General features: G+C 65.3%; 185 protein-coding genes and 5 pseudogenes (1 of these 190 cut by a window edge). 88 read left to right on the top strand and 102 right to left on the bottom strand.

All coding sequences use genetic code 11. The features are described from left to right. The 8 genes from Q7514_RS22305 to Q7514_RS22270 all read left to right on the top strand — a co-directional run. Positions 1 to 466 carry the end of an NADPH-dependent 2,4-dienoyl-CoA reductase gene (locus Q7514_RS22305; RefSeq protein WP_330135432.1) on the top strand. It extends 1,616 nt beyond the left edge of the window, so the window shows 466 of its 2,082 coding nt (coding positions 1,617-2,082); its start codon lies beyond the left edge, outside the window; it ends in the stop codon at positions 464 to 466. 56 nt (positions 467 to 522) lie between these two features. Beyond that, entirely contained in the window at positions 523 to 1,971 is a 1,449-nt protein-coding gene (locus Q7514_RS22300; RefSeq protein WP_330135431.1) for an alanine/glycine:cation symporter family protein, read from the top strand. 44 nt (positions 1,972 to 2,015) lie between these two features. After that, on the top strand, positions 2,016 to 3,089 hold the full coding sequence (locus tag Q7514_RS22295) for an ABC transporter ATP-binding protein (RefSeq protein WP_330135430.1): 1,074 nt from the start codon (positions 2,016 to 2,018) through the stop codon (positions 3,087 to 3,089). Between the two features lie 168 nt (positions 3,090 to 3,257). Further along, complete coding sequence (locus Q7514_RS22290) at positions 3,258 to 4,538, top strand: ABC transporter substrate-binding protein (RefSeq protein WP_330135429.1); 1,281 nt, start codon at positions 3,258 to 3,260, stop codon at positions 4,536 to 4,538. A 17-nt stretch (positions 4,539 to 4,555) separates the two neighbouring features. Continuing rightward, positions 4,556 to 5,635, top strand: coding sequence for a carbohydrate ABC transporter permease (locus tag Q7514_RS22285; protein ID WP_330135428.1), 1,080 nt, complete (start codon positions 4,556 to 4,558; stop codon positions 5,633 to 5,635). Between the two features lie 77 nt (positions 5,636 to 5,712). Then, a complete protein-coding gene (locus Q7514_RS22280) occupies positions 5,713 to 6,534 on the top strand; it encodes a carbohydrate ABC transporter permease (protein ID WP_330135462.1) in 822 nt (273 codons plus the stop codon). Beyond that, positions 6,531 to 6,731, top strand: coding sequence for a hypothetical protein (locus Q7514_RS22275; protein WP_330135427.1), 201 nt, complete (start codon positions 6,531 to 6,533; stop codon positions 6,729 to 6,731). Before Q7514_RS22280 ends, Q7514_RS22275 begins: the two co-directional genes overlap by 4 nt. Positions 6,732 to 6,848: 117 nt before the next feature. Continuing rightward, complete coding sequence (locus tag Q7514_RS22270) at positions 6,849 to 8,993, top strand: transglycosylase domain-containing protein (protein ID WP_330135426.1); 2,145 nt, start codon at positions 6,849 to 6,851, stop codon at positions 8,991 to 8,993. Here Q7514_RS22270 and Q7514_RS22265 read toward each other — a convergent pair. After that, positions 8,968 to 9,621 carry a TetR/AcrR family transcriptional regulator gene (locus Q7514_RS22265; RefSeq protein ID WP_330135425.1) on the bottom strand — a complete coding sequence of 218 codons (654 nt, stop codon included), beginning with the start codon at positions 9,619 to 9,621 and terminating at the stop codon, positions 8,968 to 8,970. The two genes, Q7514_RS22270 and Q7514_RS22265, sit on opposite strands and share 26 nt — an antisense overlap. A 45-nt stretch (positions 9,622 to 9,666) precedes the next feature. Between Q7514_RS22265 and Q7514_RS22260 the strand changes: the two genes are divergently transcribed. The 4 genes from Q7514_RS22260 to Q7514_RS22245 are packed head-to-tail and all read left to right on the top strand — an operon-like array spanning position 9,667 to position 14,044. Further along, positions 9,667 to 10,893 (top strand): acyl-CoA dehydrogenase family protein, encoded by a 1,227-nt coding sequence (locus tag Q7514_RS22260; protein ID WP_330135424.1) that lies wholly within the window; start codon positions 9,667 to 9,669, stop codon positions 10,891 to 10,893. 15 nt (positions 10,894 to 10,908) lie between these two features. Then, positions 10,909 to 11,982, top strand: coding sequence for a phosphotransferase family protein (locus tag Q7514_RS22255; protein ID WP_330135423.1), 1,074 nt, complete (start codon positions 10,909 to 10,911; stop codon positions 11,980 to 11,982). Continuing rightward, positions 11,979 to 12,737 (top strand): SDR family oxidoreductase, encoded by a 759-nt coding sequence (locus tag Q7514_RS22250; RefSeq protein WP_330135422.1) that lies wholly within the window; start codon positions 11,979 to 11,981, stop codon positions 12,735 to 12,737. Before Q7514_RS22255 ends, Q7514_RS22250 begins: the two co-directional genes overlap by 4 nt. A gap of 2 nt (positions 12,738 to 12,739) precedes the next feature. After that, positions 12,740 to 14,044: an NtaA/DmoA family FMN-dependent monooxygenase gene (locus tag Q7514_RS22245; protein ID WP_330135421.1), complete on the top strand. Its 1,305-nt coding sequence runs from the start codon at positions 12,740 to 12,742 to the stop codon at positions 14,042 to 14,044. Positions 14,045 to 14,108: 64 nt separating this feature from the next. Here Q7514_RS22245 and Q7514_RS22240 read toward each other — a convergent pair whose 3' ends face one another. The 3 genes from Q7514_RS22240 to Q7514_RS22230 form a co-directional block, all read right to left on the bottom strand. Further along, positions 14,109 to 15,206: an inositol-3-phosphate synthase gene (locus Q7514_RS22240; protein ID WP_330135420.1), complete on the bottom strand. Its 1,098-nt coding sequence runs from the start codon at positions 15,204 to 15,206 to the stop codon at positions 14,109 to 14,111. Further along, entirely contained in the window at positions 15,199 to 15,759 is a 561-nt protein-coding gene (locus Q7514_RS22235; RefSeq protein ID WP_054810023.1) for a PadR family transcriptional regulator, read from the bottom strand. The genes Q7514_RS22240 and Q7514_RS22235 overlap by 8 nt, the downstream gene beginning before the upstream one ends. 198 nt (positions 15,760 to 15,957) lie before the next feature. Further along, entirely contained in the window at positions 15,958 to 16,770 is an 813-nt protein-coding gene (locus tag Q7514_RS22230) for a DUF1707 SHOCT-like domain-containing protein (RefSeq protein ID WP_330135419.1), read from the bottom strand. A gap of 96 nt (positions 16,771 to 16,866) precedes the next feature. Here Q7514_RS22230 and Q7514_RS22225 point away from each other — a divergent pair, with 96 nt between their 5' ends. From Q7514_RS22225 to Q7514_RS22210, 4 genes are all read left to right on the top strand, one after another. Beyond that, the gene (locus Q7514_RS22225; protein WP_330135418.1) at positions 16,867 to 17,289 is read left to right on the top strand and encodes a DUF5318 domain-containing protein; all 423 of its coding nucleotides are present in this window, start codon (positions 16,867 to 16,869) and stop codon (positions 17,287 to 17,289) included. Between the two features lie 834 nt (positions 17,290 to 18,123). Further along, on the top strand, positions 18,124 to 20,361 hold the full coding sequence (locus Q7514_RS22220) for a transglycosylase domain-containing protein (protein WP_330135461.1): 2,238 nt from the start codon (positions 18,124 to 18,126) through the stop codon (positions 20,359 to 20,361). 9 nt (positions 20,362 to 20,370) lie between these two features. Next, complete coding sequence (locus tag Q7514_RS22215; RefSeq protein ID WP_330135417.1) at positions 20,371 to 21,990, top strand: glycosyltransferase family 87 protein; 1,620 nt, start codon at positions 20,371 to 20,373, stop codon at positions 21,988 to 21,990. A gap of 22 nt (positions 21,991 to 22,012) precedes the next feature. Further along, complete coding sequence (locus Q7514_RS22210; RefSeq protein WP_330135416.1) at positions 22,013 to 22,477, top strand: RNA polymerase subunit sigma-24; 465 nt, start codon at positions 22,013 to 22,015, stop codon at positions 22,475 to 22,477. A 41-nt stretch (positions 22,478 to 22,518) separates the two neighbouring features. On the opposite strand, the gene Q7514_RS22205 is transcribed toward Q7514_RS22210, so the two are convergent. The 3 genes from Q7514_RS22205 to Q7514_RS22195 are packed head-to-tail and all read right to left on the bottom strand — an operon-like array spanning position 22,519 to position 24,732. Further along, positions 22,519 to 22,932, bottom strand: a complete 414-nt coding sequence (locus Q7514_RS22205; RefSeq protein WP_330135415.1) for a DUF2752 domain-containing protein — start codon at positions 22,930 to 22,932, stop codon at positions 22,519 to 22,521. Positions 22,933 to 22,992: 60 nt separating this feature from the next. Continuing rightward, entirely contained in the window at positions 22,993 to 23,325 is a 333-nt protein-coding gene (locus tag Q7514_RS22200) for a CD225/dispanin family protein (RefSeq protein WP_330135414.1), read from the bottom strand. 45 nt (positions 23,326 to 23,370) lie between these two features. After that, entirely contained in the window at positions 23,371 to 24,732 is a 1,362-nt protein-coding gene (locus Q7514_RS22195; RefSeq protein ID WP_330135413.1) for a glycosyltransferase 87 family protein, read from the bottom strand. Positions 24,733 to 24,861: 129 nt separating this feature from the next. On the opposite strand from Q7514_RS22195, the gene rpsF reads away from it, so the two are divergent. From rpsF to Q7514_RS22165, 6 genes are all read left to right on the top strand, one after another. Then, positions 24,862 to 25,149 carry a 30S ribosomal protein S6 gene (gene rpsF, locus Q7514_RS22190; RefSeq protein WP_054718113.1) on the top strand — a complete coding sequence of 96 codons (288 nt, stop codon included), beginning with the start codon at positions 24,862 to 24,864 and terminating at the stop codon, positions 25,147 to 25,149. A 64-nt stretch (positions 25,150 to 25,213) separates the two neighbouring features. Beyond that, positions 25,214 to 25,732 (top strand): single-stranded DNA-binding protein, encoded by a 519-nt coding sequence (locus tag Q7514_RS22185; protein WP_054718110.1) that lies wholly within the window; start codon positions 25,214 to 25,216, stop codon positions 25,730 to 25,732. Between the two features lie 40 nt (positions 25,733 to 25,772). Beyond that, a complete protein-coding gene (gene rpsR / locus Q7514_RS22180) occupies positions 25,773 to 26,015 on the top strand; it encodes a 30S ribosomal protein S18 (RefSeq protein WP_054718108.1) in 243 nt (80 codons plus the stop codon). 16 nt (positions 26,016 to 26,031) lie between these two features. Next, positions 26,032 to 26,487, top strand: a complete 456-nt coding sequence (gene rplI / locus Q7514_RS22175; RefSeq protein WP_132475987.1) for a 50S ribosomal protein L9 — start codon at positions 26,032 to 26,034, stop codon at positions 26,485 to 26,487. A 518-nt stretch (positions 26,488 to 27,005) separates the two neighbouring features. Then, a complete protein-coding gene (gene dnaB / locus Q7514_RS22170; RefSeq protein WP_408016160.1) occupies positions 27,006 to 30,188 on the top strand; it encodes a replicative DNA helicase in 3,183 nt (1,060 codons plus the stop codon). 124 nt (positions 30,189 to 30,312) lie between these two features. Next, the gene (locus Q7514_RS22165; protein ID WP_330135412.1) at positions 30,313 to 30,924 is read left to right on the top strand and encodes an AAA family ATPase; all 612 of its coding nucleotides are present in this window, start codon (positions 30,313 to 30,315) and stop codon (positions 30,922 to 30,924) included. A gap of 38 nt (positions 30,925 to 30,962) precedes the next feature. Here the strand turns inward: Q7514_RS22165 and Q7514_RS22160 are convergent, their stop codons facing one another. Next, a complete protein-coding gene (locus tag Q7514_RS22160) occupies positions 30,963 to 31,157 on the bottom strand; it encodes a ferredoxin (RefSeq protein WP_330135411.1) in 195 nt (64 codons plus the stop codon). 77 nt (positions 31,158 to 31,234) lie between these two features. After that, the gene (locus tag Q7514_RS22155; RefSeq protein WP_330135410.1) at positions 31,235 to 32,503 is read right to left on the bottom strand and encodes a cytochrome P450; all 1,269 of its coding nucleotides are present in this window, start codon (positions 32,501 to 32,503) and stop codon (positions 31,235 to 31,237) included. Between the two features lie 250 nt (positions 32,504 to 32,753). On the opposite strand from Q7514_RS22155, the gene Q7514_RS22150 reads away from it, so the two are divergent. The 4 genes from Q7514_RS22150 to Q7514_RS22135 all read left to right on the top strand — a co-directional run bounded on the left by Q7514_RS22150 (position 32,754) and on the right by Q7514_RS22135 (position 36,231). Then, on the top strand, positions 32,754 to 33,449 hold the full coding sequence (locus tag Q7514_RS22150; protein ID WP_330135409.1) for a TetR/AcrR family transcriptional regulator: 696 nt from the start codon (positions 32,754 to 32,756) through the stop codon (positions 33,447 to 33,449). A gap of 30 nt (positions 33,450 to 33,479) precedes the next feature. Further along, complete coding sequence (locus Q7514_RS22145; protein ID WP_330135408.1) at positions 33,480 to 34,088, top strand: hypothetical protein; 609 nt, start codon at positions 33,480 to 33,482, stop codon at positions 34,086 to 34,088. Between the two features lie 86 nt (positions 34,089 to 34,174). Next, positions 34,175 to 34,855, top strand: a complete 681-nt coding sequence (lipB, locus tag Q7514_RS22140) for a lipoyl(octanoyl) transferase LipB (RefSeq protein ID WP_330135407.1) — start codon at positions 34,175 to 34,177, stop codon at positions 34,853 to 34,855. A 164-nt stretch (positions 34,856 to 35,019) separates the two neighbouring features. Continuing rightward, positions 35,020 to 36,231 (top strand): macrolide family glycosyltransferase, encoded by a 1,212-nt coding sequence (locus Q7514_RS22135; protein ID WP_408016159.1) that lies wholly within the window; start codon positions 35,020 to 35,022, stop codon positions 36,229 to 36,231. Between the two features lie 15 nt (positions 36,232 to 36,246). Here the strand turns inward: Q7514_RS22135 and Q7514_RS22130 are convergent, their stop codons facing one another. Together Q7514_RS22130 and Q7514_RS22125 are read right to left on the bottom strand one after the other, a co-directional pair. Beyond that, the gene (locus tag Q7514_RS22130) at positions 36,247 to 36,657 is read right to left on the bottom strand and encodes an SRPBCC family protein (protein WP_330135405.1); all 411 of its coding nucleotides are present in this window, start codon (positions 36,655 to 36,657) and stop codon (positions 36,247 to 36,249) included. Between the two features lie 10 nt (positions 36,658 to 36,667). Continuing rightward, positions 36,668 to 37,405 (bottom strand): helix-turn-helix domain-containing protein, encoded by a 738-nt coding sequence (locus tag Q7514_RS22125; protein ID WP_330135404.1) that lies wholly within the window; start codon positions 37,403 to 37,405, stop codon positions 36,668 to 36,670. Positions 37,406 to 37,498: 93 nt separating this feature from the next. Between Q7514_RS22125 and Q7514_RS22120 the strand changes: the two genes are divergently transcribed. From Q7514_RS22120 to Q7514_RS22070, 11 genes are all read left to right on the top strand, one after another. Continuing rightward, complete coding sequence (locus Q7514_RS22120; protein WP_330135403.1) at positions 37,499 to 38,806, top strand: lactate 2-monooxygenase; 1,308 nt, start codon at positions 37,499 to 37,501, stop codon at positions 38,804 to 38,806. Between the two features lie 16 nt (positions 38,807 to 38,822). Next, positions 38,823 to 39,821, top strand: coding sequence for a 2-dehydropantoate 2-reductase (locus Q7514_RS22115; protein WP_330135402.1), 999 nt, complete (start codon positions 38,823 to 38,825; stop codon positions 39,819 to 39,821). Between the two features lie 49 nt (positions 39,822 to 39,870). After that, positions 39,871 to 40,404, top strand: coding sequence for a methylated-DNA--[protein]-cysteine S-methyltransferase (locus Q7514_RS22110; RefSeq protein ID WP_330135401.1), 534 nt, complete (start codon positions 39,871 to 39,873; stop codon positions 40,402 to 40,404). A gap of 104 nt (positions 40,405 to 40,508) precedes the next feature. Continuing rightward, entirely contained in the window at positions 40,509 to 41,474 is a 966-nt protein-coding gene (locus Q7514_RS22105) for a pirin family protein (RefSeq protein WP_330135400.1), read from the top strand. 181 nt (positions 41,475 to 41,655) lie between these two features. After that, positions 41,656 to 42,684, top strand: coding sequence for a hypothetical protein (locus Q7514_RS22100; protein WP_330135399.1), 1,029 nt, complete (start codon positions 41,656 to 41,658; stop codon positions 42,682 to 42,684). Continuing rightward, positions 42,669 to 43,427: a hypothetical protein gene (locus tag Q7514_RS22095; protein ID WP_330135398.1), complete on the top strand. Its 759-nt coding sequence runs from the start codon at positions 42,669 to 42,671 to the stop codon at positions 43,425 to 43,427. Before Q7514_RS22100 ends, Q7514_RS22095 begins: the two co-directional genes overlap by 16 nt. A gap of 10 nt (positions 43,428 to 43,437) precedes the next feature. After that, complete coding sequence (locus Q7514_RS22090) at positions 43,438 to 43,950, top strand: hypothetical protein (RefSeq protein WP_330135397.1); 513 nt, start codon at positions 43,438 to 43,440, stop codon at positions 43,948 to 43,950. 45 nt (positions 43,951 to 43,995) lie between these two features. Beyond that, positions 43,996 to 45,714 (top strand): asparagine synthetase B family protein, encoded by a 1,719-nt coding sequence (locus Q7514_RS22085; protein WP_330135396.1) that lies wholly within the window; start codon positions 43,996 to 43,998, stop codon positions 45,712 to 45,714. A 71-nt stretch (positions 45,715 to 45,785) separates the two neighbouring features. Further along, positions 45,786 to 46,583, top strand: a complete 798-nt coding sequence (locus tag Q7514_RS22080; protein WP_330135395.1) for a hypothetical protein — start codon at positions 45,786 to 45,788, stop codon at positions 46,581 to 46,583. A 52-nt stretch (positions 46,584 to 46,635) separates the two neighbouring features. Continuing rightward, positions 46,636 to 49,893 (top strand): arabinosyltransferase domain-containing protein, encoded by a 3,258-nt coding sequence (locus Q7514_RS22075; protein WP_408016158.1) that lies wholly within the window; start codon positions 46,636 to 46,638, stop codon positions 49,891 to 49,893. A gap of 66 nt (positions 49,894 to 49,959) precedes the next feature. Next, positions 49,960 to 51,258, top strand: a complete 1,299-nt coding sequence (locus Q7514_RS22070; protein ID WP_330135394.1) for a glutaminase — start codon at positions 49,960 to 49,962, stop codon at positions 51,256 to 51,258. 56 nt (positions 51,259 to 51,314) lie between these two features. On the opposite strand, the gene Q7514_RS22065 is transcribed toward Q7514_RS22070, so the two are convergent. Beyond that, the gene (locus tag Q7514_RS22065; protein ID WP_330135458.1) at positions 51,315 to 52,145 is read right to left on the bottom strand and encodes an SDR family oxidoreductase; all 831 of its coding nucleotides are present in this window, start codon (positions 52,143 to 52,145) and stop codon (positions 51,315 to 51,317) included. A 289-nt stretch (positions 52,146 to 52,434) separates the two neighbouring features. On the opposite strand from Q7514_RS22065, the gene Q7514_RS22060 reads away from it, so the two are divergent. Beyond that, entirely contained in the window at positions 52,435 to 53,292 is an 858-nt protein-coding gene (locus Q7514_RS22060) for an alpha/beta fold hydrolase (RefSeq protein WP_330135393.1), read from the top strand. A 275-nt stretch (positions 53,293 to 53,567) separates the two neighbouring features. Next, positions 53,568 to 53,750 carry a hypothetical protein gene (locus Q7514_RS22055; protein WP_330135392.1) on the top strand — a complete coding sequence of 61 codons (183 nt, stop codon included), beginning with the start codon at positions 53,568 to 53,570 and terminating at the stop codon, positions 53,748 to 53,750. Positions 53,751 to 54,176: 426 nt separating this feature from the next. Here Q7514_RS22055 and Q7514_RS22050 read toward each other — a convergent pair whose 3' ends face one another. Beyond that, positions 54,177 to 56,498, bottom strand: a complete 2,322-nt coding sequence (locus Q7514_RS22050) for a sensor histidine kinase (RefSeq protein ID WP_330135391.1) — start codon at positions 56,496 to 56,498, stop codon at positions 54,177 to 54,179. A gap of 262 nt (positions 56,499 to 56,760) precedes the next feature. Between Q7514_RS22050 and Q7514_RS22045 the strand changes: the two genes are divergently transcribed. Further along, positions 56,761 to 57,714, top strand: a complete 954-nt coding sequence (locus Q7514_RS22045) for a LysR family transcriptional regulator (RefSeq protein ID WP_330135390.1) — start codon at positions 56,761 to 56,763, stop codon at positions 57,712 to 57,714. A gap of 69 nt (positions 57,715 to 57,783) precedes the next feature. Here Q7514_RS22045 and Q7514_RS22040 read toward each other — a convergent pair whose 3' ends face one another. The 4 genes from Q7514_RS22040 to Q7514_RS22025 are packed head-to-tail and all read right to left on the bottom strand — an operon-like array spanning position 57,784 to position 62,244. Then, a complete protein-coding gene (locus Q7514_RS22040; RefSeq protein WP_330135389.1) occupies positions 57,784 to 58,485 on the bottom strand; it encodes an SRPBCC family protein in 702 nt (233 codons plus the stop codon). A gap of 32 nt (positions 58,486 to 58,517) precedes the next feature. Then, complete coding sequence (locus Q7514_RS22035) at positions 58,518 to 59,372, bottom strand: FAD binding domain-containing protein (protein ID WP_330135388.1); 855 nt, start codon at positions 59,370 to 59,372, stop codon at positions 58,518 to 58,520. Continuing rightward, entirely contained in the window at positions 59,369 to 61,762 is a 2,394-nt protein-coding gene (locus Q7514_RS22030; protein WP_330135387.1) for a xanthine dehydrogenase family protein molybdopterin-binding subunit, read from the bottom strand. The genes Q7514_RS22035 and Q7514_RS22030 overlap by 4 nt, the downstream gene beginning before the upstream one ends. Next, the gene (locus tag Q7514_RS22025) at positions 61,759 to 62,244 is read right to left on the bottom strand and encodes a (2Fe-2S)-binding protein (protein WP_330135386.1); all 486 of its coding nucleotides are present in this window, start codon (positions 62,242 to 62,244) and stop codon (positions 61,759 to 61,761) included. Before Q7514_RS22025 ends, Q7514_RS22030 begins: the two co-directional genes overlap by 4 nt. 158 nt (positions 62,245 to 62,402) lie before the next feature. Between Q7514_RS22025 and Q7514_RS22020 the strand changes: the two genes are divergently transcribed. Continuing rightward, positions 62,403 to 63,215, top strand: a complete 813-nt coding sequence (locus tag Q7514_RS22020) for a mycofactocin-coupled SDR family oxidoreductase (protein ID WP_330135385.1) — start codon at positions 62,403 to 62,405, stop codon at positions 63,213 to 63,215. Here the strand turns inward: Q7514_RS22020 and Q7514_RS22015 are convergent. The 5 genes from Q7514_RS22015 to Q7514_RS21995 all read right to left on the bottom strand — a co-directional run bounded on the left by Q7514_RS22015 (position 63,212) and on the right by Q7514_RS21995 (position 67,916). Next, positions 63,212 to 64,366 carry an XdhC family protein gene (locus Q7514_RS22015; RefSeq protein ID WP_330135384.1) on the bottom strand — a complete coding sequence of 385 codons (1,155 nt, stop codon included), beginning with the start codon at positions 64,364 to 64,366 and terminating at the stop codon, positions 63,212 to 63,214. The genes Q7514_RS22020 and Q7514_RS22015 overlap by 4 nt on opposite strands. Further along, on the bottom strand, positions 64,359 to 65,462 hold the full coding sequence (locus Q7514_RS22010; RefSeq protein WP_330135383.1) for a vWA domain-containing protein: 1,104 nt from the start codon (positions 65,460 to 65,462) through the stop codon (positions 64,359 to 64,361). The genes Q7514_RS22015 and Q7514_RS22010 overlap by 8 nt, the downstream gene beginning before the upstream one ends. A 3-nt stretch (positions 65,463 to 65,465) precedes the next feature. Continuing rightward, positions 65,466 to 66,356 (bottom strand): AAA family ATPase, encoded by an 891-nt coding sequence (locus tag Q7514_RS22005; protein WP_330135382.1) that lies wholly within the window; start codon positions 66,354 to 66,356, stop codon positions 65,466 to 65,468. A gap of 124 nt (positions 66,357 to 66,480) precedes the next feature. Further along, a complete protein-coding gene (locus tag Q7514_RS22000; protein ID WP_330135381.1) occupies positions 66,481 to 67,254 on the bottom strand; it encodes a thioesterase family protein in 774 nt (257 codons plus the stop codon). Next, the gene (locus tag Q7514_RS21995; protein ID WP_330135380.1) at positions 67,251 to 67,916 is read right to left on the bottom strand and encodes an SACE_7040 family transcriptional regulator; all 666 of its coding nucleotides are present in this window, start codon (positions 67,914 to 67,916) and stop codon (positions 67,251 to 67,253) included. Before Q7514_RS21995 ends, Q7514_RS22000 begins: the two co-directional genes overlap by 4 nt. A 109-nt stretch (positions 67,917 to 68,025) precedes the next feature. On the opposite strand from Q7514_RS21995, the gene Q7514_RS21990 reads away from it, so the two are divergent. Genes Q7514_RS21990 through Q7514_RS21970 form a run of 5 tightly spaced genes read left to right on the top strand, consistent with a single transcriptional unit; the run spans position 68,026 to position 74,114 of the window. Further along, complete coding sequence (locus Q7514_RS21990; protein WP_330135379.1) at positions 68,026 to 69,621, top strand: carboxyl transferase domain-containing protein; 1,596 nt, start codon at positions 68,026 to 68,028, stop codon at positions 69,619 to 69,621. Positions 69,622 to 69,626: 5 nt separating this feature from the next. Next, positions 69,627 to 71,633, top strand: coding sequence for an acetyl/propionyl/methylcrotonyl-CoA carboxylase subunit alpha (locus Q7514_RS21985; RefSeq protein WP_330135378.1), 2,007 nt, complete (start codon positions 69,627 to 69,629; stop codon positions 71,631 to 71,633). Further along, positions 71,630 to 72,817 (top strand): acyl-CoA dehydrogenase family protein, encoded by a 1,188-nt coding sequence (locus tag Q7514_RS21980; protein WP_330135377.1) that lies wholly within the window; start codon positions 71,630 to 71,632, stop codon positions 72,815 to 72,817. The genes Q7514_RS21985 and Q7514_RS21980 overlap by 4 nt, the downstream gene beginning before the upstream one ends. Continuing rightward, positions 72,814 to 73,296 carry a MaoC family dehydratase gene (locus Q7514_RS21975; protein ID WP_330135376.1) on the top strand — a complete coding sequence of 161 codons (483 nt, stop codon included), beginning with the start codon at positions 72,814 to 72,816 and terminating at the stop codon, positions 73,294 to 73,296. The genes Q7514_RS21980 and Q7514_RS21975 overlap by 4 nt, the downstream gene beginning before the upstream one ends. Then, positions 73,293 to 74,114, top strand: coding sequence for an HpcH/HpaI aldolase/citrate lyase family protein (locus Q7514_RS21970; protein WP_330135375.1), 822 nt, complete (start codon positions 73,293 to 73,295; stop codon positions 74,112 to 74,114). Before Q7514_RS21975 ends, Q7514_RS21970 begins: the two co-directional genes overlap by 4 nt. Before the next feature lie 64 nt (positions 74,115 to 74,178). Here Q7514_RS21970 and Q7514_RS21965 read toward each other — a convergent pair whose 3' ends face one another. Beyond that, positions 74,179 to 74,961 carry an IclR family transcriptional regulator gene (locus tag Q7514_RS21965; protein ID WP_330135374.1) on the bottom strand — a complete coding sequence of 261 codons (783 nt, stop codon included), beginning with the start codon at positions 74,959 to 74,961 and terminating at the stop codon, positions 74,179 to 74,181. 198 nt (positions 74,962 to 75,159) lie between these two features. On the opposite strand from Q7514_RS21965, the gene Q7514_RS21960 reads away from it, so the two are divergent. The 5 genes from Q7514_RS21960 (at position 75,160) to Q7514_RS21940 (ending at position 79,306) form a co-directional block, all read left to right on the top strand. Beyond that, positions 75,160 to 75,921, top strand: a complete 762-nt coding sequence (locus Q7514_RS21960; RefSeq protein WP_330135373.1) for a CoA transferase subunit A — start codon at positions 75,160 to 75,162, stop codon at positions 75,919 to 75,921. Positions 75,922 to 75,923: 2 nt separating this feature from the next. Then, positions 75,924 to 76,580, top strand: coding sequence for a CoA transferase subunit B (locus tag Q7514_RS21955; RefSeq protein ID WP_330135372.1), 657 nt, complete (start codon positions 75,924 to 75,926; stop codon positions 76,578 to 76,580). 588 nt (positions 76,581 to 77,168) lie between these two features. Next, entirely contained in the window at positions 77,169 to 78,500 is a 1,332-nt protein-coding gene (locus Q7514_RS21950) for a hemolysin family protein (protein ID WP_330135371.1), read from the top strand. A 125-nt stretch (positions 78,501 to 78,625) separates the two neighbouring features. After that, positions 78,626 to 78,913, top strand: coding sequence for a hypothetical protein (locus Q7514_RS21945; protein WP_330135370.1), 288 nt, complete (start codon positions 78,626 to 78,628; stop codon positions 78,911 to 78,913). A gap of 117 nt (positions 78,914 to 79,030) precedes the next feature. After that, positions 79,031 to 79,306, top strand: coding sequence for a PASTA domain-containing protein (locus Q7514_RS21940; protein WP_330135369.1), 276 nt, complete (start codon positions 79,031 to 79,033; stop codon positions 79,304 to 79,306). Between the two features lie 367 nt (positions 79,307 to 79,673). Here the strand turns inward: Q7514_RS21940 and Q7514_RS21935 are convergent, their stop codons facing one another. The 8 genes from Q7514_RS21935 to Q7514_RS21900 form a co-directional block, all read right to left on the bottom strand. Continuing rightward, complete coding sequence (locus Q7514_RS21935) at positions 79,674 to 80,177, bottom strand: DnaJ family domain-containing protein (protein ID WP_330135368.1); 504 nt, start codon at positions 80,175 to 80,177, stop codon at positions 79,674 to 79,676. A 42-nt stretch (positions 80,178 to 80,219) separates the two neighbouring features. Continuing rightward, positions 80,220 to 80,606: a VOC family protein gene (locus Q7514_RS21930; protein WP_330135367.1), complete on the bottom strand. Its 387-nt coding sequence runs from the start codon at positions 80,604 to 80,606 to the stop codon at positions 80,220 to 80,222. A 140-nt stretch (positions 80,607 to 80,746) separates the two neighbouring features. Further along, positions 80,747 to 81,223, bottom strand: a complete 477-nt coding sequence (gene bfr / locus Q7514_RS21925; RefSeq protein WP_054718582.1) for a bacterioferritin — start codon at positions 81,221 to 81,223, stop codon at positions 80,747 to 80,749. A gap of 49 nt (positions 81,224 to 81,272) precedes the next feature. After that, positions 81,273 to 81,470, bottom strand: a complete 198-nt coding sequence (locus Q7514_RS21920) for a (2Fe-2S)-binding protein (protein WP_330135366.1) — start codon at positions 81,468 to 81,470, stop codon at positions 81,273 to 81,275. Positions 81,471 to 81,608: 138 nt separating this feature from the next. After that, on the bottom strand, positions 81,609 to 82,364 hold the full coding sequence (locus tag Q7514_RS21915) for an AIM24 family protein (protein WP_330135365.1): 756 nt from the start codon (positions 82,362 to 82,364) through the stop codon (positions 81,609 to 81,611). Next, complete coding sequence (locus tag Q7514_RS21910) at positions 82,361 to 83,062, bottom strand: AIM24 family protein (protein ID WP_330135364.1); 702 nt, start codon at positions 83,060 to 83,062, stop codon at positions 82,361 to 82,363. Before Q7514_RS21910 ends, Q7514_RS21915 begins: the two co-directional genes overlap by 4 nt. A gap of 10 nt (positions 83,063 to 83,072) precedes the next feature. Then, on the bottom strand, positions 83,073 to 83,693 hold the full coding sequence (locus Q7514_RS21905; RefSeq protein ID WP_330135363.1) for an AIM24 family protein: 621 nt from the start codon (positions 83,691 to 83,693) through the stop codon (positions 83,073 to 83,075). A gap of 69 nt (positions 83,694 to 83,762) precedes the next feature. Further along, positions 83,763 to 84,215 (bottom strand): Lrp/AsnC family transcriptional regulator, encoded by a 453-nt coding sequence (locus tag Q7514_RS21900; RefSeq protein WP_330135362.1) that lies wholly within the window; start codon positions 84,213 to 84,215, stop codon positions 83,763 to 83,765. Between the two features lie 123 nt (positions 84,216 to 84,338). On the opposite strand from Q7514_RS21900, the gene Q7514_RS21895 reads away from it, so the two are divergent. Continuing rightward, on the top strand, positions 84,339 to 84,956 hold the full coding sequence (locus Q7514_RS21895; RefSeq protein WP_330135361.1) for a LysE family translocator: 618 nt from the start codon (positions 84,339 to 84,341) through the stop codon (positions 84,954 to 84,956). Positions 84,957 to 85,048: 92 nt separating this feature from the next. On the opposite strand, the gene Q7514_RS21890 is transcribed toward Q7514_RS21895, so the two are convergent. The 3 genes from Q7514_RS21890 to Q7514_RS21880 are packed head-to-tail and all read right to left on the bottom strand — an operon-like array spanning position 85,049 to position 88,678. Continuing rightward, positions 85,049 to 86,206 (bottom strand): acyl-CoA dehydrogenase family protein, encoded by a 1,158-nt coding sequence (locus Q7514_RS21890; protein ID WP_330135360.1) that lies wholly within the window; start codon positions 86,204 to 86,206, stop codon positions 85,049 to 85,051. Positions 86,207 to 86,243: 37 nt separating this feature from the next. Beyond that, positions 86,244 to 87,437 carry an acyl-CoA dehydrogenase family protein gene (locus Q7514_RS21885; protein WP_330135359.1) on the bottom strand — a complete coding sequence of 398 codons (1,194 nt, stop codon included), beginning with the start codon at positions 87,435 to 87,437 and terminating at the stop codon, positions 86,244 to 86,246. Further along, a complete protein-coding gene (locus tag Q7514_RS21880; RefSeq protein ID WP_330135358.1) occupies positions 87,434 to 88,678 on the bottom strand; it encodes a CoA transferase in 1,245 nt (414 codons plus the stop codon). The genes Q7514_RS21885 and Q7514_RS21880 overlap by 4 nt, the downstream gene beginning before the upstream one ends. A gap of 309 nt (positions 88,679 to 88,987) precedes the next feature. Between Q7514_RS21880 and Q7514_RS21875 the strand changes: the two genes are divergently transcribed. From Q7514_RS21875 to Q7514_RS21860, 4 genes are all read left to right on the top strand, one after another. Beyond that, entirely contained in the window at positions 88,988 to 90,349 is a 1,362-nt protein-coding gene (locus Q7514_RS21875; RefSeq protein ID WP_408016157.1) for an MFS transporter, read from the top strand. 167 nt (positions 90,350 to 90,516) lie between these two features. After that, the gene (locus tag Q7514_RS21870) at positions 90,517 to 91,650 is read left to right on the top strand and encodes a thiolase family protein (protein ID WP_330135357.1); all 1,134 of its coding nucleotides are present in this window, start codon (positions 90,517 to 90,519) and stop codon (positions 91,648 to 91,650) included. A gap of 32 nt (positions 91,651 to 91,682) precedes the next feature. Further along, positions 91,683 to 92,447, top strand: a complete 765-nt coding sequence (locus Q7514_RS21865; protein WP_330135356.1) for an SDR family NAD(P)-dependent oxidoreductase — start codon at positions 91,683 to 91,685, stop codon at positions 92,445 to 92,447. Positions 92,448 to 92,461: 14 nt separating this feature from the next. Next, positions 92,462 to 94,117, top strand: coding sequence for a class I adenylate-forming enzyme family protein (locus Q7514_RS21860; protein ID WP_330135355.1), 1,656 nt, complete (start codon positions 92,462 to 92,464; stop codon positions 94,115 to 94,117). A 146-nt stretch (positions 94,118 to 94,263) separates the two neighbouring features. Here the strand turns inward: Q7514_RS21860 and Q7514_RS21855 are convergent, their stop codons facing one another. Then, a complete protein-coding gene (locus tag Q7514_RS21855) occupies positions 94,264 to 95,445 on the bottom strand; it encodes an acyl-CoA dehydrogenase family protein (RefSeq protein WP_330135354.1) in 1,182 nt (393 codons plus the stop codon). Between the two features lie 167 nt (positions 95,446 to 95,612). Here Q7514_RS21855 and fabG point away from each other — a divergent pair, with 167 nt between their 5' ends. The 3 genes from fabG (at position 95,613) to Q7514_RS21840 (ending at position 99,421) form a co-directional block, all read left to right on the top strand. Continuing rightward, positions 95,613 to 96,353 carry a 3-oxoacyl-ACP reductase FabG gene (gene fabG, locus Q7514_RS21850; RefSeq protein ID WP_330135353.1) on the top strand — a complete coding sequence of 247 codons (741 nt, stop codon included), beginning with the start codon at positions 95,613 to 95,615 and terminating at the stop codon, positions 96,351 to 96,353. 32 nt (positions 96,354 to 96,385) lie between these two features. Continuing rightward, on the top strand, positions 96,386 to 97,597 hold the full coding sequence (locus Q7514_RS21845; RefSeq protein ID WP_330135352.1) for an acetyl-CoA C-acetyltransferase: 1,212 nt from the start codon (positions 96,386 to 96,388) through the stop codon (positions 97,595 to 97,597). A gap of 198 nt (positions 97,598 to 97,795) precedes the next feature. Next, the gene (locus Q7514_RS21840; protein WP_330135351.1) at positions 97,796 to 99,421 is read left to right on the top strand and encodes an acyl-CoA synthetase; all 1,626 of its coding nucleotides are present in this window, start codon (positions 97,796 to 97,798) and stop codon (positions 99,419 to 99,421) included. On the opposite strand, the gene Q7514_RS21835 is transcribed toward Q7514_RS21840, so the two are convergent. Beyond that, entirely contained in the window at positions 99,370 to 101,220 is a 1,851-nt protein-coding gene (locus Q7514_RS21835) for a 2-isopropylmalate synthase (protein ID WP_330135350.1), read from the bottom strand. The two genes, Q7514_RS21840 and Q7514_RS21835, sit on opposite strands and share 52 nt — an antisense overlap. Positions 101,221 to 101,415: 195 nt before the next feature. On the opposite strand from Q7514_RS21835, the gene Q7514_RS21830 reads away from it, so the two are divergent. Further along, a complete protein-coding gene (locus tag Q7514_RS21830; protein ID WP_330135349.1) occupies positions 101,416 to 102,087 on the top strand; it encodes a FadR/GntR family transcriptional regulator in 672 nt (223 codons plus the stop codon). Here the strand turns inward: Q7514_RS21830 and Q7514_RS33245 are convergent. The 14 genes and pseudogenes from Q7514_RS33245 to Q7514_RS21765 all read right to left on the bottom strand — a co-directional run. Continuing rightward, a pseudogene (locus Q7514_RS33245) lies at positions 102,073 to 102,186 on the bottom strand (TRIC cation channel family protein); the annotation flags it as partial. The gene Q7514_RS21830 and the pseudogene Q7514_RS33245 sit on opposite strands and share 15 nt — an antisense overlap. Positions 102,187 to 102,195: 9 nt before the next feature. Then, entirely contained in the window at positions 102,196 to 103,302 is a 1,107-nt protein-coding gene (locus tag Q7514_RS21825) for a class I SAM-dependent methyltransferase (RefSeq protein ID WP_408016156.1), read from the bottom strand. Positions 103,303 to 103,475: 173 nt separating this feature from the next. Next, on the bottom strand, positions 103,476 to 104,360 hold the full coding sequence (locus tag Q7514_RS21820; protein WP_330135347.1) for a LysR family transcriptional regulator: 885 nt from the start codon (positions 104,358 to 104,360) through the stop codon (positions 103,476 to 103,478). 5 nt (positions 104,361 to 104,365) lie between these two features. Further along, positions 104,366 to 105,235: a LysR family transcriptional regulator gene (locus tag Q7514_RS21815; RefSeq protein ID WP_330135346.1), complete on the bottom strand. Its 870-nt coding sequence runs from the start codon at positions 105,233 to 105,235 to the stop codon at positions 104,366 to 104,368. Between the two features lie 112 nt (positions 105,236 to 105,347). Beyond that, positions 105,348 to 106,355 (bottom strand): ABC transporter substrate-binding protein, encoded by a 1,008-nt coding sequence (locus Q7514_RS21810; RefSeq protein ID WP_330135345.1) that lies wholly within the window; start codon positions 106,353 to 106,355, stop codon positions 105,348 to 105,350. 97 nt (positions 106,356 to 106,452) lie between these two features. Beyond that, positions 106,453 to 109,536, bottom strand: coding sequence for a type I polyketide synthase (locus tag Q7514_RS21805; RefSeq protein WP_330135344.1), 3,084 nt, complete (start codon positions 109,534 to 109,536; stop codon positions 106,453 to 106,455). After that, positions 109,523 to 111,232 (bottom strand): condensation domain-containing protein, encoded by a 1,710-nt coding sequence (locus Q7514_RS21800; protein WP_330135343.1) that lies wholly within the window; start codon positions 111,230 to 111,232, stop codon positions 109,523 to 109,525. The genes Q7514_RS21805 and Q7514_RS21800 overlap by 14 nt, the downstream gene beginning before the upstream one ends. Next, positions 111,229 to 115,605: a non-ribosomal peptide synthetase gene (locus tag Q7514_RS21795; RefSeq protein WP_330135342.1), complete on the bottom strand. Its 4,377-nt coding sequence runs from the start codon at positions 115,603 to 115,605 to the stop codon at positions 111,229 to 111,231. The genes Q7514_RS21800 and Q7514_RS21795 overlap by 4 nt, the downstream gene beginning before the upstream one ends. Then, positions 115,602 to 120,926 carry an SDR family NAD(P)-dependent oxidoreductase gene (locus Q7514_RS21790; protein ID WP_330135341.1) on the bottom strand — a complete coding sequence of 1,775 codons (5,325 nt, stop codon included), beginning with the start codon at positions 120,924 to 120,926 and terminating at the stop codon, positions 115,602 to 115,604. The genes Q7514_RS21795 and Q7514_RS21790 overlap by 4 nt, the downstream gene beginning before the upstream one ends. Then, positions 120,923 to 125,419, bottom strand: a complete 4,497-nt coding sequence (locus tag Q7514_RS21785) for a type I polyketide synthase (RefSeq protein ID WP_330135340.1) — start codon at positions 125,417 to 125,419, stop codon at positions 120,923 to 120,925. The genes Q7514_RS21790 and Q7514_RS21785 overlap by 4 nt, the downstream gene beginning before the upstream one ends. After that, complete coding sequence (locus Q7514_RS21780; protein ID WP_330135339.1) at positions 125,416 to 128,790, bottom strand: non-ribosomal peptide synthetase; 3,375 nt, start codon at positions 128,788 to 128,790, stop codon at positions 125,416 to 125,418. Before Q7514_RS21780 ends, Q7514_RS21785 begins: the two co-directional genes overlap by 4 nt. 2 nt (positions 128,791 to 128,792) lie before the next feature. Further along, positions 128,793 to 136,550, bottom strand: a complete 7,758-nt coding sequence (locus Q7514_RS21775; protein ID WP_330135338.1) for an amino acid adenylation domain-containing protein — start codon at positions 136,548 to 136,550, stop codon at positions 128,793 to 128,795. Next, on the bottom strand, positions 136,547 to 137,317 hold the full coding sequence (locus Q7514_RS21770) for a thioesterase II family protein (protein WP_330135337.1): 771 nt from the start codon (positions 137,315 to 137,317) through the stop codon (positions 136,547 to 136,549). The genes Q7514_RS21775 and Q7514_RS21770 overlap by 4 nt, the downstream gene beginning before the upstream one ends. 26 nt (positions 137,318 to 137,343) lie before the next feature. Then, the gene (locus Q7514_RS21765; RefSeq protein WP_330135336.1) at positions 137,344 to 138,615 is read right to left on the bottom strand and encodes an MFS transporter; all 1,272 of its coding nucleotides are present in this window, start codon (positions 138,613 to 138,615) and stop codon (positions 137,344 to 137,346) included. 103 nt (positions 138,616 to 138,718) lie between these two features. Here Q7514_RS21765 and Q7514_RS21760 point away from each other — a divergent pair, with 103 nt between their 5' ends. Next, positions 138,719 to 142,363 carry an ABC transporter ATP-binding protein gene (locus Q7514_RS21760; protein ID WP_330135335.1) on the top strand — a complete coding sequence of 1,215 codons (3,645 nt, stop codon included), beginning with the start codon at positions 138,719 to 138,721 and terminating at the stop codon, positions 142,361 to 142,363. 69 nt (positions 142,364 to 142,432) lie between these two features. Here Q7514_RS21760 and Q7514_RS21755 read toward each other — a convergent pair whose 3' ends face one another. The 4 genes from Q7514_RS21755 to Q7514_RS21740 form a co-directional block, all read right to left on the bottom strand. After that, positions 142,433 to 143,194 carry a crotonase/enoyl-CoA hydratase family protein gene (locus Q7514_RS21755; protein ID WP_330135334.1) on the bottom strand — a complete coding sequence of 254 codons (762 nt, stop codon included), beginning with the start codon at positions 143,192 to 143,194 and terminating at the stop codon, positions 142,433 to 142,435. Positions 143,195 to 143,210: 16 nt separating this feature from the next. Continuing rightward, positions 143,211 to 144,269 carry an MBL fold metallo-hydrolase gene (locus tag Q7514_RS21750; protein WP_330135333.1) on the bottom strand — a complete coding sequence of 353 codons (1,059 nt, stop codon included), beginning with the start codon at positions 144,267 to 144,269 and terminating at the stop codon, positions 143,211 to 143,213. After that, positions 144,266 to 145,849: a long-chain-fatty-acid--CoA ligase gene (locus Q7514_RS21745; protein WP_330135332.1), complete on the bottom strand. Its 1,584-nt coding sequence runs from the start codon at positions 145,847 to 145,849 to the stop codon at positions 144,266 to 144,268. The genes Q7514_RS21750 and Q7514_RS21745 overlap by 4 nt, the downstream gene beginning before the upstream one ends. Before the next feature lie 116 nt (positions 145,850 to 145,965). Next, positions 145,966 to 146,565 carry a TetR/AcrR family transcriptional regulator gene (locus Q7514_RS21740; protein WP_330135331.1) on the bottom strand — a complete coding sequence of 200 codons (600 nt, stop codon included), beginning with the start codon at positions 146,563 to 146,565 and terminating at the stop codon, positions 145,966 to 145,968. Positions 146,566 to 146,698: 133 nt separating this feature from the next. Between Q7514_RS21740 and Q7514_RS21735 the strand changes: the two genes are divergently transcribed. Together Q7514_RS21735 and Q7514_RS21730 are read left to right on the top strand one after the other, a co-directional pair. Continuing rightward, positions 146,699 to 147,838 (top strand): RHO alpha subunit C-terminal catalytic domain-containing protein, encoded by a 1,140-nt coding sequence (locus Q7514_RS21735; protein ID WP_330135330.1) that lies wholly within the window; start codon positions 146,699 to 146,701, stop codon positions 147,836 to 147,838. Between the two features lie 15 nt (positions 147,839 to 147,853). Further along, complete coding sequence (locus Q7514_RS21730) at positions 147,854 to 148,183, top strand: hypothetical protein (protein ID WP_330135329.1); 330 nt, start codon at positions 147,854 to 147,856, stop codon at positions 148,181 to 148,183. A 52-nt stretch (positions 148,184 to 148,235) separates the two neighbouring features. On the opposite strand, the gene Q7514_RS21725 is transcribed toward Q7514_RS21730, so the two are convergent. From Q7514_RS21725 to Q7514_RS21685, 9 genes are all read right to left on the bottom strand, one after another. Beyond that, entirely contained in the window at positions 148,236 to 148,559 is a 324-nt protein-coding gene (locus tag Q7514_RS21725; protein WP_330135328.1) for a putative quinol monooxygenase, read from the bottom strand. An 11-nt stretch (positions 148,560 to 148,570) separates the two neighbouring features. Beyond that, on the bottom strand, positions 148,571 to 150,220 hold the full coding sequence (gene groL / locus Q7514_RS21720) for a chaperonin GroEL (RefSeq protein WP_330135327.1): 1,650 nt from the start codon (positions 150,218 to 150,220) through the stop codon (positions 148,571 to 148,573). 32 nt (positions 150,221 to 150,252) lie between these two features. After that, a complete protein-coding gene (locus tag Q7514_RS21715; protein WP_330135326.1) occupies positions 150,253 to 151,278 on the bottom strand; it encodes an NAD(P)-dependent alcohol dehydrogenase in 1,026 nt (341 codons plus the stop codon). After that, positions 151,275 to 152,024 (bottom strand): metal-sulfur cluster assembly factor, encoded by a 750-nt coding sequence (locus Q7514_RS21710; protein WP_408016155.1) that lies wholly within the window; start codon positions 152,022 to 152,024, stop codon positions 151,275 to 151,277. Before Q7514_RS21710 ends, Q7514_RS21715 begins: the two co-directional genes overlap by 4 nt. Next, positions 152,021 to 153,064 carry an amidohydrolase family protein gene (locus tag Q7514_RS21705; RefSeq protein ID WP_330135325.1) on the bottom strand — a complete coding sequence of 348 codons (1,044 nt, stop codon included), beginning with the start codon at positions 153,062 to 153,064 and terminating at the stop codon, positions 152,021 to 152,023. Before Q7514_RS21705 ends, Q7514_RS21710 begins: the two co-directional genes overlap by 4 nt. Before the next feature lie 44 nt (positions 153,065 to 153,108). Continuing rightward, entirely contained in the window at positions 153,109 to 153,450 is a 342-nt protein-coding gene (mimD, locus tag Q7514_RS21700) for a propane 2-monooxygenase effector subunit MimD (protein ID WP_330135324.1), read from the bottom strand. Continuing rightward, complete coding sequence (locus Q7514_RS21695; RefSeq protein ID WP_330135323.1) at positions 153,447 to 154,553, bottom strand: aromatic/alkene monooxygenase hydroxylase subunit beta; 1,107 nt, start codon at positions 154,551 to 154,553, stop codon at positions 153,447 to 153,449. Before Q7514_RS21695 ends, mimD begins: the two co-directional genes overlap by 4 nt. Before the next feature lie 44 nt (positions 154,554 to 154,597). Continuing rightward, positions 154,598 to 155,656, bottom strand: a complete 1,059-nt coding sequence (locus Q7514_RS21690) for a 2Fe-2S iron-sulfur cluster-binding protein (protein WP_330135322.1) — start codon at positions 155,654 to 155,656, stop codon at positions 154,598 to 154,600. Between the two features lie 142 nt (positions 155,657 to 155,798). Further along, positions 155,799 to 157,427, bottom strand: a complete 1,629-nt coding sequence (locus tag Q7514_RS21685; protein WP_330135321.1) for a ferritin family protein — start codon at positions 157,425 to 157,427, stop codon at positions 155,799 to 155,801. Positions 157,428 to 157,612: 185 nt separating this feature from the next. On the opposite strand from Q7514_RS21685, the gene Q7514_RS21680 reads away from it, so the two are divergent. Continuing rightward, a complete protein-coding gene (locus tag Q7514_RS21680) occupies positions 157,613 to 159,400 on the top strand; it encodes a sigma-54-dependent Fis family transcriptional regulator (RefSeq protein WP_456239149.1) in 1,788 nt (595 codons plus the stop codon). Here the strand turns inward: Q7514_RS21680 and Q7514_RS21675 are convergent. From Q7514_RS21675 to Q7514_RS21640, 8 genes are all read right to left on the bottom strand, one after another. Beyond that, positions 159,397 to 160,299, bottom strand: a complete 903-nt coding sequence (locus Q7514_RS21675; protein ID WP_330135320.1) for a metallophosphoesterase — start codon at positions 160,297 to 160,299, stop codon at positions 159,397 to 159,399. The two genes, Q7514_RS21680 and Q7514_RS21675, sit on opposite strands and share 4 nt — an antisense overlap. Before the next feature lie 87 nt (positions 160,300 to 160,386). After that, the gene (locus Q7514_RS21670) at positions 160,387 to 161,895 is read right to left on the bottom strand and encodes a TerD family protein (RefSeq protein ID WP_330135319.1); all 1,509 of its coding nucleotides are present in this window, start codon (positions 161,893 to 161,895) and stop codon (positions 160,387 to 160,389) included. An 11-nt stretch (positions 161,896 to 161,906) separates the two neighbouring features. Further along, complete coding sequence (locus Q7514_RS21665; RefSeq protein ID WP_330135318.1) at positions 161,907 to 163,229, bottom strand: TerD family protein; 1,323 nt, start codon at positions 163,227 to 163,229, stop codon at positions 161,907 to 161,909. 47 nt (positions 163,230 to 163,276) lie between these two features. Beyond that, positions 163,277 to 164,074 (bottom strand): HAD family hydrolase, encoded by a 798-nt coding sequence (locus tag Q7514_RS21660; protein ID WP_330135454.1) that lies wholly within the window; start codon positions 164,072 to 164,074, stop codon positions 163,277 to 163,279. A gap of 71 nt (positions 164,075 to 164,145) precedes the next feature. Continuing rightward, positions 164,146 to 165,252 carry a cysteine protease StiP family protein gene (locus Q7514_RS21655; RefSeq protein ID WP_330135317.1) on the bottom strand — a complete coding sequence of 369 codons (1,107 nt, stop codon included), beginning with the start codon at positions 165,250 to 165,252 and terminating at the stop codon, positions 164,146 to 164,148. Then, positions 165,249 to 166,538, bottom strand: coding sequence for a phosphoribosyltransferase family protein (locus Q7514_RS21650; RefSeq protein WP_330135453.1), 1,290 nt, complete (start codon positions 166,536 to 166,538; stop codon positions 165,249 to 165,251). The genes Q7514_RS21655 and Q7514_RS21650 overlap by 4 nt, the downstream gene beginning before the upstream one ends. 17 nt (positions 166,539 to 166,555) lie before the next feature. After that, positions 166,556 to 167,713 carry an HpcH/HpaI aldolase/citrate lyase family protein gene (locus Q7514_RS21645; protein WP_330135452.1) on the bottom strand — a complete coding sequence of 386 codons (1,158 nt, stop codon included), beginning with the start codon at positions 167,711 to 167,713 and terminating at the stop codon, positions 166,556 to 166,558. A 29-nt stretch (positions 167,714 to 167,742) separates the two neighbouring features. After that, positions 167,743 to 168,864 (bottom strand): serine/threonine-protein kinase, encoded by a 1,122-nt coding sequence (locus Q7514_RS21640; protein ID WP_330135451.1) that lies wholly within the window; start codon positions 168,862 to 168,864, stop codon positions 167,743 to 167,745. Between the two features lie 242 nt (positions 168,865 to 169,106). Here Q7514_RS21640 and Q7514_RS21635 point away from each other — a divergent pair, with 242 nt between their 5' ends. From Q7514_RS21635 to Q7514_RS21625, 3 genes are all read left to right on the top strand, one after another. Next, entirely contained in the window at positions 169,107 to 169,682 is a 576-nt protein-coding gene (locus tag Q7514_RS21635; protein WP_330135316.1) for a TerD family protein, read from the top strand. Between the two features lie 117 nt (positions 169,683 to 169,799). Then, complete coding sequence (locus Q7514_RS21630) at positions 169,800 to 170,885, top strand: DUF475 domain-containing protein (RefSeq protein WP_330135315.1); 1,086 nt, start codon at positions 169,800 to 169,802, stop codon at positions 170,883 to 170,885. 93 nt (positions 170,886 to 170,978) lie between these two features. Further along, entirely contained in the window at positions 170,979 to 171,638 is a 660-nt protein-coding gene (locus tag Q7514_RS21625; protein ID WP_330135314.1) for a TerD family protein, read from the top strand. Between the two features lie 236 nt (positions 171,639 to 171,874). On the opposite strand, the gene Q7514_RS21620 is transcribed toward Q7514_RS21625, so the two are convergent. From Q7514_RS21620 to Q7514_RS21590, 7 genes are all read right to left on the bottom strand, one after another. Next, the gene (locus tag Q7514_RS21620) at positions 171,875 to 172,027 is read right to left on the bottom strand and encodes a hypothetical protein (RefSeq protein WP_330135313.1); all 153 of its coding nucleotides are present in this window, start codon (positions 172,025 to 172,027) and stop codon (positions 171,875 to 171,877) included. Between the two features lie 24 nt (positions 172,028 to 172,051). Further along, entirely contained in the window at positions 172,052 to 172,552 is a 501-nt protein-coding gene (locus Q7514_RS21615) for an HNH endonuclease (protein WP_330135312.1), read from the bottom strand. A gap of 725 nt (positions 172,553 to 173,277) precedes the next feature. Then, positions 173,278 to 173,589: a MaoC/PaaZ C-terminal domain-containing protein gene (locus Q7514_RS21610; RefSeq protein ID WP_408016154.1), complete on the bottom strand. Its 312-nt coding sequence runs from the start codon at positions 173,587 to 173,589 to the stop codon at positions 173,278 to 173,280. Further along, positions 173,586 to 173,834, bottom strand: a complete 249-nt coding sequence (locus Q7514_RS21605) for an FAS1-like dehydratase domain-containing protein (protein WP_330135311.1) — start codon at positions 173,832 to 173,834, stop codon at positions 173,586 to 173,588. Before Q7514_RS21605 ends, Q7514_RS21610 begins: the two co-directional genes overlap by 4 nt. Positions 173,835 to 174,547: 713 nt before the next feature. Further along, positions 174,548 to 175,954, bottom strand: coding sequence for a hypothetical protein (locus Q7514_RS21600; RefSeq protein ID WP_330135310.1), 1,407 nt, complete (start codon positions 175,952 to 175,954; stop codon positions 174,548 to 174,550). Then, positions 175,951 to 176,739, bottom strand: a complete 789-nt coding sequence (locus tag Q7514_RS21595; protein WP_330135309.1) for an ATP-binding protein — start codon at positions 176,737 to 176,739, stop codon at positions 175,951 to 175,953. The genes Q7514_RS21600 and Q7514_RS21595 overlap by 4 nt, the downstream gene beginning before the upstream one ends. Continuing rightward, complete coding sequence (locus Q7514_RS21590; RefSeq protein WP_330135308.1) at positions 176,736 to 177,272, bottom strand: Mu transposase C-terminal domain-containing protein; 537 nt, start codon at positions 177,270 to 177,272, stop codon at positions 176,736 to 176,738. Before Q7514_RS21590 ends, Q7514_RS21595 begins: the two co-directional genes overlap by 4 nt. Positions 177,273 to 177,358: 86 nt before the next feature. On the opposite strand from Q7514_RS21590, the pseudogene Q7514_RS21585 reads away from it, so the two are divergent. After that, positions 177,359 to 177,553: pseudogene (locus tag Q7514_RS21585) on the top strand (IS4 family transposase); the annotation flags it as partial. A 594-nt stretch (positions 177,554 to 178,147) separates the two neighbouring features. Here the strand turns inward: Q7514_RS21585 and Q7514_RS21580 are convergent. Further along, positions 178,148 to 179,101 carry a LysR family transcriptional regulator gene (locus tag Q7514_RS21580; RefSeq protein ID WP_330135307.1) on the bottom strand — a complete coding sequence of 318 codons (954 nt, stop codon included), beginning with the start codon at positions 179,099 to 179,101 and terminating at the stop codon, positions 178,148 to 178,150. 174 nt (positions 179,102 to 179,275) lie between these two features. Between Q7514_RS21580 and Q7514_RS21575 the strand changes: the two genes are divergently transcribed. The 4 genes from Q7514_RS21575 (at position 179,276) to Q7514_RS21560 (ending at position 185,193) form a co-directional block, all read left to right on the top strand. Next, complete coding sequence (locus Q7514_RS21575; protein WP_330135306.1) at positions 179,276 to 180,286, top strand: alpha/beta hydrolase; 1,011 nt, start codon at positions 179,276 to 179,278, stop codon at positions 180,284 to 180,286. A 13-nt stretch (positions 180,287 to 180,299) separates the two neighbouring features. Beyond that, on the top strand, positions 180,300 to 181,118 hold the full coding sequence (locus Q7514_RS21570) for a mycofactocin-coupled SDR family oxidoreductase (protein WP_330135305.1): 819 nt from the start codon (positions 180,300 to 180,302) through the stop codon (positions 181,116 to 181,118). Positions 181,119 to 181,299: 181 nt separating this feature from the next. Continuing rightward, on the top strand, positions 181,300 to 182,958 hold the full coding sequence (locus Q7514_RS21565; protein WP_330135304.1) for an ABC transporter substrate-binding protein: 1,659 nt from the start codon (positions 181,300 to 181,302) through the stop codon (positions 182,956 to 182,958). A 636-nt stretch (positions 182,959 to 183,594) separates the two neighbouring features. Continuing rightward, positions 183,595 to 185,193, top strand: a complete 1,599-nt coding sequence (locus Q7514_RS21560; RefSeq protein WP_330135303.1) for an ISL3 family transposase — start codon at positions 183,595 to 183,597, stop codon at positions 185,191 to 185,193. 745 nt (positions 185,194 to 185,938) lie between these two features. Here the strand turns inward: Q7514_RS21560 and Q7514_RS21555 are convergent. The 6 genes from Q7514_RS21555 to Q7514_RS21530 form a co-directional block, all read right to left on the bottom strand. Next, positions 185,939 to 186,319 (bottom strand): hypothetical protein, encoded by a 381-nt coding sequence (locus Q7514_RS21555; protein ID WP_330135302.1) that lies wholly within the window; start codon positions 186,317 to 186,319, stop codon positions 185,939 to 185,941. 227 nt (positions 186,320 to 186,546) lie between these two features. Beyond that, positions 186,547 to 187,953, bottom strand: a complete 1,407-nt coding sequence (locus tag Q7514_RS21550; protein WP_330135301.1) for a 4-hydroxyphenylacetate 3-hydroxylase N-terminal domain-containing protein — start codon at positions 187,951 to 187,953, stop codon at positions 186,547 to 186,549. A gap of 189 nt (positions 187,954 to 188,142) precedes the next feature. Then, positions 188,143 to 189,720, bottom strand: coding sequence for a class I adenylate-forming enzyme family protein (locus Q7514_RS21545; protein WP_330135450.1), 1,578 nt, complete (start codon positions 189,718 to 189,720; stop codon positions 188,143 to 188,145). A gap of 123 nt (positions 189,721 to 189,843) precedes the next feature. Further along, positions 189,844 to 190,821: a thiolase family protein gene (locus Q7514_RS21540; protein WP_330135300.1), complete on the bottom strand. Its 978-nt coding sequence runs from the start codon at positions 190,819 to 190,821 to the stop codon at positions 189,844 to 189,846. Positions 190,822 to 191,012: 191 nt separating this feature from the next. Then, a complete protein-coding gene (locus Q7514_RS21535; protein WP_330135299.1) occupies positions 191,013 to 191,471 on the bottom strand; it encodes a Zn-ribbon domain-containing OB-fold protein in 459 nt (152 codons plus the stop codon). A gap of 103 nt (positions 191,472 to 191,574) precedes the next feature. Then, a complete protein-coding gene (locus Q7514_RS21530) occupies positions 191,575 to 192,780 on the bottom strand; it encodes an amidohydrolase family protein (protein ID WP_330135298.1) in 1,206 nt (401 codons plus the stop codon). A gap of 262 nt (positions 192,781 to 193,042) precedes the next feature. Between Q7514_RS21530 and Q7514_RS21525 the strand changes: the two genes are divergently transcribed. After that, complete coding sequence (locus Q7514_RS21525; protein ID WP_330135297.1) at positions 193,043 to 193,399, top strand: hypothetical protein; 357 nt, start codon at positions 193,043 to 193,045, stop codon at positions 193,397 to 193,399. Between the two features lie 398 nt (positions 193,400 to 193,797). Here Q7514_RS21525 and Q7514_RS21520 read toward each other — a convergent pair whose 3' ends face one another. After that, on the bottom strand, positions 193,798 to 194,049 hold the full coding sequence (locus Q7514_RS21520) for a hypothetical protein (RefSeq protein ID WP_330135296.1): 252 nt from the start codon (positions 194,047 to 194,049) through the stop codon (positions 193,798 to 193,800). A 45-nt stretch (positions 194,050 to 194,094) separates the two neighbouring features. Between Q7514_RS21520 and Q7514_RS21515 the strand changes: the two genes are divergently transcribed. After that, positions 194,095 to 194,847, top strand: a complete 753-nt coding sequence (locus tag Q7514_RS21515; protein WP_330135295.1) for a patatin-like phospholipase family protein — start codon at positions 194,095 to 194,097, stop codon at positions 194,845 to 194,847. A gap of 570 nt (positions 194,848 to 195,417) precedes the next feature. Here Q7514_RS21515 and Q7514_RS21510 read toward each other — a convergent pair. The 5 genes from Q7514_RS21510 to Q7514_RS21490 are packed head-to-tail and all read right to left on the bottom strand — an operon-like array spanning position 195,418 to position 199,954. Continuing rightward, entirely contained in the window at positions 195,418 to 196,233 is an 816-nt protein-coding gene (locus tag Q7514_RS21510; RefSeq protein WP_330135449.1) for an enoyl-CoA hydratase/isomerase family protein, read from the bottom strand. 5 nt (positions 196,234 to 196,238) lie between these two features. Further along, a complete protein-coding gene (locus Q7514_RS21505) occupies positions 196,239 to 197,204 on the bottom strand; it encodes an acyl-CoA dehydrogenase family protein (protein ID WP_330135294.1) in 966 nt (321 codons plus the stop codon). After that, positions 197,194 to 198,336, bottom strand: coding sequence for an acyl-CoA dehydrogenase family protein (locus tag Q7514_RS21500; protein ID WP_330135293.1), 1,143 nt, complete (start codon positions 198,334 to 198,336; stop codon positions 197,194 to 197,196). The genes Q7514_RS21505 and Q7514_RS21500 overlap by 11 nt, the downstream gene beginning before the upstream one ends. Before the next feature lie 5 nt (positions 198,337 to 198,341). Then, positions 198,342 to 199,508 (bottom strand): thiolase family protein, encoded by a 1,167-nt coding sequence (locus Q7514_RS21495; RefSeq protein WP_330135292.1) that lies wholly within the window; start codon positions 199,506 to 199,508, stop codon positions 198,342 to 198,344. Next, complete coding sequence (locus tag Q7514_RS21490) at positions 199,505 to 199,954, bottom strand: Zn-ribbon domain-containing OB-fold protein (protein WP_330135291.1); 450 nt, start codon at positions 199,952 to 199,954, stop codon at positions 199,505 to 199,507. The genes Q7514_RS21495 and Q7514_RS21490 overlap by 4 nt, the downstream gene beginning before the upstream one ends. Before the next feature lie 203 nt (positions 199,955 to 200,157). Here Q7514_RS21490 and Q7514_RS21485 point away from each other — a divergent pair, with 203 nt between their 5' ends. The 3 genes from Q7514_RS21485 to Q7514_RS21465 all read left to right on the top strand — a co-directional run bounded on the left by Q7514_RS21485 (position 200,158) and on the right by Q7514_RS21465 (position 205,850). Then, the gene (locus Q7514_RS21485) at positions 200,158 to 201,633 is read left to right on the top strand and encodes an aldehyde dehydrogenase family protein (RefSeq protein WP_330135290.1); all 1,476 of its coding nucleotides are present in this window, start codon (positions 200,158 to 200,160) and stop codon (positions 201,631 to 201,633) included. A gap of 224 nt (positions 201,634 to 201,857) precedes the next feature. Beyond that, positions 201,858 to 204,137, top strand: coding sequence for a CoA transferase (locus tag Q7514_RS21480; protein ID WP_330135289.1), 2,280 nt, complete (start codon positions 201,858 to 201,860; stop codon positions 204,135 to 204,137). A gap of 1,302 nt (positions 204,138 to 205,439) precedes the next feature. Then, entirely contained in the window at positions 205,440 to 205,850 is a 411-nt protein-coding gene (locus Q7514_RS21465; RefSeq protein WP_330135288.1) for a hypothetical protein, read from the top strand. Between the two features lie 50 nt (positions 205,851 to 205,900). On the opposite strand, the gene Q7514_RS21460 is transcribed toward Q7514_RS21465, so the two are convergent. Beyond that, on the bottom strand, positions 205,901 to 206,560 hold the full coding sequence (locus Q7514_RS21460) for a TetR/AcrR family transcriptional regulator (RefSeq protein WP_330135287.1): 660 nt from the start codon (positions 206,558 to 206,560) through the stop codon (positions 205,901 to 205,903). Positions 206,561 to 206,675: 115 nt separating this feature from the next. Here Q7514_RS21460 and Q7514_RS21455 point away from each other — a divergent pair, with 115 nt between their 5' ends. Further along, positions 206,676 to 207,782 carry a serine hydrolase domain-containing protein gene (locus Q7514_RS21455; protein ID WP_330135286.1) on the top strand — a complete coding sequence of 369 codons (1,107 nt, stop codon included), beginning with the start codon at positions 206,676 to 206,678 and terminating at the stop codon, positions 207,780 to 207,782. A 61-nt stretch (positions 207,783 to 207,843) separates the two neighbouring features. On the opposite strand, the gene Q7514_RS21450 is transcribed toward Q7514_RS21455, so the two are convergent. Together Q7514_RS21450 and Q7514_RS21445 are read right to left on the bottom strand one after the other, a co-directional pair. Continuing rightward, positions 207,844 to 208,959 (bottom strand): acyl-CoA dehydrogenase family protein, encoded by a 1,116-nt coding sequence (locus Q7514_RS21450; RefSeq protein ID WP_330135285.1) that lies wholly within the window; start codon positions 208,957 to 208,959, stop codon positions 207,844 to 207,846. Next, positions 208,956 to 210,254, bottom strand: coding sequence for an acyl-CoA dehydrogenase family protein (locus Q7514_RS21445; protein ID WP_330135284.1), 1,299 nt, complete (start codon positions 210,252 to 210,254; stop codon positions 208,956 to 208,958). Before Q7514_RS21445 ends, Q7514_RS21450 begins: the two co-directional genes overlap by 4 nt. A gap of 183 nt (positions 210,255 to 210,437) precedes the next feature. Here Q7514_RS21445 and Q7514_RS21440 point away from each other — a divergent pair, with 183 nt between their 5' ends. The 4 genes and pseudogenes from Q7514_RS21440 to Q7514_RS21425 form a co-directional block, all read left to right on the top strand. Further along, positions 210,438 to 211,517 (top strand): amidohydrolase family protein, encoded by a 1,080-nt coding sequence (locus tag Q7514_RS21440; RefSeq protein WP_330135283.1) that lies wholly within the window; start codon positions 210,438 to 210,440, stop codon positions 211,515 to 211,517. A gap of 92 nt (positions 211,518 to 211,609) precedes the next feature. Further along, entirely contained in the window at positions 211,610 to 213,100 is a 1,491-nt protein-coding gene (locus tag Q7514_RS21435; RefSeq protein ID WP_330135282.1) for a class I adenylate-forming enzyme family protein, read from the top strand. 326 nt (positions 213,101 to 213,426) lie between these two features. Continuing rightward, positions 213,427 to 213,594 carry a hypothetical protein gene (locus Q7514_RS21430; protein ID WP_330135281.1) on the top strand — a complete coding sequence of 56 codons (168 nt, stop codon included), beginning with the start codon at positions 213,427 to 213,429 and terminating at the stop codon, positions 213,592 to 213,594. 19 nt (positions 213,595 to 213,613) lie between these two features. Then, positions 213,614 to 214,548, top strand: a pseudogene (locus Q7514_RS21425) (alpha/beta fold hydrolase); the annotation flags it as partial. Positions 214,549 to 215,375: 827 nt separating this feature from the next. On the opposite strand, the gene Q7514_RS21420 reads toward Q7514_RS21425, so the two are convergent. The 3 genes and pseudogenes from Q7514_RS21420 to Q7514_RS21410 all read right to left on the bottom strand — a co-directional run bounded on the left by Q7514_RS21420 (position 215,376) and on the right by Q7514_RS21410 (position 219,770). Next, entirely contained in the window at positions 215,376 to 216,473 is a 1,098-nt protein-coding gene (locus Q7514_RS21420; RefSeq protein ID WP_456239150.1) for an IS110 family RNA-guided transposase, read from the bottom strand. A gap of 61 nt (positions 216,474 to 216,534) precedes the next feature. Next, positions 216,535 to 217,801: pseudogene (locus tag Q7514_RS33330) on the bottom strand (IS110 family RNA-guided transposase). A 379-nt stretch (positions 217,802 to 218,180) separates the two neighbouring features. Continuing rightward, the gene (locus tag Q7514_RS21410) at positions 218,181 to 219,770 is read right to left on the bottom strand and encodes an AMP-binding protein (protein WP_330135448.1); all 1,590 of its coding nucleotides are present in this window, start codon (positions 219,768 to 219,770) and stop codon (positions 218,181 to 218,183) included. 161 nt (positions 219,771 to 219,931) lie between these two features. Between Q7514_RS21410 and Q7514_RS21405 the strand changes: the two genes are divergently transcribed. Beyond that, complete coding sequence (locus Q7514_RS21405) at positions 219,932 to 220,726, top strand: enoyl-CoA hydratase/isomerase family protein (protein WP_330135279.1); 795 nt, start codon at positions 219,932 to 219,934, stop codon at positions 220,724 to 220,726. Positions 220,727 to 220,847: 121 nt separating this feature from the next. Here Q7514_RS21405 and Q7514_RS21400 read toward each other — a convergent pair whose 3' ends face one another. Together Q7514_RS21400 and Q7514_RS21395 are read right to left on the bottom strand one after the other, a co-directional pair. Continuing rightward, positions 220,848 to 222,422: an AMP-binding protein gene (locus Q7514_RS21400; protein ID WP_330135278.1), complete on the bottom strand. Its 1,575-nt coding sequence runs from the start codon at positions 222,420 to 222,422 to the stop codon at positions 220,848 to 220,850. Positions 222,423 to 222,572: 150 nt separating this feature from the next. Continuing rightward, on the bottom strand, positions 222,573 to 223,415 hold the full coding sequence (locus tag Q7514_RS21395) for an SDR family NAD(P)-dependent oxidoreductase (protein WP_330135277.1): 843 nt from the start codon (positions 223,413 to 223,415) through the stop codon (positions 222,573 to 222,575). Positions 223,416 to 223,613: 198 nt separating this feature from the next. Here Q7514_RS21395 and Q7514_RS21390 point away from each other — a divergent pair, with 198 nt between their 5' ends. Continuing rightward, complete coding sequence (locus tag Q7514_RS21390) at positions 223,614 to 224,483, top strand: SDR family NAD(P)-dependent oxidoreductase (protein ID WP_330135276.1); 870 nt, start codon at positions 223,614 to 223,616, stop codon at positions 224,481 to 224,483. Between the two features lie 23 nt (positions 224,484 to 224,506). Here Q7514_RS21390 and Q7514_RS21385 read toward each other — a convergent pair whose 3' ends face one another. Both Q7514_RS21385 and Q7514_RS21380 read right to left on the bottom strand, forming a co-directional pair. Beyond that, on the bottom strand, positions 224,507 to 225,166 hold the full coding sequence (locus tag Q7514_RS21385; RefSeq protein WP_330135447.1) for a PaaI family thioesterase: 660 nt from the start codon (positions 225,164 to 225,166) through the stop codon (positions 224,507 to 224,509). Positions 225,167 to 225,191: 25 nt separating this feature from the next. After that, positions 225,192 to 226,340 carry an acyl-CoA dehydrogenase family protein gene (locus Q7514_RS21380; protein ID WP_330135275.1) on the bottom strand — a complete coding sequence of 383 codons (1,149 nt, stop codon included), beginning with the start codon at positions 226,338 to 226,340 and terminating at the stop codon, positions 225,192 to 225,194. Between the two features lie 170 nt (positions 226,341 to 226,510). Between Q7514_RS21380 and Q7514_RS21375 the strand changes: the two genes are divergently transcribed. Genes Q7514_RS21375 through Q7514_RS21360 form a run of 4 tightly spaced genes read left to right on the top strand, consistent with a single transcriptional unit; the run spans position 226,511 to position 229,859 of the window. Next, the gene (locus tag Q7514_RS21375) at positions 226,511 to 227,272 is read left to right on the top strand and encodes a crotonase/enoyl-CoA hydratase family protein (protein ID WP_330135274.1); all 762 of its coding nucleotides are present in this window, start codon (positions 226,511 to 226,513) and stop codon (positions 227,270 to 227,272) included. A gap of 38 nt (positions 227,273 to 227,310) precedes the next feature. Then, the gene (locus Q7514_RS21370) at positions 227,311 to 228,081 is read left to right on the top strand and encodes an SDR family oxidoreductase (protein WP_330135273.1); all 771 of its coding nucleotides are present in this window, start codon (positions 227,311 to 227,313) and stop codon (positions 228,079 to 228,081) included. A gap of 39 nt (positions 228,082 to 228,120) precedes the next feature. Beyond that, positions 228,121 to 229,293: a thiolase family protein gene (locus Q7514_RS21365; protein WP_330135272.1), complete on the top strand. Its 1,173-nt coding sequence runs from the start codon at positions 228,121 to 228,123 to the stop codon at positions 229,291 to 229,293. 41 nt (positions 229,294 to 229,334) lie between these two features. Then, on the top strand, positions 229,335 to 229,859 hold the full coding sequence (locus Q7514_RS21360; RefSeq protein ID WP_330135271.1) for a DoxX family protein: 525 nt from the start codon (positions 229,335 to 229,337) through the stop codon (positions 229,857 to 229,859). 127 nt (positions 229,860 to 229,986) lie between these two features. On the opposite strand, the pseudogene Q7514_RS21355 reads toward Q7514_RS21360, so the two are convergent. Next, positions 229,987 to 230,201: pseudogene (locus tag Q7514_RS21355) on the bottom strand (IS1380 family transposase); the annotation flags it as partial. Positions 230,202 to 230,686 lie beyond the last annotated feature (485 nt).

The raw sequence follows: 230,686 nt of genomic DNA, 5'->3' as shown, positions 1-230,686 counted from the left end.
CGCCGAATGGCAACGCGAATGGGGCGTCAGTGACGACGAGGATGCGCCCGGATCGTTGACCACTCCGCAACCTTCGCCGTCGCCCCGCGAGGTCTACCTGTTGCAGCGCACTCCCGGCCGGATCGGGGCGAAACTGGGCAAGACCAGCGGCTGGGTACATCGGGCCGCATTGAAACACAAGGGTGTCCACGAGATCTCGGGCGTGAGCTACGAAAGGATCGACGACGACGGTCTGCACATCGCTCTCGGCAAGGACGGTGCTCTCGGCAAGGACGGTCGCGAGCATCGGGTGCTGCCGGTCGACACGATCATCGTGTGCGCGGGACAGGAATCGGTTCGTGATCTCGTGGACGGGCTCACCCTTGCCGGGGTGGTGACACACGTGATCGGCGGCGCCGACGTCGCAGCGGAACTGGACGCCGAACGTGCGATCGAGCAGGGCACCCGGCTCGCCGATCGGATCTGAGGCGATTCCGGGTCGAAACCCTGCGGAACCGTTCCTCGACCGCCAGGATCAGTGGAATGGACACCGCGGTCGAATTCGTCACCGACATCAACGACTGGTATTGGTACGCGGTCATCGCGCTTCTCGTGGGGTCCGGGCTGTACTACTCGTTCCGGTCACGGTTCATCCAGATCCGGCTGATCCCCGACATGCTGCGGTCCATCGTGGAGAAGGCCGAGGACCTCCCCGACGGGGAGAAAGGGATCTCGGCGTTCCGGGCATTCTCCATTTCGGCGGCATCGCGGGTGGGAACGGGCAACATCGCGGGCGTCGCGATCGCGATCAGTATCGGCGGACCCGGCGCACTGTTCTGGATGTGGGCGATGGCGCTGGTCGGTGCCTCCACCGCCTTCGTCGAGTCGACTCTCGCGCAGCTGTACAAGGTGCGCGACAAGGGTGCGTTCCGGGGCGGCCCGGCCTACTACATGCAATATGGGCTCGGTAAACGGTGGATGGGCATGATCTTCGCGGTGATCATCACCATCACCTACGGATTCGTGTTCAACGCCGTGCAGACCAACTCGATCGTCGACGCGGTGTCGAGCTCGGTGGGTGAGAAGACGACGGGTCTGCAGGTCGGTATCGGCATCGGCGTGGCGATCCTCGTCGCCCTGGTCATCTTCGGTGGGGTGCGGCGGATCTCGAGTGTGTCGCAGGTTGTGGTGCCGGCCATGGCCATCGCCTACCTGATCATCGGAATCATCGTGGTGGTCCTCAACATCGGTGAGGTCCCCGGGATGTTCAAGTTGGTGTTCGAGAATGCCTTCGGTATCCGCGAGATCGCGGGAGGCGGGTTCGGTGCCGCGTTCATGTACGGCATCCGGCGCGGCCTGTTCTCGAACGAGGCCGGCATGGGGTCGGCCCCGAACGCCGGTGCGACCGCATCGGTGTCGCACCCGGTCAAGCAAGGGCTCGTGCAGAGCCTCGGCGTCTACTTCGACACGTGGCTGGTGTGCTCGATCACCGGGTTCATCATCCTGTTGTCCGATCCGGAGTTCGGTTCGGGACTCGAGGGCGCTGCGTTGACGCAGAATGCGCTGGCGTTGCAGCTCGGCGACTGGACCGTGCACTTCCTTGCGGTCCTCATCTTCTTCCTGGCCTTCACCTCGGTGATCGGCAACTACTACTACAGCGAATCGAACATCGAGTTCCTCACCGGTTCGCGGAGGGCGCTGCCCTATCTGCGTTCGGCCGTGGTGGTGTGCGTGTTCCTCGGCGCGATCGGCTCGGTGCCGCTGGTGTGGGCGATCGCCGACCTCGCGATGGGCGTGATGGCGACGGTCAACCTCATCGCGCTGGTCCCGTTGTCGGGTATCGCGTACGCGCTGTTCCACAACTACAGCGCGCAACGCAAGCGGGGACGCGACCCGGTCTTCCATCGTGGCGATGTGCCGGGGGTCCGTGGGATCCAGGTGTGGGGCGACGACGACGCGCCGGTGGCGGTGGACCGCGAAGACGCACGGTAGATTCCGGTAGCGCACGAGCGTGTCCGCTTCGGAAAGGATCTGCGATGGCCTCGGTGACCTTCGACAGGACGACCTGTCTGTTCCCCGGCTCGAGTACACCTGCGGTCGACGCACTGGATCTCGAGATCGAGGACGGCGAGTTCCTTGTCCTGGTCGGGCCCTCCGGTTGCGGTAAGTCGACGTCGCTGCGGATGCTCGCAGGACTCGAGCAGGTCCACAGTGGCCGCATCCTCATCGGAGACAACGACGTCACCGCGCAGGATCCCAAGGAACGCGACATCGCGATGGTGTTCCAGAACTACGCGCTGTACCCGCACATGTCGGTGGCCGAGAACATGGGATTCGCGCTCAAGCTCGCGAAGACCCCGAAATCCCGGATCCGTGAGCGGGTCACCGAGGTCGCCAAGATGCTCGACCTCGAGCAGTACCTCGACCGCAAGCCGAAGGCCCTCTCCGGCGGTCAACGGCAGCGCGTCGCCATGGGGCGTGCGATCGTGCGGGAACCGCAGGTGTTCCTCATGGACGAGCCGTTGTCCAACCTCGACGCCAAACTGCGTGTACAGACCCGCACGCAGATCGCGCAGTTGCAGCGTCGGCTGAACACCACCACTGTCTACGTCACCCACGACCAGGTCGAGGCCATGACGATGGGCGACCGCGTCGCCGTGCTCGACAAGGGAATCCTGCAGCAGTGCGCGTCGCCGCGCGTGCTCTACAACCAGCCGGCCAACGTGTTCGTCGCCGGATTCATGGGCTCACCCGCAATGAATCTGTTCACTCTCCCCGTCGTCGAACGCGGAGTCATGGTGGGCGACGTCCACGTCCAGGTGCCCCGCGACATTCTCGGACAGGTGACCGAGACGGAGGTGACGATCGGCATCCGGCCGGAGCACCTCGAAATCGCCGCAGACGGGCTCCCCGTTGATGTGGATGTCCTCGAGGAATTGGGTTCGGATGCGTACGTGTACGGCAACGCCACGATCGGTGGAATCCGTCAGGAGATCGTCGCGCGCAGTGACTGGCGCACACCACCGCAGAAGGGCGACCGTGTCCACCTGCGGTTCGACCCGAACCACGTGCACGTGTTCAAGACGTCGGACGGTCTTCGCATCGGCTGAACGGGGCAGTTCGGGCCGCGTGTGGCGGCTGCGGTCCCCGACACAGAACCGATAAAGGATGGGCGGAATGCCGACTTTTCGGGGTGGCCCGTGCCACAGTAGTGGCCGGTGTCGGTGGCCCAGGGGTTACCGGCGAGTTGATTTTCCGATCTCACACGGGAGATGTACATGGCTTTGAACAAGAAGGCGATGCGCAGAGCTGTCATCGCCACCTCCTCGGCGGCGCTGCTCGTTCTGACGGCATGTGGCTCCGACGACGGTGGCAGCGACACCGGCTCCGACACAGGCGCTGCCGCATCCGACGAGGGTCGCGGCCCGATCACCATCGTCGAGGGGCAGGACCCCTTGAACGCAGCGCTCGAGAACATCATCGCCGACTGGAACGCCGAGAACCCCGACGAGCAGGTCACCTTCAAGCCGCTCGCGCGCGAGGCCAACGACCAGTACGCCGATATCGCGCAGCGTATGCAGGCGCAGAGCGACGAGTACGACCTCGTCGCCGTCGACGTCACGAACACCGCCGAGTTCGCCGCCAACGGCTGGCTGCTGCCGCTCGAGGGTGACAACGCGATCGACACCGACGGCCTGCTGCCCGCAACCGTCGAATCCGGCACTTACAACGGCACGCTGTACGCCGCCCCGAAGAACACCAACGGTGCATTCCTGTACTACCGCACCGACCTCGTCGATCAGGCACCCGCCACGTGGGACGAGCTGAAGGCGGAATGCCCGAAGGCGGAAGAAGCGGGTATCGCCTGCTACATCGGCCAGTTCAGCAACTACGAGGGACTGACGGTCAACACCACCGAGATCGTCAACGCCTTCGGCGGCAGCTTCGTCGCGGAGGACGGTCTCACGCCGGCCATCGACGAGCAGACGGCCGAGGGCCTGCAGTTCATCGTCGATTCCTTCGAGGACGGCACGATCCCTGCTGCCGCACAGACCTACACCGAGGGTGAGTCGCAGACTGCGTTCGGCAACGGCGAAGCCTTGTTCATGCGTACGTGGCCCGGTTTCTACACCGACGGTGAAGAGACGTCGGTCGCCGGTAACTACGGCATCGCGGTGCTCCCGGGCGTCGACGGTCCGGGCGTGTCCACTCTCGGCGGCTACAACGTCGGCATCAGCGCGTTCACGGATGCTCCGGCGACGGCTCGCGACTTCCTCGAGTTCATGCAGACCCGTCAGTCGCAGGAGTACTACGCCGAGGTCGGCGGCGCACCCGTCCTCGCCGAGGTCTACGACGACCCGGAGATCCTCGAGCAGTACCCGTACTTCTCGACACTGAAGGAAGCTCTCGAGAGCGCGAAGCCGCGTCCGGCGTCGCCGTACTACTCGGCCGTGTCGAAGGCGATCTCCGACAACGCTTACGCTGCGATCCGGGGCGAGAAGCCCGTCCAGCAGGCCCTGGACGACACGCAGGCCGGCATCGAAACCGCCGGCAACTGATCCACTAGGAGCAGTAGATGGCAGAACCGCAGGTCGGAAAGCCCGCGGATCCGCCACACGACACCGCGGTCGGGACCGATGGTCCCGGCCGCGGACGTGTGGCCGGACGGCACCGCGCGCCCGCGCCGCCGCCGATGACCGCTCCGCCGGCCAAGACCCGGCGGAAGGTGCCGGTGTGGATGTTCATCGCGCCGTCGATGATCGTCCTCGCGGTGATCATCCTGTACCCGCTCGGCAGAGCGGTCTGGATGTCGCTGCACGGCGACGCGAAGACGCTCGACCCCGATACGGGCCGGTTCGTCACGGGCGGGTTCGTGGGCATCGAGAACTACACCCGCTGGATCACCCAGACCTGCGGTACTGCCACCGGTTCGATCCCTTGCCCGCCGGGAACCCTCGGTTCTCAGTTCTGGCAGTCGATCTTCAACACATTCTTCTTCACTGTCGTGACGGTGTCGATCGAGACAGTGATCGGTTTCGCGATGGCGCTCGTGATGGCCAAGTCGTTCCGGGGCCGCGGTCTGCTGCGTGCGTCGGTACTGGTGCCGTGGGCCATCCCCACCGCAGTGACCGCCAAGCTGTGGTTCTTCATCTTCGCCAACGACGGTATCGCCAACAAGATGCTCGGCACCGACATCCTGTGGACCGCCGATCCGTGGCCCGCCCGCTTCGCGATCATCGTCGCCGACGTGTGGAAGACCGCGCCGTTCATGGCGTTGCTCATCCTCGCGGGCCTGCAGATGATTCCGTCGGATGTGTACGAGGCGGCGAAGGTCGACGGCGCGAACGCCTGGCAGCGCTTTACCCAGATCACGTTGCCGCTCGTCAAGCCCGCGCTCATGGTCGCGATCCTGTTCCGCACCATGGACGCGCTGCGCATGTACGACCTGCCCGCCATCATGATGGGCTCCAACCCCGCGACCTCGACGATTTCCGTGCTGGTCGTCGACCAGATGCGTCAAGGCGCCAACTCGGCGTCCGCGTTGTCGACGATCACATTCCTCATCATCTTCGCGGTCGCCTTCATCCTGGTGCGGTTCCTCGGCGCCAATGCGGTCAGTACGCAGGAGAAGCAGCGTAAGGGAGACGTCGCATGACCGGCACGATCACCGCCACCGAGACGCCTGCCGACGAGACCCCGCCCCCGGGCCCGAAGCGTGCGGGCAGGTTCCGGATGGGAACGATCGGCACCTACCTCGGGGTGGCGCTCATCATCGTCTGGGGGCTCGCTCCGTGCTACTGGATGATCGTCACGGCGCTGCGCGATCCATCCGAGACGTTCAGCACGAGTCTGTGGCCGACGAATCCGACCCTGCAGAACTTCGCCGATGCACTCGACCCCGACGCCAAGGTCAACTTCTCCCGCGCGCTGATGAACAGCGTCATCATCGCCGGGGCGACCACCGCGATCGCACTGCTCATCGGTGTGTTCACCGCATACGCGCTGTCGCGTTTCGAGTTCCGGGGCAAGTACTTCGTCACCGGCATCATCCTCGGTGCCTCGATGTTCCCCGTCGTCGCACTCGTGACGCCACTGTTCCAGTTGTTCACCGACATCGGCTGGATCGGCAGTTACCAGGCGTTGATCATCCCGAACATCTCGTTCGTGCTCCCGCTGACGGTGTACACGCTCACCTCGTTCTTCTCCGAATTGCCGTGGGAACTCGAGGAGGCCGCGCGCATGGACGGCGCAACGCGCGGGCAGGCGTTCCGCCTGATCATGCTGCCGCTCGCGGCGCCCGCGTTGTTCACCACCGCGATCCTCGCGTTCATCGCGACGGTCAACGAATACCTGCTGATGTCGCAGCTCTCGAGTGAACGGACGGCCCCGGTGACGGTGGCGATGGCACGGTTCACCGGCACCGACCCGTATGTGACGCCGTATGCGTCGATCATGGCAGGTGGCACGCTGGTGATGGTGCCGCTGGTCGTGATGGTGCTGATCTTCCAGCGTCGGATCATCTCGGGTCTGACGGCGGGTGGCGTGAAGTCGTGAGTCGTCGCCTCCCCCGCCGTCAGCGACTCGAGATGGTGCTCGGTGTCATCACGGTCTTTGCCGTGATGGCGGTGGTGGGGGCTGTCGCGGAGATGCTGTCACCGGAGCCGGGTATCGTGCCGTCACTGGTGCTGGCAGGGTTCGCGCTTGCGTGGTGGTTCACATACCGTGCGTGGCGCCGCGCAGATTCGTCCTAGTGCTGCGCACACATTCTGCAGAGTGCTGCGTACGTCACTTCTGCGCGTGACTTCGTACCATGCGGTCGGCAGGATGGAAGAATCTGCCGAGTTCCCATCCTGGAGAAAGTGGTACGTGTGAGTCCCCCGAATCCGTCGACGTCCGCCAGTGGACGCAGTTCCGCTGATTCGAAGTCACGGCGGTGGCGAACCGTCCGATATGTCGTACTCGTGGTGGTGGCGCTGCTGATTCTCGCGCCGATCGGAGTGTTCGCCGGCGCGTATGTTTCGGCAGAGGTTCCCCGCCCGTCCGACCTGACGACCAACCAGATCGCTCGTATCTACGCTGCCGATGACACCACCGAGATCACCCGGGTGGTGCCGCCGGAGGGCAATCGCGTCGAGGTCGGTATCGACGAGGTACCCGAACACGTCCGCAACGCAGTGCTCTCCGCCGAGGACCGCGACTTCTACAGCAATCCCGGGTTCTCGATCTCCGGATTTGTTCGCGCGGCCCGCGACAACGTCATGGGCAAGGACACCGCCGGTGGCGGCTCCACGATCACCCAGCAGTACGTCAAGAACGTGCTCGTCGGCGCCGACCGCACCCTCACCCGCAAGATGAAGGAACTGGTCATCTCCTCGAAGATGGCCCGCGAATGGTCGAAGGGCGAGATCCTCGAGGCGTACCTGAACACCATCTACTTCGGCCGCGGCGCCTACGGTATCGCCGCCGCGTCGCAAGCGTATTTCGGCAAACAGGTCGGCGACCTGACGGTCTCCGAGGGCGCGGTGCTCGCCGGTGTCATCCAGACGCCGTCCTCGCTCGATCCCGAATTCAATCGCCCCGCGATCGAGGCGCGCTGGAACTACGTCCTCGACGGCATGGTCGAGATGGGCGTGCTCAGCCCTGGTGATCGCGGGGAAGCGGCTTTCCCGGAGACCGTCCCGTCGGATCAATTGGCGCGAGCCAACGAGGCACCCGGCCCCGAAGGGCTGATCCGATCGCAGGTGCTGCGTGAGCTTTCCGCCGCCGGAATCAGCGAGCAGGTGCTCAACACCGAGGGCCTGCGCATCGTCACCACGATCGATCCCGTGGCCCAGCAGGCCGCGGTCGACGCGGCGCGGGGCAACCTCGAGGGTGAACCCGAGGACCTGCGGACCGCCGTGGTATCCGTCGATCCGCACTCCGGTGCGGTGCGGGCGTATTACGGCGGCGAGGAGGGTGCGGGTTACGACTACGCTCAGGCGCCGCTGCAGACCGGTTCGTCGTTCAAGGCGTTCGGCCTGGTTGCCGCTCTGCGTGAGGGTATCGGTCTCGGTACCCGCTACGACAGCACGCCGCTGACCGTCGGCAGCCTCGAGATCAACAACGTCGAAGGTGAGTCGTGCGGTAGGTGCACCATCGCGGAGGCGACGAAGCGGTCGTTGAACACCAGTTTCTACCGGCTCATGATGTCCATGGAGAACGGTCCTCAGAAGATCGCCGACGCAGCACACGATGCCGGTATCCCCATGGAGATTCCCGGGGTGGAGGGCACCTCGCTCACCGAGGCCAACGGCATCCCCGAAGGGGGCATCGTGCTCGGCCAGTACCAGTCGCGCGTGATCGACATGGCGTCGGCGTATGCCACCCTTGCGGCGTCGGGTACCTTCCATCAGCCGTATTTCGTGCAGAAGGTCACCACTTCCGACGGTGAGGTCCTCCTGGACCGGCCCGCGTCTCCCGGCGAGGATCGCATCGACCCGGCAGTGGCCGACAATGTCACCCAGGCGCTGCTGCCGGTCGCGGCGTACTCGCGTGGCCACGCGCTCGCCGGCGGTCGGCCGTCGGCGGCGAAGACCGGCACCACCCAGCTCGGCAATACCGGCATGAACAAGGACGCGTGGATGGTCGGGTACACCCCGTCCCTCTCGACTGCCGTCTGGATCGGCACCTCGGACGCAGGGCCGATCACCAATCTGTGGGGTGGCTCCATATACGGCTCGAGCCTGCCTTCCGACATCTGGAAGGACACGATGGACGTTGCGCTCGAGGGCACCGATGTGGAGAGCTTCCCGTGGCCCGACCCGGTCGGTGGTCAGGCAGGCGTGCCGGCCGACGCGGGCATCACCGCTCCGACGACCCCCGGACGTCCGGTGCCCGGGTTCGAACTCCCCGACCTGAGCGACCTGCCGCCGATCACGATCCCGGCGCCGCCGGTCGAGATTCCGCCGCAGGTTCAGTTGCCGCCGCAGATCGAGGTGTTCCCCGGAGTCACGATCCAGATCCCGGGGATGTGAGGTCGGGTCGTGCTGCGGAATCGATCGTCGCGCTCGACGCGCCGGGGTCGTCGAGCACGACGGTCCGCAGCACGGTGATGCTGTAGTCGACCACATCGTCGACCGAGGTGTCCGGGGCTGCGGTGCGGTCCACCGCAAGTGATTCGACCATCGACCACCATCCGCGCAGTCTCATGGTGGTGAGCGGATCCGGTGCAGCTCCCGTGGCTGCCAGGATTCGCCCGACCATCGTGTTCCTGACCTCGTCGTGGATCTCGCGGATCTGCGGGTCGGCTCCGAACCCGCCGTGGAAGAACGCCTGATAATTGTCGCGGTGGCGGTCGACGAACGAGACGAATGCGCTCAGGCCCGCTCGAAGCGGGTCCGGGTCGTCCGGGTTCGCTGCGGCCGCGCGCAACATACGGCGGGATGCAGCGCCCACGACCGCGACGTAGAAGTCCTGTTTCGTGGGGAAATACCGGAAGAGCAGGCCGCGTGAGATACCGGCGATCTCGGCGACACGGTCGATCGACAGCGCATGGATCGGGCGGATCGACAGCTCCTGAAGGCCCACCGCGACGAGTTGGCGTCGACGCTCCTCGGGTGGCAGCCGGCGTCTGGCATCCGGGGCTTGTCGGGGAGTACTCACCCCGATAGCCTAACTGAGCATTGCTCAATTGAGGACGGAGCCTTCATGGATTTCGGACAGTCCGCGCGGAGCCTCGACCATCTCGAGCGGCTGCGCAGCTTCATCGCCGCCGAGGTCGAACCCGTCGAACGGCACGTCCGTGCCGTGCGGCGCGACGCACTCGCCCAGCGTCGCGACGCCACCGGCAGCTGGTCCGTCTCGCCGGAATTCCGCGAACTGCAGCGCAAGGCCCGCGAGGCCGGACTGTGGAATCTCTTCCTCCCCGACCCGGACCTGGGTGCGGGCCTGTCCAACGTCGAGTACGCGCCGCTCGCCGAGGAGATGGGCCGGTCGATGTTCGCGTCGGCCGTGTTCAACTGCGATGCGCCCGACACCGGGAACATGGAGGTGCTCTATCACTACGGCAGCGCCGAACAGAAGGATCGGTGGCTGCGCCCGCTGCTCGACGGTGAGATCCGGTCGGCGTTCTGCATGACCGAGCCCGACGTCGCCTCGTCGGATGCCACCAACATGGCCGCGACCGCCGTCGTCGACGGCGACGAGGTGATCCTGAACGGACGCAAATGGTGGAGCACCGGTATCGGGCACCCCGACTGCAGGGTCCTCATCTTCATGGGCCTGACCGACCCGAACGCGCACAAGTACCAGCAGCATTCGATGGTCCTCGTCCCGATCGACACACCCGGGGTGACGGTCGAGCGCATGCTCCCGGCGATGGGATATTTCGACGAACCCGGTGGGCACGGCGAGGTGTCGTTCACCGATGTCAGGCTCCCCCTGGATGCGGTGATCGCCGGGCCCGGCCGCGGTTTCGAGATCGCCCAGGGCCGTCTCGGTCCGGGGCGCATCCATCACTGCATGCGTCTGGTCGGGCTCGCCGAGCACACACTCGAACTCGCATGCCGCCGCGGCCTCGACCGGACGGCCTTCGGCAAACCGATCGTCGACCTCGGCGGCAACCGCGAACGAATCGCCGACGCCCGCATCGCCATCAACCAGCTCCGACTGCTCGTCCTGCACGCCGCATGGCTGCTCGACACGCAGGGCCTGGCAGGTGCCCGATCCGCGGTCTCCGAGATCAAGGTCGCCGCACCGCGGGTCGCGCAACAGATCATCGATTTCGCGATCCAGATACACGGTGGCGCAGGCCTGTCCGACGACTTCCCGCTCGCGGGTGCCTGGACGGCAGCGCGGGCGCTGCGCCTTGCGGACGGCCCCGACGAGGTGCATCAGGGCCTCGTGGCACGATTCGAACTCGGCAAATACAACTGAGATGGGGATACAGGAGTGACCGAATTTCCTGACAACGCGCGAGTGGTCCGCGACGAGGACGCGTTCGACGTCCGGTCCGTTGCGGCATGGCTCGGCGAACACGCAGGCATCGCAGGAATTCCGGAGGTGCGCCAATTCGCCGGGGGCGCGTCCAATCTGACCTACCTGCTGCGCTATCCGGATCGAGATCTCGTGCTGCGTCGTCCGCCGGCGGGGGCGAAGCCGTCGTCCGGGCACGACATGGCGCGTGAGTACCGCATCCAGTCGCTGCTCGCACCGGCCTACCCGCACGTGCCGGCCATGGTCGGCTTGTGCACCGACCACAGCGTGCTCGGCAGCGACTTCTACGTCATGGACCGCGTGCCCGGCACGATCCTGCGGGCCGACCCGCCGACCACCCTGGATCTGACGCCGGAACAGACCCGTGCCCTGTGCCTGCGGATCGTCGACCTGCTCGTCGAACTGCACGGCGTCGACCCCGAGACCTCCGGGCTGAACGAATTCAGCCGCGGCACCGGGTACGTCGCGCGGCAGGTTGCGGGCTGGACCAAGCGCTACGAGTCGGCCCGGACCGACAACGTTCCCGATTTCGCGCGCGTCACCCGCTGGCTCGACGAGACACAGCCCGCCGATGTTGCGTCGACGGTCGTGCACGGAGATTTCCGGCTCGACAATGTGGTGCTCGACGCGGACGATCCGCTGCGGCCGGTCGCGGTGCTCGACTGGGAACTTGCGACGATCGGCGACCCGCTCATGGACCTGGGCTCGTCGCTCGCGTACTGGGTGCAGGCCGACGACGACCCGATGATGGTCGCCACCAAGCGGCAGCCGTCGGACCTGCCCGGCATGCTCACCCGCCGTGAGATCGTCGAGTACTACTCCGAGAAATCCGGTCTGCCGGTGGACAACTGGAGATTCTACGAGGTCTTCGGCCTGTTCCGGCTCGCCGTGATCGCCCAGCAGATCTACTATCGTTACCACCACGGGCACACCACCAACCCCGCGTTCAAGGACTTCTGGGTGGTCGTCGGTTACCTCGACTCCCGGTGCAACGAACTCATCGACCAACTCGAGAAGGAGGGCCGATGAGTCGGCCACAGCGACGCAACATCCTGATCACCGGAGCAAGTTCCGGTCTCGGTGCCGGAATGGCCCGCGAATTCGCCGCACGGGGACGCAATCTCGCGCTCGCCGCTCGCAGGGTGGATCGCCTCGACGCACTGCGGTCGGAACTGCTGGCCGAGCACCCGCATATCACGGTCGCGGTGCGGTCGCTGGACGTCAACCGGCACGACGACGTCTTCACCGTCTTCCGTGAGTTCGACGAGGAACTCGGCGGTCTCGACCGGGTGATCGTCAATGCGGGCCTCGGCAAAGGACAGCCGTTGGGCACGGGCTACTTCCACGCGAACGTGCAAACTGCGCAGACCAATTTTCTCGGTGCACTTGCCCAGAGTGAGGCGGCGCTCGAGCTCATGCGTCCGCGCAATGCGGGGCACGTCGTCCTGATCTCGTCGATGAGCGCACTGCGCGGGATGCCGCGCAACATGACGACCTACGGTGCGTCGAAAGCTGCGGTCGCGGCCCTCGGAGAGGGGATGCGATCGGACCTGGCGGGCACCGGGATCGACGTCAGCACCATCTTCCCCGGCTACATCCGGTCGGAGATCAACGAGAAGGTGAAGAAGGTCCCGTTCATCGTCGACACCGAAACCGGTTGTCGTGCACTGGCCGCGGCGATCGAGAAGGAGCCGGCCAAGGCATACGTTCCGGGGTGGCCGTGGATCCCGCTCGCATACGCAATGAAGGTGTTGCCGTTGTCGGTGGTACGGCGTATGACCTGACCATGACCGGAAAGAAGCTTCACATCGGCCTGTCGTTGTCACCGACGTGGTTGTCGGGCGATGCATGGCGCCGCCCCGACAGTCGTGTCGACGAGATCTTCGACAGCGACCTCTACGTCGATCTCGCACGGCGCAGTGAGGCCGCGAAACTCGATTTCGTCTTCAAACCGGATTCTCAATTCCTCGACCCGGCAACGCTCTCCGCCGGACCGGGATTCAGCAGCCTCGATCCCACGATCCTGCTGACCACGCTTGCCCGGGAAACGAGCCGGATCGGTCTGGTTTCGACCGCGTCGACGACATTCTTGCCGCCGTACGCGGTGGCGCGGCAGTTGCAGTCGCTCAACCGGGTCAGCGGCGGGCGCGCGGGCTGGAACATCGTCACGTCCCTCGACGGGCAGGCCAACTTCGGGCTCGCCGACATGCCGAGCTCGCAGGAGCGGTACGCGCGCGCTGCCGAATTCACCTCGGTCGTGCAGAAACTGTGGGCGAGTTATCCACACGACGCCCTGCGGCTCGACCGCGACAACGGGGTGTACGCCGACCCGTCGGCAGTGAGGCCGGTCGACCACGTGGGCGAATTCCTCTCGGTGGCAGGACCGCTCACTGTTCCGGAGCCGGCGTCGGGACAGATTCCGCTGTTCCAGGCCGGTTCCTCGCCCGAGGGAAGAGAATTTGCCGCCTCGGTGGCCGACGCGGTGTTCGCAGCAACGCCGGATGTGGATGCGGGAATCGAACTGCGGAACGATCTGGGTGCACGAGCCGAACGGCTCGGCCGTACACCGGATTCGCTCGTGGTGATGCCGGGGCTGAGCATGTTTCTCGCGCCGACGTCGGCGCAGGCCCTCGAACTGCATCGCGAGACCCACGCTCGGATGAGCCGAGAGCGGAAGTTCGAATTCGTCGAGTCGACGTTGGGCATCGACCTGCGAGGGCTCGACCCCGACGGACCGGTGCCGATCGACGACCTCCCCGATCCGAATCGGCCGGTGCGCAGCAGAACCCACGCCGAACTGGTGCGTCGGGTGGTGTTGCGCGACCGCCCGACCGTAGCGGAGTTGCTCGAACGGCCCGAGATCGTCGCGTCGGCGCACTGGGTGGTGGTGGGCACTGCGGACGACGCTGTGGCGCAGATCGTGGAACGGGCGGAGAAGGGTGCGATGGATGGCTTCATCGCGCTGCCCGGCGGTTCGTGGGGTTCGTTGGGAATCTTCTTCGACGAAGTCGTTCCGAGGCTCGTCGAGCGAGGTCTGTTCCGCGCCGAGTACAGCGGTACCACGCTCCGGGAGCACCTGACGCCCGCATAGAACAGCTGTGGCGGTGGGTGAGTCCGGAGACTCTCCACCGCCACAGTGCGTTCGGAGTACCGAGTTACTCGGCGCCGATGATGAAGGCCTCGAGCTCGGTACGAGCCTTGTCGTCGGCCATCTGGACCGGCGGGGACTTCATCAGGTAAGCGGATGCCGGGAGGATCGGGCCACCGAGGCCGCGGTCCTTGGCGATCTTCGCGGCGCGGATCGCGTCGATGATGATGCCGGCGGAGTTCGGCGAATCCCACACCTCGAGCTTGTACTCGAGGTTCAGCGGGGCATCGCCGAAGGCGCGGCCCTCGAGGCGGACGTATGCCCACTTGCGGTCGTCGAGCCACTGAACGTAGTCGGACGGGCCGATGTGGACATCGCGGTCGTGGACCTTTCCGGCCAGCGGGCCGTTGAGGTTCGACGTGACGGCCTGGGTCTTGGAGACCTTCTTGGACTCGAGACGCTCACGCTCGAGCATGTTCTTGAAGTCCATGTTGCCACCGACATTGAGCTGGTAGGTGCGGTCGAGCACGACGCCGCGATCCTCGAACAGCTTCGCCATCACGCGGTGGGTGATGGTGGCGCCGACCTGCGACTTGATGTCGTCGCCGACGATCGGGACACCGGCGTCGGTGAACTTCTTGGCCCACACCGGGTCCGAGGCGATGAACACCGGGAGAGCGTTGACGAACGCCACGCCCGCGTCGATGCAGCACTGGGCGTAGAACTTGTCGGCCTCGTCGGACCCGACGGGCAGGTACGACACGAGAACGTCGACCTCGGCGTCCTTGAGCGCCTGGACGACGTCGACGGGCTCGGCGTCGGACAGCTCGATGGTCTCGGCGTAGTACTTGCCGATGCCGTCGAGGGTGTGACCACGCTGGACGGTGACCCCGGTGGGCGGCACGTCCGTGAGCTTGATGGTGTTGTTCTCGCTGGCGAGGATTGCTTCGGAGAGATCGAACCCGACCTTCTTGGCGTCGACGTCGAACGCGGCGACGAACTTGACGTCGCGCACGTGGTACTGACCGAATTCGACGTGCATCAGACCGGGGACGGTCGTGGTGGCGTCGGCGTCCTTGTAGTACTCGACGCCCTGAACCAGAGACGAGGCACAGTTCCCCACGCCCACAATGGCCACGCGCACCGAGGTGCTGTTCTCACCCATGGTCGGGTTCTCCTTCTTTTCTGCTTGCTGCTGACGACTGCTCGGCGGCGATGAGTTCGTTGAGCCAGCGGACTTCACGTTCGCTGGACTCGAGGCCGAGTTGGTGTAGCTGACGGGTGTAGCGATCCAATGTGCCGCTCGCCCGCCCGATGGCGTCGCGGAGGCCTTCTCGGCGCTCCTCGACCTGGCGTCGCCTGCCTTCCAGAATCCGCATCCGCGCTTCCGCGGGAGTCCGGCTGAAGAAAGCGAGGTGAACGCCGAATCCGTCATCGGTGTAGTTCTGTGGGCCCGTGTCGGCCACCAGTTCGGTGAACCGTTCCCGGCCTACCGGGGTGAGCTGGTACACGCGACGAGCGCGCCGCTTCACCGGCCCGGGCACTCCGGCATCCTCCTCGGCGATGAGGCCATCGGCCTTCATTCGCCGCAATGTCGGATACAGCGACCCGTACGAGAAGGCGCGGAATGCGCCCAGAAGCCCGGTCAATCGCTTGCGGAGCTCGTAACCGTGCATGGGCGATTCGAGAAGCAGCCCGAGGATTGCCAGCTCGAGCAAGGGGGCCACCTCCTACGTCCGTTCGAACCTGACCGACTGATGCGATGCAAAACTATATCGCACCGATATATAGAACCATACGCGTGTCCCGATAGGTGCACACGGAAGGTCCGCGCTGGAGGGTGTGCGAGAACTAGAGGAGCTCGAGCACCACACCGGCATTCGCGCCGGCGGACACCCGAGCGGGAAGGCGCTCGATCATTCGTACGTCCGCAGGATCTCGCCGGCTGCGGTCGCTTCGACCCATCCACTGCCGCGGGTGTCGTCGTCTACGTACACATTCATCGTCACCGTGCCGTCGTTGCGGACGCGCACGTGCGTCACGCTGCCGCCGGGTCGACCCAGCAGTTCCGCCGCACGGGCCACCAGGTCGGAGAACGCCGCGACGTCGATCGTCGAGAGATCGAGATCGGAGTACGTGCTCATCCGATTGCTCGGGGGTGCTCCCGACCGCTGGAATCCACCCCGATAGGTGTAGCCCACGACCTGATTCGACGACTCGCTCTCCGCGCGCTCCACGGTCGCGAAGTCCGGATACACCCCGAAGGTGTGCACGACGGTATCGCCGAATGCGGCTCGGTAGTCGTCGACGACCCGTCCGAGCTCACCCGGCTCGAGAGGCCCGACACCGCCGCCGTCTTCGTCGACCGGGTCCGGAGCGACGACGGGTGCTGCCGCGACCGGCTCGTCCGTCCGCGGTGTACCCCGGTCGGGAAGCGCACCCCACACAACGGCACCGACAGCGACGATCGCCACACTCGCGACCACCGGCGCGATCCATCTACCGGACTCCTTTCCGGACCGGTCGGCCTCGGGTTCGGCGGGCGGTTGCAGGTCGCGAACGAGATCTGCGAGTTCCGGCAGCGTCTTCGCATTTTCGGCGCGTGCGACGAGGTCGCGCCACTCTTCGGTCGTGACCTGCCCTTCGGCGCAGGCGAGGTCGAGGCGTGTGCGCGTTCGGGCGCGGTCGCTGTCGCGAGCTCGGGTCGGCGGCGATTGTCGGCGGGCCACGGCCGAAGCGTAGTTCGTCCGGAATGGGCGCGCCGTGTTCAGGACCGAGCGCACTCCGCGCCCACTTGCACTGGGGCCGCACGTACTCTGGATCCCGTGCAAACTCAGCGGCAGGTGGTGGACTACGCGTTGCAGCGACGGTCGCTGCTCGCCGAGGTCTACTCGGGCAGACGCGGCGTGGCCGAGGTCTGCGATGCGAGTCCCTACCTGCTGCGAGCCGCAAAGTTCCACGGCAGGGGCAGCGATGTCGTGTGCCCCATCTGCCGCAGGGAGCAGCTGACCATTGTTTCGTGGGTCTTCGGCGACAAGCTCGGACCGGTTTCCGGCTCCGCGCGGACTCCCGAGGAGCTGGCCCGCCTGGCATCCAGCCAGGAGGAGTTCTCCGTCCACGTGGTCGAGGTATGCCGAACCTGCAGCTGGAACCACCTGGTGCAGTCGTACGTTCTCGGTGCGCAACCCGCGCCGAAACGGCCTCGTCGTCGATCGACGGGTGCAAATCGACGTACCGCGAGCGAGTGAACGGGCGCCGGACGACGTGACATCGACGTGCCCGACGGTGTACACAGCTGCACAAGACCGAACGACCGAGTCGTCGACTACCTGTCCGAGGACGGAATCGAGGAGGCGGCGTAACGCGTCGCGCCGACATTTGGAGAAACGTACGTGAGTTCCACCGACAACGAACCCGAGGACAACCGGGCGGTTCCGCCCCAGCCGAACGGCCCTGCCGGCGTCCCGCCGCAGCGGCCGACACCGGATGGTGCACCCGCTGCGGGTCGTCCGCTGCCGCCCCCGCCGCGTCAGCAGGGGTCGGGGCAACCCCCGGGTCCAGGTGCACGTCCGCCGCTCCCCCCTCGAGGACAACCGCAGCAGCCACCCGGACGTGGCGGGCTCCCCCCGCAGCAGCCGGGGCCTCGCCCGGCCGGTCCCCAGCAACCCGGTCCTCGACAACAGGGACCTCAGCAAGGCCCGCCGCCGGGTCGTGGTGGACCGCCACCTCAGCAGGGCCGGCGACTGCCGCCGCAGGGGCAGGGACAGCCCATGCGACCCGGCACGGGCCCGGTTCCTCAGCAGCAGCGTCCGCCGCAGATGTTCCCCGGTGCGCCCGCCGATCGTGCACAGGGCGCCCCCGCCGATCGCCGTGCGCCGGGAGCCGATGAAACCCGCCGGATGCAATCCGGCGCGCCGAACAGCCAGGACCAGGCGGCACTCAGGCAGCCCCCGCCGCGGGCAGCTGCTGCGTCTCGTCCGTCGGGTGGTCCCCCCGCGGGCGGACCGCCGACGGCACCTCCCACGGGTGGACGCGGTGGCGGAGCCGGTGGTGGTGGCGGGAAGCGGGGCATCCCGTGGCGCATGATCCGGCGTATCGGCTACGTGGTGGTCGCGGCGGGCATTCTCGTTCCCGTCCTCGGGTTCATGCTCGCGTACGTCGCGCAGGATGTGCCGAGGCCCGGTGAACTCGTCACCAACCAGGTGTCGACGATCTACAACGCCGACGGATCGAGCGTCATCACCAAGGTCATTCCACCTGAAGGTAACCGGAACGAGGTGGATCTACAGGAGATCCCCGAGCAGGTCCGCAACGCCGTGCTCGCAGCCGAGGACCGTGATTTCTACAGCAATGCCGGCTTCTCGGTCTCGGGCTTCGCGCGTGCCGCGCGCGACAACATCCTCGGACGTGAGAGCGCGGGCGGTGGCTCGACGATCACGCAGCAGTACGTCAAGAAGGCACTGGTCGGTGACGAGCGGAGCCTGACACGTAAGGCCAAGGAGCTCGTCCTCTCGGTGAAGATGGCGAACCAGTGGTCGAAGGACGAGATCCTCTCCGCCTACCTGAACACGATCTACTTCGGGCGTGGTGCGTACGGCATCTCGGCAGCCGCGAACGCCTATTTCGGGAAGCCGGTCAGCGATCTGACCGTGGAGGAGGGCGCGGTCCTCGCGTCGTCGATCCAGTTGCCGTCGCTGCTCGACCCGGAACAGAACCCCGAGGGTGCGGAGGCCCGCTGGAACTACGTGCTCGACGGCATGGTGTCCGCAGGCACCCTCAACGCGGCCGATCGTGCGACGATGCAGTACCCGGCGTACGTACCTGTGGCCGAGCTCGACTACGGCGACCAGAGCATGGGTCCCGAGGGCCTGATCAAGAACCAGGTGCTCGCGGAACTCTCCGCCGAAGGCATCGACGAGAACCTTCTCAACACCGCGGGTCTCGAGATCACCACGACGATCGACACCACGGCGCAGGCCGCTGCTCTCGACGCCGCGCAGTCGAACCTCGAAGGTGAGGACGAGAACCTGCGTACGGCGGTGGTGTCCGTGGATCCGCGCAGCGGCGCGGTGCGTGCGTACTACGGCGGTGACACCGGCGTCGGATACGACTTCGCACAGGCAGGGCTTCAGACCGGCTCGTCCTTCAAGGTGTTCGGTCTGGCCGCCAATCTCGACCAGGGCAAGCCGTTGTCGACGATGTACAACAGTGGTCCGCTCACCGTCAACGGCATCGAGATCAGCAATGTCGAAGGCGAGCAGTGTGGTGAGTGCACGATCGCCGAGGCGCTCAAGCGTTCCCTGAACACGAGCTTCTACCGGATGATGCTCGACATGGACAACGGCCCGCAGGCCATCGCCGACATGGCTCACACGCTCGGTGTCGCGAAGGAACTGCCGGGCATCGGCGAGACCCTCACCGAGCCGGGCGGCGTGGGACCGAACTACGGCATCGTCCTCGGCCAGTACCAGTCGCGGGTCCTCGACATGGCGTCGGCCTACGCGACGCTCGCCGCGTCGGGCATGCACTACGACCCGCATTTCGTGCAGAAGGTAGTCACCTCCGACGGCGAGGTGCTCCTCGACCGGGGCTCGCCGAGCGGCGAACAGGTGATCGACGACGCCGTGGCCGACAACACCACCGCGGCCATGATGCCGATCGCGGCGCACTCGAACGGGCACGCCCTCGCCGGTGGCCGTCCGTCCGCCTCGAAGACCGGAACCGCCCAGCTCGGCGACACCGGGTCGAACAAGGACGCATGGATGGTCGGGTACACCCCGTCGCTGGCCACCGCGGTATGGGTCGGCACCGAGCAGGGCCTGCCGCTCGAGAACAGCTGGGGCGGCATGATCTACGGATCCGGCCTGCCGTCGGACATCTGGAAGGACACGATGGACGGGGCGCTTCAGGGCACCGATGTGGAGTCCTTCCCCAAGCCGGGCGCGATCGCCGGTGAATCCGGTGTGCCGACCTGGTCGGCGAAGACGACGGCACCGGCGACCAGCGATCAGCCGTCGACGTCGCGAACGATTCCGACGTTGCCGGAGGTTCCCGACATCACGACGCAGAACGTGGAGATCTTCCCGGGTGTGACGATCCCGATTCCGGGTGTGGCGCAGGCCCCGGCCACCACGACTCCGTCACGTGGGTTGTCGAACGACGATTCGACCTCTGAAGAGGAGGAAACCGAGAGTGGGGGCTCGGGCGGCAATGATCCCACCGTGCCGTCGGTTCCCACCACCACGAATCGGGTTCCCCAGTTCGATCAGCCGGGCGCGGCGAACGGCCAAGGGTACGGCGAGCTCCAGCCGGCCGGGTAACCTCTCGGCGTGACCGTCAACGAGGAGGCCGCGCACAGGGGACACATCTCTCCCGAGCCTCTCGCCGACGATCGTCGTTCCGTGGACTGGCGCGACACCCCGGGTCGAACCGACCCGATGGTGTCGCGCCTTTCTGCACTCGTCGGGGGGCCGGTCGGCCGGCACGCCATGCTGGGCCGCACCCGTTTCTTCACGCCGCTGCGGGCGATGCTGTTGCTCGCGGTGGTGTTCTTGGCGTTGGGGTGGTTCGGGAAGGCCGCGTGCATCCAGCAGGCGCCACTCGGCCCCGACGGTGCACTCGGGTTGGACTGGAGCAACAACCGCCAATACGTGGCGATGTGCTATTCCGACATCGTTCCGCTCTACGGTGCGGAGCGTCTCAACGAGGGGGCGTTTCCGTACGCCACGTCGTGGGAGGAACCCGGCACGGACGGGCAGACGCAGACCCGGTACATGGAGTACCCCGTCGTGGCTGGGCTCTACCAGTACGTATCGATGCGTGTCGCGAAGGCCTGGGACTCGGTGTCGTGGTTGCCCGGTGGGCTCCAGGTGGCGATCTACTTCAACGTCGTCGCGTTGGTGCTCGCGTTCGCGTGGCTCGCGACGGTGTGGGCCACCGCCATGTCCGCGGGGCGGCGAGTGTGGGATGCCGCGCTCGTCGCTGCCTCGCCGCTCGTGATGGTCCATGCGTTCACGAACTTCGACGCCCTGGCCACGGCATTCGCTGCGGGTGGTCTGCTCGCGTGGGCCCGCCGCCGCCCCGTGCTCGCGGGTGTGCTGCTGGGGATCGGTGCCGCGACGAAGCTGTATCCGCTCCTGCTGCTCGGCCCACTGCTGGTGTTGTGCCTGCGCACCGGGAAGATGCGCGCCTTCTTCCGGACGCTCGGTGCCGCTGTGGGCACGTGGCTCGCGGTGAATCTGCCGATCATGCTGCTGTATCCGCAGGGGTGGTACGAGTTCTTCCGCTTGAATTCCGATCGCGGCGCCGATCCCGATTCGATCTACAACGCACTGAGGTCGTTCGTCGGATGGCCCGACTGGTCACCGTCGACCCTGAACGTCGTGTCGTTGCTTTTGTTCGCGACGGCATGCGCCGCGATCGGATGGCTTGCGCTGACCGCACCGCGGCGCCCACGACTTGCGCAGCTGTGTTTTCTGCTCGTGGCAGCTTTCCTCTTCACGAACAAGGTGTGGAGCCCACAGTATTCACTGTGGCTGGTCCCGCTGGCGGTGCTCGCGATACCGCACCGCAGGGTGCTGCTCGCCTGGATGACGGTCGATGCGTTCGTGTGGGTACCGCGCATGTTCTATTACCTCGGTCCCGACAACAAGGGCGTACCGGAGCAATGGTTCACCGCGACGGTGGTGATCCGGGACATCGCGGTCCTGGCGTTGTGCGCGGTGGTGTTGTGGCAGATCCGGCGTCCGGTCGACGATCCGGTCCGGTACGGATTCATCGACGATCCGGTCGGTGGTGTTCTGGACCAGGCACCCGATGCGCACCCGCGCCGCCTACCGGGATGGTTGAAACCGGCGCACCAGCGCGCGGCACCGAAGGCGTCCCGACCGGTTTCTTTCGATTCCGTTTCGTTGCATCGGAGGTCGGCAGAGGCGCCGAGGTCGTCCTAGTCTTGTAGCGGAGGGAGGGGAAATGACGACTGTGCGCGGCAACGGGGTACTCGGGCACTTCACGATGTGTGAACTCGCCTGGTCGGTGGCTGCCGGCGACGCCGCCGCGATGCCGGCCCTCCTGCGACAGCTGTATCCCCAGGCCTCCGCCTATTGCCGTGCCCGCGCTCGCGACACGGGCGTCTCGTTCACCGAGGCCGACCGCCTTGCCCTCGAGGTGTGCCACGCAATCCTCGCCGAGGTGTCGTCGGTAGCGGGTGCCCAGCAGCCGTTCGCACGCCTTGCCTACGCGACCGCTGTCGACGCCGCAGACTCCCGGTTCGCTCAGCCTGCGGGCGGTGCCGGAACCCGCACCCAGCGGGAGATCCTCATTCTGCGCACGATCGTGGGCCTGGACCTCGAGCTGACTGCGATCGCAATGGGCATCAGCCCTCGGCGGGTGCGCGCCGAGCAGCACGCAGCGCTGCGATCGCTCCGCGTGGCCTGATGGTGTGATCTGCCTGATCCGGTGATCGATGGACGAACCGGTCAGATTCGCAGTGCGGTGAACGGCGCGACCGGAATGTTGCGCACCACGAACCACACTGCGACCACTGTGAGCACGATGTGCGGGGCCCACCGATATCGCTCCCACCGGGGCATCGGTGTGCCACGAACACGGCTCACGGTCCACAGCCCGAACATGGCGAGCAGTCCCACCGTCGCGACGACACCCAGCGCATTGAACTGAACCGCCGACGGAATATCGAGGTGCACAAGCGAATACAGCATCCTCGACGCACCGCAGCCGGGACAGAGGATCCCGAAGACCGTGTAGGTGGGGCACGGCGGGATGACCCCGCCCGGGGTGGTCGGGTCGGCCCACGCCACGAACGCGCACGCGCACACCGCACCTGCCGCGACCGCGGCGGGAGCTTTCAGGCGTGCGAGGGTGCGTTCCATGAGGTCCTCAGTGCGTCGTGGCCACGATAGCGCTCAACTCGTCGTGGCCACCGACAGCGCTCAATTCGTGGTGGCCACGACAGCGGCCCAGAACGCGAAATAGGCCACGACGAGCGCCATCAGCCCGACAACCCAGATCACCGCCGACCAGATCGCCCAGGTCTTCGCCGAGCGCGCGGCCCGGTGCGCTTCGTCGAAACGTCCCTGTGCCCACAGATTGTTGACCCGCGACGCCTTCACCAGCGACACGATCCCGATCGGCATGCAGAACACCACGGTAGCGACGATGCCCCACACCAGGTTGTTCTCCGGTGGCCGACCGTACGGATGGAACGGAGAACCGTAGACGCCCGGCCCCGGTCCGGGCGGTGGGAACTGTCGATAGGCATTCATGTGCCGTTGCGCTCCTCGGGTCGCGGGTGTGTGGCGGGTCGCCTCTCATCGCACATCCGCCGTACTGGTGAGTGGGCGATCGTGGTCGTCCTGCGTGCGGCCCTCCGGTGTGCGGCGCTCGGACGAGTTGACGAAGACGACGAACAACACGACCAACAGTAGTGCGCGCCCCCAGACCCCGATGTGGACGAGAGTCAGCGGCAGTGCCGGGTCGATGTTGCCGGAGGTCGCGTCGAACCAGAGGAAGATCCCGATCCCCATCGACAGGTCGACCAGAAGATACGTTGCGATGAGTTGCCACGGGATGCGCAGCAGCACGAACAAGGGCAGCAGCCACAGCGTGTACTGGGGGGAATGCACTTTGTGGAGCAGCAGGAATCCGCACAGCACCGCGGCGGCCACCGGGAGCCACGGATAGGTACCGTCGCGAAGGTAGCGGCGCCATCCGAGCCACATCGCGAGCGCGAACGCCGCGAGCATCAACATCGGCGACGCCAGCGCGACCACGTCGTTGTATTCGGAGGTGACGTGGTGCCCCTGGTAGTTGCCCATCAGCGGGCGCAGTCCCCAGTACCAGATCGAGTTGCTGGTCGCGTCCGCCTCTCGGTTCTGCTGAAACGTGAACGACGCGCGCCACCCCTCGAAACCGAGGATCGCGAACGGAAGGTTCACTGCGACGACCGTCGCGACAGCTGTGGCGGCCACGGCCAGTGCGCCACCGAGGTCGCGCCGCCCGGTCGACGCGGGGTCATCGCTGTCGGCGTCGCCGCCGGTGAAGACATATGCGAGGAGTGGCAGCACGAAGAGCCCGGGATAGAGCTTGAGGCAGAACCCGACGGCGAGAAGTGCCGCGGCGATCACCCCGCGGGTACGAAGTGACCATCGCCGTGTACCCACGACCGCGATGGCCAGGACCGTCACCGCGACCACCGGAAGGTCCCAGTTCAAGAACGCATACAACACGAGCGGCGGCGTGGCAGACCACCAGAGGACGTGCCATCCCGCGATCCGTCCGAGAATCCACGCGGTGAGCAACCCGAACGGCGCGAGTAACAGCGCGGAGTGCAGCAGGAAGTCGGCGTCGGTTTTCGCGAACAGTGCACCCACCCACATGAGGACGCCACCGAGTACGGGGTACTCGACGGTGCCGCCTGTGAGATTGCCCGCAGCGGTGATTCCGCCGTCGACGAACGGGAACTGGTGGAGGTTGATCCCGCGTCCGAGCCACAGTTGCTGGATGTCGGAATAGCAGACGGTTGCGTCCTTGACCTCGTCGAATTGCATCGAGCGTCCGAAGAGATCGAAGGGCGGGCCTGCGCAGCGGGCCTTGTTGAGGTACCCGAGCAGCAGCATCAGCGCGCACGTGACCACCGCGACGAGCGTGGGAAGTGATCGGCTCGTGCGCATGTCCTCACCCTAAGTCAATTTCGCTGGTCAAGCGGTAGTCATGTACCCTTCTTGGGTTGCTGACGCAACGACCCTCCTGTCACGGATCGTCCGTGACCGTTCACAGTCCATGGGAGGTGATGAGGTCTTATGCGTCATTACGAATTGATGATCATCCTGGACCCCAGCCTGGATGAGCGCACTGTCGCTCCCTCGCTGGAGACGTTCCTCAACGTGATCCGCCAAGAAGGCGGCAAGGTCGACAAGGTCGACGTGTGGGGTAAGCGTCGTCTCGCATACGAGATCGCCAAGAATGCCGAAGGCATCTACGCGGTGGTCGACATCAGCGCGACGCCCGCTGCCGTTGCAGAGCTGGATCGTCAGCTCGGCCTGAACGAGTCGGTGCTTCGCACCAAGGTTCTGCGCCTCGGAAAGTGAGCCTGTCGGCGCTTGGCCGTAGGCTCTGGCGCATCAGGACTCCACACACTGCAGGAGGAACCACATGGCAGGCGACACCGTCATCACCGTGGTCGGCAATCTGACCGCCGATCCAGAACTGCGTTTCACCCCGTCGGGTGCCGCGGTCGCGAACTTCACTGTCGCGTCCACGCCCCGGATGTTCGACCGTCAGTCCAATGAATGGAAGGACGGCGAGGCTCTTTTCTTGCGCTGCAACATCTGGCGTGAGGCAGCCGAGAACGTGGCCGAGAGCTTGACTCGAGGATCCCGCGTGATCGTGCAGGGCCGGCTCAAGCAGCGCAGCTACGAAACGCGTGAAGGCGAGAAGCGCACTGTCGTGGAGCTCGAGGTCGACGAGATCGGCCCCTCGCTCCGTTACGCCACGGCCAAGGTCACCAAGGCCGGTCGCGGCGGTGGCGGAGGCGGCTTCGGTGGTTCCTCCGGTGGATCGGGCGGTGGGCGCCCCAGTTCCAACGCCAATGTCGGTGGGGACGACCCGTGGAGCAACGCTCCTGCGGGTGGTTCCTTCGGTGGCGGCGGGGACGACGAGCCCCCGTTCTGATCCGACCTTCGATCGGAACATCTAAGTACGGAGAAAGACCATGCCTAAGTCGCCCGCGCGCGAGAAGGTTTTGAAGAAGAAGGTCTGCACCTTCTGCAAGGAAAAGAATGTGCAGATCAACTACAAGGACACCACGCTGCTGCGCAAGTACGTCAGCGATCGCGGCAAGATCCGCGCTCGCCGCGTCACCGGCAACTGCGTGCAGCACCAGCGCGATATCGCTGTTGCTGTGAAGAACTCCCGTGAGGTGGCTCTGCTTCCTTACGTCTCGACGACTCGCTAAGGAAAGGGGAAACACGATGAAGCTCATCCTCACCGCCGACGTGGACAACCTCGGTGCGCCTGGCGACACCGTTGAGGTCAAGGACGGTTACGGCCGCAACTACCTGCTGCCCCGCGGACTGGCCATTGTCGCCACCCGTGGCGCCGAGAAGCAGGTCGCGGGCATCCGCCGTGCACAGGAGGCCCGTGCAGTGCGCGGCCTCGAGCACGCGCAGGAGCTCAAGGCCGCCATCGAGGGCCTCGACAGCGTCTCGCTGGCAGTCAAGACCGCTGCAGACTCGGGCAAGCTGTTCGGCTCGGTCACCGCTGCCGACGTTGCCGGCGCGCTCAAGGCTTCCGGTGGCCCGGTTGTCGACAAGCGCATTGTCGTGCTGCCCAAGGCGCACATCAAGGCGACCGGCAAGCACGAGGTCGTTGTGAAGCTGCACCCGGATGTCACCGCGAAGTTCACGCTGAACGTCGTCGCTGCCTGATCCAGGTTTTCGAGGAGCCCCGCGCACATCGCGCGGGGCTCCTCGCCGTCTGTGCACAACGTGTGGATGAAGCGTGTGGAATTCATCTCGTATGTGATCCACAACATATCGTTTCTGGAACGAAACGACGGACACGCCCGGCCGTCGATATGGCCACGACACGCCGAAATTCTTTTGCTCCACAGTTGTGAAGAGCGATTTTTGCGCTCTGAACTGGGTAAATGTGCGATGTGACATACGTTCTCCCCAGGTTATCCACAGAGGGTGCACAACGTAGTCCACGCGTTTCCACAGTTCATCCACAGATGTGTGCACAACCCGATTTGGTGAGCGGCATTTCGGTACCTAACGTCGTGCACACGACTCCCCTGTATGTGTCGGTACGCGTCGGCATGTGTCGGTGGGGACGGGTAGAACGTGGGTTGTGGGTCCGGGCCTAGGGGCCGGAGCCGACTGCGGAAAGTCCGTCGGCCGGGCATGACCGTGCGTGGTTCGGGATTCGGAAGGGCGGTATCGCGTTGGCAGTTGTGGACGATCGAGGCCATTCCGAGTACTCCGGACCGCCCGACGAGCCGGAAACCGATTTCGGGCGTCAGCCTCCCCACGACTATGTCGCGGAGCAGTCCGTGCTCGGCGGGATGCTGCTGAGCAAGGACGCCATCGCCGACGTCCTCGAGGTGCTCCACCCGGGCGACTTCTACAAGCCCGCGCACCAGTTCGTCTACGACTCCATCCTCGACCTCTACAGCCGGGGTGAGCCCGCCGACCCCGTCACGGTGTCGGCCGAACTCGATCGCAAGGGCGAACTCAAGCGCATCGGTGGCCCCGCCTACCTCGTCACGCTCACCCAGACTGTCCCCACCGCCGCGAACGCCGGCTACTACGCCGAGATCGTCTCCGAGAAGGCCATCCTGCGCCGTCTCGTCGAGGCGGGCACTCGCATCGTCCAGTACGGGTATGCGGGCTCCGAGGGGCAGGATGTCGCCGAGGTCGTCGACCGCGCCCAGGCCGAGATCTTCGATGTCTCCGAACGCCGCACCAGCGAGGATTTCGTTCCCCTCGAAGAACTGCTGCAGCCCACGATGGACGAGATCGACTCCATCGCCAGCCGCGGAGGCATCTCGGTCGGGGTGCCCACCGGGTTCGCCGAGCTCGACGAACTCACCAACGGCCTGCACGCCGGGCAGATGATCATCATCGCTGCACGCCCCGGTGTCGGTAAGGCACTCGCCCTCGATACTCCCCTGCCCACGCCCAGCGGGTGGACCACCATGGGTGAGGTGTCGGTCGGCGACGTACTGCTCGACGCCGACGGCGCGCCGACCCGCGTCGTCGCAGCCACCGAGGTCATGCACGGTCGCCCGTGCTTCGATGTCGTGTTCTCCGACGGCACGGTGCTCGTCGCCGATGCCCAACACCAGTGGCGCACCTCCGACGGAGCTGTCCGTACCACCGTCGAGCTCGCTGCCACTCTCGACGACGATCACGCCGTCCTCAACGCTGCTCCCCTCCGGATGCCCGCTGCCGACCTGCCCGTTCCACCGTTCACGCTCGGTGCATGGCTCGGCGGTCCGTCGTCCGATCCGCACGTCCACATGCGCGTCGAAGGCGAAGGCGGGTGCACGGAGGCGCTGATGGCGCTCGGTGCGCACATCCCCTCTGCGTATCTGCGGGCGTCGCAGGAACAGCGCCGCGATCTGCTGGCCGGGCTTCTCGACGCCGGGGGCACCATCGACGGCGACGGCACCATCCGATTCGCCTCGGACTGTGCACGTCTCGTCGAGGATGTCGCCGAACTGATCGCCGGCCTGGGCCACACCTTCACCGTCGACGGGGGCGAGGTGGCGTTCGAGACCGACGACGACGTCTTCGTCCTTCCCAGCAAGGCTCTACTGCACAAGGAGTGCCGGGTCCCGGTGCCGGCCGAGCGGCACATCGTCGCGGTGCAGCCGGTGAAGTCGGTGCCGGTGCGCTGCGTCGAGGTCGACGGCGATCACATGTACCTTGCGGGTCGCGCGATGGTGCCCACCCACAACTCGACGCTCAGCATGGACTTCATGCGGTCGTGCTCGATCAAGCACGGCATGGGCTCTGTCATCTTCTCCCTGGAAATGGGACGCACCGAGATCGTCATGCGACTGCTCTCCGCGGAAGCGAAAATCAAGCTCGGCGACATGCGGTCCGGTCGCATGACCGACGACGACTGGACCCGACTCGCGCGTCGCATGAGCGAGATCAGCGAAGCACCGCTGTACATCGACGACTCACCGAACCTGACCATGATGGAGATCCGCGCAAAAGCGCGGCGGCTCAAGCAGAAGCACGACATCCGTCTCATCGTCATCGACTACCTGCAGCTCATGACATCCGGCAAGAAAGTCGAGTCGCGTCAGCAGGAGGTCTCCGAATTCTCGCGAAGCCTCAAGCTCCTCGCGAAGGAACTCGAAGTTCCCGTCATCGCGGTCTGTCAGCTCAACCGTGGTCCCGAGCAGCGAACCGACAAGAAGCCGCAGGTGTCCGACCTCCGTGAGTCGGGGTGCTTGCCTGCGTCCACCCGGATTCTGCGCGCGGATACCGGCGCGGAGATCACTCTCGGGGAGCTTCTCGAGAGTGGTGAGCAGCCGCTCGTGTGGTCGCTGGACGAGCGGATGCGCATGGTCGCGCGGCCGATGACGAAGGTCTTCCCGAGCGGCCGCAAGGAAGTGTTCCGGCTGCGGCTCGCGTCCGGACGTCGGGTGGAAGCGACGGCGAACCATCCGTTCCTCACTGTGGACGGCTGGATGCCACTCGGCGAGTTGATGGTCGGCGCGCGTGTCGCGGTGCCGCGTGCTCTTCCCTCACCGATCGACGTGGTCACCTCCACCGAGGACGAGATCGTCGAATTCGCCCTCCAGGCCGTCGCCGATGCCGCGGTGCCGTCGCGTGCGTTCGCGTTGCCGAAGGATCAGGTCGCGGCGCTGCTCTGCCACGTGTGGGAGGACAGCGGCCTCCTCGCCTGGGACATGGACGTGCAGCAGGCGATGATCCGGTACTCGACGGCCGACCGGCAGTTCGTCGACGATCTGGCCGTCCTGTTGCTGCGGATCGGTGTGTTCTCGCAGATCACCGAAACCGCGTCGGGCTACGACCTGCGCGTGACCGACCCGGACGGACAGGCGGTGTTCCTGCACGACGTCGGTGCCCACGGCACGGCAGCGCAGTGGGTGCTGACGCAGCTCGGGCCCACGCTGACGCGGCGCAGCGCCGACGGTGTCACGCCCGAACTCGAGGCGTCGCTCGGAAGGCTCCTTGCGGTCGAGCGATTCACGCCGAGCGAGCTCGTCGGTGCATCGGCTTCCCGTTCCAACCTGGCCGAGGTGGCCGGTGTGCTCGACGAGGCCGACATCGACATGGTTGCCACGAACAACGTGTACTGGGACGAGATCGTCTCCATCACGAGCCTCGGTGAACAGGACGTATTCGACGGAACCGTCCCGGGCACACACAATTTCGTGGCCGACGGCGTCTCGGTGCACAACAGCCTCGAGCAGGACGCCGACATGGTGATCCTGCTGCACCGTCCCGACGCCTTCGAACGCGACGACCCGCGTGGCGGCGAGGCCGACTTGATCGTGGGTAAGCACCGTAACGGACCCACCGCGACCATCACGGTCGCGCACCAGCTGCATCTGTCGCGTTTCGTGGACATGGCGCGCGGCTGAGCCTTCCTCCGCTTGTGCGGGTTTCCGTGGGTCGTGAGGCAACGGGAACCCGTGGTACCGGAGGAAAGTTCACACGTGACTCCAGAAGCAACGGCGCGGCCAGCGCACCGCTATGCTCGGCGAAATGCTCATCTGGATCAACGGGGCGTTCGGTGCAGGAAAGACGCAGACCGCGTTCGAACTGAATCGACGCGCCCCGAATTCGCACATCGCTGATCCCGAACTCATCGGATTCGCGGTCCACAAAATGCTTCCCGCGTCTGCGCGCGGCGATTTCCAGGACCGCCCCCAGTGGCGATCGGCTGTCATCGCAACGCTCGCCGACGCGGTCGCTGCCCACGACGGTCCGGTCATCGTGCCCATGACGTTGGTCGAACCGGACTATTTCGACGAGATCATGGCGGGCCTGGCTGCCGAGAGGGTCGACGTCCGGCATTTCTCCCTCGTCGCATCACCCGAGACCCTCCGCCGCCGACTACAGGCCCGCACCGGTTACTGGCTGGGTCGTGCCGTCGGACGGGAGGAGACCTGGGCGATGCAGCAGATCCCGCGTTGCGTCACTGCGCTTGCCACGGAACAATTCGCTGAACAGGTCGACACCGACGGCCGCGCGATCGACGAGGTCGTCGAAGACATCGCGACGCGCGCGGGCCTGGATCTCACCCACGACCGACTGCCACCCGTCCGCTATCAGTTGCGGCGAGCGGCAGTCGGGGTCCGCCACATCAGGATGTGAGCACCGCGCGAGGCACCGAGGTCGACAGGGATTCGGCCTCAGTCCTCCGTGATCTGGATGGCGATCCGTGGGCAACTCCCCGCCGCCCTGCGCGCAGCGTCCTGAAGTTCTGGTGCGGGGTTGTCATCGAGGATCGTCACGATGTCCTCGTCGCCGAGTCGAAACAACTCCGGGGCACTCGCTTCGCACAGGCCGTGTGCTTCACAGAGATCCGTATCCAGTGTGACCTTCATCTGCCCTCCCAGGGGCTGGTGTCGAGCCCGGCGCAGCCCCGAGGGCTGCTGCGCCGGGTATTCCTACGTTTCCGTGATCAGCCGATCGGGTCGTACTTCAGGTGCAGGTTGTTCAACCCGCGCAGGAGATAGGTGGGCTCCCAGGTGAACTTCCTGTCCGACTCGGGTCCGTGCTCCGCGTCGTCGAGCTGGATATCGTCCATGCGGTCGAGGAACCGCTCGATGCTGACCTTCGCTTCGACACGTGCCAGCGGACCGCCCGGGCAGGAGTGTACGCCGCGTCCGAAAGCAATATGCTCACGCAGGTTTTCGCGGTCGACGCGGAATTCTGCCGGGCATTCGAAGCGGTCCGGATCGCGGTTGATGGCGCCGGGAAGAATGGCGACCGGAGTGCCCGCGGGGAGATCGATGCCCCGCAGTGTGGTGTTCTTCAGTACCAGGCGGAAGTCCGTCTTCACGGGGCTCTCCACGCGGAGGGTTTCCTCGATGAACGCGGGGATGAGTTCGCGGTCGTCGCGCAGTTGCTTCTGGATGTCGGGTCGCTCGGCGAGGACCTGGATCGACGAACTCAGCAGTCGGGCAGTGGTTTCCTGGCCCGCGGCGAACAGGAACGTCGCCAAACGCACCACATCGATGACCTCGGGCAGGGTTCCGTCGGGGAAGGTGGCGGTCGCGAGGTCGGTCAGGACGTCGGCGCGGGGGTTCTTGCGACGGTCCTCGATGTAGCCGCTGAACTGGGCGTCGAGCCACTCGAGCGGATTGACCTGGAGCTCTTCGTTCTCGTCGAGGGTGCGGGCGGTCGCGGTGAGCAGCTTGTCGCGGAACTGGTCATGGTCTTCTTCCGGAACGCCGAGCAGGTCGGCGACCACGATCAACGCGAACGGTTTCGCGTAGTCGTTGAGCAGCTCCATCCGGCCACTGCCGAAGAACGTGTCGATCTGCTTGTCGGCGAGTCGCCACATGAACTCTTCGTTCTCCTTGAGCCGCTTCGGCGTCAGGAGTCGCTTGAGGAGGGCGCGCTGGGCCGTGTGTTCAGGCGGATCCATCGTGACCATGTGCTCGTTCAACGGCAGTTGGTCGCGGTGCGCGGCGAGTTGAGCGGTGATGTCATCGCCCTCGGGGGTGAACGGCAGTGGCGGGAACGGCCCGAGGAAGGCGTTGGCCGAGGAGTATACCTCGTGGTTGCGGTACACCTCGAGGGCCTCGTCGTAGCCTGTCACGGCCACCACCCCGTGGTGCGGCATGTGGGTCACGGGGCACTTCGAACGCAGATGCTCGAAGTACGGGTAGGGATCTTCCACCAGGGATGCATCGGTGAAGAAATCGATCTCGTCGAAACCGGTCAAGTCTGCCTCCTCTTCGGGGTGCGCAACGGCGTCGTCGCACACGGGATCTTCAAGCACGGCCTGGGGCGAACGGCTGGGCTGTGCCGTGCGGAACCGGATATCCGATTGAGAGAATACGGTATTAATTCCCGCATGGGAAGAATCTTTACCCGCGTTCATTGCAACAACGGACATACAGGTCAGAGAGCTGAAACGGCGTCACAGGAGGAGGGGAATCCTGCGGAGGGGCCGGAGATCGTAGGCTTGCCGCGTGAGCAGCGAGGAGATGGTCCGCAACGCGGGTACGCGTCGCCGCCGCGGCCGACCCAGCAAGATCAGCCGCGATCGGATCGTCGCCGCGGCACGATCGCTGCGCCCCGACACGCTCACGATGCAGGCCGTGGCAGACGAACTGGGTGTCGACCGGAAGGCCCTCAACTACTACGTCAGCGACCGGCAGGGCCTGCTCGAGCTGGTGGCGCTGGATGTCTTCGAATCCGCGATCCGCGGCGTCGACACACCGGAAAGCCAGGACTGGCGCCAGGTGCTCCGGTCCTGCGCTCGGGCGATGAAAGAGGCGCTGACGGCGGCAGGCGTCCTCATTGTCTACATCCGATTCGACGGAATGACCGATCTCGGCGCTCTCACCACAGTGGAGCGGATCATGGAACGCCTGGTGCGCGCAGGGTTCGACGCCGAGGAGGCGGGGCGCGTGATCACGCTCCTCGCCGTGATCGCGCACGCGGCGGCGCGCGAGGACATTGCCGCGGCGTCGGGAGCCGCCGATCCGCAGGTGGACGATGTCGTGCGAACGGTGGAAGCCGGATCGCCGGAAGACCTTCCGCTGCTGCACGGGTTCGCATTGAGCCGTGAAGCGCAGTCCCGAGCAGTCGAGCAGTTCGAGTTCGAGCTGGATCTGATTGTCGACGGGCTGGACAGGCGACTCGAACAGCGCGGTACCGGCTGAGGGCCGCCGGTGTCAGCGATACTCGATGCCATGGCCATGATCAAGACCTATCGCCGCGACGACGACGGTGTATTGCACTACCGCGAGGCGTGGAGCGAGAAAAGTGGAGTGCGGACCCACATGGGTGCCGTGGGCACCAAGGGAAGGACACGTTTCCACTCGACACGTAGTCGGACATGGCCGGACAAACCCACAGCAACCGAGTTCCTCCACGATTTCACCGAGGAGAGCGCAGCAGACGGTTACTTCCCCGTCCCCGACGACGACCACGGCTGGGTGGTCCTCCAATGCTGGACGTTCACTGCCGATCTCTCGCACCCCGACGACCAGCGACTCTTCGAGCAGGGGCAGGATGCTCTCGACGAGCACCTCGGATGGCGGGGGGTTGGGCACTACGACGGCAACGACCTCGGCGGGAAACCCCCTGCCGGATACGACCTCCACGGAACCGTCATGAACCTCTTCTGCAAGGTGGTGGACACCGGTCTCGGAGTGAAGGTGGTGCGAAGCTTCGCACGGGCCTTCTCTCTCACGCCCTACCATGTCATCGCGACGCGCGAACCGGGCGACGACAACGACTACGTGCTGGCGTGGTCGCCCCGCAAGCGCGACAAGGACTTCGACCTGTTCCGCCTCTGAGCTTCTCACTGCCGCCTCCTCGAGGAGCGGGGCGAACGTGGACGGCAATGTTCAGGTGCACGATCCGGTCGCTAGAGTGAATCGATGTGAGCACGCACGGGTTGGTCGATCGTCCGCTTCGTCTCGTGGTCGACGAGGACCCGGTCGACTACGACGCGGCGATGGCGCGAATGCAGGAGATGTACGAGGAGCGCCGCGAGTCGCAGCGACCCGACACACTCTGGCTGCTCAGCCACCCGTCGATCTTCACGGTCGGCGCCCGGACGAAGCCCGAACATCTCCCGCTGGATGTCGGCATCCCGGTGAAGGAAACACGTCGTGGTGGTCAGTTGACCTATCACGGGCCGGGCCAGATCGTGGGTTATCTCGTTGTCGAGCTTCGTGCAGGTGAGGGCGTCGTGGACTACGTCCGCGAGGTCGAGCACCGCCTCGTCGACGCGCTCGACGCGTTGGGAGTTCCCGCCGAGCGGCGCGACACCCCGCGGGGCGCCGACCTGCTCACGGGAGTGTGGACGAAGAAAACCGGCCGGAAGATCGTGTCCATCGGGATGCGATCCGGGCGCGGTATCACCACCCATGGATTCGCGCTCAACGTCGAGGGCGACATGCAGCCGTGGCATCAAGCTGTCGCATGCGGGCTTCCGGATGTCGAGATGACCAACGTCGAAACCGAATTGGCCGCGATCGGGCTCGTCTCCCCGGGGCTCGAGAAGGCGCGTGCCGCGTTGGCGACGGCGTTCCAGGCTGCGTCCTCAGAGAGGTCCTGACAGCGGCGGGCTACCGGACTCTGCGCCAAGTGGTTACGAGGGATTCGGCTCCGCGTCGCTGACTCCGAGCCGTTCGAGCATCCACGCATCGATGCCGCGCAACGCCGTCCGAGCCAGTGCGGTCGGCGGCCGATCGACCGGCCCGAACTCGGTGATTTATTCGGATGCGTGTGCCCGGAGCGCGGGTTACAGTCGCGTCCATGCCCCTTCGTCGCGCCCACATTGCGATGGTCGGTGTCCCCGCCGTCAGCCACGTCCTGCCGAGTCTCGAGATCATCCGCGAATTGGTTGCCCGTGGCCACCGGGTGACATACGCCAACGACCCGGCAGTGGCCGAGCTGATCGACGGCGCCGGCGCAGAACTCGTCCCCGTCTCCTCCGAATTGCCGGTGGCCGAGAATGATTGGCCCGACGATCCCATCGCAGCGATGACCCTGTTCCTCGACGATGCGATCCGGACACTCCCCCAATTGCATGCTGCCTACGACGACGATCCGGCGGACCTGTACCTGTACGACATCGGCGCCTACGCTGCGCGTGCCCTCGCCGAATCGCAGGGCAGACCCCTCATGCAGCTGTCGCCGACGTTCGTCTCCTGGGAGGGCTACGACCAGGAGGTCGCGGCGCAGTTGTGGGAACTCCCGGGTGCCGACGCATACAGGACGAAGTTTTCGCGATGGCTCGCGGAGTGCGGGGCAACCACTACCGACGTGGATGTCTTCCCCAACCGTCCCGCCCATGCTCTGGCGTTGATCACGCGGGCGATGCAGCCGCACGCCGACCGGGTCGACACCGACACGGTGACCTTCGTGGGCCCCTGCTTCGACCTGCGCGCCGAGCCCGACGCCTGGACTCGTCCGGTCGACGCGGAGAACGTGCTGCTGATCTCGCTCGGCTCGGCATACACCCGGCAGCCGGAGTTCTACCGGCGGTGCCTGGCGGCCTACGGCAACCTGCCCGGCTGGCACGTCGTACTCCAGATCGGCAAGTACACCGACCCGAAGGAACTCGGCGATATCCCACCCAACGTCGAGGTGCACTCCTGGATCCCGCAGCGGGCCATTCTCGAGCAGGCGGACGCCTTCGTCACCCACGCCGGCATGGGCGGCTGCGGCGAAGGGTTGCTGGCGGGCGTGCCGATGATCGCGGTGCCGCAGGCCGCCGAGCAGTTCATGAACGCCGACAAGCTCGTCGAGCTGGGTGTTGCCCGCCGCATCGACACGGAGGACGCTACGCCGGAGAACCTGCGGGCCGCGTTGGTCGATCTGGTCGATGATCCGGAGGTGCGCACACGTTCGGCACAGCTGCGTGCCGACGCGCTGGCAGAAGCAGGCACCTCGCGTGCCGCCGACCTCATCGAGGCCATGTTGTCCTGAACAGGCGTGGTGCTCCTACCGCTCCAGGAGGTCGCGGAGGCGTTCGAGATCCTCTGCGACCGTCGCGGTGTCCCTGTCGAACTCTTCGTCCGACAGGTCGATCTGGCGAACGGTGAAGAGAATCTCGGAGCCGTTCGGGTGTGCGAGTACGCGCACCGGGTTGTTCACCGTCGTACCCGACGACAATGTGACGTCATGGTCCAGTACGCCCAGGTCGTTGTGCGGTGTGAACCGCACTGTGACACGACCCATGGGAGAGTCCACCACGAGGGTGTCACCGTCGCGCTCGACATGACACTGCGCCAAGCCGGACGCCCACCTGGGCAGGTTGTCGGGATTCGCAGCGAACTCGTATACCTGTGCGGGCGGACATGCGATGACCTGACTGACGTGACGGCTGCGGAGGGTCTTCGGATCGTTGCTCATGAACGAAACGCTATTGCGCAGAACGACGGTTGTCTTCCAAGAATCGGACAGGAGTCAGGGATGTGAGGGCTCGGAATTCGTCGTTCAGGTGCGATTGACTCGAGTATCCGGCCCTCACTGCGGCGAATGAGAGGTCGGATTGTTCGTTCACGGTGTCGAGGAATCGGTGGAGGTCGAGGAATCGGTGGAGGCGGACAACCCGGGAGAAGGTCTTCGGGCCGTATCCGACCTCGTGGACGAAGCGGCGTTGCAGGTGCCGGGCGCTGATTCCCAGTGTCTCGGCAAGGTCTCCGACACGTTGGCGTGGCCGGCTCGTCAGCTGCTGTACGGCCGCGCGGACCAGCGCATCCGGGTGAGAGCGGACCATCTGTCCCGCCATTGCTTCGAGCGCAGTTCGCCGTACCGTCGAGGGCGACCGCCCGAGATGCTCGACGAGCTCGCCGCACGGCGCCCAGCGGTGGCCGAGACTCGCGATCGACACTTGCACGTCGCGGAGCTCGGAAATCGGCAACCCGACGACAGTCCGCGCCGCCCCGGGAGCGAAGCGGATCCCGACGATCTCGTCGGCATGGCCGGTGCGGACGTTGCGGGGCGAGGTGTCCGGACCCACGAGTTCCATGCGGCCGTCGCCGAACCACACCAGGTCGAGGCAGCCGTCCGGAACGATCAGTTGCACAGCGGGCGCGTTACTCCGGCGTTCCCACGTGCATGCCACCACATCGGAGGTCGACGGGTACTCGCGGTACATGCACTCGAGTCCACCACATGCGGAGGATCCCGGTTCCCTGATCGCCCGTTGTGGGGAAGGATCGGTGCACCACCATGCTCGAGAGGGGAACTCGTGACAGAAGCCGCTGCTCCCGCGGCCGCCGGACCCGGCCGTGACCGTCAGGGCACCGTCTACCGCGACGGTGCACTCGGCCGCAGGCCCGCGGTGCCCACGGCATTCGGCGATCTCGAGCGCGCGGCGCGGCGCGCCAGTTCGAAGCGTGCCTGGGCGTATGTCGCGGGTGGTGCAGGTGAGGGTCGGACGATGCGTAACAACCGTCGCGCGTTCGACAGGTGGGCGATTGTTCCGCGCATGGCGCACGGCGTCACCGAACGCGACCTGAGCACGACCGTGGTGAATACATCGCTGCCGTCGCCATTGCTGTTGGCTCCGGTGGGTGCGGGCGCGTTGATGGCTACTGACAGCGATCTGGCGATCGCGCGCGGCGCCGCGGCGACGGGCGTGCCGTACATCTTCTCCAACCAGGGCTGCAACCCGATGGAGGACTGCGCCGCTGCGATGGGCTCGGCTTCCCGCTGGTTTCAGCTGTACTGGAGTTCCGACGAAGAACTCGTCGACAGCCTGCTGCATCGCGCCGAGGCAATCGGTGCCGAAGCCGTTGTCGTCACCCTCGACACGACGATGCTGGGGTGGCGCCCGAAGGACCTGAACCTGGGGTCGTTGCCGTTCGCGCGCGGCGAGGGCATCGCCCAGTACACGTCGGATCCGCGTTTCCACGACATCGTGCGGCAGCGGATCGACGCGGTACGCGGAATGGTGACAGAACGACCCGACATCACTCTCGGTGCGATCCGCACGCTGATGTCGATGACCCGCAACCATCCGGGCAAGTTCCTGGACAACCTCCGCTCTCCCGTGCCGCGTGCTGCGGCGGAGACGTTCCTCGACATCTACTCCAATCCGGGGTTGAGCTGGGAGCATCTGGCGACGCTCCGCGACCGGACGAGACTGCCGATCGTGCTCAAGGGGATTCTGCATCCGGACGATGCGCGCCGGGCCGTCGACCTGGGTGTCGACGCGGTCGTGGTGTCGAACCACGGCGGACGTCAGATCGACGGTTCGATCGCCTCTCTGGATGCGCTCCTCGAGATCCGGGCCGCGGTCGGCCGTGAGCCGACATTGCTTCTGGACAGCGGAATCCGCAGTGGCGCCGACGTGTTCGTTGCACTCGCGCTCGGCGCCGACGCGGTGCTGCTCGGCCGCCCCTACATGTACGGGCTCGCGGTCGCGGGGCAACGCGGGGTCGAGGAGGTGATCCGCAACGTGATCGCCGAGTTCGATCTCACGATGGCTCTGACCGGTGCGCGGTCGATCGCCGACATCGACGAGCGTTTCGTCCGCCCCAACCCGTCGTTCTGAGAAGGGATCGTCGTAGATGCCGAGGATCGCCGTGTACGGGGCAGGCAGCATCGGATGCTATGTCGGGGGCCGGCTGGCCGCGGTGGGTGCCGACGTCGTGTTCGTGGGGCGGCAACGGATCGCCGACGAGGTGCGTGAGCACGGACTTCGCTTTTCCGACCTGGACGGCGCCGACGTGCGGGTCGCGGCCGTCGACTACCGGACCGACCCGGATGCGGTCGTCGACGCGTCGTTGGTGTTGGTGACGGTGAAGTCGTCCGCCACCCCGGATGTGGCCGCGGCCCTGGCTCCGCTGCTGCGCAACGACGCGGTCGTGGTCAGTCTGCAGAACGGGTTGTCCAACGCGGTTGTGTTGCGCGAGAAGATCACTCGTCCGGTATTGACGGGGATGGTGCCGTTCAATGTGGTGGCGCAGGGCGAGGGGCTGTTCCATCAGGGATCCGAGGGTGGGATCGAGGTCGAGGACAGCGGCCTGCTCGCTCCCTACCTGAGCCTTTTCGACGCGGCAGGACTACCGCTGACCGTCAGATCCGACATGGACGCGGTGCTGTGGGCGAAGCTTCTCCTGAATCTGAACAACCCGATCAACGCATTGTCGGGTCTGCCCCTGAAGACCGAACTGTCGCAGCGTTCCTACCGTCGTTGTATCGCTGCGGCGCAGCGCGAAGCCCTCGCAGTCGGGAAGGTTGCGGGACGCACTGCGGCGCGCCTCACGCCGCTGCCGCCGGCATGGATCCCGCGTCTGCTGACGGTGCCGGACATCGTGTTCCGCAACGTCGCGTCGTCGATGCTCGCGATCGATCCTCTCGCCCGATCGTCGATGTGGGAGGACCTCGAGGCCGGTCGTGTCACCGAGGTCGACTGGATCAATGGCGAAGTAGTGCGGCTCGGCCGTGAGTACGGTGTCGCGACACCCGTCAATGATCGGCTCGTCGAACTGATCCGCGACGCCGAGCGCGGTGGCCGCCGGAATTGGTCCGGCCCCGAACTGCTGGACGTGCTCCTCCGACGTTGAGCGTTACCGGGTACGCGATGGTGTCGGTGCCTGCCGCCATACTGGAACGGTGACGTGCTACGCGCTGTTCGACACCGCCCTCGGCCGGTGTGCGGTGGTGTGGCACGAGGACGGTGTCGTCGGATTTCAGCTGCCCGAGAGTTCCGACGCGGCGACCATCACTCGTCTCCGTGGTCTGTTTCCGGATGCGGCGCCGGTCGAGCCCGGCCCACTCGCTCGTCGCGTCATCGACGGCGTGACCGCACTGATCGAAGGTGAGCCCGATCCGCTGACGGATATCGATCTCGACCTGACCGGCCTTCCGGATTTCGACCGCCGGGTCTATGCCGTCACTCGTGCGATCGAGCCGGGCCGGACCCGCACCTACGGCGACGTTGCTGCCGCACTCGGCTCTCCTGGGGGCGCACAGGCAGTGGGGCAGGCTCTCGGGCGAAACCCGATTCCGATTCTGGTCCCGTGCCATCGTGTGCTGGCGGCGCGTGGCGCGCTGGGTGGTTTCTCCGCCTCGGGTGGCACGGTCACCAAACGTGCGTTGCTCGCCGCCGAGGGTACCCCGGGCTTCGACGACCCCACTTTGTTCTGACGACCTGACCGGTTTCGGACCGTCGGGGAATATTGCTCCCGTTCCTGTGTTGAGATACTGCAGAGATAGTTGACAAATCAACTATATGACTCGGAGGAGAGCAAATGCCTGCCGTGAGCGTCGACAACATCCTCGCGCTACCGCGCGTTACCGCACCGGCGACGGGTTCTGTCGCACGACCCGTCGTGTCTGTGACCACCGCACCCACCGGTTACGAAGGCGAAGGTTTCCCGGTCCGCCGCGCATTCGCGGGTGTCGGCCTCGAACGCCTCGACCCGTTCATCCACATGGATCAGATGGGCGAGGTCGACTACGCACCCGGAGAGCCGAAGGGCACGCCCTGGCATCCGCACCGCGGCTTCGAGACCGTCACCTACATGATCGACGGGACGATGGAGCATCAGGACTCGAACGGCGGCGGTGGTGTCATCAGTGGCGGCGACACCCAGTGGATGACTGCGGGCGGCGGTGTCCTGCACATCGAAGCCCCGCCGGAGCAACTCGTCGTGACGGGCGGACTCTTTCATGGCGTGCAGCTGTGGGTGAACCTGCCGAAGAGCGACAAGCTGGTGGCTCCTCGTTATCAGGACATCGCCGGCAGCAGGGTCGCGCTGCTCTCATCTCCGGATGGTGGCGCACTGATCCGCGTCATCGCCGGCGAACTCGACGGCCACCAGGGTCCGGGATCCACCTACACTCCGATCACGTTGCTGCATGTCACCATCGCGCCAGGTGCAAGCGTGACGCTGCCGTGGAATCCCGAATTCAACTCGCTCGCCTACGTTCTGGCCGGCAATGGCCTGGTCGGGAGTGAGCGGCGTCCTGTGCGAGACGGTCAGCTGGCAGTGTTCGGGCGCGGTGAGACCATCACGATCGCCGCCGCCGATACTCAGGACTCGCGTACAGCGTCGGTCGAGGTATTCATTCTGGGCGGCAAGCCGATCCGTGAGCCGGTCGCGATGGCCGGACCGTTCGTCATGAACACGAGGGCGGAAGTGATCCAGGCATTCGAGGACTTCCAAGCGGGTCGTCTCGGTTCGATCCCCGCTGCCCGTGAAACAGTGGACTGAACGCCGCTGAGACAGTGGATGGACGGCGGCGACACCGACTTCGATGAAATGAACAGCCACCGTTACCGGGCCCTCGAGGTGCCTGGTAACGGTGGCTGCACTCGTTAGCGACCGTTAGTATCCGGATGATCTACAGGTTCGGACGACGAGGCAGCACGGGACGTGGGAGGGAGGGCGGGTCATGATCTGTCCGCACTGCAGTGAGAACCTCCTGCGTAGGGAGCGCAGCGACCGCACCTGCTCGAAGTGCACGAGGCGTTTCGCGCTCGAACCGAAGGAAAGCCCATTCGCGCTGCACGACCTGCGGCTGCAGAAACTGGCAGACAGACTATCCGCAGGCCGCGGCCTGTACGTGACAGTCACACAACTGCGATACGCGGCAGCGCGACGTCGACTTCCGAGCCTGAACGAGGGCTACTGGACCATCGTCGGAACATGGGTCGCGCTCGTACTGATTCCCACATACATCCTGTCCATAATCGGTGGTGCGGCACTGAGCATGTCCAAATGGTGGTTGATCCCGTTGCTCGGCCTCCTCGTGGTCATCGTCGGACTCGTCGTGATCTACGCGTGCCGACCCCTGATCCGCAGTCGCGCGCACGTGCGGATGCAGGTCGGCGACGAAGCATTCCGCGACGATGTCCTGAATCCATGGACTGCGGTATACGGCGGGCTGCCGAAAGGCGTCGTGTACGAGTCGTGGGTCATGCTCCCGGAGATCTCCGCCCCTCGAATGGTGCTGCTCTGCGCAGACCCGAGTGTGAGAGCATGCCTGTCGGCGAATCGAGTCCCGGAAGAACACGGCATGGTGCTCGTCGCGGATATCGACCGGGTCCCGCCCAGACTGCCGGTGCTGATACTGCACGATGCGAGCATTCCGGGATTCGCGTTCGCGCGGAATGCCCGCACGATGCTCGGCGACCGAGTGCACGCGGTCGGCCTGCGACCTCGATCGGTGATGGACGATGAGTCGGCGATCCTGTTGAGGGAGCCGGTGTCCTCGCACTCCGCGATGCAGTTTCTGCACGACCCCCTGTTTCCGAACGAAGTCGAATGGTTGGACGACGGCTGGTGGTCCCCGATCGCGGCCATACCGCCTGCTCGACTACTGGCCGCCGTCTCCTCGGCCGCCGAGCGGATCGAGGACGACGCCGATCCGGACCGGCGCTTCGCACGACAGTTGGGGTTTCTCACGTGGCCGACGGCATGACGGACAAGGCTCTCGACCGGTTCCTGCACCGAGCGATCGCGCGTGCTGGAGCACCGAACGGGCTGCGGTTCACCGAAAGGCAGCTCTACTACGAACTGTGCCGCGGAATGATGCCCGCACACCGGCTTCCGCGCCGGCCCGCGTTCACGGTCCCGGCGTTGGTGCCCGATCGGCTGTTTCGCGGGGCGCTGGACCGGCACGGCACCATCCCCGGGCTGCTCGAATCGGCTCGCCCTCTTCCCCGAGGAGCAGGACGGAACACGACGGAACCGGATCTGTTCGACTATGGCCTGCCCCGCCTGTTGGTCTGCGAGTCGATGCAGGTCGCGGCGATGCTGCGGGCAAACGGAGTGCCGATGGAGTCGGCCTGCCCGGTCGTGAGCGCCGCCGATCTTCCACTCGATCCGGGAATCGCCGCGATGCTCGACCGCGCCGGCGGTGCCACTGTGTATGTGCTGCACGACGCGAGCGAGAAAGGGCTGGACCTCCCGGCCCGGTTGCCTGCCCTGACCGACATCCCGGACGGAGTGCGCGTCGCCGCGATCGGGCTCATTCCGTCGCAGGCTGCGCCGCTCCACTTGCCGCACGCACTCGGACGGGCTGTCGAGGTGGAATCGGTGAATCCAGCAGTCCTGTTGCGTACCGTCCACCGACTGGTCCGAGGAATCCACCGCACCACCGCACCGCTCGTCGATGTGCGCGGTGTCCGCCGCGCGGGTTTCCTGACCTGGCCGACCGCATGAAGGAGCCACAGTGCCCGAACTGACCCAGCCCGAACCGGCACAGCCCGAACGCCGCGTATTCCACTACGTCGACGAATTGCTGACCGACGGCACGGTCTGCCGGAGGTACACCGATGGGCGGACGGAATGGCGGTCGCGGGGAGAGAGCGGAGTGGTCTTCTGGCGAGACGATCACGGCATGACCGGCACCGACGAGCCACTGGGGCGCGACCTCATCAAGCGGACGTACGGCGACGGGCGGGTGATCTACGGGCGCGAGGGCGGATATGGCCGAACCCTGTGGAGCGACGGCGCTCTCACCACCAACAGGTCCCAGTTCGGTGGCCGGCTCGGCGGTATCCTCACCGCCGTCGCGGGTGCGGCTCTTCTCGGGTCGATCGCGCTTCCTCCGGATTTTCTGACACCCGAGCAGGAGCAGGCATTACAGGTCGACGCCGGCGACGAGTTCGTGGGCGCGGACGGTGGTTCCGACTACGGAGACTGGGGCGGCCCGGGCGACGACGGTGGTGGCGACTTCGGCTAGCGAATGTCGACCGAGCGGATATCGATCGAGTACTGAGGAGAAGCGGTGAGTCGGTGGTGTGCCTTCCTGGGAGAGGGCGATCCTGACGTGCACGTGCGTGCGGTCGGCGGCCGACCTGCGCCGGGATCTCACGGAGTCGGATTGCTCGACGGACCGGGAACAGCGACCGGCCCCTACACGGTCGGGGCTCTGACCGCGATCGGCGAGGTCACGCTCTTCAACGGAGATCTGCTCCGCGCCCGACTCGGCGCGGACGCACCCGACGGGCGCTGCGACGATGCGGAGCTGTTGCTTCACTGCTACGCCACGCTCGGCCTCGGTGGGATCGCGTTGGCAGACGGCATGTTCGCACTGGCGATCACGGACGGCGACGAACTGGTGCTGGTGCGCGATCACGTCGGCGCGCGCACCCTGTTCTATGCGCGTGCTCGTGGCACCTGGGCGGCGTCGACCTCCCTGCGCGCGTTGCGGGCATGGCCTGACCTCGACACCGCACTGAACCTGTCCGCGGTGCAGTCGTTCCTCACATTCGCATACCTTCCAGGGGCCGAAACCTTTCTGCGGGATGTCCATGAGGCCCTCCCGGGCCGGTGCGTGCGCCTGCATCAGGACGGGTCGATCCTCGAAGAAACGTACTGGGAACCGAGGGAAATCGAAGACCGCAGGTCGGCGCACGACCACGTCGACAGGTTGCGTGAGTTGCTCGAGGCGGCAACCATGCGACGACTGCCGGAGGACGAGCCGGTCGGGGTATTGCTCTCCGGAGGCATCGACAGCAGCCTTGTCACCGCACTCGCGTCGAAGCTGCACGACAACCCGGTCCGCTCGTATTCCATAGCATTCGACGGCACGACCCCGAACGAACTTGCCTACTCCGGACTTGTTGCTGCGCACTGCCATACGAATCATCGGGTCCTCACGGTCCCGGGTGAGGCGGTCGCCGAACGGTTGGCGACGACCGTGTCCCTGCTGGACTGCCCGGTCGGAGATCCGCTGACGGTGCCGAATCTGATGCTCGCGGAGGCGGCTGCGGCGGACGGTGTGCGCACGATCCTCAACGGGGAGGGCGGTGATCCCGTATTCGGCGGTCCGAAGAATCTGCCGATGGTGATCTTCGAGTTGTTCCGCAGCGACCCCGACCCGGAAGCGCGGGCGCGCGCATACCTCGACAGCTACCGCAAGTGCTATGACGATCTCCCGGTACTGCTCACAGCGGACGCCCTCGCAGATCTCGAGAGTGCACCACCGCTCACGGAGGTACTGATGCCGTATCTGCAGCAGGGTCGGATGACGAGCCTCCTGAACCAGTTGCTGCACACGAACCTGCGCACGAAGGGCGCCCACCATATCCTCACCAAGGTGGAAAGACTCACGGCTGCAAGCGGTGTGGAAGGACGAGCTCCGTTGTTCGACCGTGAGGTCATCGATCACGCGTTCCGGGTCCCGCCGAATCTGAAACTGGCCGGCACGTCCGAGAAGTGGATTCTCAAGGAATCAGTCCGTGACCTCCTGCCCGATACCATCGTCGACCGGCCCAAGAGTGGGATGCGGGTTCCGGTCCAGCAGTGGCTCACCGGTCCGCTCCGTGACCTCGGTCACGATCTGCTGCTCGGGCAGTCTGCACGGGCGAGGGGGCTTTTCCGTGAGGACACGGTCCGCCGTTGGATGCGAGGTGAAGGTACATTGCTGCCACGCCAGGGCGGAAAACTGTGGCTCGTCCTCACCCTCGAACTGTGGTTGCGGTCGTTCCGGATCGGACCCTGATCCGGACCCGACGCGACTCGAACCCGTGCACGACATCGTTCGAACGATCCGATATCAGGAGCTCTCCCGGCATGCCCGATCCCCGCGCCACCCCGACCACGCTCAAGCGTCGCGCCGACGACGACAACGAGGTCCACGACGTCGCCGAATTCCGGGATGCGGGACGCTGCGTCGTCACTCCGGTCGCCGAGTTCCCACCCGAAGTCGCGCTGGTCGTGGTCAGTGCATTCGCCGGCATCGTGGACAAGGCCAAGGCCAAGGCCAAGGCCAAGGCCAAGGCCAAGGCCAAGGCCAAGGACAGTGACGCGGCAACCACCCCGGATGCAGAGGGCCTCGTCCGTTCCCAATCGTTCGAGGAAGGGGATGTGTACATGATCGAGGCACCCTTCGACGGGTTCTTCGCCGACCGCTACATCATGGACTTCTACAACATCGAAGAACGCGGGATCTGTTCGCGCATGCATCTGCATACCGGCTTGCGGTTCGTGCGCATGATGACCGGGCCGGGCACCCGCATCCGGGTCGGTAGTCTGTCGCCGTTTGAGGTGACCGACGTTCCGGGTGTCACCCCCTTCCGTCCTGTCACGTTCGAAGACGACCTGCCCGACATGCCCGACGGAGTCCGTCGCACCCGGTACAACATGATCGTGCCGCCGTGTTCGTTCGTCGACATGCAGATCCCGCGCGGCGTCAGCCACCAATTCAATGCGATCGGTGAGCACGCTGTGATCGACTCGGTGCATCCCGAGGAATCCATCGAAGTGCTCCGTGAGGAGATGTCGGGCTACAAGATGATGGCTCAGACGATCTTTCTTGCGGACGAACTGCCGACGTCCGAGACCTGTGCCGATACGACTTCGGTGCTGTGAAACGGCACGGTGAAATAGGGACAGGCCTCCATCTCGGATAGCATCGCGTGGCGTGAGTGAGGCCAGTACGACCGAGGACCCCGTCCGACCACCGGCAGTCGAGCCGTCGGCGACCCGATCCGAGGTGACGCGAGCCCGGCTCATCGCCCTGCTGGGTGCGCTGGTGGGCATCGTCGCCGCGTTGTCGATTCCGTTCCTTCCCGTGACACAGACGCAGGGGACGCTGAGCTGGCCGCAGGACGGCAGCAGCACGAGTGTCACCGCGCCGCTGGTGTCGTACGCGCCCGTGGAATTGGACATCACCATCCCTTGCGCGGTCGCAGGTGGCGCCGAAGGCGGGACCATCGTCTCGACCTCCCCGCAGGGTGCGCCCAACGCCGAGCGGTACGGGCTCGTTGCGCGGGTCACGACCGGCTCCGACGCACGCCCGGCCACCCTCGAGGTGATCGCACGCAACACCATGCTGCTCTCGGTGCCCGTCGACGAGCTGGGCGCCGGCTGTGCGGTCACGGTGAACTCGACCCCCACCCGCACGGTTGCTTCGGTCACCGGCGCGGGGGGCTCTGACACCGAACAGGTGTTCGAGCGTGACCTCCGCCCGCAGATGGTCGGAGTGTTCACCGGCCTGACGGGCGATCTTCCCGACGGACTCTCGGTCGACGCGACCCTCGACACCCGCTTCACGTCGTCCCCGACCTACCTCAAGCTGATCGCGATGATCGTCGCGGTGCTCGCCACGGCGCTGTCGCTGTGGTCGTTGCACCGCCTCGACACCACCGACGGGCGCCGTTCCCGGCGCATCCTGCCCGCATCGTGGTGGTCGTTCCGCCGGGTCGACGGACTCGTGGTCGGCACGTTGCTGCTCTGGCACATCATCGGCGCGAACACCGCGGACGACGGTTATCAGCTGGGAATGGCTCGCGCCGCGGGCGAGGCCGGGTACATGGCCAACTACTTCCGCTGGTTCGGGGTACCGGAGTCGCCGTTCGGCACACCGTTCTACGACGTGCTCGCGCTCATGACCCACGTGTCCACCGCGAGCATCTGGATGCGACTGCCCGGCCTGATCGCCGGCCTGCTCGCGTGGTGGGTGATCAGCCGCGAGGTGGCACCCCGGATCGGTGCGGCAGTCCGCCGGAACTCGATACCGCTCTGGACGGGCGCATTCGTCTTCCTGGCGTTCTGGTTGCCGTTCAACAACGGTCTGCGTCCCGAGCCGATCGTCGCGACCGGTGTGCTCCTGACGTGGTGCTCGGTCGAGCGCGCGATCGCTACCCGACGGCTCTTCCCGGCCGCGGTGGCGGTGCTGGTAGGCGCTGTCACCGTCACTGCCGGACCGTCCGGCATCATCTGCTTCGCGGCGCTGATCGCCGGTGCACGGCCCATTGCACGAATCGTCCTCGCGCGTGGCCGCGAGTTCGGCTTCTTCGTCGTGCTCGCACCGATCGTCGCAGCGGGGGTCGTGATCCTCGCTGCCGTGTTCGCCGATCAGACGCTGGCCGCGGTGCTGGAGATGCAGTCCGCGCACGTCGTCGGCCCGAGCGTGCCGTGGTTCCAGGAGTACCTGCGTTACCAGTACCTGCTGCAGATCACCGTCGATGGGTCGCTCGCGCGGCGCTTCGCGATGTTCACGATGATCCTGTGCCTGATCACGGTGATCGTGGCGCTGCTGCGGCGCGGCGGGAAGATCCCCGGAGCAGCCTCGGGCCCGTCCCGGCGCCTCGTGGGTATCACCCTCGGCGCGATGGTGCTGATGATGTTCGCACCCACGAAGTGGACCCACCACTTCGGCATCTACGCCGGCCTTGCCGCGTGCGTGGCGATCGTTGCTGCCGTTGCCGTGGGGCCCACGGTGCTGCGGTCGCGTCGCAATCGTGCGCTCTTCGCGGCTGCGGTGCTGTTCACGCTCACGATGTCGTTCATCGGCCCCAACGGCTGGTGGTACGTGTCGAGCTACGGCGTGCCGTGGTGGGACAAGCCGCCGTCGGTTGCCGGGTTCGGTTTCTCCACCGTGTTCTTCGGTCTCACCGTGCTGGCACTCCTGCTCGCAGCGTGGTGGCACATCCACCCCGTCGCGTCCACGCGCACCGACACACCCTCGCGCTTGTGGTCGATCCCGCCGCTCACGGTGGCCGCCGCCGCGATGGTGCTGTTCGAGGTGCTCTCCCTCGCGAAGGGCGCGGTGTCGCAGTACCCGGCGTACTCGGTGGCGCGATCCAACATCGACGCGCTGGCAGGTTCGCCGTGCGGACTCGCGAACGACGTCCTGCTCGAGATGAACCCCAATACGGGCATGCTCGCCCCGGTCAGCGGTGACATCGCGAACGCGCTCGTGGCCGAGGGCGGCGACGGATTCTCCCCGGACGGAGTCGCTGATGACCTGACCGCCGACGACGAGTCCGCAGACGCAGGTACCGCGAACACCGTCGACTCCGACAACGACCAGACGGCCGGCGGCACGGCAGGTACCCAGGGCGGCACCGGGCAGGCCGGCGCCAACGGCAGCACCGTCGCGCTGCCGTTCGGTCTCGACCCCGCCACGACCCCGGTCCTCGGCAGCTACGGCGGCATCACCGGGAACGTCACCACCGACTGGTACCGCCTCCCGGAACAGGATGCGGCGGGTTCTCGCGGCGACATCGTGTCGATATCGGCGGCCGGTCGGATCTTCTCGGTCGACGCCGACGGCACCGAAACCTACGGGCAACGGATCGAACTCGAATACGGTGTCACCGAAGGCGATACTGTGCGCGCACTCGGATCCGCCCTCCCGATCGACATCGGACCGGCACCGTCGTGGCGGAACCTGCGGGTGCCGCTCGACACTCTTCCTGCGGAAGCCGACACGGTGAGGATCGTCGCGCACGACCGCGATCTGGCACCGGAGCAGTGGCTCGCGTTCACCCCTCCGCGGGTGCCGCAGACGCAGACGGCACAGGCCGTTCTCGGCACCGAGTCCCCGGTCCTGTTGGATTGGGCCGTCGGCCTGAACTTCCCCTGCCAGCATCAGATGTTGCACAGCAACGGTGTCGCCGAGATCCCCGAGTTCCGGGTCCTTCCGGACCGTGTCGGAGCCATCTCGACGAATCTGTGGCAGGACCACTACGGTGGTGGTCCGCTCGGCTGGACCGAGATGTTGCTCGGCGGTCGCACGATCTCCTCGTACCTCGACAACGACTGGGATCGCGACTGGGGTTCGATCGAGCAGTATCGTCCGCTCGACGCGTCGGCCGAGCCGGCGCATGTGGACACCGAGAAGGTGAACCGGACCGGTTGGTGGACCCCTGGGCCGATCGAGACCTCGTATTGAGCCAGCGGACGGGGAGTCCCCGTCGCTTCGCTCGCCCCGAGCGGCCGCGTGGGCCAGAATGAGGCCATGCGGTCCCCGATCCCGGACTACCTGACTCAGGTACTCGATACATGTGCACCCGATTCCGGTGAGCTCGCCGAGTACATCCCGGAGCTGGCGGCGGTCGACCCCGATCGGTTCGCGCTCTCCTTGGTGACGGCGGAGGGCGACGCGTACTCCGTCGGCGACCACCAGGACGCGTTCACGATCCAGTCGATCTCCAAGCCGTTCGTGTACGGCCTCGCACTCGAGACCCTCGGGTTCGAGGCCGTCCTCGACCATGTCGGTGTGGAGCCGTCCGGTGAGGCGTTCAGCGAGATCTCGCTCGAGCGGAACACCGGTCGTCCGCTCAACCCGATGATCAATGCAGGTGCGCTCGCGACGCACGCCCTCGTGGCGTCCACCCCGCCGGCCGATTCCGGTGTCGAGCGGATCCTGAAGTTGCTCTCGTCGTTGGCAGGGCGCGAGCTCGACATCGATGAGAAGGTTGCCAGGTCGGAGCTGGACAACGGTTACCGAAATCTCGCTCTGGCCAATCTTCTTCGCAGTTACGACGTCTTCACGGGTGATCCGCGCGCCGTGGTCGAAGGGTATGTACGACAGTGCGCGGTGCGTGTGACGACCGCCGATCTCGGGATGATGGCTGCAACCCTTGCGAGCGGCGGAGTTCAGCCGCACACGGGCGAACAGATCTTTTCCAGACCTGTGGTGCGTCAAGTGTTGTCGGTGATGGCGACGTGTGGGATGTACGACGCCGCCGGAGACTGGTTGACGACCATCGGGATTCCCGCGAAGAGCGGTGTGTCCGGCGGGATCATCGGAATTCTTCCGGGGCAGTTGGGTATTGCGGTTTTTTCGCCGCGGCTCGATCCACACGGTACGAGTGCTCGCGGAGTCGAGGTCTGTGAACGTCTTTCTCGCGACATGAATCTGCATCTCATGGACGCCCCGATGGTTGCGCACTCGGTGTTGCGTCGCCGCAGGGAATTCGGAGATGGAGACACTGCTGTCACGCTGCTGGTGCTCCAGGGCGACCTCCAGTTCACGAACGTGGAGACGATCGTGCGCGACCTGATCGACGAACCGATCGTCACTCCCCGGCTCGTGCTCGACCTGGCCCTCGTCCGTTCGGTCTTCCCTGCCGGCAGCCGGGTTCTGCTCGAGATGGTCCGTCGACTGCACCTCGACGGGATCGAGGTGATGTTCATCGACCCCGAGGAGCATTTCCCCGATCCCGAGGTGGGGGGTGGTTACCGCCCGGTGGTGCTGGAGTCCATCGGCGAGTTGCCGATGGACCTGCAGTGGCGGCGAGGATTGCCCGGCTGACCGGTCAGTTCGACCCTGCCCACCGAACGGTCAGTTCGCATCTGCCCACCGAACGGTCAGTTCGCATCTGCCCACTGAGCGGCACGGACTGCGGCGACGACACCACCGTCGACGAGAAGGTCTGTGCCGGTGATGAAGCCGGCCTGCGGGTCGAGGAGAAACGCCGCCGCACCGGCGATGTCGTCGGGTGTGCCGAGTCTGCCGGTCGCCGACATGTTCACCATCCCCTGCATCCGTTGCCCGGATTCACCGGAGAGTTCCTGGCGGCCCATGGGAGTCGAGATGACTCCGGGACTGATGGAATTGATCCGTGCTCCGCGTTTTCCCCACGCGGCCGCTGCTGCCTGTACCCGCACTGCGTTGCCACGTTTCGCGACCGTATAGGCGATTCCGGGGTGTCCCAGCTTCTCGGCGGCGAGGAAGGGGAGATCGAGCAGTTCGGCGGTCGGGGTGATGGCGAGGGCCCTCTCCTGCTCGGGAGACAGTGCTCCCATGTGGCCGGCCATGCTGGCGATCACGACGCCGGCTCCGCGCGGGGCGATGACGCGGGAGAACTCGTCGAGGACGAGTGCGACACCCAGCAGATCGACCTTCAGGACGGCTTCGATGGGTGCCTGTTCCGGCGACACCCCGGCAGTGTGCGCGACGTGGGTGACGCGACCGAGTCCGGCTGCGAGGTCGGCGAGCGATGCAACCGAGTTGTGATCCGACACGTCGACGACCTGCGCTTTCACCTCGTGTCCCTCGCCGTGGAGGGTCGATGCAGCGTCGCCGAGGGTTGTCTCGTCGAAGTCTGCCAGCAGCACTGTGCGGCCGGCGCCCAGTCGTCGTGCGATGGCAAGCCCCATTCCGCCGACTCCGATGACGACGAGTACGTCGATGTCCATCATGCCCCTTTCGCGAGATCTACTGTCGGTCAAGACCGTACGGTGACGTGTCGGGCACCACACCGTGATCGGAACGATACCTGCCGATGGTGCTGATGGGGAGGTTGATGCTGGTAGTGCGGCCGTTCCGGATCCCTGCTGGCGCGAACGCCGAAGAGTGAGCTACGGTGTCGTGCGGTGTGCCGGAAGTCTGGTCGGCGAGAGAAGTGTCGTACGTACGAGAGAAGATCCAAACATGCCGTTCACCTGTGAAGATGTTGTTGTAGTCCGGATCGGTGGGTGACTGGGAATGCTCACGAAGTCCCCGTACCGCTGCCCCGGCGATGACAGCGTCATCCACCACGCGTGTGCAGGAATGCTGTCGCACTGGTCGAGGCCGGTCGACGAGCAGGTCGCGCGTACGTCCCTCGGCGAGACCCACGTGCTCAGCGTCGGGCCCGCGACAGGGCGCCCGATCGTCGTCCTCGCGGGAGGCGACCTCCCCGCAGCCGGCCTGCGCGATCTGGCCGGCTCGTTCGACCCGTCCCGGCGGGTGATTCTCATCGATCTGCCCGGCTTGCCGGGAGCGAGCGCATGCACCCGCCCTGAAGGCAACGTCCACGCCGCATACGGTCGTTGGCTCACGGAGGTCCTCGATGCCCTGGAGATCGGTGTCGTGCCGATCCTGGGGCTCGGATGGGCCGCGTCGGTTGCTGCTGCGATCACCGATGTGGAGCGGGTCGAGAAGCTCGTCCTCGCCGCTCCCCTCGGTCTGGTGCCGCGTGCGCGTTGGCACCGCGCACTGATTCCGGGTCTCCAGTGGCGCAATGAGCCGAATTTCGAGAACACCGAGCGCTATCTCCGCGCTCTCGCGGGTTCGGGCTTCGAGCCGGACGACGCCACGCTGCGGTGGTCCTGCCGCGTCGGTGCGTACTGCACCTCACTGGCGGGGATGCCTCGGATCGGCCGGTCGCTGTGGCAGCGCTGGAACGGTCACGCCGTGGAGCTCGTGGTGGGCGATCAGGATCCCCTCGTGCACGTCGCTCCGCTCCGGAAGATTGCGGACGAGATCGGCGCAAGCGTCGAGGTGGTGGAGGGCGCGGGGCGCCTGCTCCCGCTCGAGTCCCCGACGCTTCTCGCCGAGGAGATGTTCGCGCCCATCCGGTGAGTCGGGTCATGTGATTCTCGCTGCCGTATCCCGTATGGACGGCATGATTTCGCTCACCTGTGGGCATGGGGATCGTGCGCCCCACGTGGTGACCTGTCAGGTTCGGCGCCTTCGGTACCGATGTGACTCAGTTCGCATTCACATCCAAGTTACTCGGTGGTAGACCCGTAACAGACATCCTGTGTGTTCGGAGAGCCGTACCCGGATCGCCCCTGTCCGGGCACGCAGCCGTGGTGCCGGTACCTACCCGGCAGACCCCGCACGAAAGGTTCAGCATGCTCTTCAGCGCGATGTTCCCCTTGGCCGGTCGAAGTAAGCGCCGTCCTGCGCCGACGGCGGCGGCCGCGAATCCGTCGGCCGAGTCGCTGCGCGTGACCGCGTCGGCGTTGCGCGCGTGGGGCGCGGAGGTCGACGCCGACGAACTCGAGGTGCGGGCTGCGCGAGTGGCGACTTCCTAGCATCTTCCCTTCGGGGCCGGCGCACTTGTCGCGGTTGCGGCGAGCGTCCGTGATGGGATGCGGCGCCGGGCCACCCCCGACGGGTGTGGATCTCGGCCCGGCGCCGCTGGTCGGTCTTCCCTTGCGGGATACCTACGACCGTAGGTGAATATAACGGAAAGGTCACGCACTGATTGCGGTCGATCCGAGTGCCTGGACGAGTCGCGGCGTCATCGTTGCTGGTAGATGTCGAAATCGTGCTGCGGAGAGACCGAACGGTTTTCTTTGGTCCATGTGATTGTCGGCACGTTTTTCGGCAATGATTGCGAGAAGATCACGATCTCGAAGTGGGTCTGCTCCGTCGGGTGCTGCATCGACACGTACGGCTGACGACAGTGTCGTCAGCCGTAGGTGTCGATGGTGGGTAGTCCGTTGGCCCGTTCGGGCTCAGTCTTCGCGCCTGCTCGGCCACCGCTCGTGCAGGCGGCCGCGCTGGATGGTCGGGCTCGTGCCGGGGCTCTGTGGCCGAGGTGCGGGATCCTGCTGCCACTCACCGTCGCCTTCGTTTTCCTGCTCGCCCTCGTACGGCCGGCCGTGCTGCGGGTTCTGGCCGTACTGGGGCTCAGGCAGGTACTGGGACTCCGAACCGTACTGAGACTCCGAACCGTATTGGGGTTCCGGGTCGTACTGCGGGTCCGGGTCGTACTGCGGGTCCGGGTCGTGCTGCGGGTTCTGGTCGTATGAGGGATTCGAGTCGTACCGGGCCGTGTTGTCGGAGAACGAGTTCCTCTGCGGCAGCTGTCCCGCAGGTCGTTCGGAGATCTCCTGTGTGAGCGGGTACGGGTTGATGGCGTGCTCGGTCTCTGTTACCGATCGCTGCAGCCGACGCGGACGGTCGATCTGGTACGTGTCGGTGACAGTGTTACCCACTCCCTTGAGGAGTCGGATGGGCAGGTAGACGCTCGCGGTGATACCGGCGTTGGTCGTGGAATCGAAGGTCGGGCGCAGCCGCACCGTGATCCCGTTGCGCGCAGCGAGGCGCGCGACGACGAACAGACCCATGCGTCGGGCGGCACCCCAGTTGCCCTCGTCGTCGCTCGAAAGCCGTTCGTTGATCTCGGCCAGTTCCTCGGCCGGGATACCGATTCCGCGGTCGGCGATCTCGAGCAGTAGCCCACCGTCGACGGCGCGGGAGAACGCGAATGCGACGGTGCTGTCCGGCGGGGAGGCGCGGAGCGCGTTGTCGAGCAGCTCGGCGACGAGGTGCACGATGTCGGTGACGGAACTGCCGAGCAGGCTGCCTTCCGGTGCGTTGCCGAAATCGACACGCTGGTAGTTCTCGACCTGGGAGACCGCGGCGCGAAGCACATCGCCCAACGGTGTGTCGGGCACGCGGCCCATGCGCTGACGGGTACCGGCTAGGACGAGCAGCGAATCGCCGGTGCGACGCATACGTGCGGCGAGGTGGTCGAGTGCGAACAGGTTCTGGAGTCGCGTGGGATCGCGCTCTTCGTGCTCGAGCGAGTCGATGAGCGTGAGCTGCTGCTCGACGAGGGTCTTGTTCCGTCGTGCCAGGGTTTCGAGCATCTCGTTGACCTGACGTCGAAGTGCGGCCTGCTCACCTGCGAGGCGGAGAGCGCCGGCGCTCATGTTGTCGACAGCGCGCGCCACCTCACCGATCTCCTCCCGGGTGGTGACGCGGACCGGCTCGAGGTTGACCGTCTCGATGTCGGCACCGTTCTTGATGTCTGCGATCGCGTCCGGTAGGCCGACTTCGGCGGCTCGGAGGGTGTCGTTGCGGAGGCGCCGCAGAGGCCGGATCAAGGAGGCCGCAACGAGCAGGGCGAGGCCGAGCGCGAGTGTGAGGATCACCGCCACGCCGATTGCCGTACCCCACGCGTTCCGTTTGGCCGTGGACGCGAGGTCGTCGAGTGTCGCGACGATCCGGGTTCCGGCCCCGTCGACGACCTCCTGATAGATGGTCAAGGTCGCGAAGATCGAGTTGCGCAGTGCGGACACGTCGGTGGACGCGTCGTCGATACCTGCGATGAGAGCGCGTCGTTGTTCCATCAGCCCGTTGAGGGTGCTCGACATCTCGGGATCGGACGCGTTCTCGAGGAACAATGCGAGCTTGCCGGCCTCGGCGGCCTGCGCATTGGTGAACATGAGGCTCGCTGCCTCGGAACCGTCCATGAGCGCACCGAACGCGATGACCTGGTCGATGATCTCCCACTGGGTGTCCCAGGTGGCGAGGAGCAGACCGGCATCGGCGAGCACCTGCGAGTCGCCGCTGGCGTCGACGATACTCCGGAACACCAGGGTGATCCGGGAGACGAATCCCTGGAGCTGTTCGTGGAGTGCCTCGCGCGACGCCCCACCTTGAGTGGCGCTCTGGTAGAGGGCCTCGCCTTCCTGGATGGCGCGGGACACCTGGGCCATGAGCTGGGGGTCGAGGTCCGGGTCGGCGAGGAACGCGTCGAGCGTGGGCTCGTGCTCGGAGATGATCGCCGCGGCGTTGTCGGTGGGCAGGTGGATCATGGTTGCCAGGGCTGCACCGCCGACGCCCATGCTCCACTGCGCCAGCGAGGGGATGATCGTCACCCGCTCCGCTTGCTCGGAGTAGTGCCTCGCCTCTTGGACGGTGTCGTAGACGCGCAGGCCGCCGTAGAGCGACGCGGCAATGAGGGGCACAGCGACAACCGCCGTGACCTTCTGCCACAGGCGCCAATTGTCCGGTGTCGGCAGCCGCAAGTTGCGGAAGAGGCTCATGGGGGTGGGCCTGGCCTTTCTGGTCCGTGTCTCACACCGGCCGGGCCGAAATCGGGATTTGCCCTGGGGAAAGGTTCGGCAATCTAACACTCAACCAGTGAGATCTGGGTCAGATTAGGGCTGTGTCATGCATTAATACAAATTGCATGTCCGAATCGGATAGGAGGTATGCGCTGTAACAGATACCGGACGTTCAGTATGTAACGGGCGACTGGGATAGGATCCCCGAGGCCCGGCGATCCCCATGAAGAGGAGAAATGCGGTGGAACTGCGACGAGTCGATCTGAATCTGCTCGTCGTTCTCGATGTCCTCCTCACCGAATGCAATGTGACGAAGGCTGCACGCCGGCTGAACATGTCTCAGCCCGCCACCAGCACCGCACTGGCGCGTCTGCGCAAACAGTTCGACGACCCCCTCCTGGTCAAGAGCGGACGAACACTGAGGCCGACGCCGCGTGCACTCGCCCTCACCGAACCGCTACGACGTGTGCTGTCCACCGTGGAACGGTCGATCCTCACCGTTCCCGACTTCGATCCCGCGACGGCCGAGCGCGCTTTCACACTGCTCACCGGGGATTATTCGGAGGTGACGTTGCTGCGGAACCTCCTGAGGCGGAATCGGTACCGATCGCACGGCATCAGGTTCGATATGCAGCCGCTGTCGATGGCCGGGATCGAGGCTTTCCACAGACACGAAATCGACCTCGCCGTGGTACCGGAGCAACTGCTCTCCACATCCGAATTCGAACAGTGCAGACGCCGAGTCGTCCTCCACGATCGATACGTCGGGGTCGTGTGGAGCGGGCATCCGTACGCAGGTGTCGAACTCACCGCGGATGTGCTCGCGGGCTATCCCCTGTTGTCCTATCTGCAGTACGGCGGCGACAAGAGTCTCGCCCGAACCCTGTCCCGAGCCGGGATCGCCACGAGGTCGTCGGCGACGACCACCAACATTGCAGTCTTGCCGTATGTGCTCGAAATGACCGATCTCGTGACGATCATCCCGGAGCGTATGGCACGGCGGATCGCAGGTGTGGCGCAACTACGGATCCTCGAACCGAGTTTTTCGCTTCCCGCCGTGCGTGAGTGGGCGGTATGGCACGACGAGTTCGACGACGACCCCGGCCACCGCTGGCTACGCACCGAACTGTCGGTGATCGCCACACCGGATCTGGTTGCCGGACTTCACGCCACACGCCTCTCCGCGGTGACCTGAGGATCTTCCCGGGTCACCGCGAAGAGACGTGGTGATCAGTGCAGTGTGGTGGTCAGTGCAGGGTGCTGGTCAGTTCGACCGCTTGCGGAGAATCACCGCGAGGATCAAGGCGACAATTGCGACGATCCCCACGACCGGCGCGATGCGTTGCACCGCGGAACCGCTCGCGTACTGCATGAGGTCGAGTGGCTCGGCCTCGGGTTGCGCCGCCGGTGCTTTGGGTGCGCTCGCGGTTGCTTTCGGTGCGCTCGCGGGCGCCGCCGACGCTGCGGCGGCCGGAGTTGCAGCACTTGCGCTGTCGGCAGGAGCCTCCTCGGGCTCGGCCGCTGCCGGGCCGAGTTTCTTGGACAGGCATGCCGCGAACTGCTCGAGGATCTTGCCGCCGACGTCCGAGATCATGCCGCGACCGAACTGCGCCGGCTTGCCCGTGATCGTCATATCGGTGGTCACGGTGCCGTTGGTGTGGTCGCCCTCGCCGGTGAGCACGATGGTGATGGTCGCGCTGACGGTTCCGTTGCCCCGCGCGTCCTTCGCGTTCGCTTCGATGACTGCCCGCTTGGCCGACTCGTCCTTCTCGACGTAGACGCCGGTGCCCTTGTAGGTGAGCGCGACCGGGCCCAGCTTGACCTTCACCGTGCCGGTGAAGGTGTCGCCGTCCACACCGGTGAGCGTCGCCCCGGGCATACAGGGGGCGACCTTCTCCGGATCGAGCAGCGCGGCCCACACCTCGTCGACGGGTGCCGGTACGGACAGCTGGTGTTCGAGTTGCATCGGTCTCTCCTGCGTCGGTTCTGCGGGATCGGTCAGAGCCCCGCAGCGGTCGTCACGGCCCGCCGGGTGAGGACCGTCGCCAGGTGGCTCCGGTACTCGGCGTCGGCATTGCCGTCGGTCATCGGGTCGGTCCCGTCGGCCGCGTGTGCCGCGGCCGACGCGATCGTGTCGGCGGTGGCCGCTTGTCCGACGAGTGCGTCTTCGACCGCGCGGGCCCGCACGGGCACCGCGGCCATGTTCGTCAGAGCGACCTTCGCTTGTCGGATCGTGCCATTGTCGATGTCGATTGTCGCTGCGACACCCACGATCGACCATTGTTGCGCTGCGCGATGGAACTTCTCGTAGCGTGCCGCCCACTCCGTGTGCTTGGGAATGCGGATCTCCGCGAGGATTTCGCCGGGTTCGACCGCAGTCGTGAAGTAGTCCTGGAAGAAGTCGGCCGCCGAGACGGTGCGCCGACCCGACGGGCCGACGACGACGAGTTCCGCGTCGAGCGCCAGTGCCGGAGCGGACAGATCGCCTGCGGGGTCGGCGTGGACGAGAGCGCCGCCGAGTGTTCCGCGGTGGCGGATCTGCGGGTCGGCGACGGTGGCTGTGGCCTCTGTCAGCAACCTCGCGTGCTGCGCGACGAGAGGATCGTGCAGCACCTCGTAATGCGTGGTGGTTGCTCCGATCACCAGCGTGTCGCCGTCTTCACGGATACCGCGCAGGTCAGGCACTCGACCGAGGTCCACGACGGTGGTCGGTGCTGCCATACGGAGCCGGAGCACGGGCATCAGGCTCTGCCCTCCGGCCAGCACCTTGGCGTCCTCACCGGCGTCGTTCAGCGCGGCGACTGCTTCGTCGAGAGTGGTCGGGGCGGCGTACTCGAATTCGGCGGGGATCATCGGTTTCCTTCCTGGGCGGAACGGATCGCGTGCCAGACCCGCATGGGTGTGCACGGCATGTCGATGGAACGAACTCCGAGCGGACGGAGCGCATCGAGTACGGAGTTGACCACCGCGGGTGTCGACGCGATCGTGCCGGCCTCGCCGACCCCCTTGACCCCGAGCGGATTTCCCGGAGCAGGTGTGTCGGTGCGGTCGGTGGTGAAGTGCGGGAGGTCCACCGCCGTCGGCAGCAGGTATTCGGCGAACGAGCCGCTGAGCAGCGTTCCGGACTCGTCGTGGAGGGCCTCCTCGTACAGGGCCTGGGCGATGCCTTGCGCCAGACCGCCGTGCACCTGGCCCTCCACGATCAGCGGGTTCACCACGTGCCCGATGTCGTCGACACACACGTACTTGCGGATTCGTGCGTGCCCGGTCTCGGTGTCGACTTCGATCGCGCACAGGTGGGTGCCGTGCGGGAACGAGAAGTTGTCGGGGTCGTATGCGGCCTCGGAATCGAGGTTCGGTTCGACTCCGTCGGGCAGGTCGTGCGCAGCGAACACCGCGAGTGCGACGTCGGTGAGAGCAACGGCCTTCTCGGTTCCCTTCACCTTGAATCGGCCCTCGGTGAATTCGAGATCGTCCTCGGCACATTCCATCAGGTGCGCCGCGATCGGGCGGGCCTTCGCGACCACCTTCTCGGCTGCCTTGACCACGGCGATTCCGCCGACGGCAAGTGAGCGCGACCCGTACGTGTCGAGCCCGCGTGGCGACGACTGGGTGTCGCCGTGCAGGATCTCGATGTCGTCGAACGGGATTCCCAGCTGATCGGCGACGATCTGGCTCCAGGCGGTCTCGTGACCCTGGCCGTGCGACGACGACCCGGTGACCACTTCGACCTTGCCGGTCGGCAGCATGCGGACGGCGGCGTGTTCCCACCCGCCGGCCCCGTACGACAGCGATCCGAGTACCCGAGACGGAGCGAGACCGCACATCTCGGTGAAGGTCGACACCCCGATGCCGAGTTGCACGGGATCGTTCGATTCGCGACGCTGCGCCTGCTCGCGCCGCAGGCCGTCGTAGTCGAACAACTCGCGGGCCTTCGCGGTGGCGGCTTCGTAGTTGCCCGAATCGTAGGTCAGCCCCGCCACCGAATCGAACGGGAACTCTTCGTGCTTGATCCAGTTCTTCTCGCGGATCTCGAGGGGATCCATCGACAGTTCGACGGCGAGTTCGTCCATCATGCGTTCGATCGCGAACGTCGCCTCCGGGCGCCCCGCACCGCGGTACGCGTCGGTGGGCACCTTGTTGGTGAACACGTTGGTGCAGGTGAAGTGGTAGGAGTCGAACTTGTAGATACCGCTGAACATGAATGCCCCGAGGATCGGCACCCCAGAAGTGACGAGACGCAGGTACGCGCCCATGTCGGCGAGCAGTTCGACCTTGAAACCGGTGACGGTGCCGTCGCGTCGGGCAGCGAGCGTGAGCTTCTGGATCTGGTCGCGGCCGTGGTGCGCGGCGACCATCGACTCGCTGCGGGACTCGGTGTACTTGACGGGCTTGCGGAGTCGGCGCGCGATGAGCAGCGTGAGAACCTCTTCGGGGGTCACCTGCAGCTTGCCGCCGAACCCTCCGCCGACGTCGGGCGCGATCACCCGCAGTTTGTGTTCGGGAATGCCGAGCGACATCGCCAGCATCAGTCGCAGAATGTGCGGTACCTGGGTGGCCGACCACATCGTGATCTGCGTGGCGGTGGGATCCACGACCACAGAGCGGGGCTCCATGAACGCGGGAATCAGTCGTTGCTGCCGGAAGGTGCGTTCGACGAGCACCTCTGCGTCGCGGATCGCGTCCTCGACGTTGCCTCCGGAACCGGCTTCGGCCGAGTCGAATGTCCACGTGGCGCTGCGATTCGTTCCGAGATCGGGATGGACCAGTTCGGTATCGGCGGCCGCGTCGGCGAGGTCGAGTACCACCGGCAGGTCCTCGTACTCGACGTCGATGACGTCGAGCGCGTCGTGCGCCTCGTAGGTGGTGCGGGCAACGACGACGGCGACCGCCTCACCGGCGAAGTTGACGGTGTCTACGGCCAGCGACGGTGCGGGCGGAGCCAACTGATCTTCGGTGATCGGCCACGCGCACGGCAGGCTCCCCTGCTCCTCGGCGAGGTCGGCGCCTGTGTACACGGCGATGACGCCCGGCATCTTCTCTGCTTCCTCCGCATCGATGCCGGTGATGCGGGCGTGCGAGAAGGGGCTGCGCAGGATCGCGGCGTGCAACATGCCGGGGAGGACGATGTTGTCGGTCCACCGGGTCCGGCCGGTGATGAGGTGTTCGTCCTCCTTGCGGCGGCGCGACTGTCCGATCTCGAGGTCGTCCGAGCTGGAGGTGCGTGATTCGGTGGTGGTCATCGTGCGTCCTCCGCCTGGGTTCCCTGCATGCGCCGGGCTGCGTCCTGCGCGGCAGCGACGATGTTCTGATATCCCGTGCAGCGACAGAGATTTCCCTCGAGTCCGTGGCGTACCTGCTCTTCGTCGGGGTCGGGGTTCTCGTTCAACAGGTCGACTGTCGACATGATCATGCCGGGTGTGCAGTATCCGCACTGCAAGGCATGGGTCTCGCGGAATGCCTCCTGGACAGGGTGCAGCGCGCCGTCCTTCGCGAGCCCCTCGACTGTCGTGACAGCCCTGTCGTCGGCCTGCACGGCGAGCACAGAGCAGGACTTGACGCTCTTGCCGTCCAGCAGGACGGTGCATGCACCGCAGTTGCTGGTGTCGCACCCCACCACAGTGCCCACCTTGCCGAGTCGTTCCCTCAGATAGTGGACGAGAAGGAGTCGGGGTTCGACGTCGTCGGTGTAGACCGCTCCGTCGACCGTGACAACGATGCGCATCGGACCTCCCAGTGCTTCGTACAGTCCCGTGTGTTCCCCAGTGATATGGGTCACTGTCAGCTTCCTGCATCTCACGCGTAGAAAGGAGGTGATTGACGGAAATCCTTCGGCCACATCCGCACCGTCTGCCGAAGCCTCCGACGGCGAGAGGAACGCACATGGCCCGGCTCGACAACAAGATCGCATTCATCACCGGAGTTGCCCGTGGTCAGGGCCGTGCGCACGCCGTGCGGCTCGCGAGTGAAGGCGCCCAGATCATCGGCATCGATCTCGCCGGTCCCCTGCCCGGCGTCCCCTACGATTCGGCGACCCCGGGCGACCTCGAGGAAACGAAGCGGCTCGTCGAGGCGGAAGGCGCGAAAGCGCACCTGGCACAGTGCGACGTCCGCGACCTGGAGGGCATGACGAAGGTGGTCGACGAAGGGGTCGCGCACTTCGGCGGCCTCGACGTGGTAGTCGCCAACGCCGGTATCTGCATTCCGCAGACCTGGGACGAGGTCACCCCCACGAGCTTTCGCGACACCCTCGACATCAACGTCACCGGCGTGTGGAACACGGTCACCGCGACCGCGCCGCACCTCATCACCCGCGGTGGCGGGTCGATCGTCATCACCAGCTCACTCGCCGGTGTGAAGCTGCAGCCGTTCATGGTGCACTACACCACCAGCAAGCATGCGCTCGTGGGCATGGCCCGCGCATTCGCGGCGGAACTCGGGCAGCACGACATCCGTGTCAACAGCATTCATCCCGGTGCCGTGAACACCCCGATGGGTTCGGGGAGCATGCGTGAGCGCATCGCACAGACCGCGGAGTCCAATCCGCGCCTGGGCGGCATGACCATGCCGTTCCTGAACAAGTACATGGCGGAGGCCGACGAGATCGCGAACATGGTCGCGTTCCTCGCCTCCGACGAATCGGCGTTCGTCACCGCCCAGAGTCTGGCGATCGACGGCGGCGCCCAATACTTCTAGGCCCAGTACTTCTCACCGGTAGGGTGCGACAGTTCTTCGTGCGTGTGGATCGGTCCCTGCCGGTCCGCCAGGCGTTGCCCGCGTCCGCCCCACCGCAGCGCAATGATCTCGGCACCGATCGACACGGCGGTCTCCTCGGGGGTGCGGGCACCGAGATCGAGGCCGATCGGCGAGCTCAGCTCGGCGAGCTCGTCCTCGGTCATACCGATCTCGCGCAGCCGGGCAAGCCTGTCGTCGTGCGTGCGGCGCGAGCCCATCGCCCCCACGTAGGCGACGTCCATCCGCAACGCCACCTCGAGCAGCGGCACGTCGAACTTGGGGTCGTGGGTGAGCACCGCGATCACTGTGCGCTGGTCGACCCGGCCGGCCTCGTGTTCGGCCGCAAGATAGCGGTGTGGCCAGTCGACGACCACTTCGTCGGCCGCGGGAAAACGCGCGGGGGTCGCGAACACGCCGCGCGCGTCGCACACTGTCACCCGGTAGCCGAGGAACGACCCGAGCGTGGCCATCGCGGCCGCGAAATCGATTGCGCCGAATACCAGGAGGCGCGGTCGTGGCTGGAACGCGTTGACGAACACCGACATACCTTCGCCGCGTCGCTGACCGTCGGGTCCGTAGTGCAGGGTCCCGGAACGGCCCACGTCGAGCAGGCCGCGCGCGTCGTCGGTGATCGCGTCCGTCATGCGGGTGGAGGGAAGCTCACCGGCGGCCCGGTCGGGCCACACCACCATGCGTCGCCCGACCACGGCGGGATCGGGATGTTCGGTGACGGTGGCAACCGCGACAGGTTCGCCCGTGTGGATCGAGTCGATGACGTCGCCGAGCGCGGTGAACTCTGCGGGGTCGATGCGTTCGACGAAGACGTCGATGATGCCGCCGCAGGTCAGGCCGACCGCGAATGCGTCGTCGTCGGAGACCCCGTACCGCTGCAGAACTGCGTTGCCGTCGCCGATGACCTCTTGACCCAGTTCGTAGACTGCACCCTCGACGCACCCGCCGGACACGCTGCCCGTGACGCTGCCGTCGCCGGCGACGAGCATCGAGGCGCCCGCTTCGCGTGGCGCGGACCGGAACGTCGAGACCACGGTGCCCAGTGCGACGGTTTCTCCGGCACGGTACCGGCGCTCGAGTTCGTCGAGAACATCACGCACGGTGGACCTCCTTCAGCAGTTCCTCCAACGTCGCCAGGCTGTGCCCGGCGAGCAGTCGGTCGAGGTGCGGGAGTGCGGCCGAGATCCCGGACTGGATGGGTTCGTAACCGTCGGCGCCCGCATGGGGGTTGACCCAGAGTACGGCGTGGGCGAGTCGGCGCAGTTGAGCCATCTGTTCGGCCAGCAAAGAGGTGTCGCCGCGTTCCCAGCCGTCGGAGAAGATGACGACGACGGCACCGCGTGCGATACCCCGTCGGCCCCAGCGGTCGAGGAACGCACGCAACGTGTCGCCGAGACGCGTGCCGCCGGCCCAGTCGGGGACGGTGTGCGATGCCGCGGCCAGTGCGCGTTCCGGATCGCGGGCGCGAAGTGCGCGCGAGAGGCGGGTCATGCGTGTGCCGAGGGAGAACACCTCGGTGCCCGACGGGTTGCTGCGGGTGACGACGTGCGCGAAGCGCAGGAGTGCGTCGGCGTAGGGGCTCATGGATCCGGAGACATCGATGAGCAGAACCACTCGACGTGGACGGGTCGTGCGGCGGTGCCGGGCGGGCCGGACTGTTTCGCCGCCCGCGGCGAGCATGGCCCGCAGGGTGCGCCTCGGGTCGACGGTGCCGCGTCGTGACGGTCGCAGTCGTGCTGCGGGTCGTCGCGGTGGGCGGGGTTTCAGCAGCGTGAGCATCTCGTCGAGGTGAGCGCGTTCGGCGGGGGTGAGTTCGGCGATGTCGCGGTGCCGCAGGATCTCGGTGTCGTCGGCCGCGACCTGGAGTCGCGGCGAATCGTCGCCTCCGGTGTCGGATCCGGTCGGCGAAGTGAGCGCGGCGACCGTCGCGGTGCGCTGTTGCTGCCCGGTGGTGCGGGTGACGACAGGGAGGTCGCCTCCGAACCACGCTTCGAACGCGAGGTCGTAGCGGGGAATCTCGTCGGGGTCGCGGCAGAGGGTTGCCCGTCCCGCCCAGTACACCTGCGTGGGGTCGCTCGCGTCCACTTCGCGGAGGGCACGGACGTAGCCGTGGGTGGAGTCGAGCGCGACCGGGAACCCGGCCTCTTCGAGGGCTCGCGCGAACCCTGCGACACCGACGAGCGCACCGCCGCCCACGGGTCAGCCTGCCAGGAGTCGGTCGAGACCCGCGCGCGCGACCCGTTCGAGGTCCTCGCGATATTTCAGGACTGCGCCGAGCGTCGCGGCGGCGGTCGCGGTGTCGAGCACGTCGCGGTCGAGTTCGATCAGGGCCCGCGCCCAGTCGAGGGATTCGGCGACCCCCGGAGGTTTGAGCAGATCCGCGTCGCGGAGGGCATGGACGGCGCGGGCGATCTGTTCCGCAAGCGCGGCATCGATTCCGGGGAGCCGGCGGCGCAGGATCGCGATCTCGCGTTCGAGGTCGGGATGTTCGACCCAGTGGTAGAGGCAGCGTCGTTTGAGTGCATCGTGCACATCGCGGGTGCGGTTGGAGGTGAGTACGACGAGGGGCGGAACACTCGCCCGGATCTCCCCGAGTTCGGGGATGGTCACGGAGTTCTCATCGAGGACCTGCAGCAGGAACGCCTCGAACTCGTCGTCGGCGCGGTCGATTTCGTCGACGAGCAGCACGCACGGGGCGTCGGTGAGGGCCTGCAGCAGCGGGCGGGTGAGCAGGAATCGCTCGGTGTAGAGAGAGCGCTCGGCGGTATCGGCGTCGAAACTGCCCTCGCTTGCTGCTTCGAGGGTGCGCAGGTGCAGTAGCTGCCGGGGAAAATCCCAGTCGTACAGTGCTTGCGACGCATCGATGCCCTCGTGGCACTGCAGCCTGATCAACGGCAGGTTCAGGGCCTCGGCGAGCGCGACGGCGAGCGAGGTCTTCCCTGTGCCGGGCTCCCCTTCACAGAACAGAGGCCTGCCCATGCGGAGCGCGAGGAACGCCGACATCGCAACGCCGTCGTCGGCGAGGTAGCCGGTCGACTCGAGGGATCGGGCCAGGTCTTGCGGGGATCGCACGTGCACTGCCGCTGCCATGCGCCGAGCTTAGGCCGTGCGCCAGGTGTTGTATCCGCGACTGCACCTGACAACCGCGAACACGGCAGGCAGATGCACGCGGTCGACCCGGTGAGTTTGTCCGCGGATCGCGCGTACGCCGTCGTCAGGTGCTGGGACGCACCGTGAGGATCTGCGACATCGTGCCGATCGGGCCGTAGGTGTCGTGCAGGACGCTGCTGGTCAGGCCGATACCGTCGGCTCCGAACGACACGGTGGTGTCGAAGCCGACCCAGTCGCCGTTTGGCTGCCTGAACAGGTGCGCGGTGAGATCGAGGTTGGGGAAGGCGACGGCCTTCGGGTCGGCGCGCACGGTCATGCCGTTGGAGATGTCGAAGAGTCGGACGGCATGCGCGAGGTCGCTGACCTTCTCGTCGGTGAGCAGCGGAATCGGGGAACGTACCCAGAACGAGGCTCGTCCCGGCTCGACCTGATCGCGCCGAATCTCCGCTGATTCGATGAATCCGCCCGGCCACACCTCGGCGGCGTCCCAGGGCTTCATCTCGTCCGGCGCGGCGATCCGGGGTAGCGCTGTGCCTTCGAGTGTGTCGGTGGCGCCAGGAGTCATGAGCCACGCCCGCAGTCGCACGGCGGCGCGCCCGCCGTGGCTGAGCACGGCCTCGACGAGTTCGATGGTGCGACCGGGACGCAGCACCGTCACCTCGACATCCATGTCGCCGATCGGCAGGACCCCGAGGATGTCGTAGGACAGGCGACCGATCACCAGGCCGTCGTCGCGCCGCGCATTTCGGTCGCATTCGACGACGTGCGCGAGCAGCCCGAATGCGGGTGCGATGTGCTGTTCTGCGGTGTTCCATGCGCCACCCACGTGCTCGGTTGCGCGGAAGGAGTGCCCTCCGGTGCGTTCGAAGTAGCTCATGACCGATCTCCTTGTCCTACTTTTTCCACACGTGTGGAGTCGAGTGCTGCGAGCGCCATCCGTCGCAGTACGGTGCGGGTGCTGTGCGGTGAGCGAGGATCGGCGCTGTGTGGTGTGGAGTTGATGAGCCCGAAGGTCGCGTGCGCCATGGTGCGGGCGTCGGATTCGGCGAGTGCCGGATCGATGCGGCACAGCACGCCCACCCAGATCTCGACGTAGCGGCGCTGCAGGGTGCGGACCTGGCGTCGTCCCTCGTCGGTGAGTGAGTGCAGTTCGCGGTCCTGGACGCGGATGAGGTCCTGTTCTCCCAGCGCGAAGTCGAGATGGAAGTCGACGAGGCCCTCGAGTGTCTCGTGGGGGTCGGAGTTGCTCTCCTCGACCGCGGTGCCGCCGGCGAACAGGCGTCGGCTGATGTCGACGAGTATCTCGACCAGCAGCGCGTCCTTGTTGGGGAAGTGCCGGTAGACGGCGGGTCCGCTGATGCCGACGGCCGCACCGAGGTCCTCGAGGCGCACGCCGGTGAAGCCGCGTTCGGCGATCAGGCGCGCCGCGGCGACGAGCAGTTGCCGCCTGCGCTCGGCCTTGGCCTGCGACCGTGGTGTGAGCGTGACGGACTCCGCCGCAGCCTGCTGCGCAGCCTCCACTTCGACAGCCTCGTTCATGGCCGGCACTCCACTCGTCTGGTTGTGGGCAACATTGGGTATGGACAACTCGGTTAATGGTAACTAACCTAGTTTTTCAGTTAATGGTGATTAGGTCAATCTACCGAGGATGGTGACCGTGACAACCGCTCACGCTCTCTCGAAAACCAGCCGTGACCAGCACGAACAATTGGTCGGAGAACTCCGGGAGAAGCTTGCTGCGGCAGCCCTCGGGGGCAGCGAGAAATCCCGCGAACGCCACGTGTCGCGGGGCAAGCTGCTCCCCCGCGACCGCGTCGACGAGCTTCTCGACACCGGAAGCCCGTTCCTCGAACTGTCCCCGCTCGCCGCGAACGGCATGTACGACGACGAGTGCCCCGGCGCCGGCGTCATCACCGGTATCGGCCGCGTCGCCGGTCGCGAGTGCGTGATCGTCGCGAACGACGCCACGGTCAAGGGCGGAACCTACTACCCGATCACCGTCAAGAAGCATCTGCGCGCGCAGGAAGTCGCGCTGCAGAACAACCTGCCGTGCATCTACCTCGTCGACTCCGGAGGCGCTTTCCTGCCCCGGCAGGACGAGGTCTTCCCCGATCGCGAGCATTTCGGCCGCATCTTCTACAACCAGGCGACGATGAGCGCGCAGGGGATCCCGCAGATCGCGGCGGTCCTCGGCTCGTGCACCGCCGGCGGCGCCTACGTGCCCGCGATGAGCGACGAGGCCGTGATCGTCCGCAACCAGGGCACCATCTTCCTCGGCGGTCCGCCGCTGGTGAAGGCCGCGACCGGAGAGGTCGTCACCGCCGAAGAGCTCGGTGGCGGCGACCTGCATTCGAAGGTCTCCGGCGTCACCGACCACCTCGCCGAAGACGACCGCGACGCCCTGCGCATCGTGCGCAACATCGTCTCGACCCTCGGGCCGCGCACCCCGCGCCCGTGGGACGTCGCCCCGACCGTCGAACCCGACGCCGACCCGGCCGAGCTCTACGACGTCGTCCCCACCGATTCGCGCACCCCGTACGACGTGCGCGAGGTCATCTCTCGGGTGGTCGACGGCTCCTCGTTCCACGAGTTCAAGGCCGAATACGGCAAGACTCTGGTCACCGGGTTCGCGCGCATCCACGGCCATCCCGTCGGTGTCATCGCCAACAACGGTGTGCTGTTCGGTGAATCCGCGCTCAAGGGAGCGCATTTCATCGAACTGTGCGACAAACGTTCAGTTCCGCTGCTGTTCCTGCAGAACATCTCCGGGTTCATGGTCGGCCGCGACTACGAGGCCGCCGGCATCGCCAAGCACGGCGCGAAGATGGTCACCGCCGTTGCCTGCGCGCGCGTCCCGAAGCTCACCGTCGTCGTCGGCGGCTCGTACGGCGCCGGCAACTACTCGATGTGCGGGCGCGCGTATTCGCCTCGCTTCCTGTGGATGTGGCCCAATGCCCGCATCTCGGTGATGGGCGGCGAGCAGGCCGCATCGGTCCTCGCGACCGTGCGTTCGGATCAGCTCGACGCATCGGGCAAGCCGTGGTCGGCCGAGGACGAGGAAGCGTTCAAGGCGCCGATCCGTGAACAGTACGAAGACCAGGGCAACCCCTACTACTCCACCGCGCGGTTGTGGGACGACGGCATCATCGACCCCGCCGACACCAGAAAAGTTCTCGGACTGGCACTGTCGACGTGCGCCAACGCACCGCTCGAGCCGGTCTCCTACGGCGTCTTCCGGATGTGAGCGAGATGAGTGACACGAAACGCATCGATACAGTACTGGTAGCCAACCGCGGAGAGATCGCCGTCCGCGTCATCCGCACCCTCAAAGCGATGGGCATCCGCTCCGTCGCAGTGTTCAGTGAGGCCGACCGCGACGCCCGGCACGTCCGGGAAGCCGATACCGCCGTACTCCTCGGCCCCGCCGCGGCACGCGAGAGCTACCTGGTGATCGACAAGGTCATCGCCGCGGCGGTCGAAACCGGCGCGCAGGCCATCCACCCGGGTTACGGATTCCTGTCGGAAAACTCGGAATTCGCCGCCGCGTGCACCACGGCGGGCATCGCGTTCCTCGGCCCGTCCGCCCACGCGATCGAGACCATGGGCGACAAGATCACCGCGAAGGCCGCGGTCTCGGAGTTCGATGTCCCCGTCGTCCCGGGTATCTCGCGACCGGGCCTGACCGACGACGAGCTGATCGCCGGTGCCGCTGAAGTCGGCTACCCGGTGCTGGTCAAGCCGTCGGCCGGAGGTGGCGGCAAGGGTATGCGGCTGGTGCACGATCCCGCCGATCTTCCCGACGCCCTGGTCTCCGCGCGTCGCGAGGCCGGGTCGTCGTTCGGTGACGACACGCTGTTCCTCGAGCGATTCGTACTGAGACCGCGCCACATCGAGGTACAGATCCTCGCCGACACCCACGGTAATGTCGTCCATCTCGGCGAACGCGAATGCAGTCTGCAGCGTCGCCACCAGAAGGTCATCGAGGAAGCGCCGTCACCGTTGCTCGACGAGGCCACCCGTGGTCGCATCGGTGAAGCGGCCTGCAACACGGCGCGCAGCGTCGACTACACCGGCGCCGGCACCGTCGAGTTCATCGTCTCGGCCGACGCCCCCGACGAGTTCTTCTTCATGGAGATGAACACCCGCCTGCAGGTCGAGCATCCCGTCACCGAGATGGTCACCGGCCTCGACCTCGTCGAGTGGCAGGTGCGTGTCGCCGCCGGGGAGCCACTCGGATTCACCCAGGACGACGTCACCCTCACCGGTCACGCCATCGAAGCCCGCGTGTACGCCGAGGATCCCGGTCGCGGGTTCCTGCCCACCGGAGGCACCGTCGCCGACGTGATCGAAGCGAGCGGCACCGGGATCCGCGTCGACTCCGGCCTGCAGCCGGGCACGGTCGTCGGCAGCGACTACGACCCGATGCTCGCCAAGGTCATCGCGCACGCCGACGATCGTGCCGGAGCACTGCGGCGCCTCGACCGTGCGCTCGCCGACACCGCGGTGCTCGGTGTGGTGACCAATATCGACTTCGCGCGGTTCCTGCTGGCCGATCCCGAGGTGGTGGCCGGCGCACTGGACACCGGTCTGCTCGATCGGCGTCTCGGTGACTACACCGCACCCGAGACCTCCGATGCCGCGCTGGTCGCCGCGGCCGTGCTCCGCTGGTTGCAGCACTGGCCCGACGACACCTCCGACCCGTGGGACGTTCCCGACGGATGGCGAGTGGGCCCGCACGTGCCGACCAGCTACCGGCTCGCGTCCGGCGACCGCACCGCGCACGTGCGACTCACCGGAACCCCGTCTGCAGGCACCGCGAATGTTGAGGACGGCAGCGAATACTCGCTGTCCGCATTTCTCGACGGCTCGGTTCTTGCTGTCGTGCTCAACGGTCGCCGTCACGTGTTCCGGGTCGCGGAGGTCGACGACGCGATCTGGCTCGCCGACGGACACGGTGCCGTCGCGGTCCGTGAGGTCCGCGAGGCCAGCGTGCGCGGCGGCGACGATCACGCCGGCGACGCCGATATCACGAGCCCGATGCCGGGTGCCGTCATCGCCGTCTCCGTAGAGGCAGGCGCCGAGGTCACCGCGGGCCGGACGATCGCGATCGTCGAAGCCATGAAGATGGAACACGCGCTCACCGCCCCGATCGACGGCGTCGTCGAACTGTTCGCTGCCGCAGGCGAACAGGTCAAGGTCGATCAACTGCTCGCACGCATCACTCCGCACGCCGACACGAAAGAAGACCAGGCATGACCGAGTCGCCCAACTACGGGTCCCCGAGCTACTTGGCCACCGGCCAGCTCCCCGACGAATACGAACAGCTGAAGAAGTCCGTCGCCGACTTCGCGCGCACCGTCGTCGCGCCGGTCGCGGCCAAGCACGACGCCGAGCATTCGTTCCCGTATGAAGTGGTGCAGGGAATGGCGGAGATGGGCCTGTTCGGTCTTCCCTTCCCCGAGGAGTACGGCGGAATGGGCGGCGACTATTTCGCCCTCTGCCTCGCCCTCGAGGAACTCGGCAAGGTCGATCAGTCGGTCGCCATCACCCTCGAGGCGGGCGTGTCGCTCGGCGCGATGCCGGTCTACCGCTTCGGCACCGAGGAGCAGAAGCAGGAATGGCTGCCGCAGCTCACGAGTGGCCGCAACCTCGCGGCGTTCGGCCTGACCGAGCCCGGCGCAGGTAGCGATGCAGGCGGTACCAAGACCACCGCGAAGCTCGAGGACGGGCACTGGGTGATCAACGGCAACAAGCAGTTCATCACCAACTCGGGCACCGACATCACCTCTCTCGTCACGGTCACCGCGGTTACCGGGGCCGACGCGAACGGGAAGAAGGAGATCTCGACGATCCTCGTGCCCGCCGATACGCCCGGATTCACCGCTGAACCCGCCTACAACAAGGTCGGCTGGAATGCCTCCGACACCCACCCGCTGACATTCGCCGATGTGCGCGTCCCCGAAGCGAACCTCCTCGGGCAGCGTGGTCGCGGATACGCGAATTTCCTGCGTATCCTCGACGAGGGTCGCATCGCGATCGCGGCATTGTCGGTCGGTGCCGCGCAGGGCTGCGTCGACGAATCGATCAAGTACGCCAAGGAGCGCGAAGCGTTCGGCACCGCGATCGGCAACAACCAGGCCATCGCATTCAAGATCGCGCGGATGGAAGCGCGTGCCCATACCGCTCGCACCGCATACTACGACGCCGCGGCGGCCATGCTCGCCGGGAAGCCGTTCAAGAAGCAGGCGTCGATCGCGAAGCTCGTTGCCTCCGAGGCGGCCATGGACAACGCGCGCGATGCCACGCAGATCCACGGCGGCTACGGGTTCATGAACGAATACGCTGTCGCGCGGCACTACCGCGACAGCAAGATCCTCGAAATCGGTGAGGGCACCACCGAGGTGCAACTCATGCTCATCGCGCGGGGGCTGGGACTGTGAGCGAGACCGAAAAGCGAATTACTCAGCGTGGTCTGTGGTTCGAAGAATACGAGCTCGGCGCGATCTACGAGCACCGGCCGGGTCGTACCATCACCGAGGCCGACAACACGCTGTTCACGACGCAGACGATGAACACGCAGGCTCTGCACCTCGATGCCGCGTACGCGGCCGGGACGAGTTTCGGTGAGCGACTGGTGAATTCGATGTTCACCCTGTCCACGATGATCGGACTGTCCGTCGCACAGCTCACGCAGGGCACGATCGTCGCGAACCTCGGATTCTCCGAAGTGTCGTTCCCGAAGCCGCTCTTCCACGGCGATACCCTCTACGTCGAGACGAAGATCCTCGACAAGCGCGAGTCGAAGAGTCGCCCCGGCGAAGGTATCGTCACCCTCGAGCACACGGGTCGCAACCAGCACGGCGACGTCGTCGGCGTCGCGGTCCGCAAAACACTCGTACAGAAGAGGCCGACATCATGACTTGGGAATTGCCCGGACCCGCATGGCTTTTTGTCCCGGCAGACCGGCCCGAACGCTACGCCAAGGCCGCCGACCGCTCCGACGTCGTCATCATCGACCTCGAGGACGCGGTGTCGGCCGGCGACAAGCAGACGGCACGCGACGCCCTCGTCGCCACCCCGCTCGATCCGGAACGCACAGTCGTGCGGGTCAACCCGGTGGGCACCGCCGATCACGAACTCGACCTCGAAGCGCTGCGTCGCACGTCCTACACCCGCGTGATGCTCCCGAAGTGTGAAAGCGCCGACGAAGTGCGCTCGCTTGCGCTGCTCGAGGTTGTCGCTCTGATCGAGTCACCGCTGGGTGTGCTCGCCGTCGAGGAGATCGCGAAGGCGGACAACACGATCGGTGTCATGTGGGGTGCCGAAGACCTTGTCGCGGGCCTCGGCGGCAACTCGAGCCGACGCGCCGACGGCACATACCGGGCCGTCGCGCAGCATGCTCGGTCGGTGTCGCTGCTCGCCGCGAAAGGCCATGCCTGCTGGGCGCTGGACTCGGTATACCTCGACATCAAGGACACCGACGGGCTGTACGAGGAGTCCCTCGACACAGTGGCTGTCGGATTCGACATCAAGGTCGCGATTCACCCCGCTCAGATCGAGGTGATCCGCCGTGCGTTCGCGCCCACCGAGGAGGAGGCCGACTGGGCGCGGCGCGTGCTTGCTGCTGCACAAACCCAGCGGGGCGTCTTCGATTTCGAAGGCAAGATGGTCGATGGACCGATTCTGAAGCACGCCGAGCGGCTGCTCCGGCGCGCCGAGGCGAGCGCGACGTCCTGATCGTCGCGTACCGAGGGGGAGGTTATGGGCGAGAACGCTGCCGATCACGCACATAACCTCCCCCTCAACTTCTCGATTGGGGGCGTCGCCGGAGGAGCTGTGTGAGCCGGTGCGCCTGGTTCAGCAGCGACTTGCCGAGCCCATTGCGGCGGTCGTCGCGGAAACGGCTTTCGACGCCGGTGATGCTGAGCGCCCACGTCGGGGTGTCGCGTTGGTCGAACACTGCCGCGCCCATGCCCCAACTCCCCTCGACGATGAGCGCGGGATTGACCGAGTACCCGGCCAAACGGGTAGCGGCGATGCGCTTGTCGATATCATCTCTCGCGTGGTCGGGTCCCCACTCCGTCGAGAGGTCGGTTCTCGACAGATACGCGTCGATGTCTCGGTCGGGTAGATGCGACAGGATCGCCAGCCCGGCCGACGCCACGCCCAGCGGGAACCGGATCCCGACGTGCAGTACATGGGAACGCAGCGGAAAGCTGCCTTCCTCGACGGCCAGGCACACGGTCTCATCACCACGACGTGCGGAAAGATAGGCGCTCTCCCCGGTTTCCCGGGCGAGGTCGCGTAGGACGTCCCCTGCGAGTTCCGCGATGTCGTAGCGCGCGGCCGCGAGTGAACCGAGCAGATACAGCTCCGGGCCCAATGTCCATCTCCCGTTGTCGCGGTGCCGGTCGACCAGTCCTTCGTCGGCGAGCGTGGCGAGCAGGCGGTGGACCGTCGGCCTGGCAAGATCGGTCTCGCGTGCGAGGTCGGACGTCGACACTCCGGCCGGTTCGTGGGCGGAGACGGCCCGCAGGAGTACTGCAACTCTCCCGACCAACTGTCCCTGAGCGCCCGATGTCACGGACCCAGCATACGTCCACTGGGTAGACACTCTCCGGTTGCGTGTTCGCCCAGCGACCAATCCGCGATTCTCTCCGGTGAGGCCCTTGCAATGTGATCACCCACACTATTAATTGGTACACAGCAAAGAGGACGTGTTCACCCAGCGGACGCATCTGCCCGGTGGCGATGCGGCCCCCGGACCGGAGAGGTATTGGATTTGGCTTCCAAGGTATTCGAGACGCCCGAGGCCGCCGTTGCGGACATTCCGTCGGGTGCGCTGCTGGCCGTCGGTGGTTTCGGCCTGTGCGGTATCCCCGACGAGTTGATCGCCGCGATCGCCGCCGGCAACGCCACCGATTTCGAGGTGTTCTCCAACAACTGCGGTGTCGACGGCCACGGACTCGGGATTCTTCTCGGGGAGAAACGGATCCGCCGGGTCACCGCGTCGTACGTCGGTGAGAACAAGGAATTCGCACGCCAGTACCTCTCCGGTGAGCTCGAGGTGGAGCTGACGCCGCAGGGCACCCTGGCCGAGAAGCTCCGTGCCGGTGGTGCCGGGATTCCGGCGTTCTTCACTCCCGCGGGTGTGGGCACGCCGATCTCCGAGGGTGGGTTGCCGTGGCGGTATGCGGCGGACGGGTCGGTGCAGATCGCGTCGCCGGCGAAGGAGATCCGCGAGTTCCGTGGTAAGCGGTATGTGCTCGAGGAGTCGATCAGCGCCGACTATTCGTTGGTGCATGCGCTGCGGGGGGATACCGAGGGCAATCTGGTGTTCAACAAGGCCGCGATGAATTTCAATCCGCTGGCGGCGATGGCCGGCGCGGTGTGCATCGTGCAGGTCGAGGAGCTCGTCGAGCCGGGTGAGATCGATCCGGGGCAGGTGCATCTGCCGGGTGTGTTCGTCGATCGGATCGTGCACACCGGCATCCAGGACAAGCTGATCGAGAAGCGCACCGTCAGCGCCGGAAAGGGAGCGTGAGCATGAGCACCAGTGTGGACACCGCCGAGACCGTCGGGTGGTCGCGGATCGAGATGGCTGCGCGTGCCGCGCAGGAACTGTCACCGGGTGAGTACGTCAATCTCGGTATCGGCTTGCCGACCCTGATCCCGAATTATCTGCCCGAGGGTGTGCAGGTGACGTTGCACAGTGAGAACGGGATCTTGGGCACGGGCCGGTATCCGACGGACGAGGAGGTCGATCCGGATCTGATCAATGCCGGTAAGGAGACGGTGACGGTCGATCCGGGTGCGGCGTTCTTCGATTCGGCGCTGTCGTTCGGGATGATCCGTGGTGGTCATATCGATACCGCCGTGCTCGGCGGTATGCAGGTATCGGCCACTGGAGACCTGGCGAACTGGATGGTACCCGGCAAAATGGTCAAGGGCATGGGCGGTGCGATGGATCTGGTCCATGGTGCTCGTAAGGTGATCGTGTTGATGGAGCACACCGACAAGCAGGGCAACCCGAAGATCGTCGAGGAGTGCTCGCTTCCGCTCACGGGTGAGGGCGTGGTGCAGCGGATCGTCACGAATCTTGCTGTCATCGATGTCACCGACGATGGTCTGGCTCTGCGTGAGTGCGCGCCGGGTGTGACCGAGGAGCAGGTCCGAGCGGCCACCGGAGCCTCCCTGGCTTGAGTCGGATACTTGCACCGACCTCACATTCGGCGTGACCCCGACGTCTTCTCTGTAGGAGACTTGCCGAAGGGGTGTGACGCATGACGGATCGAACGAACACGGCCACGGGCACCGCAGGGTGCCCGTGGCCCTGTTCGCGTGGCGACCCCTCTGGAATGCCGGCGGCGGAGAGGATTTCGGAATAGGTCGCGGCCAGGGCTGCGAGCAGGCGCACATCGTCCGTCGCGCGATCCGGGTCGATGCTCCGGATCTCCGCCATGCTCGAACGTTCCGGCCGGGGGAGCAGATCTGTTCGCTCATCCAGCTTCAGCCATGCGGTGGTGCGCACGTACTCGCGATCGTTGACGCCGCTCGTGACGGTGCCGGTGTATGAAGCGTTTCGCGCCCTGCGCGAGACCCGCAAACCACTTCGCCATCGTCACCGGGGACGGGCAGGTGATCGGGTTGATCACCCTCAACGATCCGCACATCGACTGTTGCTCGCCTTTGCCGCGTTTTCCCTACACTGGAGAGCATCCGGTGAGGAGAAAGGATCATGGACGACGGCCCGAAACCCACGCCACCGCCCGTTGACCAGGGGAATGTGGTATGACCGCCGACACCGTTCTCAACCTGGCACTGGTGCTGGTGTTCGTGCTCGTCGGCGGGGTGTTCGCCGCCACCGAGATCGCACTGGTGACATTGCGTGAGAGTCAACTCCGCGAACTCGAGCGGCGAAGCAGTCGCGGCCGCCGCACCGCGGAACTGGCCCGCAATCCCAACCGGTTCCTGTCCGCAGTGCAGATCGGTGTGACAGTCGCGGGGTTCTTCTCGGCCGCGTACGGCGCCTCGACACTCGCGCCGGACTTCGCTCCGACCTTGCAGGGGTGGGGGCTCTCGGACCGCGCAGCCAACGCGGCCGCGTTGATCGGCACCACCTTGGTCATCGCATACCTGTCACTGGTGCTCGGTGAATTGGTTCCCAAACGCATTGCCCTGCAACGTGCTACCGGGACTGCGGTGACCACGGCCCCGGCTCTGGACCGCTTCGCCACCGTCATGCGCCCGGTGATCTGGCTGCTGTCGATCTCCACCGATGCGTTGGTGCGGCTGCTCGGGGCCGACCCGTCACGCACGAACGAGGAGATCACCCATGAGGAACTGCGTGATCTGCTCGTCGGCCACGAGGCAGTTCCCGACGATGAACGCAGTGTGCTCACCGAGGTCTTCGACGCCGGATCCCGGCACCTGACCGAGGTGATGCGACCGCGCACCGATGTCGATTTCCTCGGTGCCGCCACCACGATCCCCGACGCCCGCACGATCGCATTGGAGCAGGCGCACAGTAGGTTTCCCGTGATCGCCGACACCGCCGATCATGTGTTGGGGTTCGTGCATCTGCGTGATCTGCTGCTCGCCGACCCGTCCCCGGACACCGCCACCGTCGCCGACCTGTGTCGCCCGATCCTCGCGCTGCCCGGATCCAAGCCGACACTCGCCGCGTTGACGGTGATGCGCCGCGACAACGCCCAGATCGCTCTGATCGTCGACGAATACGGCGGCACCGCCGGCATCGTGACGGTCGAGGACATCGTCGAAGAGATCGTCGGGGAGATCGGCGACGAATTCGATCCTGCCGACGACCCGACCGTGTTCGAGACTGCGAGCGCGCCCCAGCGCCGGCCGCTGCACCAGCAGATCGACGGCCGGCTCCACGTCGAGGACTTCACCCGGCTGACCGCCATCGTGTTGCCCGAGGGTCCTTACGAGACCGTCGCCGGCTTCGTGCTGCACCACCTGCAACACCTGCCGGGGCTGGGCGAAAGCGTGACTGTCGACGGGCACCGGCTGACCGTCGGTGAACTCGACGGTCACCGTATCGCGCGCCTGCGTCTGACCCGTCGACGGCGCGCCGAGTCGGACGAGCCGTCCCATGCCTGAACCTGAGCGCTCGTTTTCTTCTGGCCCCGCGCCGTGGGAGCGGGCACGACGACACATCGAGGAAGCCGAGCGACCGTACGGACTCCGACTCGGACGGGGCCCTCACACAGATAAGGGGAAGGGCGTTGCCTGACATCTGGACCGAACATCCCGAGATCGTGCGTGACCTGCTTCGTGAGTCGGGATTCACCTGTGGCGTCGAGCCCAGGGTCTTGCCGGGACGAGATCCCGAATGGACCTGCATCTTCGACGGAAGCACCATCGCGGGAGACATCTACATCCATCACCTCGACACAGTGCCGGGCCACAGCACCCTTGCGGCGTGGCCGCTGGCCGTCCTCGGGCTCTTGGTGGTCGTCGTGTTGTGTCAGGCTTGGGTGATCGTCAGGTTGAGACGACGACCACGTGGGTGAGGAGCGAAGACTGGTCTCCGGGACTGAGCCACGCTTTGGACCGCACGCCTCGGGTGCGAACGCATTGCCGGGTACGAACGAGATCTGCTCGAGTGAGTGTCTGAAGGAGAAGTGATCATGGCCCACCACAACGCGAAGCTCGAGGTCCCCGACGTGGTCGGCCTGAACGCCGACGATGCCTGCGCGATCGTACGAGGGACGGGACTGCTGCCGGTCGGACCCGACGGGGCCGCCGCGCCGGCCACCGGGGTGATCGTCGCCCAGGAGCCGTCCGGGTCGGCCGTCGTCGCGAGAGGCACCGAGGTGGTCCTGTGGAACCAGGACAGCGGCGGCGAGCGCCGCGATGCATCGGTGCCACACCGGATCGAGTCCGCGGAGCTCGACCCGGCCTGAGTGCGGCTGCGGCGCCTCCGTTGTCGATCAGAACAGCGCGGATCGCGGGTGTCCATCTGCCCTCCACATGCAAGATCGTCCGCGGTGGCCCTGTGACGGAGGTAGCTTGGGGTCGGTTGCCCGGTGGTCTCGGATTCGATTCGCGCGGTGAGGTTGTCGAGCGCCCACGGTCTGTCGGTAGGTGAGCGCGACGCCCGTCGATGGTGAGCATACCTCCGTGCGCTCGCGCTGAACGGCCATGCAAACCCCACTTGGGCTGATGTCTGGTACAGCGAGGCGATGCGAACGCGCTGCACCGTGATCAATACGGCGACCCCGTGTTCCCGATTCGGTCTGGTCTTTCACGAGGCTGAGTGGGGCGCGCGGCTCACCGCGTCCGGAACCATCGGAACCGTCGTCGCTGTTCGGTGCTTGTCGGTGTCTGCCCGGTGCTTGCCGGTGCTGCCAAGGCTTCCTCGGCTTCCCTGCGCCGTTGCTGTCGCGCTGTTCGCCAGGCTTCGAGCACGTCGTCGACGTCGACCTTGTGCAGCGGAACGGGCGGCCGGTCCGGTGAGAGCATGCACGCGGCGACACGGCGGTTCAGATCGGCGACGACCTGCCGCACGTCCTTCTCCGTCGGAATCGTCCGCACCGACTCGGGCAGTCGTTCGATCTCCTTGCGCAACTGCAGTTCCGGCGGCAGCAATGCCTCCCCCGACAGACCTTCGCGCTCGAGATAGGTCTTGATCCACCACATCTCGTCGTTCCCGTGGTCCGGGATGGGTTTCCCGGCGCCGGGAAGGTTGTCGAAGTCGCCACGTTCCTGCGCGACGCGGATCTGTCGTTCGATCCACGTCTCGAAACTCACGTCCGGACGCTTGCGCTCGGTCACGTCCTCCAGGATGCCATCGTGTACAGCCCGACGCGATCGACCTCAGGTCATCGCAGCTTTGGCCTCGTCGCTGAGCTCGACGAGTTGCACGTAGTTGCCGTCGGGGTCGATCGCGGTCGCGAAGAGGCTGCCGTCGCGATCTTCGAGCGGCGAGTGCCACTTCGTGCCGAGTTCGTCGAGTCGGGTAACGATGTCTCGCGCACCGGTCACTTCGAGGTTGATGATCAGACGTCCGGGTTCGGGATTGAGTGCACCGATATCGGCGCGACGGTCGAGCATGACGTAGAAGCCGTCGAAATCGAGGACGTCGTATGCGGGTTCGCCGGGTGTGCGCTCGGACTTCACCGAGAATGCATTCACGTACCAGTCGCGTAGGCGTTCGGGATCCGTACTCGACAGAAGCATACTGCCGAGGGAGGGGGTGGCCATGAGGTCTCCTTCCGGACGGGGCGCGACGGTGTGCCGTGCCATCCACCAGGTACCGACCGTCGGATCGGCCGGAACTCATCGCAGACGCAGTGAGGGCGACCCCGATGGGGTCGCCCTCACATGTTCTTGCTGCTACGCCGTCATTCCTCCGGCGTCACGTGCTTGGCCAGGTAGAGCGGCTCACCGAGCTGCTCCAGCAGGTCGAGCTGGGTTTCCAGATAGTCGATGTGTTCTTCTTCGTCGGCGAGGATCGCCTCGAAGATGTTCGCCGACGTGATGTCGCTGACCGAACGCATGTACTCGGACCCCTTGCGGAGCCGATCACGTGCCTCGACCTCGACGATCAGATCCGATTCGAGCATCTCCTTGACGGTCTGACCCAGCCGCAGCGACCCGAGCCGCTGATAGTTGGGGAGTCCGTCGAGGTACAGGATCCTGTCGGTGAGCTTCTCGGCATGCCGCATCTCGTCGAACGACTCGGCGCGCGTGTGCGAGGCGAGTTTCGTCCATCCGCGATCTTCCTGCATCTTCGAGTGCAGAAAATACTGGTTGATCGCAGTGAGCTCGGCTGTGAGCTGCTCGTTGAGTAGTTCGATTACCTTCTTGTCGCCCTTCATGGCACCTCCCGGGGTGAACCATCGGGTTTCACCGCCGGGTAGGGGCTGGCTACACGGCGGTCTCGAGTACGATGATCTCACTCTGAGCGCGGGCGTGCCGGATGATCGCCGAGATGTTGCGGACGCAATTGCCGCAATCAGTGCCTGCGCGGCAGGCTGCACTCACTTCGCGGGTGCAGCGCGCGCCGGCTGCGACCTCCGCTTCGATGTGATGATGCGTGAGTGCGTGGCAACTGCAGACGATCATGAGCCACCATTCCTGTTGCCGACGACACTTTCTTAGGTTGCCCAAACCTTACATCGGGTTAGGCTACCCTAGTGTGTGATGGTAGTCACAATTCAGGAATGGTTACTCCGTGCTATTCCCAGTGTTCACCCAGGGCTGTTAATGCTGTTGCTGCTGCATCTGTTGTGACACCACTTGGTTGATCCGCTGTAGTCCACTCGACGACAGGCCGGGAAGGTGACCTTCGATGGTTCGCACGATCGACGAATCGTGGATGACCTTCTCGCTCGACTGGATCAGCACTGTGCCGGCGCCGGTGAAATCGAACTGGCGTTCCTCTCCCGACTGCACGCCGAATCGTCGCGCGCCCGCTGCCAGATGGCTGGTGATCCACGATTCGTCGTAGTGGTGGCTGGGCGAAGGGCAGTCGGCCCAGCCGACGAGAGCCTCAGGATCCACGCGTAGCGGCGGCTCGGCGAACATCACCGGTCCGTTCGAGGACGCCAGGAACTTGCCGGTGCCGATCAGTGTGAGGAACCCGGGCACGATCGACTGATTCAACGACAGTCCCGGTTCGAACGCGAGCAGGCTCGCCTGGCGGATCGTGAGGTTACCGTCGTCGAGGTCGTACGAATTGATGTCGTACCCGCGGTCGCCGAGGATCAGCTTTCCGTGGCCACTTGCCACCACGTACTCACCCAGATACATCGGGGCCGAGAACTGCCGCGCCACCATCTGCAATATCTGCCCGCTCAGATCGTGGGTGAGCGCGTTGAACTGCATCTGTCCGTAGTACGCGATCATCGCGCCCTTCGACAGAAACCAGGGTGACTGCAGGTCGATACTGAACGCGTAGTTGTTACCGGGAACGTTGTCGCTGCCCACCAGGTGCGACGGATTCAGGATGGTGCTCACAACTTCTCCTCCGATGCCTGAACGTAGACGATGCCCTGGCCGGTGCACTCGAGTTGCATCGACTCGCCCCCGGTCCGGCCGACGTTGCGCCAGCTCGTCGAGGATTTCAGTTCGGTACGCACTGGGCCGTAGGAGGCGACGAAGGCCTGTGGGTCGACGACCACAGGCGCCGGCCCACCCACCTGTAACTCGAGGACCCCGCCGTGGGCGAGCAACACTGCCGCACCGTAACCGGACAACTGGGTGGTGAACATGCCCTGACCGGTGACCACGCCGGTCGCGGCGCCACGCAACGCTCCCATCAGACCCCCTCCACCTCCTCCGGACGGTGAGGCGTTCGCCGAGACCACCGAGCTCTGCAGACCGGCGGTATGAGCGAGCATCCGCGATGCCTCCACGCGGAGTTCCCCTCCGGCCGCCATGTCGACGATGTGCGTCTCGAGGCCCTTGAAGCCGTAGTGCACGGTGCCCTTGCCCTGGGCGATCATCGTCGCCTCGTGCTCGCCCTGCATCATCCGGCCGGCCATCCCGGCAAGCCCGCCGAGTCCGGGGCTTCCGCCGAGCCCGCCCGGAGTGCCGTGCGGAGCGAACTGCACGTCGCCGGTATAGAAGAGCATCGCGCCGCGCCGCGCGATGATGGGACCCGACTGCATGAGGTCGACCCGCACGACCTTGCTGTTGATCTTCGTGAACGCCATGGTCCTCCCCCTACCGTTCCGCCGGCTGAATGGACACGACGCCGTTGCCGTCCCACCTGAGGGAGAAGGCTTCGCCGCTGCCCTGGCCGATCGCCGACCGCCACGACACATCGGTCACGAAGGATTGCGTCAGCATCCCTTTCGCGCATACGAACGCGTCGGGGTCGACGACGAGCGGGTATTGCGGCGACACCTCGAGATGGATGAGCGGGCCACCCGACGAGAGCAGCGCCACCTGACCCGATCCCGACACCGTGGTCGTGAACAGACCCTGCCCGCTCATTCCGCCGCGTACCCCGGCGAACGTGACGTTGGTGGTGAGGTTCCCGTTCAGCGCAAGCAGCTGTTCGGATTCGACCTGCAACGTCTCGTTGTTCAGCTCGAGCACCGTGGTGTTCTGCGCTCGGTGCGCGAGGTACACCACGCCGGTGCCTGTGCACTCCATGAGCGACAGGCCTTCGCCGGCCGCGCGCTGGCGCAGACCCGCGAGCACGCCGTCGCCGCCGCCGAACCCCGCAGATTTGAAGGTGATCTGCCCCTCGTACGCCACCATCGAACCCGACAGAGCGCGGATCGTGGAGTTGTTCAGTTGGGCTTCGATCACTCGTTTCGATTTCTCGAGCAGTCGCATGGCGCGAAGAGTATCGGCACACGATGACCGTGTCCCTTCGGGTCCCCTACCGCTCGGCAGCGGAACAGTTCACAGGGGCAGGGGCCGATTCTCTACGACACGTTTCATGACGAGCGTCGAGCTCAGTCGCTGGACACCGGGGAGTGCGGAGAGCTGTTCGTCGTAGAGCGCCTGGTAGGCCGACAGGTCGCGGGTGAGGACACGCAGGAGATAGTCCGGGTCGCCGAACAAGCGTTGAGCCTGGATCACGTTGGGAATCGTGGCCACGGCCGTCTCGAATGCGTCGAGGGTGATTCGTTCCGCGGTGTGCATCGTGACGAACACCAGCGATTCGAAGGTGAGGCCGAGGACATTCGCGTCGAGCTGTGCGTGGTATCCGCTGATCGCTCCGTCGCGCTCCAGTGCGCGTAGGCGCCGGTGGCAGGGCGAGATGCTCAGACGCACGCGATCGGCGAGCTCGGTGATGGTGAGTCGGCCGTCTTTCTGTAGCTCAGCAAGAATTTCCCTGTCGATTGCGTCCATGTGGAAGATCTTCCCTCAAAGGCGACGCGGCAGGTGAGTACTTGCAAACACATTCCAGGGGAAAGTTCCTAATCTTTCCTTGGGACTAGTCGTCTCGTTCAATTCACGGAAATGAGGTGACCCATGGCTGCCGGTGTCGTTGTTGCGTTCTGGATGGTGTCCATACTGTTCGTACTGACGCCGGGCGCGGACTGGGCCTATGCGATCACTGCGGGACTGCGCTATCGGAGTGTCGTGCCTGCCGTCAGCGGAATGTTGCTCGGGCACCTCGTGATGACCGCGATCGTCGCGGCCGGTGTCGCGGCTGTGCTCGCACAGTCGCCGGTGTTGCTCGCGGTGCTGTCGACCCTCGGAGCCGCGTACCTGATGTGGCTCGGCGTGGGGATGCTCACGAGCCCGTCGGCTCCGCAGGAAGGTGGGCCGGGTGGCACCCACTCGTGGGCGCGGCAGACCGTCAAGGGTGTGGGGGTCAGCGGCCTCAACCCGAAGGTGTTTCTGTTGCTCCTGGCGCTGCTGCCGCAGTTCACAGATCCGGCAGGCCCGTGGCCGCTCGCCGCGCAGATCGTGATGCTCGGTGTGGTGCACGTGATCACGTGCGCTGTGGTGTACCTGGGTGTCGGCGCGGGTGCGAAGCGTGTGCTCCGCGCCCGCCCGGCAGCAGCCACGATCGTGAGCCGCGTGTCGGGTGCGGTGATGATCGCGCTCGGAACGGCGCTGGTGATCGGCCAGGTTCTCCTCTAGTGCGAACGAGAAGCCAGTGCGAACGAGAAGCGCGGATCATGTTGCCTGCAAGGCAACATGATCCGCGCTTCCGGTGCCATAGCCTGATCACGTCAGAGGCCGAGATCCTTCGCGATGATCGTCTTCATGACCTCGCTCGTCCCACCGTAGATGCGGGTGACGCGGGTGTCGGCGTAGAGGCGCGCGATCGGGTACTCGGTGATGTATCCGTAGCCGCCGTGCAGCTGCAGACACTTGTCGATGATCCGGCCGGCCGCCTCGGTCGCGAACAGCTTCGCGCGGGCAGCGTCGGGGACGGACAGCTCGTCGCGGTCGTTGAGCTCGATCGCGTGGTCGACCATGATCTGCATGGCCTGCAGTTCGGTCGAGCACTCGGCGAGCACGAACTTGGAGTTCTGGAACGAGGCGACGGGCTTGCCGAAGACCTTGCGGTCCTTGGTGTATGCGATGGCGTGTGCGATCGCGGCCGACGCCGTCGCGGCTGCGCCGAACGCAATCGTCAGACGCTCCTGAGCGAGGTTCTGGGTGAGGTACGAGAAGGCCTTGCCCTCTTCGCCGAGCAGATCCGCGACCGGAACCTTCACGTCGTCGAACGACAACTCGGCCGTGTCGGAGGTCCGGAGACCGATCTTCTTCAGCTTGCGACCGACGGAGTAGCCCTCGCTCGATGCGTCCACCACGAGAATCGAGAGGCCACCGCGACGGTTGTCCGGGTCGTAGGGGGTCGTGCGGGCGACGACGAGCACCCGGTCGGCGAGTGCACCACCGGTGATGAACGTCTTCGATCCGTTGAGTACGTAGTGGCTGCCGTCGTCCGACAGCTTTGCGCTGGTTGCGATGTTCGCGAGGTCGGAGCCGGTGCCCGGCTCTGTCATCGCGATCGCGAACATCAGGTCACCCGAAGCGAATCCGGGGAGCCAGCGCTGCTTCTGATCCTCGGTCGCGTTCTGCATGATGTACGGCAGGATCAGGTTCGAGTGCACCGACGACGAACCGAACGACACACCCGCGGCCGATGCCTCTTCCGCGAGGATCACGTTGAACTTCAGCGAGCTCTCGCCGCCTCCGCCGTACTCCTCGGGGACCTGGATGCCGAGGAATCCGAGTTCGCCCATGCGCCGGTAGAAATCGCGCGGGGGATGTCCCTCTTCTTCCCATTCCTCGTAGACCGGGACGACTTCCTTCGCGATGAAGGTCCGAACCGTATCGCGGAATGCTTCGTGGTCCTCGTTGAACACCGTACGCTGCAAGGCTTTTCCTTCCGGTAAATGTGACAGGGCAGCAGGATTACAGCGCGTACTCGCGGAGGATGCCCTTGCTGATGATCGTCTTCTGGATCTCGCTGGTGCCCTCGCCGATGAGCAGGAACGGCGCCTCACGCATGAGCCGCTCGATCTCGTACTCCTTGGAGTAGCCGTAGCCACCGTGGATGCGGAAGCTGGCCTGCGTCACCTCGGAGCAGTACTCGCTCGTCAGGTACTTGGCCATGCCGGCGGCGACGTCGTTGCGTTCGCCCGAATCCTTCAGACGTGCAGCGTTGACCATCATCAGGTGCGCGGCCTCGACCTTGGTCGCCATCTCGGCGAGGGAGAACGCGATCGCCTGATGTTGCGCGATCGGCTTGCCGAACGTGGTGCGCTGTTGTGCATACCGGGCTGCAAGCTCGAATGCGCGGATCGCGACACCGCACGCGCGGGCGGAGACGTTGACGCGACCGACCTCGACACCGTCCATCATCTGGAAGAAGCCACGACCGGGAGCACCGCCGAGGATGGTGTCGGCAGAGGCTTTGTAGTCGTCGAAGACCAGTTCGGTCGTGTCGATGCCTTTGTAGCCCATCTTGTCGATCTTGCCGGGGATGGTCAGCCCGGGCGCCACCTCGCCGAAACCTGCAGGCTTCTCGACGAGGAACGTGGTGAGGTTCTGGTGCGGCTTGTCGGCGCCCTCCTCGGTACGGACGAGTGCGGCGACGAGGGTGGAGCTTCCGCCGTTGGTCAGCCACATCTTCTGGCCGTTGATGACGTAGTCGCCGTCGGCGTCGCGCTTGGCCTTGGTACGGATCGCAGCGACGTCGGAGCCGAGTTCGGGCTCGGACATCGAGAACGCGCCGCGCACCTCGCCGGTTGCCATGCGCGGCAGGAAGTGCTGCTTCTGTGCTTCGGTTCCGTGCTGGCGGATCATGTACGCGACGATGAAGTGCGTGTTGATGACGCCGGAAACGCTCATCCAGCCCCGCGCGAGTTCCTCGACGCACAGGGCGTAGGTGAGCAGCGACTCGCCGAGTCCGCCGTACTCCTCGGGGATCATCAGACCGAACAGGCCCATCTCGCGCATCTGATCGACGATCGCCTGCGGGTAGGTGTCGGAGTGTTCGAGGTCCTGTGCGTTCGGGATGATCTCGCGGTCGACGAAACGTCGTACGTTGTCGAGGATCTCGGTCTGGAACTCGGTCAGGCCGAGGGTCTGGGCCAGGCGGGTCATGCGTTGTCCTTCTGCTGGGTGCGGACAGAGCCGGCGGCGGCGAGTGCGTCGATCTCGTCGTCGGTGAGGCCGAGATGTTCGGTGAGGATCCCGGCGGTGTCGTCACCGTTGGCGGGGGCGGTGCGCACGGGCGGGTGCTCACCGTCGAACGACATCGGTGTGCTCGGTGCGAGATGCGTGCCGATGCGCGGCTGGTCGATCTTCTGGAACATCGGGTTGTTCGTCACGCGTGGGTCGGAAGCGAGTTCGGCGAACGTGCGGTAGCGCTCGTGCAGGATCGAGGTGCCGTCGAGCGCGGCCTCTGCCTCGGCGACGGTGTGCTCACGGAACCATTTGGCGAACAGGCCGCCCAGCACCTCGCGGTGTTCGAAACGGACACCTTCGTCGCGGAAGTCGACGCCGAGCGCGGCCTCGAGCGCAGCTGCGGCCGAGGTGGTGCCGGTGAGTTCGGTCAGATCGCGGAAGTGTCGCGGGGTCAGGGCGACGATCATGATGCGGGCACCGTCCGAGGTGGTGAAGTCGGAGCCGTAGGTGCCGTAGACGGCATTGCCGAAGCGGCCGCGTCCGGGAAGTCCGAGCTGTGCTTCGGCGAGGTAACCGAGGTTGCCTGCGGTCGCGAACGCGACGTCCTCGAGCGGCAGCACGATCTTGGTTCCGGCGCCGGTGATCTCGCGTCGGTAGACGGCCGACGCGACCGACAGCGCCGCGTAGAGGCCGCAGGAGACGTCCCATGCGGGGAGCACGTGGTTGACGGGGCTGTCGAGGTTCTCGGGCCCGGTCACCTGGGGGAACCCGGTGGCGGCGTTGACGGTGTAGTCGACGGCACCGGTGCCGTCGGCACGCCCGAGGACCTGGACGTGGATCAGATCGGGCCGGATGGCGGAGAGCTCGTCGTAGTCGAGCCAGTCGCGTCCGGCCGCATTGGTGACGAGCACACCGGCGTCGATGATGAGATCTCGAATGATCTTGTGTGCCTGGGGGTCACGGAAGTTCGCTGCGAACGAACGTTTTCCCTTGTTCAGGCCGGCCCAGTAGATGGACTCGTCGTCCTCGGTCAGCGGCCACCGGTGGTAGTCGGCAGCTCCGCCGATCGGATCTACGCGGATGACGTCGGCGCCGAGGTGCGCCAGGGTCATGCCACACAGGGGTGCGGCGACGAAGCTCGACACTTCGACCACGCGCACACCCGCAAGAGGGGCGGTGGACGAGGGGAGCTCGTCTGTGGAGGCGGTGGAGTTCATGGTTTCTCTGTCCTCGTCCGTCACGTGTGTTCGGGCACGCGTGACCCGAATCGGTTCCCAGTCAGCATGCAACAGGTTTCTGGGGCGGACCAGCACCGATCGGCTATCGATCGGTTAGCGCAGATCAATATTCCGCTCCGGTTGTGACGGGTCATAGGTTCTGGTGATCGTTCGGATCGGGCAGAACTCTTTGTGTTCGGTGAGCTCCGTCACGTTGAATGACATCCAACGCCAGGCGTGATGCTCCACGCCGATCGCGAGGCCAGTGCAGCCCGCGTCGGTTTCCTCCGAGTCTTGAAGGGACTCCACGTGACCACAGGTGAGATCGTGAATGGTACGGACCGTACCCACGATGGCCCCGAGCCATCCGAATCCAAACTGCCGTTCAAGGTGACTGCCGGCCGTGCCTGGGGTATGACCGGGTTGGTCATCTTCCTGTATGTCGTGAACTACGCCGACAAGGCCGTGCTCGGCATCATCGCTCAGCCGCTCGCTCGGGAGTTCGGGCTGACCTCGTCGCAGATCGGCCTCGTCGGCTCGCTGTTCTTCGTGACCTTCACCGTCGGCGGCTTCCTCGCCGGACCGCTCGAGAAGAAGTTGACCCTCAAGTGGGCACTGCTCGCGCTCGGACTGACCTGGTCGGTCGTGATGCTGCCGCTCGTCGTCACCGGGGGCTTCGTCGTCCTCGTCGTGTGCCGCATGTTGCTCGGCCTGGGTGAAGGCCCGAGTTCGGCCCTCATGCACACCGCCGCGTACTCGTGGCACCCGCCGGCCAAACGCGGTCTGCCCGGCGCATTTCTCGCCGGCTCTGCCTCGGTCGCCAAGATCGCGCTCGCTCCGGTCCTGACCTTCATCACCGTTCAATACGGGTGGCGTATGGCCATCGTTGCGCTGTCGGTCCTCGGTCTGGTGTGGATGGTGTGCTGGATCCCCGGCTTCAAGGAAGGCCCGTTCACGTCCAAAGCAGTCAAGGGTGCCGATACCGCGGTGGGGTCCGCGCCGACGGAGCCGTCCGTGTCGTGGCGCAAGATCTTCTTCACCCGCACCTTCGCGAGCTGCGCCTTCATGATCATCGTCGTGTATGCGCTCACCACCGTGGTCCTCACCTGGCTGCCGTCGTACTTCGAACTGGGCCTCGGCTACAGCGCCCTGCAGGCAGGCTCGATGTTCGCACTTCCCTCGATCGTCGGACTCGTGCTGATGATCTCGTCGGGCACCGTCACCGACCGCCTGCGTGGTCGCGGCTACACCTCCCGCGTGGTCCGCATCATCGTTCCCGCCATCGGCGTCCTCATCTGCGGTGCGGTCCTGGTCTTCCTCCCGTCGATCGGTACCCCGGCCCTCGCCGTGGCGGTCGTCTCGATCGGCTACGGCTTCGGCGCCATCGCCTTCCCGCTGATCAACGCCGCGATCTCCGAGCTGTGCCCGCCGCAGCAGACCGCCGGCACGATGGGCGTGTTCCTCGCGCTCATGGCAGTCGGTGGCCTCGTCGCCCCCTACGGCACCGGCCTCATCGTCGACAGCGCTGCCACCGCAGCCGAGGGTTACGCGACCTCGTTCCAGATCATCGGTGTCCTCGGTGCGATCGCGGCGGTGCTCGTGCTGGTGTTCGCCAACCCCGAACGCGACCGCAAGATCATCCGCGGCGAGGTTCTCGCGAAGTCGGCATAGCTTCCGCCTAACGGAAGCTTCCGCCGAAAGACTTTCCCTCACCGGCCGGGCGCGTGGTCTCCTCGACGTGAGAACCACTACCCGGCCGGTGGCACTTTGCTGGTGTTCGCTCCATCGGGTTACCGACCAGACCGATTTGTTCGCTACCACAAAAAGGACCGATTCACATGCGCGATGCCGTGATCGTCGATGCCGTCCGTACTCCCATCGGACGACGGGGCGGTGCCCTGTCCGAAGTTCACCCCGTCGACCTCTCGGCTCATGTGCTCCGCGCACTCGCCGAACGCAACGGCTTCGAGCCTTCGTCGGTCGACGATGTCCAGTGGGGTTGTGTGAGCCAAGTGGGCGCGCAGGCCGGAATCGTCTCACGTAGCGCAGTGTTTGCCGCTGGATGGCCCGTGTCGGTGCCCGCCACCACGATCAACCGCGCCTGTGGGTCGAGCCAGCAGGCCGTGTCGTTCGCCGCCGGGTCCGTGATCGCCGACCAGGCCGACGTCGTCGTTGCCGGTGGTGTCGAGTCGATGTCACTCGTTCCGATGGGCAGTGCCGTGAAGAACCCCGGCGAGAACTACCCGCCCGAGGTGCTCGAACGGTTCGGTGTCAACGGATTCAGTCAGGGCATCGGCGCCGAGATGATCGCCGAGAAGTGGGGGTTCACCCGCACCCGACTCGACGAATTCTCGCTCCGCTCTCACGAACTCTCCGCGGCCGCGACCGATGCCGGTGCGTTCGAGAAGCAGATCGCTCCGATCGCGGGTCTGCGCACCGATGAGGGCATCCGCCGTGGAGGTACGCTCGAGTCGCTCGGCAAGCTCAAGACCGTGTTCAAGGAGGACGGCGTCATCCACGCCGGTAACTCCTCGCAGATCTCCGACGGTGCCGGTGCTCTCCTGATCACCACCAGCGAGTACGCCGCGCAGCAGGGATGGACCCCGCTCGCGCGCATCCACACCGCGGTCGTGGCGGCCGATGACCCGGTCGTGATGCTCACGGGCCCGATTGCCGCTACCGAGAAGGCCCTCGCGAAGTCGGGTCTGTCCATCGACGACATCGGCGCCTTCGAGATCAACGAAGCATTCGCACCAGTGCCGCTCGCATGGCTCGCCGAGACAGGCGCGAAGCTCGACCGGCTCAACCCTCTCGGTGGCGCGATCGGTGTCGGCCACCCGCTCGGTGGCTCCGGCGCGATCCTCATGACCCGCCTTGTACACCACATGCGCGACAACGGCATCCGCTACGGCCTGCAGTCGATGTGCGAGGCCGGCGGCATGGCCAACGCCACCGTTCTCGAACTGCTCTGATACCCGCCTACTCAACTCGAGGATCGAAAATCATGGAACTCAAAGGTCTTTCCGTCGCCGTCACCGGCGGCGCCTCCGGTCTCGGACTCGCCGCCGCCCAGCGTGTGCTCGCCGCGGGTGGCAACGTCACCCTCATCGACCTGCCGTCGTCGGACGGTGCCGACGTTGCCGAGGGGCTCGGTGACGGCGCAACATTCGCGGCCGCGGATGTCACCGACGCCGAGCAGTTCGCTGCCGCCCTCGACGTCGCGCACGAGCGCGGGGGGCTGCGTGGAGTCGTGCACTGCGCTGGTGCCGGCCGCAAGATGCGGATCCTCGACAAGGAGGGTAAGGCGGGCTCGCTCGAGGACTTCGAGTTCGTCATCCGCCTCAACCTGATCGGGTCGTTCAATGCGCTGCGTCTCGGTGCCGAGCGCATCGCTCAGCTCGAGCCGATCGACGGCGAGCGCGGTGCAATCGTGATGACCGCATCCGCAGCGGCGTACGAAGGACAGATCGGCCAGATCAATTACTCGGCGTCCAAGGCGGGCGTCGTCGGTATGACGATCGTCGCCGCCCGCGACCTCGCGAGCAAGAACATCCGCGTCAACACCATTGCCCCCGGCATCATGGACACGCCGCTCCTCGCGCGTCTGCGCGACGACGTGCGTGCGTCGCTCGAGGCCACCGTGCCGAACCCGGCGCGGATGGGCCGTCCCGACGAATTCGGACGTCTCGCTGCGTCGATCCTCGAGAACGGTTACCTCAACGGCGAGACCATCCGACTCGACGGTGCCATCCGCATGGCACCGCGCTGACCAGGGGTTCGACGATGACTCCCAATCAGTCCGACTGGGCCGACACCGCGTTGTCGTACCCACAGACGTCGATGGCGGTGTGGGCGCCGAGCATGGCTGCCATGTACGGCGACCGCGCTGCCGTCGTCGACGGTGATCGTGTCCTCACGTACCGCGAGCTCGACGAGTGTTCGGCACAGTTCGCGAACGCGTTGAGTGCTGCCGGTGTCGTCGCGCACGATGTCGTGCTCATGCATCTGGGCAACTGCGCCGATTTTCACATCGCCTACTACGGCGCATTGCGTGCCGGTGCCACGTTGACCCTCGTCAATCCGCTTCAGCCCGGTCCGGGTCTGCGACGCCAGATCGAGGAGACGGGGGCTGTCGCTGCCGTCACGGCGCCCGCGCAGCTGGACACACTGCTGGGTGCGTCGGAGGGTACGACCGTCGAGCTCATCGCGGTCGTGTCCGACGAGCCCGTCGAGGCGGCCGGGGCCGGCGCGGTGCAGTTCGCCGAGCTGCTGGCGCGTCACTCCACCGAGTTCGAGCCCGCGCAGGTGAGCGGAGACGACGTCGCGCACATCGCGTACACCGGTGGTACGACGGGGGTTTCGAAGGGCGTGCGGGTTCTGCATCGCAACGTCGTCGGCAACGTGACACAGATGTGCGGGTGGCGTGCCGGACACCAGACCGTGGTGAAGGACGGTCTGGTCTCGCTCGAGAAGATCGACGGACTCGATATCGCGGGTGTCACCCCGGCCCAGGGTTCGACGATCGTGGTATCCCCGTTGTTCCACGCGCACGCGCTGATCAACACCTCGTTCCTGCTCGCGTGCGGCCTCACGCAGGTGCTCGCGGGACGCTTCGATCCGGCCCGGATGCTCGAACTGATCGAGCGCTACGAGGCCAGCTACATCACCGGAAGCCCGGCGATGTGGCACTCATTGGCTACACACCCGGACGTCGCGACCCGCGACCTGTCGACGGTGCGGGTGGTGTCATCGGGTGCCGCCCCGATCGACCACGTCACGCTCGAGGCGCTCGGACGCGCGTTCCCCAACGCGACTGTCGCCGAGGGTTACGGCCTGACCGAGGGCACATGCGTCGTCACCGCGATGCCGTTGGCCCGCGGCCTCGACTATCGGATCGGTAGCGTCGGCCTTCCTGTGTTCGACACCGAGATCGAGATCCGCCCGCAAGGCGACGCAGCGGGGACGGTCGGTCCGAACGAGCGCGGCGAACTGTGGGTCCGCGGCCCGCAGGTCACCGACGGCTACCTCGGGCACCCGGAGATCACGGCAGAGCAGTACGTGGACGGCTGGCTCGCGACCGGCGACATCGCCTACCGCGACGACGACGGCTACCTGTTCATCGCCGACCGCGCGAAGGACATGCTGATCTACAAGGGCTACAACGTGTATCCGCGTGAGCTCGAGGAGATCATCGTGACACATCCGTCCGTGTCGACCGCTGCGGTGGTGGGGCGCGATGTCGGTGCGACCGGTCAGGAGCCCGTGGCGTTCGTCGTGCCTGTCGCGGGTGCGGACATCGACGAGGGCGAACTCGAGGCCTACGTCGCAGAACGCGTGTTGCCGTACAAGAAGATCCGGGAGGTCGTGGTTCTGGATGCGCTGCCGACCTCGGCGGCGGGCAAGATCCTCAAGACCGACCTGCGCGCCCAGCTGACATAACGCAGTGAGCCGCTGCCCGTGCACGGTTCCGGTAGACCCATACTGGATCTGTGCACGGGCGGTTGGTGTTTCACGGGTGGAGTTCGCGCACGAACGAGGCAGCCACATCCCGTCGACGGGATGTGGCTGCCTCGTTCGTGAAGCGGTTACGACGAGCGCTGGGCCTGCTTGACGAGTCCGCCGCCGATGATCAGGCGCTGGATCTCGCTGGTGCCCTCGTACAGACGCAGCAGCCGCACGTCGCGGTAGATGCGCTCGACCGGTACCTCGCGCATATAGCCGGTTCCGCCGTGGATCTGCACCGCGAGATCGGCGACTTTGCCGACCATTTCGGTGCAGTACAGTTTCGCGGCCGACGGGGCGATGCGGCGGTCGGTTTCCTCGACCCACGCGCGCGCGGCGTCGCGCACCAGGGCGCGTCCGGCCATGACGCCGGTCTGCTGGTCGGCGATCATCGCCTGTACGAGCTGGAAGTTGCCGATCGGGTTGCCGCCCTGCGTGGCGGTGGCGGCGTATTCGACGGACTCGTCGAGGGCGCGTTGTGCCTGGCCCACCGAGAGCGCGGCGATGTGCACGCGGCCGCGGGCGAGGGAGACCATCGCGGCCTTGTACCCGACGTCCTCGCTGCCGCCGACGAGCGCGGAATTCGGCACACGTACCTCATTGAAGTGCACGTCAGCGGTCCAGGCGCCTTCCTGGCCCATCTTGGCGTCCTTGTTCGCGACCTGCACACCTTCGGTGTCGGCGGGGACGAGGAACACCGCGATGCCGGTGCCGTTCTCGTCGGCCGGGCGGGTGCGGGCGAACACGACGAACAGGTTCGCGAGCGGCGCGTTGGTGATGAAGCGCTTCTCGCCGGTGATGATCCAGTCGTCGCCGTCGCGGACGGCCTTGGTGCGCAGGCCCGACGGGTTGGAGCCGGCGCCGGGCTCGGTGAGCGCGAACGAGGCGACGACGTCGCCGGAGGCGATGCCCTCGAGCCACTGCTGCTTCTGCTCGTCGGTGCCGAAGTTGACGAGGACCTGGCCGGCGATGCCGTTGTTGGTGCCGAACATCGACCGCAATGCCAGGGTGGTGTAGCCCAGTTCCATGGCAAGTTCGGCATCCTGCTGGAGGTTGAGGCCGAGACCGCCCCACTCCTGCGGGATGGCGTAGCCGAACAGGCCCATGTCCTTGGCAGCCTGACGGATGTCGTCGGGAATCGCGTTGGTGTCGGCGATCTCCTGCTCGCGGGGGACCACGACGTTGCGCACGAACGCACGGGTCTGGGCGAGGATCTCGCGGAAGTCGTCTTCGTCGACCTCGGGGGCCGGAGTCGCAAGTGTCATGACTACCACTTTCGAGGCCGCCTCGGGTCGTGTCCAATACGAATGGCGCCATTCCCATATAGGCAGTCTCGATGGATTCCGAAGGGTATTTCGTGCGGTCGCGTGGATATATTCGAAGGCATCGACCCGTTTCGGGGACAACTCAGGTCCCCTCGAAAGGATTTCAGATGTCGCTGTTGGAGAACCGTACCGCCGTGATCACAGGTGGCGCGCAGGGTATCGGCTTCGCGATCGCCCAGAACTTCGTCGATGCCGGTGCCCGCGTCGTCATCGGCGACCTCGATCTCGACGCCGCCACCGCAGCAGCGGACAAGCTCGGCGGTCGTGACGTGGCCCGTGCGGTGAAGGCGAACGTCGTCGAATCCGCCGATTGGGACACCCTCCTCGCAGAGGCGGTCGACGGCTTCGGTTCGCTCGATGTCGTGGTCAACAACGCCGGCATCACCCGCGACGCGACGATGCGCACGATGACCGAAGAGGATTTCGACCTCGTCATCTCGGTGCACCTCAAGGGCACGTGGCACGGAACCCGTAAGGCTGCCGCGATCATGCGTGACGCCAAGCGCGGCGCGATCGTCAACATCTCGTCGCTGTCCGGCAAGGTCGGCATGGTGGGCCAGACCAACTACTCCGCCGCGAAGGCAGGCATCGTCGGTCTCACCAAGGCCGCCGCGAAGGAAATGGCTCACCACGGTGTGCGCGTCAACGCTATTCAGCCCGGCCTGATCCGCTCGGCGATGACCGAGGCCATGCCGCAGAAGGCGTGGGATCAGAAGATGGCGGAGATCCCGATGGGCCGTCCGGGCGAGGTCGACGAAATCGCCTCGGTGGCACTGTTCCTCGCATCCGACATGTCGTCCTACATGACCGGCACCGTCCTCGACGTCACCGGCGGCCGTTTCATGTGACGGTCCCGTCACCCACACCTCGAAAGGTCATCATGCGCGAAGTTGTCATCTGCGAGCCCGTCCGTACCCCCATCGGTCGCTACGGCGGAATGTTCAAGTCCCTCACCGCTGTCGATCTCGGTGTCACGGCGCTGAAGGGTCTGCTCGAGCGGACGGGTGTGTCGCCCGACGAGGTCGGCGACGTCATCCTCGGGCATTGCAACGGCAACAGTGAAGCCCCGGCCATCGGTCGTGTCGTCGCTCTCGATGCCGGTCTTCCGGTCACCGTGCCCGGCATGCACATCGACCGTCGCTGTGGCTCCGGTCTGCAGGCCGTCATCCAGGCTGCGCTGCAGGTCGGTAACGGCGACAACGAACTCGTCGTGGCCGGTGGTACCGAGTCGATGAGTAACGCAGCGTTCTACTCGACGGACATCCGCTGGGGCGGTGCACGCACCGGTGTGCAGATGCACGACGGCCTGGTCCGGGCCCGCTCGACCGCGGGCGGCAAGCATTACCCGGTCCCCGGCGGCATGATCGAGACCGCCGAGAACCTGCGCGCCGAGTACGGCATCAGCCGTCAGGAGCAGGATGAGCTCGCGGCGGAGTCGCACCGCCGCGCGGTGGCCGCTCAGCAGGCCGGCATCCTCGCCGAGGAGATCATCCCGGTCACCGTGCCCTCGCGTAAGGGCGACCGGATCATCGACACCGACGAGCATCCCCGTGCCGACACCACCGTCGAGACTCTCTCGTCGCTGCGGCCGATCATGGGCAAGCAGGATCCCGACGCCACCGTCACGGCCGGCAACGCCAGCGGGCAGAACGATGCCGCGTCGATGGCGATCGTCACGACCCCGGAGAAGGCTGCGGAGCTCGGCTTGACCCCGCTCGTGCGCATCGTGTCGTGGGGTGTGGCCGGTGTTGCACCCAAGATCATGGGCATCGGCCCCGTGCCCGCGACCGAGATCGCACTCGCCAAGGCCGGCATCACGCTTGCCGATGTCGACGTCATCGAACTCAACGAGGCGTTCGCGGCGCAGGCGCTGGCCGTGACCCGCGAGTGGAAGTTCGGTGCCGCAGACTTCGAGCGCACCAACATCCACGGCTCCGGCATCTCGCTCGGTCATCCGGTCGGCGCGACCGGTGGGCGCATGCTCGCGACACTCGCCCGCGAGTTGCACCGGCGTGAGGGCCGCTACGCCCTCGAGACCATGTGCATCGGCGGCGGCCAGGGTCTCGCGGCGATCTTCGAACGCGTGTCCTGATTCGTCGTCACGTCTGAGTTCCACCGACAACGGTCGGCCGGCATCTGCCGGCCGACCGTTCCTTGTTTCCGCTGGTCGGGCGCGCCCATTGATGCCGGAACTGATATGTGTTCTACTTTTGCCCAGAGTGGCGTACGGCACATTTCGGACAGGGATGTGAGCGGCGCCGTTGCAGGACCGATCGGAAGGAACAGCACTATGTCTCTGAATCTGGCCGACCTCACCGAAGCGGTGGTCGACGCGATTCCCGATCGCACGGCCATCGTCTGCGGCGACCGATCGCACACCTATGCGCAGTACGATGCCGCCGCCAACCGGATCGGTCATCACCTCGCCGCGGCGGGGGTCGAACCCGGCGAACATGTCGGACTGCACATGCGCAACAGTCTCGAGTACCTCGACACGATGCTCGGCACCATGAAGATCAGGGCCGTCCCGATCAATATCAACTTCCGATACGTGGGCGCTGAACTCGACTACCTCTACAACAACGCCGAACTCGTCGCGCTCGTGGTGGACGCAGACCTGACCCATGTCGTCGCCGAGGTCCTGCCCGACTGTCCGCACCTGCGACACATCGTGGTCGTCGGCGATGCTCCCACGTCGGCGCTCGATGACGCAGCAGCACTCGCCGAGGTTACCGTCGTGCGGTACGACGTCGCCGTCGCGGACGCCTCGGACGAACGCGACTTCGCTCCACGCAGCGACGACGACCTCTACATCCTCTACACGGGTGGCACCACCGGCATGCCCAAGGGCGTGATGTGGCGGCACGAGGACTTCTACTTCGCCGCACTCGGCGGAGGCAACGCGTACGGCGACCCGCACGACAGTCCCGAATCGCTCGCTGCCGCGGCCGCCGCCAACGAACACCCGTTGACGTATGTCGTCACCGCTCCGCTCATGCACGGCGCTGCCATGTACGCCGTCTTCATGGGCCTGTTCATGGGCTTCCCTCAGGTGATCATGCGCAACTTCGAACCGGCGGAGGCGCTGCGTCGGATCGACGAACACAAGGCCGCCGTGCTCATGGTCGTCGGAGATGCGATCAGCCGGCCCATCGCCGACGTCCTCGCCGAGCGTCGCGACGAGTTCGACCTCAGCTCGCTGATCGTCATCGGTTCGGGAGGTGCGCTGTGGTCGGTCAGCGTGCGCGACCGCCTGAAGGAACTGCTCCCCAACGTCATGCTGCTCAACTCTTTCGGTTCGTCCGAATCGGGAGCCAACGGTGCCCTCACCCCCGGCGAGGACGGCAAACAGAGACTGCCCGCGTCCCCGAAGGTGCGCGTCGTCGACACCGACTATTCGACGATCGAACCGGGATCGGACGCCATCGGCTACCTTGCGCGGGTCGGTCACGTACCGGTGGGCTACTACAACGACCCCGAGAAGACCGCCGCCACCTTCCCCGTCGTGGACGGCACACGAATGTCGCTGCTCGGCGACCTTGCCACGGTCGAGGCGGACGGCTCGATCATCGTGCTCGGCCGCGGCTCGGCCTGCATCAACAGTGGTGGCGAGAAGATCTACGCGGAGGAGGTCGAGGAGGCGGTCAAGGGACATCCCGCGGTGGAGGATGCACTCGTCACCGGCGTACCGGATCCCCGTCTGGGCGAGACGGTCTCGGTGGTCGTACAGCTGCGCGAGGGTGCGCACGAGCCGACGCAGGAGGAGCTCGCCGAACACTGCCGGACCGTCATCGCCGGGTACAAGGTCCCCCGGCATGTCGTCGTGATGCCGCAGATCGTCCGCTCCCCCGCTGGCAAGGCTGATTACCGGTGGGCCAAATCGGTACTGACGCAGTCGGTTACCACCGAGGTCTGATCACTTGTGAGAGTTGCTCTCAGGTCGGTGTTCGCTGCGCCGATGAGGGACTCGAGGGTGGCGGTCAGCACGGATCGGCTCTTGCCGGCAGCCCACCGCGTCACTGTGCCCCTGCGGTACTCGATCAGGGTGAGCGCGTCGCTGTCCTCGAGCGCTGACGGCTCCGGAGCGCCGCTGCCGGAGCCGATGCTGGTCTGATGCAGGGCGAGGACGTCGAGCGAGATTCCGATACGCGCGAGTGCTTCGGTGAGGGCCTCCACCGGGCCGACGCCGTGATGCGAGCTGGTGTGCTCGGAGTCGTCGACGCGCAATGTGAGAGTCGTGGTCTCATTGGTGGTGTCGAAGCCTGTCAGTTCGATGGCGGGCTTGCCACCCGGCGTGACGATGTACTCGGCCTCGAAGATGTCCCACAGTTGTGATGCGGTGACTTCGCTGCCGGTGGCGTCGGTGTGCTTCTGTATGTGGCGGGCGAAGTCGATCTGCAGACGCCGGGGCAGTTCGATGCCGTACCCGGCCTCCAGCAGGTAGGCGATGCCGCCCTTGCCGGACTGCGAGTTCACCCGGATGACGGCATCGTAGCTGCGGCCGAGGTCGGCGGGGTCGATGGGCAGGTACGGCACGCGCCACTCGGTCTCGCTGACTCGACGGCCCTCGGCGGCCGCGCGGGCATGGTGCTCGGCGAAACCCTTCTTGATCGCGTCTTGGTGAGTGCCACTGAAGGCGGTGTGCACGAGGTCGCCGACATACGGATGTCTGGGATGGATCTCGATGCGGTTGGCGTGCTCGACGGTGCGGCGGATCTTGTCGATGTCGGAGAAGTCGATCATCGGATCGACGCCCTGCGCATGCAGGTTCAGGGCGAGAGTGGCGATATCGACATTGCCCGTGCGCTCCCCGTTGCCGAACATGCAGCCTTCGACGCGCTGTGCTCCGGCCAGGACAGCGAGTTCGGCACACGCGACCCCGGTACCGCGGTCGTTGTGCGGGTGCACGGACAGGATCACCGCATCGCGACGATCGAGGTTCTTGTGCATGTATTCGATCTGATCGGCGTACACGTTCGGGGTTGCGATCTCGACGGTCGCAGGAAGATTGAGGATGACCGGACGCTGCAGCGAGGCATCCCACAGCTTCGTCATCGCATCGCAGACCTCGAGAGCGAAGTCGGGCTCGGTGAGGTTGAAGACCTCGGGTGAGAACTCGAAACGCACATTCGCGAGGTCGCCGGCGAATTCGAGCACATCCCGGCCTCCGGACATGATCAACTCGGTGAGCGCCGCTCGGTCGTGCCCGAGCACGACATCGCGCCACGTCGGTGCGGTTGCGGTGTACATGTGGATGACAACATCATTGCGGACGCCTCGGACCGACTCGACAGTGCGCTCGATGAGGTCGCGGCGGGCCGGCGTGAACACGACGATCGTGACGTCGTCGGGTGCGATGTCGGTATCGGCGATGAGGCGGACGAAGTCGTAGTCGGTCTGCGAGGCCGACGGATAGCCGACCTCGATCTCCTTGTAGCCCATCGCGACCATCAGCTCGAACAAACGGCGCTTCCGGGCGGGATCCATCGGCTCGGCCAGCGCCTGATTGCCGTCGCGCAGATCGACCGGTACCCACAGCGGGGCTGCGGTCATGCGCTTGCACGGCCAGTCACGCTCTGTGAGTGGAACTTCCACACGGGAGTGGACATCGCGGTAACGGTGTGAGGGCATCTGTGAGTGCGTCTGCCGATTCCAGGAGGGGGTATCGGCGGGTACCCGTCCGGCGGGAGTGTTGATGCTGGGGAAGGCGGTCATGTTCGTGGTTCCTTCTACGGGTCGTGACGTGTCGACCGGCGCGTTCGGGCTCCACGACGGGAGCCGGTCGGGCTACACCCCGCCGTGGCGGCGAAGAAGAAGGAATCCGAGGATGAGCATGCGGCGACGCTACCACAGCTCCTCAGACAAGCTGAGGAGCTGAAGGTGTCGAGCCGGGCATGGGAGAATGGCGACATGTCACTCGTCCGTCGTGAGTCACTCGCCGAACAGGCCGCTGACCTGCTGTTGTCGCGAATTCGAGACGGCGAGTGGAACGTGGGAGACAAGCTGCCCGGGGAGACCACACTCGCTCCTCAGCTCGGAGTCGGCCGCTCGACCGTGCGCGAGGCGATCCGGCAACTCGCCGGTCAGGGGGTGCTCGCTTCGCGTCAAGGGGCGGGGGTGTTCGTCACCGCCCTCGATATTCCGGAGAACTGGGATGCAGTCCTGCATCGAGCCGACATCGCCGCCGTCATCGAAGCGCGCATCGCGATCGAGGTCGAGGCTTCCGCTCTGGCGGCCGAACGCCGCACGCCCTCGGACCTCGAGAACCTGCGCCTGGCATTGGTCGACCGCGCGAAGCATCGAGTGGACATAGAAGCGCACGTCGATACCGACTTCACTTTTCATCGAGGCATCCTGCTGGCAGCGCACAGCGCGATCCTGCTCGAACTGTTCACTCACTTCGCGCCGCGCAGCCGTCAGGCGATGGTCGACATGCTCCGTCTCCGAGGCACTCATGGAGACGACGCCGACCACGCCACACACGAACGCATCTACAACGCGATCGACTCGCGTGATGCCCTGGCGGCAGCCTCTCTCACACGCACCCACCTGAATTCACTCAAGGAACTACTTCTCCGATGAGACGGATTCTCTGATCATGGAGGGAACAAGGTCTCGAGACGGTGGAACCCGCCGCACCACGACATCACGGATGGTGCCACCGCCGGTCGAGGTGATCGCGCCCGAGGATCACCCCTCCGACAGCCGGTAGAACCGGAAGAAGCTGAAATCCTCGATCGGGAGGATGTCCATCCGGGCGAAGCCGGCCTCCTGCGCGTACTTCCGAAGAATGGCGGGGCGCATGACGGTGCCCGTCCCCGCGCTCGGTTGGTGACTCATCCCGTCGGGGAGGCAGACCGTCAGACTGTATCCGTACATGAGCCGCTCGACGTCGTCGCCCGGCGCGGTGAATTCCTCCCCGACGGCCTCGTCCATCACGATCACCGCACCGCCCGGCACGAGCGCGCGACGTGCTGCCGCGAGCACCTGCACCGGTCGCGGCATGTCATGAATGCACTCGAATGCGAACACAGCGTGGAACGCCGACTCGGGAAGTCCGGTCGCGTCCGCTTCGGTGATCGTGATCTGCTGCGCCACATCAGGTTCCGACGATATATTCGAACGTGCGAGTTCGACGCTGGCGCTGTCGATGTCGAAGCCGTGCAGTGTGGCGTTCGGATAGGCTCGGGCGAGTGCGATGGTGGACCATCCACCACCGCAACCGATGTCGGCGATCGCAGCTCCCGGGGCACGGAGTAGATCGTCGACCTCGGGTACAGACTGCAGCGCCCCCGGCAATGCCAGCTCGAACCACGGGCGGTTCACGTCGGACTGCGACTCGCGCGCATCGCTGCCGTAGCGCGCCCAGCCGACACCACCGCCCGTGCGATACGCCTCGAGCAGGGCCGGCATCTGCACGGCGCCGCTGGTCAGGAGGCGTGGCAGCGGAGTCAGATACGCCAGGCTGCGCTCATCGGTGAGTACTTCCGCTCCGGCGGGCGACAGTGTGAAGTGCGGGGGTTCGTCGTGGTCGACGGAGAGCAGCCCGGTCACTGCCTGCTGTTCGAGCCACTCGCGCGCATACCGCGGGTGGGTTCCGGTGCGGGCGGCGAGTTCGTCGGCGGTGGCCGGGCCATTGGACGCGAGACTGCGGTACCAGCCGAGCCGGTCGCCGAGATAGATGGCGAACACGTCGATCGCGCCGAGAGCGGCATCGACGATGCGCTGGGCATAGGCGTCGACCGAATCCGTTTCGGCGACGGAAAGTGAAGGTTGTTCGGGAGTGGATGTGGACATGGCTGTCATCTCCGTAAACGAATGGTGTCTACCATCGTGACCCTCGACTCGGCCGGTGTCACCGGTCGTTCGCCGTTCGAATCATCTTCCGCGCCGAGCAGCGCTACCGAATTCGGACGCTCGCGCAGGACATCCGATCACTCACTCGCCTTGCTCGGAGAAGGCAGGTCCGCTCAGGGCCGATCGGTCGACGACTTCACGAGGTCGACGAACGCGCGCCCGGCCTTCGACAGCGTCGCGGGGTCGAACGCCAGGGCAACCGTACGGGTGAATGTCGGCTCGCACGGCCGCACCACGGCAATGTCGCGGACCGATTCCGCGACCGAACGTTCGAGCAGCGACCCGCCGATTCCTGCCAGCACCATCGGGGGCCGTGCCTCCCGGTGATCGGTGACCGCCGCGATGCGCGGCGCGGCGCCCTGCCGACGCATCTCACGGTCGATCTCGTCGCTCAGGATGCCGCCTCCTCGCGGCACGAACACCATGGGAATCGACGGCAGCGATGCCAGCTCCACCGGTCCGGGTGGGAGTTCGGTGCCCGGCGGATACGCGAGCCAATATTCCTGCTCGCCGAGGTCGATCATCTCGAGTCCGAGGCCGTTCTCGAACGGCAGGTGCGCGACCACGAACTCGCAGTGCCCGTCGCGGATCACCGAGGCGGAGTCGCCCTCGCTTCGGAGATCGCCGAAACGCACCGTCGCCTTGGGGTGGGCGCGCCGGAACCGGGCCACCAGATCGATGATCGGGCCGGTTGCGAGGGCGGGGAACACCATCAGGTCGAGGCGGCCGGTGACCTCGGCGGAATGCGAGGTCAGTAGCTCCTCCACCCCTGCGACATCACGCAGGATCTGGCGGCTCGGTCCGATGAGGCTGTGTCCGGCGGCGGTGAGCACCATACCGCGGCCGATGCGGTGGAACAGCTGCACACTCAGCTCACGTTCGAGGCTGCGCAGCGCCTGTGACACGGTCGGCTGCGCGACGCCGAGGGCGGCGGCTGCGCCGTTGATGCCGTCGTTCTCGACGACTGCGAGGAAGTATTCGATCTGGCGGAATTCCATCTTCTCTACGCTCCCGGTTTCGTGCCGGTTGCGGCCGAGATGAATGCGGCCGCTGCCGGTGACGGTTCTCCGGCTCGCAGGACGAGCCCGACGGGACGGCGCAGCGGCGGATCGAGCCGCAGGACGGTGGCGCCGGGTATCTGCTTTTCGGCGACCAGTCTGGGTACCACGGTCGCTCCGGTACCGCGCATCACGAACTCCCAGATGGCGGTGGGGTGAGCGCAGTCGACGACGACGTTGTCGGAACCCAGCAGCTCACCGGTCTTCGCAGCGTCGGCGGGTGATCCCAGATCGATGACCAGGGGAACCTTGCGAACGATCTCGCGCGGCACCGGGTCGGGAAGTTCGGCCGCGAGGTCGGGATGCAGCGCGAGGACCATCTCCTGCTCGAGGAGTGGGACGGTGATCATGCCCGCGTGCTCGGCCGACAGGTCGGTCACTCCGATCTCGGCCTCGCCGCGTCGGAGTGCGGAGTGCACACCGGCCGGGCCGTCGGAGTCGGAGATCGACACCATGATGCCGGGATGTCGGGTCCGGAACCGTCGGACGAGTTCGACGACGGGATGGACGGAGAACGCGGAGTACGTCACGATCTGGATGCGTCCGGCCTCGAGTTCGCGGACTGCGGCGACCTTGCTCTTCGCGCGTTCGACGTCGGCGAGAATGCGGCGCGCCGCGACCTCCAGGGTGCGGCCGTCCTCGGTCAGAGTGAGGCGCCGCCCGGTCCGGTCGAAGAGAGTGGTGTCCAGGCGGCGTTCGAAGGTTCGGATGGCCTGCGACAGTGATGGCTGTGAAATATACAGAGCCTGAGCTGCTTTCGTGATTCCACCGTGGTCGATGACGGCCACGAAGTAGGTCACGAGATGCAGGTCCACCCGTTCATCCTAGGTGGTCGAGTATTCGACGGTGCCTGTCGGGGCTCGAGCCGCATTCCCGACGCCGATCCGGCAGCTTCCGATGGTGGGGTTCGGCGAGTGATGCCGGCACTCATCGGTCGGCCACTGTCTCGAGCTTCGGCTGCAGCTGATCGGCAACCCATGGCACCGCGAGTACGGTCGGCGAACGTAGTGCCATGGCGACGGTCATGTCCGTGACCCAGGTGCGTCCGTCGACGACGGCCGGCACCGCTGAGAAGGTGGGTGACCCGAGTAGCTGCGAACTCGCCTCGTCCGATCCGGCCGCAACGATCACGAAATCGGCGTCGAGCACCCCGTAGTTCTCCTCGGAGACGACCGCCGTGCCCGGATTCTGAGCGTTGTCTTCGAGCGCGAGCACCTCCGGGGAGATCTTCATGCCGTAGCGGGCGAAGAACTGGGACATGGGGTCGTCCTCATTGTTGATCACATTGACCAGACCCGGTGCCGGAGCGGCAAGGAAGAGCCAGGTCCTCCCGTCCAAGCCGTCCGGAGCGTCGGAGGCGGATTCGACGGACGCAACGAGTTCGTCGCCGGCCTCCTCTTTGCCGAGGATCGTTGCGACATCGCGGGTGACGGTCTGCCAAGAATCGCCGAACACGTTCTCGTGGAACGGGATCACGGGAACCACGTCACCGAGTTCGTCGTAGATCGCCTCCGCGTTGCCCGCCTCCTGAGCGAGCACCACGTCGGGGTCGAGCGACAGGATCTGCTCGTAGTCGTATCCGCCGACCTGATCCATCTGCAGAAGTGTGGTCGATGCCGGATCCAGCAGGTCCTCCTGCCACGGTGAGATTCCGGTGGCGCTCACGGGGCTGGCGGCCGCTCCGACCAGGGTGCCCCCCAACGCCAGTACAGCGTCGGTCGCCGTGGCCCCCAATGCGACGATCCTCTGGGGCTCGGACTCGACGACCGTCTCACCGAACGCGTGCGTCACGGTAATCGATTCGTATTCGGTCACAACCCCCGTCGCTTCGCTCGCCCCGGTCACAACACCGGTCGATGAAGCTTCCTGCGAACATCCTGCAACCAGTGCTGCTGCACCGATGAGACCGGCCATGCCGGTGATCCGCCATTTCATTTGTTTCTCCTGAATTCGCACTGCACGAGGCCGATAGCGCGTGTGCGCCATCGGAAAACCTGGCTCGAGCGCCCTCCGCGCGATTCCCCGCTTGCGGTCACGCCGGATCCGCGAGGACGGAGAGCATCTGCGCGACTTCTTCTTCGCTCATGTTCTCGACTGCATCGGTGAGCAACGAGGTGAGGCGTTCGGCGATTCCGCTCGGCGTCGCCGGTGAAGCCATGACATCTGCCAGCGTGACCGTCACCGGATATGCGTCGGAGAGGCGCGCCGCGACGGCCGTCGCCGTCACGGAATCACCGCCGAACGCGAACAGGTCGTCGTGAGCACCGAGACGTTCGACGCCCAGTGCTTCCGCGACGGTCTCCGCGACGGCGCTCTCGAGGCCGCTTCTGGGTGCCACGAACGCCGTTCCCGTCTCCGGGCGCTCCGCGCGAGTGAGAGCGACCGGACCGGTGGCCGATGCCATCGGCATGCGGTTCGACCGGCCGATTCGATGCCGCTGTCGCTCGAACGGGTACGTGGGTAGCGGCACCCGACGTCCGGAACCCGCGAAGCTCGTGTGATCCGGTTGCGCGCCCGCGCACCACAGACGTCCAGCGAGGTCGGCGCCGGCTGTGCCCGCAGGCCACGTCGACTCCGGCCTGCCGATCGTTGCCACGACATCGGTATCGACACCGCATGACCTGACGAGGGAACCGAGAGCGGTTCCCGGCCCGACTTCCACCCACACGGCATCCGGATGGGCTCGATCGACCACCCCGACCGAGTCCGCGAACCGCACCGGGGTCCGCAGTTGGGTGCTCCAGGTGCCGGCGTCCGTCGCGGTGGCCGTGTCGAGCATCATGGCAGTCGATGTACGGATCATCGGGATCCGAGGTGCGCGCAAACCGAGGGTCCGGATCACGTCGTCGAACGGGCTCACCACCTCGTCGACCAGCGGCGAGTGGAAGGCCCGGTCCGTCGGGAGCAGCGTGACGCTCCGGTTGTCGTCCCGCAGACGCTCGACGACCGTCGCGATGTCGCTCGGCGTTCCGCTCACCACCACCTGACGTGGTCCGTTGACTGCGGCGACGCACGCGCCGGTCCCGGTGAGCGCGGATCGGACGTCGTCCTCGGGGCACCGGACGACGGCTGTCGCCCCCGATGTGGTCGAGGCCATGAGCCTGCCGCGTGCGGCGACGGCGGTGACCGCATCGTCGAGCTCGAAGATCCCCGCCGTCACGGCAGCTGCGAATTCGCCGATCGAGTGCCCGAGCAGCACCGTCGGGGTGATGCCCAGATCCTGCAGTGCCATGACGGTGGCGTACTCGACGGTGAACAGTGCGGGCTGGGTCAGGTCCGTGCGCGCAAGTTGTCGGGTGAGATCGTCGTTGCCGTCGGTTGTTTCGACGGTGAGGAATTGCCGCAGGTCGATGCCGATCAGCGGTGCGAACTTCTCGGCGCAGCGATCGGCCGCGGCGGCGTATGCGGGGACGTCCCGATACAGCTCCGAGCCCATTCCCGGGAACTGGCCGCCTTGCCCCGGGAAGACGAATACCACGTCTTCGCCTCCGGCCGAGCGGACCGCGGGCCTCGTCGACGACGCCCGCACCGAGTCGGCTGTGCGTGCCCCTGCAGTGACGATCACGTGGCGCCGGAAGCCGAGTTCGGCCCTGCCGAGGCTCAGTGTGGTTGCGGCGTCCGCGGGGTCGAGGTCGGTCCCGTCGAACGCGTCCGCGAGCTGGTTTGTCAGCGTGTTCAACGCAGCCGGCGTCGCGGCGGACAGCGGCAGCACCAGAGGGCCCGCGGTCACCTTTCGGCGACCTGCCGGAGCAACCGGGGGCTCCTCCACGACGACGTGGGCGTTCGTGCCGCCGATACTGAAGGCGCTGATGCCTGCACGCCGGGGAGTTCCGGGTGTGCGTGGCCACGCCGTGGCGCCGTCGTTGACCCGGCACACCGACGACTCGAAGTCGATTGCCGGATCGGCCTCACGGAAGTCGGGGACCGGCGGGAGCGTCTCGTGTTTCAGCGCGAGTAGTACCTTGATCAGGGCGCTGGCTCCCGCAGCGGTGTCGGTATGGCCGATCACCGGCTTGAGTGCACCGAGCAGACAGGATCCCGGTGCCGCACCGCTGAGTGCTTCCTCGAGCGCTTCCACTTCGATGGCGTCCCCGACTCTGGTTGCCGTTCCGTGTGTTTCGACATACGAGATGGTGCTCGGGTCGACTTCCCCCACCGCGAGCGCCTCGGCGATCACTGCGGCCTGCCCTCGGGGGCTGGGTGCAGTGAACCCGACCTTGTCGGCGCCGTCGTTGTTGACGGCGCTGCCCTTGATCACCGCATGGATCGTGTCGCCGTCCTCGAGCGCGTCGGCATACCGTTTGAGCAGCACCGCTGCCACAGCATCTCCGGTCACCGTGCCCTGCGCGTCGGCAGAGAACGGGCGGCACCGCCCGTCCGGAGAGACGATCCCGCCGGGCTGGTACCAGTACCCCCCGTGCTCCGGGAAGAACACTGTGGCGCCTCCGGCGAGAGCGAGGTCGCACTCGCCACTCACGAGGCTCTGCACGCCGAGATGCACCGCGACGAGGGACGTCGCGCATCCGGAGAGCACCGTCAGCGCAGGTCCGGTCAGTCCGAGACGGTAGGCGACGCGAGGAGCGATGAAGTCTCGCTCGTTGCCGACGACCCGGGCGAAATGCAGTGCCGGATCCGTGGGGTCGAGCGCCGGGATCACCTCCGAATGCAGATAGGTGTCCGGGCCCCCACCCGCGAAAACACCTGCTGCACCGTCGAAACGGTGGGGATCGTAGCCTGCGTGCTCGAAGGTCTCCCACGCTGTTTCGAGGAAGAGGCGTTGTTGTGGATCGCACGCGGCGGCATCGCGAGCCGAGAATCCGAAGAACTGGGCGTCGAACATGTCGGGATCCGGCAGGGACGGGCGCCGTCGTACCAGTGCCGGGTCGGACAGCCGATCCGCGGGAATGCCGGCGGCGAGCAATTCGTCATCCGTCGCGATGTGGTGCAGTTCCTCGCCCGCGAGCAGTGCGGGCCACAATGTTTCGGCAGTCAGCCCGCCGGGGAACCGTCCGGCGAATCCGATCACCGCGATGTCGGTATCTGTGGTGTCGGTACCTGTGATGTCGAAATCGGGGAGTGCAGAGGTGTCGTCGGGGAGGGAGTCAGGAGCGTGCATGATGTCCTTTCACGGGGTGAGCCCCTGCCGACGGCACGGTCGTGAGGCGGGCTGCCTCGAGAGACAGTTCCGCGACGGTGTCGATGTGGGGTGTGCGGGTACGCAGCAGTGCACCCAGGTTCGCGATCGTTCCGCCACCGAGCACGTCCCTGCGCCGTACGTCGGTTCCGGGAAGCGCGGTGGCGATCTCGGTAGCGACGGCGCCCGCACGTTCGAGGCCGACACCGAGATCGGTGATGACGTCGTCGATGCCGAGGGGGAAGAATCCGGTGACCGATTCGATGCATTCGACGAGAACGGTATCGAGGGCCGTGACAGGACGGACGCACGGCCGCCAGACCGCATGCGCGGTGGCCGACGATGCCGGCCGGTCCCACAGGGCCGCCCCGTCGAGGGTACGTCGGGCGGTGTCGACCAGTTCGTCCACCAGGGTCCGGGCGTCGTCGTGACCGAATAGGTCGTCGACGGTGTCGACGTCGAGCCGCACACCACCGTCGTCATCGAACAGGCGTACGTCCAGATGGATCTGTGCCGTCTGCGATGACGTGTAGCGCGGCCGTCCCAGGCCCGGGACGGCCGGCAGCGGGAGACCGAGTGTGCTGGTGAAGACCACGGGCAGCAGCGCGCGTCCACCGGCACCGTGCATCCTCGCCAGCTCGGCAACGAGTTCCGGCCCTGCTGCGGGGTGATTCGCGAGAGAGCGCCACAGAGTGTGTTGCAATGCGCCCGCGCGGTCGTGGAATGACCCTGCCGACCAGTCGATTCCGACGGGAACGAACGTCGAGAACGGACCCATCACCCGATGCAGGTCGGGGTGCAGCGGAACGCGCCTCGTGCACGGAACCGTGATGGTGAATCGGCTTCCACAGGTTCGGGCCGCCAAGACCTCCGACAGGATCGCTCCCCAGAGCGCGGTCGGGGTCAGCCTGTGCAGGCGCGCCGTGGTTTTCATCGCCTCCCACATGGTCGCGTCGATGTGCCGACTGCGGGTGTGGAACCGGGGTGGTCCCACGTCCGACGGTCGCCTGCGGAGCGGAAAGCGCGGGGGTGGAGGAAGCGTCGGCAGTTCATCCGCCCAGAACGCGACCGCCTTCGCGCGGTCCGTCTTCCATCGCTCGTCGAGCGCGTGACTCGTCTCCAGCACGCCGGGAGTGGGTGCGGGAATGTCTTCGGGAGCAACAGTGTCCTCGGGAGCAACAGTGTCCTCGGGAGCATCGTGGGCCCGGACGATCGCGCGCTGGAGCAGGAGCACACTCTGGAGATCCAGCGTCAGTCCGTCGACGTCGAGGCACATCACGGATTCGGTCTCGCGGAGCCGGACGAGGGTGACGCCGAACGGGGGTGATGCATCTGCCGGGCGGACGAGGTGGGAGAACTCGCGGCGGACTTCGTCGATCACCTGTGCGAGGTCGTTCGCCGGAAGATTCCGGGCATCGACGACCCGAAGTGGTATCGGTCCCGGGACGGATGTGACCTGCTGGGTTCCATGGCGGGCGTCGATCACCAGCCGCAGCGCGTCGTGTCGCGCGATCACCAGCGCCAGCGCATGCCGCAGTCGATCGACATCGAAATGTCCGTCGAACTCCGCATAGGTGTGGGTGCTGACGCCCCCGAGCTCGAAGGACGCGTCCCGACCGGCCAGCAATGCTCGCTGCGCGGCCGTCAACGGGCGGGATGCTGTTGTATCCGTGGTCATCTGTGTCCTTCCTCGGACGTTCCGGCGGAGGCGAGCCGGCCGCGTAGTTCGGTGTCGTCGAGGTCGTCGATCTCGAGCCACACCGACGCGACCGTGTCGAGGAGTGCGGCGTCGCCGCAGCGGTCGGAGGCGAGACGTGCGAGTGCCGCGACGCTCGGATGTACGAACATGTCCCGCAACGAAATATCGACGCCGGGAAGTTCGGCCCGGATGCGTGCCGAGAGCCGGGCGGCGACGAGCGAGTCGCCGCCGAGCCGGAAGAAGTCGGTGTCGCGTCCGGCAGGTTCCGGAAGCGAGAGCGCCCGTGTCCACAGCCGCGCCAGCGCCGTCTCGAGCCGGCCACGAGCCGGCTCAGATTGATCGTCCGTCGCGATCTCGGGCGTCGCCAGGGCAGACCTGTCGAGCTTTCCGTTCGCGTTGAGTGGCAGCGCGTCCAGTTCGATCACCACCGAGGGGATCATGTGGGACGGGCACCGACCCCGCACCGCATCGAGGATCTCCTCGGAATCGACGCTGAAACCGGGCTGAGCCACGACGTATGCGGCCAATGCGCGGTATCCGGGCCGGTCGGCATACGGGATGCCGGTGACCACGCATGCCGACACCGATCGGTGCTCGAGCAGAGCAGCCTCGACCTCCCCGGCTTCGATGCGGTGCCCGCGGACCTTGATCTGGAAATCCGCCCGGCCCACGAACTCGATCGATCCGTCGGAGCGGAAGCTGCCGAGATCCCCTGTCCGATAGAGACGTTCTCCGGTATCCGGATGGCGGACAAAAGACTGCTCGGTGCGGGCAGGGTCTTCCCAATAGCCTCGGGCGAGTGACACACCGGAGCAGTACATTTCGCCGACCGCGTGATCGGGACGGTCTCTCATGCGTTCGTCCAGCACGCGATAACGGGTATTGCGAATCGCCCGGCCGTACGGAATGGTCGCCGCCTCGGTGTCCGAGCGAGAGATCCGATGCCAGATGTTCCAGACCGTCGTCTCGGTCGGTCCGCCGATGCTGCGCACGTGGACATTCGGCGACGCGTCGAGGAGTCTGCGCACCATGGGCGGATGCACCCGGTCGCCGCCGAGGATCACGGTGCGCAAGGAAGCGAGATCCTCCGGCGCGGCCTGTTCGAGCAGCATCTCCATCATCGTCGGTACCGACACCCAGCCGGTGACGCGGTGCCGGCGGACCGCGGTCGCCCACGCGTGGGCATCGCGACGGTCAGTGGTGTCGGGCAGGACGAGTGTGGCGCCACTGCCGAGCACACCGAACAGGTCGAACACCGACATATCGTGGTGCAGGGCGCTTACCGCGAGGAAGCGGTGGCCGGGACCGGTACCGAAGATCTCGATCGTCGCCTCCACACAATTGACGACACTGCGATGCGAGACCATCACACCTTTCGGGATGCCGGTCGACCCCGAGGTGAACAGCACGTACGCCAGCAGGTCCCCGTCCACCGGCATCGGGACGAACGGCGCGGTATCCAACTCGGCCGAGGTGTCGTCACCGAGGACGATCGCCGTACGGCCGGTGAGCCAGGACGCGCCGACATGGTGCCGGTCGACGAGCACCACCTGGGCATCGAGGAGATCGAGAATTGCGGCGATACGCGAAACCGGGGCGTGGGAGTCGAGAGGCACGTACGCGCCGGACGCGGCGAGGACCCCGAACACCGCCGCGATCCGGTCCGCACCGGGATCGGCGATCACCGCGACCGGAACATCCGGACCCACACCGTGACCACGCAGAACCGCACCGTAACTCAGAGCCGCGTCGGCGAGATCGCCATAGGAGACGACCCCATCCGCGGTGATCAGCGCGGGATCGTGCGGGCACCGTCTCGCGTACTCGAAGAATCGCTCGTGGGCAGGACGGTCGGGTACCGAAATCGCGGGGCCACCTGCGGCGTCGTGCCTCGCGATCTGCTGGGCGGGACGGGCATCGAACGCGGCGGCACTCCACGCGGCAGGGTCGGCGAGTCCTCTGAGTTGCCGCTCGAACGCGGCCGCCATCGCGTCCATCATCCGGTCGGGAAACAGGCCCTCGAGGCTGTCCCAGTTCACCAGCAGCGCTCCGTCGCGTTGTTCGAGGATCAGATCGATCCACACCTGCGGTGTCTGCGCCACCCTGAACACGCGCTCGAGTGAACCGTCGAGCAGCCGGGACGGGTCTCCCGCCAATGCCGTCGTGGACGTGAACACGTACGGCATCGTCGCCCGCCCGAAACCTCCGCGTCGCCGGACGAGTTCGCGGAGCACCTCGACCCCTGTGACATGCGGGTGGTCGAGGTCGCTCCAGATCTGCCGTTGAACTCGGGACGCGAACGCCTCGAATGGTTCTCGGCGTGACGCATCCACCTCGACCAGGATCAGGGACGCGAACTCGCCGACGGCACGGCCGATGTCCGGGTGCAGTGGAAGGCGGTTGAAACACGGCACGTTGATCGCGAAGCGCGACGTCGTGCTCCACGCCGCCAAGGCCTCCGCGTAACACGCCGCGGCAACACCCGACGACGTCACGCCGCGCTCCGCGGCGAGCGCGCACACACGAGTCCAGACCTCGGCCTCCACCACCGACGGCCGTGGAACGAATCTCGGTGACGTCAGGTTCTCCGGGGCGACGGCGAGCGGCAGCTCCGGCGGGCCCGAGAACCGATCGAGCCGATCCCACCAGTAGCGTCGGCTCTTCTCGTGTTCAGGAGTCTCGACGGCTCGGCGTTCGGCAAGGACGTAGTCGCGGAACGTGAGATCGAGTGATGGCAGGTGCCGGTCGGGATCCTCGTAGAAGTGTCCGAGTTCGCTGTACAGGATCCCGGTTCCGGCAAGATCGGCGACGAGCCCGTCCAGACCGATGCACACCCGGTGATGTTCGCCTGGGAGCCGGACCACGACAACGTCGTACAGCGGCGGGTCGGTCAGATCGGCCACCCGATGCGACAGGCGTTCACGGATCGCCTCGAGTGAGTGATGGATCCGGTCCGCGGGCAGATCGCGCAGGTCCTCCACCGTGACCGGTGGCCGAGGCGAAGCGGGTACGACTCGCTGGGTCAGTGCATCCGGATCGATCGTCAGTCGCAGCGCGTCGTGGCGATCGACCAGCCGCTCCCACGCGCGAGCGAACCGCCCGACGTCGAACGGTACCGCGGCTCCGGCCCGCTCGACGGTGTCGAATTCCATGTAGGTGTGGCACGCGATACTGCCCGACGAGAAGTGGTCGGCGCGGCCGATCACATACGCCTGCTGCTGATCGGTGAGCGGGAACGGCTCGAATCGCGCGCGAGGCTCCGGGGTGACCATCGGCAGCGAGCTACCGGACGGGCGAGTGGCCGTCCGGGTCGCGAGATCGTCTGCGACTGTGGCGAAGTCCGACTCTGTGAACAGTGACAGGGCGTGCGCGAGATCGAGGTCGACACCCAGCTCGTCGCGGATCCTGCCGGTGACCCGCATCGCGCTCAGTGAGTCGCCGCCCAGACCGAAGAACGTGTCGTGGTCGGCAACCGTCGCCGTCCGCAGTTCGTCCCGCCAGATGCGAGAGAGAAGGTTCCGGCGACCGAGCACGGTGGAGCCCCGGGTGTGCAGCCGCCAGGCACTCGGCTCGTGTCCCGGAGTGAGCTGTGTTCGCACCGCTTCGGTGAGGTCGGCGATGTCTGCTTCGTGGTCGCCGAATGTCACATCGACCGACGCACCGGTATCCGAGACTTGTACGACGATGCTCTCGACGGCGCCACCACACTCAGCAACAACGATCTCATCGATGAGGGCCGGCGAGATCCGGTGGGCCGCGACACGAACCTCATCGTGTACCGGGTTGGCCAGTGGTACCAGAGGATCGCTGTCCGTGCCCGACTCCACGATCCGGTGGACGGCAGCAACGAGCCGGTCGGCGGTGTCGGGAGCGCACGCCGGGACGGCGGCCCACCAACGAAGACGCAGCGACACCGGTGCGACCTCCACGACACAGTGCACCGCGGAAGGGCCCGGGAGCGTGTCGATGTCTGCGAGCGTGATCAGAACGGCCCCGGCCGACACGTCGGTCTCGGTGCGACCGACGACAGCGTGCAGCAACCGGCTCTCGGTGGGGTGCGCTTCCGGCAGCGTGAGTGAGGTGGTGTTCCCGGCTGCGGTGACGACAACGGTGAAGGGCGGTGGCCCGACGGCGGCGGCGAGAGCACCCGCTGCGAGCCATACCGCGACATCGGTGTCGTCGGAGTCCGGAATGTGGTGTCGAGCGCGGGACCGGAGACCTGCGAGGGTGGCCCCGGCGAGCACCGCATCCGCGCACACTCGGTGTGGCACCGTGCCCGCGGGGAACCGGCGCGGCGGGGGTGTCAGCGGATCTACATCGAGGGGTGTTCGGGTGCACTGTGTTTCGGTCATGATGTCCTTCGGCGACGGCGGGCGGCCGCACGCGCCCGGCCGCGGCGTGCGGCCGGAGTGTCGGGTCGGGCGGGTGCCGTGACGCGTTCGTTTCGGGCGAGGTGCGACGCGAGGGTTGCGATGGTGTGGTGGCGGAACAGATCGGTCAACGCGAGTTCGCGTTCGAGTCGACGCTGCAACCGGTCGTGCACACGGCTCAGGTGCAGCGAGGCACCGCCCAGATCGAAGAAGCTGGTGTTGCGGTCGACCTCGTCGAGCCCGAGGACGGCGCACCATTGCTCGGCTACGAGTGCCTCGAGGGGCCCGCGCAATGATCCTGTGCTCGCGGTGTCGTCCGGCTCGTCGGGAGGCGTGCCGGTGCAGACGAAGGGGATGGTGTTGCCGAAGGCGTCGACCGGTCCGGTGACAGGGCCTGCCCCGGATGTGCCCGACACCGACAACGTCCGAACCGGTCCGGTGGATGTCACACAGCGTGAGCGGACGAACGGTGCGGAGCGGTCGACACCCGCGAGCAGGTGTTGCTCGGGGGAGGCCAGGACGAGCGGCCACATGCGGGCTGCGAGATCGGGTGGCAGTACCGCAGTCCCTCTCGCAGCTGTGCGATCGATCTGTGTGAAATCCCGGCTGGCACCGGTCGATTCCCACATGCTCCATGCAACAGACCGGCACGCGACGGTCGAGTGCTCCGCCGCCCACGCGGCGAGACCGTCGAGGAAGGAGTTGGCGGCCGAGTAGGCGGCGGCGTGCGGGGCACCGAGATACCCGCTGACCGACGAGCACAACAGCAGGTGGCTCCCGGGCCGCTCCGCGAGCACGTCGTGCACGACACCTGCCCCCACTATCTTCGCGCGTGCGACCGCGGACAGGGCGTCGTCGTCGAGAGCGGCGAACGGCCCGTCGACGAACCGGCCCGCCAGGTGTACTGCACCCGATACGTGCCTGCCCGCATGACGTTCGAAGGCGTGGACGGCATCGCGGATCGCGCTCGGGTCGGTGACATCGGCGGTCGCGATCCGGACGCGCTGCTCACCGAACTCGGCGATCAGGCGGGCCACCTCGGACGCTCGTTCCGGAGTGAGCGACGGGTCGGTCGAACCGATCAGCAGGACCGAGCATCCTCGCGCGCCGAGCAGATGCTCGGCGAGAGTGATCCCGAGTGCTCCGGTCCCGCCGGTCAGAACCACGGCGTCGCCTCGATCGGGCCACACGCAGGAACTCTCCGTACGCGGAAGGGAATCCAGTCGACGCACCCACCGCGACTCGGCGGCGAGCGCGACCTCGTCATCGTGCCCGTACAGCAGTTCGGCGGCGAGGTCGTCGGCCGTGGTACCCGGTCCGGCGTCGATCGAGCGGGTGCGGAGCCCGAGGGACTCCGCCGCGACGCTGCGCAACAGGCCTCCCAGCACCTGACCGGGAAGATGTGTGGGGCCCGCACCCTCCGGGGCGTGCAGTCCGGAGGTGAGTACGGCCAACGTGCGCTCGGTGTCGGGTTCGTCGAGGATGCGGACCAAGTTGCGGTAGGCGCCGACGACCGCGACGGAGATCTCGGCGGCCTCGGTGACCGAATTCCGCGTTTCACCGGTCTCGTCGACGAGCACCACGAGGTCGGGACGATGGATCATCGCGTCGGCGAGTCCGTTGATGTCGGTGAGTGTCCGAACCTCCACGCCGTGGCGCTCGAGTCGCTCGGCGATCCCGGAGACGCTTCCGAGTGACGGCGTGGCGAGCAGGACCCGGCGCACGCGTGACGTGCTCGCGCGACGTGTTCTCCGAAGCCAGCGTGGTACGGCGAACAGATCGGGCACGGTCGTCGATTCGGCTCCGCGGGGGAAGAAGAGTTCGGCGTGCAGCGTCCGCTCGCGGTACGCGGCCTGGAGAACATTCCGCTGGATCTTCCCGATGCCGGTACGCGGCAGTGAGTCCCACTCGGCGAAACCGACTATGGGGGCATGTCCGGTGACCGACCGGGTGGCCGCGCGCACCCGGGACGCGAGCGCGGCCCGGTCCGCGGCGGCGGTACCGGCGGCCGGAACGGTGATCACCACCACGTGTTCGCTGCCGGTCGCTGCATCGGGGACGGCGATCGCCGCGGTCGACGAGTCGCGTACTGCGCACCCCCGTTCGACGGCCTGCTCGATGTCTTCGCACGCGAAGTTCCTGCCGTTGACGATCACGACGTCCTTGACCCGGCCGGTCAGGGTGAGTCGCCCGTCGTCGAGGACGGCGAGATCGCCGGTGTCGAACCAGCCGTCGTCGGTCATCGCTTCGGCCGTCCGTACGGGATCGTTCCAGTAGCCGGGGGTCACTGCGTCCCCGCACACCTGCAGCCGACCGATGACGCCTTCGTCCACCACGGCACACGTCTCGTCGACGATGCGGACGGAGAATCCGGGGTAGGGTCTGCCCACATCCACCGGCCCACCGCCCGCACGCAGGTGTTCGACAGTGCACCTGTCGGAATCGGTTTCACCGGAGCATGTTTCGGACATACCCCAGCTCGGTCGAACCGCATCGGGCCGCAACCCGAGTGGGACGAGGGCCTCGAGGAACGCTGACACGGTCGCGCGGCGCACCGCCTCACCACCGTTGAGAATGTGATGGACCTGCGCCAGCGTCACCTTCCGGCCCGCGAGGCGTGGTGCTGCGTCGGCGACCAGGCCGAATGCGAAGTTCGGTGCCCACGTGTCGGTCACGTCGTACTCACCGAGGAGATCGATCCAACGCAGAGGGTCTGCGAGGATCCACGTCGTCGCCACCTGAAGTTGTTCGGCGCCGAGGACGACATCGCGCATGTGGTACATCACCACACCGCCGACGTGGTCGAGCGGCATCCAGTTGAGCGACACGTCGTCCGGCCCCACCCCGCACATCGCGGCCGCGCCGGCCGAGCGGGTGAGGATCATCCGGTGGGTCACCCGTACCGCCTTGGACGTTCCGGTCGATCCCGAGGTCAGCAACAACAGGACAGTGTCGTCCGGACGAGCGTCGGGCAGCGTCGCCTCCCCGCCGAGGGAATCGTTCGTCGCGGATGCCGTGGGTTCGGCGAGTTCGGCGAAACCGATGATGTCTGCGCCCGCCGACACGAGGCTCTCGTGCAGGCTCGCTTCGGCGACGATCAGAGGTTCACCGAGCGTGGTTCGCACCGAGGCGAGCCGTTCCCTCAGCTCGTCGGGTCCGGTCGGCGGCACCCACGGCACCGCGACCACTCCCGCGAGAACACAACCCCACAGCACCGGCAGGAACTCTCGATTGTCCCGGAAGGCAACGAGTACCGGCGTGTCTGCCGACTCCACCCGCGCGCGCAGCGACGCGGCGACGCGAAGTGCCGAAGCCTCGAGCTCCCGGTAGCCGATCCGCTCACGCCGTCCCGACTCGGAGATGACGACAATGCCGTGGTCTGTGCGGGCGGCAGTGCGCAGGGCCTCGGCCATCGATGCGTGTGGCAGAGCGGGGGTAGGCCCACCGTCGCATTGTGCGGGAACACCGGACCCCGTGAGTCGAACGGGATGGTGGGCCGTGTCGGCGATGATGCCGGAGGGGACGGGCGGGATGTCGACGGTGCCGGTTTCCGGCTCGGGGATATCTGTGACCGCGACGTTGACGCGGGCGTCGTGGCGGCGCAGGTCGAGCTGCCAGCGCTCGGCTGCACCGGCGTCGATGACGGGGGCGGCAGAGAAGGCGGCGACGTCCACGGAGCCGTCGGTGCGGCGCGGAATCGAACCGATCAGAACGACTCCGTCGATCCGATGGCCCGTGTTTCGTGCGGCAGCGACTATGCGTTCTTCCGTCACAGGGGCTTCTGCGGACACGTACGCGACAGCGCGATCCGTGCCATCGGTTGTGGTCTGGCGCAGAACCACGAGATCTGCGATCCCCGGTAGCGCGCGGAGTGTGGCTTCGACAGCGTCCCGCTCTGCGTCCGGACGGTCCGCAGCCCCCACCGGCAGTGGGACGGTCGCGGTCGACTCGCCGACCGGGTCCTGCGGCGTAGCGCACGCGCGACGCAGCAGTTCACAGAACGCCGCGACCAGTGCGGTCACGGTCTCGTCGTCGAATCGTGACGTCCGATGGACGAGCATGCCGCGTAGGCACGGTTCGTCCCAGATGTTCATCTCGAGGTCGTAGCGGGTCCATGAAGTACGTACCTCGTACGGTGTGCTGCGGGTTCCGGTGAGATCGAGGGCGACATCGCTGGTGTTCTGTCCGGTGAACAGCACGTCGAACAGGGGCGCGCGACCGGGCGATCGGTCGGGGGCCACCGCGGCCACGATGTCGTCGAGTGGTGCGTCCTGCATGTCGAGAGCGTCGGTGGTGCGCTCGGTGACGTGGTGCACCAGATCGGCGAACGTGCAGGTGTCCCGCACTTCGAGCCGCAACGGGAGCGTGTTGACGAACAGTCCGACCATGTCCTGCGTATCGGGATGTGTCCGCCCCGCGACCGGCAGGCCCAGCACAAGATCGTCGGTGTCGCTCCAGCGGCCGAGGAGGGCCGCGAATGCCGCGAGTGCGACCGAGACGGGGGTGGTGCGGCACCGGCGTGCCACGGAACGGACGAGTTCGGACGACTCGGCATCGAGTGAGAACTCGTGACGCCCTGCCGCCGCGTGCACTGCAGTGGTGCGCACGCGATCGAGCGGTAGGTCCGATCCGGTGATCGGCGGGTTCGTCAGGACCTCACGCCACCGGTCGACCTGTCGGGCACGGTGTTGCTGCCGGTCGGATTCGGCCCACCATTCACACACATCGCCGTACCCGATCTGCGGAACAGTCCAGTGCGGTGCGCGTGCGGCGCATCGCTGCGCGTACGCGTCGGCGATGTCGCGGCACAACAGATCCAACGACCACCCGTCGACGACGATGTGGTGGAACATCACGAGCAGTACATGATCGGAGGGCGCCGCGGAGAACAGGACGGTGCGCATCAACGGACCTTCGGTGAGGTCGAACGGTGCGGTCGCCGCGTCCGCGACCATCCGGTCGAATTCGTCCGAGCCGGTGTCCCGCAACAGTTTCCGATCCAACGGTACGCTGCCGTGTGCAGCGACGAGTTGGTGGAGTTCGTCGTCGATCGTGCGGAAGGTGGTCCGCAGGACCTCGTGCCTGGCCACCACGTCGCCGATCGCGGTCTCGAGAGCGACGTCGTCCACTCGCCCTTCGATCCGGGCGGCGAGGAAGACGTTGTAGAGCGGGGAGACCGGATCGCTGCGGTGGGCGAACCACATCCGGTCCTGGGCGGGCGAGGTTCGATAGAGCGTCACCCGGCGGGCACCCGCGCCAGGGGCTCCGGTATCAGGGGTGGAGACATCGGGGGTGGGGGTCATGGGAGGGTCTCCTCGGTCGTGATGAGTGAACCGTCGCCGTCGAGCACGGCGGTGCGTCCCCGACGGCGGAGGGGTGAGGCATCGGTCGTAGCGGATGGACGGGACCGGTCGAGTTGTTCGACGAAGACGGCCACTGCAGCCACGGTGGGACGATCGAAGATCGTGCGGGCCGGCATCTCCACGGAGAAATCGCGCCGCAGGGCATTGAGAATTCGCATCGCGAGGAGCGATTCACCGCCGAGTTCGAAGAAATCGTCGTCGACACCCACACGGTCGAGGCCGAGAGCTTCCGCCCATCGGGACGCAACGAGTTCCTCCACGTTGCCGCTGGGTTCGCGATAGGGCGTTGTCAGGGCTGGGCGTCCGTCCAGCGTCGATCGTTCGCGTCGCGAGGAGGAACCCGAGACGGGCGGATCGGCGGGCGCGGTCGGGAACGCGGTGGGCACTGTGACAGCGGTGGGTTCTGTGGCAGCAGTGAGTTCAGTGACAGCAGTCGTCTCGGTAAGGGTAAGTGGGACGGTCACCCCCGGTGCTGTGATGCACTCGACCCGGGCCCCGGTTGCCCGCAGTGTCGCGAGCCGCTGCTCGGCCGGTTCGGCACCGCGCCGTCCCACGATCAGTGAGTGAGTTCCGCCCGCCCCGTCGGGATGCGCCACCGTTGTCAGAGTGCATCCGGCACGGACCAACTCGGATTCCCACACCTCGGGCGCCACGATCGGCAAGCGGTCGCGCAGAGCGTCGGTGTGGTGCCACATTCCCTCGAACAATCCAGCGGTGAGAATTCCGTGTCGCGGCAGCCGGGCAAGTTCGAGCACGATGGCCGTACCACCCGGGGCGAGCAGGGAGACCGCGTGATCGACAGCTACGGACAGGTTCTCGACGGCGTGCAGAACGTTGAACGCCACCACTACGTCGACACTGCCCGGATCGAATCCCTGTGCCGCCGGATCGAGCCCTGCATCGAGAACATCGAATCGTAGGAAATCCAGGCCGCGTCGGCCGGCTTCCTCACGGGCGTCGAGTACGAGTGACCGTCCGATGTCGGTGACGACGTACTCGATGCCCTCGCGTCCGCGGAGCGCTTCGGCGATCGGCCAGGTGACGAACCCTCGGCCCGCACCGAGTTCGAGGATGCGCAGCGGCCGCCCCTCGGCCGCGTCGGCGATCCGCACCATCGCCTCGACGACCGAGTCGCGGGACGGGGCGAGCAGGGTGTCTGCCCGGGCATCCTCCGCCGCGTGATGCACAGCGAAGGCCTCGGATGCGAACATCGCCTCGACGCCCGACTCGCGTCCCCCGGCGACCGCCACGAGATGATTCGCACAGTGCGTGATCGAATCGAGTTCCGCGGCAAGATCGGGTCTTTCGTCGAGAACTCGTTGGCGAAGTGCCGTCGGATCATTGCCCGCGTCGTTGCCGAGTACGCATCGGTCGGTCGACCCCGTCGCGAGCCCGCTCGCAATCAACAGGTCGACCAGTTCGGCGACGAGACGATCGTACGGGCGCTGCACAGTGAGCGAACGCAGGAGTTCGGGCGTGCAGAGAATGTCCCCGGGTGCGACACCGATGCCCGCGCTACCGAATGCGCGTAGAACGGACAAAGCAGCGAACCGATCGAGCAGGGCCGTACCCAGGCTGTCGGGATCGGGTGGGCTCGGTGTACCGGTGTCGGAGACCGCGAGTTCGGCCGGCGCGGGTGCCGGCGGCGCCGCAGCGAGAATGGTGCCCGGGTGCCCGAGCAGGAGGTGTCGGCCGGGACGAGCAAGCGCCCGGGCGGTTTCGAATCCGGCGCCGAGACCGTCCGGGACGAGGTGACCGAGTGGTGGATCTCCGCCGAACCGGTTCGTAGAGGGAGTGATCCAGTGTCGTGTCCGTTCGAATGGATACACCGGCAACGGTTCTCGTCGACGCTCGCGGTCTCGGTGGACGGCGAGCAGATCGACCGCACCGCCGTGAACCCATATGTGTCCGAGCGCTGCGGCGAGGATCTCGGCGTCGTGCCGCGTGTCGTCGGAGGTCCGCATCGTGTGGGTGGCGTCGGCTCCGATCGTGCGTGCGGCCGTCGTGAGGCCACGACCGGGCCCCACCTCGAGCAGCAGGGGGTCGCCGAATTCCTTCGCGACCAGGCGCACCGACTCGGCGAACTGCACCGGTCGGCGTGTCTGTTCGACCCAGTAGTCGGTTGCCGTGGCGGTTGCATCGTCGAGTACCGCGGCGTGCGCCGCGCCGATGAGCGGGATGGTCGGCGGATGGAACTCGAGTCGGCGCAGCACGTCGCGGTACTCGTCGAGTACCGGATCGAGCAGCCGCGAGTGGACCGCTGTGGAGACCCGCAGTGCCCGCACAGGGACACCGGCCGCGTCGAGGTGGTCGGTGAGTGCGGAGATCGCATCGGTAGGTCCGGAAAACAGGCAGGACTCGGGCGAGTTGACTGCGGCGAGATCGATGTCGGGATGTGCGGTGAGCACGTCGGTGAGGGACGCGGCGTCTGCGGCGACCACCACCGACGAGCCACCCGCGCGAGTCAGGAGTGCGCCGCGGGCGATGACCGCGGTGAGAGCGTCTTCGAGAGACAGCACGCCCGCGGTCACTGCTGCGGAGTACTCGCCCAGGCTGTGCCCGAGAACCGCGCAGGGTGTCATCCCCCACGACATCAGGAGGGAGGCGAGCGCAGATTCGACTGCGACGACGGCGCAGAATCCGGCTCCCGTCACCGCAGTGGGGTCCGCCGGATCCACGCCGCTGAGGACGGCCTCGAGATCGATACCTGCTGTGGCGCAATACCGGACAGCACGGCCGATGGTGGAATCGAACACGGGGTGCAACCGCCGTAGATCTGCCGCGAGGCCCGGATAGTGGACTCCCCCGCCGGGGAACAGCCACGCGACCGGGCGGGAACCGGATGCGGCCGAGCCGGTCTCGCCGGCACCTGCCACCAATCGAGCTGCGAGATCGTCCAGATCCGCTGCCGCGAGTGCCCACCGGTACGGATGCTCGGGGCGTCCGGTCTGCAACGTGAAGGCGACGTCGGCGAGGCGCGGCCTGCCGGGGGCGGGAGCGCTCTTTCGCACGTGATCGGCGAGATCCGACACAGCTCTGTCGAGTGTCCCCGGGCTGGTGGCGGAGAGCACGACCACCGACGGCTCGTCGGGTCCGGACGGAGCCGCCACGGCCGGTGGCTCCGTGACGATCACGTGGGCGTTGGTGCCTCCGATGCCGAATGCGCTGACGCCCGCACGGCGAGCTCCGGGGTGGTTCCACTCTGTGGTGCTGTCTGCAATACGGAACGGCGAACCGTCCAGTCCCAAATCAGGGTTGGGTGTGCGGAAATGTATCGATGCGGGAATCGTCGCGCGTTCGACGCACAGGACGGCCTTGATCAGGCCGATCACCCCGGCGGCGGTGTCGGTGTGGCCCAGGTTGGACTTGACGGAGCCCACCAGGCACGGATGCTCCCGAGGCGAGGAACCGAATACCCGCTTCAACGAGGCGATCTCGATGGGATCACCGACCGGGGTGCCGGTGCCGTGTGCTTCGACGTAGCCGATGTCGGAGGCGTCGACACCGGCCGAGGCGAGGGCGTCGGCGATCACCTCGGCCTGCCCTTCGACGCTCGGCGCAGTGAATCCCACCTTGCGGTTGCCGTCGTTGTTGACGGCGCTGCCCGAGATCACCGCGCGGATCCGGTCACCATCACGGAGCGCGTCCGACAGCCGCTTGAGCACCACGACCGCGGCTCCGTCGCCGCCCGCCATCCCGGCGGCATCGGCATCGAACGGCCGGCACCGGCCATCAGGCGACAACAGTCCTCCGGGTTCGTAGCGATATCCGACTCCCGGAGTGGGGTTCAGCGTGACACCACCCGCGAGGGCCAGGTCGCTGCGCAAGGTCAGCAGGTCCTGGCACGCGGTATGGACCGCCACCAGGGACGACGAGCACGCGGTCTGCACGGCGAGTGCCGGTCCGGTCAACCCCAGTAGATATGCCACACGAGTGGGCAGCGAGCTGACCAGATTCGAGATGGCCGCAGAGAACATCTCGACGGATTCGGGTCCGTCACGCAATGTGGGCAACACTTGGCGCATCAGATAGTCGCCCTGCCCGGACGCTGCGTAGACCCCGATCCGGCCTGTCCACCGTCGGGGGTCGTAGCCTGCGGAATCCAGCGCATGACGGCACAGTTCGACGAAGATCCGCTGTTGCGGATCGATCAGTGCGGCCTGCGCGGCCGGAATGCCGAAGTGTGCAGCATCGAAGCGATCGATTCCCTCGACGACCGCTTCCCTGAGTACCTGATCGGGGTCGGCGTTGCCGGTGCCCTCGGACGCGGGAATCTCGCTGGTGAGGTCCTGTCCTTCGAGCAGGGCCTCCCAGAGTGCTTCGACGTCGGTGGCTCCGGGGAAGCGCCCTTCCATTGCGATGACCGCGATGTCCAATTCCGGGTCGTATGCCGCGCCCGGTTCTGGTGCCGGATCGGCGATGGCTTCGGTCACGGTGTCGTCCTTCCTCGTGCCCGGCCTGCGCGTGTCCGCAGCAGCGCCTTTCGTCGTTCGGTGTGGGGATGGTGGTCGGCAGGGGTGTCGGCGACGCCGCCGCGGGCGAGGTGATCCGCGATCGTGCGGATCGTCGGGTGGGCATACAGATCGGTGATCGGCACATCACGACCCAGTCGCTCGGAGAGCCGGGTTCGGACCTGTGCGAGCAGCAGTGAGTGACCGCCGAGATCGAAGAAGTTGTCATCCGGTCCGATTGCGTCGGTACCCAGCACCTCGTGCCAGATCGTGGCCACGTCACGTTGAGAACCGTCGGTGATCCGAACCGTGGTTGCGGCGGACAGACGTCGTCCGCGCGTCGATCCGATGCGCGCCCGATCGAGTTTCCCATTGGAAGTCAGCGGCAGATCGTCGTGCCGGTTGAACACCGACGGAACCATGTGTGCCGGAAGGAAACGTGCGCAGTGCAGACGCAGACCGGGCACGTCCGGGTCTGTGCCTTCGAGTCGCACCACGTGCGCCTCGAGCCGATCGCCGTCGACGGTCACGGCGGCCAGATCCACGTCGGTGTGTGCGGCGAGTACGGCTTCGACCTCGGCGGGTTCGACACGGTGGCCGCGTACTTCGAGTTGGGTGTCGGCGCGGCCACGGTATTCGAGGGTGCCGTCGGTGCGGCGGAGAACGAGGTCGCCCGAACGGTAGAACCGGACGTCGCGGGCCGCGCCGTGGCCCTGTACGAACCGTTCGGCGGTGCGCACCGGATCGGCGAAATATCCGGTGGCCACGCCGGACCCACCGACCCACAACTCTCCGACCACTCCGTCGGGTACGGGCCGGCCGACGGGATCGGCGACGACGAGCGCGAGGTCGGACAGCGGATCGCCGAGGGGACTGCCCGGTTCGTCGGTGGCGTCATCCACTGTGAGCCGCCGGTGGGTGACGTGCACCGTGGTCTCGGTGATGCCGTACATGTTCACCAGTTCCGGCGACGTGTCACCGTAGCGACCGAACCAGGTGCTCAGCCTCGACGGGAACAATGCTTCACCACCGAATACTATGCGGCGCAGTGGAAGTGGACACTTATCCGCTGTTGCGACGGCCGCGAACGGAAAGAAGGCAGAGGGAGTCGTGCTCAGTATGGTCACCTGTTCGCGACACACGAGCTCCAGTAACGCCTCGGGGGTGCGAGTGGTGTCGCGGTCGGCGATCACCAGACGGCCGCCGTGCAGCAGAGCGCCCCACATCTCCCACACGGAGAAGTCGAATGCACTCGAATGGATCATCGTCCACACGTCGGTCTCGTCGCTGGGCAGGATCTCGTCGGTGCTGTCGAAGAGCCGGGTGACGTTGCTGTGCGAGACGACGACGCCCTTGGGCGTTCCGGTGGACCCGGAGGTGTACAGCACATAGGCGGCATCGCTCGGGGCGACGGTGACGTCGAGAGCCTGACCGTCGTGTCCGTTTCTGCCGCTCGCATCGACCCTGGTCACGTCGATGCTGGTCACGTCGATGCTGGTCACATCGATGTAAGGGACGCCATCGGGTAGCTCGTCGGTGGCCTCGGGACCGCACACGAGGAGCGACGCCGCGCTGTCGCGCACGATCTGCGCGATTCTTTCCCGTGGATATGCCGGATCCACAGGAACATAGGCCGCTCCCGTCCGTGTCACCGCGACGAGTGCTGCCACGAGCGCGGGCCCGGGCGGGAGCGCAACGAGTACTCGATCTCCGGGGTGGACGCCGCCGTGCACGAATATTCGCGCGAGCGCCGCCGACCACAGGTCGAGTCGGCCGTAGGTCACCGCCTCGTCGCCGTGGGTCACCGCGATGCGGTCACGGTGCTCGGCGACGGCGCGTGCGAATCCGGCAGGCAGGGTCGACTCGGGATACGTCGAATGCTTCGCAGCACGTTCCCAGGCCGAATTCACCTGTTCGTCGTCTGCAAGTGGCAGGGTGGCGATCGGGCTGTCCGGCTCGGTGGAGACGATCTGCGCGACCCGCGCTACGACATCGAGCAGTCCCCGCACAGTGTCGGGCTCGAACAATGCCCGACGGTAGAGCGCTACGAGCTCTGTCTGCTCGGACCGCCGGGACAAGGCGACGGTGAGGTCGAACTGTGAGGTTCCGTTGTGGATCGGTATTTCGGTGGCGACGAGCCCGGAAGGCGAGACCGCGTCGAAGACACCGGCGTGGTCCAGGAACATCACGTCGAAAAGCGGAGTGCGGCCGACGGATCGTGGCGGCCGGAGGTCGGCCACCACCTGATCGAACGGAGTTTCCTGATGGGCGTATGCGGCCACCGCCACCTCGCGGACGTGGTTCACGAGCGAGGCGAAGGTCATACGGTCGGTGATGGTGAACCGCAGTGCCAGGGTGTTCTGGAAATTACCGGCCATCGATGCCGTCTCGTCATCGCGCAGGACGGCGGGTGTCCCGACGGTGAGGTCGGTCGACCCGGTGATCCGATGCAGCGCGGCGACGAAGACCGCGAGCACCGTCATGAACGGCGTGGCACCGTGTGTGCGTCCGAACTGGACGAGGCGCTCCGTTGCCGACCGATCCACCAGCACCGAGGTGTCGGCACCGTCGTCTCCGGTCTGTTCACCGCGAGAACGGTCGACGGGCAACGGCAGCGGTGCGGGTGGTGGTGCGAGGACCGACCGCCAGTATCCGAGATCGGTGTGCACGCGTTCGTCGGTCAGCCTGCTGCGCTGCCACACGGCGAAATCCGCGTAGTGGTGTGGATGCGGATCAGGTAGCTCCGCACCGTTCACACGGCTGTCGTAGTGCCGGAAGAGGGGCGGGAACAGCACCGCCCAGGTGCCGTCGTCGGCGGCGATGTGGTGGATCACTGCGATCAGCACCGACTCCGCGGGTCCGAGATGCACGACGGAGACCCGAATCGGGGGTTCGCTGTGCAGGTCGAACGGTATGCGAGCCGCGTCCTTCGCCCATGCGCGTGCGGAGGCGAGCCGATCGGTCCCGTCTGCGCTCAGGTGTACCTGCTGTATCGGCACCGCGAGGTTCTCTCGGATGCGTTGTACCGGGCGTCCGCCGCGGTCGTCGTAGACCGTGCGCAGGATCGACTGTTCGGCGACGACCTGTGCCAGAGCTGTGGTGAGCGCCTCGATGTCCAGAACTCCGGCGAGGTGGACGGCGCAAGTGAGATTGTGAACGGCGTCGTCGGGGTGCAGACTCCGGTGGAACCACACGCGTTCCTGTGCCGGCGAGAGCGGTGCCTCCTCGGTCTGCGCGACCGCGACAGGCCGCGATTCCTGTGCTGCCGGAGCGATTCCTCGCTCGGCGAGCATGCGCTGCAACAATTGCCGTCGCAGAGTGTCCGGGTCGTCCCCGAATACTGGTCCGGGCATGGTCATCTCCGATCTCGCGGCGGCAGAACGCCGGTGTCGATCAATTGGTCGAAGTAGCGGTCGAGGAGTGTCTCGTCGATCTCGGGGCATTCGATACCCGACCCCGCCAGGTCGGCATCGAGATTGCGGCGGTCGACGGTGTATCCGTCGAGTGTGGGAAGGTCGGACGACGCGCTGCGCATCGCGGAGGACGAGCGCACGGCACCGCCCGCACCGTCTCGGGCCGCATGCAGGGCGACTCGGTCGGACCACTCGTCGACGGTCGATTCATCCAGCGGGTACCCACGTTCGCGTAGTCGATCACCGAACACCCTCAGCGGTACAGGATTCGGATGGACGACATGGTAGGTACGTCCGGTGCCGGTCACACGCGGTAGGAGGGCGACCACGACCTGTGCAACGTAGTCCGCGGGCACGAGATCGGTGTCGGTAGCGCCGTCCGCATCGTCGAGCGCATCGGCCATTGCACCCACTTCCACCGAGGCACGGAGGAATGTCACCAGTGCGTCGTCCGGATTGCACTCGCCCGTCGTCGTCGGGCCCCAGACCCGGGACAGGCGGTACATGTTCACAGGAATCCCACGTTCGCGAGCCGACAGCGCGAGACGTTCCGCGACCCATTTGCTCGTCACGTAGCCGGTGGGCAGTACCGCGTCGGCCGGGATCGGCGCATCCTCGGTGAGTACATCGGTATCTGCGGCCATACCCAGAACGACCGATGTTGTCGATATATGATGCACCGCAATCCCTCCCGCGACCGCGGCCAGGCGTAAGACCTCGGTGGTCCCGACGACGTTCGTCGCGCGCATCTGCCGGTACGAGGCGAGGAGATTCACGTCGGCGCCACAATGCACGACGGCATCGACCCGTTCCGCTACGGCACCGAAGCGTTGCTCGTCCCAACCGAAGCGCTCGAGACCCAGATCTCCGGCGTAGGCGTGGATGCGGGCGGTGTCGGTTTCACGGAGGAGACCCCGTTCGGCGAGCGCCTCGTGCATCCGTCGTTCCGCCGCCGAGTCGTCACCGGCACGGACCAATACGTGGACGTTCGCGATGGTGCTGTCGAGGAGTTCACGCAGGATATACGCGCCCGCGAAACCTGTTGCACCGGTGAGGAATACGTTGTGCGGATCCGGGGCACGTGCGGAGCGCCGGTGGCCGCCGGGCGCCGGGACGACGGCGGTGTCGAGAACCGCGTCCGCCTCGATGTCGGCGTCGTCCACCACCGGCGCTGTACCCCGTATCGCCAGGGTCAGACGTCCGATCGTCGGATGCTCGAACACGTCCTGCACATTGACCCGGTGCCCGCGATCGCGCAGTCGAAATGCTACCTCCGCGGCGCGCAGTGAATGACCACCGAGCTCGAAGAAGTCTGCTTCCTGTGAGGGAACCGCACATCCGAGCACGTCTTCCCACACCGTGCGCACGTCGTGTTCGACGCCTCCTCCGTCGATCACGACACGTTCGGGTGCGGACGAGCGGTCTCGACGGGTCCACACCTCTGTGGGCACTGCTGTACCGAACCGGTCGGTCATCGCGAGGTGCGTGAGTGCACGTGCGATCCGGGGTGCGTCGGCGGGGTCGTCGACGATCACGCACACGGCGGCAGGACCGGCGGAGGAGCCCGGGGACGATGCTGATGCGGTGGCCTGCGACCGCAGCTCCGCGCGGTCGATCTTGCCGTTGACGTTGAGCGGCAGCGAGCTCACAGCGTAGACGCGATCCGGGACCATCGCGGTCGGCAGCTTCCGGGCGAGCCGGCTCCTGAGCTCGGCGGGGTCGGTCGACGTCACTGCGAACGCGACGAGTTCCGGTCGGCCGGAACGATCGGCTACCGCCACGACCGCGGCCGTGGCGACTTCGGGGTCGGCGGTGAGCGCGTCCTCGACTTCGGCCGGCTCGACTCGCATACCGCGAATCTGTATCTGGGTGTCGGAGCGGCCCAGGAACACGAACTCGTCGTTGCTGCGCCGCACCAGGTCGCCGGTGCGGTACATCCGCGAACCGGGAGGCCCGAACGGGCATGCGACGAAACGTTCCGCGGTCGTCGCCGGCGCCCCGTGATAGCCCAGGGCAACCGATGGGCCGGCGACATAGAGTTCGCCGTCGGTGTTGTCGGGCACCGACTGCAAGCGCTCGTCGAGAACATCGACGCCGAGTCCCACGGTCGGCGCGCCGATGGACGGGTTGCCGCGCCCGTCGAGCGGTCGGCTCATCGTGGTCATCACCGTGGCCTCGGACGGCCCGTACGCATTGAAGATCCGGCGCACAGCGCCCCAGCGTGCTGCGACCGCGGGAGGAAGGGCCTCGCCTGCCAGAACCACGGTGGTCGCGGGCGGGACACCGTCCTCGGGCATCACGGCCAGAGCCGAGGGAGGCAGCGTGATGTGGCTGATCCTCTTGTCGGCGAGTGTCGCGGCGAGTTCGGGACCGGGCCGCAGTGCGTTCGGATTCGTGACGACGAGGGTCCCGCCGCTCAGGATGGACATGGCCAGTTCGAAGATCAGCGCATCGAAGCCGACCGCCGCGAACTGCAGAACCCGGATATCGGAAGGATCGTCACCGAAACGATCGGCCAGGGTTTCCCGGACCAGGATTACGCCGTGGTGTGCGAGCAGCACCTGCTTGGGTCTGCCCGTAGAGCCGGAGGTGAACACCGAATAGGCGGGTAGGTCGGCGGTCAGAGCGCATCCGCGCTCGTCGTCACCGACACGTTCGGTCGAGGTTGCCGCGCGTTCGCCGGCCACTGCCGCGTCGTCGAGGACGAACAGGGGGCCTTCGTAGAGCAGTTCCTCGTTCCGGTGTGAGGTGACCAGTAGAGCGGGGCGCGCCCGATCGAGGAGCTCGGAGCGACGATCGACCGGCAGTGCCGGATCGACCACGAGGTGGGCGGCACCGGTCTTCGCTACGGCGAGGAGAGTGACGACGAGATCGGCGCTCCGCGGCAGCGAGACCGCCACGATCCCTCCTGCCCGCGCGCCTCGTACGAGCAACATACGGGCGAGGGCATTCGCTTCGGCGTCGAGGCGGGTGTAGCTGCGTGCGCCCGTGTCGTCTTCGAGTGCCGTCCGGGTGGGGACGGCATCGGCAACGTCCTCGAACATCCGGGCCACGGGCCGAGGTCCGGGTATTCGGTCGTGGCTCGCCGCGGTGGGTGTTCCTGCGGATGCGGTGGAGGGCTTGTGGGCGGTGAGTGCGGTGCGGTCGATCTTGCCGTTGGGGGTGATCGGCAGAGTATCCGTCAGGACGAACGCCGACGGCACCATGTACCCGGGCAGTGTGGCGGTGATGTGAGCGCGCAACTCCGGTACGACCAGCCCGGCATGGTGGGCCCGACCGGGGTCGTCCGAACGCCACTCGGGTACATGCGGTTCGGGTGGAAGGGGTCCGGGTCGGCGGACGTCGACGGCGGCGTCGTGGGCGACGATGTCGAGCGTGCCGGGCGCGGCTCCCGGAAAGAACCGCGCGACCCGGCCAGTCGACGCGATCCGGTTGTTCAGCTGCGCTCGGGTGGGGACGCCTGCGACCACGGTGATCTCCCGCACCGCATCCGCGACAGATGCGCCGTTGCGGGCGGAATCCACGGCGGCACGGATCCGGTGTGCCAGCGCATCAGGGACGGATCGCAGCGCGACCGGGCCTGCCTGCGCTATCGCGGTCTCCAATGCGCCGGGGAGCTCGAGTCGGGTCGACCATGTCATTTCGTGTCTGATGGGTGCGTACTCGTCATCGAGGGTGTGCAGCACGACGTCGTACCGTGCAGCACTCCCGGGCCGATCGGTCGGATCGAGCATGATCTCCGCATGGGACAGCGTGGGATTCTCATCCACCAATCGATCCCACAGCGACTGTGCCACCGTGAGTTCCTGTGCCGGATACCCCGATGTGGCGGGTACCGCAGAGAGCACGTCTGCGGCCGCTGCGTCCGCGTCGGCTCGCAGGAGAGACCGCGCAGCGGCGGTGTCCGCGGCTCCGCGGGGGTCGAGGACTCCGCTCAGCACGATCCGGCCACCCGCAACCAGGCAGCGGGCAGCGGCATCGATGAACGCTGTCAGGGTCGAGATGTCGGGCATCAGTCCGACGACGCGGTCGCCTCGTACGAGATCGACGTCGTGAGCGCTGCGCAGGTGACCGAGCATCTCGTTGTCGATGCGAACCGAGCGGAGCCGGTCGACGGCGTCGGTGTCGGTGTGCGATGAGACGAGCTGCAGCGAAGCCGAATCGGATGCTCCTGCGGGCTCATCGTCGTCCGTGCCCGCCAGTGCGGACAGGAGCTGTTCGGCGCGGGCGGCCGCATCTGCGGTCGGCACCACGAAGGCGGTCAGCGATGTGGTGCTGCCGAGGCCGGATGCGGCGGTCACGACGGCACGTGCCACCGCAGGGTGTTGTTCGAGGATCTGCTCGATCTCGCCCGGTTCGAGCCGATATCCGCGGATCTTGACCTGGTTGTCGACTCGGCCGAGGCACACCAATCGGCCGTCGGGGGTCAGTCGGGCGCGGTCCCCTGTCCGGTACATCCGCTCGTTCGGAGCCCACGGACACGCGATGAACCGTGCCGCGGTCTCGGCGGGACGATCGAGATACCCGGACGCGAGTCCTGCACCGAACAGGTACAACTCGCCGTCGTGTCCCTCCGCGGCCTGTCGAAGTGCGTCGTCGAGGATGATCGATCCCGCACCGGGGAGTGGGGTTCCGATCGGAACGAGATCCGCGTCGGCGTCGAGCGGAGCGAAGGTGGACCACACAGTTGTTTCGGTGGGGCCATACAGGTTGATGGCCGTCGCCTCACCGTCCGCGAGATCCCGAGCGACGGACAGCGGTACCGGTTCGGCCCCGACGAGGCGGCGAACGTGTGTCGGAACGCGGCCGGTATCGAGCAGTGCGCGCCACAGTGTCGGCGTCGCCTGCACTGCGGTGACGTCTTCGCGAACGAGGAGGTCCACGAATTCGTCGGGAGACCGTGATATTTCCGGTGGTGCGACGACGACACATGCGCCGGTGGTCAACGGCAGGAACAATTCCGGCACCGACATGTCGAAACTCGGTGTGGTGATCCAGGTCATCGCGTCGTCCGGACCGAGGGCAACGACCGTGGCCAAAGCGGACAGCAGTGTCGACAGGCTTCGGTGCGTGACGATCACGCCCTTCGGGGGTCCAGTCGAGCCTGACGTGAAGAGCACGTATGCGGGAGAGTCCGGGAGAACCGGCGCCGACGGAATCTCGTCGAGGCCGGGGGCGGCCGTGCGGGGGATCTCGTCGAGAGTCAGCACCGGCTCCGGCCGGTCCGTGAGAGACGGTGCCATCACCCGGCTCGACACGATCATCGCGGGCCGGAACGCACCGAGCACGTGGGCGCGCCGGGTCGGGGGATGAGCAGCATCGAGGCACGTGTACACCCCTCCGAGCGAGGTGATGGCGAGCAACGTCGCGATCACCTCGGCAGTGTGGGGAAGGAGAACCGCAACGCGCGAGCCCGGTTCGATACCCCGGTCCTGCAGCGTGGTTCGGATATCTGCGATTCGCCCGGCCAGATCGCCGTAGGTCCACGTGGTGTCCCCGTCCCGGAGTGCGGGGGCGCCGGGGTCGATGCAGGCTCGGTCGCGCACGGCGTCGGGAAGCGCGACCCACGTCGCCGCGATCGGGTCGCCGCGCAGTAGCGTACTGCTCGGGCCGGCTTCCGTTGCGGCAGTATCGTCGTCGGGTAGTTCCGCCCCGGAGCGTACTCGCAGGTCGAGTCCGTCCCCGTAGTGTGCGAGCGTTGTCCGCCAGCGTGCGAGTGTCTCGTCATCGATGATCGGGGGTTGCTTGCCGAGCGCCGACGCTGCGATCACCACGCTCTGGGCGCTGTCGCCCAGGGGCTCGAGGACGGGCCGGAGAGCTGTGGCCAGGGAGCCGTGGTCGTGCCCTGCAGACGGAGTTGCGGCGACAATCAGGGAGGGTGTACCCGAATCCGATACGACAGGCCACAACTCGACCCTGTCGGCGACCGGTACGAGGGCATCACGGATCTCACGGAGATCCACGCGTGCGCCGTCGACGTCGGCGGTGCCGGGTCGTGTCTCCAGGCGGACCGTGCCGTCTGCGAGCAACCGCCCGTAGCTGCCGTGCGGTTGTGCGTCGCGGCCGAGACGGTGGCCGAGCACGGAACGAACGGGAACGAGGAAGAGTTCTCCGGCCACACCTACCGGACACACCATCCCGTTCGGTTCGGCGACGACGAGCCGGAGATCAGGTGTCATCCCGGCATGTTCACCGGCGATCGCAGATGGTCGCGACACGGGCTCGGTCAGGTTCCGGATCCGGTCGAGGTCGACGTCGTCGACGATGACGAGTTCGGACAGTGGGGTCCCGGGATTGCGCACGGCGTTCGTGAGGAGGTTCGACAGGTGTCGCGCGATATCGAGCGCGGTGGATTCGTCGAGGACCGATCCATCCGCGACCAGGGTCAGGGCGCCTTGATCCACGCCGTCTGCCCAGTGGACGACGAGGTCGAATTGGGCGGGAGATGCCCCCAGTTCGACGGGGTGGGCCGTCACGTCACCGAATCGCATTGAGCCGGGCGCGTCCTGGCGCACGAGGTACACGTTGCACAGGGGCGTGCGAACCCCGTCTCGGGTCGGTGCCACCGCAGCGACGACCGACTCGAATGGCAGATCGGAGTGCCGGAGCGCATCGGTGTGGGTGCGGGCCGTGGCTGCGACGTGGTCTGTGAACGAACTGTCCGGGGCGATGTCGGGACGCACGAGCACGGTGTTGACGAAGTATCCGACCACGTGTTCGTAGGCCGGCCCACCGCGCCCGTCCACCGCGGTGCCGACGGTGACCCGGTCGGGACTGCCGTAGCGACACAGCAGCGCCTGCAGAGCCGCCATGACCACCGCGAACGGGGTCGCGTGCGCAGCACGCGCGAATCGTTCGACGAGATCCGCGGTGCCTGAGGGCAGATCCCACGTCACGGCATGCGACGCCCCGGTCTCCTGGGGATCGATGATTGCGGTGTCGGGTAGTGGAGTGGTGCCGGAGTGGATCGGGGTCAGGTGATCCTGCCACCATCGTCGTTGGCGCGCTTCCAGTCCCGAGGACAATCGCGCGTGCAGTTCTCGACTGAAATCGGTGAACGTCAGTGCGGGTGCCACCGGCGCGCTGCCGGTCTGTGCTGTCAGGTAGGTGTAGTGCTGCGCGATCTCGTTCAGGAGGATGCCGAACGACCGGCCGTCGCCCACCATGTGGTGCACCACCAGGGACAGCACGTGCGAGGAGTCGGGGAACCGCCACAGACCGACTCGGACCAGGGGGCCTGCCTCGATATCGAACGGTGTGAGGGCATGTGCCGTCACGAATCCGAGATCGTCGGTGTCGGCGTCCGCGCAGGTCCACGGAAGCGTGACGTGGTCGTGGACCACCTGGTGTAGGTGCCCGTCGATGACGGTGAACGAAGTGCGGAGGGCCGGATGACGTTCGACGAGTGCCTGTACGCACGTGCGCAGCGCGCCGACGTCCGGTCGACCGTCCAGCCGCAGGGTCATCGTCATGTTGTAGCGGGGGGACTCGTCCAGTTGTTCGACGAACCACAGGGCTTCCTGCGCACCGGATGCGGGTACCGGCCCGGTGATCGGAACGTGTCGAGGTCCGTCGGTCGGGGCTGCGGGAACAGGTGTGGACGAGGTGAGCAACCGGTCGAGCAGTGCCTGACGGTCGGCCCCGGCAGATGTCGCCCCTGCAGATGTCGCCCCCGCAGATGTCACAGCATCGCTCGTCATGAATCTGCCCCGCGGGGGCTCATGACGCGGTCGAGTGCCTCGCGGAAGGTGTCGGTGTTCTCGGCGGGGAAGAAGTGCCCGCCCGGGAACACCTCGGATCGGTATCGTCCCCGGGTCATCTGCTGCCACGCACGGACGGCGGAGGGCTCGACCGTGGGGTCGTCGACGCCGGCGAAGGTCGTGATATCGGCGGTGAGCGGCGGAGCGGGTTCGAGGCGGTAGGTTTCCACCAATCGGTAGTCGTCGCGGATCGGTCCGAGGAGCATCGCGCGGATGTCGGCGTCGTCCAGCAGTCCCGCGGGAGTAGCGCCGAGCTCCTCGATGGTGCGGACGAGTTCGTCATCCGAGGACCGGTGGACGGTCGACGACGGTGGTTGGGGACCTCGGCCGGACAGGACGACGTGATGTGGTGCGGATGCCGGTCGCCCGTCGCTCTCCAGTCGCCGCGCGACTTCGAACGCAACCAGCGCGCCCATGCTGTGCCCGAAGAGGATCGGAGCGTCCATCTCGGTGGCCGATATTTCCCGGGCGATCGAATCAGCTAGTGCGATAATAGAATCCGACGGTGAATCGTCGATCCGGTCTTCCCTGCCCGGGTATTGGACGACGATCACGTCCACATCCGGAGCGATACCGGTCGCGAGTCGGCGATAGTACGACGCGCCGCCACCCGCGTGCGGCAGCATCACCAGCCGGTGCCTGGCCGAGAGCGTGCTGCGGACTGTCCGGAGGGATGGTGACGTGGTGTTTCCGACGTTGTGCAACATGTGACTGATCCTTGGAAGGTGAGCGGTCAGGGGACCTCGGAGGGCACGGCGGCGAGCACGGGGGTGATCCCCCTGCCGACCACCACCACACCGACGGCAGCAAGCAGTACGGCGAAGACCGTGACGGGAACGAACCCGGCGGAACCGGCGGCGGCGATGCCGAGTCCACCGGCAACTGCCATCGCGATGCCCGAGACGGTCGTGAAGAGTGTGAAGTCGGTGCCGGCGGATTCGTGCCGCACCAGGTCCATCGAGATCGTGTAGACGATCGCGCCCGAGGCGGCGAAGCCGATATTCGACAATGCCACGACGAGGATCACAGCGGCGCGGCCGTCGGATCCGAGCGCGAGCGCGACGGTGCCCAGGCATGCCGCCACCTGGGTCAGGCCCAGCGCGACCAGCGACAGTCGGCGTCCGAGTCGTCGGATGAACATCCCCGCGGCGATACCCGACACGATGCCGAAGGCGCTGCCGGCGATCACCACCACGGTGCCGATCTCGGATTCGGACCACCCGGCGTCGACGAGCATCGGGCGCACCAGGTTGTAGGAGATCGTCCCGCCGGCTGTGTACACGGGTAACAGGAACAGGGCCCACCGGGCGACCTCCGGGCGCGTGAAGAACTGCGTGATCGTCTTGCGAGTGACGCGTGGTCGTGGCTGTGTGGCGGTGGTGGTCTTCTCGTTCCAGGCCAGGACGAAGGGCAACGGAAGGGCACTCCAGACAGCGAGAACGAGGGCTGCGGCGGCCCAGCCCGCAGCGCCGTACACGAGGAGAACGAGCCCGCCGCCGACGATCTGGGCGACGCAGCTGCCCGCGGATTGGAAGCCGTTGCCGATCCCGCGGTCGGACGGCGTGAGCAGCCGCGTCGTGGCGGCGTCCGCGGCAACGTCCTGGGTACCGGCCACGATGAACAACGCGGCGTAGATGACCAGCGCGATGGAGAAGTCCTCCGCGGGGTCGAGGAGAGCGAGCGATGCGGCGCCGACGGCGAGCAGTGATTGTGTCGCGAGCAGCCAGCCGCGGTAGTGGCCCAGCCGTGAGGAGCCGTATCGGTCGACGAGCGGAGCCCAGAGGAATTTGAGAACGAGGAGAGTCGCGAGCCCGGTCGCAGCTCCGATCGTGGCAAGGGAGACACCGTTCGCCTGCGCGATGGTGAGGAATGCGTAGGTGAACATGCCCAGTGAGAGGTTCTGCGTGCAGTACAGCAGGGCCACGAGTGTCAGGCGTTGTGTCCTGGACATGGCCGAGGGCGGGGCGGAGGTGGGATCGGTGACGGGCAGAGGTGAGGTGGACATCGTTTCTCCGGGCATCAGAAAGCAATTGCGAAACGTCGGCGGTAATTGCGAGGGAAACGAACACGATCCCCATTTGAGGTGAGCCTAAGCTATCTTATTGATCATGAACAGTCGTACGACGACAGTCGAGCCGCCGCTCGAGTCCGGACGACGCGGGGCCGGAGGCGCCGAAACCGGTGCTGGTCCTACGGTGTCCGAAATACTCATGCGCCGAAGGATTTCGCTGATTCTCAGTGCGGTGGCCGCGATTCTCGGTGCGCTTGCTGGGCTGATCCCCTTCGTGGTGGTCTACCTCGTTGCAGTGGATCTCTTCGTTCCCGACGCACCGCGCACCGACCGCATCACGAGTCTGGTGGTCCTGGCGGCAGTGGGTGTGGCCGCGAAAGTTGTTCTGCGGGCGATCGCAAACTGGCTGTCGCATGTGACCGCGTACCGTGCGCTGGCCGATCTGCGGCTCGAACTCGCCGACCGCATCGATCGAATGCCGTTGGCGAGAGCCAGGTCCCGCAGTGCCGGTGAACTCAAGAAGGTCGTGCAGGACGACGTCGAGCAGCTCGAGCTCGGCTTGTCGCATGCCATCCCGGACATCGCTTCCTCCATTGCCGTCCCACTCGCCACCCTGGGCGTGATGTTCTGGATCGACTGGCGAATGGGACTCGCGGCGGTCGCGATCGTCGTGTGCGTCGTCGCGTGTATTGCCTGGGCGGTGGGACGCAGCGCCGATCTCGCTCCCCGGGAATCCGAGATCGGAACCGCCCTGAATGTGTCGGTTGTCTCATTTGTCCGCGGCATTCGCGTGATCCGAGGGTTCGTCCGGCCCACGAGTTCGTTCGTCGACGTCGAGCGCGCGGTTGCCGACAGCGAGGCGATCGAGAACCTCAAGACTTCCCGGGGCCGCATCGGGGCGGTCTCGGCGACCGCGTTCGCGTCGATCAGCGTCCTGTTCCTGCTCCCGCTCGGGCTCTATCTCGTCCACGTCGGATCGCTCGACGTCGCCGAACTCGTGTTCTTCCTGCTGGTCGGTGTGGGATTCGCGCAGCCTCTGATGAGTCTGACGCTCAGCGTGGCGGTCCTGCAGTACCAGGTGGAAGCGGGACTGAAGAACATCGGAGCGATCCTCGCGGAGGAAGACCTGCCACGAGCCGAGGATCCGCGCTCGCCGGCCGGCAGCCGGATCGAACTCGCCGACGTCCGCTTCGCATACGGCGACAACACGGTCCTCGACGGCATCGACCTCACGATCGAACCGGGAACCTCTGTCGCCCTGGTGGGTGGTAGCGGTGCCGGTAAGACGACGCTCCTGCGGTTGCTCGCGCGTTTCGCCGACGTGACCGGTGGTGCGGTCCGGCTCGGCGGTGTCGACCTGCGAGACATCGACCCGATCGAACTGGCCGGACTCGTGGCATACGTCCAGCAGGATGACTACGTCTTCGACGACACCGTGACCGAGAACATCCGACTGGCCAGGCCGGGTGCCACCGACGACGAAGTGCATGAGGCTGCCCGGCGCGCACGCGTCACGGAGTTTCTTCCCGACCTCGAAGACGGCTGGGCCACGCGACTCGGAGCCGGCGGAGATCGGCTTTCCGGCGGTCAGCGGCAACGTATTTCGATTGCTCGCGCATTCTTGAAGGACGCCCCGGTGGTCCTTCTCGACGAAGCCACCGCGTTCCTCGATGCGGAGAACGAGCAGGCCGTCGTCCGCGCTCTGGCGGACCTGGCCGAGGGGCGTACGGTCGTCACCGTCGCGCACCGCCTCGGGTCGATCACCGGGTACGACCGCATCCTCCTGCTCGATGCCGGGCGCATCGCGGCTGCCGGCACGCACACCGAACTGCTTGCCTCGAGCGAGGCCTACCTGTCGTTGTGGGAGGACTATCGCGCAGTCGACGGATGGCGCCTGGAGCCGGCCGACGACGCCGACCCGGCGGCGCATACATCCCGATCTGCCATGCCGCCTGCTGATACAGAGGAGCCGGCCTCCAGCGATGCGTACCGCGCCCCTGCTGTCGCGGATCTCGCTTCGAAAAATCCGGTGGCGCAATGGTTCGCAATGCTCGGTCATCACCGCTCGACCTTCTTCCGGCGCGGTCTCTGGCGTGTGCTTCTCGAGGGCGCGCTCACGAGTGCCCCGATGCTCGTGGTGTTCATCGCGTTGTTCACAGCGCTCGACGGACCGGTCGAGACCTCTGATGTCCTCACCCTCAGCGGTGCCCTGCTCGTTCTGTTCATCGCGCGTGTCGTCATCGGTGTGGATGTCGCCCGGGTCTGGTGGCCGGTGACGCAACGCGCAATCGCCGACCTGCGACGGTCGGTACTGCACCGGCTGCGTCGCGTGCCGCTCGGGGCCTTCGACCGGATGGATGCGGGCCGGACCTCGACCCTGGTCGTCTCCGATCTCGCCCTCGTCGATTTCGTCAACCTGCCGGGTAAACTCGTGGTCGCCGTCGTGCAACCGGTGCTCGCAACGATCGTGCTTGCCGTCCTCGACTGGAGACTCGCTGTGGCGGCGTTGATCGGTGTTCCGGTGTTCCTCGGACTGCTCGTGGTGGCAGACCGGGCCCAGAGGGCGATCAGTACCGACGTCACCGAAGCCCGCCGGGAAGCGAACACGGCTCTGCTCGAGTTCGTGCGCGGAGCCGCGGTCCTGCGCGCGTTCCCCGACGCACCCCAGGCCATCCGCTATCGCAGCGCGGTCGAGCGGCTGCGTCGTTCGAGCGTGGGGATGGCCGTGCGCACGAGCCCGCTGACCGCGGTGGCGACCGTGGTGCTCGAACTCGGCTTCGTGGCCCTCCTGTGGCTCGGAAGCTCCTTGTTCCTCGGCGGTGAGGTCGCCGCGACGACACTGCTGCTCTTCCTGGTGATTGCGCTCAACCTGTACCGGCCGCTGCAGGAACTGTTGGAGCTGAGTACGTATCGGCATCAGCAGGATCGGATCGCCGAGCAGCTCGGTGGCGTGTGGGACATCGATGAACTTCCCGAACCCACCGAACCGACACCCATGTCCGGCACCGACGTCGAATTCCGCGACGTGCGGTTCTCCTACAACGACGACGAAGCCCTGCGGGGTGTGTCGTTCCGGGCCGAATCGGGAAAGGTGACTGCTCTCGTCGGGCCGTCCGGCGCAGGCAAGTCCACGGTCGCGGATCTCGTCGCACGGTTCTGGGATGTCGATTCGGGTTCGATCCGCATCGGTGGAGCCGACGTGCGCGAGGTGACCGAGGACGATCTGCGTCGCACCGTCACGACCGTGTACCAAGAGGTCTATCTGTTCCCCGACACCATCCGCTCCAACCTCACGATCGGTGCGCCCGACGCGACGGACGAACAGGTGTGGTCGGCCCTCGAATCCGCGCAGGCCGCGGACTTCGTCCGAGCACTACCCGACGGGCTGGACGCCGCGCTGGCGGAAGCCGGTGACGACCTGTCCGGCGGTCAGCGGCAGCGACTTTCGATTGCTCGCGCGCTCCTGCGCGACCCCGACGTCCTGTTGCTCGACGAAGCGGTCGCCTCGATCGACCCGGCCACCGAACGTCGTATCCAGGTTGCGTTGTCGCACCTCGTGGCGGGACGCACGGTACTCGTCGTCGCGCATCGGCTCGACACGATCCGCGGTGCCGACCGCATCGTCGTTCTCGACGGCGGCGGCGTCGACGGAGTGGGCACGCACGACGAACTACTCGAGTCGAGTGCCGTGTACCGGCGTCTGTGGAATGCCCACGAGGTTGCCCACGCGGTCACAGGCTGATGGACGACCGTGTCCACCGTCCCAGGGCTCGGTACCTCGGACGGTGGGCACGGTCGTGTTCGGAGTCGGTTACGCGCCGGTCCAGACGGGAGCACGCTTCTCGGCGAATGCCTTGGCGCCTTCCTGGGCGTCGTTCGACGCGAACACCGGGTCGATGAACTCGCGCTGCGCGACGAACGCGTCGGGGTCGGTGTACTTCGCGGACATCGCCACGACCTGCTTGGTGGCCTTCACCGCGAGCGGCCCGTTGGCGGCGACGCGTGCGGCGAGTTCCTTCGCGACGGTCAGCGCCTCACCGGGTTCGGTGACCCGGTTGACGAGACCGTGCTGGAAGGCGACCTCGGCGGTGAGCGGGTCGCCGGTGATGGCCATCTCCATGGCCAGCGGGTACGGGAGGATCTTCGGCAGCCGCAGCAGGCCGCCGGCCGCAGCAGCGAGGCCGCGCTTGACCTCGGGAATGCCGAACTTCGCTTCCCGCGACGCGACGATCAGGTCGGCGGACAGTGCGAGTTCGCAACCGCCGGCGAGTGCCCAACCTTCGACCGCGGCGATCAGCGGCTTCGTGGGCGGAGCTTCGGTGATGCCGCCGAATCCGCGGCCGGGGATCGATGGACGCTCTCCGCGCGAGAATGCCTTGAGATCCATGCCGGCGCAGAAAGTCCCACCGGCACCGGTGAGAATGCCGATGGTCAGGTCGGGGCGTGCCTCGAATTCGTCCATCGCGGCGGCGAGGGCCTCGGACACCTCGAGGGTGACGGCGTTCTTGGCCTCGGGGCGATTGAGGGTGAAGACGGCGATGCCGTCGGCGAACTCGGTGAGAACAACGCTCATGTCAGCTTTTCCTTCGTTACTGGTCGGCGACGGGTATGGCGAGACTCCAACGGGAAGGAGTTCCTCCATCAGAAAGAATGACATTTCTGTCGGCAAGAACGATGAGGTGGGCCTGTGTCTCGCGGACGGCGAGGCGGAGCAGCCTCGGGTCCATCGCGCCGATCGGCCGCGACCACGTGATGCGTGTGGTGAGCTCCCACGCCGTCGACTCGGGGTGTGCGTCGACGGCGCAACGGATCTCTTCGAGGCGGTCGTCGTGGTGTCCCATCAGTTCTCGTGCCCGGTCGGTGACGCCCCGGAACCGGTACTCGTGGGCGGGGAGCACCTCGCAGTCCGGCAGCGCGGTGGTCGCATGAAGCGACAACAGGTAGCGATGCAGCGGGGAGTCGAGTTCACCCGGGCCCGACGAGATGTTGGGGCTGATACGCGGGAGCATGTGGTCGCCGCTGAACAGCAGGTCGTTGTCGCGGTCGACGAACGCGAGATGGCCCGGTGTGTGCCCGGGGGTCCACACCGCTTCGATGTTCCATCCGGGCAGATCGAGGCGGTCACCGCCCTCGAGGACGACGTCGGCGGAGGTGCCGGGAGGGAATCGGACAAGGTCGAAGCGGGGTGCCTCGACGACCTCGACCGGAGCACCGAGGTCGGTCAGATCCACCCGCCACGCTTCGACGTCGGCCGCGACATCGTCCGGAGCGAAGTGCCCGAGCGCGGTGGCTTCGGCGGTGTGCATCGCGATCGCGGCGCCCGTGGTCTCCCGCAGTCGCGGGGCGAGGCCGAAGTGGTCGGGGTGCAGATGAGTGATGGCCGCGTACCGCACATCGGTGATGTGGTGCCCCGTCGACGCGATGCCGTCGACGAGCGCTTGCCAGGACTCCTCGGTGTCCATGCCGGGATCGATCAGCGCCAGCCCGGTATCCAGAGCGAGCACATAGCAGAGCACGTAGCGCAGGGGGTTGTGCGGCATCGGGACGGGAATCGACCACAGCCCGGGCCGGACCTCCTCGACGGGAGGTAGTCGGTTCGCGGCCCACGCTTCTCGCTGGACGATGCCGATGTCTTCGGTGATGATCATGGTGTCGAGCCCTCCCGAGTCCCGAGGCTGTCGCACTCTCGGGGTCCGAGGATTTCCCGCAGGGTGCGCTTGAGGATCTTGCCGCTCGCGTTGCGCGGCAATTCCCCGACGATGTGGATGCGTTGCGGTTTCTTGTACGACGCGAGCCGCTCGGTCGTGAACGCGACGAGTTCGCGTTCCGTCGGTGCTTCGACGCCGTCGACCAGGCGTACTGCGGCGGTGACGGCCTCGCCCCAGCGTTCGTCGGGCAGACCGACCACGGCGACCTCCGCGACGGCGGGGTGTTCGGCGAGCGCGGCCTCGACCTCGACGGGGTACACGTTCTCCCCACCGGTGATGATCATGTCCTTCACGCGGTCGGTGACGAAGAGGTAGCCGTTCTCGTCGATGTGCCCGGCGTCGCCGGTGCGCAGAAATCCGTCGTCGGTGCACAGTGCGGCGGTCTCGGCGTCGCGCTGCCAGTACCCCGTGACGTTGTTGCGCGACCGCGACACGATCTCGCCGGTCTCTCCTTGTGGCAGCACTTCTCCGGTGACGATGTCGCGGATCTGTACCTCGGTACCCGGAAGTGGCGTCCCCGCAGACCGCAGCAGGTGGGTACGCGGTCCACGCGGGTCATGGTCGTCGGCACGCAGAGCGGTGAGTGCCCCCATCGTCTCGGTCATTCCGTAGCGCTGCACGAGCCTGCAATGCAGAGTGTCCATGGTCCGCTCGAGTAGCGCCGGAGTGATCGGGGACGCTCCGTAGGCGATGATTTCGAGACTGGACAGGTCGTATTCGTCGAGGTCGGGGAGTTCGAGGAGCATCCCGATCGCGGAGGGCACGAGGAAGGCATGGGTGACTCCGTACTCGGCGATGGCCGCGGCCACCTGTGGGGGGCGCATCTCGCCGAGCAGGATCACGTGCAGTCCGGCCGACAGGGACGTGCTGAGCCATCCGCTGCCGGCGATGTGGAACAGGGGCAGCGCATCCAGCGACACCGACTCGTTCCCGAACTCGTAGAGCTCGAGGCCTTCGGGGGTGTTGTAGATGTTGCGATGGACAGCCACAACACCTTTCGGCTTGCCGGTGGTGCCGGAGGTGTAGAGCTGGAGGAGTGCGGTCTCGGGGTCGTCGCCCAGGCCCGGATCGGTGTCGGTGCCCGAGGTGACGAGCTGACCCCATGTAGTGGCGCCGTCCGGAGCCGAATCACCGACGACGATGATGCGCACCTCCGGCAGTGCTGCGGCGACGGCGTGGGCAGCGTCGGCGAAGTCCGCCTCGACGATGAGCACGCCGATCTGTGCGTCCGTTGCGATCCATGCGATCTCGTCAGGGGTGAGCCGCCAGTTGATCGGGGTGAAGACGAGCCCGGCCTTCGTGCAACCGACGAGTGCCGCCGCGCCGGGCAACCCCATGCGCAGTAGCGCACCGATCCGGCCTGGCGGCGACGCCAGTGCGGCCAGCGCCGTGGCGACCTTGTTCGTGTACGTGTCGAACTCCGCATACGTGAGGGTCGCGCCTTCTGCCGTGACTGCAGGTGCCGAGGGCTGGGAGAGTGCCAGCTGCCGGATGCGGTTGGGAAGGTGCAGTTCGCTCACAAGGCACTCCTGATCGACGTCTGTCCGCGCGGACTACCGGTCCGGGGAATCCCAGTCGATCACGGGTGTGACGGCGGCGACAAAGTCCTGCGGCCGCATCCAGCGATAGGGCAAACCTATGTGCGTCGGTCGGTGGTGTGGGCTTCGCCGATGACCGAGGCGACGAGGCTGTGCACAGCGTGGGCGAGCCGTTCGGTCTGACCGGCTCGGATGTGTTGCAGGATCACATCGGGGTTGAGTGCGCCGAGGAGCAGGCGGCCGAGGACGGTGGCGTCGACGTCCGGTCGTGTTTCCGCCAGAAGCGTCGCGATGTGTCGCGCCCAGAACACATTGATCTCGTCCTCCTGCACTTCCCTGGTGGAGTTGTCGTACGCGATCATGAGCTCGACGTTGTCGACGATGAGCTGGAACATCGCGTCGAAATACGCGAGCAGTCGCTCGGGAGCGGGCGCCCCCGGACCGAGCGGCGGCTCGCCCTCCGTCACGGCGTCGCGGAGCGCCAGGGCGCGTTCGCGCACGAGCTCTCTCATCAGACCTGCGCGAGATCCGAAGCGGTGGAAGATCGTGCCCTTGCCGACCCCTGCTGCTGCCGCGATCTGATCGATGGACACATGCTCGGAGCCATGGGCTGCGAGGAGGGCGTCGGCGGCGTCGAGGATGGCGCGACGGTTCCGCGCTGCGTCGCTCCGCTCTTTTCTCGGTTGTTCGTTCAGCATCGCAGCGCCCTCCGTTGACAAGTTGACCGGCGGTCCATATCTTCGGTGTAGCGAATTGGACCACCGGTCATGTTATCGGGTGCGGCCCGAGGGATTGCATCGCACAAGCGCTACCTGTCGGAAGGATCTGTACATGTCCCACTTTCCGAAACCCGAGGAAGGAAGCTGGACCGAGCACTACGCCATCGACACCGCGCCGATGTCGTACGAAGACTCGATCAGCCCCGAACACTACGAGCTCGAACGCGCAGCCATCTTCGAGCGTTCCTGGCTCAATGTCGGTCGTATCAACCACCTTCGGAACGACGAACGTCGTTATACGCAGGACATCGTGATCGCAGAGGTCACAGTGCTGGTCACCGAGGACGCCGGCGGGAAGATATCGGCGTTCCGACTCCCGATCGGTGAAGACTCCTCCACCGCCGACCTCACCCCCGTCCAGGTCGACGTGTGGGAAGGATTCATCTTCGTCAACCTCGACGACGCGAACACGAACCCGCTGCGCGAGAGTCTGGGCAAGTTCGCGGCCGGACTCGAAGGATTCCCGTTCGGTGAATTCACCCAACGGTTCACATACCGGTCGGAGGTGGGAAGCAACTGGAAGCTCTACATCGACGCGTTCGCCGAGTTCTATCATGCTCCGGTGCTCCACTCGAAGCAGTACGTGTCGGAGGAGTCGCAGAAACTGCAGGCCTATGGCTTCGAAGCCTTGTACTACGACGTGGACGGCCCGCACGGAATGGTGTCGTCGTGGGGCGGAATGGCTCCGCCGAAGGACCCTTCGATGGTCAAGCCCATCGAACGCATCCTGCGCAGTGGCAATTTCGGTCCGTGGGACAAGCCCGACATCCCCGGTCTCGCCGACCTGCCCACCGGACTCAATCCCGCTCGGCACCCCTCGTGGGGCCTCGACTCCTACGTGTTCTTCCCGAACTTCATGCTCGTCATGTGGGAGCCGGGCTGGTTCCTGACGTACCACTACTGGCCGACCGCGTACAACCGCCACACCTTCGAAGGCACCATGTACATGGCGCCGCCGCGCAACGCCACCGACCGCTTACGTCAGGAGATCGCCGCGGTCACGTTCAAGGAATTCGCGCTGCAGGACTCCAACACGCTCGAAGCGACCCAGAAGATGCTCGAAACACGTGTGGTGTCGGAATTCCCGCTGTGTGATCAGGAGATCCTCCTGCGTCACCTGCATACGTCCGCACAGAGCATGGTCGACGATTACGTCGGGACTCACCAGCCTGCAACCACTTCGGCCGGATAGGAAGTGAAAGCCGCTATGAAACAACTGCTTCCCGCAGAATTCTCCGACCTCGAACCGTGGGCCGACTGGGCGCTGCCCACCGAAGCGCAGCGCTACGGCCGGCGTCTCGAGAGCGCGATGCCCGAACTGCAGGCTTTCTACGATGCGGCGCTCCCCCGGCTCGCCGATGCCGCAGCGTATCTCGACACGTTCGACCTCGAAAACCTGCCCGAGGACGCCACCCGCCTCCTGCACGTCTGCTATTCGTTGATCAACATCTCGTTCCCCATCGAGGCATGGCATCAAGCTCGCGTGCCAGATACGGGAGCCGCAAGCATGGATGCGGTACTCGAACCGGTCCCGTGACCCACGACGGTGCGTACCGCGGACCGGCGGTACGCACCGTGTCCGGTTCCTCTCAGCTGATCTCGAGCTCACCCATACGTGCCCACTCGACACCCGGGATCTCCATGTTGAGGATGCGCGGTGTCTCGGTCAGGGCCGGACGCATCGCCTCGAGCCCCTTCTCGAAGTGCTCGGACCCGACGTGTGCGGCCCCGGCGTCGCCGTCGCGGAACGCCTCCACGAGAACGAACTCGCTCGGATCGTCCACACTGCGGGACCAGTCGAACCACAGATTTCCCGGCTCGGCCCGGGTCGCCTCGGTGAACGCCTTCGTCGTCGTGGGCCACTTGTCCTGGTGCTCGGGGCGGACCTTGAATTTCACCACGATGAAGATCATCGATACCTCGCTCAGTAGATGTTGGACGGCCGGACCATACCCTCGGCAAGATCTCCGAATCCGGGTGCGTTGATCGCTCCCGGATTGCCGATGACCTCTTCGACGATCGCGGTTTCGGTCGTGATGAGCAAGGCCGCGATCGACGCTGCGCTCTCGAGCGCCGCCCGGGTGACCTTGAACGGATCGATCACACCCTCGTCGAACATGTCGCCATATTCGCCGGTCAGCGCATTGAAGCCATGTCCGAGTGGTAGACCTTCGACAACCTCGACCACTTTCTCACCGTCGAAACCGGCGTTGATCGCGATCCAGCGCAGGGGCTCGGCGAGGGCCCGCCGAACCACATCACGCCCGACGGCCTCGTCGCCCGGCAGGTCCAGATCTTCCAGTGCGCGATGTGCCTGGCCCAGTGCCGTGCCTCCGCCCGCGACGATCCCCTCCTCGAGCGCGGCGCGAGTCGCGGCGAGTGCGTCCTCGACGCGCAGCATGCGTTCCTTGAGTTCGACGCTCGTGGCACCGCCGACCTTGATCACCGCGACACGGCCGGTGAGGCGGGCCAGGCGCAGCTGCAGGGCATCCTGGTCGGCGTCGAGGCGTGCTCGCCCGAGTTGCGTCTCGAGCTGCCCGATCCGCGAGTCCAGGAGCGCGGTGTCGCCGTGACCGCCGACGATCGTGGTGTCGTTCTCTGTGACGGTGATGCGGTCGCACGAGCCCAGGTGCTCGAGCCCCACCTCGGAGAGTTCGACGCCGGTGTCCTTGGCGATGACATGTCCACCGAGGGCGACCGCGAGGTCCTGGAGTTCGGCGACACGGCGGTGCCCGAACCCCGGGGCACGCACGACGACGGACTGCATCGTCTTGTGCATGTTGCCGCCGACGAGCAGCTGCAATGCGGGTCCGTCGACGTCCTCGGCGAACACGACGAGCGGTCGGTCGGCACGCTTCGCCGCCTCGATCGTCGGCATGATGTCCTGCACCTGGGAGATCTTCTTGTTGGTGAGCAGGACCACCGGATTCTCGTGCACGGATTCCATGCGCTCGAAGTCGGTGACCATGTATCCGGATATGTAGCCGTGGTCGAACTCGATCCCGTCGACGACCTCGACCGACATGCCGAGGGTGTCGGATTCCTCGGTGGTCACGATCCCGGAGCGGCCGACATGCGCGACGGCCTCGGCGATCACTTCGCCGATCGCGTCGTCGTCGCTCGCGGCAAGTGTGGCGATGCGTTGCAGGTCCCGCTGCTCCGACACGGTGACCGAATTCGAGCGCAGAGTGTCGACGACGACCGGAACCGTGCGTTCGATCCCGCGCCGCACCCGCATCGGATTGGCGCCGGCATCCACGGCGCGCAGGCCCTCGCGCACCATCGCCTGAGCGAGGACGGTGGCGGTGGTGGTGCCGTCCCCGACGCTGCCGTTGGTCTTCATGGCGACTTCCTTCACCAGCTGCGCACCCATGTTCGCGAACGGGTCGCGCAATTGGATCTCGCGGGCGATGGTCACACCATCGTTGGTGATTGTCGGTGGGCCCGTGAGCTTTTCGAGGACAGCGTTACGTCCTTTGGGGCCGAGCGTCACCTTGACGGCGTCGGCGAGGGCATTGACGCCGTATTCGAGCAGCAACCGGGCTTCCTGGTTGAACCGCAGATCTTTTGCCATGATTCGTGTCCTCTCGTGGATGAGCGAGCGGTTCAGGGAACGAGAATTGCGCGGCCTCGGACGAGACCGGCATCGAGGTCGTCGATGGCCTGCTGGAATTCGTCGAGCGGGTACTTGGTGGTGTGCAGCGTGACCTTGCCCTGCGCGGCCAGTGCCATGAGTTCCTGCAGGTCGTTGTACGAGCCGACGAGATTGCCGATGAAGTTGATCTCGGTGGAGATCACGTCGATCGTGGGGATGTCGATGTTCTCGCCGTACCCGACCACGTAATAGTTGCCGGCCCGTCGCAGCATTGCGACGCCCTCCTTCGTCGATCCGCCTTCGCCGACGAAATCGACCACGGCTTCCGCACCCTTGCCGCCAGTGAGGTCGAGGACCTTCTGCACGTGCGTGCCGTCGGCGACGATCGCGTGATCGGCGCCGATGTCACCGGCGAGGGCGACCGCGTCGGGGTTCCGGTCGACCACGATCAATGTCGCTGCCGACATCGCGGCGAACACCTGGATCCCGATGTGGCCGAGACCGCCGGCACCGATTATCACGCACATGTCGCCGGGTCGAAGAGCCTTGGCGGTCTTCGCCACCGCGTGGTATGCGGTCAGTCCCGCGTCGGCGAGCGCAGCGACGTCGGCGGGTTCGAGCGAATCGTCGATGCGCACGACGCTCCGAGCGGTGGTGCGCAGATATTCGGCGTATCCGCCGTTGGTGTCGATGCCCGGAAACCGGTTGTTCTCGCAGTGCACGTCGTCGCCGAAACGACACGCTCGGCACTGCCCGCAGGTGATGAGCGGGTGCAGGATCACCTTGTCTCCCACCGACACGTTGGTGACGGCACCGCCGACGGCATGCACCCAGCCCGCGTTCTCGTGACCGATGGTGTACGGCAGTTCGACGCCGCTCTTCTCCTCCCACTGACCTTCGAGGATATGGATGTCGGTGCGGCACACCCCGGCGCCGCCGATGCGCACGATGACGTCGAGCGGACTCTCGATCTCGGGCTCCGGAACGTCGGTCAGCTGCAGTTTGGTGTGGTAACCCACGACCTGCACGGCCTTCATGAAACCCTCCTGGCTGTGATGGAAGTTGTTCGGGTGTCGTAGATCCTGGGGACCGGGCCGTCGGTGTCGTCGTACCGCGTAGCGAGGAGGCCGCGGCAGAAATGCGAATTTCCCTCCATCGAGATTCGGACCGACTTCGCGAAGCGCAACCGCAGGGGCACCGCATCGCGTGGGACGGGTTTTCCGTCGTCGTCGACGAAGACTCGACCTGCCGGACAGACGCTCAATCCGATGCCGATGCGTCGGCGAAGCAGTGCCGACTTCTCGGGCCCCTTCGGCAGATCGCTCAGTATCAGCGACGAGATGTCGTCGACCCCAAGGCTCGTCTGTTTCAGCAGTTTCTCGATGCAACGTTCCATCGCGGCGGTGTGCGCCTTGCGGCGGAAGATGCGACGGAGGTCGTCGAGGCTGTCGACGGCCTCCACACCGAACGTGCCGCGGTATCCGGCATCCGCGGCGAGTCCGGCATTGATCTTGTCGCTGTCGTGATGCTCGTCGAGCAGGATCCGGACCTCACCGGCTTCGGGTATCAGGCGCAGGGCGTCCTGCGCGTCGGATGCCATGAGATACGCAAAATTCGGTGAACAGAACGACGTGGGCAGGCGCAGATGTACCGTCACCCCGCGATCGTCGAGGATCACCGACCGGACGAAGCCCAGGTCGGTGATCGGCTCGTCGAGCTCGGGGTCGACGACGGCCTCGAGCGCCTCCATGACCTCGTCCACCGTGACGTCGACCCGCATCATGACGCCACAGCCTCCTTGGCTCCCGCGGCGACCTCGACACCGCTCTGCCCTGCCGGTTCATCGAGCCGCAGGTGCTCAGGTACGTCGATGTCGTACAGCGCCGCCGCATTGAGACCGAGGATCTTCTTCTTCTGTTCGAGGGTGATCGGCGCGTATTCGGTCATGTCCTCGGGGATCTTGAAGTCCACGAACTTCTCGATCAGCCACCGCGGTGTCCACAGCGCGTAGTCGCTCGAGAACAGGATCTTGTCCTCGCCGATCCAGTAGAGGAGCTCGCCCATGATCTGCGCGAAGTAGCGAGGCCGGGTATGGATGAACGGAATGGCCACGGCCAGGCCACCGTACACGTTCGACTCCTGCGTCGCGATCCAGCAAAAGTCCTCGAGACGAGGCAGGCCCACGTGCTCGACGACGAACCTCAGATCCGTGTAGTCGGTCGCGACCTTGTCGACGTCGCCGACATCGAACGAGTCCTTGTCCAGTGGCCTGATCGTAGGACCCTTGTGGACATGGACGTTCTTGATACCCAATTCGATGCACTCTTCGAGATAGCGTCGCGACCACTTGTCGTCGAGCTTGTATCCACGTGAATCACCGAACCATTCAGCGGTGTACAGCTTCACGCCCTGCAGATTCATCCGCTCGGCATCGCGTCGAAGCTGCTCGAGGCCGGCCTCTTCGTTCCGTGGATCGTACGCGTGGTTGTAGGTGAGCTTGTTGGGATGCATCTGCGCCAGCGCGAGTGACTCCTCGGTACGACCGAATCCGTTGTTGTAGAAGTCGTTCAGAAGAGTGGCCTGGAATATCGCATGATCTGCGTAGCCGTCCTCGAAGATGTCCTTCATGAGCCTGTCGGCACTGTACCTGGTGTAGAGATCGTAATCCCACACTTCTTCTTCAGGGCTGAGGTTTCGGTGGTAATCGTAGAAGCAGTCGATGAACTGCTTACCGTGGATGTTCTTCAGGTTGGGTTCGCTTGCATCCCAGAGGTGAATATGGGCATCGACGATGAAGTACTCTTGTCCGTCCTTCTTGTACATCTGTGCCTCGCTCGATTGTCGGGAACTGCAGGGCTGGTGCAGTGTCAGTGCGCGGTGAGGTCGAAGCCGATGTATTCGGCTGCGTCTTCAGGGCTGGCGAAGAGCATCGTCTTGTTGTCGAGATGCACCATGCGTCCGTAGTGGGTCGAGCTGATCTCCTCGAACACCGACCCGTCGAACTCGGAGCCCAGGGCATCGGTGAGCTCGTCGTAGTCGAACTCGAGCAACTTCGTTCCGTCGACGCGGATCATCGATGGATATTCCGTCAGTTCCACGCCGACCTTGGTGCCCATGACATCGGCGACGACACGTCCGATCGGTGTGTTCATCAGTGTGACGCCACACTTGTTGGAGAACTCGGTGGCGGATCCGAAATTCATGCTCACTGGTCCAGCTCCTTCGGTGTGTCGAGTCCGATGTCCCCGAGGAGGGACCGGAACTTGTCTTCGGCGGCGTCGAGGCTCGTGGTGAACGTGACCGCGCGATCGGCTGGTTGCGACCAGATGGGCTGCAGCGCCCGTGCCGCGTCGAGGCACCGGGGCACCCATGTCTCGAGCCACGTGGCGAACAATGCCTTGTTTGCCTCGCCGTGCTCCTCGTCGCGGGTGAGCAGCTGGAACAAGTTGCGCGAGTAGGCCAGATCACGGTCGTAGTCATGTTCGCCCGTGCCCACGATCGTCGGCGTGATGTAGTCGCCGTTACGGGCCGCGATCTGCATGATCAGTTCACTGCGGAACAACGATCCGACGAGCTGCTCGAACACGATGTTGGTGGCGAACAGGAGCTCACACCAGTCCGGAACCGCGGTGAGACGTTCCACGACCTCGCGGGTGGGTTGCCACTCGGGAGCCGACTGCCACACTTCCTTGTGCATGGAACCGTCGAACTCCGCCCCCGATTCGGAAAGATCGAGGTTGAACAGGGCGAGGTCCTGCGCGAACCGCATCTTGTGTGCAGCGTTGACCGCAACCGCCGTATTGATCATGTTGCTGGGCCCGGACCGCTGGATCGACGTGAACACATGTAGCGCAAGGCCGTTCTCGGCGTGCATCCAGGCACCCAGATTCCGCTCGATGAATGTGAGCCACGGCGCGTTCCAGCTTTCGTAGGCCCTGGCACGTTTTGCGTTCTTCAGGCACAGATCCACCTGCCGCACGATCGCCGCATTGTTGCGGAAGATCGTCTGGTCCCATTCCTCGTTCGGATCCCGGAATTTGTGCCAGTCGGATGATTTCGCGGCCGTCCATTCCTTCGGGTATCCGCCGGGACCGGCACCGAAGCCGTAGATCCAGCCCTGCGACAGATGTCGTTCGGGATCGGGCTGCACATCGACGGTGACGTCCTCGTACGTCGTCGCGCGCAGCTTGGCGGGCTTGTAGTAGTTGTATGTACGGCTCTTCGAACTCGGGAACTCGCGCGCGCCGGCCTCGGCGTCGGTGAATTCGATACGAGGAAAGCTTCGCCGCTGCGGCTCTGCCGTTGCAGTCATCTCGCTGTGCTCCTGTCGTTGAGAGGAATCGATCGAGGGCTGGATCAATCGAAAGCTGGACTGGTGAACTTGTCGTAGAAGATCTGGTCGTTCGGCACGGTGCGGCTGTCGAGGAGTTCGAGAGCGGCGTCGACCATCGGGGGCGGGCCGCACAGATACACCTCGCACCCGGCCAGTTCGTCCTCGCGCCGGTCGACGACGTCGGTGACCATCCCGGTCTCGACCTCGGACAGCACCGGTGGCACCGCATCGGCCGATTCCGAGAGGCAGGGCACGAACACGAAGTCACGCAGGCCTTTACCGAGCTCGAGAATCTCATCGAGGTAGAACAGGTCCTCGCCGGTGCGGGCGCCGTAGTAGAACCGGACGGGACGTGTGCAGTCGGTCTCGTTCATGTGCCGAAGTAGCGACAGGATCGGGGCCATTCCCGCACCACCACCTATGCACACGACCGGCAGCACATGCCCGTCCTTGAGTGTGAACGACCCGTACGGGCCGGTGAGCGCGATGTCGTCGCCCACCGAGATGCCCTGACGAGGGTCTTCACCGCCGAGCATTCCGGAGAATTTGCCGCCCGGATACTTCTTGATGAGGAACTCGATCTGTCCGGGGGTCGACTGCGTGGTCGCCATCGAGAACGAGCGGTGCTCCTCGGTGCCGGGGATCGTCAGGTCGGAGTACTGACCGGGTTTGAACTCGAACGTGCTCGGTTCGACCGCCTCGAGCCGTAGCGACACGATATCTCGGGTGACGGCCTCGATTGCGCGAACAGTGGTGCGGACGTTCTGGATGGGTACGCCACCGAGGAGTTCGTCCTCGTCGAAATTGAGCAGTTCGATGGTGCAATCACTGAAGGAGTGCGCCCGGCACAGCAGCACGTATCCTTCTTCGACCTCCGAATCGTTGCAGGCGAATGTCGAGTAACGCTCCATCTGGATGTCGCCGTCGAGAACATACGATTTGCAGGCCGAACATTGCCCTTCGCGGCAGCCGTGCATCAGATGGATGCCCTGTCGGAAGGCTGCATCGAGGATCTTCTCGTCCTCGGTGACTTCCATTTCGATGTCGACGGGTTCGAAGTGGATGCGGTGGGTGTCGGCCACGACGGACCTCCTGTTCTCCGGAAAACTGGCGGTGGGATAGCGGTGCTGTGCCGCCGATCAGGGCGGTGTCGTGCCGCCGGTGGGTGCGGTGGGCGGCGCCGGGAGCTCGGTGCTGCGGCCGGCGCCGCCCACGCGCGTCTTGTTACAGGGGCGTCGCGCCCGCGCGGTACTCCGCGATGTGCGCTGCCCGCTGCTCGTCGGTCATCTGGTTCAACAACACGTTCGGGCTCTGGAACGTATTGCCCCGCACGTCGTCGAGGGTCCACATCTTCTTGGGATCCAGGTCGAGATGGGGTTGGCCGATGAGGGTCTTGCCGTCATCTCGCACATAACCGAGATCCGAGACGATGTCGGCCAGGTCCTTGTCGTGGTGGAGCGTCTCCCATTCTCGGAAGCCGGTGAGCCGACCCATGTTCGGCGTCTCCCGACCCTCGTACTCGCCGCGGAACGCAACCGCGTCGGTCCAGTAGCACGGCTCCGAGCAGTAGGTGCGCCACTGACCGTCGACCTTTTCGACCACCATGTCTTCGCGGACCAGGGCAGGGACCATGCACGTCCAGCAGCGGTGCGGATACTGGTACCCGACCTCCTCGAATGCGATCGGCTTGTTCCTACCCGGGTAGGCGAGGCGGTTGTAGTTCTCCCACCACTTACCGAACTTCGAGTACCAGCCCGGGTACTTCTCCTCGAACCATTCGAAGTCGGCGTCGGTCATCGCGTCGATCCGCCAGTAGTTCACGGGCCAGCCGGTCGCGAAGAATCGCGCGACCTCGTGCACGTAGCTCTTCTCGGTGATGCGTTTCCACGATTCCTCGACCAGGTCGTGCGGGATCGTCAGCCCGTACTTCTCGAGGGGAAGCAGGTAGCTGCGGTAGTAGTCGTCGTAGATCCACCGGCGCCACATCTCGGCGTAACTCTCGCGGTCCTTGCGGCGGTCCTTCGTGCCGTACTCGATGAACGTGCCGATCGCGGCGTCGACGACGCAGTGGTTGTTCCACCACGCGTACCGCAGATCGCGCTCGAGCAGCGGTCGGTTCCGCTCGTCGGCCAGCGCCATGAGCAGGATCGAGTACCCGTTGGAGATATGCCGGGATTCGTCGGACTGCACCGAGTGGAACACCGTCGGCAGCAGGTAGTCGCCGTTGGCGGCCGCCTCGTCGGGCATCGCTACGAACAGAGTGTTCGTGAATGCGGTCTCCGCGACGACCGTCAGGTAGATGTTGGCGGCGGTGATCGCGTCGCCGGTGATGAAGCCCTCGCCGAACTGCCGGCCGATCGTGCCCGCGTAGTTGTTCGAGAACGCCTTCTCGGTGATGTCGAACCCGGCGGGGTCGATGTAGTTGTTCATGTACAGCTTCTTGAGGTTCATCTGAATCGTGGAATGACGAACCTCGTCGATCATCTGCACCGCGAGCCCGTTGTGGATCTCCGGGTTCGGTACGGCGTCGATCGCCATGGGCATCGCGCGGGCCGCCGAGATCTCGGGAAACGGGATGATCGACAGGAACAGCTTCTGCCATTCCAGCCAGCGCTCCTGGACCTGGCGGAACATGTTTCCGCGGATGGCGCCGTCCATTGCGCCGTAGACGCGGTTGTCCTTTTCTTCCTCCATCGGGAAGTACGACCGCATGATCTGCTTCAGGGGGTCTTTCTTCGGGGCTTTCTCGAACGTGTAGTCCGTGCCGAATCGTGTCGCGGGAGTCGCGAATGTGGGTTCCCACGACAATTCGGTGATCTTGGCATGTGCCTTCGTCAAGCTCTGCCTGCTCAAGGTGACGCCTCCTGGGTTGGGAGCCGGTGAGTCCGGCCGTCGGAACTTCGGGGTGTGGACTGAGATACAACCCGCCGATGAACAGACGATCTGTCTCAATGTGAGACGTGCATCACAGGAGGAGTGACTAGAGTTCGGAGTCGATGAATTCGAACAGAGGCATTGCGACGACCCGGAGACCCTCGGTGAGTGCATACGATCGGGGTGCCGTCCCGGACGACCTGTCCGTGGCCGGCGCGCGTGAAGTTCCTGCTCAGAACCACCTGGCCACCCGCCCGGTGGACGGCCGTCAGGTCCGCAACTGGTTGCGCGTGTCCTGGTCGCGCTCGCGGGAGGCGAACGTCGACATGGATCGGCCGAATGCGGCCTACATCGAGAAATTGCCCGCGGATACCGTCCTCGCACGCGCTGCGCGCCCGGTGCTTGCAGAGATGGCCGCCGAGATCGAGAGTGAACCGGTCTCGCTGATCCTCACAGATGCGACCGGGACGGTGCTCCAGCGCTATACGGGGGATCGTGAGCTGGCGGTCACGCTCGACTGCGTCGATCTCGCACCGGGATTCCGGTACGCCGAATCGGAAGTGGGCACCAACGGTATCGGTACCGCTCTCGAAGTCGGCGCACCGCTGCTCATCCGTGGCGACGAACACTACAACGGACTCCTCCGGAAGTTCTCCTGTGCAGGGGCTTTGGTGACCCATCCGGTTACCGGAACCCTCCTCGGGGTCGTCGACCTGACCACTCTGGAGCGCAATACGAACACGCTGCTGTTGTCGTTCGCGAAGCTCGCAGCATCAAGGATCAAGGACAGAATTCTCGCTGAAACGGACGAGCTGGACCGCGCGCTGCTGCGTGATTATCACGCGGCGTGCCAGCGCTCGAGTCGGCCGGTCATTGCGGTCGGCGACGAAGTCCTCATGATGAACGCTCGGACTCAGCAGAAATTCGATTCCCGAGATCAAGCTGCGATCATCGACCGCACCCGTGACTCCCGGGGCAGGACAGAAGCATTCACCACTCTCGCGGACCTCCCGAGCGGTATCACGGCGCGGCTGTCCTACCAGCCGACCTTCGTTGCGGGGCGTCTCGCCGGCGGGATCGTCCGGGTTCGGGAACAAGTCGCGAAGGCCCATACCCTCGACGTGGGTCGGCCTCTTGCCCTGCATTCGATCGTCGGTTCGAGCGCCCAGTGGAGACATACTGTGCGCGGCGTCGTCGACGTGTGTACACGCCGCGAATGGCTCGTCCTCGACGGTGAGCCAGGTGTAGGCAAGACCGCACTGCTTCGCGCCGCGCACACCCATGTGCGCGATGGTCACGACTTCGCGGTGCTCGACGCTGCGACACTCGATGCCGTCGAACTGTTGGAACAGGTTGCGACCGCACTCGACGTGGGGTCCGACGTCGCCGTAGTGCACGCACACGTCCTGAGGAACGATGACCTCAGTGCGTTGAGCGAACTGCTCCAGACCGTCCGTTTGGACTCTCCGTCCGACGAGCCGTGGGTCGTACTGTCGATGCACGTGTCACACGGCGTATCGGATACCCACCCGATCCTGCGGTTGTTCCCCAAGACCATCATCGTGCCTCCATTGCGCCACCATCTCGAGGACATCCCCGAGCTGGTGACACACTTCCTCGGGATAGCCGCCGAGGGGAAGGTGTCGATGTCCACGGCGGCGTCGAATCAGTTGATGAGGATGTCGTGGCGTGGCAACATCGCGCACCTGCGGACGGTCCTCGACGAGATTGGACGTCGACGACGATCAGGGGTGATCGAACCGCAGGACCTACCGCCCGAGTGCCACGCGACGACGCGCCGCACCCTCACCCAGCTCGAGGCGCTCGAACGAGACGCAGTTGTGGATGCACTGGCACTGCATGGTGGCGACAAAGCTGCTGCCGCACGATCTCTGGGGATGTCGCGCGCGACGATCTACCGCAAGATCCGAGACTTCGGGGTCGTGTTCTAGGTAGATGCGCGCTCGCGGATGTGCACACCCTTGCGCCCCAATTCGGACGCAATGTCATTGCGGGTGAACACCGGCCCGACCGTTGCGAACGTCCCCAGCAGTGGGACCGCGGTGTGGACGACGGTCTCATCGTAGATCTGGATCAGGTTGTACCCGCCACCGCCGTCAGCGCCGCGCTGAGCGTCTGCAGGTGCAGACAGGTCGCCCGCATACGCGACAGAAGTTGCGGTGGACACCGGGATCCCGGCGAACATGCCGGACACTGTGTAATGCAGGTGGCCCGACACGATGGTCCGCACATCCGTGCCGCGGACCGCATCGGCGAGCCGCCACTGCTCGCACAATTCCCACAACACGGCGCGTTCGGATGTGACGGGAAGCGGCGGATGGTGGATCACGAGGAGGGTGCCGTGCTCGGCGGGAGACGAAAGCTCGCCGGCGAGCCACTGTGCCTGCTCGGCGGTCACCTCGCCACGAGACTCGCCGGGGATGCTCGAATCCAGGCATATCACGCGCAGGCCGTTCACGTCGTGGACGATATCGATAGGCTCGGTCGTGGGTGCCTGATCGAGGAGGTTCTCACGGAACGCGGCCCGGTCGTCGTGGTTGCCCATCGCCCACAGGACCGGTGCGCCGAGAGCAGCGGCGGCGGGCTCCACCAGCTTGCGCAGACGCCGATACGCCCCGGGGGCACCGGCGTCCGTCAGATCACCTGTCAGGAGCAGCGCATCGACCGGAACTCCTGTGGCGGTGACGGTGTCGAGGACGTCCGCCAGTTTCTGCTCGCAGTCCACCACCCCGTGCAGCGGGGCGGACCCCGCGGTGAAGTGCGTGTCGCTGATCTGGACGAGCGTGTGGGTGGGGCGGGGATACTCTGCGATCCGGAACGTCTCGGTCATGAAGTCAGTCAACGCCGCACGTACTGCGCACCGCGGTACAGCAGGTTGCGTGCGGGTGACAGGAGACCGAATCTGCCGGTGGAGTGGTCAGACTGCCCCGAGCGTGGCGACCACACGCTGCAGTAGGACGGCGTCGGCGGGAATTGTGTCGGGCGTGAAGGTCCAGTCGTTCCTCGTCCACGGGTCGGAGAAATGCCCTGCGTCGGTCGTCGGCAGATGCTGGGATTGCTCGAACAGGATCTGCAGAGCCGGCTCATCGACCACCGTGTCGGCTGCGCCTGCGATCACGATCGAGATGTGCTGCGCACCGGGAAGTTGGGTGAGTCGGAATACCTGCACGAGATCGTCGCTGCTGTACCCGTGGGGCACGCCGGCGAGCACGAGGACACGCGGCTCCAGGTGCGCCGCGGCAGGGTCGGTGGACAATGCCAGTGACGTAAGGTCTGCGCTGTCGGCCAGGCCCTTCAGCTTTGCAGCGACACCACCGATGTCGAGCACAGGCGGACCTGCGAACACCGGGGTGGTCAACTGCCGGAGCTCGGCGAGCGTACCCGCGGGGTCGACGATGTCGATGCGCGATCCGGATTGTGCAGCGAGCAGGCGTAGTGCCAGTGCCGTGACGACCTGCTGTGTCGCCGAGTCGTCACCGTCGATCCACAGTGGCCGGTGCAGTGGCAACGGCACACACAACGGCACACGCAGAGGTCCGCGGTCCGGAGCCGAGAGTTCGCCCACCCGGATTCCGTCGCTCGGTGTGCGGATCGTGGTCCAGGACGGCGATGCCCACGTCGCCATCGATGCGGGCAGCGTGCCATCGAGGACACGCAGTTCGTCGGTGAGCTGCGCCGAGTCGTCCCGATATCGCTGCTCCGCGGCAGCGCCCAGTTCTTCGCACCGTTGGTGTGCCCGAGCGCGTGCGGCCTCGGCTGCGGCACCGGTGCGGGTCGCGGGATCGGCTACGGCTGCGGAGAGTTCGTCGTCGAGGCGGTGCTGTGCGTACTCGTGAGCCGAGATGTAGGCCGCTGCGGAGCGTGCGGCGTCTTCGAAGATCTTCCACAACCACTCGAACGACGGTGTAACACCGCTCGGTACGGCGGAGGGTTGCGGTTGAGGTTGCGACGGTTGCTTCACCGGCGCGGCGCCATCGTCGACTTCGACGCCGTGTGCGATGAACATCTCGCCGAGGCCACCTGCGTACCCCTGGCCGAGCGCCCGAAATTTCCAGTTTCCATTGTGCGGGTAGAGCTCCCAGCACAACAGTGCCGTCTCGCCTCCGCACGGGTCCACCGCGAACGAGGCGAGCGACGCACCCGAAGGATCTGTCAGCGTCGTGGAGACAGCGACGGGCGAAGCCGTGCCCGTCGCGCACAGCACGCGAGCGCCTGCGGGCAGAGCGTCCACCTCGACGACGATCGCGTCGCCGTCGAGTCGAACGCCCTGCGTCCGGGGCTGGTTGTAGAACACCACGTCGCCCGACGATGCGACCCGCAGGCGGTCGTCGACCACGAACGCACACAGGTCGACCGGCGCGGCGGCCGAGACCGTGAAGCGGACGGTCCGGGCTGTCAGCGGAGCGTTCTGCCCCGGAGAGAACACTCCGTTCACGGTTACGACACCAGGAAGCGACCGAGCTGCGGCGCAGCCTCGCCCGGGTGCTTGGCCTGGATTCCTTCACCGATGGCCTGCAGTTTCCATTCGCTGCCCTGGCGGTACACCTTCGCCATGACCATGCCGGTGAACGGCATTCCGCCTTGCAGCGTGTAGCGGGCGAGCTCGTCGTTGGTGGTGCCGTCGACGAGGCGGCAGAACGCATTCTGGACCTGCTCGAACGTATGACCCTTGTAGGAGGTGACGATGAACATCACCGTGTTGATGTGTGGGGGAATGCGAGTGAGGTCGACGAGGACCACTTCGTCATCACCTGCGCCCTCACCGGTCAGGTTGTCGCCCTGGTGCTGGATCGACCCGTCTTTCGACGTGAGCTGCCCGTAGTAGGCGACATCGACGATGTTCTGGTCGGCGAACATCACCGCCGACGCATCGAGGTCGATGTTCGGTGCGCGGTTGCCGAACAGCCCCCGCTTCTCGATGGGATCCCAGCCGAGGCCCATCCGCAGGAACGTCAGCGCGACGCCGCCGTCCTTGCGGAGCGTGACCTTCTGGCCCTTGACCAGGCTGACGGGACGGCTCTTCGTCAGGCTCACCTCGGGAGGGCCCGCAGGCGCGGGAGGCGCCTGGTTGAACTGCTGCTGCGGAGGTGCCTGGTTGAACTGCTGCTGCGGAGGTGCCTGGTTGAACTGCTGCTGCGGAGGTGCCTGGTTGAACTGCTGCTGCGGGGGCGCCTGGTTGAAGGGTTGCGCGGGCGGCGGCGGAGCAACGGGTTGAGCCGGGACCGGCGGTGTGGCGGGAGCAGCCGGTGCGGGCGCATCGTCGACGGAGACGCCGTGATCGGTCACGAGAGCCGCGAACCCACCCGCGTACCCCTGCCCCACGGCGCGGACCTTCCACGACCCCTGGCGGCGGTACAACTCGAGGGCGATCACGATGGATTCGCTGCTCAGACCCTCGATCCGGTACTCGTACAGCACGGTGCCGTTCGTGTCGGACACCCGCGCCGTGGGCGGAGCGAAGCGCCCGAAGTTGCTCGACGCGTCGTCGAGGGTGATGACTGCGCGGACCTGCTCGATGTCGGCCGGCACCGCACCCAGCGACACTGCCAGCGACGCGGCCTGCCCGGGTGCGCCCGGCACCAGGTTGACGCCGGGACCGGTGGGCTGATTGAAGAACACGAAGTCGGCGTCGGATCGGACCTTGCCGTCGGCCTTGACCAACAGCGCAGACAGGTCTGCCGGTGTCGTCAGTTCCAGGGAAACGACGACGTCGTTCACGCTGAGGGGGCCGTTCTGGCCTTTGGCGAGCGAGCTGGACAAATCGAGGTCCTCACTGTGTCGGCGGTAGGTGGACGGTTGGGATCACTTTACGAAGCCACCGGCACGGAGGCCGATCGGGTGAACCAGTCGAGAATTTCTTCACCCGCGGCGACGCCCTGCTGTTCCGTGATCGTGAGCGTCGGATGCTGCCAGCCGAGGGACTCGAGTTCGCCGTGTCGCGGGCGGATGGCTGCGTCGGCGGAGGCCAGCATCTCGGCGTCGAGCGCGCCGTCGCCGGCTGCGAATACCGGGGAGCCCGGGGCGAGCAGTCCCGCGCAGATGAGCCGTCGGTGTACCTCGGCGACCGCCCGGCTCTTGCACACCGGATCGGGCATCGTGTAGATCTTGCGGCCCTGCTGTGAGGCGTTCCAGCCGTGCGCGGTGCACCACGCGCTCCAGTCGCTCATGAAACCGCGCGGCTGCGAGGCGACATCGACGACGAGATAGCAGAACAGGTCCTCGGCGATCCGGAATTTCGACACCCACTGGTCCGAGATGCGTCGCCGCAGCTCGGTGGTCACGTCGTCGAGGCTCGCGGAGGACGCACGCACCGCGTCGTCGATGCCGCGCCGCCAGCTCGCATCGGCTTCACCGTCGACGAGGATCGCGCCCCCGTTGCTTGTGATCGCATAGGGCCACGGTCCGCCGGGGAGATCGATCCGGTTGAACTGGGCAGGTGTGCGGGTGGTGGTGGGTACCACGGGGAGCACAGAGACGAGGTCGCGCAACCTGATTGCCGCGGACTCCGACACGTACGACAACGGCTCGCCCTCGTAATACTCGACGCACAGGAGCCCACCCGCGGCGAACCGGGTCTCCCCCATCGCGCCGCGCGAGTAGATCATCGTGCGGTCGAGATCGGTGGCGATGAGTGCGGTGGCCGGTGAGCTCGGGGTGTTCGTCCTCGGTGTGTTCGTCACGGCATGTCCTTGATCAGGCCCATGCACGAATAGGCGAGGTCGGGTACTTCCACGACGGGTACATCCCGAGCCGCAGCAAGCATCCGGATGTGGGCGTGTTCGTCCGCATGGATGTCGCGCACGAGTACCTTCCACGGCACGCGACGCAGGAGCACACGTGTGGTTTCACCGACGCCGGGCTTGACGAAGTTGACGCTCGAGATACCGAACTGGGCGCGGATCTTCTCCACTGATTCCCAACCGGCCCAAGTGGGTTCGCGGTCGGAATCGAGGATCGTCCGCGCCTGTGCAACGGCGGCCCCGCGATCCCCGAACTCGGCGGTCACGGTGTCGAGGAGGACTCCGGAGACGTCGTCGCCGGCGAGTTCGGCGTAGAACTTGGCGCCGTGGAACTCGCCCGGTGCGATGAAGTCGTCGTTGAGCACGGTGCGCGACACGAGACCGGACACGGTCGAGTTCAGGCAGGCCGACGCGATGAGAAAATCGTCGCGGGTGCCGAACGTGCGTACGCAGTGTCCGGGGTCGGCGAGTACTGCGAGATCGTTCGACAGGGTGGGGCCGCCGGAGGCGCCGTACTCGGCGAGCGCTGCCGCGAGTTCCCGTGCGATGGCGCCCTTGCCTGTCCAGCCGTCGACGAACACCACGGATTTCGGGTCGTGATGTTCCGTTATGTAATCGAGTGCTGCCCTGTCGATTCCACGTCCGCGCACGATCGAGACCGCGTAGTGTGGGAGATCGAGGTCGTGGTGTTGCTGAGCCCAGCGTCGGATCAGGACCCCGATCGGGGTACCGGCCCGGGCCAGCGATACGAGCGTGAGATCGGTTCCGCGTTCGGCAAGCAGCAGTTCGGTGACGGTGCCGACGGCCTGCGCGAGGCGGGGTGCGGTAGTGGCGAGGGCCTTGTCGAACAGTTCCCGATAGGCGGCGTCGGGTTGGTATTCGACGGGGAGCGACTCGGCGTAGTGGGCGAGGCCGGCCTGGATCCGGGCCTCGCGCTCGGCGATGCCGCCTTCGAGGTCAAGGTGCGACAGGTCTTTGAGGAGCCAGCGCACTTCGTCGGCTGCGTACGACCCGAAATCGGGTCCGGTCAACGGTGTGGTCACTTGTTTTCCTCCCTGGGGCGGCCTGCCCTGGACTCGCGCAGTGTCAGCGGGTCCGTGGACGGCACGACGGCAACGAGCACGTCCTCACCCGCGGCCGTGAGCACGTCGAGCACGCCGCCGGGCGCACGCAAGCGGTCGGTGTCGGCCGGGCTGTCGATCACCAGGATCAGTTCCGGTCGCGAGCCGGCGCCGGTCCACTGTGCGTTGTACAGGAATCGGGGTGCCTCCGGCTCGAGATCGGACGCGATGTATTCCGGTGCCGCAAAGGTGAATCCACGCCGGAGGGGATATCCGGGAACGTCGAGGACATACGCCGGGGATCGGGTCGTCGTCTGGAACCGCGTCGGTGTTCCGCGCGAGGCGAGTGCGTTCGCGAGCCGCAGCGGTAGGTACATCAACTCTTCGTGGCCGATCACGATGGCCGGACGCGTGGCGTCGCGTACACCCGCAAGTGCGTCGGCGGCGGCTTCGACGGCGGCATCGAATCCCGCGACGTCGCAGTGCAGTACCCCGTGGCGTCCGCCGTCGGGAACATGGCCCGGCCACAGCAACGACACGAAGCGGGCTTCTCCTCGTTGCGGCGAAAACGGATTCAGTTCCGGATCCGGGAGCGCTGTCACGCGCGCAGTCAGCCCGTCGGGGATCTCGGTGTGTCCACCGGCAAGACTCACGTGATCGATGCGGGCACCGAGTTCGGTGGCGGCAGTGGCAGTGAGGAGTCGATGCTCGTCCGAGCGCATATCGACCAGGGACGCCACGACGTAGTGCGCCCGCGTCTGCTGGCGATGCACGGCCCGGATCGCATCGAGCGCTGTGGCGCCGGTGGAGATCTCGTCGTCCACGAGCACCAGCGGCGCCGGGTTCGCGAAGAGTTCGGGCGATGTGGGTTGCAACAGGTGCGACGTCGCGTGCGAGTGGCCTTCTTCGAAGCCGGCGAAGACGTCGGCGCCGGGTACGTGCCGCCGCGTGGAATGTAGGTAGCAGGCGGCCCCGATCGTATCGGCGACGCAATGTCCCAGTCCCGTTGCCGTCTCGGCGAACCCGAGCACCACCGCGTCGGCGACGTCCGGTCCGAGTGTTTCCGCGACGAGCTGCCCGAGCCGGTGGCCCGCGGCCAGCACCGTCGCGGGGTCGGTGGGCAGGTGTTTGCCGAGTACGGTCGAGACCAGTAGATGCGCGCGCCGCGGATTGCGGCGCAGGCCGGGCTCGACAAGCTCTGGCACGGTGTACCCCGTCGACGTGGTGTCGTGGTGCAGGGCCAGCCCGAATTCCTCTGTTGCCCACATGGGCTGCAGCGTGTTGGTCACCGGATCACCAGAGCGGTCAGCAGGTCCACGAACGAGACTCCCTTGTTGGTGACCCCGAACACCGACGCGCGCACCAGGGTCTGTTGTGCCCACGTGCGGTGTGGTCGGCGTTCGTTCATCTTGTTGCCGTACTCGGACGCCCGCACCCCGCCGGTGTCGGCATCGAGAATGTCGACGGCATCGTGGTACTCCTCGTGGGTCACCGCGGACAGCGCATGCACTGCGGCGACGTGCGACGGGTGGATCACGGTCTTGCCCTGGATGCCGTTGGCGCGGTCGAGTGCGATCTCGCGTAACAGCCCGTCCAGGTCGCGGCTGACGAGTTGCTGCCGGAACAGCACGGCGTCGTGCTCTTCGAACGGGGTGGCGCGCAGCATCGGACGGAACATGCGTTCGTGGTCGGCGAAGTACTCCCAGACCGGGCCGGTGATGACGAATCCGGTGCCGTCGGTGCGGCCGAGGTAGTTGACGATGGTGGCGATCACGTCGACGACGACGCGCACGTCGTAGATGGTCAGGTCGCGGTCGCGTCGGATGCCGAAGGTCGCGCACATATCGGTCGCGCCGACCCGCACGGCCAGTACATGGGGTCGATATTCGGCGAGGAGCTGCGAGATGGCACGCAGTTCTTCGTCGCGGGTCTCGCGGTGCACAACGGAGGTGGATTCGATGACCGGCATCGCGTACAGGTGTTTGCGGAGCAGCTCGGATGCCCGGGTCACCGCGTCGAGGAATTCGCGGCCGAAGCCGGAGGTGAACTTGGGCAGCACGAACCCGGTGAGGACCCGCACACCTTCGCCGAGGGCGCCCGCGATGCGGTTGATGCCGTCGGGGGTTCGGACTCGGACGAACAGGAGCATCGGGGCGTCGCCCTGCGCTGCGAGCTCGTCGAGGGTGGCGACGGCGTTGCTCAGGCCCTGCTCGACTTCGTCGTCGGCGACAGCGTCTTCGAGATCGAGGACCATCGACGTGACGCCCTCGCCGGCCCGGCGCAGGATCGTCGCGGTCAGGTCGCCGCGTGTTGCGGGCACGTACAGCGTGGCACCCAATGCGACCGCGAGGCGACCGCGGTCATCGCCGTCACCGAACGGTTGCGGCACCTGGAAGAACAACCTGTCGAGCGTGGTTCGATCCAGGTGCCGGAAATGACGCATGGTCTGCGTCCTCGTGTAGGTTGCCCCCGTCATTGGCCGTCGGCCCGTCCTCTCATTCGATCCACCACCCCGGCGATGAAATCCGATACCGCATCGAGATCGCGCACGTAGGCCCAGTAGTCCGGGTGGACTCCGGTGAGCGCGTCGACGGCTCTGTCGATTCGGTCCAGTTGGGCATCGAGAACCGACCCCCACTCTGCAGTCAGATCACGTTGTACGGCAAGGAGCTGCGCGTCACGCAGCCGGAACCGTACTTCGTCGACCTTGGCCTCCGGATTCTTCCGGACGGCGCGCAATGTTGCCAGTCGTTCGGTGACGGAATCGACCAGTTCCTCGGCGGCGGCGAGATCGATGCGGACTTCCGTGGCGAGATCGAGTGCGAGTTCGGGCCGGGCGTTGTCCACGGCTCGGCGCGCTTCGTCGAGGCGTGCACCGGCGCGTTCGAGGAGTACTTCGGCCTGTTGTGCGTTGCCGGACAGGTCGGCCGAGCTTGCGGCGTTGAATTCACGCAGCAAAGCCGAAAAAGCTGGGGGAAGGCCCTCTGTTCGGGTGCGCACCGCGTTGAGCCGGGTGGTGACCGACGCCACGGTGTTGCGCGCTTCACTCTGGCGCCCGGGTGCGTCGGTCAGGGCCTGCCGCAGAACCTTCGTGGCTTCCTCGACCGTGTGCGCGTCCGTGCGCAGGGCGCCGGTGCCGCGAGCGGAGTCCAGGGAACGTAGCGCAGCCTCGAGCGATTCGACGGCGGCGCGGACCGAGCGATAATGCGCGAACGGCGCACGTTCGGGAGCCTGCAGTGCTTCGAGCGCAACGTGGGCATCGGCCCGAACTCGATGTGCGAGTTGAGGAACCGTCTGGGCGAGCGCGGACATGTGTTCGAGGTGCCCACGGTTGTTCTCGTAGAATTCATCGAGAATTCTTGTTGCGTCGCCTATTCGGCGAATGGCCTGTTCGTAGTCGGCAGTGGATGCCAATTCCTGGTCGGGTTCGGTGTGTGCGAGCCGCAGATACCCCTCGGCTGCGTGATAGCAGGTCTGCCGGATCGGCTCCCACTGTCGGAGCAGATTCCGCTCGGGAGCGAGCTCGTGAGATTCGGCAACGCCCGCCTCGGCGACCGACTGACGTCGATCCATGTCGAGGAACGCGGCCACCATCGCGTCATGGGCACGACGAGCCGCGGGGTCTTCGGAGTGCCCGCCGCCGAAGAGGCGGCGCGTCCATCGGCTCGCCACAAGACCGAATGGTACTGGTCGTCCCGTGTTCGCCACCGCGGGCCGCAACAGTGGGCATAGTGGACAGGAGCGTACTTCATTCCCACCCATTACTGTGGTGGAACGCGCGCGAAAAACCGAACGTACCCCCCCGGTGCGTCGACGACCGATCGAAAGGACCCCGCATGGGCGTCAGCTTGACCAAGGGTGGAAACGTCTCCCTGACGAAGGAAGCCCCGAACCTGACCGCAGTGGCCGTCGGCCTGGGCTGGGATGTGCGCACCACCACCGGCACCGACTTCGACCTCGACGCGAGTGCGATCGCTACGGGTGCCGACAAGAAGGTCGTCTCCGACCAGCACTTCGTCTTCTTCAACAACATGAAGACGCCCGACGGCTCCATCGAGCACACCGGTGACAACCGCACGGGTGAGGGCGACGGCGACGACGAGGTCATCAACGTCGACCTGGCTGCCGTCCCGGCGAACATCGAATCCATCTTCTTCCCCGTGTCGATCTACGACGGCGACGCACGCAGCCAGTCGTTCGGGCAGGTCCGCAACGCGTACATCCGCGTCGTCGACCGCGCCAACGGCAACGAGCTGGCCCGCTACGACCTCAGCGAGGACGCATCCACCGAGACCGCGATGGTCTTCGGTGAGCTCTACCGCAACGGTGCAGAGTGGAAGTTCCGCGCGATCGGTCAGGGCTACGCCTCGGGCCTGTCGGGCATCGCCCGCGACTACGGTGTCAACGTCTAGGACTGTCTGATCGGATCCGGTCCCGGGGCCTGAAATTGCCGGGACCGGATCCGCGTCTGTCGAACTTGCAGTAACCACCCTGCATAGCCCTGACTTCGAGAAGAAAGGCCACGCTTCGTGGTTCTGCGAATATTCGGTGCGTCTTTCGCCGTCACCGTCGTCTCCTTGGTCGTCGCCTTCCTCTACGGCGGCCCCCAAGCCCTCTTCCTCTGCGTGATCCTCGGTATCCTCGAGGTGTCGCTCTCGTTCGACAACGCGGTCATCAACGCGACCGTGCTGCAGCGGATGAGCGAGTTCTGGCAGAAGATCTTCCTCACCATCGGCATCCTCATCGCCGTGTTCGGTATGCGCCTGGTGTTCCCCCTGCTCATCGTGTGGGTTGCGTCGGGTCTCGGCCCGGTCGCTGCACTGGACCTGGCACTGAACCCACCGCCGGACGGCGCCGCCTACTTCTCCAACGGGGATCCGAGCTACGAAACCTTGATCACCGACGCTCATCCGCAGATTGCGGCGTTCGGTGGCATGTTCCTGCTGATGCTGTTCCTCCACTTCATCCTCGAAGAGCGTGAGATCAAGTGGCTGGAATGGCTCGAGCGTCCGCTGGCGAAGGCCGGCAAGCTCGACCAGCTCGAGGTCGTCATCGCGATCGTTCTGCTGCTCATCACCGCCACGGTGATCGCCCCGGACGGCAAGGTGTCGACCGTGATGATCGCCGGCGCGCTCGGCATGATCACGTACATCGCGGTCAACGGTCTCGGCGAGATGTTCCACATGCCGGAGGAAGGCGAGGAGCCGACCGGTGGACCGAGTGGTCTCGCGAAGGCCACCGGTAAGGCCGGGTTCTTCCTCTTCCTCTACCTCGAGGTCCTCGACGCGTCGTTCTCGTTCGACGGTGTCATCGGCGCCTTCGCGATCACGTCCGACCCGATCATCATCGCGCTCGGCCTCGGTTTCATCGGCGCCATGTTCGTGCGTTCTATCACCATCTTCCTGGTGCGCAAGGGCACGCTGGCCGACTACGTGTACCTCGAGCACGGCGCCCACTGGGCGATCGGTGCGCTCGCACTGATCCTGCTGTACTCGATCGGCACGCACGTCCCCGAGGTCATCACCGGCCTGGTCGGCATCGCGCTGATCGGTGCGGCCTTCGCATCGAGCATCTACCGCAACCGCAAGGAAGCCAAGGCGGAAGTAGCCGCCTGATCGAGCTCGACCGATGGGAGCCTTCGACCTTGTTCTCGGTCCGGAGGCTCCCATCCGCATATCCGGGATACACCTATCGAAAGGGGCACACACATGGCCATCGACTACAACAAGAAGCCCGAGCAGGGATCCGCGGGAGTCAACCTCAACAAGATCAACCTCACCAAGGAATCCCCCACCGTCAGCCTCAGCAAGGGCGGATCGGGCCAGGGCGTGACCCGCGTGAATCTCAACTGGTCGCGCGGTGAACAGAAGAAGGGATTCCTCGCCAAGCTCACCGGCGCTGCCGGCGGAGTCGACCTGGACCTCGGGTGCCTGTACGAGCTGACCGACGGCTCGAAGGGTGTCATCCAGGCGCTCGGAAACAGCTTCGGGTCGCTGAACACGCCGCCGTACATTCACCTCGACGGCGACGATCGCACCGGTTCCGCTCAAGGCGGCGAGAACATGCACATCAACCTCGAACGACCCGAGCTGTTCAAGCGGGTGCTGATCTTCGCCATGATCTACGAGGGCGCTGCCAACTGGGCTGCCGTCGACGGCGTCGTCACCCTCACCCAGCCGTCGGGACCGGAGATCGAGGTGCGCCTCGATTCGCCGAACAACGGTGCCCGCATCTGCGCCATCGCGATGCTGCAGAGCACCGGGCAGGGTGTGACCGTGCAGCGTCTCGTCGAGTACGTCAACGGCAGCCAGTCCGACCTCGACCGTCAGTACGGATGGGGCATGCAGTGGCAGGCCGGCCGCAAATAGGCGCGTTCACCCGTTCGGGTCCGCACGCCTGCGGTCAGGAAACCGGGGCGCCGGTGGTGCGCTGCTTCGATCGAATTCGGGCGACACGACACGACACTCACCACAGCGGTGGGTGACGCCCTCGCCGGGTTCGGTGCGGCACCGGCCGCGGATCCGGCCGCCGTGCCTGTCGCAGCCTGACTGAACATGTAATCAGCGGGACCCACACCAATTCTGGTGTGGGTCCCGACTTGTGTTCAGCGAATCGTCCCGCCGCGGCTGAACTCGCGCCCACCCCACACCCCGGTCTGTCCGACATCGACCGCGTCGTCGCGGCAGACGGCGAACTCACAGTCTGCGGGGCCTCGGAGAGCAGCGAGCAGGTCGGCCAAGGTCATCCTGGTTGTCATCGGCATACGGCTCCCCAAGGCGTCTCAGTTGCTCAGTGTCAGCTCGCGCCAGATGGCGTGCTGGCGCTTGTGGTCGGTTCGGGGTGCGCGGGGAACCCAGAGAAGCGGCATGCCGGCTTCCTCTGGGGTGCGGTCCGCCTTGCGGCCGTTACAGTCCGCACACGCCGCGACGAGATTGCCGTAGTTGTCTCCGCCGCCGCGGCTACGTGGGTAGACATGGTCTACCGTCGTAGCGCCCGCATCGCCGCAGTACGCGCACCGGTGGTGATCACGTGCAAGCACAATCTTGAAGCTCGCGCGGGTGTCGTCGTCGACGACCGGTCGCGGTGGCGTATGGACGTACTCGAGCAGTTGGATGGTGCGCGGCAGCGGGATCGCCACGTGCTGCGAACGCACTACGAACCGCGGAGTATGTTCGACCAGGGTGATCGCGAGGTCCTCGGTGAGCAGCACCACCGCCCTGGCGGCCGGTATGACATCGAAGTCCTCGTAGGTGGCGTTGAGAACCCTTACACGGGTGTTCATCCAAGTACGGGCGGTAACGGCGGTGGGTGGGCGGCGCATGACAATCGACAACCTCGTTCTCTCACAAGGGGAGTGGCGGGTTCTCGAGGTGTGATCGTCCCGTTACGGCCGAGGCAGGCCAGGAAGTCGCCATGGGGTGACTGGAGGTCGGGGCGCGCACGCCCCGAGAGGAGGGGCGTCAGCAGACGCAGAATCCGGCGGTCGTGCCGGAGTGTTCGGCGAGCCGGTCCAGGAGCTGGATCGTCGGATGCGACATGCGCTGCGGGTACGAGTTGGTGTGCATTCGAGTGTCCTTCCTGGTCGTAGGTGGCTGCTACCGGTCGCCCAGTGTGCCATACCGCGGCGGGAAAGCGCTGCAGGTTGTTCTTGCCGATTGTCGATCTGATGGCGTGGTGAAGGCCGAACGTAGTGTCCGGCGCATCCGGTTCATCAACTGAGACAAAGGATTTCCATGTGCAAACTCAATACCTCTGTGCGCCGTGCCTTTCAGATAGTCGCCGGCGTCGCGGCGGCCGCTGCAGTGTCTTTTACCGGCACCGGGGCGGTATCAGCTGCACCACCGCCGTCCACCCCCGGTGTTGCGGGAGAAAACATCTCGCCGCTGGCGAACCTGGAAGGATGCGGCGGCCCGATTCGGATCGGCGTTCCGGTCGGTGCGGGTGTGAGCCTGCTGACAACTCAGGCGCAGGCCGGTGCATCGATAGGTACGTCGCTGCTCGGACAGATCAGGATGAAAACTTCAGATGCTGATCGACGACGACCGGACGCGTAAACCGACTCCCATACGACACGACCGCGGTCGGGTCGCCGACCCAGTCCACCACCGATTCCAGGCCGAGAGTCGCAGTGAGCATCCCGTGCGCGAAGACACCAGGCAGTCCCGCCTGCGCTGCAGCGGCATCGTTGAAGTGGATCGGGTTCGGATCGACCGACGCGCCCGCAGAGCGGACCAGGTCATCGCGGGTCACCGTCACGTCGGCCTTCGCGACGACGGCTCCGCGCTCGAGGTCGCTGAAGTGCGAGCTCGCGTAGGTCATGCGTCATCTCCTCGGTGGAGCAGCGACGAGGTGATGGTGACGACGAGGTCGCCACTGTCGTCGCGGATCTCGCAGATCGCGGTCAGGATGGAGCTGCCGGCACGCTCGGCGACGTCGGTGATCGTCAGCGTCGTGCTCAGCTCGTCACCAGCGACGATCGGGCGGCCGTACTCGATCTTCTCCGACCCGTGGACGATACGGTGCGGATCGAGTCCGGTGTCCGGTGTCTCGACGAGCTGGGTCACTGACGGCGATTACACGACAGTGGTGAAGGCTGTGGGTGCGATGACATCCAGCGAAGCCGGCCGCTCGGGAGGTCCCGACGTCGTGGTGCAGGGGGAGCGGCAGCACTGATCGTTCGGCTCGTTCGGACTCAGTCGGGGCACACTCGGGCTCGAGTTGGGCTGTGGCGGATCGAACCCCGCACACCGTGGATATGACGATAGGCCCTTAGGTTGGCGGAAGCGATCGACGCCATGTACACGCCGCGCTGTCGGGCGGCCACGCCCTCCACATCCAGAGCGCCGGCGCCGGCGCTGCGAATTCGAAAGGAAGTTCACGGTAACACGCTGCCCGACTGCAGTTTTGGCGGGGATGGTGCGTTAAATGTCATTTTTCGTCGGTCACCCCGCACGAACCGTGAGTGACAAAACCCCCAGGTCACGAAAAACGCCGGATTTGTCGTATTTTTGGTCGCTCTGCCACTCAAGGGACGACGTCGGATGCCAGTGCGTGCTCCACTGAGACTTCCCACCGGGATGTCAGTTCGGTGAGCTGGGCTTTTCCCATCCCCTGTCAGTAGGTTTTCCCACTCGATGTCAGTGGGGTCCGCAGTTCGAGCCGGATCCGGGATGTGCGGCGGACCTGGGATTTGTGAGCGAGCAGGATGCATCTCGTCTCGGCGAGAAAGCACGTTGCTGTCTTCTCCGCCGGTCCGAGCAGGCCGACCGGGGCGGGATCAGGTCACGGGCGTCGAGGACATCCCAGCAAGGTTGAGGACGGCGGTGCTGCGGAGCCAGCCGTCGCGCCACGGGTGCAGGGCCGGCAGCATCAGCCCGCACATGCGGGCGGTGTGGTGCAGTCTGCCGTTCCTGCCGATCGCGTCGGCGAACAACCGATCAGCGGGTCCGGCGCGGGTTTCCTGGAAGACGACGGCGGCGTGCAGCAACGGTCTCGCCGGTGGTGGGATCGCCCACACGACCAGGTCGGCCGGGTGACCGGCACCGCGGGTGCCGGTGAAGATGATGGTGTCCCCGGTGACGGCGCACCGCGGCAGAAACGTCAGCTCCCGATAGGCGGCGCCGGTGAACAGCACGGTGGCCAGCGCGGCGGCGTGCGCCGGGTTCGCGACGCGGGCCCGGATCCGGGCGATGACCTGCTCGGTGATCGGGGTAGTGGTCAGCCCCACCCCGACCATGTGGTTCAGGTTCGGCGGCAACGCCAGCTCGAGACCGTGCCGCTCGAACGCAGCCTGGGCACCGCAGAGCCGGATGAGGGTGTGGGTGCGGCCGGGGCTGTCGACCACCAGGTCACCGAGGAAACGGCACAAGCCGACGGTGGCATGCCAACGGCGGGCCCGACTTTGGGGAATCGTCCCGTAGAGCGTGCGTAGGTGGGAGCGCGGCGCCGGAAGGTAGCGGAGCATCCGCTGCGCCAGATCGGGAGCCCGGCCGCAGGTGGTCAACCGTCGACCGGTCGTCTCGGCAGCCTGGTGGTAGATGGCAGCGACGCGGGTGTAGTCGGCGCGCGAGAGTACGGCGGCCGCGTCGAGGAGGAAAGTAGCGCAGTCGCTGTCGGGCACGGCGGGCAGTTCCGTCGTGTCCGTCGGCGGGCGGGTGTCGCGTCGCGGGGGAGCGAGACGGTCTGTGACGGCGGTCAGGTCGTCGGTGATGTGGTGACGCACCCCGGCCGGCATCTCGAGGCGGGAGGTGAGCGGGTCGCGGCAGTGCCAGACGAGCACGAGGTGCAGCCCGGTGTCGTGGCGTAGCCGAAGCAGCCGGGTGTGCTGAGCGTTCGACAGGCGATGGGCGCGCAGCACGATCAGGTGCCGGATGCCGTCGCCGTGGATCCATGCGGTCACCGCCCGCCACGCCGAGTCCGGGCCGGTCGCTCCTGCTGCCCCCGCTCGATCGAGCGAGTGCCCCAGCGCGAGCAGCAGGTCGTGGGCCAGCATGACCGCGGTCGACATCCCGGGGGTGGGGTGCAGGGTCACCACCGCGGACGCAGGGTCGTGGGCCCGCAGCAGGGCGTGGGTGACGTGTGCGTCGTCGTCCCGGTCAAGCAGCACGGTGACCGGCGCACAGGTGTCGTCGGCAGGGTCTCTGTGTCCCGCCGGGCCGGCGGTGGGCGAGGGATGTCGCGTCACCCGCTGCGGCCGGACATCTTCGCGAACACCGAGCCCAGCACCTCACGGTCGATCCGGTCGCGGTCGAGGCGTTGGAGTGCGCGGACGGTATGCGCGGTGAGCTTGGCCCAGGACCGGAAGTTTCCGTGCCCGGCGTTCGCGTCGGCGAAGGACAGGATGTCCGGATCGGTGTGCTCCCACACCGGGTGGAACGCCGGGATCACCCGCAGTATCTGTTCGGGGGTCATGCGACGGAATTCCTGCCACACGTACACCCGGCTCGAGAGCATCGGTTCGCGGGAGAGCACGTGGTAGCAGTCGCCGCCGCCGACGAATACGATCGCGATGTCGGTGCGCCGGTCGTCCCACAGGTGCCGCCAGTATTCGAAACATTCCCGCGACATCCACTGCGCCTCGTCGCAGACCAGGACCCGGAACCTTTCGGCCAGCACGCTTTTGAGTGTCTGGTCGAACTCGATGGGGCGCAGTGGCGGTACTCGGACGACACCGAGCGCGTCGAAGAGGGTGTGCCGGATATCGCGCGGGGTGGGCCGTGCCCGGAACTGCACCCGGCACACCGTGTCCGCGGCGAGATCGCGCAGCGAAGCGTTGACCGAGAACGTCTTTCCCACCCCGGCGTCGCCGTGCACGCACATCATCGCCTTGGCGTCGATGACGTCGGCGATGTTGTCGCGGGTCAACATCAGCGCGTCGGTGGCCACGATGTGCGCCCCGGGCAGTCCGAGGAAGTGATCGGCCTGGGCGCCGTCGACATCCGGTCCCGGGTTGCGGGGTGTGTCTGTCACCGGTGGTCCTCGTTTCGGTTGAGTTCGGCACGGTCGTTCGGGTCGACCGGCAGTCGCCAGTTCGCCGGTGGTGGGCCCAGCGGAATCAGATCCGGTCGCGCCATCGCGCCATGTCGCCGTCGTGTTCGGCGGCCAGTACCGCGGCGGCCAGTACCGCGGCGGCCTCGGCCGCGGTCATCGCATCGAGCCGCTGCGCGGGTTCCGGCACCGTCGACGCCGCATACCGGACGTCGCTCCCGTTCGGCCGCGGCCAGATCCGACCGCAACTGGCGCGCTTTGCGGGCGCGGGCCTGCAACACCCGGGCACGGTCCTCGGCAGAGGCGGCATCGGCGATTACCGCGGTGCCCAGATGGGTGCCGGTGTCGGCGTCGAACACCTCGATCTCGCCGGTGTGGTGCGGCATGTACCGGATCCGCACGCCGGCGCCGACCAGTCCGACCATCCAGTCCGCGATGTAGTGGCGGTCGCGGCCGAACGCGATCCCCTTGGTGGTGATCGTGCGGTGGCGGCGGTCGTCTTCGAGCGTGAACATCCACAATCGGGTCTCGTCGACGTCGTGGATCGGGGTCGGATCGTCGTCCCAGGACTGCAGCGGCGTCCGGTCACCGAGGTTGGTGAGGGTGTGGTGTGGTGCTGCGGTCGAAAACCCCGGACGGGGTGATCCAGGAGGTCTACGGCCACCTCTGCGTGCACTACGCCATCCGCACCCTGATGCACACGGCGGCAAACGAATCCGGATACGACCCCGACCGGTTGTCGTTCACTCGCAGCCTCCGGGCCGCTCGTCGCACTACCGCGAGCCACCCGGGTTTTCCCCTCGAACCCAGAATGATGCGCACCGCCGCGTCACCACGGAGATCCTTCACGAACGTCTACCTCCTCGACGTCCCCGCGCCAACCCCCGCGTGGTCAAACGCAAGATGTCCGTCTTCCACGTCAAGCACCCGCATCATCGGAACGCGTCCCGAATAGACCGCAGACCGCTCGTCCACTTGGGCGACTCCGTGCCGTCTCCGTAAGTAAACGGTACTGGGGCTAATGACGAGGCTCTGATGGCCTTCCCTCCGATGAGCAGTTCGTGTTCCCGACATCCGCACGATTCCAGTCTCTGCAAGAGCTCGAGCGGCTCGGGACAGGCGAGAAATCAACCGTGGAGACGAGGCATGGAACCACGCACAGCAACATCTCTCCCCCGGCCCCCATTCGCCTTCACGACACGCCAACCTCCCGTCAAGATTCTCGCAACCGATCCCGATCCGCGATGAGATCGCCAGGAGAACGTCCGGTCGACCGGCACCTATCTATGGCGAGACCTCAACGGGCCAGGGACACCCTAGGCATCTGCTGACGACCGGACGTTCAACAGTCATTAGGGACACCCCCCGAGATTCAGCTCCGTCCTGTCGTCTACTTCCGTAGTCGCCCCCCACCGGAAGTAGACGACGGGAGTGACGGCTGTGCGGGGCTGTGCACAGGCAGGGTGATGCTGTCCACCAGCGCACCGAAGGAGGGATCCGTGTGCAGCCGGGCGGGGTTCCATGCGAGTGCGAGAGTGAATCGCAGTTCGGAATCTTTGATCGGGACAACGGAATAGGCCGGATCGTCGAAGACCTTCCATGGTCCTCCGACGCTCGGCGAGAGGGTCGGAATCACACCGCCGCGGCAACGGATACGATTGGCGAGGAAACTGACGTCTGTGCTGCCGACCTCCTCGAAACGGTGGACACCGACGTTCTCGAGGTGACGACGAATGTCGTTGAGCGCGGACGGATACGGAGTCGAGGCCGCGATCGTGACGGTTCTGCCCTGCAGGTCGTCCCACCCGATCGCCAAGCGGAGGGCCAGCGGATCGTCCGCGCGCATCGCCAGATGTAGGTCGTAGGTTGCCAGCGGCCGAAACGCCACCCCTGGTCGTATCGGCAGGTGCGCAACCGCGATCTCGATCCGCCCGTCGTGGAGAAGGTCGCGCAGCTCCGATGGCTCAGCGAGGGTGATGCGCACGGATCTGCCAGAATGGTAGGCCTCGATCTGTCTGGCAACCTCGTCCAGCACACCGGGTGGAGACATATGGGTGCCGCCCAGAGAAATCTCGTTCGCCCCGGGGGCGGCCTCGGCGGCAATCGCACTCAACTCCTCGACCTGATCGAGAATGCTCCCGACCTTCTCTACCAGACGTTCGCCAGCATCCGTCAGGCCCACCGAACGGTGACGCCGAACGAACAGATCGACCCCGAGCTCGGACTCCAGTGCTTTCACAGTACGGCTGACCGGCGACGCGGTCAGGTGGAGACTCTCGGCGGCCAGAGTGAAGTGCCCATAGTGTGCGACCGCCATGAAGCACCGAAGCTGGTGGAGTTCCATCACTCCATTCTGGTCAGATAGCTCACCAAGTGCAATAGCTGTCGGGCGGGCGCGTTGCGCTCGACGCTGTCTGAGCACGCAAATTACGCAATGGACCCGTCGTGCAGGACCTGCCATAGTCGGACGAACGGTGTCGTAGATCACTATGAAACATATCGAAGGAGACAAGCTGACATGCCCGAGACCATCCATCTCACCGCCCCGACTGTGCTCACATTCGACGTGACGGAAGCCGTAGGTTCGAGGGAGTCACTCACCCAGGCTGCGCGGCTCTTCCTGCCGGAACACCCCGCGAGCGCACCAGCGGTATTGCTCTGTCTCGCCGGAGGCACCTACGATTGGCATTACTGGCATCTTGAGGTCCCCGGGCGGAGCGGATACAGTTTCGCCGAACATCTCGCAGGCCGTGGATTCGCCGTCCTCGCATTGGACCATCTCGGTGTAGGGGACAGCAGCGACCCGACGAATACCGGGCCCGTCGGCCTGGACCTTCTTGCCCGCGGGGATGCCGCCGTCGCACACCAGGTGAAGGAACGAGTCGAGGCCGGCACGCTCAGCGAACACCTGCCCCCTCTCGACATCCCGTTGATCGGTGTCGGCCACTCCATGGGAGCCTGCCTGACCACAATCGTGCAAGCAGAGGCACGTCCCTACGCCGCGGTGGCCCTGCTCGGCTATGGAGTCGATATCGCCAACGTTCACGACGAAACGAACGACGCCTCCGAGCTCGAGGACCGCATCACCGAGAGCGAACGTATATTCCGCGAGCACAACGTTGTCCCGCCTGAGGCGAACTCTTGCATCGTCCCACGATCACGCCTTCGGTCGATCTTCCACGCCCCGGATGTCCCTGACGACGTTATCGCCGCCGACGACGCGGCCGAGTCCGTGGTCCCCGTCCGCGCGGCATCTGAAGTCACCACCCCCGGCTACGTCGCCAAGTTCGCCAATTTGCTTGATGTTCCGGTGTTCATCGGACTCGGGGCGGTACTCGACGTGTCACCCGACCCGCACGCCGAGCCAGGCAATTATCGCTCCTCTGCTGATGTGACGCTGCATCTGATCGACGGCTCCGCACACTGCCACAATTTCGCGGGCAACCGCGCGAGCCTGTGGGATCGCATCGCTGCATGGATCCCGACCGTGACCGGCTCGCCCGCGATCACCTCCGCCGTAGCCCGCTGAGAGCCCACAGCACATGTATGTAGACAGCACTGGCCGGGTAACCGGCAAGGTGGTATTGGTGACTGGCGCTGCACGCGGAATGGGCAGAAGTCACGCAGTACGACTCGCAGAAGAGGGCGCCGACCTCATTCTCGTGGACATTTGTGGGCCGGTGGACGGCGTGGAGTATCCTATGGGTAGCGCCGATGACCTCTCGGAAACAGTCGACAGTGTGAAAGCGCTCGGCCGTCGGGTCGTATCCGCCGCAGTCGATGTTCGTGACGCGGAACGGTTGCGAGACTTCGTCAATGACGGCGTCGCGACGCTGGGTCACCTCGACGCCGCAGTGGCAAACGCGGGTGTCCTGACGGCCGGAATGTGGAACACCGTTACCGAAAACGATTGGCGCGTGGTCCTCGACATCAACCTTATCGGCACCTGGAACACGTGTGCGGCTGCGATTCCGCACCTGATCGAACAAGGCGGCGGCAGTCTCGTCAACATCAGCTCCGCCGCCGGGATCAAGGGAAGCCCGTTGACCACGCCCTACACCGCGTCCAAACACGGAGTCGTCGGACTCAGTCAAGCCCTGGCGAATGAACTCGCGGAGCACTCCATCCGAGTCAACACCGTGCATCCGACCGGCGTGCCAACCGGAATCCAGGCGCCAAGGCTCCACGAACTACTATCGACCACACACCAACAACTCGGAGCGATCTATCAGAACGCTCTACCCGTCGACATGGTGGCACCTGCCGATGTAAGTAACGCGGTCCTGTTTCTTGTCTCCGACGAGGCGCGATACATCACCGGAACACAATTGAAGGTCGATGCGGGCGTTACCATCCGGTAGTGAAACCGCCTATCAGACAACTTCTTCCACAGCATGCAGGACGATATGCGGCACCGCCGAGAAAACCTTGGCCAGAGCACGTTCACACTGCGGTCTGCCAACGTGAATACTTCCCACAACCGGGTTCGGAACCGATCGTGGACCCTTGACGCGAACAGTCGTATCGTCTCGCGCCCGTCGAGTGCTTGGTGATCGGAAGTTCGACCTCGAAGCAAAGGCGCGCGCTGGCTGTCTGCCATCTTTACATCTCGCTCGGCCGGACTCGGTCGGTATGAAAGGGCATATAATGGTCCGACGACGTTGGTGTTTGGTATTGGCAGTGGTAGCTGCAGTGGGGGTGATGGGCACCGGTTGCGCTTCGAGCGGTGATAGTCCCGGCACTGACCGTGAAGTCGACACATCCGCGACGCTGCGGGCCGGCTGGACCCAGGGCATCACCAGTCTCGACCCGCACATGGCCACGAGCGAGGTCGCATCGTTCCTGTTCGGGCTTAATTCGATCTACGATAGACTGTTCACGATCAATTCCGCCGGGGAAGTGGAAGGGATGTTGGTCGACTCCTGGGAGTACAGCACTGATGGACGACAGCTGAGCTTGCAGTTGCGCGAGGACGCTACATTCCGCGACGGGACTCAGCTCGGTGCGCAAGTGGTCAAAGTCAACCTCGACCGGGCGCGAACATTGGACTCTCCGGTAGTCAAACGATCTATGGCGCCGGTGACCGAGGTGCAGGCGAACGGACCGTACGAGGTAACACTGCACCTGGTGTCGCCGACCAACCTGATGCCCTATCAGCTGGCGGGCATGTCAGGGTTCATCATGCATCCGGATCTCATCGCCAACGGCGATCCGGGTACGGAGACCAACGGCTCCGGCGCCTACAGCGTGGAGAGCTGGGCGCCTGGTGAGAAACTGGTCCTGGTACGTGATCGAGATGACTACTGGGACAAGGATGCTGCGCAGGTCGCGCGGATCGAGCACACAGCAATAGCGGACTTCCAGGCGTACACGAATGCCGTCGCTGGCGGGCAGATCGATATTGGGCAGTTCCAGCCCGGAACCATCGCTTCCGTCGAGGGCCGTCGAGGGCTGAACACCGTTCCGGTGCCGATGGGTATCGGAACCGAGTTGATGTTGAATCGAGACATCGGGCCGCTCACTGATGTGCGGGTTCGGCAGGCACTCAACTACGCGATCGATCGTGAAGCGATCACCGAGGCGCTGTACCCGGGTTCGGATGCACGTTGGCAGTACTCGCGTGACGGTTTGCCGGCATTCGATTCCGGTTTGGAAGGTCGTTATGCGTACGATCCAGCCAAGGCCAAAGCGTTGCTGGCCGAGGCCGGTTACCCCGTCGGTATCGACTTAGGTGAGGTCATCATCTCCAATGCCACGACACCAGGCGTGGCCGATGTGCTGAAGGAACAGTTCGGGCAGGCCGGGATTCGCTTCGAGCCTCAGGTATTGGACGGCATCGAGGGGATCACTACGTTTGCGGGAGGTGGTTCGCCTGCGTACCTGAACTTCACGTCGTATGGCCTCGGCTTCGCCGGTGGAATGGTGACGAGGTCGGGTGCCACGCAGAATCCGGCGGGTACGACGCCGGATTACGATCAGTTGTTCGCAGACGCTACGGATACACGTCGCAGCGCTGAGGAGCGAGAGGCCAGTGCTGTCGAGCTCAACGACTACCTGGTGGAGGAGGCGTGGGGTGTGCCGATGACGTGGGTCACCTATCCGTGGGTGATGAGCGATAGGGTCGGAAACTTCAGTGCCGACACGGATTACGCTACAACGTGGGGCCCATACGACTTCAGGTATCTGACCATTTCAGGGTAACTGCTCGCGCGCGCCGACCGGACGGCGCACGCAGGTGAGCCCCCACACATCGGCAGGTTCACTCGGCCGTCGCAACGGCCTACGTGTGGAGTCGCTCGGCCACATTGCGATGTGGTGGAACCGTTGGTCCGTATTACACACCAGCCCTGCGCTTTACCGAAACGCGACTTCCTGCTACTGGTCGCATGCCAGCGATGATTGGAGCGGGGACGACTCTTTACGTCGGATCTTTCTTCATCGAGCAACTTGCTGCCGCCAGCGCTGCGGGGCCCCGGTGACCAGTTCATCTTCAAAGCGAGAATTTACATCGGGGATCGGGGCCCAACCACGTTGCTCAGCGCCTGATCAGTGTGGGACCGACCCGACGGTGGGGCTGGAACGCGGACCCCGCCCCGGGTTCCGACAACAGGACCTCACCGGCGAGGAAGACATATCCTTACGGATCCGATCAGCTATCGAGACCTTGTGTCGTACAGGTGTCGCCTGCCATGAGAATGGGACCACTCTGACCTGATTCTTGCCAGGTAGATGGGCTCTGTCGCAGATTCCGTGATGCCGCTGTTCGGCGTGTTGCCGCACGGGCTCGGCGCGGAGGGGTAATGGTGGCGGGCGTGCGCTGATGATCTTGTTCGGAAATTGTTTCCGCATTTGGCTGACCTGCTGATCAGCGATGTCGGTAGCGACGACTCCACCGTCGTCATCGAAGCTGCCGTCGCTGCCGAGTCAGCGCGGTGTCCTCGTTGCAAAACCGATTCTGCGCGAGTGCACTCCCGCTATCGGCGGCGGTTGACCGATGCTGCAGTTGCGGGACGACCTGTCGTAGTGCGGCTGTCGGTACGACGATTCTTCTGCCCGAATACTGGCTGTGCGGCACAGACATTCGCCGAGCAGGTCGAGGGTGTGACGCGGACGCGGTCGAGGCGGACGGACCAGTTGACGTCAATGCTGGCTGCGATCGGATCGGCGCTGGCCGGTCGCGCCGGAACACGGCTGGCGCGGCTGCTGGGGCTGCCGACCAGCCGGGACACACTGCTGCGGCTGCTCCGCGGGCTACCGGATCCGCCGATCGGCCCGATAACCGTGCTCGGTGTCGACGATTTCGCGATCCGCCGGGGACAGCGGTATGCCACCGTCTTGCTGGACATGGCAACCCACCGGCCGATCGACGTGCTGGCCGGCAGGGACGCCGACCCACTATCCGCGTGGCTGTCCGCGCACCCGCAGATCGAGGTCATCACCCGCGACCGTGCCGGCGCCTATGCCGAAGGCGCGCGACGCGGCGCACCACAGGCCGTTCACTGCGCGGACCGCTGGCATCTGTGGCACAACCTCGGCCAAGCCGTAGAGAAAACGGTCGTCGCCCACCGGGAATGCCTGGCCGCGGCGGTTGCCGAGAATCAGACCGTCACGGTGAGCGAGGCTACTCCTGCCGCACCAGCGTCGCGGACCGAATCCGTGCCAGGACCCGACGATGGGCATGTTCGGCTTCGCGAACACGCCCGCGAACGGTTCGATGCCGTCCGCCGATTACATGCCGAGGGCAAGGGGTTACGCACCATCGCGGCAGAACTCGGCATCGACCGCAAGACAGCGAGACGCTACGTGGCCGCAGCAAGTCCGAACGATGTCATCGCCGCCGCGACGACGCGGGTGATGCTGCTCGACGAGTTCGTTGCGCACCTGCTCACGCGATGGAACGCCGGTTGCACCGACATCCCCGCGTTGACCTCCGAGCTGCGTCGGCTGGGGTATCGCGGCAGTGAGCGCACCGTCTATCGATTCCTGCAGCCCTACCGGACCGGCCGGAAACCGGCCCGCCCGGTCGTGGTGAAACCCGTGGTGCCGAAGATCCGGACCGTGGTCGGGTGGATCATGCGCGACCCCGACAACCTGCCCGCCGACGACGCCGGAAAACTCACCCGGATCCTGGACGCATGTCCCGAGCTGGCTGCGGTCCGCCGCCATGTCGGCGCGTTCGCCGTCATGATGCGTGACCGGCGCGGCGACCGCCTGCCGGACTGGATCGATTGTGTCCGCGCCGATGATCTGCCCGCGCTGCACTCGTTCACCACCGGCGTCGAACACGACCTCACCGCCGTGACCGCTGGGCTCACTCTGCCGTTCAGCAATGGTCCTACCGAGGGCGCAGTGACACGAATCAAGGCGCTGAAGAGGCAAATGTATGGCCGAGCCGGCCTGGATCTGCTGAGAAAACGGGTTCTGCACCCCAATTGAACTCGTCCGGTCAGCGGGGCCGGCGGGATGGGCCGGGTGGCGCACATGCGACGATGCTGCAGTTGCCGAACTGCTCGACGCCACACCATCGACCGCCACTGGACCGGAGAACGCGCCGACGCCGACCTGCTCGCCCCTGGCCCACAAGCGCCGCGCATTCGCCAAATATGACGCCGTCATCGCCAGTCAGGGCGGCCTGCACGTGCTCTACGGTGCACTCGCCTCGCCGGCACCATCGGCACCTGGGCGAAACTCACCGATATCTCGACCTCAGACCTCTCCAACACTCACCTCGCCTGAGCATCAACATCCTTCACGGAATCTGCGACAGAGCCCATCACCCTGGCAAGCGACAGCACAGGTACTTGGGTCGTGGCATTCACCGTGCCGAGCCACCGCTACCTGATTCAGCACACGATCCCGACCAACCGCGACGTGATTCCTGCTGCTTCGAATTATTCCGTCCAGGACCGACCCCGAACGGCTCGTTGGGTCAGCCCCGAACCCACCAATGTCTCGTCGTCGTCGCAGTGTCCGGACGCCCTCGGGCACGATGCTCGATGTCAGCGGTAGGCCGCACGAAATGTCAGCAGCGTACGGGCACTGTTCCGGTCGCTGAACTGGGGGTATGTGCACCGCGAAACCTGACCGAGAGTGGTGCGTGGACGTTGTCGCGGGAGGCCCTGCCTGACCTGAGCTGCCACGACCGCCGCGGGGTTCGATGAAGAAGGTTTTCTCTCGGCCGCTACCGCAGGTCCGGGCCGGCATACAGGTGCGCCGTGACCGTGGACAGCCGCTGCGCGTCCCGCTGATGCCGCGGCGGGAGTGCCAGCCCGCAGGCCTCGGCGGATTCCCGCGCAAAGCTGCCCGTGCCGCCGAGACCGCCGCGGAACAATGCACGGTGCGGCTCGGCGCCGCGCACAGCCTGAAAGGTGCGGGCAGCGACCAGCAGCGGCCGCGCCGGGGCGGGGATGGCATGCGCGCCGGGGTCGATGTTTTTCCAGACGGGATGAAACGTGCCACCGTAACGATCCGGATCTGAGGGCTTGTCTTGACGCAGAGAGGCGCCGTCTATATGTGTCGGCTGCGCACCGAAGCCAACGATCTCGGACCCGGGGTACCCCATCGAATCTCAGTGCTACATCTAGCCACTGCCGGGCCAGCGGAACGGCTGGATATCCCGTGTGAGATACGGAGCCCGCCGCGTCACTGCGCTGATCGCTATGGCGACCCGCGCAGTGACGCGGCCCTCACCCCAATACTCCTACCCGCGACCACTCACGCAAGTTCCCCCCTTGCGGCGGCGATGTCCATGTTTCATGGGTGCTCGGCAAGCGGGGACGGCTCGATAGGTCAGAGCGTGTCGATTCCAGCGAGCACGCCAACGTAGTCGCGGGCCCGCGTTGGATCGAAGGAGCGGCTGATCTGCAGCTTTTCCGCCTCAAGAGAGCCTTCGGCGTGAGTGGCCAGCACCGCTTGGTAACCGCCATAATCGCGGGCTGTTAAATCCGCGATGAAATTGAGGATCCGGAGTCTCTTCTCCGCGGGAACCGCTGCTGTGTAGTACTTTTCGAGAACCGGACGGATCTCGGGATTATCCCAGTCGTCCCCACCCGGACCGGTCGCAAGCAAGCCCCCGGAAAGATCCATCAAAATCGCGGTAGCATTGTGGAAACCGTGCGCGAAGTGGTACTTTGCCATGTTTACAGCAAGCGGGTCCGGCTGTTGCACACCGTGTTCGCCTGGGCGGGACCGAATTGCCGAAAGTTCCGCCAAGCCACGGACGGTTTCACTCCAAGTGATCAGCTCGGTGAGTTTGGTCTTGACGTGGCCTGCCTTGCTAATACCGTTGGCCTCGGCAACCAACGAAGCGGCGCCCACCACGATATCGAGTAGCGGCAGTTTGTAGTTGATGGCAGTGAACCGGTGGTAATCGACAAACGCGAGGGCCAGAGGGCCGGCCAGTTCCGGCCGACGGTTCAAGAAGACCCGGTCTTTGGGTACCCGCACGTCGTCGAATACCGTCAGCGATTCGAGCAGCTTGTGCCTGGTGGACAAAGGAAATTCAAACCTGTTCCGTTCTCCGGCGGCATACGGTGAGACGTACAGATTCAGCCCTGGAGTGTCGATCGGAATAGCGAACGAGACTGCATAGTCCGCGTCGTCCGAGCTGAGCGCGCGAGTGGGCAGGACGATCAGTTCGTCGGCGTTGGCCGAGAACGAAGTGTGGCACTTGGCTCCGCGTACGGTGATCGACTCAGCGTCCTCGTCGACGATGCGCAGATACAAGTCCGGATCCGCCTGTTCACCGGGCCCGAGCGAACGGTTTCCCTTCACGTCCGTCTGCGCTACCGCCAAAGCCAAGTCTTCGCGGCACACACGATCATAGAAGGCGCGGGCGTTGTCGAGGCCTTCGCCTTCCGTAGCACGTAGCAAAGCAAACAACGCGTCGCTGCCGACTTCTTTGAGCACGATGGTGCCTCCACCGCGGCGAGAAACCTCCTCGATCAAAGCTCCTCGACGGACCAGGTCCTCGGCGGTAGAGGGCGCGACATAGAATGTACTTACCGCCTCGCCATCGATCTCGGTCACCGCAAGGTCAGTACGGTCCGTCGCGATATCATAACAGATTGCCGAATGCTCCACGGCGAGGGACAGTTCAGGCTCGCTCACGACATCTTTGACCGTGCGACCACGGTAAAAGACGCGTCGTCCGTCCGACAGCCCTTTGCGATAGTTGTCTGAAGTGCGGATTGCCACGGGAATTCCTCCTACGTCGAAAAATGAATGGCCGCGAGCAGTCGTGCGTCTGGCCTAATGGCGTACGCACGACGACGCTGATGCGGGTGCCAAGGTGGTGAGTTACCGGAGCAACCGTGCTGGTCTCGGCATCTCGCGGCAGTGATGTGTCGGCGGATCTCCGGTGTGGCCGACAATCGATCAATCTGATCACTTCGGCCTCCCCGAGTCCTGGCGAAGGTCGCGTCGAAGGATTTTTCCGGTAGCTGTCATTGGCAATGCATCGACGATCTCGATTGATCGTGGGTACTTGTACGCTGCCAGCCGTTCTTTGGCGAACGCAATGAGTTCGTCAGTGAGAACAGGAATGTCATTTTTGAGTGTGACGAACGCTTTGACCGATTCCCCGCGATACTCATCGGGGACACCGATGACTGCTGCTTCCCTGACCGCGGGATGCGAGTAGAGAACCTCCTCTACTTCCCGAGGCCACACCTTGTACCCGCTCGCGACGATGACGTCCTTCTTGCGGTCGACGAGAAAGAGCCATCCGTCGTCGTGGACGAATCCGACATCACCGGTGCGCAGCCGTCCGTGGTCGAAGGCTGCTGCGGTTTCGTCGGGCTTATTCCAGTAGCCGGGTACAACGCGCGCGCCTGCAACGACAATCTCGCCGATCTGCCCCGTCCCGACCTCCGCACCGGTTTCGTCAATCACCCACACCGTGGTGCCGTACACAGGTTTGCCGACCGACAACACACCAGAATGTGGATCCGTGGGAGCCACCGCACCGAGTGGGACAGAATGCGTTGGTGAAGTGGTCTCGGTCATGCCGTAGGCGTTGTGGATGTATGTGCCGAACTTCGCGAAGAACTCATCGACTACGGAGTGGGGTATCGGCGCTCCACCCGAAGCGATAGTCCGTAACGAGGCGAGGTCTTCCTTGCTCACTTGAGCGTCATTCGCAAGCGCAATGAAAACGGTGATTGCGCCGACAGTGAAGGTCGGGCGATGCTCGCGGATCGCATCGAGCACTACTCCGGACTCGAAACGGTATGTCAGAATCAGTGACATGCGGGCGGAGAATGCTGCCGCGATATGTCCCGAGAGCCCGGTGACATGGAAAAGTGGTGCGATGCCCAGAATGCCTTCGCCCGAGGACAACTGGAACCAGTCACGATAGGTCTGGCCGCCCAAGACGACATTGCGATGAGTGTTCGTGGCCCCCTTGGGCGCCCCGGTCGTACCCGATGTGTAGGTGATGACCGCGGTATCGCTCCCGGTCAGCAACGCAGGGGGAGGCTGTTGCCCGGTGTACTGCGACAGTATGGACATCAGATCTTCGGTATCTGTGGGTGAGGTATGTGCGCTCGCCGCGAATAGCCGGGAATCATTGCGAGTCTGAAAGTCTCGCTCGCTGGTCGTGATAATGCGCTGTACGGTCGATCCCTGCACTGCCTCGACTCCGAATTGTGAGTAGAGCTCTTCGAGGCAGATCAGTACTGTCGCTCCGGAATCATCAAGGATTCGGCGCAGCTCACGAGCTTTCAGCATGGGGTTCGCTGAAACAGCGATCGCATTCGCCTTCCACGCCGCAACCAGCGCAAGGACGTACTGCGGCACGTTCTGCAGGTACAGCACCACCCGCTCACCCGAGCGAAGGCCGCCCTCGACGAGGGCTGCAGCAAGAGCATCGGTGTGCCGATCGACCTCACTCCAGGTCAAGACGGTGTCGAAGTACCGAATCATCGGCGCGTCTGGTGCAGCGGTAACGGATCCCACGAACATCGCCAGCGCAGTGTCGTATTCGGGAACGATATCTACCTCGTCGTTGGTGTTGCTCATTCGGTCCTTCTCGACGTCGTGTAGCTCTTCGATTGCAAGCGTCTGTCCGCAAGGCGCCCCCGAGCGTCATGTTCGGTGCAAGGTGAGACCTTGTGCGTTGAAGAAGAAGCCGCCTGCTGTCACGAGCGCTCGCCGCGCGTGTGGGACCTGACGCTCGCCGGCGAGTCCCTGCAGTTGATGCACCGCCTCGCGGATGTGACCCGACGCCTGGGTACCGCCCTCGGACAGCGAGCCTCCGTGGGAATTGACCGGGATGCGACCGTCGATGAGGACGCGGGAGCGGGCCTGATCCCAGTTCGCTTCCAGGAAGGAACCGGCCTCGCCGGGCCCACACCAGCCGACGTTCTCGATCCAGTTCAACGCGATGGGGGTGAATCCGTCGTACGGAAAGTAGACGTCGATGTCCTCGATCCAGAAGTCGCTCTTGGCCTTCAGCGCCTCGACGACCACCTGCTGACCGTGGCATCGCAGACTCGTTGTCTGGTCCTCTTCGTTGTGACGGACCTGGCCGAGAGCGGCCGCTTGGATGAGAACCGGGGGGAGCGGCATGTCCTTCGCCCGTTCCGCGGTAGTGACTATGAAAGCGTCACCACCGTCGACCGGAACGTCCATATCGAGCAAGGACAGCGGCCACCTGATCATTCGCGCCGAGAGGTAGTCGTCCATCGTCATCGGGTGCTGCATCGCGGCAGCAGGATTCAGTGCCGCATTGCTCCGATCATTGATCGCAACCAGGCCGAAGTGTTCTTTGGGCACCTTGTATTCGTGAATGTAGCGGGCAGCCCAGCCGGTGTAGCCGATACTCGAGGCCATCGACTCCGGACCCGGTCGTGGATCGGAAAGTCCAGGGGTCGCGATCCGACGGAACGGATCCTTCAGCGAGGACGCGGTGTTCCATGGGAGCCGATACGCCGCGTGGTACACGAGAACGGTGTTGCAGAGGCCGCTGTGGACGGCTGCCGCAGCTACCGCGATGTGATCGACGATGGGAATGACCGGGTTCCCAGACCAGGTGATCTCGGGTATCCCCAGCGTGGACTGCATTGTCGCGGCGCTGGGCGAGCTGCCACAAATACCGTCGATATCGGATGCTTGGAGACCGCATTGTCGCATAACGCGGACGCACGCCTCTGCGGCAAGCGAGGTCTGACTTCGGCGGGAGTTGCGTGCCTGGAACCCTGTCGTGGAGGCACCCGCAATCGCGACGCGGTCTTTCATGGGATTTCGGCTGTCGATCATAGTGTTTGGTCCTCCATGGCCAGGCGAAAGACCGGAAACGGTACTTCACCGCGGGTGATCCAATCGAGAACGACGGGTGCACCGATGGTAATGTCTTCGTTCGGCGATCCGACGACGGTAGAGGTGAACCGGACTCCCGGTTGAGAAGTAAGATCTACCGTGACCACGGGATGGGGGGTGCTGTAGTCCACCCCATCGGCAAGCGGGCCCTGGTGGAGGAAGATCGCCAAGAAGATGGTTCCTGCCCCGTCCACTGGTGTCGGAGTGATCGAGGTCGACCAGCATTCCGGACAGATCGGTTTCGGTGGCTGGTGCCACGACCCACAGTTATCGCAGCGGTTGACCAGCAATTCCCGATTCAGGCGACCGCGGTAGTGTTCGGCGTTGTCGTGAGTGATCGGCTCACCCGGAAACAGCGCGACGAGATCGTCGTCGTTTACATTCTTCTGCGTCATGATGGCATCTCCACACATCCCGCTTTCCGTTCGGTTGCGCCGGGGTCATCCGTCGGGCGGTGGAGAATAGCGATCTCCACCGCCCGATCAGACCGGGACGACTCTATTGCCCCGCAATCAACTTGATGCCGTTCTCCCGTAGGAACAATCGCCGCTTCTCTTCCCCGAGTCCTTCGACACGGTTGTAGAAGTCGGCCGGCTCCCGCAATCCCTCGGCGTGCGGCCAGTCCGAACCCATGAGGAGCGTTTCGTCGGACCCGAGGTTCTCGATCATCGAGACCGTGTCGTCCTCGGGGTAGGGAACGACCCGCACGTGCTTCTTGAAGATCGTGCTCGGGCGCTCGGTGAGCTGGCCGCCGAGCCATTGGCCGTTGCGGGCCATCCCGCGGCTCTTGTCCATGTGCCGGATGAAGTGCGGCACCCATTCAGCACCGAACTCGCTGACGAGGACCTTGATGTTGGGAAAGCGGCCGAAGAGGTTGTCGAAGATCAGCGCGGACAGAGTGTCGGTGATGGGACGTTCCCCATATGTATTCTGCCACTGCCACGCGGAGAACTGGAACGGCGGCACCAGTCCCCAACCCCACTGTGAAGCCACATTGTCCTGGTAGTGGAACTCTGCGATGTGATAGCAGACGACAGCTTTCGCCTCGTTGATTCTCGCCCAGAACGGGTCGAAGTACGGGTCGCCCGGAGAACGTCCGTAGGCGGGTCCTGCGGGAAGTGTGATGAAGCGTGCGCCGGCCTCGAGGACGCGGTCGAGTTCCTCGCAGGCTCGGTCGAGGTCCCGCATCGACAGCATGGCCGGAGCATAGATTCGGTCCTGGTAGGCGAAGCCCCAGTCTTCGTTGATCCACTTGTTGAACGATTCCAGGTTGTCGTAGAGGGGGTCGACACCTTTCAGGTACTGCTCGGCCATCAGTGCCCAGCCGCCGGGGTACATAATGGACTTTTCGATCTGCTGCTCGGTGAGTTGGACGAGACGGGCGTCGCGATCGAGGTATTCCTTCTGCATCGGCTCGTAGAAGCGATCGGCATCCGAAGCGTCTCCGGATGCTCGCTGCTTGAGCATCTCGACCAATGACCCTGGGACGTAGGCCTGATCGAGGTCGTTCTCGAGGGCGGTGACGATCCGGTCGTTGGCGAGCAGGACTTTGCGCCCGCTGGCCGAGCGGATGGGGCGGACGGCGATGTCGATCTTGTTCTTGGGGAGGTGTCGGGTGAAGCAGTCTTCGGCCTCATAGGAGTGCTGGTCGAAGTCGGTGAGTTGGTACGGGAGTTCACCGACGGTGTTTTCGATAATGGCCATGCCATGGGTCCTTTCTGGCCTGTTGCGGGTAACGGGCGGGACGGTGGCCTCGCCTGGTCTTTCGACGTCACTTCGCGTTGGCCTGCTGTCGCCGTCGCGGGGATGACTCAGCGAATCGCTACTTTACATGTAAAGTAGCAGGGCTGCTTTTGGTTGGCAAGGCTCCTCGGTAGGTCCGCTGACATGCGGGAACGAAACTCTCCAAGCGGGTTCCGTCGGGGGTTCCACCGGCCGGGCTGTACGCGTATAGTCAACTGTCGCGGTGAACCTGAGCCGCATCTGTGAAGCTTGCGGTCGGAAGGAATCGGATCAAATGTCATTAAAAATTGGGGCCCGCCTGTACAGCGTCGTGTGCGAGGCTCAGGTCATCGTCATCGCTGCACCGAAGGTCGAGGTGACACTGCTCTGCGGCGGCGAACCCATGGCCGACCAGCCCGCCAGCGGGAATCAAGCTCGCCATGCCAGAGCGGCCGTTGGCGGTGTTGCGGTGGGAAAGCGGTACGAGGACTCGGAAATCGGTCTCGAAGTGCTGGCGACCAAAGCCGGCGCCGGCACGCTGGAAGTCGACGGAAGGCCCTTGACAATTAAAGAGCCGAAGCGGTTGCCCTCCTCCGACTAGCTAGCCGGGTTTCGGCATTCCTGAGGTGAAATCGTTCGATCGCAAGTCGGTATGAGATGTCCACCAGTAGGGAATCCGACTGCGGATCGCTGGCGATCACCGGTCTGGAGACAGCGATTTCCGAACAGCTGGTGATTAATGAACTCGCTGCCGTTGTCCGGTCGACCCCGAGCAGTGAAAACGGAAGGATCGTCGCGATCTCTTCCAACGCGCGACCATCCATCGATGACGTTGTTGGGCACGAGTTGTCCCGGAGATGAGATGGCGATATCAGTGCCGGTGAGTGTGCGAACGTGTTCACCGACCGCGTTGCCGCCCTCGTGGCCGACTAGGTTGATCTCACGAATCAGGCACGCAAGCATCCCTTTGCGCCCAGGTGCGGATCAGGGTCCGCGTGGTCAGCACGGTGCCGGATTGGTATGCAAGCGGCCGCGTCGGACGTGCTTGCTGCATTCGGGTGCCAGTCGTCGGTCGATGGTGGCCGCGGACATGCCGGCCGGCAACAACGCGGTGACGTCGTCGATGTCGCGCTCACCGAGCGTACCCAGAATGCGCGTGAGGCCGGGTAGCGCCGGCGCCAGCCGCTTCGGGGCCAGCACTCCCAGCACCGCGGTGAAGAAGATCAACACCGCACAAACGTTTCGGCCCATACATCGGTGGGCCTCATATGCTTCAACAACCAGAGGAGCGGAAGCATGTCGCGAGCACTCGTCCTTGCCGGAGGGGGCGTCGGTGGCATCGCATGGGAGGTGGGATTCTTGCTGGGCGTGCAAGAAGCGTCCAGTGCTGCAGCAACGTACCTACTCGCCAGCGACCTGATACTGGGAACCTCAGCAGGCGCCACCGTGGCCGCGCAAGTCGCCGGCGGCGCGAGTCTGCCGGATCTCTTCGCGAGCCAGATTGCGGAATCCACCAGTGAAATCGAACCTCAAGTAGACATGGCGCTGCTGGTAGATACCTTCGGTGCAGATGCCGACAAACCGCCGATTGAGCGACTACGCCGGATCGGCGCTCTGGCGATGGGAGCCGACACGGTCAGCGCGCGAGTGCGTCGCGAGGTCATCGAGGCACGTTTGCCAGCGCATGTCTGGCCGGACCGCCGACTCGCCATCACCGCAACCGATGCCATCTCCGGTGAGGTGGTGGTCTTCGAACGAGACGATAAGGTGCCGCTTGTCGACGCAGTCGCTGCCAGCTGCGCTGTCCCCGGCCTATGGCCAACCGTCGCCATCAATGGACGCCGGTACATGGACGGGGGAGTCCGCAGTACGGCCAACGCCCTCCTTGCCCGAGGTCACGACGAGGTGATTGTCCTGTGCCCATCACCCGAGCCGGGTACCTACCTGATGGGTGGAAGCCTGGTCGAGGAGTTGGCAAACCTGGAAGACTCAGCAGTACTGCTGCCCGTCTTCGGCCACTCGTCCCCCCGCGGCGCGCGCTGGTCGTAGCCAGGGCCAGCAGTCTGCACACTTCATTTCGACCCTCGAGCAGCTGGCCGCCCAGAAAGCCCGATAACACCCGGCGACCTCCGTAGCGCCACTGACTCAGCGCGGGCATGATCGCGGTGCCGGCCGGCCGGCGCGCACAGCTCGCCCCGACCGGTCTGTCCGACACGCACACCTCGACCTCCGGAGCCGATTAACGCCTTTAGGAACTCAACGGGCCGTGCTGCCGCTCGCGCTGCCCTAGTAGCGGCGCTCGGTCTAAAGTCACGCACGCGTCACCCGTCCTCATCGTCCGCTGCCCAACGGGAAGGTAGAGCGGTGTAACTGGCCATCGGCCACTGAGTGGGCATTCGTCCAGGCGAGTCTGTCCGACGAGGCCCTGCTCGGAGACCTACCATCGCTGGCTCCATCACTGCATCACCATCGACCCAGACCGGAATCGGTGGCTCAACGCCGGGCTGCCCATACCGACTTGTTCAATTGCGCCAGGAAATCACGATCTGCAACCATGATCGCCTACTCGCTGCCCGGGTTACTCGGACCATACCTGCGATCTGGCGCGCGCATCGGGTGCTATCTTCCGGAGAATCGCGGAGAGCGGTGTTCCAGGAAGGCCGTCTTCCCTTCTGTCGCATCAGCGCTGGGTCCTACCCACAGCACTGCCTGTTGCGCATCACCGAGTGAGGACTCCAGTGAGCTCTCCATTGCGCGGCGCATCATGAACTTGACCGCTCGAAGCGCCAAGGGCGCCTTCTCGGTCAACTGTCGAGCCAGTGTGAGGCTGCGTTCCTTGAGTTCGGCATCTGGCACCACCTCAGTGACGAGTCCGACGTCCAGGGCAGTGCGAGCATCGTATATTTCAGAGTAGGCGACCATTCGATAGGCCTTGTCATATCCGATCGTGCGGGGCAGCAGCCATGCGCCGCCCTCATCCGGTAAGAGTCCGGCACGTCCGCTTGTGTCACCTAATCGTGCACTGGCCGAGGCGATGCGAAGGTCGCACGCAAGCGCGAAGGTGAGTCCACCGTTGACAGCGATGCCGTTGATTGCGCATACGACTGGCTTGTCGAGTTTGTGCAGCGCGGTGACGAACGCGTGAGAATGCTCCCGCAGCTCCCGTGCGCGCCCCACCTGGCTGGCGAGGTCGGTGGCGAAACCGGCGTCGGGGGAGACGTCACCGCCGGTGCAGAATCCTCTGCCGGTGCCGGTGAGGATGAGCGCCCGCAGGTTGTCGTCGAGTCGGTACCGGCGGACGGCGTCCAGTAGTTCTTCACACATGGTGGGGGTGTAGGCACCTAGCCGTTCGGGCCGGTTCAGAACTATCCGGGCAACATGCTCGTCGACGATCTCGAATCGTGCCTGTTGTTGCTGCGAGTCGTTGTCGGGCATGGCGGTCACAGGCCGGCGACCGTCGGCACGGACCGGGTGCGTAGGAGCTCGGCACCGAGTTTCCTGGACTGTTCACGCCATCCTCCCAACAATGCGTCGAGGACGGTGCATCGCCTGACGTAAGTGCTGAGTCTGTGTTCGAACGTCAAGCCGATCGCTCCGCAGGCCTGGAGACAGGCGCGGGAGGTCACATCTACTGCGGAACCGGCGAAGGCTTTGGCCGCCGCTGAAGCCCACGGTGTACCTACCGTCCATGCCTGGTCGACCAGATTCTGCGCGGCCGACAAAGCGACGTGTGCTTCGGCCAGGCGATGACGTGGGGACTGATTCGCTCCTATCGGTCGGTTGAACTGCACTCGTTCGCTGATTTGCAGGACGGCGAGTTCGAGCATGGCCCGGCCGGCGCCTATCAGTTCCGACGCTAATGCTCGGTGGGCTGCGCTGCGGATTTCTTCCCAGGTGGCGGAAGTCTCGACGAGGGTATAGCCGCTGTCGATTCTGCCGCTGATGTGAACGAGTCGGGCTGCCGGGTCAAATCCTTCGACATTGCGGCGTACGAGATTGGAGCCGACTTCGACTGTTGCCAGGACGACACCGTTGGGACCGCACACCGGCACGAGCAGATCGGCCTCACCTGGTGCGTCGGCGAGCAGTACGCCGTCGACGACCAAGGTACTCGAGTCGGCGCGGGACATCGGGATGGTGCTGTTGAGCGGGTAGACGATCGGTGCGGTAGCCGCGATCGCATGATCGTCGCCATACATAGCACGTGCGATCACGAAATCCAGAGCGCGCGAGGCAGTCGCGGCGCGGCCCTGTTCGGTGAACAGCAATTGTGTCGCCGCCGCCTCGTCTTCGACGACTACGTCATCCCAGCCGAGATCATCGAGGCCGGCAACCACATTCGTGGAGTCGGATTCGAGCAGGGAACGCAACGATTCGCGCAAGAGTGCGAGGGTGTTAGCGTCCACTGATGGTCTCCTTGGGTAGGCCGAGTAGCCGGTCGGCGATGATTGTGCGCTGCACCTCAGCGGCTCCCCCGTAAATGGAGGCGGCACGCGAATACCACCATTCCTCACGCCAGTGGGTGTCGCGAAGGCCGTCGCCGAGTATGAAGTCGGTACCCACCAGCTCACGCGCGGTGTCGAGGACGGTTTGTTCCGCCGTCGCGAGTAGAACTTTGTCGATGCTCGTTTCCGGTCCGACGACCTCTCCGACCGCGAGTCGTCGTAGGGTGATCGCCGTGCGTGCACGTAGTGCCGCCAGCGCCAGGTAGGCACGCCCCACAGCTTCGTGTGCGATCGGGCCGTCGACTTCGGGGGAGGCCTCGTCCAGGATTTCCCGTAGGCGCTCGGTCGTGGAGGCCATCCGCATCCACGCATACATCCCGCGCTCGTATTGCAGAAGATCCATTGCGACCGCCCACCCACCGTTTACAGCACCGATCAGGCGGTCGCGGCCGACGTGCACATCGGTGAAGAAGATCTCGGAAAGCTCCTCTCGGCCACTTGCAAGAGCGATGGGGCGACGTTCGATACCCGGTTGATCGAGATCGACCAACAGCATCGTCAGACCACGATGCCGGCTTTCGCTCGTGCCCGTGCGGGCGAGAAGCACGATCTTGTCCGCACGCGCACCGTAGGAAGTCCAAATCTTTTGCCCGGTTATCGTGAAACCATCGTCTGTCTCGACCGCGCGGGTGCGCAGAGAAGCGAGGTCGCTGCCCGCCTCCGGTTCGGAAAAGCCCTGAGACCAGAGCTCGTCACCGCGCAGCGCGGCGGGAAGGACCTCAGCGGCGAGCGCTGGGGCGTGACGGACCACCGCGGGACCGACCACCTCGAGGACGAACATGTGGTCCGGTATCGCGTAGCCGCGGCCGGCGAGATCGTCGTAGACCTGCCCACGCAGGGTCGGTGATCCGCCACTACCACCGACTTCCTCCGGCCACCCCAGCCGCGTCCACCCACCGTGGTGCAACCATCGCATCATCGTCGCGGAAGACGCCAACTGCTCGTCGAGATTCCGAGCCGGACGGCGAAGAACCGCCAGCTCCTGCGCCGCAGCATCGAGCGAATCGGCAAATGAGGAACCTATGGTGGGCACGAGGGTCATCGTCTCGCGCTCTCGGTGCTGAGGATCGTGCACGCGCTGATCCCCGGTGCGCCGTAGACGTGCGTGAGCGCATTTTTGGCGGTATCCGCTACTTGCCGTTCACCGGCGTCTCCGCGTAGCTGAAGACTCGCCTCGTACACCATTCGCAACCCGGAGGCGCCGACCGGCTCTCCGTTCGCCAAGAGGCCGCCGTCGGTATTCACGGGCTGGGCTCCGGTGATCGCGGTGGCTCCTGCTGCGACCAGGTCGTTCTGCGCACCATGTTCGCACAGACCTACCTCGGCCATGTGCATGACTTCTGCGCCACTTTCGGTGTCCTGCAACTGCCAGAGGTCGATATCTTCTGGTGTCAGCCCGGAGTATTCAAATGCGGCGCGAGAGGCAAGCTGGGACGGGGTGGGGGGAAGATCATGAGGTAGTGAAGTTTGGAACAGCTCGAATGAACCGTACTGGCGGCTACGGAGAGTCGCCGCCCGCACGTAGATGGGGGTGTCGGTGTACTTGTCGGCCACGTGGGGGTGGCACACTACGAGTGCGACTGCACCCTCGCTGGGGGAGCACACCATGAACTGGCGCAACGGATAGTTGATCAATCGTGAGGACAAGATTTCCTCTTCGGAAATTGCCTTGCGGCGCCAGGCATTCGGGTTGAGGGAACCGTTCGCGAACGCTTTCGCAGCAACCTTCGCCAAAGTCTCCTCGGTGATCTGATGTTCGTGCATATAGCGCTGGATCTTCATTCCGAAGAACTGCGGATTGACGAACATTCCCGACTCGCCGTACCAACTGCCCACACCCCATGCGGTGACATCGGGTGCGCTGAATGCGCCGCGAGGATGCTTGTCGAAGCCGACGACCAGTCCGAGTTCCCCGATGCCGGAGGAAATCATGCTGCCCGCAGTGATCAGGCTGGCCGCGCCGGTGGCGCATCCATTGAGCACGTTGATGAAGGGAAGTCCGGTCGGACCGAGCTCACCGACCATGACATCGGCCTGGCCGCCATCAAGGCTGCCGCCGACGGCGAGTTCGATGTCGCGCCAGCTTACCTCGGCGTTACTGAGCGCCTGCTTTATCGCGACGACCGCCATCTGCTGGGCCGTCAGCTCCGAGCGACCGAAGGGATAGATGCCGATCCCGACGATGGCCAACATGTCGTCGTTCATGCGGTTGCACCTTCCTGTGAGCTGGGACGGAACGCGTACGTGGTGACAGTGGCTCCGTCAGAGTTTGTGCAGAACGGAAGGGTCACCAGATCGACCGTGGTGCCGATTGCTACGCGTTCCGAGGCCTCTGCCACGGGCACGTCCAGTCGGGCTTGCACGATGCAGGCGCCGGGGAGGTCGACGTAGCCGACCACAAAGCCTTCGAAGTCCGAATCCGTTCCGGGCCCGATATAGGGAGCCTTCGGAAGGAACGACTGGGATGTCCAGGTCCACACGGTCCCTGTGCGTGGCAGCCGCTCTTCGGCAATGTCGTCGTGCTGGCAGCGCCCGCACGTGGTACGCGTGGGAAACGACACGGCATCGCACGAGCGGCATCGCCCACCGATCAAGTAGGCGCCGTCGTCACTCTCACGAAAGAGGCCCTCGGCGATTGGGATAGAAGTCATCCATCTACCTTCCTTTACATGTAAAGGTAGTGTCGCGTACCTCCCCCTCCGCGTCAAGGCTGGTCGCCTTTGGCTGCGTTCTGGGTGGGATTGAAGAACGCGGCGCTGTGCTGCTATACATGTACAGCGTCAGTGTGGCGCAGATCTCATTATGTCGACGACGGTACGGACACCCCGGCTAGCCGGTCGGATTAGGGAGTGAAATGAGCACAAGCGAGTACGAGGGACGATTGTTCATCAACGGCGAGTTCCGCGACGCGGTCGCGGGGGGCCGGTACGAGGTGTACAACCCGGCGGACGAGTCCGTTGTGGGGGAGGCCTCCGATGCGCAGCCCGAGGATGTTGCTGCTGCCGTCGCCGCCGCCAGGAACGCTGCCGACACGACATCCTGGGCCACGGATCACGAGTTCCGCCGAAAGTGCCTCGAGCAGTTGCAGTCCGGTCTCCGCAAAGAAGCTTCGACCGCGAAGTCGATTGCGGTCGCGGAGGCGGGAACGCCGATTTCCGCGACGCTGACGCACGTCGACGCGATGATCGAGGATATGTCCTACTTCAACAATCTGATCACCACGTGGAAGTGGGAAGAGGATCTACCTGCGTACGAGCTGTTGGGTATGCAGAGTCTGCGCAGGATCCGGTACGAACCGTACGGTGTCGTCGGGGCGATCACTCCGTGGAATGCCCCGTTCATGACGAACATCTGGAAAATCGGGCACTCTCTCGCCACCGGTAATGCGGTCGTCCTCAAGAGTGCGCCCGACACTCCACTCGCGGCCGCGCTCATCGCCAAAGTCGCGCAGGAAATGACCGACATTCCGCCTGGGATCATCAACACAATCAGCTCGGCAGACAAGGCGATCGCAGGCGAGGCGCTGACCACGGATCCGCGTGTCGACCTGTTCCACTTCACCGGCTCACCCGCTGTCGGCCAGCGGATCGCACAAAATGCGGCGGTAGGGATTCGGCATTCAGTCTTGGAGCTGGGTGGAAAGTCCGCAAACGTGATCCTGCCGGACGCCGATCTCGACATGGCCTGCATGCTCGGTTCGGTGATGTGCATGTCGAACAGCGGTCAGGGGTGTGCCCTTGCAACCCGTATGGTCGTCCACGCCGACGTCTACGACGAGGTCCTGCAGCGGCTCGAGGCGGTCGTCGGCGGCCTCCCGTGGGGTGACCCCAATGACCCCAACACGTTGGTGGGCCCCATCATTCGTGCCGAGCAGCTGGAGCGGATCGAGGGCCTGGTGGATCGCGCAGAGAAGGATGGCGCCCGAATCCTGACCGGCGGCAAACGAGGTGATCGCGGTGGAAAGGGATTCTGGTACCTGCCTACCGTCGTTGCCGACGCGGACGAGAACTCCGAGATCGCCCAGACGGAGGTGTTCGGCCCCGTGTTGACGGTTATCCGTTATGAGGGTGACGACGACGAGGCTGTTCGGGTCGCAAACAACAGCAGGTACGGACTGTCGGGCTACGTGCAGTCGACCGACCCGCAGAGGGCCTGGAATGTGGCGAACCGCCTGAAGGCCGGCACCGTCAACATCAACAACTCGTTCTATCTCTCCCCCGACTCCCCGTTCGGCGGATATGGAATCAGCGGCGACGGTGTCGAACACGGTGAAGCGGGATTCCGGGAGTACCTGCAGGCGAAGACGATCGCGAGTCCGGCAGCGCAGTAACCGCCCGAGGTGGATGGGTGTGACATGTGTTTCAGGTTGCCTCGGACCGGCGTAGTGTCGCCGCTCCGAGGAACCCGAAACATTTGCACGGATAACCAGTTCGGTGCGCGGCGGGATCGAACCTTCTTTTCCCACTCTTGACCAAAGCATGCCTGACCCCCTTACTATACGTGTATAGATCCTGGTGATCGGGTCACACACCGTGGCCCTGGAGAGGACACACCATGGCAAGACCAATCTTGGACGGCGTGAGAATCATCGACCTGACTTCAGGCTTGGCGGGCCCTGTGGCCACGCGATTGCTCGCCGAGGCGGGCGCCGACGTACTCAAGATCGAGCGGCCCGGAGGGGATCCGACACGGGAACACCATGCTCCCGGCTTCGCCAACTGGAACCGCAGCAAGCGCAGCAAGGTACTCGACCTCGGTACGCCGACCGGACGCAGTGAATTCGACGGTCTGCTCGCAGACGCCGATGTGCTCGTGCACAACTTCTCGCCGGAGCGAGCCCGCGCCAAGGGGTTGGACGACGAGACGATGGCAACGCGTTTCCCGGGTCTGATCGTCAGTGCGGTCACCGGCTACGCGGGCAACCATTCCGATGCGGAAAGGCCGGGATACGAGGCGCTGGTTCAGGCACGTACCGGCGCCATGGACGAGCAACTCGGACACCGTGCCGGCCCCATCCATCTGCGGATGCCGCTTGCCAGTTGGACAGCCGCGTATCTTGCCGCCGCCGGGATCATGGCTCGTCTACTCGTACGAATTCGTACGGGAAAGTCGGGGCCCGCGCATACCAGTCTTCAGCAGGGCATGCTGGCAGCGATGGCAGCGATCTGGAACCGGGAAGAATATCCCTCCGATTTCCTGAAGATCAAAATCCCGTTGCCCAAGGGGCAGGCGTTTCCCGCGGTCACGCTCTTCGAGTGCGGTGACGGCAAATGGATCCAGACGCTCGGTGGGTTCATGGAGAACCCCTTGGTGATCGAAACCATTGCTGAGATGGGGGAGCCGTACGTCGTCGTGCCCTTCCAGCAGATGCCCACTGCTGAGGAGCAGGACCTCTGGAGGCGCATGTTCCTCCGCCGACCGGCCAGTGAATGGCTGAAAGCATTCTGGGAGGGTGATGTTCCGGCCGACCTGGTGAACGAGCTGGGCAACATATTGCGGAACCCCCAGGTTGAAGTGAACGGCCAGGTCGTCGAAGTCACTGATCCGGTATGGGGCAAGGTCCGTCAGGCGGCCAGCCCGTTTCGTACCGAGCCAGAATGCGAAGTACGTTGTCCGGCACCCACATTGGGTCAGCACCAGGATCAGGCCTGGGTGTCTGACGCCGGCGTCGAATCGAAAGCAGAGGTATATCCACATCGGCCACTTGAGGGACTGAACGTCCTCGACTTCGGGATGTTCCTCGCGGGACCGTTCGCGCCTGCCCTCATGGCCGACATGGGTGCCAACGTCATCAAGGTCGAGGCAGTCACCGGCGACCGGATGCGGGTATCTGAGCTGATGTTCATCGGATGCCAGCGAGGCAAGAGGTCGATCGCGATCGACCTGTCCAAGCCCGAATCACGGCAGGTCCTCGAGAAGCTCGTCCAGTGGGCCGACGTCGTCCACCACAACCTGCGTGCCCCAGCCGCGCGCACCCTGGGAATCGACGAACCGACATTGCGCAAGATCAACCCGGACCTCGTGTACTGCCACGTCAGTTCCTACGGCGCGAAGGGACCACGAGCAGACTGGCCTGGTTACGACCCCATTGCACAAGCGACATCCGGCTTCATGATGGAGGGTGCAGGCGAAGGCAACCCGCCGATGTGGACTCGCGTCGCTCCGATGGACTTCCAGACGGCACTCGCCTCACTCGTCGCGACCCTACTGGCCGTCTACGAACGGGAAAAGACCGGCAAGGGGAGCCTGGTGACGACCTCACTGCTCGGCGCGGCAGCAACCATCAACAGCGAAACGATGATCCTCGCGGACGGCACCTTCGCGCCCACACCCAGCCTTGACCACGAGCAACGCCTCATCGAGCCGGGCTACGGCATCTACCAGACACAAGACGGTTGGGTCGCCGTCGCGGCAGTGGGTGTCGAGAAGAAGGAAGCCCTTCGCAAGATCATGGAAGTCGACGACGACAGCCTCCTCGAAGGTGCTTTCGCTGTTAGTAGGCAACTCGAGACCACCGAACGGCTCAATTCCGCCGGCGTCCCCGCAGAGGTCGTTCGCCTAGACTACGAGGCCGCCTTCTTCGACGACCAGGCCAACCAGGAAGCCCGACTGGCCGTGCACACACAGCACAAGCAATATGGAAGGCTCGACCAGCTGGGCGCGTACTGGTCATTCGGTGATCTGGATCTTCGCTTGAATCAACCGCCGCCCCTCCTCGGCGAGCACACGATCGACATTCTCGAAGAGCTCGGCTTCGGACGAGCGACCATCGAGATGCTTCTCAACAATGGCTCCGCGGCGAAGTACGACACGGCGGTATACGTCGCACCTTGATCAGATCGCGTCCGCCTCCGTTCTTGCAGCGCACCGCGTAAGCCCCCATGGACCCACCGGTCGCCCTCGCCGCGGAAAGCAATCGAACTCTTGTGCGGCTGAATACCCGACGTACCCGCAGCGTGTGCGATCTCGATGCTCGGCAGAATCGGTATGGCCCGGTTCCACCCCCGACGATGGAAACCGGAGGGCATCGTCGATGCTAGGAGCGGTGGCGCGGACTCGCACAACGGAACCCAACTGAAGCTTGTCGTGGGAGTAGGGTAATCTGCCCTACTCTGCGGTTTCGACAAGTACCGCGACACGTCAGTTTTGGGACAAGTCTGTCGTCGAGGGCAAGATCGACGTGCGCGACGGACGCCACCTCACGGGACTTGACCGGAGAAAACGTCGAATCCTTGTGGTATTTGGTGAGTGCGCTCAGGCGATCATGGTGCGGAGGGTATGTCGATGTACGAATGTCGGCGACGCCAGAACGCGCGTTGGATCCTTGCGGAGGCCGCGAGCCTTCAGTCGCTCGCCGAGCAAGGGTCGGTCTCAGCGTTCGATTCGAAAGGCCCGCTCGAACCCTGGTTCGGCCAGCCGAGGTTCGAGCGCAGGGCCACGGAAAGAAAGGTCGGACGGCAGGGCTGTGGCTTGGGGAGTTGCGGTGCTGGGGCTGGTGATCTGAGGGTTACAGGCTTGGGTGGTGGTTGCGAGACACCATCCGCGCGAACACTGAGGTCACACCCGTGGGATTTCCTCCCACACGTTGTTCCGCTGTCATGAATTCGACGCGCCGCGGGTGCCTGTTGTCGGTCCTCGAGGCGGTTCCCGATCCACGAGATCGGCGCGGGATGCGCTACCGGTTGGCAGGCGTGCTCGCGCCCGTGGTCACCGCCACGGTCGGCGGCGCCCTCGATCAAGCCCTGGGCGCATGGATGTGGACGCGCACGTTCCTCGCTGGGCATCGGCGGGTGATCGCCCTCGACGGCAAGACCGTCCGAGGGCCCGACACCGAGCGGACCAGGGGCGGCCCCGCATCTGGTGGCCGCGTTCGACCAGGGTGTCGGCGCCGTGCTCGGGCAGGTCTGCGTGGACACAGAGAGCAACGAGATCCCTTACGCCAGAACGTTTGTGACCAGGTCCGATTTCGAGGGTGCGGTGGTGACACCGGATGCGGTGCACACCCAAAACGGACACCGCCATCCTGATCTGCCAGGGCGGCGGCGACTATGAGTTCATCGTGAAGAACATGCCCATTCTGTGCGCAAAGCTGACAGTGTTGCCCTGGAAGGGCATACCGTAACGAACCACGGGGAGGTGCTGGCGAGCGACCCGCACGATCAAGCTCGCCGCAATCCCAGACTGGGTCGCGCTCCCCGTGCTGAGCAGGCCGGACAACTGCGCCGCACTGCTACCGGGAAGAACCGCAAGAAGGCAGTCGAGGTGGTCTACCTGATCAGCTCCGCAGATCATGTGGCCGCCCTCGCCAGCGGTACTGGCCGCCTGCGTGCGGGGACATTGGGGAATCGAGAACTGGCTGCACTGCGCGCCGTCCTTACAGTGAGGAGCTTGTCGCAGGTCCGCGCCGGCCGAGAGCCGCGGATCATAGCCACCTGCCGAAAACTTGTTGTCAGCTTGCTCCGCATCGCCGGATGGGACAACATCGCCGCCGGATTTCGTCATCATGCACGACATCTCGAACGTGCCGTCACACTGGGCCTGACCTGAGGAAATCAGCCCCTACTGGGACACTGGGTTCGAGCGGTAACCAGGCGTGCTCAGACGTCAGACGAATACCGGTCGAGTAACGCTGACAACGCGATTTCGAAACTCTGCCGATCGCGGAGGGTAGCGATGTATCGGGAGATTTCGTTGTCGCCCGCCGGCCCGCTGCGAGGGATGAAGTTCTTGCTCTCTTCCACGAACAGCCTGCCGAGAACTAGTTGGTGAACCCCGGCGTACGCCGTCTGCGCTTCGGCGTGTGTGAGGCCGGCGCGCTCGAACTGGCGGATGCTGTACAGGACAAGGTTGCGGGCATTGGGCAACAGCTTGCTGGTGAGCAGCACCGCGCCAAGTCCAGGAAGGCTCAGAAGGGCATCGACAGACGATTGCACTGCGAGGGTGAACAGCTCACGCCATGGTGCACTCTCGGGGCCAGGTAGCTCGATGTTGCCGAGGATGTCGTCACCCACCAGACGCAGGAGTTCATCCTTGTCTTCGACGTGGTGATACAGCGCCATCGCGGAGACGTTGAGCCGACCGGCGAGTGCGCGCATGGTCAGCTTCTCGGCGCCGACCTCCTGGAGCAGTTCCATTGCCTTGGAGGCGATGAGCTTTCGATCCAGGGGGACCCGCTGTTCCCCGTTCGACTCGGTCACTTTGGGCCGTTTAGTCTTGGGTGCACTTCCGGTCATCTTGGTGCGCGTGCGACTGGTCATGCTGTCCCCTCGTGTTGTTGCCTCCCGCCTGTCTGGCGCATACTTTACACGTATACTAGCTGGCCGTCGACTTGGCGGCGCCCACCTCGGAGAACAATACGACTCGGAGATTAACGTGACCCGTTCAACCGTGGATTCTGCACGCCTCGATGTACTGCTGCGTCGAATAAAACTGGAGGTGGAGACCGGCGCACTGCCGTCGGTGCAGACCGCCGTGGCACTCGATGGAGAGCTCATCGCGTTCGAGACATGGGGTGACGCCGATCCGTCCACTCGTTACGTCCTGCAGTCTGCGGGACGGCCGATCGTGGCCGGAGTGGTGTGGAAGCTGATCAGCGACGGACTGCTCGACGTCAGCCGAACGGTCGCCTCCTACATTCCGGAATTCGCTACCAACGGAAAAGACGCCGTGACGGTGGAACAGACGTTGACACACGTTGGAGGATTCCCACTCGCGCCCTTGGCGTACCCGCAGATGTGCGAGCGGTCCCGCCGCCTCGAAGCCTTCTCGAAATGGAGGCTCACGTACGAACCCGGCACGCGGTTGGAGTTCCACCTCACATCGGCGGCTTGGGTGGTGGCGGAATTGTGCGAGCGTTTGACCGGGCATCCGATCGACGAGTACCTCCGCACCGAACTCACGGGACCGTTGGGATTGGACAGCATCGAGATCGGGCCTTCGGTGGCTGCCCAATCCAACGTTGCTCCCTTCACGCTGGTAGGCGTGGAACCTGACAATCAAGCAGAGATATCACCCTGGGGTCCGTGGTATTTGGCTCGGCCCGAGGTACTTGCCGCCGGCGAGCCCAGCCATTCGATCGTGTCCAACGCAGCGGATCTCACACTGTGGTATCAGGCGTTGATGGGGTCTTCGCTGTGGCGACGGGACGTTGTCGAGGACGCATTGAAGATCCGCGTGACTCTGCCCGTCGAGGGAGAACGAGGGGGGACACGAAGCGTCCCGGGGAACGTCGCGTTGTTCGTGGCGGTCGCCGGCGACGACGGTATCCAGCGCGCATTTCTACCCGTGACCGGCAGCCCATCGACGTTCGGACACGGCGGAGCCCCGAGCCAGGTGGCCTTCGCCGACCCGGAAACGGGCCTTTCCTTCGCTTTCCTGACCAACGGATACCCCGATACTGGTTACGAACAGACGCGGGCAGGGCTCAATCGGATCCTCAACATCGGCAACCTCGCAGCCGACTGCATTGTCTCTGGATAGGAATCAGACACTTCGGTGCGGGGCCGGTGGCCGCATCCGGCCCCGCACCGAAGTCATCCGGCTATATCCCGAGCCGCTCCAGGAATCGCTCATGAGACAGGGCAGGACCACCGAAAAGCATCTGGGAGGCCTTGGCGCGCCTGAAGTACAGGTGCGCTGGGTGCTCCCAGGTGAATCCCACACCGCCGTGCACCTGAATTGTCTCCTTCGCAACGAACATGGATGCGGCCGAACAGGTGATGTGTGCAGCTGCTGCAGCGACGCTGGACTCGGTGGAATTGTGTTCGGCTACCCGTGCAGCCTCGGCCGCACTTGCCTTCGCCAACTCGATCTGCACGAACATCTCCGCGCACATGTGTTTCACGGCCTGGAAGGATCCGATCGGCCGACCGAACTGAAACCTCTGTTGCGCGTAGTCGACGCTCAGTTCGAGGCACCGTTGCGACGCCCCGACCTGTTCGGCAGCGAGCGCAACGCAGGCAAGGTCGAGGACGCGGGCGATGACGCGCCCGGCGGCGCCTTCCCTGCCGATCAGACGCGCAGGTGTACCGGCAAGAGTCAATTTCGCCAGGGGGCGGCTTCCGTCGAGGACGTCCATCGGTTCGATCTCCACGCCAAGCGCGTCCGATTCGACCGCGAACAGGGTGGGGCCTGCGGTGGTCCGTCCGATGACGAGCAGCATTGCGGCCGACTCCGCATTGGGCACCCAGGCTTTGGTCCCGTCGAGCACCCAATTGCCGTGGCCGTCGCCAGTAGCGCGGGTGCGCACCAGAGCTGCATCCCATGCGCCGGACTGTTCGGCAACAGCCAAGGACGTGCACAGGGTGCCATTCGCAATCGCGGGTAGATAGTCATGGCACGCCTCTTCGTCCCCTGATGCGAGCAAGGCCTGGGCGCCGAGCACCACGGTCGCGAAGAACGGGGACGGAAGCAGGGCTCTTCCCATCTCCTCGAGAACAACCGACAACTCGACGAAACCGTATCCGTCGCCACCGAAGCGTTCCGGAATCGACAGCCCCTGCAGCCCGAGTTGTGTGGCCATCTGGGACCAGATGTCGGCATCGGCAGCCCTGCTCGTTTCCATCAGGTCACGGACCACCGATTCGGGAACACGGGTGTCGAGAAACTTGCGGACAGAACTCCGAAGATCCTCGAGCTCGGGTGAAAGATAGATCATCGTGTTGCTCCCGTGCTGGTCGTCGAACGGCGGGTCTGGTTGAACGGTGACTTGCTGTCGATCGCAGGATCCTTCGGAAGACCAAGAACCTGCTCGGCAAGAATGTTCTTCATGATCTCCTCGGTACCGCCGAGGATCCGCATCGCAGGCGTTGCAAGCAGCAAATCCGCCCACGCGAACGTGCCCCACTCACCGGTGTCGGCGATGATGCGGGGGCCGAGCACATCGGAGACGAAATGCGCGGCGCGCGTGAGGTTGCGGCCGTGCATGAGCTTGGCGACCGAACGTTCTGGTCCCGGAGAGTGACCTGTCTCGATCGTACGAGCCGCGACGTCGTTGAGACATGCGACAGCCATCGTCTCCGCGAGGAGCTCGCTCAAGTCTCGACGCAGCGCTCGATCGTCCCATGTCCAAGTGGCCCTCATGAGTGCGGAAAGGCGCTCCGCGGTGAGGGCGCGTTCAGGACCGCTGCTGGTGCCACCGACAACGTCACGTTCATTCATCAGGGTTGTCAGGGCGACCTTCCAGCCGCCGTTGACCTCACCAAGTCTGTGATCATCGGGCACCCGGACCTCGGACAGGAAGACCTCGTTGAACTCCGCCCCACCGGTCATCTGGCGAAGTGGACGCACTTCGACTCCAGGCGCGGACATGTCCACGACGAAGGCGGTGATGCCGTGGTGCTTCGGGGCGTGCGGATCAGTGCGACACAGCACCTCGCCGATGTCACTGTGCTGCGCAGCCGACGTCCATACTTTCTGACCGCTGAGGATCCACTCGTCACCATCCCGGACGGCTTTGGTCTCGACCGCCGCGAGGTCCGAGCCCGCAGCCGGCTCGCTGAACAGTTGGCACGCGATGATGTCACCACGGTAGAGAGCAGGAAGGTACTTTTCGCTGATGTGCTGCTGGGCATGGGCGAGGATCGTGGGACCGACCATGCCCAGACCTACCACGGACAACTGCGAGGTATCCGGGACGTCGTACTCGGATTCGACGGCGCTGTACGTCATCTGGTGAATCGATGTAAGTTCCCGACCTCCATATCGTTTGGGGCCGGTGATCCACCCCCACCCGTTGTCGTAGCGGATCCGTTGCCACGCCTTGGCCGCCTCGACCGCTTTGCGCTCCTCCTCTGCAGACTTGTTGGGGAAGTAGTTGACGCTGTCGTCGCCACTGCCCCATGGAACCGCGTTCTGTTCGGTCCGAGGTTGCGCATTCGAGTGCAGAAATTCTCTGACCGCTGCCACGAATTCGTCGAGGCCTCGTTCGGGCTCTGGGTTGGTACTGACCATGGTCATCCTTGTCGATCGGGGCACGAATTACACCGTGCTTTACGTGTAAGGACCGCGTATGGACAAGCATAGCTGTACGTGTAAGGTGAAGTGTGGTTCCGGCCACAGTTCCCTCATCGCCGTGGAAGAAATCCGCGGTCCCGCACGCACGGGCGTGATTCACCGCAAGGAGGCTAAAGACCTATGACGAAGATCTGGGCGAATTCGGCAGACTCACACGTCCTCGAGCCGGACGATCTCTGGACCCAGCGGCTCCCGAAGCGGCTCGCGGATCGTGCACCTCGGTCGGAGCGGGGAGAGAAGTACGAGATTCTCTATATCGACGGTAAGCAGATCAACCGGCAGCTCAACGACTTCATGGACGCGATCCGGCCGCCAGGAGCCCGGGATCTGAACATCCGTCTGAAGGACCTTGACCAAGAGGGTGTGTGGGCACAGCTGGCCTTCCCCTCCATGGGCTTCTGGACTGTCGAGATCCAGGACCCCGAACTGGCCCGGGAAGTGACGCGAGCATGGAATGACTGGGCTTACGAAGAAATTCTGCAGAAGAACGATCGCATCTTCACTCCGGCAATCATCTCCATCGCCGACGTCAGCGACGGGGTGGCCGAACTCGAGCGAGCCGCCGACCTCGGATTTCAAACCGTATTCCTCCCGTGCGGCACACGTCCCGGCGAGGAATGGGGCCTGGACAAGTGGGAACCACTGTGGGCTGCCGCAGAGCGGCTGAACACTGTGTTGGCTTTCCACATCGGGACCGGGGGGGAGAACATCGTCTATCGGGGGCCAGGCGGGGCAGTCGTCAACTACATGGAGACCACCTACCCCGGTATGCGAGTGGTCTCCCAGATGGTCGCGGGCGGTGCCCTCGACCGCCATCCGGATCTCAAAATCCTCATTGCCGAAGGCGGCGCCGCCTGGGTTCCTGCGATCGGTGACCGCATGGACGAGGCCTATCGACAGCACGGCATGTTCGTGCGACCCAAACTCGATCGTCTCCCGAGCGAGATCGTTCGGCATCAGGTGTACGCCTCCTTCCAGCATGACATCAGTGGCGTCCAGATCATCGAGGGCACCAATTACCGCAACGTGTGCTGGGGTGACGACTACCCGCACCTCGAGGGAACATACGGGCATACGCAGGAGACATTGCGGACATTGTTCGACGGTGTCGACCCCGAGATTCAGGACCGAGTCTTGCGCGGCACTTTCGCCGAGCTGTTCCGAATTCCAGAACGCACCGCTGCCGATGAAGCTCGCTGAGTGCAGTCGATCCGGCGGCACGCAGGACGGCACTGAAACGACCGAAACAGAAGTACTCCGCCTCGAGCTGGTAGCTGACCAATGGAGATCTCGTGAATATCGGAATGCTGCTCGACATGGCAGCCGACACCTACTGCGACCGGATCGCCCTGGGCACGGAGCGAAACCACATCACCTATGCGCAAGCACGACGGTCCGCTCAGGGAGGCGCCTCCATCATCGCAGCGGGCGGGGCACGCTCGGTTGCGTTCGTCGGAATCAACAGCGAAGTGGTGCCGCTCCTGGTCTTCGCCGCCGCGCTCGCCGGTGTTCCGCTTACTCCGCTCAACTACCGCTTGTCCCCGGCCCAGCTCACGGAACAACTAACCCAACTTCCTGATCCGTTGTTGGTCGTCGACGAGGCGTACGTGGACACCGTCCGGGAAACGATGCCGAGCGTGCATTCGAGCGAGCAGTGGTACGCCGAGACGATGAGCGCTGACCCCACCCCCACCGTCGGCGAAAATCCGTCGGCAATCGTCTTGTTCACGAGCGGTACCACCTCCAAGCCGAAGGGGGTCTTGCTCGAGCACGATCATCTCGTCAGCTACGTATTGCAGACTGTCGAATTCGGCTCTGCCTCTGAGGACGAGGCTGCGCTGATCAGCGTTCCGCCCTATCACATCGCCGGTATCGGGACCGTCTTGACGAACGTCTACGCGGGACGTCGGATGGTGTACTTGCCAAATTTCTCCGCCGGCACGTGGATTGAGCTCGTGCGGAACGAGCAGGTGACCAACGCGATGGTTGTCCCCACCATGCTCGCGCGAATCGTCGAGGAGCTGGAATCTTCACCAGTGGACTTCCCATATCTACGGTCCCTTGCATATGGGGGAGCGAGGATGCCGCGCCCCGTCCTCGAGGCCGCGTTGAAGAAGTTTCCAAGAGTGGGATTCGTCAACGCGTACGGGCTGACCGAAACGAGCTCCACCATCGCGGTGCTGGGCCCTGACGACCATCGCGACGCTGTGACCGGCGACGGCGCGTCGCGCCGTCGCCTCGATTCGGTCGGCCGCCTGGTGCCAGGTGTCGAGGGAGTTATTCGTGACCCGGGTGGCGACCCCGTCGACGACGGCGAGGTCGGAGAGCTGTGGGTCCGGGGCCCTCAGGTCTCGGGACAGTACGTCGGACTCGGTTCCGTGCTCGATCCTGACGGATGGTTTCCGACCAAAGATCGTGCCTACTTCGATTCCGACAAGTACCTGTACATCGAGGGTCGATCCGACGACACGATCATTCGCGGCGGCGAGAACATCGCCCCCGCGGAGATCGAAGCCGTCCTCGTCGAGCATCCCAACGTACGGGAAACTGCAGTCTTCGGCAGGCCTGACGATGAGTGGGGGGAGCGGATCGTCGCTGCCGTCGTCACGACCGGCGTGGGGGTCGACCCGGATGCACAAGCAGTGCGAGACTTTGTGCGTCAGCGCCTTCGCGGCTCACGGACTCCCGATGACGTGGTCTTCGTAGACCAGCTTCCCTATACCGCCACCGGCAAACTGCTGCGCAATGACCTCAAGAAGTACGTGGCCAGCTTGATGGCCTGACAGTCAGAGCAAAGGAAGGCACGAGGAGTGCCTTCTTTTGCTCCCTGCCTCCAATCGACGGAGGACTCTCGGAGGACGTTCTTGCGGACCTTCCCAGCAGGAGTTCGGGGAAAATCGTCGCGCCTGACTTAGGGCATCTTTAGTACCCAACTCGATGTCGAGACCGTAGACGGTGGTCGAGCACGGCAGCGCCGGCACCGGTTCGGATACGTCGGTTCCTCGGGTCGTGATTGCCGACACGGAGGACTTTCCGACGAGATCCTCGACGCCGATCATGTCTCACAGCCTCACCTCGTCAACCCCACCTTCGGCACAGGAGCCCTGCGATGAACACCATCATCGACAAGCTGGTTGTCACCCCCATGTCATGGTTGCTGGCCGTGCCGATCGTGCTGCTCGACCGCCTCCTGTCTCCGGACCTCACCGAACTACCGCACCGGGACAGCCATACCTTGCCGCAGCGCACTGTCGAGCGATGCGCACGGAGCCGATGACCAGCGCCGGAGGTCAGCGATGAGGACGCTGTGGAGCAGTGCGAGGGTCCTGGGGGCGAGTCTGACCACCCTGGCTACGGCCGGCGGGGTGGTACGCAATGCGCGGCCGCACAGGTATCACACACGAAGCCTACGGCGATGAGGATTTCGACGCGATGCTCGCGCTGCCGGCCCGCACCGTCGTCACCGAAGACGGCCTCTCCTTGGCCGTCAGGGAAACCCGACCGCGGATCCGTCTCTCACCGTCGTCTTCGTCCATGGGTATTGCCTGCGCATGCAGTCCTGGTACCTGCAGATGCGCCACCTTGAGGAGCACCGGGGCAAGGATGTGCGGATGGTGTTCTACGACCAGCGCGGCCACGGCGAGTCCGGTCGTCCCGCCTCCGAGTCCTGCACCATCGCCCGGCTCGGTCGGGACCTCGCCGAGGTCATCGACGCCGTCGACCCCACCGGCCCGGTCGTGGTGGTCGGGCACTCGATGGGCGGCATGACCGCCCTGGCCCTGGCCCACCAGCTGTTCGACGAGCGCATCGTCGGGGTCGGCCTGCTCGCCATCACCGCAGCCGGGCTGACCAGGACCGGGCTCGGACGCAACCTGACGAACCCGGTGATCGACGGATTCCGATACGTGGGACGCGCCGCGCCGAACCTCGTGCACTTCGCCCGCGGGGCGGCCACGGCGATCATCTCGCCGATCCTGCGCGCCGCGTCCTTCGGGACGGTGGTCAGCCCAGGATCGCCGCGTTCGCCGACCGGATGCTCTCGGAAACCTCGGTGCCGACCCTCGTGAATTTCCTGCCCACACTTGAGGTGCACGACGAGTCGGCGGCGTTGCCGGACAGCGAGCTCGAGAGCGTCCCCGACGCCGGGCATCTGGTGCCGCTCGAGTTTCCCGAAACGGTCTCCGGGGCCGTGGACCGGCTACTGCAACGCGCCCGGGCCCATCACCGGAGCAGCCCGCCTCGCAATGGGCTGATCCGACTTTCTCGGATGCCCTGCAGTGCTTCACACCGCGGTACGGACGGTCGAGACGGACTGGACCGGCCAGTGCGGAGCGGGGGCGGATCACCTCATGTAGAGTGGATGGCCGCTGGCGGCGTGTGCTGCCTGCCGGCGGGTCGCGGGTGCTGGTGACCTTACCGAGCAGGAGCAGGGGATCCCGATCGTGGACCCGACGGGTCGGACAGCGTCCGGAGCGGTCCGCGCTTTCCTCACGTATGTCACCGCCGGGACGTTACCTGAGTAGTACCCCAATTCACGCGACATGAATGGCGAATACGCAGGCCATGGGGCCGGGTGTCAATTTACCCGTCAGTAATGTCCTGATATGTACGCAGGTTTGTCAAGGAGGCAGGGCGAGGCGGCGCCCCGGGGACCGTCATCACAGGGGGCGCCGCCTCTGTATGTCCGGTCGATCATCAGTTGGTGACGAGCGTGTCGGTTTCGACGCGTGGTCAACTCTGATATACGCGGATTGGATACCGCAGGACGGTTATTTGGCTGGAGTGCCTCGCTGTCTAACATCGAGCATGATCCCACACAGGAGTCTGGAATCGCTCATAGGACATTACGCGGATCACTCCCAAGCGCTGCCGTCACCCACCGTGTGATGCGCCGGACGTGCGCGGGGGTCCCTCCGTTCGCGGTCCTTACCCGCAGGTCGTCGGCGACGAGAGGGCGCAAGGTGGAGTCCCCGCAGCACAGCGAGGAGAACCGACCTTGCCGCCCGACCGAGTCGACGACCACACTCGCGGCCGGATGCGAACGGCACCCCCCGGTTGTCAAGGATCGAGCACGGCCAGCGACCAACACCAGCCGGCGAGTTCCCGGGCGATTGCGGTATTGGCCACCGCGGGCCGCTTACGACGGGCATCGAACCCGACCCACCGGTCGTGCAGTCGCCGGTTCGCTAATTGTCCGCGGGCACGGGCCGCGGGACTGGCCTTGTCCCAGCGGTGCTGCAGATTCGCTCCGGGACGATACCGGGGCCGGTGGTGCCAGGCGGCCTCGATCAGCAGACGGCGGGCATGGCCGTTGCCGGTCTTGGTGATCGATCCCTGCGACCTACTCGCTCCGGAGGAGTGTTCGGTGGGCACCAATCCCAGGTAGGAGCCGATCGAGCGGCCGGTGAGACGGTGCCAGTCGCCGATTTCCACCGCCAGGCCGAACGCGGTCAGCGTCGATACTCCACGCAGACAACCGAGCCGGACGGTGACCGGGGTGTACTCGCTGCCGGCGGCCATTGCCGCGATCGCGACGTCGAGTCGGTTCCGTCGGTCGAGCGCGGCGAGCATGGCGTCGTAGGCGCTCTCGTATGCCAGTTGCAGGCCGGGCATCTCAAAGTGCTGGGCGCGGAGCCAGGTGTCGTGCACCTTCGTCCATGCGTGACCGTCGTAGTAGACAACACCTTGTCGCAGAAGTAGTTTCGATATCCGGTGGCGGGCCGACATCAAATCCCGGCGGCAGTCCTCGCGGGCTCGCACCAGATCACGGGCGCCTTCTTGTGCGATGCTGGGCACGACCACGTCGACGATCTGCCCGAGGTGCAGTAGTCGGGCCAGATGCTGTGCATCACGTGTGTCGTTCTTGATCAGGTCGCCGGGTGGTCGTTGCAGTTTCGATGGTGCCGCGACGAGGCATTCGATGTCGGCTGCTGTCAGGGACCGTGCGAGTCCGAACCCGGTGGGGCCGGCTTCGTATGTCACGGCGACTGGATCGGGCAGGGAGCGGATCCAGTGGAGGATCTCGTTGTGGTCGGGTGTCAAGCGGCGTTCGAACAGTTCTCCGGTGTGGCCGTCGAGGCCGCAGGCGACCACCGATCGTGCGTGCACATCCAATCCGATACTGATCCGAAAATGGGGTGAGGGACGTGCGGTCAGAACACGTGCTCTGCTATCCACGTGAGGTGGTCTCACGAGGTTGCGATCGGGGTGGTTCGGATCAGGCTGCCGGGGTGCAGGCGACGGTGTAACCCAGAGCCTCGAGCCCACGAATGTGATTGCGTTTCTTGGTCTCAGGGTTGATGCGACGGGTGTAGTGATCGGCACCGAGGTCTCGGAAGGTGGCCTGCTCGTCGGAGAGCAGATGCCAGACGACGACGAGAATGGAACGTCCGACCGCGACGATGGCACGTTTCTTTCCCCGTTTCGCCAGCCGACGGTAGCGGGCACCGAGGAAGGTGTCGGTCTTCCGGGTTATCACTGCGGCCTCACCGAGAGCTCCGGCAAGGTATGCGTTGCCATGCCCGGAGGAACTGTTGCCCGTCGTCTTTCCGGCCGACGAGTTGATACCAGGGGAGAATTTCGCCCAGGAGCACAGGTGTCCAGCGGTGGGGAACCTCGACATGTCGACCCCGACCTCGGCGATGATCGTCGCGGCGATCACCGCACCGACCCCCGGGATCTCATCGAGCAGGGCGGCCTCCGCCGTGAAAGGCGCCAGATGCACCTCGATCTGCTCGTCGACGGCGGCGATGTCGGCATCAAGGGTATCGATGCGGTTCAGCATCCGAGCCAACAGGAAACCGTGATGGTCATCGAAGTGCCCGTTGAGTGCCTCCTCGAGGAGGTCGATCTTGGTGCGCATCCGGGACCGCGCCTTCTGCGCTAGCATCTTCGGGTCGTGCTGTCCCGCGATCAGGGCGTCCATCATGTCCCGCCCGGAGACTCCGAAGATGTCGGAGGCGACGACGGAGAGTTTGATACAGGGCGTCCTCGAGAAGTTTTTCGACCCGATTCTTCTCGGCCGTGCGGGCGACGACCAGGGTGCTGCGGTAGCGGGTCAGGTCCCGCAACTGCCGGATCGGGCGCGGGGGCACGAAACTCGGCCGCAGCATTTGCCGTTCGGCGACCTTGCACAACCACACCGAATCGAGGACATCGGTCTTCGGCCGACCCGGTAGGTGCTTGACGTCTCGGGCGTTGACCAGCCACGGGTCGAGTCCGTGCGCCTCCAACAGGTAGAACACCGGTTTCCAGTAATCGGAGGTGGCTTCCATCACCACTCGCTCGATGCCGAGGTCGATCAGGTGATTGGCGAGCTCGGTCAGGGCCCGGCTCATCGTGGCATGGGTGGTGACCTCCTGCAGTCGCCGAGTGGATGTGCCATTGCCTGGGACGCGGACACAGCACACCAGCTCCGCCTTGCCGATGTCGAGTGCCGCGACTCGGGCGATGATCTGTTCCTCGTCGTGAGGTTCGGTGAGCATCTTCTGCTCCTGTTCTGCGCGCATACCGACCTGTCATGGGTGGTCGCCCGTGGGGGTCACAGGAGGGAAAGGAAGAGTGAATCTGATCCTCGTGCTCGTCATCGAATGGCAACATTGAAGGGCCCACGGCGTGATCCCCGCGCCCCGCTCGTACACAGTCTCGAGGAACTAGAGTATCGCGGCGTCGACGGGCGACCACGAGATCATTTTCATCCCTGAACGGGCGTCCCGCCAGGGACACCCGCGCTCGTACGCTGATTCATTACTGGGGCCTCCCACATCTTGTGGCTCTACCGGCGAGGACCCGTTTCCTGTCGGCAACCCACGGTTACATGTGAGTGAGGTCCCAGCCCAGCCCCTCATATCGTCTAACTCGGGTTCAATCGACGAAGGACTCTCGGAGGACGTTCTTGCGGACCTTCCCAGCAGGAGTTCGGGGAAAATCGTCGCGCATCACTCGGATAGACTCCGGCCATTTATGTTTGGCCATTCCGATAGTCTCCAGATAGGAACGGATCCGTTCGAGATTCGGCGGTACGATTCCCGGAGCCACACGCAAAAAGGCCAATCCACGCTCACCTGTTCGGGCGTCGGGTACCGCGACGACGGCAACATCACTGACCCCGTCCATTCCGATCAGCGCCGTTTCAACCTCGGCCGTACTGATATTCATGCCAGACCGAATGATGATGTCCTTCGACCGGCCCACCACGCTGAGACAACCGCGTTCGTCCATGACGCCGATATCCCCGGTGCGGAACCATCCGTCGGCATCGAAAGCATCAGCGGTCAACTCGGGGTCAGTGTATCCGGAGAACAGATCCGGCCCTCGGGTGAGGATATCTCCTCGTACGCCCACAGGAAGGTCTCTACCGCGATGATCAACGATCCGCACTTCGACCCCAGGGCAGGGGATGCCGTCGGTCATGGCCCGCTCTTCGAGCGTCTGCGTCGGGCGCCCGAGTGAGATACTCGGGTGTTCTGTGCATCCATACCCACGGGTCGCGATGATTCCGAGCGCGTCCGCGCGTCTGATGAGATCAGGAGGAACGGCCGCCCCACCGAGCTGTGAGATCTCGATCAACGCCCGATGTTCCGGAGTGCAGTTCGGATGATCGAGCAATGAGGCCAAAAAAAGGGGAGCTCCAGTGCCCGCCGAAAGCCTCTCTCGCGCCATCAAATCCAGCACATATGCGGGATCCCATCCATCGAGCAAATGCACTTCCTGTCCGAGGACCGGGGGAACCAACACCGAAACAAGCATTCCCGTGACGTGGCTGATCGGTGAGGTACTGGCGAGAGGACGGGTGCGGGCCGCCAGAAACGGAGCCATGTGGAGTCGTATCTCGGCCGCAAGGGCACGGTGACTGAGGATCACTCCCTTCGGCTCCGCGGTAGTGCCGGAAGTCCATCCGATGACTGCGGGCGAGGCCGGATCGACTCGCGCAGGCTCGGTCAACGCGTCGCCCTCGATGATGTCACAGAAACGTAGGGCGCCTTGCGGAACCGGCTCATCACCTATCACGATGACGTTGTCCAGATAGGGCAGGTGGGAGCGGATCGAATTCACTTCATCGAGCGGAACGCGGGTGCCTACCCTGTCTGAAATCAGGACGGTGCGCGCAGCGCAGGCGTTGAGGATGAACTGTAGGTCTTTGCCTGCGTGGCTGATGTCGATCGGAACGAGCACTGCGCCAAGGAGTGCGAGGCCGTAGAAGGCGGCAGTGGATTCGGCACTGTTGGGCAGTTGGAACGCCACTCGATCTCCCGGGCGGACGCCCAGTCGGCGAAGTCCACCCGCGAGTCGGCGCCCTGTCGCCGCGATGTCGGCGAGCGAGCCCTCCCATGGTCGATGCGTGGAGTGAACGCAGAACTTCTGTGCGCCAGAGTCGACGAGAGCGTCCGCCAGAATCGAAGGTAGCGTACTGCCGTCCCACCATCCGGCTGCGGTATATCGCGCTTCAAGCATGCGTGGAGTCACTCTTTGCTCCCCGTGTAGGTCCATCCCGGCAGCGTCACTATACATGTATACTTTTCTTTGCGTCACGGTATCGGCGCAACTGGGCGACACTCTCGAGCAAATGTCCATCACCCCTGGCTGCAATCAACTTTACATGTAAGAATAAGGGCATGAAAACTGAGTTCCGATACGACTTGCCGGACGAACTGAACGTCGTTAGCGACGGCGGCGTTCGTATAGTGACGCTCAACCGACCACTGGAGCTCAACGCGGCCAACCATGCGCTGCACCTGGGGCTGAGTCGAGTGTGGGATCAGTTGGGCTCCGATCCGGCTGCTCGGGCGGTGCTCCTGACCGGAAGCGGGCGGGCGTTCAGTGCCGGCGGAGACTTCGGCTACATGCAGGAGAACATCGACAACCCTGAGGTACGCGAGCGCACGATGCGCGAAGGACGGCGCATCGTAGAGGGAATTGTGCGGTGCCCGCTGCCGGTAGTCGCCGCCCTCAATGGCCCTGCCGTCGGCCTGGGGTGCAGCCTGGCCGTGCTGTCGGACATTCTGTTGATGTCGGACCGCAGCTTTCTCGCAGATCCTCATCTGCAGATGGGACTGGTTCCCGGTGACGGTGGCATGGCGTGGCCGTTGGCCGTGGGACTGTCCCGGGCTAAGCAGTACCTGCTTCTCGGGGAGAGGATTCTGCCCGAACAGGCGGTTCAGTTCGGGCTGGCCAGCCGTGTGGTGGCATCCGGTGAACTCGAATCAGAGGCACTCGCGCTCACTCACCGCCTGGCAGCGATGCCGGCCAAGGCGGTCCAGGACACGAAGAAGGCCTTGAACTCGTACGTCGAGTTACATCTGGAGGGTGCGTTCGCGGCAGGCTTCACCGGAGAACTCGACAGCATGGCGTCGACGGAGCACGCGGACGCTGTGAGTCGGGCACGTTCACGGAGCGCGGCAAGGCAGTAGGAAAGAAGCACGGCGCGCACGTGGGGGCGCGCCGCGCCGTACTTCCTTTGTACATCGCGCGAGGGCAGGGACCTTTCTGCCTGCAGGTGGTCGGACAGCGAGCATCCGTCCCGCGCTGGTGTCAGTGCGTGAGTTCGTCGCGCAGCACTCGTCGTAGCAGTTTGCCTGTCGGCGAGTAGGGTAGCGATTCGCGAAACTCCAGCGATTTGGGGATCTTGAACTTTGCGAGTGAATGCGCTGTCGCCGAAAGGATTTCTCGAGCGAGCGCGTCGCCGGCTTCGACCGTTGATGACGGGACGACCACGGCGTGCACGCGCTGACCCCATTCGTCGTCGGGCAAGCCGAGCACGGCTATGTCATCGATGGCGGCGTGGACCCTCATCACGTCCTCGATCTCGGCGGGGTAGATGTTCACCCCGCCCGACAAGATCATGTCGGTCCGTCGATCGACGATGAACAACCATCCGTCCTGATCGATGTAGGCCATATCACCTGTGGTGAAGTATGTCCCGAGGCGAGCAGCCGCGGTCTTGTCCGGATCACCGAAGTACTCGGAGGTCAGTCCGCCCGGATTCTGTATCCATAACGTCCCGACCTCGCCGGCCGGCAATGGGTTATGGAGGTCGTCGAGAATCTTCATATGCGCCCCATTGCCGTCGGCACGGCCGACGCTTCCGGGGTGTTCGAGCCAGTCAGCAGATGTAATGCTCGTGCCATAACCCTCAGAAGAGGCGTAATACTCGAACAGCACCGGCCCCAGCCATTCCAGCATGCGGCGCTTGGTTGGGATCGGGGTAGCGGCTCCCGAGTGGGACACGACTTTCAGGGAACCGGTGTCATACCGTCGCCGTTCAGCGATCGACAGCTGGAGCAGACGATGGAAGTGTATGGGCGCCATTTGCGCTGTGGTGACCCCGTAATGCTGGACTTTTTGGAGGAAGCTCCTACTGTCCCATTTCTCCATGAGCACGACGGTGTGTCCGTGATGTAATGCCTGCAATCCCCAACCGAGTGGCGCCCCGTGGTAGAGAGGGCCGGTAATTATGCTGACGGCATCGAGATCGTGTTCCATCCCCCGCAATGCCATCATCGGATCGATCGACTGCGCGGCGGTTTCCGGGTCCACCTTGTGGGCAGGCCAGTGGACCCCCTTGGGTCTCCCTGTTGTTCCGGAGGTGTATAACATCACCGACCCGTGAACTCGTTCCGGCGGAGGCGCCTCGCTTCTCCGGTCGATGAAGTCGGCAAACATGCGACCTGCCGAGGTGGGGTAGCCCAGCGTGATGCATCGATCAAGGGGCAGCGCGGTCGTCGATAGGGCGCGCCTTGCCGCTGAGAGATGCCGTTCTTCGACGAAAAGTAACTTACTACTGCTGCTGTCGATAATGTATGCGATCTCGGACGCCGTGAGGTGATAGTTCACCGGCACAACCTTGATCCCGACCTGCTCGGCTCCGAGGAGAAGCGCCAGGAAGTCAGCTGTGTTGGACGATAGCAGCGCGACTTTGTCGCCGACCTGCAGACCTTCGCCGCGTAGAGCATGGGAGATACGGTTGGCAACCCTATAGAGGTCGCCGTACGTGACCGACGCGCCACTCGCCTCAATCACCGCAACTTTATCCGGAACCTCACCGGCGTACTGGTAGAAATTCGCGCACACGGTACGCATCCCGGCCTCCTCAATAGTTGAGATCATGGATAGTCGAGATAATGCTGTCCGATTGGGCTGCAACGGAACTCCTCGACCGGTGCGCGGCCGAGCGTCGATATCTCGGATTCGAATACCTCGCAGGTGAAGACACCCGAAGCCGATGGACTCCTTCTCCACCTGCGCGACCCTTCACTGCTACTTGGGCAACACTCCCGGTGTGTCGGGAAAGTTGATGGCGACCCGGGCATGCGTGCCGCCGTCGGTGGCGGGCAGGCACACACCGGACATGTACGCGGACTCGTCGGAAGCGAGGAACAACGCCACATTGGCATTGTCCCGCAGGTTCGGGGGCCGGTTCAACCGCAGGGGCATGGCGGCGTGGTCCTTGACCCAGGGGCCCGTCACTTCTTCGTACGACTTTCCGAGGACCTCCGCCTCGAGGGGAAGCGGAAGGTTGGCGGACATTCCGTGGGTGGGACACAAAGCGTTGATGCGGATTCCGTATTTGCCGAGATCGAACGACAGTGCCTTCACCAAGCCGTTGGCACCGTGTTTCGACGCGGTATAGCTCACGAAACCTGGGTATGCCACGAGGCTGGCAGCTGACGTGGTGACGACGATAGTGCCGTATTCCTGTTTCTTCATAGCCCTGAACGCCGCTTTGGATGTGAGAAATACACCGGTCAGGTTGGTGTCTTGGACCGCCTGCCAGTTCTCGAGCGTGAGTTCATCGAAAGCAACAGTGCCGAAACCGACCTCGCCGATCCCGGCATTGGCGAACATGATGTCGAGGCGCCCGTAGGTGGAAACAGCAAGGTCGACCGCCGCATTCATTTCTTCTTCGACTCGTACGTCGGCCTTCATCCATACCGCTTCACCGCCGGCGTCGATTACCTCGGATGCAACCTTCTCGCTCCGCTTGGAGGACAGGTCGGTGACGACCACCTTGGCGCCTTCGGCGGAGAACAGTAATGCGCACTCGCGGCCCAATCCTGAACCGCCACCTGTGATGACCACTACTTTGTCTGACAAACGCATGGGTTGACTCCCCTGTAGTCTGCGCGACAGACCGGGTTGTGTGACCTGTCCGCTGCTGACGGATGGTACCGTTACTTTACAAGTAAAGTGGGCTGGATAACAGGGTAGACCCTCTCGGCTCACGAAAGTCGTACTTCGAAGGAACAGCACGCGGTCCAACGCCGCGAGTTGGTCGACACGGACAGGCGGACGGACCTCATGATTCGAGCAAGCGGACCGGTGCCCGTACTGAGTGGACGCGTGGCGCTGGTGACAGGTGGCGGCAGGGGCCTCGGCCGAGCCCACGCCATCGCACTGGCACAGGCTGGTGCGAAGGTCCTTGTTAACGATCTCGGGACGACGTTGAACGGATCCGGACGAGACGGTGAACCGGCCGCTGGAGTCGCCGCCGAAATCTGCGCGATGGGCGGTACTGCGATTGCCGATGTGCATGACATCGCGTCAGTCTCGGGCGGTCGGGCGGCGGTCGAGGCAGCGCTGGATCACTTCGGGCGGCTCGATATTGTTGTCAACAACGCTGGTTTCGCGCACGGAGGCGGAACCGTCGAGTGCCCCAACGAGGGGGAGTTCGATTCTCTGATGGCGGTGCATGTCAAGGCGGCGATGGGAACGATGAGCGCAGCAATACCCCACATGCGGTCCCAGGGATACGGGCGAATAATCAATACCGTCTCGGAGGTGGCCCTCGACGCCCGGTCAGGCGGATCACTGGGATATTCTGCGGCCAAGGCGGCATTGTGGTCGATCACGATGACCAGTGCATCGCAAGTGGCCGAGCATCGAATTACGGTCAACGCAATTTCGCCCGCCGCCCGCACTCGTATGAGCGCAGAACACCTGCGCTCATACGGACGAGTCCATGACCCGGATGGCGGCGTCAGCGATCTCGGCCCCGAACACGTAGCCCGAGTAGTCGTGTACCTGTCGTCTCCTGCCGCCGCGGACGTTACGGGCCGTGTCGTGCACGTAGCCGGCCGGCAACTACGCGAGTACGAATTACGTCGAACACCGAATACCGAGCTCGTTGAACGAGTTTCTACCGCACCGGCACCGAGACGACAGACCTGATGGTTGGTACGGGCCACTTCCCTTCAGGGTTGCCCAGGTCGAAGCTCGACGAACAGGCCTTCGGCGTCGGACACGACAACGTCCCCATCCAGGAGGCGCCCTGAGGCGTACCTTTTACGTCCTTCTTCGCGATCGAGGGTGGCCTCGAGTCGAAGTTGTTTGCCGACTGGTGTGATGTGTCGATAGTTGACGTGAATGTATGCGGTGCGCGCAATGCTACGGCCGCTACTGTTGGCGAGGCGACCCAGGACCTCATCGAAAAGCAAGGGGAGCGATCCCCCGTGCGCCGCGCCGTTTCCCCCGAGATGAAACGGAGTAAACGTCACGCGGGCCTCGACCCGAGTGTCGGACCATTGGTCGACGATGTGGGGCAGAAGAAATGGGTGGCCTCGACCCGGTAGGTCCAGCCTGCTCCCCGCCGGCCTTGCCGATTCCCCGACCTCGTATTCGGCGAGACGATCGGCAAGTTCTCCAAGCTGCTCCGCGAACTCGGGTACGAGTACTGCCGGCAGGTGCGCGGCCACGAAGGAGTCTTGAACGCGCCGCATTTGCGCGACGAGTTTCGGGTAATCGGAACCACCGCGTTTCATCATCGCGCCGAGGTGAGCCCAGCTGTCTGTCTGGGCGCCATGATCCGTTGAAGCTTCTTCATCGGGCGATGCTTCACGGGCGCTGTTTTCCATCACGAAGGATCCTCCTTTTCAGGGTTCAGAACCCCATCGATCGGCCGATCAGGTCCTTCATGATCTCGTTCGTCCCCCCGTAGAGGCGTTGCACCCGTGCGTCACGCCACAGGCGTGCGATCTCGTACTCGTTGACGTATCCGTATCCGCCGTGGAGTTGCAGGCAACGGTCCAAGATCTCCCACTGTGTCTCGGTGGCCCACCATTTAGCGCCCGCAGCCTCCTCTGCCGTCAACTCATCGGCGTTCACCGCAAGAATGCACTGGTCGACATAGGTCGTCATAACGTCGACTTTCGTGCGCATCTCCGCGATGGCATGTCTGTTGACCTGGAAGTGTCCGATCTCTTGGCCGAACGCCTTACGCTCGTGCGCGTAGTCGACAGTTAGCGCGAGAGCGCGCCGAGCCTGGGCCACGGCATGGACGGCGATGCCGAGTCGTTCGGCGGGGAGATTCTGCATGAGGTGATAGAAACCGCGGTTCTCCTCACCGATCAGGTTCTCAGCCGGTACCCGAACGTCCTGGAAGAACAGCTCTGCAGTATCGGCTGATTTCTGCCCGATCTTGTCCAGCTTTCGACCGCGGCTGAACCCCTCCATACCGTCTTCGACTACGAGCAAGGAGATGCCCTGATGCGGCTTGTCGGCCTGCGGATCGGTCCGGCAAACCACCAGGACCAAGTCCGCCAGAATCCCGTTGCTGATGAACGTCTTGGAACCATTGAGGATGTAGTGGTCGCCATCCTTCCGGGCAGTGGTTGCGATCCGCGCCAGATCAGAGCCGGCTCCGGGTTCGGACATGGCGATGGCGGTGATGTACTCACCCGTTACGTACTTGGGCAGCCAGCGCTTCTTCTGCTCGTCGGTGGTCAGCTCGGTGAAATATCCGGCGACGATGTCGTTCTGCACACCGAGGCCTAGGCCGACCGCCCCCGTCGCGTGAAACTCTTCGTTCAAAATCGCATTGAATCGAAAGTCCTTGATGCCCAATCCCCCGAACTCCTCGGGCATCTCCCAGCCGATCAAGCCGTGTGCGCCCGCCTTCTTCCACACGTCACGGTCGACTTGGCCGGACTTCTCCCATCGCTCGGTATGGGGGACGCACTCCTTCTCGAAGAAGGACCGTGCGGTGTGCCGGAACTGCTCGTGTTCCGGCACAAAGATACTTCGGCGCATGAGCTTAACCTTCTTGTCGTTCGGTAGGAGCTGCAGCAATGATGCTCGCGATTACTGCCTATACATGTATAGTACACTTGCATCGATTCCCACCAGCCCCTTCGGTCCGGCTCGACTCCGGGTGGAGTCGGCCTCGCGGATCAGGCCCACTTCCCGCAAAAAGGTGACAGATGTCCACTGAAGTACTCATTGAGCGACGAGATCGAGTTCTGGTGATCACGATCAATCGGCCTGATACGCGCAATGCGGTGAACGCCGCCGTCAGCAGGGGCCTTGCGGATGCAATGACGGAACTCGACCGATCGCCCGAGTTGTCCATAGCTGTTGTGACCGGCTCGGGAGGGAACTTCTGCGCAGGAATGGATCTCAAAGCGTTCTTGGCAGGAGAGGAAATTACCGTCGTCGGCCGCGGCCTCGGTTTCACCGAAGGTCCGCCCCGTAAACCAGTGATCGCGGCGGTGGAAGGATTCGCACTCGCGGGTGGTACCGAGCTCGTGCTGGCATGCGACCTCGTAGTCGCATCCCGGACCGCCCGTTTCGGGATCCCCGAAGTCAAGCGCGGCCTAGCTGCCGGCGGAGGCGGTCTGCTTCGACTTCCGACACGCATTCCGTATCAGGTAGCGATGGAGTTGGCCCTCACTGGCGATAGTTTCACTGCCGAGCGGGGACACGCACTCGGGTTCGTCAATCGACTCACCGAGGAAGGCGAGGCGCTCTCTGGTGCCCTCGAACTGGCTGAACGGATCACTGAAAACGGTCCACTTGCGGTGACGGCATCCAAGGAAGTCATCTGTCAGTCCAGTGGATGGTCGGGCGTGGAGGCATTTACCCGCCAATGGGAGATCCTCGCCCCAGTGTTCGAATCCGCCGATGCCATCGAAGGCGCGAGAGCCTTCGCTGAAAAACGCCCCCCGATCTGGCAGGGCCGATAAGCGTGCGGCATATGTTGTCGCTCGAGAACGGAGTAGCTGTGTCGTTGTCGCAAAGTGTCGCACTGGTAACCGGAGGCGCCGGTGGTCTCGGCGAAGCCGTCGTCCGTCGCCTGTACGAGGAAGGATGCACGGTCGTTATCGCGGACCTGGCCGATGACAAGGCTGTCGCGCTCGCCGATGAACTCGGGGAACGGGCGGTCTACGTGAAAACCGACGTGACGAGCGAAACAGACGTGATCGCGGCAATTGAAGCCGCGACGCGGTTGGGAGTTCTCCGATACTCGGTCATAGCGCACGGCGGGTTCGGAGTCGCAGAGAAGGTTGTAAACAGGGACGGCAGCCCAGGCAGTCTCGACGGCTTCACGAAGACCTTGGACATCTACCTCACCGGCACCTACAACGTACTGCGTTTGGTGGCTGCTCAGCTGGCGACGAACAAACCCGACGACGACGGCTGTCGTGGTGCAGTGGTCGCTACCGCGTCGATCGCGGCCTACGAGGGACAGATCGGTCAAGCCGCGTACGCAGCGGCGAAAGCCGGAGTGGTGGGCCTCACCCTTGCCGCAGCGCGAGACCTCAGCTCAATAGGGGTGCGAGTCAACACGATCGCGCCAGGAACGATGCGTACTCCGATCATGGAGTCGGTCGGGGAGGAGATGCTGGCGAAGTTCAGGGCAAGCGTGCCCTTCCCGAAGCGCCTCGGGACACCCGATGAGTTTGCAGACCTCGCGCTGTTCTTGTTGGCCAACGGCTACATGAACGGCGAAGTCGTTCGTCTGGACGGCGCCCAACGATTTGCGCCCCGGTAGGAAATCCCGACCTCGATCCCTCGATTGGAAGTGAACAGTATGCGAGACGCTGTAATCATCGAAGCAGTCCGTACCCCCATCGGTAAGCGGAACGGGGGCCTGGCAGATGTGCACGCTGTCGCGCTCTCGGCCCTCGTACTGGACGAGCTCGTTCGCCGTACCGGCATCGACCCGGCCATCATCGACGATGTCCACTGGGGGAACGTGATCAGTCTTGGGCAGCAGTCGGGGAACATCGGGAGGATGGCGGTTCTCGCCGCTGGTTGGCCGGAATCGGTTCCCGGTTTCACCATCGACCGCCAATGTGGTTCGTCGCAACAGGCCATCTCTACCGCTGCCGCAGCTGTGGTGTCAGGGCAAGCAGATCTCGTAATCGCCGGCGGAGTAGAAGTCATGTCAGCGGTTCCGATGACCGCAGCGGTCGTTCCCGGCACAGGGGAAATGGGCGGACCCGCTGTCGAGCGCTACGCGGATCAACTCAGCGAAGCAGGATTCGAAGGTCGCTTCAACCAGGGTGCGGGAGCCGAAAAGATAGCCACCCAATGGAATTTGTCCCGGACTCGTTTGGACGAGTACTCCATCGAATCACACGAGCGGGCGGCGACAGCACAGGATTCTGGCGCGTTTGTCAATGAGATTGTGTCTGTTCGAACCCCTGACGGCGACATCTCGGCCGACGAAGGCGTACGCCGGGGTTCGACATTGGAGAAGCTCGGCAAACTTCCCGCACCGTTTGTTGCGGATGGAAAGATTACGGCGGGTAACGCCTCTCAGATCTCTGACGGTGCGGCGGGACTGCTCGTAACGACATCGGAAAACGCCCGCAGACTCGGGGTCACGCCCATCGCTCGCGTCCACACCGCTGTGGTCACCGGTGACGATCCAGTGAAAATGCTTACCGGTCCGATTCCGGCGACGGCATTGGCGCTGAAGCGCGCTGGGCTGAGTATCGACGAGATTGACGCCTTCGAAGTCAACGAAGCCTTCGCTCCTGTCCCTCTCGCCTGGCAGATCGAAACTGGAGCCCGGATGGACAGGCTCAATCCTCTGGGTGGAGCGATCGCTCTCGGACACCCGCTCGGTTGCTCAGGGGCCAGACTGGCCACCACACTGATCCATCACCTCGAACGGACCGGCGGTCGGTATGGCCTTCAGACGATGTGCGAGGGAGGGGGTACCGCGAATGCAACCATCTTCGAGCGACTTCCCTAACAGCATTCAACTTCCCACACTACAGAGCGCGAGGTGGCCAAGTGTACAATGTTCAGCTTGATGCCGGCCTGCTACTCCTACGTGTGGTCGTCGGATCGACAATGGCGGCACACGGGTGCTACAAGTTCCTCGGTGGGGGCAGGATCGCTGGAACCGCCCGCTGGTTCGACAGCATCGGCATGAAGCCGGGGAAGGTTCAGGCGTTGCTTGCCGCAAGTACCGAAGTGGGGGCAGGATTGCTTCTTGCGCTGGGGTTGTTCACGCCTCTGGCTGGCGCTGCGTTCGTGGCACTGATGGCGGTGGCGAGTTACACCGTCCACCGTGGTCACGGATTCTTCGTCACTGGCAACGGATGGGAATACAACGTCGTTCTCGCGACAATCGGAGTTGCCTTAGCTGCAACAGGTCCCGGTCGGTGGTCGCTCGATCATGCGATCGGCATTGATGTCTGGAATGGGTGGTGGGCTCCGGCGATCGCGGCAGTCGGCGGGCTCGCCGCCGCGGCCGCCCTACTCGGCCTCTTCTTTCGTACCCCAATCGCTGTACACAGCGGCGACACCGGTTAACAGCCTCAACGCACCGATCATCTGATGCTGTCGTCGTGACTTTCGTTGCGCGGCTTGATTCGAAGCGTGTGCTCAGGTGGTCGCCCGTTCTCTCGTGTCGTAGGCGGACGAAGAAGCATCTGTAGGGACGGCCGAACACCTTGTCGAACAGGGTGTTCCACGCGGTCGCTACGGCAAACGCTGGGGTAGGTGCAACGTCAACCGGCGAGCCGAGTACGCGATCCGGACAGGAACCGACACGAGGGTCCGCCAGGCAGTGCCGGCGAACGCCCTCCTCAACCGCGGGTCGGCGGCAAGGGTAGCAGCGGAGCAGGTGAGGTTGGGGGCTATCACCGCGCGGACCCAATCATGCGGAGCTCTATTTGTTCTGGCTACGTATCAATAAGGAACGAGCCGCCGTGCGATCCATGTTCACCATGACCAGCTCGAACGAGTGCGCCGATCCCGGGCGCTGGGGGAGGGTCGCTCCCTAGACCAGATCTCTCTGCCAGGTCTGCAATGCCATCGACGCGCGGGCGTTCACAACGCTCATAACCGGTGGACGATGCGGTACGCGCATGGCCCAGTGTGCTCGTGGGCGCAGGGTGATGTATGCACGCGTCGCATGGACTGTATGGAGGGCGTAGGATACCGATGTCGAATAGCTCCTCTATGTGATTCGCTATTCGGCACGGTCATAGCTGCGTGTCTCTGACGCGTCATACCGGTGTGATCACGTATTCGAAGATCATGAGTTCTTCGGTGTAGCACGGCGGAGTGCCGGGTAGGAAGCCCATGTCATGCCGGCTTGAGCCGCATGTGGCTCCAACGAGGCCGTCTTGAATCCG

It is taken from the genome of Rhodococcus artemisiae (assembly GCF_036327795.1).
Classification (GTDB): Bacteria; Actinomycetota; Actinomycetes; order Mycobacteriales; family Mycobacteriaceae; genus Rhodococcus; species Rhodococcus artemisiae.
This window is presented reverse-complemented; position numbering and strand designations above follow the sequence as displayed.

Coding starts and splice junctions, on each gene's coding strand:
- Q7514_RS22300 (WP_330135431.1), top strand. CDS start 523: ATGGACACCGCGGTCGAATTCGTCACCGACATCAACGACTGGTATTGG.
- Q7514_RS22295 (WP_330135430.1), top strand. CDS start 2,016: ATGGCCTCGGTGACCTTCGACAGGACGACCTGTCTGTTCCCCGGCTCG.
- Q7514_RS22290 (WP_330135429.1), top strand. CDS start 3,258: ATGGCTTTGAACAAGAAGGCGATGCGCAGAGCTGTCATCGCCACCTCC.
- Q7514_RS22285 (WP_330135428.1), top strand. CDS start 4,556: ATGGCAGAACCGCAGGTCGGAAAGCCCGCGGATCCGCCACACGACACC.
- Q7514_RS22280 (WP_330135462.1), top strand. CDS start 5,713: ATGGGAACGATCGGCACCTACCTCGGGGTGGCGCTCATCATCGTCTGG.
- Q7514_RS22260 (WP_330135424.1), top strand. CDS start 9,667: ATGGATTTCGGACAGTCCGCGCGGAGCCTCGACCATCTCGAGCGGCTG.
- Q7514_RS22250 (WP_330135422.1), top strand. CDS start 11,979: ATGAGTCGGCCACAGCGACGCAACATCCTGATCACCGGAGCAAGTTCC.
- Q7514_RS22245 (WP_330135421.1), top strand. CDS start 12,740: ATGACCGGAAAGAAGCTTCACATCGGCCTGTCGTTGTCACCGACGTGG.
- Q7514_RS22240 (WP_330135420.1), bottom strand. CDS start 15,206: ATGGGTGAGAACAGCACCTCGGTGCGCGTGGCCATTGTGGGCGTGGGG.
- Q7514_RS22220 (WP_330135461.1), top strand. CDS start 18,124: ATGATCCGGCGTATCGGCTACGTGGTGGTCGCGGCGGGCATTCTCGTT.
- Q7514_RS22210 (WP_330135416.1), top strand. CDS start 22,013: ATGACGACTGTGCGCGGCAACGGGGTACTCGGGCACTTCACGATGTGT.
- Q7514_RS22205 (WP_330135415.1), bottom strand. CDS start 22,932: ATGGAACGCACCCTCGCACGCCTGAAAGCTCCCGCCGCGGTCGCGGCA.
- Q7514_RS22200 (WP_330135414.1), bottom strand. CDS start 23,325: ATGAATGCCTATCGACAGTTCCCACCGCCCGGACCGGGGCCGGGCGTC.
- Q7514_RS22195 (WP_330135413.1), bottom strand. CDS start 24,732: ATGCGCACGAGCCGATCACTTCCCACGCTCGTCGCGGTGGTCACGTGC.
- rpsF (WP_054718113.1), top strand. CDS start 24,862: ATGCGTCATTACGAATTGATGATCATCCTGGACCCCAGCCTGGATGAG.
- Q7514_RS22185 (WP_054718110.1), top strand. CDS start 25,214: ATGGCAGGCGACACCGTCATCACCGTGGTCGGCAATCTGACCGCCGAT.
- rpsR (WP_054718108.1), top strand. CDS start 25,773: ATGCCTAAGTCGCCCGCGCGCGAGAAGGTTTTGAAGAAGAAGGTCTGC.
- rplI (WP_132475987.1), top strand. CDS start 26,032: ATGAAGCTCATCCTCACCGCCGACGTGGACAACCTCGGTGCGCCTGGC.
- Q7514_RS22165 (WP_330135412.1), top strand. CDS start 30,313: ATGCTCATCTGGATCAACGGGGCGTTCGGTGCAGGAAAGACGCAGACC.
- Q7514_RS22160 (WP_330135411.1), bottom strand. CDS start 31,157: ATGAAGGTCACACTGGATACGGATCTCTGTGAAGCACACGGCCTGTGC.
- Q7514_RS22145 (WP_330135408.1), top strand. CDS start 33,480: ATGGCCATGATCAAGACCTATCGCCGCGACGACGACGGTGTATTGCAC.
- Q7514_RS22135 (WP_408016159.1), top strand. CDS start 35,020: ATGCGTGTGCCCGGAGCGCGGGTTACAGTCGCGTCCATGCCCCTTCGT.
- Q7514_RS22130 (WP_330135405.1), bottom strand. CDS start 36,657: ATGAGCAACGATCCGAAGACCCTCCGCAGCCGTCACGTCAGTCAGGTC.
- Q7514_RS22125 (WP_330135404.1), bottom strand. CDS start 37,405: ATGTACCGCGAGTACCCGTCGACCTCCGATGTGGTGGCATGCACGTGG.
- Q7514_RS22115 (WP_330135402.1), top strand. CDS start 38,823: ATGCCGAGGATCGCCGTGTACGGGGCAGGCAGCATCGGATGCTATGTC.
- Q7514_RS22105 (WP_330135400.1), top strand. CDS start 40,509: ATGCCTGCCGTGAGCGTCGACAACATCCTCGCGCTACCGCGCGTTACC.
- Q7514_RS22100 (WP_330135399.1), top strand. CDS start 41,656: ATGATCTGTCCGCACTGCAGTGAGAACCTCCTGCGTAGGGAGCGCAGC.
- Q7514_RS22080 (WP_330135395.1), top strand. CDS start 45,786: ATGCCCGATCCCCGCGCCACCCCGACCACGCTCAAGCGTCGCGCCGAC.
- Q7514_RS22070 (WP_330135394.1), top strand. CDS start 49,960: ATGCGGTCCCCGATCCCGGACTACCTGACTCAGGTACTCGATACATGT.
- Q7514_RS22065 (WP_330135458.1), bottom strand. CDS start 52,145: ATGGACATCGACGTACTCGTCGTCATCGGAGTCGGCGGAATGGGGCTT.
- Q7514_RS22060 (WP_330135393.1), top strand. CDS start 52,435: ATGCTCACGAAGTCCCCGTACCGCTGCCCCGGCGATGACAGCGTCATC.
- Q7514_RS22055 (WP_330135392.1), top strand. CDS start 53,568: ATGCTCTTCAGCGCGATGTTCCCCTTGGCCGGTCGAAGTAAGCGCCGT.
- Q7514_RS22050 (WP_330135391.1), bottom strand. CDS start 56,498: ATGAGCCTCTTCCGCAACTTGCGGCTGCCGACACCGGACAATTGGCGC.
- Q7514_RS22040 (WP_330135389.1), bottom strand. CDS start 58,485: ATGCAACTCGAACACCAGCTGTCCGTACCGGCACCCGTCGACGAGGTG.
- Q7514_RS22035 (WP_330135388.1), bottom strand. CDS start 59,372: ATGATCCCCGCCGAATTCGAGTACGCCGCCCCGACCACTCTCGACGAA.
- Q7514_RS22030 (WP_330135387.1), bottom strand. CDS start 61,762: ATGACCACCACCGAATCACGCACCTCCAGCTCGGACGACCTCGAGATC.
- Q7514_RS22025 (WP_330135386.1), bottom strand. CDS start 62,244: ATGCGCATCGTTGTCACGGTCGACGGAGCGGTCTACACCGACGACGTC.
- Q7514_RS22020 (WP_330135385.1), top strand. CDS start 62,403: ATGGCCCGGCTCGACAACAAGATCGCATTCATCACCGGAGTTGCCCGT.
- Q7514_RS22005 (WP_330135382.1), bottom strand. CDS start 66,356: ATGGCAGCGGCAGTGCACGTGCGATCCCCGCAAGACCTGGCCCGATCC.
- Q7514_RS22000 (WP_330135381.1), bottom strand. CDS start 67,254: ATGAGCTACTTCGAACGCACCGGAGGGCACTCCTTCCGCGCAACCGAG.
- Q7514_RS21995 (WP_330135380.1), bottom strand. CDS start 67,916: ATGAACGAGGCTGTCGAAGTGGAGGCTGCGCAGCAGGCTGCGGCGGAG.
- Q7514_RS21990 (WP_330135379.1), top strand. CDS start 68,026: ATGGTGACCGTGACAACCGCTCACGCTCTCTCGAAAACCAGCCGTGAC.
- Q7514_RS21985 (WP_330135378.1), top strand. CDS start 69,627: ATGAGTGACACGAAACGCATCGATACAGTACTGGTAGCCAACCGCGGA.
- Q7514_RS21980 (WP_330135377.1), top strand. CDS start 71,630: ATGACCGAGTCGCCCAACTACGGGTCCCCGAGCTACTTGGCCACCGGC.
- Q7514_RS21970 (WP_330135375.1), top strand. CDS start 73,293: ATGACTTGGGAATTGCCCGGACCCGCATGGCTTTTTGTCCCGGCAGAC.
- Q7514_RS21955 (WP_330135372.1), top strand. CDS start 75,924: ATGAGCACCAGTGTGGACACCGCCGAGACCGTCGGGTGGTCGCGGATC.
- Q7514_RS21950 (WP_330135371.1), top strand. CDS start 77,169: ATGACCGCCGACACCGTTCTCAACCTGGCACTGGTGCTGGTGTTCGTG.
- Q7514_RS21940 (WP_330135369.1), top strand. CDS start 79,031: ATGGCCCACCACAACGCGAAGCTCGAGGTCCCCGACGTGGTCGGCCTG.
- Q7514_RS21930 (WP_330135367.1), bottom strand. CDS start 80,606: ATGGCCACCCCCTCCCTCGGCAGTATGCTTCTGTCGAGTACGGATCCC.
- bfr (WP_054718582.1), bottom strand. CDS start 81,223: ATGAAGGGCGACAAGAAGGTAATCGAACTACTCAACGAGCAGCTCACA.
- Q7514_RS21920 (WP_330135366.1), bottom strand. CDS start 81,470: ATGATCGTCTGCAGTTGCCACGCACTCACGCATCATCACATCGAAGCG.
- Q7514_RS21910 (WP_330135364.1), bottom strand. CDS start 83,062: ATGGCGTTCACGAAGATCAACAGCAAGGTCGTGCGGGTCGACCTCATG.
- Q7514_RS21905 (WP_330135363.1), bottom strand. CDS start 83,693: ATGCGACTGCTCGAGAAATCGAAACGAGTGATCGAAGCCCAACTGAAC.
- Q7514_RS21900 (WP_330135362.1), bottom strand. CDS start 84,215: ATGGACGCAATCGACAGGGAAATTCTTGCTGAGCTACAGAAAGACGGC.
- Q7514_RS21895 (WP_330135361.1), top strand. CDS start 84,339: ATGGCTGCCGGTGTCGTTGTTGCGTTCTGGATGGTGTCCATACTGTTC.
- Q7514_RS21885 (WP_330135359.1), bottom strand. CDS start 87,437: ATGACCCGCCTGGCCCAGACCCTCGGCCTGACCGAGTTCCAGACCGAG.
- Q7514_RS21880 (WP_330135358.1), bottom strand. CDS start 88,678: ATGAACTCCACCGCCTCCACAGACGAGCTCCCCTCGTCCACCGCCCCT.
- Q7514_RS21870 (WP_330135357.1), top strand. CDS start 90,517: ATGCGCGATGCCGTGATCGTCGATGCCGTCCGTACTCCCATCGGACGA.
- Q7514_RS21865 (WP_330135356.1), top strand. CDS start 91,683: ATGGAACTCAAAGGTCTTTCCGTCGCCGTCACCGGCGGCGCCTCCGGT.
- Q7514_RS21860 (WP_330135355.1), top strand. CDS start 92,462: ATGACTCCCAATCAGTCCGACTGGGCCGACACCGCGTTGTCGTACCCA.
- Q7514_RS21855 (WP_330135354.1), bottom strand. CDS start 95,445: ATGACACTTGCGACTCCGGCCCCCGAGGTCGACGAAGACGACTTCCGC.
- fabG (WP_330135353.1), top strand. CDS start 95,613: ATGTCGCTGTTGGAGAACCGTACCGCCGTGATCACAGGTGGCGCGCAG.
- Q7514_RS21845 (WP_330135352.1), top strand. CDS start 96,386: ATGCGCGAAGTTGTCATCTGCGAGCCCGTCCGTACCCCCATCGGTCGC.
- Q7514_RS21840 (WP_330135351.1), top strand. CDS start 97,796: ATGTCTCTGAATCTGGCCGACCTCACCGAAGCGGTGGTCGACGCGATT.
- Q7514_RS21835 (WP_330135350.1), bottom strand. CDS start 101,220: ATGACCGCCTTCCCCAGCATCAACACTCCCGCCGGACGGGTACCCGCC.
- Q7514_RS21830 (WP_330135349.1), top strand. CDS start 101,416: ATGTCACTCGTCCGTCGTGAGTCACTCGCCGAACAGGCCGCTGACCTG.
- Q7514_RS21825 (WP_408016156.1), bottom strand. CDS start 103,302: ATGTCCACATCCACTCCCGAACAACCTTCACTTTCCGTCGCCGAAACG.
- Q7514_RS21820 (WP_330135347.1), bottom strand. CDS start 104,360: ATGGAATTCCGCCAGATCGAATACTTCCTCGCAGTCGTCGAGAACGAC.
- Q7514_RS21810 (WP_330135345.1), bottom strand. CDS start 106,355: ATGAAATGGCGGATCACCGGCATGGCCGGTCTCATCGGTGCAGCAGCA.
- Q7514_RS21805 (WP_330135344.1), bottom strand. CDS start 109,536: ATGCACGCTCCTGACTCCCTCCCCGACGACACCTCTGCACTCCCCGAT.
- Q7514_RS21800 (WP_330135343.1), bottom strand. CDS start 111,232: ATGACCACGGATACAACAGCATCCCGCCCGTTGACGGCCGCGCAGCGA.
- Q7514_RS21795 (WP_330135342.1), bottom strand. CDS start 115,605: ATGACCGAAACACAGTGCACCCGAACACCCCTCGATGTAGATCCGCTG.
- Q7514_RS21790 (WP_330135341.1), bottom strand. CDS start 120,926: ATGACCCCCACCCCCGATGTCTCCACCCCTGATACCGGAGCCCCTGGC.
- Q7514_RS21780 (WP_330135339.1), bottom strand. CDS start 128,790: ATGCCCGGACCAGTATTCGGGGACGACCCGGACACTCTGCGACGGCAA.
- Q7514_RS21775 (WP_330135338.1), bottom strand. CDS start 136,550: ATGACGAGCGATGCTGTGACATCTGCGGGGGCGACATCTGCAGGGGCG.
- Q7514_RS21770 (WP_330135337.1), bottom strand. CDS start 137,317: ATGTTGCACAACGTCGGAAACACCACGTCACCATCCCTCCGGACAGTC.
- Q7514_RS21765 (WP_330135336.1), bottom strand. CDS start 138,615: ATGTCCACCTCACCTCTGCCCGTCACCGATCCCACCTCCGCCCCGCCC.
- Q7514_RS21760 (WP_330135335.1), top strand. CDS start 138,719: ATGAACAGTCGTACGACGACAGTCGAGCCGCCGCTCGAGTCCGGACGA.
- Q7514_RS21755 (WP_330135334.1), bottom strand. CDS start 143,194: ATGAGCGTTGTTCTCACCGAGTTCGCCGACGGCATCGCCGTCTTCACC.
- Q7514_RS21750 (WP_330135333.1), bottom strand. CDS start 144,269: ATGATCATCACCGAAGACATCGGCATCGTCCAGCGAGAAGCGTGGGCC.
- Q7514_RS21740 (WP_330135331.1), bottom strand. CDS start 146,565: ATGCTGAACGAACAACCGAGAAAAGAGCGGAGCGACGCAGCGCGGAAC.
- Q7514_RS21735 (WP_330135330.1), top strand. CDS start 146,699: ATGTCCCACTTTCCGAAACCCGAGGAAGGAAGCTGGACCGAGCACTAC.
- Q7514_RS21730 (WP_330135329.1), top strand. CDS start 147,854: ATGAAACAACTGCTTCCCGCAGAATTCTCCGACCTCGAACCGTGGGCC.
- Q7514_RS21725 (WP_330135328.1), bottom strand. CDS start 148,559: ATGATCTTCATCGTGGTGAAATTCAAGGTCCGCCCCGAGCACCAGGAC.
- groL (WP_330135327.1), bottom strand. CDS start 150,220: ATGGCAAAAGATCTGCGGTTCAACCAGGAAGCCCGGTTGCTGCTCGAA.
- Q7514_RS21715 (WP_330135326.1), bottom strand. CDS start 151,278: ATGAAGGCCGTGCAGGTCGTGGGTTACCACACCAAACTGCAGCTGACC.
- Q7514_RS21710 (WP_408016155.1), bottom strand. CDS start 152,024: ATGATGCGGGTCGACGTCACGGTGGACGAGGTCATGGAGGCGCTCGAG.
- Q7514_RS21705 (WP_330135325.1), bottom strand. CDS start 153,064: ATGTACAAGAAGGACGGACAAGAGTACTTCATCGTCGATGCCCATATT.
- Q7514_RS21695 (WP_330135323.1), bottom strand. CDS start 154,553: ATGACTGCAACGGCAGAGCCGCAGCGGCGAAGCTTTCCTCGTATCGAA.
- Q7514_RS21675 (WP_330135320.1), bottom strand. CDS start 160,299: ATGACCGAGACGTTCCGGATCGCAGAGTATCCCCGCCCCACCCACACG.
- Q7514_RS21660 (WP_330135454.1), bottom strand. CDS start 164,074: ATGATCTACTCGCGCGGCGCGATGGGGGAGACCCGGTTCGCCGCGGGT.
- Q7514_RS21650 (WP_330135453.1), bottom strand. CDS start 166,538: ATGTGGGCAACAGAGGAATTCGGGCTGGCCCTGCACCACGACACCACG.
- Q7514_RS21645 (WP_330135452.1), bottom strand. CDS start 167,713: ATGCGTCATTTCCGGCACCTGGATCGAACCACGCTCGACAGGTTGTTC.
- Q7514_RS21640 (WP_330135451.1), bottom strand. CDS start 168,864: ATGGTGGCCGCGTTCCTCGACATGGATCGACGTCAGTCGGTCGCCGAG.
- Q7514_RS21635 (WP_330135316.1), top strand. CDS start 169,107: ATGGGCGTCAGCTTGACCAAGGGTGGAAACGTCTCCCTGACGAAGGAA.
- Q7514_RS21625 (WP_330135314.1), top strand. CDS start 170,979: ATGGCCATCGACTACAACAAGAAGCCCGAGCAGGGATCCGCGGGAGTC.
- Q7514_RS21620 (WP_330135313.1), bottom strand. CDS start 172,027: ATGACAACCAGGATGACCTTGGCCGACCTGCTCGCTGCTCTCCGAGGC.
- Q7514_RS21615 (WP_330135312.1), bottom strand. CDS start 172,552: ATGAACACCCGTGTAAGGGTTCTCAACGCCACCTACGAGGACTTCGAT.
- Q7514_RS21610 (WP_408016154.1), bottom strand. CDS start 173,589: ATGACCTACGCGAGCTCGCACTTCAGCGACCTCGAGCGCGGAGCCGTC.
- Q7514_RS21590 (WP_330135308.1), bottom strand. CDS start 177,272: ATGTTCACGCTCGAAGACGACCGCCGCCACCGCACGATCACCACCAAG.
- Q7514_RS21580 (WP_330135307.1), bottom strand. CDS start 179,101: ATGGAACTCCACCAGCTTCGGTGCTTCATGGCGGTCGCACACTATGGG.
- Q7514_RS21575 (WP_330135306.1), top strand. CDS start 179,276: ATGCCCGAGACCATCCATCTCACCGCCCCGACTGTGCTCACATTCGAC.
- Q7514_RS21570 (WP_330135305.1), top strand. CDS start 180,300: ATGTATGTAGACAGCACTGGCCGGGTAACCGGCAAGGTGGTATTGGTG.
- Q7514_RS21555 (WP_330135302.1), bottom strand. CDS start 186,319: ATGGGGTACCCCGGGTCCGAGATCGTTGGCTTCGGTGCGCAGCCGACA.
- Q7514_RS21545 (WP_330135450.1), bottom strand. CDS start 189,720: ATGTTCGTGGGATCCGTTACCGCTGCACCAGACGCGCCGATGATTCGG.
- Q7514_RS21540 (WP_330135300.1), bottom strand. CDS start 190,821: ATGCAGTCCACGCTGGGGATACCCGAGATCACCTGGTCTGGGAACCCG.
- Q7514_RS21535 (WP_330135299.1), bottom strand. CDS start 191,471: ATGACGCAGAAGAATGTAAACGACGACGATCTCGTCGCGCTGTTTCCG.
- Q7514_RS21530 (WP_330135298.1), bottom strand. CDS start 192,780: ATGGCCATTATCGAAAACACCGTCGGTGAACTCCCGTACCAACTCACC.
- Q7514_RS21520 (WP_330135296.1), bottom strand. CDS start 194,049: ATGGGCCGAAACGTTTGTGCGGTGTTGATCTTCTTCACCGCGGTGCTG.
- Q7514_RS21515 (WP_330135295.1), top strand. CDS start 194,095: ATGTCGCGAGCACTCGTCCTTGCCGGAGGGGGCGTCGGTGGCATCGCA.
- Q7514_RS21510 (WP_330135449.1), bottom strand. CDS start 196,233: ATGCCCGACAACGACTCGCAGCAACAACAGGCACGATTCGAGATCGTC.
- Q7514_RS21495 (WP_330135292.1), bottom strand. CDS start 199,508: ATGAACGACGACATGTTGGCCATCGTCGGGATCGGCATCTATCCCTTC.
- Q7514_RS21490 (WP_330135291.1), bottom strand. CDS start 199,954: ATGACTTCTATCCCAATCGCCGAGGGCCTCTTTCGTGAGAGTGACGAC.
- Q7514_RS21485 (WP_330135290.1), top strand. CDS start 200,158: ATGAGCACAAGCGAGTACGAGGGACGATTGTTCATCAACGGCGAGTTC.
- Q7514_RS21480 (WP_330135289.1), top strand. CDS start 201,858: ATGGCAAGACCAATCTTGGACGGCGTGAGAATCATCGACCTGACTTCA.
- Q7514_RS21460 (WP_330135287.1), bottom strand. CDS start 206,560: ATGACCAGTCGCACGCGCACCAAGATGACCGGAAGTGCACCCAAGACT.
- Q7514_RS21450 (WP_330135285.1), bottom strand. CDS start 208,959: ATGATCTATCTTTCACCCGAGCTCGAGGATCTTCGGAGTTCTGTCCGC.
- Q7514_RS21445 (WP_330135284.1), bottom strand. CDS start 210,254: ATGGTCAGTACCAACCCAGAGCCCGAACGAGGCCTCGACGAATTCGTG.
- Q7514_RS21440 (WP_330135283.1), top strand. CDS start 210,438: ATGACGAAGATCTGGGCGAATTCGGCAGACTCACACGTCCTCGAGCCG.
- Q7514_RS21430 (WP_330135281.1), top strand. CDS start 213,427: ATGAACACCATCATCGACAAGCTGGTTGTCACCCCCATGTCATGGTTG.
- Q7514_RS21410 (WP_330135448.1), bottom strand. CDS start 219,770: ATGCTTGAAGCGCGATATACCGCAGCCGGATGGTGGGACGGCAGTACG.
- Q7514_RS21405 (WP_330135279.1), top strand. CDS start 219,932: ATGAAAACTGAGTTCCGATACGACTTGCCGGACGAACTGAACGTCGTT.
- Q7514_RS21400 (WP_330135278.1), bottom strand. CDS start 222,422: ATGATCTCAACTATTGAGGAGGCCGGGATGCGTACCGTGTGCGCGAAT.
- Q7514_RS21395 (WP_330135277.1), bottom strand. CDS start 223,415: ATGCGTTTGTCAGACAAAGTAGTGGTCATCACAGGTGGCGGTTCAGGA.
- Q7514_RS21390 (WP_330135276.1), top strand. CDS start 223,614: ATGATTCGAGCAAGCGGACCGGTGCCCGTACTGAGTGGACGCGTGGCG.
- Q7514_RS21385 (WP_330135447.1), bottom strand. CDS start 225,166: ATGGAAAACAGCGCCCGTGAAGCATCGCCCGATGAAGAAGCTTCAACG.
- Q7514_RS21380 (WP_330135275.1), bottom strand. CDS start 226,340: ATGCGCCGAAGTATCTTTGTGCCGGAACACGAGCAGTTCCGGCACACC.
- Q7514_RS21375 (WP_330135274.1), top strand. CDS start 226,511: ATGTCCACTGAAGTACTCATTGAGCGACGAGATCGAGTTCTGGTGATC.
- Q7514_RS21365 (WP_330135272.1), top strand. CDS start 228,121: ATGCGAGACGCTGTAATCATCGAAGCAGTCCGTACCCCCATCGGTAAG.